Genomic DNA, 230686 nt, shown 5'->3' on the forward strand with positions numbered 1-230686 from the left:
ACATCGACCGTCTCGACATCCGGCATCTCGACATAGGCCTGAGGCGGCGCCTGGCGCGATGGCGTCGGCGCCACATAGGCAGCAGCGGCAACCGGCTGGTCGCGATAGCTTGGCGCTGCCGCCGGCGGCATGGACGGCTTTTCTGCAAAAGAAGCTTGCGGCTGCGCTGCAAAAGAAGGTTGCGGCTGCGCTGCAAAGGAAGGCTGGGCCGGGGTGGGAGTCACGCGGCTCCACGAACGCGCCGGCTCCGGCGGCGTCGAGCGCCAATCGCCAGCGACCGGTGCTGCCGTATCGTCATGACCGAGATCGATGCCCTTGGCCAGCGCCGCGTCGAAGGCGTGATCATCGAACTCGATCTCGGGCACATGGCCTTCAAGTTCGCCGGCAAGCAGATCGTCGAAATCGGCATCGTCCGCCTGGGCCTCCTGAGGAGCCGGCGCGTGTTCGTCCAGGTCCCAGTCGAGATTATCGACCGGAGCGACCGGCGTTGCGACGGACCGCTGCACCGGGGCAACCGGCTCATAAGTCCTGGTGGGCTCGATGGCGGCAGCCCTGGTGGGCTCGGTGACCACCGGAATCGGGGCGACTGGCGCCGGGCGTGGTGTGGTCATGGCGCCAAGCAACGCGTTGAGTTCATCCTCCAACGTCCGTTCGTCAGCGACCGGAGCGGCCGGGGTCGCCATATTGGTAGGCGCCACATAGGCTGGTGCGACCGGAGTTGGCTGAACCGGAGTGGGTGCGATCTCGGCCGCCAGCTCGTGATCGGCAACCGCATCGTCGATGCTCAGATCGAAATCGTCGAATGCTTCGTGCGCAGTCTCATGAGAGGGGCTGGCCTCCACGGTCCAGGCCGGCGTCTCGTCCACTTCCGGCGCATCCATCTCAACCGGCGCGCTGACCTGCAGATCGCTGACATCCAGATCGCGCTCTTCCGGATCCTCGGCCTCAACAGGCTGAGCCTCGAAAGCCTGAGGCTCGAAATGCTCGGCTGCAAAATCCTGGGCTGCAAAATCCTGAGCTGCAAAGTCCATATCGACATCGGCCATCGCGTCATCGAAATGAACCGCAAAATCCTCGTCGGCAACAGCGTGGTCGGCGGCGCCGGCGGCGTCGAAGGTATGGATCGGCGCCTCGGCTACTGGCGCGGCATACTGGTCCTGCGCCGGCGCAGGACCGTCCAGCGTCAGCTCGTCTTCCAGCGACATCGAGACGGCATTGTCGAAATCATCGTCGAACGCGAGATCGTCGGCAGGCGCAGCAGCAACCTGCGCGACATCTGCGGCATGGGCGACGGTCGCGCCGTCATCGAGCAGCAACCCCTGCTCGAGCGAAGCGGCAAGGTCGTCATCCATCGGCAGGTCGTCTTCGAGCGGCGATACGTTTTCCAGCGAGCTGGCGACAGCATTGTCGAAATCATCGTCGAATGCAGCTTCGTCGAATGCGGGCTCGGCAAACGAAGGTTCGGCAAACGAGGGTTCAACGGGAGCAGCCGCAGCCTGCGGGGCAGCGCCGAAATCCAGATCGGCGGCATCGTCGAAGACGAAATCATATTCCAGCGAAGCAGCCAGCGCATCGTCCATCGCGGCATCGGTGGTTTCGAAAGCCGGCTCGCGAATCTCGGCAGCAGGTTCGTAGGGCTCAGCGGCAGGCTGGTGAACCTCGGGAGCTGGCTGGCTGGCCTCCATGGAACCGACTTCATCGCCGAATTCGCCCATCAACTCCTTCTCGAGGTCGATGTCGAAATCGCCCTCGTCCGCAGCCGTCTCGACGGCTGGCGCCTGCGGCTTGACCGGCTGGCGCGGATCGAAACCCATGATCCTGGTCAGTTCAGCGAACGGATCATCTTCGGCGATGTCGTTGTTGTCGGCTACTCTCAGCTGGGTTCTGTCTGCCATTATTGTTCCCGAACTCGCACTCATTCGGACGCCATGGACGTCGCGTAGGGTTGGCCCTTACCAGCGCAATGTGGGCAAATGGTGACAGGTGTTTTAGTTAAACCTAACGCATCTCAGTGGGCGCATCAGCCCCAATCAGCGTCAGGCCGGAGGTCAAAACATCCGAAACAGCCTGCACCAGCCCTAGTCTGGCATGAGTCAATTGTCGGTCGTTAACCTTAACAAAACGTAAGTCGGCATTCTCGGTGCCCCGATTCCAGTGTCCATGGAAGCTGGAAGCCAGATCGTAGAGGTAGAATGCCAGCCGGTGCGGCTCCAGCGCAAGGGCCGCGGATTCGACCAGCCGGGGATATTCAGCCAGCTTCCGGATCAGGCCGATCTCGCCCTCATCGGTGAGCGACGCCGAGGCCGCGGCCAGGCTGTTGCGGTCGAAATTGGCCTCGCCCAGTTGCTCGCTCGCCTGCCGGAACACCGAATGACAGCGCGCGGAAGCGTACTGCACGTAGAACACGGGATTGTCCTTGGACTGTTCGGTGACCTTGGCGAAATCGAAGTCGAGCGGCGCGTCGCTCTTGCGGTAGAGCATCATGAAGCGGATCGCATCGCGGCCCACCTCCTCCACCGCTTCGCGCAAGGTCACGAAGTCGCCCGACCGCTTCGACATCCGAACCGGTTCGCCATCGCGAAACAGCTTCACCAGATTGCACAGCAGCACCGTGAGTTGCAGCTTCAGATCATCGCCTGCAATCGCCCGCGCCAGCGCTTCCAGCCGCTTGACGTAGCCGCCATGGTCGGCGCCCAGCACATAGATCAGGCCGACGAAACCGCGGTCGACCTTGTCCTTGAGATAGGCGACGTCGGCGGCGAAATAGGTGAACGAGCCGTCGGACTTGACCAGCGCCCGGTCCATGTCGTCGCCGACCGCCGTCGAGCGAAACAGCGTCTGCTCGCGGTCTTCCCAGTCGTCCGGCTTCTCGCCCTTGGGCGGCGGTAGCTTGCCCTTGTAGATATGGCCTTTCAGCGTCAGATCGTTGATCGCCGAGCGGATTTTTTTGGCATTGTCGGCATGCAGCGTGCGCTCGGAGAAGAAAACGTCGTGATGCACATTGAGCAACGCCAGATCCTCGCGGATCATCACCATCATGGCGTCGATCGTGCGGTCCTTGACGATTGCCAGCGACTCATCGTCGGGCATCTGCAAGAGCTTGCGGCCAAATTCGACAGCCAGCGCCTGACCGACCGGCACAAGGTAATCGCCGGGATAGAGGCCGGCCGGTATCTCGCCAATGTCGTCGCCCAGCGCTTCGCGGTAGCGCAGGAAGGCCGAACGCCCGAGCACGTCGATCTGCGCGCCGGCGTCGTTGATGATGTATTCCTTGGTGACGTCATAGCCGGCGAAGGCCATCAGATTGGCGAGCGTGTCGCCGACAACCGCGCCCCGGCAATGGCCGACATGCATCGGCCCGGTCGGATTGGCCGAGACATATTCGACATTGGTCTTCTTGCCGCCACCAATGGTCGAGCGGCCGTAGTTTTGCGCCTCGCCGAGCACCGCGGTCAGATGTGCCTGCCAGAAAGCGTCCTTGAGCCGGAGATTGACGAAGCCGGGACCGGCGACGTCGGCTTCGGCAACATCGGCGTCGCTGCGCAGCACTTCCACCAGCCGCTCGGCCAGCGCCCGCGGGTTGTGCCCTGTCGGCTTGGCCAGTACCATCGCCGCATTGGTGGCGAGATCGCCATGGCTGGCGTCGCGCGGCGGCTCGACGGCGATGCGCGACAGGTCGGGCGAAACGCCATTACTGTCTTTCAAATCAAGCGCTTCGACGGCTTTTGTGATTCGCGCGCTGAAATCGGCGAAGATGTTCATGGGTCTTGCTCTGGCGGACTGTGCAGGGGAACCGGCTCATTGGCCGGCAAATCGCGCCCGCCCTAGCTTAAATCGGGCGTATGGTCAAACAGACGGCGGTGTTCCTTCAAGGCGTAGGTATCCGTCATCCCCGCCAGGAAATCGGCGACGCTGCGCGCCTTGATGCGGTCCTCCGCCCGGTCGAGCCCCTCCCGCCAGCCGTCCGGCATGGCGCGCGGATCGGCGAAATAGACATCGAACAGGTCGCGCACGATCTGCTCGGCCTCAGTGCGAACGCGCATCACCTCGTCATGCCGGTAGAGATGCTTGTAAAGAAAGGTCTTCAAATCCTTCTCGGTCGCCGCCATGTCTGCGGAAAAGGTCACCATCGTCTCGCCCGCCGCCCGCACCGCTTCGGCGCTGTCAGGCTTGATGCGCTCCAGATTGGCGGTGGTGGAAACAATGACGTCCTCGACCATCATCGTGATCTGCCGGCGCATCAGCTCATGGCCGGTGCGCACATCGTCCAGGCCCGGATAGCGCGCGCGCACGCTTGCCAGGATCGATCCCGGCAGCGCCACCGTTTCCAGCATGTCCAAGGTCAGGAAGCCGGAGCGCAGGCCGTCGTCGATGTCATGGGTGTTGTAGGCGATATCGTCGGCGATCGCAGCACATTGCGCCTCGATGCCGGCGAAATGGTCGAGTTCGAGGTCGTGCAGCTCGGAATAGCCGCGGATCGCCTGCGGCACCGGGCCTTTGAGCCCTTTTCCCTTGGCATCTGTCAGCGGCCCATTGTGCTTGACCAGCCCTTCCAGCGTTTCCCAGGTCAGGTTTAGCCCGTCGAACTCGGCATAGCGCCGCTCCAGCCGCGTCACCACGCGCAGCGACTGCGCATTGTGGTCGAAGCCGCCCCATTGGGCCATCCGCTCGTTCAGCGCGTCCTCGCCGGTATGGCCGAACGGCGTGTGACCGAAATCGTGCACCAAGGCGACCGCCTCGGCCAGATCCTCGTCGCCGCGCAGCGCTCGCGCCAGAGCCCGCGCAATCTGCGCCACCTCGATCGAATGCGTCAGCCGGGTGCGATAGTGGTCGCCTTCATGGGCGACGAACACCTGCGTCTTGTGCTTCAGGCGGCGGAAGGCAGTCGAATGAATGATACGGTCGCGGTCGCGCTGGAATGGCGTGCGAGTCGGGCTCTCGACCTCGTCATAGAGCCGCCCGCGCGACCTGGCTGGGTCGCTGGCATAGGCCGCGCGCGGCCGATAGCCGAACCCAATGTCGCCAAGCTCATTTGTCATGGCTGATGCCGCCGCAGTTGACTTGCCCCTTCCCGCTTCATACCTATCATGTGAAACCGAAAGCAAGGTGACGCCCATGGGCGCTGATGCCAAGACTGCCATGAAAGTCGAGATGACCGAGTCCGCCGCCAGGCGGATCGCGAAAATCGTCTCTGGCGAGGCCGGCAAGACGGCGCTGCGCGTCTCCGTAGAGGGCGGCGGCTGCTCCGGCTTTTCCTACAAGTTCGACCTGGTCGATACGCGCAACGACGACGACGTCGCCATCGAAAAGGACGGCGCCACCGTGCTGATCGACGATTTGTCGCTGGTCTATATGGGCGGCTCCGTGATCGACTTCGTCGACGATCTGATGGGCCAATCGTTCCAGATCCGCAACCCCAATGCAGTCGCCTCCTGCGGCTGCGGCACCAGTTTCTCCATCTAGGCAGATGTCCGGCGTCGGCGCGGTCCGTCAGGTCGCACTGTCGGCCGGGCGCGATCTCGACGTGACGCTGGCCTTCTGGCGCGATGTGCTCGGCCTCAACGTTCACGCCCGCTACGATCCGCCGGGCATCGCCTTCATCATGGCCGGTGATATCAGGTTGCTGTTCACCGATGGCGTTCCGGCCGGCACCGTCTATCTCGATATAGCCGGGCTCGAAGCCTTCCACGCCGAGGCGAAAGCGTCCGGCGTTCCCTTCACCGCACCGCCGGCGCTCGTCCACAACGACACCGAAGGCACGTTCGGAACGGCGGGGGAAAGCGAGTGGATGGCCTTTCTAAAGGACCCGGCAGGCAATACGATCGGGCTTGTAGAACGTCTTTCGCCCGAACATCCCTGAGGCCGCCCATGAAAATCGTCACCTGGAACATAAACGGCATTCGCGCCCGCATCGGCAACCTCACCCACTGGCTGAGCGAAAGCCAGCCCGACATCGTCTGCCTGCAGGAGATCAAGTCGGTCGACGAGCAGTTCCCGCGCGCCGAGATCGAGGCGCTTGGCTACAACGTGGAAACCCATGGCCAGAAGGGCTTTAACGGCGTCGCCCTGCTGTCGAAGCTTCCCTTCGACGAGGTTATCAGGGGCCTGCCCGGTGATGACACCGACGAGCAGGCGCGCTTCATCGAGGGCGTGTTCTCGACCGACCAGGGCGCGCTGCGCGTCGCCTCGCTCTATCTGCCCAACGGCAATCCCATCGATGACGAGAAGAAATTTCCCTACAAGCTGGCCTGGATGGAGCGGCTGCATCGCTGGGCCGAGCAGCGGCTGCTTCTGGAGGAGGCGCTGGTGCTGGCCGGCGACTACAATGTCATCCCCGAGCCGATCGATGCGCGCTTCCCCGAGAACTGGCTTGGCGATGCGCTGTTCCAGCCGCAGACCCGGCAAGCCTTCCGGCGACTGAAGAATCTCGGCTTTACCGAGGCGGTGCGCGCCGTCACCGATGCGGCCGACGTCTACACCTTCTGGGACTACCAGGCCGGCGCCTGGCAGAAGAACAACGGCATCCGCATCGACCATCTGCTGTTGTCGCCCGAAGCGGCCAACCGCTTTTCCTCGGCCTCGATCGAAAAGCATGTGCGCGCCTGGGAAAAGCCTTCCGATCATGTGCCGGTGGCGATCGATCTGGCGCTGCTGCCGGCCTGATATCAGCCGAAACCCTGATATCGCCACAATCGCGCCATTCAGTCAGAGATCAGCATCGCGGCTGGGGTTCCATGGCACTACGATTCCTCCTTTGCCCGATCGGCCTGGCATTTGCCATGGCCTCCCCTGCAGCGGCACTTGCCGACCAGCAGTGCCTGGCCAATGGCAAGTCCTACCAGGTCGGCCAGGTCACCTGCCTGACGGTTTCAGACAAGAGCCATATGGCCCGCTGCGACCTGGTGCTCAACAACACCTCATGGACCAAGATCGGCGACAGCTGCCCCGACAGCACGATGAAGCCGCATCTGCACGTCACGCCGATCTCGATGCCGGTACACAGAGCGGCGCCGGCGGAACTCACCGAGAACTGATGGATGTGAGCTAATCTCCCCCCTTGAGGGGGAGATGGCCGGCAAGCCAGAGGGGGGCGCGAAGAAACGCGACCTTTCGGTCAAACAAGCTCACCCTCTCAGTCCAACCCGGGCAAACTTTAGTCAACTGAAATGCCAGCGGGACAGCGCCCCCCTCTGTCCTGCCGGGCATCTCCCCCTCAAGGGGGGAGATTGGCAATTTCACTGGTCGCCGCCGCCCTTGGTCAGGATGTCGTCGGCAAGCGAAATGGCAGTGCGACGGTCGGCTTCGCCGGCGGCGGCAAATGCCTCTTCCTGCATGCCGCGGATCCACGGCTGGTCGCTCGGCGAGGCGCGTTCGAGCGCGGCGGTCATCATGGCCAGCCCGCGCACGATCTTGCCGCTCTGGAACAGAAGATTGCCAAGCGTCGCCTGGGCGCCGGCATGGCCTTTTTCGGCGGCGAGCTGGAACCAGCGGCCGGCCTGCTTGACGCTGGCCTTGACGCCGCCCTCGCCCTTCAAAAACATCTGGCCCATCTCGAACTGGGCGTTCGGGTTGCGGTAATTGGCGGCCGCACGCATGTAATATTCCTGCGCCGCGACCTCGTTTTCCTCGACCGGGCTGCCGGGGATGCCTGTCCGGAGATAGTCGCCCAGCGCCACCAGCGCGTCGGAGACATAGCTTTCCTCCGGCGAACCCGGCTCGACATCCTGATCGACGATCTCGGAGAAGAATTTGAACGCCGCGTAGTCGTCGCGCGTCACGCCGTCGCCTTCGGCATACATGCGGGCGAGCTTCCAGGTGGCGCCGATCTGGCCGTTTTCGGCGGCGTATTTATAGGCCTCGACCGCCTGTTCCTTGTGGCCGCTCTTGTAAGCGGAGAAGCCGAACTGGAACACGGCCCACGGGCTCGATTGCGGCTTCACGCCGGTCTTGTCGTCGAACACCTTGTCGTCGAAGGCCATGGCCTGGCTCACGGCGCCAAAGATCGCAACAGCGACCAGTGCCGGAAGGACAGACGACCTCAACAACTCAGATATCCGCATAGCAATGTGTTTCTTTGGCACCGCCGGGATGGGTGACCGCGCCGTCGCGGGCAGGCCCTACCGTCTGTGCATATTTCCAGATCGCGCCCGACTGGTAGTCGGTCGTGCGCGCCTTCCAGGCCTTCGCCCTCGTTGCCAGTTCAGCCTCGGACAGGTCGACCTCGATCGTGCCTTTGGTCGCGTCGATCGAGATCACGTCGCCGTCTTTCAAGAGCCCGATCGGGCCGCCCACGGCTGCTTCGGGCCCGACATGGCCGATGCAGAACCCGCGTGTCGCGCCCGAAAAACGGCCGTCGGTGATGAGGGCCACCTTGCCGCCCATGCCCTGGCCGTAGAGCGCCGCCGTCGTCGACAGCATCTCGCGCATGCCCGGACCGCCGCGCGGACCTTCGTAGCGGATGACGAGAACCTCGCCTTCCCGGTAGTTGCGGTGCGTGACCGCCTCGAAACATTCCTCTTCCGAATCGAAACAGCGTGCCGGACCTGAGAATTTCAGCTCCGTCATGCCCGCGACCTTCACGATCGCGCCTTCGGGGGCAAGGTTGCCCTTCAAGCCCACGACACCGCCGGTTTGGGTGATTGGTCGGTTGGCGGGACGGACCACATCCTGGCTATCATTCCAGGCAACATGCTCCATGTTTTCGGCCAAAGTACGGCCAGTCACGGTCATGCAGTCGCCATGGAGATAGCCGTGGTCGAGCAGCGTCTTCATCAACAGCGGAATGCCGCCGGCCTCGAACATGTCCTTGGCGACATATTTGCCGCCCGGCTTGAGGTCGGCGATGTAGGGCGTCTTCTCGAAAATCGCGGCAACGTCGAACAGGTCGAACTTGATGCCTGCCTCATGCGCGATCGCCGGCAGGTGCAAAGCCGCATTGGTCGAGCCGCCGGTGGCCGAAACCACGGTCGCCGCATTCTCCAGCGCCTTCAGCGTGACGATGTCGCGCGGCCGGATGTTCTTGGCGATCAACTCCATGATCTTTTCGCCGGAGGCGAAATTGAAGCGGTCGCGCATCTCGTAGGGCGCCGGCGCGCCGCAAGAATAGGGCAGCGCCAGGCCGATCGCTTCGGCGACGGTGGCCATGGTGTTGGCGGTGAACTGGGCGCCGCAGGAGCCGGCCGACGGACAGGCGACTTGCTCGATTTCAAGCAGTTCAGCGTCGCTGATCGCGCCGACCGAGTGCTGTCCCACAGCCTCGAACACATCCTGCACGGTGATCTGGCGGCCGCGATAGCTGCCGGGCAGAATCGAGCCGCCATAGATGAAGATCGAAGGCACGTTGAGCCGCACCATGGCCATCATCATGCCGGGCAGCGACTTGTCGCAGCCGGCAAGGCCGACCAGCGCATCGTAGCAATGGCCGCGCATGGTGAGTTCGACCGAGTCGGCAATGACATCGCGCGACACCAGCGACGACTTCATGCCCTGATGGCCCATGGCGATACCGTCGGTGACGGTGATGGTGCAGAATTCGCGCGGCGTGCCGTTGGCGGCCGCGACGCCTTTCTTGACCACTTGCGCCTGGCGCATCAGCGAGATGTTGCAAGGTGCCGCCTCATTCCAGCAGGAAGCAACGCCGACCAGCGGCTGCGCGATCTCGGCTGCCGACAACCCCATCGCATAGAGATACGAACGATGCGGCGCACGCGCCGGACCAACGGTCACATGGCGGCTAGGCAGCTTGGCCTTGGAAATGACTTTGGCGTCCATACTCTTCCTTGCCGCGGGCGGTGCGGCCTGCCTCATCGCCGAGCCTTCTGGCGCGTGTCCCGAGACAAATTCGAGGTGCGCCGGGTTTATGGCGGGAAATGGGCAATTTGGTCGAGCGGGACCGTAGTGCGGGGGTTGGTCGGGAACTGTTGCCAAAACGTCACAATCGCGAGAGGCCAAAGTTGTGCGGCGGATTTGCAACGCAGGCCCTTGCCGATCCGATCTGACGCTAACCGCGCAACAAAAAGGCCGAGCGCTACCCGGCCTTTTGTTTTTATTTCCAAAGACTTAGAACTTAATTTTAACGCCACCAGAAATAGCTGTGACCAGATCGTTGCCGAAATCATAGCTGGAGTCTTCGCCAGCAACATAACCATTCTCTCCGGCCAATGTGCCGGAATGGCCGCTGGTCAGCACGCCGACCGCACCGCCCAAGCGAACTTCAACGTTTGGGGTCGGTGTATAGGCGACGCCGCCACCCAACGTCCAAGTGTCGGTCTGCGCACCGTAGCCATGCGAAGTTCCCCTATCCCAAGCTAGCTGACCGGCAGCACTCCACTGATCGTTGAACTTGTGACCAATACCGCCCGAAACAGTCCAGCCATCACGATACATCAGATCGAGCGACGTCACTTGACCCGGACCGTTCGTGAAACACACCGCTGGGGGAGCGAGGCCGGTCGGGCAGATTGGAACACTTTGCAGCACACTCCAGTTCACCCACTTGATCGAACCGAAGGCTAGCCAGCCTGGAGCGATACCCGACTGCAATTTCAACTCCAAGGAATCAGGCATGTACTGCGTGGAGCCGTAGATGGGCCTGACGATGGTCCCTCCCAAGCCATCCGGCAAAGTCAGCGAGCCAGAGATATTGTCGAGCTTAACCTGTGAATTGTAGACCAGACTCGCGCGCAGCGCGATGTCGGGGATTTCGTAAGCAACGCCAGCGCGCCAGCCCCAACCGCTGGTCTCCAGGTCGACACGACCTGTCAACGCCGGAAGGAGGTTCACTAGGCTTTCCTTGAAGCCCGAGATATCCTGATAGAACACGCCACCGATAAAACGGAGCTGACCCTTACCGGCATCAAACTTGTATGAGCAGGTGCCGGCGTAGTTGTTGCTCTTGATATCGGTTTCTGTATTAGAAAACGCACCGTTCCAAGCGGCACCCGGCGCAGTGTGGGCACCCCAAGGCTGCGAATAGTCGACCATGCAGTCGACACCTTGCACAACCTGAACTTTCATTCCGATACGCGGCACCCAATAGCCCTCGGCACCATCGGCCGAAGTGCCCAGGCCAAGGTCTTGCTTCGCTGGACCGAGGGCATTCTTGTACTTGCGATCCGGCATCACATAAGTCGCTTCGGCTTCCGTCGCGAACGGCGAGGCATCGAACAGCAGATCGATATCGTAGCCGCCGCGCTCCAGGCCGCCGGCATGAACGGAACCGATCAGGCCCAGCGAAAAACACCCCGCCCCCAGCAGTGTTTTCAAACGCAAATTGTTCATGGATGTCCTCCCCGAAATACTAGTGCGTCAAGCTAGAACCAATTCGGGTTAACGGCGCAACAATGAATTCAAATAGCGTACATGTACACTCTTGCGGACCGCATTTCGAACACAGTGGCCGCCCTGGCCGGCCGGTCCGAAAATGACCATTTGAGCGGCACACTGGGGAAAAAATCAGAAAAAGTCGCTCAAAACGGCACCAAGACCGGCTATTTTGCCGGCATTCGGCCCCATTGTTACATTATGGCAACAATGGGGCTGAAACTTTCCGTTTACGTCAATATTAACGTTACGGAATGCCTATTTTTCGAGCAAAAGAACCTTCGCGAAGCGCTGCAAGCGTCTCGCGAATCCGGCGCTCAGCCGGCGTCGCGCACCCGGGTCAACGCCACCGAAAGCTTCTCCTGCTGATCACGGTATTCCGCGAGTTTTTCGCGCTCGGCCGCGACGATCTCTTCCGGCGCGCTGGCGACGAACCGTTCGTTCGACAGCTTCTTGTGCAGCCGCGCGATTTCCTCGGTCACCTTGGCCAGTTCCTTCTGCAGCCGCGCCGCCTCGGCGGACAGATCGATCAGGCTGCCGAGCGGCAGGCAGATCGTCGCCTCGTTGAGCACGATCTGGGCCGAGCCCTTGGGTGCGGCGTCCTGCAGCGAGATGTCGCCTACCCGCGCCAGCCGCTTGATGGCGGACGCATGGCGTTCCAGCCTCTGGTGAGTCTCGGCGCTGGCGCCGACCACCACCAGCGGCGCGATCGCCGCCGGCGGCACGTTCATTTCAGAGCGCACGGAGCGAATACCGGAGACCAGATCGACCAGCCAATTGATGTCGGCGGCTGCATCGGCGTCCTCGAAGTCGGGCGACGGCCAGGCGGCGTGGCACAGCAGCGTTGCGCGCGTCCTGCCCTCACCTGCCGTCTGCGCCCACAGCTCCTCCGTCATGAACGGCATCATGGGGTGAAGCAGCTTGTAGATCTCGTCGAGCACGAAGGCGACGCAGGCGCGGCTTTCGGCTTTGGCCGCCTCGTCAGTGCCCATGAACACCGGCTTGAGCAGTTCGAGATACCAGTCGCAAAACAGGTTCCAGACGAAGCGGTAGGCAGCCCCTGCCGCCTCGTTGAAGCGGTATGAGGTGATGCCCTCGGTGATCGCGTGCGACGCCCGGGTCAATTCGGTCAGGATCCAGCGGTTGACCGGCAACTTGGCGTCGTTCAGCCAGAAATCATCATTGCGCGCGACCTCGTTCATCTCGGCAAAGCGTGTCGCGTTCCACAGCTTGGTACCGAAATTGCGGTAGCCGGCGATGCGCGCCGGATCGAGCTTCACGTCGCGCCCCTGCGCCGCCATCACCGTCAGCGTGAAGCGCAGTGCGTCAGCACCAAACTCGTCGATGAGGTCGAGCGGATCGATGACGTTGCCTTTCGACTTCGACATCTTCTGCCCGTTCTTGTCGCGCACCAGCGCATGCACATAGACGGTGTGGAACGGCTCCTCGTGCATGAAATGCAGGCCCATCATCATCATCCGGGCGACCCAGAAGAAGATGATGTCGAAACCGGTCACCAGCACGTCGGTCTGGTAATAGGTTTTCAGCTCCGGCGTGTGATCCGGCCAGCCCAGTGTCGAGAACGGCCAAAGCGCCGACGAGAACCAGGTGTCGAGCACGTCCTCGTCGCGGGTCAGGATCTCGCCCGGCTTGAAGGTCTCGAGCTTGTCCTCGACCCAGGCCTTCCATGGACCTTCCAGCGCCAGATAATATTCGATCGCGGCGCCCAGCGCCTCTTCCTCGGTCTTCTCGACGAAGACCCGGCCGTCCGGCCCGTACCAGGCCGGGATCTGGTGACCCCACCATAGCTGGCGTGAAATACACCAGGGCTGAATGTTCTCCATCCAGTCGAAATAGGTCTTTTCCCAGTTCTTCGGCACGAAGTTGGTACGGCCTTCACGCACCGATGCGATCGCCGGCTTGGCCAGCTCGGCGGCGTTTGCATACCACTGCTCGGTCAGAAACGGCTCGATCGGCACGCCGCCGCGGTCGCCATGCGGCACGGCGTGGCGGTGCGGCTCGATCTTGTCGAGGAAGCCGCCGGTCTCCATCAGCTCGACGATTTTCTTGCGCGCGACGAAACGGTCGAGACCGTCGAGCTCGTCCCAGACGGCCTGACGCTCCGGCGTCACGTCGAGCCCGGCGAGAAAATCCTCATTATCCCTGAGCGTTATTGCCGCCTCGATGGTCAGGATGTTGATCGCCGGCAGCTTGTGGCGCTTGCCGACCTCGAAATCGTTGAAGTCGTGCGCCGGCGTGATCTTGACCGCGCCGGAACCCTTTTCCGGGTCGGAATACTCGTCAGCCACAACCGGGATTTTCCGGCCGACGATCGGCAGCACGACATTTTTCCCGACCAGATGCCGGTAGCGCTCGTCGTCCGGGTGCACGGCGACCGCCGTATCGCCAAGCATCGTCTCGGGCCGTGTCGTCGCCACGGTAATGAAGGTCGCCGAATTTTCCGGATCGAAAGTCTCGCCTTCGATCGGATAGCGGAAGTGCCAGAGATTGCCGTTGATCTCCTGGGGCTCGACCTCCAGGTCGGAGATCGCCGTCAACAGCTTCGGGTCCCAGTTCACAAGGCGCTTGTCCTTGTAGATCAGCCCTTCCTTGTAGAGGCTGACGAATACTTCGAGCACGGCCTTGGACAGGCCTTCATCCATGGTAAAACGTTCACGCGACCAGTCGGCCGAGGCGCCGAGCCGCTTCAGCTGGTTGAAGATGGCCCCGCCGGACTCGGCCTTCCACTCCCAGACCTTCTCGATGAACTCCTCGCGGGTGAGATCGCGGCGATGGATCTGTTTCTCCATCAGCTGGCGCTCGACCACCATCTGCGTGGCGATGCCGGCATGGTCCATGCCCGGCTGCCACAGCACGTTCTTGCCGCGCATGCGCTCAAAGCGCACGAGTATATCCTGCAGCGTGTTGTTGAGTGCGTGGCCCATATGCAGCGAGCCGGTGACGTTGGGCGGCGGGATGACGATGGTAAAGGCCTCGGCCCCCTCTTCCGCACCTGCGCCGGCGCGAAATGCGTCCGCCTCTTCCCAGATTTTGGCGATCTTGGGTTCGACGGTCTTGGCGTCGTAGGTCTTTTCAAGCATGGGAAAGTGGTCCGCGCGGTCGGGAGTTTTGCTGACCCGGTGTAAATCGGAAGGTTTTGGCCAAGTCAACCGCGAGGGCTGCCTCAGTCCTTCAACGCAAATAGGCGGGGCCCTGGTATTTCAACGGGAAGGCCATGCCCGCACCTTCATCGTCAGCGATCCCGACGGGAAGCTGATCGCATTCGCGACATCAGCCGGACGCTGGCCTGCAGCGAGAAAGCGCCGCCCGAAGGCGGCGCTTTAATCCGGAACGGGCTGTGGTGATGCCTATTGCGCGCCGCGCGCGACGCGCTCGATTTCTTCGCGTACCAGGCGCTCGACCAGCGTCGGCAGGTTGTTGTCCAGCCAGTCCTGCAGCATCGGCCGCAGCATCTCCTCGGCCATCTCGTCGAAGGTCTTCTTGCTGCGGCTGGCGAAGGCGTCGGAGAGCTCGCCGAAGGCGGCTGCGACCTGCCGTCCCGTATGTTCCGAAACGATCGCCGGACGGGCCGGGGTTGTATCGGCCGGGCGCGCGTGCTCGCTGCGCGAAGGACGAGGCTCGAAAGCCGGCTCGGCAGCGAGATCGTCTTCGAAAGCCTCGACCTCCGCGATTGCTGCCTGCCGATTTTCAGTCTCCGGCTGCCTGATCTCGGGCCGCCGTACTGTGTCAGCCGGTTTTGCCTGATTGCCAACGGCCGCGATTTCGCGGCGCCAATCCGTGACGATCGAGTCGGTGGTTTCCGTCTTTGCCCGCACTGCAGCTTCTGCCTCGACGGCGGGGGCAGGTTCACTGGCTATCCTGGCGCTTACTTCCGCCAATGTCATCGGAGCATGCGCGGGTGGCGCGGCGGTCGTGGCATTTGCCGCAATGGCAGGCTTCACTGGCGACGGCTCGGAGCGCGGCTCCAGCCGCGCAACCACCGGCTCGGCCAGTTGGGCCTGCACCTCGGCCAGCGTCACCGGCTTCTTGCTTTCGGTCGAGCTGTACAATTCGCTGCGGAAGGCCTCGACATCCGAAACAGGCCCGGCGGCCGGCACAAGGTCCTGGCGCAACTCATCGGCGTCGCCCGGCAGCTTGCGGCCGGTGTCGCCGTCTTCGATGATCCTCCTGATGGAAGCCAGTATTTCTTCCATGGAAGGTTCGCGCTGTGCGCTGCTTGCCGTCGCCATCGTCACACCCGCCGCCCCCGCGCATGATCCCGAAAATCGATCTTCGATTTTCGAAGAGGATCAAGCGCAAAATCAAAGTTCTACAGCCTCCTTTGCGCATCCATCGGACGCGTGGCGCTGTAGTGACCCGTTCCTGGATTCCTGTCCGGCAAAGCCGGATACGAATCATGGCGACAGCGTAGCCGACGGATCGCCATCCGAGAATCCCCAATCTCGGAAGACGCCGGATTTCAACAATTTAGGCTACAAAAGACAAACGCCGCGCATCCTTGGGGAAGCGCGGCGCTACGATACTTTCAATCTTGGCGGGATTTGAACCGCTCAGTCGCGATCAACGACCGTCCGGCGTACGCAGCCCGATCCATTTGTCCTTGACGGCTCTGTAGTGCTCTTCAGGCTTGTACTTCACCACATTCAACGCCAGGCGATCGGCCGACAGGCGGCCCATGGCCGACAGGATGGCGTAGCTCGCTACAACCACATCGCGCTCGGAGCTGGCGAGGTCGATCTTTGCCGAGATGACGGCGTTCTGGGCATTCAACACGTCGAGCGTGGTGCGCTGTCCGACATTGCGCTCCTCGATGACGCCGTTGAGCGCCAACTGTGCGGCCGCGATCACCTGCCGATTAGCGTCGACGCTTTCACGCGCTGCGATGTATTGCGTCCATGCCGAGGTCACGGCCTGGCGCACCGAGTCACGGCTGACATCCACCTCGATGCGAGCCTGGCTGAGCGATTCCTTCGACTGACGAACGAGTGCGGAGGTACGGCCGCCCGAATAGATCGGAACGGTCAGCGTCGCGCCGACGGTGGCGGCATTGGAATCGCCGTCCGAATCCCCCGCGCCAGGTACGGTATTTTGATAGACATGGGAAAGGCCGGCACTGGCAGTCAACTGCGGCAGCAACGCACCCTCCTGCGTCTTTACATCAAATCCGGCTGCATCGACGGAATGTAGGGCGGCCAGGATGGCCGGATGCTCGTTCGATGCAATGCCGATCGCCGCCTCGAGACTCCTCGGCAACAGCTTCGCCAACGGCGACGCGGCCTTGAGCTTGCCCGGCTCGTCGCCGACGATCTGATGATAGGTTGCCGCACTGGCCAGAGCCTGCGCACGGGCGGCACTCAACTGCGCCACCGCGGCCGAACGCGACGCGTCGGCCTGCGCCACATCGGTGCGCGTGCCCTCGCCGACCTCGAAGCGCGAGCGCGCCGCGCGCGCTTGCTCGGTCAGAAACTGCAGGTTCTGTTCGGTCAGCACCGCCACCTGGCGGTCGCGAATCACGTCCATATAGGCGCTCGCCGCGTTGAACAGCGTGTTCTCTTCGGTGTTGCGCAGGCCCTCGACCGAGGCCCTCACCTGTGCAGCGGCCGACGCGACCCTGTTCTTGGTCTGGAAGCCGTCGAACAGCGTCTGATCAATCCGAACGCCGAAGCTGCCGGTGGTCAATGCCAGGCTCGCGTTCCTGCCGTTTAGGTGCCTGGAGGTGTAATCGATATCAGCCGAACCAGTGATCACCGGGCGATAGCCCGACTTGGCGATCGCCACGCCCTCATCGGTGACGCGCACGCCGGCACGGGCCGAATTCAGCGAGGAATTGTTCTGGTAGGCCTTGGAAAGCGCGCCGAGAATGGTTTCCGCCGAGGCGGCTATCGGCGAAAGCGCTGTCGCGGAAATGAGGACAGTAACAAACAGACTCTTGGCTAAGGACGGCACTTTATATCCCTCATTCGTTTTGCACGGGAACCACGCCACGCCAGCCCATCCCTAGGGATCGGCCAGCGCCGCGTCGATGTATCGTTCCCCCGCTGACAGCCTCCCGAAACCCCGGTTAACCAATCAGCAACGATTGTTCAATCGCAAGCCAACATGACAGAGTCTTTGCTGCAAGGCAAAATCACTTAGAACTCGAAGGCATGAATGCGTTCAAATCCGGGTAGTGGCTTAATTGCCGCATTAAATGCCCGTCTTCCGGTTACAACCCCCCCTGCATTGAAAAAGAGCCGGGCTACGCCCGCATTGCCCTGCCCTTCCACAGCCACCAGACGGCCGCCTTCGGCAAGCTGGTCAAGCAGCGCCGCAGGCACTTTCTCGACGCTGCCGCCAATGAGAATCACATTGTAGGGCGCCTTGGCGGCATGACCTTGCGGCAGTGGGCCGGTGACCACGGTGACGTTATCGCAGCCCTGCGCCGAAAGCGCCGCTTTGGCTGCTTCCGCCAGTGTGGTATCGCTTTCCAGCGCCACGACGGATTTGGCCAGCCTGGACAGCAGCGCCGCGGAATAACCGGTGCCGCAGCCGACATCGAGCACCGAATCGCCGGCGTCGATCTCGGCCAACTGCAAAAGCTTGGCCAGTGGCGACGGCTCCATGAGGTAGCGCGCACCGCTGCCATCGGCGCCGTCGGAGATGCGGATATCCTCGTCGATATAGGCGAGAGCCTGTTGGCCGGCCCCGACAAAGGCCTCGCGCGGCACGGCAAGCATGGCATCGAGCAATGCTGCGTCGGTCACATCGGTGGTGCGGACCTGGCCGTCGACCATCTTGACGCGAAGTTCGGAGAAATCAGCGCTCATGTCCCAACCAATCCGTCAAAGCCAATGCGCTGAAATGCGCTTGTCGCGCCGACACTGCGGCGCATTCGACCGGAACTCAAGCCCCCGGCATGCGGGAGTTGAAGCGATTGGAGGCCTCGCCCGGAATCGAACCGGGGTGCAAGGATTTGCAGTCCTCTGCGTAACCACTCCGCCACGAGGCCTCATCGCTCCCGGCGAGCGAACTCAATATGGTGGCAGCGAAAGGTCGTCAAGCGTCCGCGCGGCATTCCGGCGCGCTTTCCTCATCAGCCGCCGCAACGTGGTTCCCGAGCGGTTTCAGCGCTTGGCGCACCGGCATATTGGCCGCTCCTCAAGCATGGCTGCGCGACCGGCGAAAATCGAACCCGCGGCTTTATGCAGCGGGTGCAAACTGGCTTCCACCGTAAACGCGCGGCTGACACCAGGGCTGCCGTTCTCAAGGAGATATTCGAGGGAAGGTCTGCGAGGGGCTGGAAGCGAAGCGTCCGCTGAACCGGGACCGCGCGCCATCGCTTTCAATTTGGCCGGCGACGCCGTTCCCACCAGACGACGAACCGGCGCCGCAGGCGGCGCACCGCGGCAAATTCGTAGGAAAGCACCAAAAGGCCGAGCGGAATCATCCAGAAGCCGAGAATCGGCAGGAAACCGAGAAGGCCGAAAAACACCAGCACGATACCGATGGCGATCCTCAGCCCGCGCGAGCGCGGCATGGTGAACTCGCGCCCGAACACCGAGATTTTCCGCGCCGGTGCCTGGTTTTCGTCTGCTGCAGTCATGTCGAAAGTCGATCCGGTTGCCTTCGATAAAGCCATATGCGCTAAAGGCTGCAATCGCCTTTCAGGTTCCGCCGACCAAGGTCCGACGGCGCCCAAGACGGCTCATATGTGGTGTCATCCGGCGATTGCCAGAAACCATTGGGTGAAAATGCGCTAAAAAATGCGAAATGCTTCTTTGCAAAGCCGAAAAGGGTTTGCTATAGGCTGCGCCACTCACATGAGAGCCTCTATTCCCCGGTAGCTCAGTGGTAGAGCAACCGGCTGTTAACCGGTTGGTCGCTGGTTCGAATCCGGCCCGGGGAGCCACCGCCTTTTCTAAGCCGTGGTGCGATCTTGTACACTACAGCGCCATTGTCCGCGCACTTCGGTCCGCTTAGCTTCTGCCAGAACGGCTGGTAACAGCTACGAAGCCGATCGAGGCAGTTTGGTGGGCATCGCGCCCCTGCCCTCGCCCGAAGGCAGCCTGATAACGCCCGGTATCATCTATGAAAATACCAAATCGGGAGGACGTTGGTGCAAACCAAGAAGATCATCAATGACGGCAATCGCGCCGTCGACGAGATGCTGGAAGGCATCCTGGCTGCGCATCCCCGCCATCTCAAAGCCGTTGACGGAAGCCCGCGCTCGATCATCGCCCGCGATGGACCGCGCCAAGGCAAGGTAGGCCTCGTCATTGGTGGCGGCTCGGGCCACGAGCCGAGTTTTCTCGGCTTCGTCGGCAAGGGGCTGGCCGACGCGGCGGCGATCGGCAATGTCTTCGCCTCTCCGCCGCCCGACCCGATCCTCGAATGCGCCAAGGCGGCGAGCGGCGGCGCCGGTGTGCTGTTCATGTACGGCAACTATGCCGGCGACGTCATGAATTTCGACATGGCGGCCGAGATGGCCGCGATGGACGACATCGAGGTGCGCACGGTGCTGAGCACCGACGACGTCGCTTCCGCGCCGGTTGGCGACAGGCACAAGCGGCGCGGTGTCGCAGGGAACTTCTTCATCTTCAAGGCGGCAGGCGCCGCCTGCGACCGCATGTTGTCTTTCGATGAATGCGAACGCATTGCCGGGAAAGCCAACGACCACACCTTTACCATGGGCGTCGCATTGGCGCCCTGTTCGTTGCCGCAAACCCGCCGGCCGAATTTCGAAATCGGACCCGACGAGATGGAGATCGGCATGGGCATCCATGGCGAACCCGGCGTCGCACGCGGAAAACTCAAAACGGCCGACGAGATCACTGACGAAATGCTGGACAGGATTCTCGCCGAGATGCCGCCGGCACGCGGCGAGAAGGTCGCCGTGCTGGTCAATTCGCTGGGTTCGACACCGCTGATGGAACTCTACATCATGAACCGGCGCGTGAAGCAGCGGCTTGACGATATCGGTGTATCCATTCACGCAAGCTGGGTCGGCAATTACTGCACCTCGCTCGAAATGGCCGGCGCTTCGATCACGCTGCACCACCTCGACGACGAGTTGCAAACGATGCTCGACCACCCTTGCGACTGCGCCATGTTTCGCGCCGGGTAAACTGGGGACGGCAAGGAACAACAGATGACGACAATCGACACCACCCGCCTTGCCGCGATGTTCGCGGCCATCGCCGACGCTATGTCAGCCGACCGGGATCGGTTGTGCGCGCTTGACGGGGTGATCGGCGATGCCGACCACGGCATTGCGATGGAGCTTGGATTTTCCGCGGCACGCGATGCGGTGGCCGCATTGGATACCGGCACCACCGATCCGACCATCTTGCTGAACACGGCGGCGAAGTCGTTCCTCAACGCCGTCGGCGCCTCCTCGGGCCCGCTCTATGCCACGGCATTCATGCGCGGCGCGGCCGCCGTCAAGGGCAAGGCGACGCTCGACGACGCCGACGCGGTCGCTATGTTCCAAGCGATGGCCAGAGGCATTCAGGATCGCGGCAAGGCCGAGCCTGGCGAAAAGACGATGATCGATGCGTGGGCGCCGGCCGCGACGGCTGCGGGCGAGGCACTGGCCGCCGGCAAGGGGCTGGCCGGCAGCCTCGCGGCTGCAGCCGAGGCGGCAAAGGCCGGCGCGGAGGCGACCAAGGCGATGATCGCCACCAAGGGCCGGGCCTCCCGCCTCGGCGAACGCTCGCTTGGCCATATGGATCCAGGCGCGGCGTCCGCCGTAACCGTCATCGAGGCGATGCGGATCGCCTTGACCGGCTAGGTCGGGAGCGGATCCTCAGCGCTTCGCGTCGAGCTTGTCGACAGCCTGCACGTTGGCGGCAGAGGGACCGTTCGGATCGAACTCCGAGGCCAGCCAGGCGTCGGCGATCGATTTGGCCAGTTCGGGGCCGATGACGCGCGCACCCATGGTGATGATCTGGGCATTGTTGGATTTCGCAGCGCGTTCCGCCGAATAGGTGTCGTGGGTTAGCGCGGCACGGATTCCGGGCACCTTGTTGGCCGAGATGCTGACGCCGATGCCGGTGCCGCAAAACAGGATGGCGCGGTCGTAATTGCCGTCGACAATTTCGTGGCCGACCGCAGCGGCAATATCGGCGTAGAATCCGGCCTGGCTGAGATCGACGACCTGCAGTTCTGGCTTGGTGGCGAGATGCTTGGCGATGACATCGAGCAGCGGCTTGCCGGCGCTGTCGGCTCCGAGTGCGATCTTCATGGCAATTAACTCCTTCGTTTTCGTGGTCAGCGCGCGATGGCGGCCGACGCCTTTTTGAGAATGTCGATATAGCCTTCCGCTTGCCATGCCGAGCGGCCGATGAACAGCCCATCGATATGCGGCTGGCCGATCAGTTCGGCCGCGTTGCCGGGATTGACGCTGCCGCCGTAGAGCACAAGCGGGGCGGTCGGCAACCGGGTTGCTGCGACCTGCTTGATCAGCGCCTGCTGCTTGTCGGCATAGTCGGCGCTGGCCGGAATGCCTTTCTCGCCGATCGCCCACACCGGTTCATAGGCAAAGAGTATCTCTGCCGACAACTCATTGTTTGCGAGACCCTGCAGCGCGCCCAAAACCTGCGCGGTCAGGATTTCGTCGGCGCGGCCGCCCTCGCGCTCGGCCAGCGTCTCGCCGACACAAATCAAGGGTACGAAGCCGTGCTTGACTGCCGCTGCGGTTTTCAGTCCCACGATCTTGTCCGTCTCGCCAAAATGCTCACGGCGCTCGCTATGGCCGAGTTCGATCAGGTCGAGCCCACAATCCCTCAGCATCACCGGCGAAATCTCGCCCGTCCAGGCACCGGCATCGGCCCAATGCATGTTCTGGGCGCCGACCTTGACGCGGGTGTTGGCGAGCGCCGCCTTGACCTGCCGCACCGCGGTGAAGGGGGGAATGACGAAAGGCTGTATCGCCGGATCGAAGCCCGGCACGAACGCCGCCAATGCCTCGGCGAACTGCAGCGCCTCCGCCAGCGTCTTGTTCATCTTCCAGCTCGTGCCGACCCAATATGGGGCCATTCTTCTCTCCTTCGATCCGAAATTCGAATGATGCGTGTTTCCGGGTCTGCGCCGCCTTCGGGCCGGCGGTTTGCCTCAAGCGCGAGGCTTGAGACTTTCGCGGCCGCTGTCGATGTAAGGCGCCCAGAAATCCACCGACTCACGGATCATTGCAATAACCTGATGATCGACCGGTTCCCTCTCCCGGAAGGAAAGTTCAAGGCAGATTTCATTGTCGGTTCCGCCACCCGCCCGCACGGCGTCGAGCAGCTTCTGCGGGATGATGCGGCCATCCTTGTTGTAGGCGGCGGTGAACGGCCAGTGCCCGCCCTTGTTCATCGACGATTGCTTGATGTGGATGATCGGCGATTGCAACGGGAACGCTTTCGCCCAGGCATAGGGATCAGTGTCGTCAGGATTGGGCGAGGTCACGTCGCCATGGTCGATGTCGACCATCATCTGCATCGGGATCGGCAGCTTGGCCGCATCGATGGCGCCCTGCAATTCGACGCAGCTTTCGATCGTGTGGCCAAACTCGCGGCCGACCGACATCGGTTCCCAGAAAAGGTAGGTCAGGCCCGCCGCCTTGGCGTGCTCGGCCACTTCGCGCCAGCATTCGAGCGCGATGTCGAGAAGCGCCGCGCGCCGCTGCGGATCGTCAAAATCCTTATAGGTGAATATGGCGAACTGCGTGCCCATGCCCGACGCGCCGAGTTCGGCGGAGATGTCGGCGAAGGTCTTGAACCAATCGACATAATAGCGGCGCACATCCGCGTCCGGATGGCCGAAATGATTGAGCCGGCCATAGGGACCGGTCATACCCGAAGTGATCCGCACGCCGGTCCGCGCCAGGGCGCTGTTGAACAGGCGAACGAACTTGGCGATCGTTGCCGCCGGCCAGCCCGGATTGACGAATTCATGCGTCAGTTGCACGTCGCGGATGCCGATGCCATAGGCAATAGCGTCGATCAGATCGTCGGGATCGGCGAAGCGATTGACCAGCGGGTTGGTGTTCAGCGAAAGCGTGAAGGCCATCAGTTCACCGCCGCCATTGTCTTTGTGCACCAGTCTTCGAATGTTTTCCGCTCGGCCGCATTGATATGCAGCCCGTGTTTGGTCCGGCGTTCGAGAACGTCGGCGGCGGTCATCGCCCATTCGGTCTCGAACAGGAAGACAGCTTCGAGCTCATAGAAATCCGGGCCGAAACGACGGCCGAGATCGGCTTCGCCTTTTACGCCTTTCAGCAAGGCGCGCGTGCGCGTGCCGTAGCTGCGGGCATAGTGCTTCACCAGCGACGGGCTAAGCCACGAAAACTCGGCGTGCAGATCGCCCAGGAACTGCTCGAAATCCGCGTTGGGCAGGTCGCCTCCCGGCAGGGGAATTTTGGCTGTCCAGGCCTTCTTCATGGTCGGAAAGAAGGGCTGGATCTTTTCCAGCGCATGTTCGGACAGTTTGCGGAAGGTGGTGATCTTGCCGCCGAACACAGAAAGCAGCGGCGCGCCACCGTTCGGGGCGTCGAGTTCGAAGATGTAGTCGCGCGTCACCGCGCTCGGGTTGTCGGCATTGTCGTCATAGAGCGGCCGCACGCCCGAGAAACTGTAGACCACGTCCTGCGCGGTGAGTTGGCGCTTGAAGTAGCGGTTGACCACCTTGATCAGATAATCGATTTCGCTGGCTTCGGCCGCCACTAGCTCAGGCCTGCCTTCATAGGGTATGTCGGTGGTGCCGATCAGCGCCAGATCGTTCTCATACGGATTGACGAAAATCACCCGCTTGTCGTTGTTCTGGATCAGATAGGCCTGCCGTCCCTCCCAGAATTTTGGCACGACGATATGGCTTCCTTTTACCAGGCGAACGTTGCGGGTGGAATTCTGTCCGGCGACGCGGCTGACGATGTCATTCACCCATGGCCCGGCCGCGTTGACCAACCCGCGTGCGCGGACCCTCGTCACAGCGCCCGTGCGGCCGTCCTGCATGTCGATCGACCACAGGCCGTCTTCGCGCCAGGCAGCAATACAGGCAGTGCGAGTGAAGACTTTTGCGCCGCGCTGACTGGCATCGAGCGCATTGAGCAGCACCAGCCTGGCGTCATCGACCCAGCAGTCGGAATATTCGAAGCCACGCTTGAATTCGTCCCTGATCGGCGCCCCTTCCGGCGCCGTTCTCAGGTTCAGTGTCCTCGTTCCCGGCAGCCGCTTGCGGCCGCCAAGATGGTCGTAGAGAAACAGCCCGAGCCGCACCAGCCATGCCGGCCGGTCCTCGGGGCTGTGCGGCAGCACGAAACGCATTGGCCAGATGATGTGCGGCGCCGCCTCAAGCAGCACCTCGCGCTCGATCAGCGCTTCGCGCACCAGCCGGAACTCGTAATATTCGAGATAGCGCAGGCCGCCATGCACCAGCTTGCCGGAACGCGAGCTGGTGCCTTGCGCCAGATCGTCCTTCTCGCACAGGATGACCGACAGCCCGCGACCCGCGGCATCGCGCGCTATGCCGGCGCCGTTGACGCCACCGCCGATCACGAAGAGATCGACAATATCCGTTGTATCGCTCAAGACTTAGCTCCTGTGCGGTGCGCCATCGATTTCCACACCGGATGCAGCGCCTGACGCGCCGCGACAAAAGACGGAAACAGCGCATCGTAGGTTTGCGAAAGCGCCTCGTCATAGGCGTCGCATTCGCCCAGAAGCGGCGTCACCCATTCGGCGCAGCAATCATCCATCGAGCGATAAAAGCCGAGCCCGACCGCGGCCATCATCGCCGCACCCGCGGCACCTGCTTCTTGGCGGCTGCTGGTTCTGACCTGCGCGCGGGTTGCCGCGGCGATAATACGGCGCAGCGACGGACTGCGCGCCGCGCCGCCAGACAGGCGGATCTCGCTGGGCATGCTGCCCATGGCCTGGTAGCAATCGCGGGCCGCGAAGGCCAATCCCTCGAGAACGGCGCGCGCCAGATCGCCAAAACCGTGCTTGACCGAGAGGCCGATGAAGCCCGCGCGTGCGTCGGGGTCAACGAACGGTCCGCGTTCGCCGGCGAGCGAGATATAGGGCTGATAGACCAGCGATCCCGGCTCCGATCCTTCGACCCAGACATCGAGCGCTTTCAGCAGCTCGTCGCGCGAAGGTTTTGCGCCGCTGGCGGTCAGCACGTCGCGCGCCAGGCCAAGCAGCCAGTCGATGTTGAGCGTCGCCGCCATATTGGATTGCAGCTGCGCATAGGCGCCCGGAACCGGCATGGCGATCGTGTAGCCGGAGGCATTGTCGTTGAGGACGACATCATCAGGAGTGCGCGCTAGGCGTGTGTGGATGCCGGTCGAGCCGATGACCGTGCAGCCGACATTGCCGCTTGGATCATAGAGGCCGGCGCCGAGCGCGGTGCTGACCATGTCGACGTAGCCCAGCACCACCGGCGTGCCCGCAAGCAGGCCGGTCTCGCCTGCTGCCGACGCAGAAAGCGGATGATGGTCGGTCGTGCCTTCGAGCATGGGGGGCAGCAGGCGGCGGTGCGACGTCAGATCCAGAATGTCGAGCACCTCGTCGGAATAGCTGCGCGCGCGGAAATCGCCGAAGGTGAATGTTCCCTCCGAAGGATCGGTGGCGCGCTCGCCGGTCATCTTGAAATAGAGCCAGTCCTTGCAGTGAAAGGCAGTGGCGGCGCGCTCCAGGATTTCCGGGCTGTTTTTCTTCAGCCAGCTGAGCTGAGCGCCCTGCTGGCAGGCGTTGAGCCCGGTGCCGGTGATCTCGAACCGCGTGCGATCCCGGGGATCGCCGCGCATCTCGTCCACCAGATGTCCGGCGCGCGCATCGAGCCAGAGCCACGCGCGCCCGACCGGCATGCCGTCGCCATCGATCAGCCAGGTGCCGTCGCCCTGCCCGGTGACCGCGACGGCCGCGGTTCGCCGCGCGAGGTCTGGAATTTTCGTCGCCAGATCGAGAACGGTCAGCACCATGTCGCGCCAGGTCTGATTAAGGTCCTGTTCGGCGCCGCCGCCTTCCAGCGTGACGAAGCTGTTGGTCACCGATGCCATGGCGAGCTGCCGCCCCGATAGATCGAAAGCGACCGATTTGATCACGGACGTTCCCGCGTCGATCCCGATCAGCAGGTCTTTCATGCCGCAAGTTCCGGATGGTTATGAAGGCAAGTCACAAGGAGCAGTCTTTGTTGTCTCGAAGCCATGGAAGAGCCAGGGAGTGTCCGCGAAGGACACCCCCTGAGCAGGTTTTTATTCCGACAGCACGAAGGGTGCGGTGTACTTGTCCACATTGTCCTTGGTGATGAGCAGGCAATCGAACAGTTGCTTCTCGCTGGTGGCGCCGGTAGCGCCCGTCTTGATGAACGAGTCGGCCTGCTGCACGGCCTTGGCCGAGAAGATGGCCACCGGCTGAAGCACGGTGTACTGCAGTTCGCCGGACTTGATGGCCGCAACCGCATCCGGGGAGCCGTCAAAGCCGCCGACCTTGATGCCGGCGAGCTTGCCGGCTTCCTTCAGCGCCGCAACCGCGCCAAGCGCCATTTCGTCGTTGCCGCTGATCACCGCGATGATGTCGGGATTGGCCTGCAGCATGCTCTGCATCTTGTCGTGTCCCTGGGTACGATCCCAGTTGGCGACCTGCGAAGCGGCCTTTTCGAGATCCGGATACTGGCTCAGCACAGTCGCGTAGCCGTTCGAGCGCGTGGCGGCGTTGTTGTCCGAGGGGGCGCCGAGCAGTTCGACATACTTGCCCTTTTCACCGACCGCCTGCACCCACTGCTGGGCGCCGAGAGCCGCACCCTGGGCGTTGTTGGAGACGAGCTGTCCCTTGGCAAGACCTTCCTGGTTGATCTCGGCATTGACGAGGAAAACCGGGATGTTGGCGGCAATCGCCTTCTTCACCGCGCCGACCGAACCATCGGCATTGGCCGGGTCGAGGATGATCGCCACCGACTTGTTGGTGATGGCGGTGTCGATCAGATTGCTTTCGGTATTGGTGTCGCCCTTGTGGGCGGCGACGTTGGCTGTATAGCCAAGCTTTTCGGCTTCGGCCTTGGCGACGTTGCCTTCGGTCAGCCAGTAGGGGTTGGCCGGATCGTTGACGATGATCGAGATCAGGCCCGCGGCCGATGCGGCTGCGCTAAACCCGACCACCATCGCGGCGGCAAGCAAACTTCTAAGCACGATTTTCATGTACATTCCTCCAATGATTTTACGCGGTCTTGCTGCCAGTCAGCTGGCAGTCTTCCCTTGGGCAGGATTGGCCGGTTCGGCCTTCCCCCGTTTCTGAGAAGTCGGTTGGCCGCCCGTCGAAGCTGGAAGCTTGCTACGGCGGCGATACTGAACGGCATTGAGGAGCACGGCGAGCACGATGACGGCGCCGGTGAACACTGTCTGCCAGTAGGATGAGATGCCGATGATCACCAGACCATCGGATAGGAAGCCGATGACGAAGGCTCCGAGCAAGGTGCCGCGAATGTTGCCGCGCCCGCCGGTGAGTGCGGCGCCGCCGATGACCACGGCGGCGATGGCCGTCAGTTCGTAGGTGGTGCCGGCGGTCGGCCCGGCCGAGGTCAGCTGCGAGGACAGGATCAGGCCGGCAATGGCGGCGCAGATGCCCGACAGCACATAGACCGAAATCTGCACGGTCTTGACCGGAACGCCGGAGAGTTCGGCGGCGCGCTCATTGCCGCCCGAGGCGTAGAGCCAGCGTCCAAAGGCGGTGCGGTTCAGGACGATGCTGCCGATCAGCGCGATAACCGCCAGCACCACCACGCCGGTCGGCACGCCGAACAGGCGGTTGAAGCCGAGAGCATCGAAACCGGTGTTGCCCAACTCCGGCTTGCCGCCGAGATTGTTGTAGGTCAGGCCGCTGGTCATCAGCAGTGCCAGGCCGCGCGCCATGTACATGACGCCGAGCGTGGCGACGAAGGCCGGAACCTTGAACCGCGCGATCAGCACGCCGTTGATAAGCCCGACGGCCGCACCCAGCATGCAGGCCAGCACCGCGACCATCCAGACCGGCGGGTAGAGAACGACGCCCAGCCAGGTCAGCGTCACGCCCTGCATCAGAAACCCAGCGACGACGCCGGCAAGCCCGAGCGTCGACCCCACCGACAGGTCGATGCCGCCATTGAGGATGACCAGCAGCATGCCGACGGCGAGAATCCCGAAGATGGCGACATGCGAGGCCATGGTCAGGAAATTCGCCACCGAGAGGTAATAGGGCGACAGGATCGAAAACACGACGATGATGACGATCAGGGCAAAGAAGGCCCGGCCTTCGAGCAGCAGCTTGGCCACGTCGAAGCCCTCGCCGCCCGCATTGGGGCTGGACTGTTTGCTGGCCTGGCTGACATCGCTCATGGGTCGGGGCTCCGAAATTCTATGGTCAGGCGACCACGGCTTCGCCGGAGGCGGCCATGATCTGCTCTTTGGTGGCGTTGGCGCCGAATTCGGCTGAAATCTTGCCGCGCCGCATCACGACGATGCGATGGGCGATGCTGAGGCACTCATTGACCTCCGAAGTCGAGAAGACGACCGCCAAGCCTTGCGCGGCGCGCTCGCTGAGCAAGCGAAAGACTTCGGCCTTGGCGCCGACATCGATGCCGCGGCTCGGCTCGTCGAGAAGGATGACCTTGGGATCTGTCGTCAGCATCTTGCCGATGACGACCTTCTGCTGGTTGCCGCCCGACAGCGATCCGATCATGGCGTTGCCGCCCGCGGTCTTGATGGTCACCTTGCGGATCGAATCGTCGATCAGTGCGCGTTCCCTCGGCCGGGAGAGGAACAGGCCTTTCGCGAACGCCTCGATGCTGGCAAGCGACAGATTGCGGCCGACGGTCATGGTCTGAACCAGGCCATCGCGCTGGCGATCCTCGGGGACCAGAACCAGACCTCGGGCGATGCGCTGGGCAATGGTCAGCCCCGAAACGTCCTCACCCTCCAGCAGCGCCCGCCCGCCCGCCATGGGCACACGGCCGGCGACGGCCTCCAGCAATTCCGTGCGGCCCGCGCCCATCAGCCCATAGATGCAGACGATCTCGCCCGCTTTGACATCCAGCGACAGATGATCGACGACGTAGCCTGAACCCGAAGCGTCGGTGACGCTGACATCCTCGATCGAAAGCGCCACCGCGCCGAACTCGTGGCCGGTCGGCGGCGAGCCGAGATCGAAATTCTCGCCCACCATGTTGCGGACGATCCATTCGAGGTCGATGTCCTTGGCCTCGGCCGTTGCCGTGATCGCCCCGTCACGCAGCACGACGGCGTAGTCGGTGATCTGCAGCGCCTCTTCGAGGTGATGCGAGATGTAGACGATGGAGACACCGCGGCTGGTCAGATCGCGGATCACCTTGAACAGCACCTCCACCTCGGTCGCACTGAGTGCGGAGGTCGGCTCGTCCATGATCAGGATGCGGGAATCGACCGACAGCGCGCGTGCGATCTCGACGATCTGTTGCTGCCCCAGGCGCAGGTCCTCGACCAGGGTCATCGGATCGATGTCTTCTTCGAGGTCGGCCATCAGCGCCCGCGCCTGGCGCGCCTCCTCGGCGAAGTCGAGGCCGGTTCTGGTGCGCAGTTCGCGGCCCATGAAGATGTTGTCGCGAACGCTCAGATTCGGCGCCAGGCTGAGCTCCTGGTGGATGATCGAAATGCCGCGATCGCGCGCGTCCGAAGACGAGGCAAAGCTGACGAGATTGCCGTCGAGCACGATGTCGCCGGATGTCGGCGTCACCACGCCGGACAGGATCTTCATCAGCGTCGATTTGCCGGCGCCATTCTCTCCGAACAGGGTGGTGACCTTGCCGCGATGGATGTCGAAGTTGACGCCCTTGAGCGCGTGGACGCCGCCATACGACATGACGACATTGCGCGCCGAAAGCACGGCATCGCCAGTCGCGGGTTCTGTGCCGGCAGTCATTGTCATTTGACGTCCAGCCTCACCGGTGTGACCAGCCAGCTCTTCGGATTGACCAGCTTGAAGACGCCGACCACCGCTATTGTCTTGCCGGTCAAGGCACTGGTATCGACTTTCGCCAGCACCTCCTTCTTCATCTCGTTGTTCAGCGCCGAGCCGGCGTCCTGATACTCGATCTGGTTGGTGAACTGACCAAAGGTGATCTTGCCGGTGGCGTCGCGAAGCTCGGTTCCGTTGATCGCCGGCCCAGTCTGTACGCGGACGGTCAACGTGTCCGGCAAACCGTCGACGGCGACCTTGTAGATGCCCGATTTTCCCTCGCCGACGACGCCGGTGAACTTGACCGAGATGACCGGTCCGACTCCCGCCGGCACGCCATATTCCTTTTCGGCCGTCGCCCTGTCCTTGGCGATCGCCGCCGCCACCGTCGCGGCGTCGGCGGCACGCGCTTCGACATCGGCCTGCACCTTGGGAAATTCAGACTTGCCGTAGTCGGCGGCCGAAAACACCGCGTTGCGAACATCGCCGGCAGAGCCGATCTTGATCACCTTGGTGTCGAGCGCCATGGCGCCGAGCAGAACCACAACCGCAGCGCCGGCAAGCACCCGGCGCAGGTCGGGCGAAGCTTGCCGGGCGGTGGCCTTCGCGCTCATGATGCAACCACCAGCGGTGCGGATTGTCCGTTGTCACGCATTCGAAGTTCCTCCGTTCACGCAGCGCTTCGCGGTCCCGGCTGCATCGTCGAGCTCGACCAGCGCGCGGGCCGTGCATTCGTCGGTGATCAGGCCGCTGAGATAACGGCTTTCGAGTACTGCCTTGATGGCGCGCACCTTCACCTTGCCGCCGGCGACGGCAACGATCCTGCGGCCCTTCAACTGATCGCGCGGAAGCGCCAGTATTCTTTCCGACAGCGCCGTTTCGACCGGACGCCCCTTGTCGTCGAAGAAATGCGCCAGCAATTCACCAACGCCGCCGTCACGCTTGACCTCGTCGATTTCGGAAGGCTCGATCATGCCGGTGGCGACCAGCGACGCCTCCCGCTCGGCCGTGCCTATTCCGACGAACATCAGGTCGGACCGGCTGGCGAGAGCGAACACATCGCTGATGCCGCGCTGGCCAAGCAGCACTTCGCGGTCCTCGGCGGTATTGGCGACAAAAGGCACCGGCATGACGAAAGCCTGCGCGCCGGTCCGCTCTGCCAGGCGATGCATGACGTCGTGCGGGTTGGCGGCGAATTTGCGCGTCACGCCGCCAAGCAGCGAGACGAAACGGATGTGAGCAGCAGTTGCGCGCGTCAGATATTCGACGCTGGCGGCAAGCGTGCGGCCATGGCCGACGCCGATCAGCATGTCTTCGCCGCGATCGATTTCGCGCTTCAGGAACTGGGCGCCGGCAATGCCCAGCCCCTTGAGCGGCAGTTCGTCCTGATCGAGATCGGGAACCACCTCGCAATAGTGGAGCCCATAGGCGGCGATCAGGCGCTGTTCCAGGTCGACGCATTCGGCGACGTCACCGTCGATGAAGACCCTGACCAGACCTTCCTGGTTGGCCTTGGTGATCAGCCTATGCGCCTTGAGGCTGGTCAGGCCAAGCCGCTTGGCCACCTGGGCCTGGGTCAGACCACCGGCATAGTGCAGCCAGGCCGCGCGCGTGGCGAGGCTGGATTCATGGTCGCGGTTTGCGCTTCCGCCGGAATTCAAGCCATCCCCTCCCCAGGGTGATAATATTATCTTTGTGTGCAAAAATTTTCATACCTTTGCACCGCTGTCAATCCCTCCGCAGATGGTTGCCTCAGCCGACGTTCGGCAGCCAACGCGAGCCTATTAGAAGGTAAGCATACAATATGACCATACGGTAGTGTTAATTTAACGTCAATTTGTGTTACCGTATCCAGTGACGGCATGAGCCCGTAGGCGCCGGCAAATCCCAATCCGGGTGCAAAATGGGAAGGTTGATGCACAGGGCGCAACAAGGGCAAATCGATCGGATTGCCTCAGGAAAAGCTAGGCGTCGGCGATCAAGCGATCAGTCCAGCCGCATCAGGTTCCTGCCTTCGAGCTCGACAACAGCGGCTTCGACCTCCCGCGTGAGGCGCTCGGTGCTCCACCCCAACGCCCGCCCCGCGATCGCGGCAATCTCCTGCAGGTCGCGGCTCGTCAGCGAGCCGCCTATCGCCAACGTGCTGCGGCGCATAACGACATCGGCCAGATGTTCGACGAACTCGTTGCGCGCGATGTAGTCGATTTCCGCCTTGCCGTAGCCGCCGGAGTCCGGCAGGCAACCCTCATCATCCGACCCGTGCCTGGCGATCTCAACGGCTCTGGTCCCGTAGCGCGACAGCAATTGATCAAGGCGCCCTTCCCCGGCGCCCGTTGCCTGCTGTGCCTCAGCCAGCCAGTCCGCGCGCGCGGCGGCATTGGCCGGAAAATCCCGCCCACCGCCGATCGGCATCGACTGAGTCGACATCTTGCGGCTGCGCTGCAAGCGCTTGAGTACGGTATCAGTGACTTCCTCGGCAAAGCCGCGGAACGTCGTCCATTTGCCGCCGACCAGCGAAATGACTGCAAAGGGCCTGTTGCCGTCCGGCTCGGCAACGGGCGCCGAATGATCGCGGCTGATCAGTCCGGGCGTCGCTGCTTCAGACGTCGGCAGCGGCCGGATGCCGCTATAGGCGTAGACGATCTGGTCGCGCTCGAACGCCATGCCCGGCAGCAGCGTTCGCACGCTGTCGAGCAGATAGTCGACTTCTTCGGGTTCGCAGCGGACCGCGTCCGGATTGTCGGCCTTGATGTCGGTCGAGCCGACCAGCGCCAGGCCGAGATAGTCGTAGACCAGGCAGATGCGGCCGTCATCGGCCTCGAAATAGAGCATGCGCCCGGCGAGGCTTTTGACCAGTTCGTCATGCCTTAACAGGATATGCGAGCCCTTGGTGCCGCCGATCATCTTCGATGGAGCACCAAGCAGCGCGTTGACGTCGTCGATCCACGGACCGGCGGCGTTCACCACCAGCTTCGGCCGCACCGAAAAGGCCGCGCCGTTTTCCGGCTGGAATGTGAGCACGCCATTGGCTGAAGCCGCCAGTGTCGTGTAGTTGGCACCGGCAGACGCCGCGTGAGCCTGCAAGCCGTCGAGGATCAGTTCCAGCACCAGCCTTTCCGGGTGACTTATCTTGGCGTCGTAGTAGGTGCCGGTGGCGACGATCGCCGGATTGAGCGCCGGCATCTCAACAAGCGCCTGCCGCCGCCCGACCATGCGGTGGCGCGGCATGACCTGGTTTCGTGAACCGTAGAAATCGTAGATCATCAAGCCGATCTTGATCAGTATGGCGCCGCGGCTGCGCGGCGCGCTGGTCGAGCCGAACAGCGTTCGCAACGCCGCGAGCATGCCCTTGCTCCACGAGAAGATCGGGATGACGGTCGGCAGCGGGCTGACATAGTGCGGCGCGTTTTGAAGAAGCAGATTGCGTTCGAGCGTCGACTGCGCCACCAGCCCGAACTCGCCGGTCTCGAGATATTTCAACCCACCGTGGATGAGCCTCGACGGCGCGGCACTGGTGCCCGAGCCGAAATCCGCCTTTTCGACGATCAGGCAGCTGACACCTTGCGCGCACAGATCGCGAAACAGCCCAGCCCCGTTGATGCCGGCGCCAAGAATGACGACGTCGACTTCGCCGGTCCCGGCCATCGCGGCGAGACGCCCGGCGGGATTGTCCGCCCCGGCTCCATCTGCTGGGTTCATGGCGCCTTCGTCTTGACGATGCGCAACTTCACCCCCGCCCGTTCGAGGCTCTGCGCCTGCGCATCGCCCAGGCCCTCGGTCACCAGCACGGCGTCGAAACTGGTCAGATCGTCGAAGACATGCAGCGCGATCCGGTCGAATTTTGCGTGGTCGACCAAAAGGATGCGCTTCACGGAGGCGGTCATCATCGCCTGCTTGACCCGCACGACATTCGGATCCTGGATGAAAGCCGTGGTTCCGGTGACGGCCGAAGCCGAACAGATCAGCACATTGGCGCGCAACTGCGCCACGGCGTTCTCGCAGACGATGCCGATATAGGCATTGTAGGTGCCGTGATACTGGCCGCCGAGGCAGATGAAATCGATATCGTCGACATTGATCAATTGGCCCGCCGTCGAGACGCTGTTGGAAATGACGGTCAGCGGCTTGACGTCGAGCAGCAGCGTCGCGACCGCGTTTGCCGTCGATGAATCGTCCAGCATCACCACCTGGCCGGCCTCGATATAATCCAGTGCCGCCCGCGCCAGTGCATCCTTCTCGGCTCGATTGACGGTCACCCGGTAGCGGAAAGCGCTCTCGTAGAGGCCGGAAGGCTGGACCGTCACCGCACCGTGCAGCTTGCGCAGCACGCCCTGCTGCGCCAGCCGGTCGATATGCCGGTGGATGGTCATGCGCGACACGCCGAAATGCTCGACCAGATCATCGATGCGCACCTGGCCGAGCTTGATCACATAATCGGCGATCTCTTCGCGTCGTTCGTCGGCCTTGATCATGCGTTTACCCCCGCCAGCCTTTCGATATCAGGCCAATGCCACTTCAACTGCTCGGCTATGCGGCAGTAGAGCGAAAACCGCTCATTGAACACAGCACTGGAGGCGGGCACGGTTTGGTACGTCCGCGCCGTCATGCCGATCTGCCTTGCACCCTCTTGCGGCGTCTTGAACAAGCCGACCGCGGCACCTGCGCAAAGTGCTGCGCCCAAAGCCGCGGTCTCATCCGTCGATGTGACAGTGACGGGGGCGTTCAGCACGTCGGCAAACATCTGCACGAAAGCAGGATTGCGCGAACCGCCGCCAGTCAGGCGGATCTCGCTGACAGCAAAGCCGTCACGCAAAGCTTCGACATGGGTGCGGTGATTGAAGACTATGCCTTCCAGAACCGCCTTCAACATGTCGCCGCGATTGTGCCAGCCATGCAGGCCGACAAAGCTGCCGCTGGCCAAATCGCCATAGGGAGAGCCGAACAGATAGGGATGAAACAGGATGGTCGAAGGCTTCTTCAACGCCGCGTCGATCTCTCCCGCCAGCAATTCGTGGATGGAACCGCCATCCGTCCTGTCCTGCTCCGCGCGGCAAAACGTGTCGAGAAACCAGTCGTAGTTCGCGGTCGAGGCCGGCGAGATCGACATGTTGTTCCAACGGCCCGCATCGATGGCGTTGCGGCAGAACCAACGTCGGTCGACGCGCGGTTGCGAAGAGACGACTTCGTTGATGGAATACGTGCCGGCCACGATGGCGAGCACGCCCTCCTCATGGCCGCCCATGCCAAGCGCCGAGGCGGCCACGTCGTGCAGGCCGCAGGCGACCGGTGTTCCCTTGGGAAGGCCGGTCTTTTCGGCGGCATCGGCGGTGACTTGACCGGCGACGTCAGCCGAATGCCCCACCGGCGGCAGCGCGTCGAACAGATCCTCCAACCCGAAGATGCGCAGCGCTTCAGGCGCATAGGCTTGCGTGCGAAAATCCGTGAATGAGGTGCTTGCCTCCGTGCGGTCGGTCCCGATCGTGCCGCTCAGGCAAAAGCGCAGCCAGTCCTTGCAGGCCAGCACATGGCCGATGCGGCCATAGCGATCAGGATCGTTCTGCTTGAGCCATGCCAGCAGCGCCGACGGTGCCGAAACATGCGGCGTCTGGCCTGTCGTCGCCAGCGCATCGGTGGAAACGGTAGCGGCGGACCACCTGTCGACAATGTCGCCGGCGCGGCTGTCGAGCGACAGGATGCCTGGTCCCAAAGGCTGACGATCATGATCGAGCAGATAGAGACCATCGCCATGCGCGGTCGCCGCCACCGCCTTGATGTCTTCCGCCGGCCTGCCGGAGAGCGCGATCGCCTCCTTGATGGCGTCGGCGGTTGCTTGCCACAGGCCTGACATGTCGCGCTCCACCCAGCGCGCGTGGGGCATCGATTGCGGCACCCGGCGACGCGCCACGGACAATTGCGTGCCGTCGGCATCGAAGATGACCGCCTTGGTGACCGTGAGGCCGTTATCGATTCCGAGCAGGCTGGGCATGATCACCGCCTCTTTCAGCAACTGGCGATTGCTACAGGGCGATCCTGCAGTCTGATGCAAGGGCGAAACACATGGCGACAACCCCGATTGCGCAAGGGGGACAAACGGCAAAAGCACCTCGCCGCAACAAAGAACTCATATCTTTATGTGAATTTAACGTCAACATACGCGACAAAAAGGCTTCGGCGCCAGGGAGCCACGGATGGATCTCGCGGTTGCCGGAGCGACGCGTTGTCAGCGGCTAAGGCCGTCGCGGATGGCGCTGAAATAGCGGTCGGTTCCGACCTGCCCGCCCTTGAGCGCCACCTCCAGCCCATCGATCGCCTCAATACGAGAGTGAGCGACGCAAAGCGGCGAGCCCGGCGACGCCGGCAACGGCATCCGCACGGTCAGCGCATCGACACCCATCTGGCCGAGCGCGTGGCTCGACGTATCGCCGCCGGCAACGACCACGCGCTGCAACTTCTGCTCGATGGTCAGCGCGCGAAGCAGTTCGCCGAGGCCCCGCCCGAGCTTGTGGCGGGCGCCTTCCTGGCGGTCGATTTCGTCCCCCCTATCGGCCGCGGGTCCAAGGGCCGTGTAGAGAACGACGCTGCGCCCGGCTTCCAGACTGGCGCGACCGGCTGCCTTCGCGCGTGCGATCGCATCTCCGGAAGCTTCGGAGATCAGTTCGACGGGATCGACCTCGATGCCGTCGAAGCCGTCAGTCAAAGCGTGACGGATCTGTCGTTCGGTCGTCGGCGAACAACTGCCCGAGACGACCGCGATCCGGTCGGCGGCACCTGGCGGCGAAAATTCTGGTTCAGCTCTGACTGTCCCGTTCGACACCCATTCGGCCAGCAGCGCATATTCGATCCCCGACGAGCCGACGACGAACGAACCGCCCGGCTTGCGGGCGCGCCATATCTCCTTGCCGGCAAGCGCCTGCGTCTCGCGGCTGTCGACATCGACAAGTACGATGTCGGTGCCCTCTGCGAGCAAGCGGTCGAAGGCCTCCGAGCGCGCCACCGACTGCAACGTCGCGAGGTCGACCAGCCCCGATGTGAGCTCCGTCTGCCGCGACAGATGGATCAGCAGGTCGGATTCATCCATCGGCGTCGTCGGGTGGCGGCTCATCACCGGATGGCGGTCGATGCGGAAATACTTTTCACGATAGGCCGCGAACAAATGACCGAAGGCCGTGTAACGCTTGAGCTGCGGCGCCCCGACCAGCAGCGGCACGCTGTCCTGCGCGAAGACCGAGCGGCCGATCTCGATCGCGCGACCGATGCTGCCGATGGTCGGGCTGGAATCGAAGGTGGAGCACACCTTGTAGTGACAGATCGCGGCATTCAGCGTCTTCAGCCAAGCGAAGGCATCGCTCAGATGCGTGTTCATCCATTGCGGCGTCTCGCTGCGGCTGGTGCCGGCCAGGCCAATGGCGCGGCAATGGCTGAACTGCTCAACCATGGCCGCGTCCGGCTGGCGCATGAACAGCACGGTCGGCACGCCGCCGAGTTCGAGCGCTTCCATGACGTCGGTCGAACCGGTGAGGTCATCGCCATAATAGCTGAGAAGCAGATCTTGCATCGCTTCAGGCCGCTTTGCCGTCGCCGAATTTTTCGATCGACCGCGCCAGTTCGGGATGGCTCAAGGCGAACTCCGCCAGCGGAATGCCGTCGACCGCCGCCTGCCAGGCTTGCTGCACGGCACGCACCCCGGCGCCCGGTCCATCCGGATGGCTGACGATGCCGCCGCCGCACAGATAGAGCAGATCGACCGTCCGGCCGGTCCGTTCATAGGTCTCGGGCGCCTGCCCGCCCCATTGGCCGGAGCCCGCCACAGGCAAGGCGCAATCCTCAGGCGCAAAAATCGGCGTCGTCACCGCCTTGAAGGACTCGACGAAAGACGCGTCCGGCTCCCAGTATTTCGATTGGATGCCGTTGATCTGGAACTGGTCGACGCCGAGCAGCCGCCAGAACTGTTGCCAGACCTTGAAGTCCATGCCGAGGCCGGGATGGCGGGTAAGAATGTCCCAGCCGTTGCGATGGGCATGCAGCACCAGGCTGGAGCGTTTTCTAAGAAACGCCATGCCACCGAAGCCTATCGAATTGATGTTGACCACCGCGCAATTGCCGCCCGCCTTGGCCACCAGATCGTGGTTGCGCATCATCTCGTCCGGGTCGGCATGCGAGATGCCGAAGGCATACATCACCTTCTTGCCGGTCCTCTGCTCGTGGTCGAGGATCAGCGGCATGATTGCCTTCACCCGCTCCGCCAGCGGCGAATAGGCCGGGCTCATCAGCTTCTCGTCGTCCTTGATGAAATCGACGCCGGCGGCGATCAGCTCCCCCACCATTGCGGCGGTCTCGTGTGGCCGAAGCCCCAGCGCCGGCTTGACGATGGTGCCGATAATCGGTCGGTCCGCAACACCTGTCAGCCTGCGGCTGCCGGCGACGCCGAACTGCGGACCCGGATGGGCGCCACTGAATTCCCCCGGCAATTTCATGTCGACGACGCGAATGCCGGACAGGCCCTTGATCGAATAGGCGCCGCCGATGGCAATCGTCATCAGCGCCGACAGGTCGGTCCCGATGGCATCGAATGGAAAGGCGATGTCGACATCCGCGCGCTTGAACGGCCCGTCACCGGCCTCGGGAAGCGATGGCCTGTCAGCCTCAGGCAAATGCCGAATGGTCAGGACACGCGCGGCCACCCGGGCTTTCAGTTCCTCGGTCTCACCGGGCAGCGCGACGAAGGTTCCAGTCGACTGGTCGCTGGCGATCTTGGTCGCCAGCGCCTCGATGCTACCTGACGTTTCGATGCGGTAGGTGAGCGTGATCATGGTTCGTTGTCTGAGGCCGCGGAGGTTCGAAATTAGTTCCTTGATCGTCAGAATCTGGTATAATGAGTACATAAGCTTTGCAAGCAATATCCTGTCTTGCGGCTATGGCCGATCGGGGCGACAGCCATTCCGGGAACAGCTGCGGCAGTGCTAGATAGACACAGGTCAAGGGAGTGATTCGCGACGATGAACCGTTCGGAGCCGATCGTCCGGCGCAAACTTTCCGACGAAGTTTTTTTGCGGCTGAAGCGCCTGATCACCAGCGGAGAATTGACGCCGGGCGACGACATGCCGTCGGAGCGCGAGTTGATGGAGCGCTTCGAGGTCGGCCGTCCCGCGATCCGCGAGGCGATGCAGGCGCTGAGCAATATGGGCCTCGTCGCGATCTCGCATGGGGAACGCGCCAAGGTGCTGCAGCTGACCGCCAAGTCGATCATCAAGCAGGTCGACGGCGCAGCCAAGATCATCCTGTCGTCGTCGAAGGACACGCTGGAGCACCTGAAAACGGCGCGCATCTTCTTCGAGCGCGGCATGGTCAGGGAAGCCGCCGAAAATGCCACTGCCGAGGACGTTGAGCAGCTGCGGGCCACAATTGCCGAACAGCGTGGCTTTCGCGGCGATTCCGAGGCTTTCATTTCAGCCGACATGAAGTTTCACACCCAGATCGCGGCCATTTCAGGCAACCCGATCTATATCGCCGTCAGCGAGGCGATGCTCGGTTGGCTGAAGGAATATCACACCGAAATGCTGATCTGGACCGGCAAGGAACAGTTCACGCTGACCGAGCATGAAGAGATCATCGGCCGCATCGAGAAGAAGGATGCCGACGGCGCCGAGAAGGCGATGATCAAGCACCTCGAGCGCTCGCGCGCGCTTTATGTGATGAACTCCGGCAACTGATTCAGCCGATCCGCGTGATCGCGTAAGGGGTCATCACCAGTTGGCCTCGGCCAAACGCTGAGATGTCGACCGTCACGTCGTTCGCCGTCAGGTTCGCCAGCCACGCCACGGTCTTGCCCGAAGCGGAGCGGCCGGCCAGCGCCAGCACCTTCGTCTGATCGCTCGTCCTTGCCGCCACATGCGCAAGGCCGGCCAGTTCGCAAAGCCCCTTGATGGCACCGAAGATCGGCCGAGGCGATCCTTCCGCGACGGGTTCGCCGGATGCTGCGAGCACGCCGAAGGGCCCGGCGAAGCCGGACAGCGTGAGCAGTTCCAGCCCAGCCGGCGCCACGCGCGCGGCATAGCCGATCGCCCATGCGGCTGCGAACAGGCCGGCATGGCGAGGGTCGCGATCGGCCATGGCGATGCGCTGTCCCCCGGGATTGCCCTTGGTCGCGCCGCCATAGGGGTTCTGGCGCATGGCGATCGTCGATGGACCGATGCGGTAAGGCTTTTCCCCGAAGATCGCCCGCGCCGACGCGGTGATGAAGGGCAGCGCCTCCAGCGACTGCATGACGCTGAGATCGTCGGCGGCGTGCACGATCGGGCACGTGCAGTGGGTGACGAAATCGAGTTGGCCCGCCGGCACGCGCTTGCGGTTGAGCTCGGTGAAATAGCTGAACATGCCGCCGCCGAGCCGGATATCGGGAAAGGCGCGACGGGCCGCGGCATAGACGTCTTCGAGCGGCGGACAGTCCGGCCACGCGCTGCCCGGCGGTGTCGACTGCCGGTCAACCGAAGGCGAGACGGCAATGGCCGAAAGCTTCAACCCGGCTTGACGCACCATGTCGGCAACGCCTGACAGCTCGGCATCGAGGTCGCCCGCGCAGGCAACGACGCATTCCAGCGTCGTCTGCACCGGATAGGCGGCGGTGAGCCTTGCATAAGACTGCAATGCTTCGAGACCGTGGCCGCGCGTCGGATCGTAGTGGAAGACAAGTTGCTGCGGGCCGAGCTCGGTCAATGTCGAAAGATTTGCGAGCGCTGCTTCGACCTCATCCGGGTAGATGATCACGCCGAGATCCGGCAGCCTCTGCCCGGTCTCGCCGAGTTCGACGCTGACCGGTTCGGCGGCAGATGCTGCGGCCGGCATTCCCCCCTCGCCGGTGATGCGCAGGCTGACCGTCTGGCTTACAGTTTGGCCGGCCGGCAGCACATAGGGCCAAGGCAGCGCCAGTGGCCGCACATAGGTCTTGTAGGACGCGTCCGACCAGTTGCGCTGGTCCTCCATCTCGAAAGTGTCGCCCTCCATCCGGCATTCGGCAGTGATGCCCGGCCGGACCTCATGGGTGATCGCGCGCAAATCCTTGAAAGGCTGCCAGGGATCGATCAACAGCGGCAGTTTCGTCGCCACCACGCTGCCGTCGGTATGCTCGACCGTGACCGGGCTGCCGGCGAGGCCGGCGATCGGATGCAGGATGCAGAAGCCGCAGCGATTGGTCTCGAAATCGCTTTCAGGGACCGCGCTGACGTCGAACACTAGGTGACCGTTGGCGGAGCCCTTGATCGTAGCGCGAAAGTCGAGCCGGCTTCCGCCCGGTGCTAAGCAAGTTGCGGAGTAGCTGACGGAGAAGCTGTCGGCGTCCTGATCGACGGCAAGGTCCGTCAGCGCCGGTTCATAGGTGCCCCAGTCGCGGTCGCGCACGATGTAGGCGATGGCGCGCAGCACTTCGATGCCGCCGTAACGCATGGTGCGCAGGCTGCCGTTGACAAAGTCGGCGCTGAGCAAGCCCGCACTCAGCCTAACCGGCTCGGCCTCGACCACGCGTGTGCCGTATAGGAGGAAGGCGTCGGCTGTCATGTCAGCAAGCCATCCAGGTGGACAAGTTCGTGGCTCGCGGCGCCCAGATAGGCCGCCTCGACCAGCGCGAATGTCTTGAGATTGTCGGCGCCCGAGGTCGCCGGCTCGGTTCCCTTTGCCAGGCAGTCGACCCAGTGCTGCTGGATGGCGACGACGCTCTCCTGGATGTTGTGCCATGGGCGCGATGCCCAGGCGAGTACGGGCGGCGAAACGTCGGTGATCTTCGTGCCGCTCCTGCCGGTGACGGTGAGCCGATATCCCTGCGGCAAGCGGATCGTGCCGTCGCTGCCGTCGATCTCAATCAGCGTTTCGGGAAATGGTTCGGTGGCGAGCTTCGTCGCGTAGCTACAGTCGACCACTGACGTCGCCCCGCTCTTGTGGTCCATCAGCATCGTCGCGACATCTTCGCCCGCGATGCCGGGGTTGATGCGCGCGGTTCGCGTCGTGATCGTCGACACGTCGCCCAGTAGAAAACGGGCGATGTCGAGACTGTGGATACCGAGATCCTCGATGATGAAGCGCTTTCCCTTGGCGAGATAGGGCTGGCCGGAAAACACGTCATAGGCGGAGCGGAAGGAGATGCGCCCGAAGAACGGCGTGCCGATCTCGCCGCTGTCGAGCACGGCGCGCACCGCCTGGATCGCCGACTGCCAGCGAAAATTCTCATGCACCATCAGCTTCACGCCGGCATCGGCGCATGCCTTCACCATCGCCTTGGCGTCGGCAAGCGTCGGCGCGAACGGCTTTTGGCAAATCGCCGGCACACGGTGCAGCGCCGCCATCTCGACCAGCGGACGATGGCTGGGCGCGGTGGTGGCGATATCGACGAAGTCGAGCTTCTCGCTTGCAAACATCTCCGCCGCGTCGATGTAGCGCTGTCCGATGCCGAACTGGTCGCCGATGATGCGCAGCCGCTCGGGGTCGCGGTCGCAGATGGCGACGATCGCGGCGCCCTCTATGTCGCGCCAGGCATGCATCTGGTTGACGGCAAAGAAGCCGCAGCCGATGAGCCCTCCCCGCAACTCCGCCATGTTCAGCCTGCCTTTGCCATCTGCATCAGCGTCACCCGGCTCTGCAGCCGGCGCTGCGCCTGGTCGACGACGACGGCGACGATGATGACGAGGCCCTTGATCACCATCTGCCAGAACGAACTCACGCCCATCATCACCAACCCGTCCGAAAGAATGCCGATGACGAAGGCGCCGACAATGGTGCCGCCGATCGTGCCTCGCCCACCCGACATCGAGGTGCCGCCGAGCACTGCCGCCGCGATGGCGTTGAGCTCGAAACTTTCGCCCGTTGCCGGGTGCGAGGCCATCAGTTCCGACGAGATGATCAGGCCGACGATCGCCGCGCAAAAGCCGGAGAACATGTAGACGAACATTTTCACCATGTTGACACGAACGCCCGAAATTCGCGACGCCCGTTCATTGCCGCCGACGGCGAAGATGTGGCGGCCGAGCGGCGTGTATTTGGCGAGATATGCCGCAGCCAGCGCAACGACGATCAGGATCCAGATCGCCACCGGCAGGCCGAGCAGCCGCCCGGCGCCGAGGAAACCAAACCCGGTGGTGCCAAGCTCCGGCTTGCCGACCAGGTTGGGGAAGGTGCGGCCGTCCGACGACAGCAACGCCAGGCCGCGCGCGACATAGAGCACGCCGAGTGTGGCGATGAACGGCGCGACGTTCAGCCTGGTGATCAGCAATCCGTTGACGGCGCCGATCAGGATGCCAACCGCCAGCGTGATCAGCGCGATCTCGACGACGTTGAAATAGACGGTGTAGCCGAATTGCAGGTCGATGCCGTTGAGCACGAGGTAGCCGGCAACCATTCCGCACAGGCCGACGATCGAGCCGACCGACAGGTCGATGCCGCCGGTGATGATGACGAAGGTCATGCCCATGGCGAGGAAGGCGTTCAGCGCCACATGTTTCGACATCAGGACCAGGTTGGCGGTCGACAGGAAATTCGGCGCCGCGATCGAGAAGAAGACCAAGACGGCGATCAGCGCGATGAAGGTCCTCGCCTTCATCAGCGTCAGCAGCAGCGAGCCGCTCGAGACGGAGGGGGCAGCCGCCTTGGCCGGGATGTCAGTCATGGGTTCTCCGTGTGCGGGGCCGGTCCGTGGCCAAGTGCCGAGGCGGCGACAAGGGCTGCCTCCGTCGCCTCGGCGCGATCGAACATGCCGGTCAGTTTTCCGTTGCTCATCACCGCGATGCGATCGGACAGCGCCATCACCTCATCGAGATCGGAGGTGGCGAACAGAATGCCGAGCCCGTCTCGCGACAGTTTGCGCATGGTGCGAAAGACGTCGGCCTTGGCGCCGACATCGATGCCGCGGCTCGGCTCGTCCATCAGCAGCACCTTCGGCCCGGTGAGCAGCGCCTTGCCGATTACCACCTTTTGCTGGTTGCCGCCCGACAGCGATGAGACCTCCTGCGCCGGGTCGGCGACCTTGATCGCCAGTTCCCGCACCATCTGCGTCACCGCCTGCTTCTCTTGGCCGCCGCGAATGTGAAACAGGCGGACAAAACGCGACAGGCTGGCCAGTGTCAGATTGCTGGCGACGGAGAGGATCGACACCAGCCCTTCGCGTTGGCGGTCTTCGGGGATCAGCGCCAGCCCGCGCCGGATACGCCGCGTCGTGTCGCGCTCCTTGACCTTTTTGCCGGCGATGAAGATCGCGCCGGTAGCCTGGCCATGGCGGCCCATGATGCAGTCGAACAGCTCGCTCCGCCCGGCGCCCATCAGGCCGTATATGCCGAGGATCTCGCCGGCGCGCAGCGACAGCGAGACGTGATCGACCGCCAGCCCGCCGGTGGCGCGCGGCAGGCAGATGTCCTCGGCGCGGAATATTTCTTCGCCGGGAACATGGCCGTCGGCCTTGGCGAAATCCTTGGCGTCGGAGCCGATCATCTGCCGCACGATCCACCGCGTGTCGACGTTTTTCATCTCTTCCTGGCCGGTGATGTGTCCATCGCGCAGCACCGTGATGTAGTCGCCGATGCGGATCAGCTCTTCCAGCCGGTGCGAGATGTAGACGATCGCCACGCCGCGCGCCTTGAGGTCGGCGATCACCTTGAACAGGATCTCGACTTCCGCCGCACTCAGCGCCGAGGTCGGCTCGTCCATGATCAGGATGCGTGCATCGAGCGAAACCGCCTTGGCGATCTCGACCAGCTGCTGCTGGCCGATGCGCAGATCCTCGACCAGCATGTCGGGCCTTATCCCGGCCTGCAGGCGTTCGAGAAATTGCGCCGCGCGACGCTCCTGCTCCTTGCGGTCGATCTTGCGGAACCGGTTGGTGATCTCGCGCGTGGCGAAGATGTTCTCGGCGACGGTCATATTGCCAAACAGGTTCAGCTCCTGGAACACCATGCCGATGCCGCGGTTCACCGCGTCGCCCGATGACGAGAAGGAGACCTCCTCCCCTTCCAGGAGGATCCGGCCGAGCGTCGGCTGTTCGACGCCGGCGATGATCTTCATCAGCGTCGATTTGCCGGCGCCGTTTTCGCCGACCAGCACATTGACCGCGCCCTTGCGCACCTCGAAATTCGCGCGCTTGACCGCGACGGTGCCTGAATAGACCTTCGAGACGTCTTCCAGCTTCAGGATGACATCGTGAGCGGCGGCGGCACTCATGGCTTCGGCCCGATCTCTGCCTCCGCCGGCGTCACCAGCGGCAGGTCCTGGCCATTTTCGAGCGTATGGGCGCCGAGAACCTTGGCGGTCCGGCCTTCCAAGGCGTCACGCGGCAGTTTGGCAAGCACGGCCTTGACGGCATAGGCGTTGAACGCCTTGCCGAACTGGGCGAAGTCGATCTGGTTGGTAAAATCGTTGAACTGGATGAAATCGAGGCTGTCGCGCAGCGCGGTTCCGCGCATCGCCGGCCCGATCTGGACCCGCGCATCGGCCTTGCCGTCGCCGTCGACATCGATATCCATGGTCGCGGCCCGCGACTGCGTGTTGGCTGCGATGATCTTGCCCTCGACCCGAACCGCGAAGGTCCATGGCGAATTCGCCTGCTTGTTCGGATTGCCATATTTGGTGCCGGCGGAAGCAGGATCAGTTTTTGCCAGAGCGTGGACCTCGGCAAAAGGCCCGGCCTTCTGCTGGAGGTAAGGCACGACCTTCGCGGCCCAGATCTCCTCGACCATCTTGTCCGGATTGAAGGCGGCAGCGCTGCCGCTATCCCCCGAGGGAGTCGGCAAAATCTTGCAGGCGGTCAGGCTGATGCCGACTGCAACGACAAGCATCGGCCAGATCGGCTTGTTGTTCAGCATGATGGCCTGTTGAGCATGGTGATTGGCACCCACGGAAAATGGCGGCGAGGGACGACCTTGATCGCCCCTCGCTATTCATGTCACGCCGGCTCAGTTGGTAAGCGCAAAAGTTTCCAGCTTGGAAGCATTGTCGCCATTGACCAACACGCAGTCCATCAGCTGCTTTTCCTTCTCGGGCGACTTCTTGTTCTTGATGAAGTCGTTGGCCTGCTCGACCGCCATCTGCGCCTGCGCATAGGCCGGCTGCAGCACGGTTGCCTTGATGCCGCCCGCGGTGATCGAATCGCGCACGTCGTTGGATCCGTCGAAACCGACGACGATGACGTCCTTGCGGTTCGCCGCAACCAGCGCCGCATACGCGCCCATGGCCATCGTGTCGTTGCCGGAGATGACGCCCTTGATATCCGGGTTGGCCTGCAGGATCGATTCCATCTTGGAATAGGCTTCCGTCTGGCTCCAGTTGGCCGATTGCTGGGCGACCATCTTCAGGTCCGGATAATCGTCGATGACGTCATGATAGCCCTTCGAGCGAATGCCGGCATTGGTATCGGATTCCTTGCCGACCAGCTCGACGAAATTGCCCTTCTCGCCCATCAGCTTGACGAATTCCTGCGCACCGAGCTGGGCGCCCTGGTAGTTGTTGGAGACGATCTGCGCCACGGCGACGCCGGTGGCATTGATCTCGCGATCGATCAGAAACGACGGCACGCCCGCGTCCTTGGCCTTCTGCACGGCAGCGACAGTGGCGTCGGCGCCGGCATTGTCGAGGATGATCGCCTTGGCGCCACGGCCGATCGCGGTGTCGATCAATTCGGACTGCTTGTTGGCATCGTCATCATGGACGAGCACAAGCGCTTCGTAGCCGAGTTCCTTGGCCTTGGCTTCGGCGCCGACGGCTTCCGCCTTGAAGAACGGGTTGTCGTGCGACGGCGTGATGATGGCAATGAGGTCGGCCGCATAGGCGGGCGCCGCCGTGCCAAGCGCCAGCATGCCGGCAAAAGCCGCAAGTGTCATTCTGCGTGTGAGTTTCATGATGTCCTCCCGTTTGAAAAATTGCCTTGATCAATCAAGGCCTCTGCACTCGAATTCGTCGCGCAACGCGGGCCGCCGATCGGTTCAGGCTGAATGCCGGTGCCGGCTTCCCAAACGATCGCTGCTCCCCCGCCGTCCCTCCGCTCGCCCAGGCTTCGTACTTCTCGCGAATCCTTGCCCAAGCCATCAACAGCTAAGCCAACTGGTATGATGAGTCAATCACTAATTGAGGTGACATGTGCCCACTGAGCGAAAGCATCTGGGCATGGCGGGTGTGTCGAGCCATCGAGGCGCTCCGGCAAGCGCCCGACTCGCTCTGTCTCAAGTAATGCGCCGAATGCTGGCGGCGATCTCTTCGGGCTCGAACACCCGCTTCCAGTCGTCGCGCATCAGCACCGGCTTGCCGAATTCGATCGCCTTGTTGCAGGCATCCGAGAATACGCCCTTGGTCTCGCCGAAAATCACGGCGCCGAGCACGTTCATGTGGCCGAGCAGGAAATCGAGCGCCGCCTGTTGGTCGACGCCTCGCGCGACGACCTCGTCGACGGCTTCCTTCATGACGACAAGCAGTGACGCGCACACCGTCTCCGATAGACCGGGCTCCAGCAGCGCCATCTGTTCGACGGTGACACGGTGCGAGCGCATGACCGGCGCCCAGATGATTTTTGCGACCGCCTCGCCCTTGGCGTAGTCCGCTTCCGGCCCCTGCATCAGCGCGCTGACCATATGCTGCTTGGCCTTGACGCCGCCAAAATAATCCTTCTTGGCCGCCATGTCGGTCTCGTCGTTGAAGATCGGCGGATGACAGGGATGGGTGACGAAATAGGTCAGGTCCGGCCGGTTGGGCAGATGGCCGGCGAAGGGTGCGGCCGCATCGAGCACTATCACCATTGTGCCTGGCGCCAGTTTGCTCTCGATATCAGCCGCCACCTTGCCGATATGTGTGTCGGGAACGGCCAGGATGACGATATCCGCCCCGTCGAGCGCCGCATCGGCACTGACCGCGTCGAAGCCCAGTCCGGTCTTCAGCCGCTCGCGGCCGGCCTCGCTGACCTCGACATGGCGTACCGTGTAGGGCGATCCGCGAAAATTGGTCGACAGGCGGTAACCCATTTTGCCGCCGGCACCGAACAGCGCAATCGTCGTCATCTATCCCTACTCCGCATTAAACGACGGCCGCGCCGATCGTCATGTTATTAACTGGTATAATCACCTTACCACGAATTGAGGAGTTGAACAGGGCTTTGATGAGCGGCTATACGGGCGCCCGTTTGGATTCCGTCCGCACGATTTCCGCGGTGGCGGCCGAGAATTCAACCAAGCCAGAGCGCCGTTGCCTTTCCAGACGTTCGATGCCCGCGTTAGAAGCCTCCAGGTCCATTTTTGCGGGGGCTCGGTCGCGAGGTGACGGTGGGGGGCCACCAGCAAGGCGAAGCGCGTCCGCGCGGTCCGGTCGCGTTTTCGGGCCGTGAGTTCTCGCGGCGATTTGGCGAAGGGGCTATAGAGAATTCGCGCTTCGCCGGGGTTCCGGCGAGCCAAATCACTTCTAGTCGATCATGCCGACAACTATTTACCGGTAGCTTCCCGGGTCCTTGGCTTTCTCCGCCCGACAGCTGTCAGTGCGTTGCGCCGCCGTGCGGTAAGCGCCTTCATAAAACCTGATGGCTCTCTTGAATTCGGGGGGATTGGGTATCAGGTGTTTATCTTGCACATCGTACAAGATGTATATCGCCGTTATTTTGGATTTTCCGTCTGGAGTCAGCTGCAGCGCCGGGCATCGCGTCGTAACGGCGATGACGTTAGCTGACCATGTTACGACCAATTTCAACTGGGCGTCGGACAGCCCGGCCAGATAGTTGATGTTTTTTTGATAGGCAGGGTCGATGTGTTGTCGATTATCTTTTGCAGACGCAGCGGAAGACAGGACACCTACCACGCCGAGTATAATCAATATGCATTTCAAAAGCTGCCTCCCCCAATGTTACGGCCATCTCGACCACGGCATTGTCCGTCCCCACAAAGCAGGTTGAAACAAGTCAATTTGAAAAGCAATTGGGGTTCGCGACCTTATACGGATCACCGCACCTTCAGAACCCGGTTGCTCGCGGACGCCCTTCTTCAACCAAGTGAAACCGGTAGCGGTCGCGCACGAACTCGTTGAAAAATTGCCCTTTCGAGAAGGCGGCCCGGAACGCCGCATAGGTCTCAGGCTCGACCTCTTCATAGTCGTAGCGGGCTCCGCTTGGAACGAACCAGACCGAGAGGATTTTCGTCGACGGGTCGTAATGGGTGTTGCGGATGGCAGTGGACGGCATGTCGAAAATCCTGCTTCGTCCCAAAATCTTGCTTCGCCCCAGATCCTGCTTCGAAAATGCGTAATGCCGCAACGATGCGGAGGTTCCGTCAGGGAGGCGCATCACAACGCCGAAAATCTTGCCCAGGCGGCGAGGCTTCCTATCTCTCCGTCAGATGGCACAGACGAAATCCAGCACAACAGCGTATGCCAGCCAGGGCGATCTCTTCGGCGCGGCCGACACGCTGCCGGAAGGATTTTCCTACCGGCCGGGCCTGATCACAACGGACGAAGAGGCGGAACTGGTCCGTCACCTCAATGAACTGTCCTTCAAGCCGTTCGATTTCCATGGCCATATTGCCAACCGGCAGGTCGCCGGCTTCGGCTGGCGCTATGACTACGACCGGCGCCAGGTCGTCGAAGCGCCGCCCATCCCGAAATTCCTGCTGCCGCTTCGCGACAAGGTCGCGGATTTTGCCGGCAGGCAGGCCACGGAATTCGCCCAAGTGCTCATCAACGAGTATCCGCCGGGCGCGGGCATAGGTTGGCATCGCGACAAGCCGCATTTCGATCTCGTCGCCGGCGTCTCGCTGCTGGCGCCCTGCAGCTTTCGGCTGCGCCGCAAAAACGGCTCCAAATGGGATCACGAGACGATCGAGGTCGAACCGAGGTCCCTCTATCTCATGGACGGTCCGGCGCGCCACGAGTGGGAGCACAGCATTCCGCCGGTCGCCGGTCACCGCTACTCCATCACGCTGCGCACTCTTAAATAGGCGATACTCCAAGCCACGCAGCAGCCGCTCTGGAAGGCCGAGCGCTGTTGTGCTTCGATTGCACATGAGCGTTGACCGCAGCAGAATTTTAGTTACCCGCGTAGCGCCCTTTCTGTGGGCATGCCTGTCCTGCCTGCTGGCTCTGCAGTGGCTCGTCGACCTTGGCATGGTCGGCTTTCCCGACGGATACATAACGCCCTATGCAAGAGCAACGAGCACGCTGTTGCATGTCCTTGTCTGGGCGTGCCTGGCTCAAAGTCTCTACTTCGCTTGCCGAGCCTTGTTTGGCAAACGCTTCGAGCCTGCTCCTCTCTTCCTGCAAATCCTGATCGCCGCCGCACTGACTGTCGTGCCGGCATTCATCGTAAAACACTGTCCGCGGTCTCAGGTATGCAGCAACATCTATGAAGCGCTCACGAATACGATGATGGACGACGGCACCGGCGGATGACGTTGTGTCTCCAGTAACTGACGAGAGTTAGAACTTTGGCGTCGCGCCGCGCGGTGGCGGTAAAACCTGGAGGAACCATGCGAAAGATCCTGGCATCGATGCTGCTGTTCGCGGCAGCGCTATCTGCAAACCCCGCTCGGGCGCTGGACAGTACCATCCCGCCGGTTGTCGTCACACCGCTTGCCGATCGCAGCCAGACGGCGTCCGGCCAGCCGATCGTGCTGCCGCAGAAAAATGTCCAGGTCCTGGTTTCAACCTATGACATTGCGGTCGGTGCCACTCTGCCGGTGCACAAGCACCCGTTTGCCCGCTACGCCTATGTCGAGGCCGGGACACTCAAAGTGACGAATGTCGAGACCGGCAACAGCAACACCTACAAGACGGGCGATTTCATCATCGAGATGATCGGCCAGTGGCACCAGGCCACCAACATCGGCGACGGCCCGGTCAAGCTGCTGGTCATCGACCAGGTCGAACAAGGCGCCAAGAACACGGTGCTGCGCCAGTAATTGCGGATCGGCCGGGTTGCCGGGCTGGCCCAAGCAGCGACTGGCTGTTCCGGCTTCCCCACCAACCGAGCCGATGCTAGGGCTGGCCGTCATGCAATCATAAAGGATCGCCCCTTGGTCGGAAATGCTCGCCCCCTGATCGAAATCTGCGTCGAAGGCATCGATGGACTGCTGGCTGCGCAGGCCGCCGGCGCCGACCGGGTCGAGCTCTGCGCCAGCCTGGTCGAAGGCGGCATCACGCCCAGCCTCGGCACGGTGCGCGCCGCACTCGAGAGCGCGACAATTCCCTTCCATGTCATCGTGCGGCCGCGCGGCGGCGATTTCCTCTACAGCGAGGCCGAATACAGCTCGATGCTCGCCGATGTCGCAGCGCTTCGTGACCTCGGCGTCGCCGGCGTCGTTGTCGGTTGCCTCGATGCCGACGGCACCATCGATGAAACCCGCATGGGCGCGCTGGTCCATGCCGCCGGTCCGCTCGCCGTCACCTGCCACCGCGCCTTCGACATGACCCGCGACCCGGCCGAGGCGCTGGAAGCGCTGATCCGCTGCAAGGTCGGCCGCGTGCTGACCAGCGGCCAGAGGGACACCGCGGTGGAAGGCGCCGGCCTGTTGGCGGATCTCGTCCGCCAGGCCGACGGCCGCATCATCATCCTCGGCTGCGGCGCGCTGGACCCCGAAAACATCGCCGGGGTGCTGGCATCAACCGGGCTGACGGAAATGCACTTCGCCGCGCTCAAGGATGTACCGAGCGCCATGGCCTACCGCAACCCGCAAGTCGGCATGGGCGGCGGCGATCTCGACCGCGAATACCGCACCACAGTCACCGATGGGGCGCTGGTTGCCGCGACGATTGCGGCGGCCAGAGCATGATGAGCGAAGCCGTGACTGGGCCGTCGCCGATCAGCCGTGTCTCGCCTCAGGACGAAGCGGCCATCCTCGCACTCAACAATGAGCACGCCGCCGAACTGTCATGGCTCGAGCCCGAACGGCTGTCCTTCCTGCTTGGCGAAGCGTTTTACGTCAGGCGCATCGGCACGCTCGAAGCCTTCATCATGACCTTCGACCAGAATGCGGCCTACGACAGCCCGAATTTCCTCTGGTTCCGCGAGCGCTATCCACGCTTCGTCTATGTCGACCGCGTCGTCGTCGCGGCGCAAGCGCGCGGCCGCGGCCATGCCCGCCGGCTCTACGAGGATCTGTTCGGGGAAGTCGCCCGCGCGGGCCACAGCATCGTCACCTGCGAGGTGAATGCCGAACCTCCCAATCCGGCTTCGGACGCCTTCCATGCCGCGCTTGGCTTCGCCGAGGTCGGCGACGCGGTGATCCATGGCGGCAAGAAGGCGGTGCGCTACTACCTCAAGGAGATCGCCGGCTGATGGGTCGCTGGCTGATGATCGGCAAGCAGATCGTCGCGGCAGCATAAGATTAGGAGTCCGTAGCCCTCACCAATTCCGGTTCAGCCAGGCCCGCGCGGGCTTCTCGACCAGATAGTAGCTGCATAGTGCACAGGCGAAGACAGCCGCCAGCATCGGGATCGGCGCACTGCCCTGCTCGGCGACGAATTTGTAGAAGGGCTGTTGCCAGAGATAGAGCGAGTACGACCATAGCCCGATCATCACCATCGGCCTGGATGAAAGCAGGCCGGTAAGATGCCAGTTGCTGGTGTCCAGCGTATTCACGGCAAGCGCCAGCAACGGCACCGCCAGTAGGTAATGGATCGGCGTCGGCACCGGATCGAGGAACAGCAATATAGCCGCCGCCGCCGACACGAGGCTGACATAGGGGCTCTTCAGGAATGCCGGCAGCCGATCATCGTGCTTGAGCAGGCAGATCGATGCCGACAGCAGGATCGAGGCGATATGCACATCGGTGCGCCAATAGCTGTGCTCGTAATCCATGCCGAGTACCCAGTACGAAATGGCGCCATTGGCCATCGCCAGCAGCGACAGCGTCACCAGCAGCCGAACGACATTACCCCGCCCGGTCACCACCACGCTGATCAGCGCCAGGATGATGTAGGCATGCTCTTCCACGCATAGCGACCAGATGTGGTCGAGCGCGCCGGCGCGGGTGATGAGAATTCCGGCATAGTTGTAGGTGAATGTCAGCGCCGTCAGCGCCGCCTTCCATTTGAAGGCGATAAAGCTGCCGGAGAGCCCGATCATCGCTGATATCACGAACACCAAAAGCGCGGGATAGATGCGCGAAAAGCGGCGCTTGAAGAATTTTTTCAGCGGAAAGCGTTCGATGAACAGGATTTCGCCCATCAGCCGGCCTGAGAGCACGAAGAAGAACTCGACGCCGAGCACGCCTAGATTGATCCCGGGAACGGGGAAGAAATGGCCGATCAGCACCAGTGCGATCGAAAGCCCGCGCCAGCCATCGAGATAGGCCAGTCTTGCTCTGGCTGCTTTGTCGGCTGTGGCCCGCGGCAGGGCAACAGACGCTGCGGAGATGTCGGCCATGCCGATCCTCTACGACGCAAGATCTTGGCGCAGCTCACACCGCCGCGCGCAGAATCCACCCCGTGTTCCGCCGAGCTATACATATTGCAGTGCAATATCAGATTGTGCAAGTGCGAGAATGGGGCTGGGCAGTCCCTTGGGAAGTATGCGCCTGTTCTTGCACGGGAATTACCTGAAACAACGGATTTGCGCGTGGCAGCGAACCCGCAAGGACTGGGCAGTTACAGCCCGCCGCAGACGAACAAAGGGGCCGCGATGGCCCCTTTCCTTGTCAGTAGCTTTATGATGTCAGGCGTTGGCTGCCGCCACCGCGCGCTTGGCCATCACGGCGACCAAATTGGCGCGGTATTCGGCCGAAGCGTGGAGGTCGGTCATCAAATTCTTAGCCGGCACTTTCACGCCGTCGAGCGCCGATGCGGCAAAATTCTTCGCCAGTGCGGCTTCGATCTCCTTCGAGCGGAACACACCGTCATCGCCGGCACCGGTGACGGCAACGCTGACCCCGTCCTTGCCCTTGGCCACGAACACGCCGACGATCGCATAGCGCGAGGCCGGGTTGCGGAATTTTTCGTAAGCAGCCTTGGCCGGCGCGGTAAAACTCACCGCGGTGATGATCTCGCCTTCTTTCAGCGCCGTTTCGAACAGGCCGGTGAAGAATTTCGCGGCTGAAATCTCGCGCTTGTTGGTGACGATGGTGGCGCCCAGCGCCAAGAGCGCCGCCGGATAATCGGCGGCTGGGTCGTTGTTGGCGACCGAGCCGCCGATCGTGCCCTTGTGGCGCACCGCCGGATCGCCAATCAGCGACGCAAGGTGCGCAAGCGCCGGACAGGCCTTCCGCAGCTTCTCGTCATTGGCGACGTCGTAATGGGTTGTGGCGGCGCCGATGGTGACGGTCTTGCCCGACACCTTGACGCCTTGCAGCTCCCTGATCCGCGACAGGTCGATCAGGTCGGACGGTGCGGCGAGCCGCGTCTTCATCGCCGGGATCAGCGTCATGCCGCCTGACAAAAGCCTGGCGTCGCCGCTCTTCACCAGCTTGGCGGCGTCGGCGACCGAGGCGGCGCGGTGGTAGTTGACTGCGTACATGGGATCCTCCCCTGAAGTGGTTAGGCAGTAGTAAGTAGGGAGTAGGGAATAGGGACGCTGTCATCTCCGGTAATGCCCATTCCCTACTCACTACTCCCTACTCACTCATTTCTTCGCCCTAATCGCCGCCCACACCGTCGACGGCGAGGCCGGCATGGCGATGTCCACAATCCCCAAAGCGTCGGTGATGGCGTTGATGACCGCCGGCGGCGAGCCGATGGCGCCGGCCTCGCCACAGCCCTTGATGCCGAGCGGATTGCTCGGACACGGCGTGTTCGACGTCGAGACCTTGAATGACGGCAGGTCGTCCGCGCGCGGCATGGTGTAGTCCATGTAGCTCGCAGTCAGCAGCTGCCCGCTATCGTCATAGTGCGCGCCTTCCAGCAGCGCCTGGCCGATACCCTGGGCGATGCCGCCATGCACCTGACCCTCGACGATCATCGGGTTGATGATGTTGCCGAAATCGTCCGCCGCGACGAACTGGACGATCTCGGTCGTGCCGGTTTCCGGATCGATCTCGACCTCGCAGATGTAGCAGCCCGCCGGGAAAGTGAAGTTCGCCGGATCGTAGAAGGCGGTTTCCTTCAGTCCCGGCTCCATGCCTGCCGGCAGATTGTGAGCGGTGTAGGCGGCAAGAGCCACCTGGAACCAGGGCAGGCTCTTGTCGGTGCCGGCGACCTTGACCTCGCCATTCTCGATGACGATGTCGCCCTCGTCGGCTTCGAGCAGATGGGCGGCGATTTTCTTGGCCTTGGCCTCGACCTTGTCGAGCGCCTTGGCGATTGCCGACATGCCGACCGCGCCCGAGCGCGAGCCGTAGGTGCCCATACCCATCTGCACCTTGTCGGTATCTCCATGGACGATCGAGACCGAGTCCAGTGGCACGCCAAAACGCTGGTTGACGAGTTGCGCGAAGGTCGTCTCATGGCCCTGGCCATGGCTGTGCGAGCCGGTCAGCACCTCGATCGTGCCGACGGCATTGACCCGCACCTCGGCCGATTCCCACAGACCGACGCCGGCGCCGAGCGAGCCGACCGCCGCCGACGGCGCGATGCCGCAGGCCTCGATGTAACAGCTCATGCCGATGCCGCGCAGCCTGCCTTGGCTGGCGGCCGCCGCTTTGCGCTTGGCAAAGCCGGCATAGTCGGACGCCTGTGTCGCCGCATCGAGCGAAGCGCCATAATCGCCGGCGTCATAATTCATGATGACCGGCGTCTGGTGCGGAAACTCGGTTATGAAATTGATGCGCCGCAACTCCGCCGGAGAGACCCCAAGTTCACGCGCGGCCGTCTCCATTGTCCGTTCGAGCAGATACGTGGCTTCCGGCCGCCCTGCCCCGCGATAGGCGTCGACGGGTGCCGTGTTGGTGTAGACGGTGCGCACATTGGCGTGGATCGTCGGGATGTTGTACTGGCCCGACAGCAGCGTCGCGTAGAGATAGGTCGGCACGCAAGACGAGAACAGCGACATGTAGGCGCCGAGATTGGCGATCGTGTCGACCTTGAAACCGGTGATCTTGTTGTTCCTGTCGAACGCCATTTCGACCGTCGAGACATGGTCGCGGCCATGCGCGTCGGTGAGAAAGCTTTCGGTGCGGTCGGCAACCCATTTGACCGGCACGCCGGTCTTCTTCGACGCCCACAGGCAGACGATCTCTTCGGGATAGATGTAGATCTTCGAGCCGAAGCCGCCGCCGACATCGGGCGCAATGACGCGCAGCTTGTTTTCCGGCGCGACATTGTAGAAGGCGCTCATAACTAGCCGCGCGACATGCGGGTTCTGCGACGTCGTCCAGCAGGTAAAATGGTCCTCGGCCTTGTCGTAATGGCCAAGGGCCGCGCGCGGCTCCATGGCGTTGGGAACCAGCCGGTTGTTGACGATCTTCATGCGGGTGACATGGGCCGCCGCCTGGATCGCCGCGTCGGTCGCCTTGGCATCGCCAATCTCCCAGTCGAAGATAAGATTGTCCTCGGCTTCGGCATGGACCTGCGGCGCACCTTTTTGCAGCGCCTTGGTGGCATCGACCACCGCCTTCAATTCCTTGTAGGTGATCTCGACCGCTTCGGCCGCGTCGCGGGCCTGGCCCTTGGTTTCCGCCACCACGATGACGACCGCGTCGCCGACATAGCGCACCTTGTCGACGGCCAGCGGCGACCACGCGCCCATCTTCATCGGCGAGCCGTCCTTGGAATGGATCATCCAGCCGCAGATCAGGTTGCCGATGCCGTCGGCCTTGAGCTCCTTGCCGGTCAAGACGCCGATGACGCCGGGCATCGCCTGCGCTCGTCTGACGTCGATCTTCTTGATCTGAGCATGCGCGTGCGGGCTGCGCACGAAAGCGGCATGCTTCATGCCGGGAACCACCATGTCGTCGACATAGCGGCCGGCGCCGGTGATGAACCGTTTGTCTTCCTTGCGCACGACCCGAGCGCCGATGCCTTCAATGCCCATAGGAATTCCTCCGGAATAGCGAATAGTGAGTAGCGAATAGTGAACAGTGAGTAGGGAATTGTGCTCGGAGCGGTTCGGCTAAACCGACTACTCGCTATTCACTATTCACTACTCGCTTCTTTCTTACGCTGCCTGTTTCGCCCTGCCCTTCGGCACCTTCGCCATCGTCTGCGATGCGGCGAGGATCGCCTTGACGATGTTGTGGTAGCCGGTGCAGCGGCAGATGTTGCCTTCGAGCTCGGCGCGCACCGTCGCCTCGTCAAGGCCTTCGGGATGGCGCGCGATCATGTCGGTCGCCGTCATGATCATGCCCGGCGTGCAGAAGCCGCATTGCAGCCCATGATGTTCCTTGAACGCGGCCTGCATCGGATGCAGGTCGCCGCCATTGGCAAGCCCTTCGATCGTCACCACGGTCGACCCGGAGGCCTGCACAGCCAGCATCGAACAGGACTTCACTGCCCTGCCGTCGACATGCACGACGCAGGCGCCGCATTGAGAGGTGTCACAACCGACATGCGTTCCGGTGAGACCAAGATTTTCGCGCAGGAAATGAACCAGAAGCGTTCGGTCCTCGGCAGCGCCGCTGATCCGTTTTCCGTTCACGACAAACGAAACGTCCGACATGCATCCTCCCTGGGTATGACCTTGGTAGTCATGCTGCCGATGCGGCTTTGGCGCTCGGCCATGCCCTATTGGTACACTGCACAAAGCGCAAAAAACACACGGCGCTCATTGTACTTTCGGTCATGGACAAAACGAAAATCATGGGCCTGTCCGCCCCATTGCCAAAGAGCGAATAGGGGGCAACAATGCCCTCGACGCCAGCGCGCCGAGAGACATAAAACGGGCGCGCGCAGGAAGCGTCGGAGGATATCGGGAGGAAGCCTCTGGCCAGTTCACGGACGAGCTATGCATCCGGTCTGTCGGCGCTCACCACCGACGAGCCCGACGCCGATGCATTCGCCCGAGCGGTCGCCGCCGAGGCCGCAGCCATCGATGCCGGCTTTGCCCTGCTGTTCTTTTCCCAGAGCCTGCTTGATGCGAGCGTCCTTTCGCAAGCGCTGAAGACCCAAGCGCCGACGCTGGCCTACGCCGCCTGCTCGACCGCCGGCGAGATCACCCCGCAAGGCCTGGAGGAAGGTCATGTGCTCGCCATGCTCTTTCCCTCCGCGTCGTTTTCGGCGGTCAGCACCATGGTCGACAATCTCTCCTCGTCGGGCATGGACAGGATCACTGATGAAGTCGAGGCCTTGCGGCGGTTGCTGCGCGGACGCACCGGCAGTTGCCATGCCAAAAGCACCTTCGCGCTCTGCTTCATCGACGGCCTGTCCTTTGCAGAGGAAGCGGTGACCTCGGCCATCCATTGGGGGCTGGACGACATCCCGCTGATCGGCGGTTCGGCGGGCGACGATTTGAAATTCGAAACCACCAGGCTGATTTCGAACGGCAAGGTAGCGTCCGACAGCGCCATCATTGTGCTGATCGCCACCGAGATTCCGTTCCATGTCTTCAAGACCGACAATTTCATCCCCACCGACGAGAAGCTGGTGGTGACGGCATCCGATCCGGACCACCGCACCGTGCGCGAATTCAACGCCACCAATGCGGCTGAGGAGTATGCAGCCTCCGTCGGCATCGTTGCGCAGAACCTGACGCCGATGAGCTTCGCTTCGCACCCGGTGGTGGTGAAAGTGGGTGGCGAATTTTACTGCCGCTCGATCCAGAAGATGCATCCCGACGGCTCGCTGTCATTCTTCTGCGCCATAGACGACGGCGTCGTGCTGTCCATCGCCCAGCCCAAGGACATGGTGGAATCCACGCGCGCCGCACTGCGCGACGTCGAGCAACGGCTCGGCGGCATCGACATGATCCTCGGCTTCGATTGCGTGCTGCGCCGGCTCGATGCGCGCAACCGCCAGGTGTTCCGCGACATTTCGGAGCTCTACCGGGTCAACAATGTCATCGGCTTCGGCACCTATGGCGAACAGTACCGCTCGATGCATCTGAACCAAACCTTCACCGGCATCGCCTTCGGCGAACGCCAGGCGGCGGAATAGCCCATGCCGCTCAGGGACATCGACGACGTCGACAGGCTGAAGAAGATCAACGCCGCTCTGGTCAGCCGCGTCGAGCGCTCGATGGACCAGCAAGGCAATGCCTTCTCGCTGTTCCAGACCGCGATTTCACTTGAAAACCGCGTGCGTATGCGCACCGAGGAACTGCACTCGACCTTGCGCCGGCTGGAACAGTCGAACATCGACCTCAGCGCCGCCAAGGAAAACGCCGAGCTGGCAAACCTGTCCAAGACCAGGTTCCTGGCCGCCGCCAGCCATGACGTGCTGCAGCCGCTGAACGCCGCCCACCTCTCCGTCTCGGCGCTGGCCGAAGTGCAGACCAGCGACGAGGGCAAGAAGCTGGTCCGCCAGGTCGAGCGCTCGCTGGAGACCATGGAAGACCTGTTGCGCACGCTGCTCGACATTTCCAAGCTCGATGCCGGCGTGGTCCAGCCCGACATCGGCGATGTCAATCTGGAGACGCTGTTTTCCTCGCTGCGGTCGGATTTCCTGCCCGTGGCCGAGATGAAGGGGCTGGCGCTGAAGTTCCGCCCGGTCAGCGCCGTGGTGCGTTCGGACCGCACGCTTTTGCGCCGCATCCTGCAGAACATCCTGTCCAATGCGCTGCGCTATACCCGCTCGGGCGGCGTGCTGGTCGGCACCAGGCATCGCGGCGACACCATCCGCATCGATGTCGCCGACACCGGCTGCGGCATTCCCGACGACCAGCGCGAGGCGGTGTTCGAGGAATTCCATCGCGGCTCCGCCATTCCGGCCGATACCGGAATTTCCGGCGGCGGGCTGGGGCTGGGCCTTGCCATCGTGCGGCGCATGGCCGCCGCGCTCGGCCACCCCGTGACGTTTTCGTCGAAAGTCGGGCGCGGCACCATCTTCCACATCGATGTGCCGGTCGGCATCGGCGCCAGCGCCGACGCCATCGCCAGCCTTGCCGAGATGGAGCGGCCGCGCGGCTACGGCCTGTTCGGCACCAAGGTGCTGCTGGTCGAAAACGACGCCGATGTGTTGCAGGCGATGACCTTCCTGCTCGAGCGCTGGCAGTGCCTGGTGCGTGCCGCGACCTCGACCGAGGATGCGCTCAGCCTGCTCGGCGACACCGACTGGGTGCCCGACATCGTCATTGCCGACCAGCATCTCGACGACGGCGACCTCGGCACCGCAACAATAGCCGAAGTGCGCGATTATCTCGGCCGCGCCGTGCCGGCGCTGATCGTCACCGCCGACGGATCGGAGGCCGTCGCCAAAGCAGCCCGCGCCGCCGGCATCGAGCTGATGCGCAAGCCGCTGAAACCAGCGCAACTAAGGGCGTTGCTGGCGCATTTGCTGGCTTAGACTTCCGATAAGGCCGTGTTTCAAATTCCTATTTGAGATTTATTGCGGAATATTGGGCACGCGTGGTCCATTTGGCAATGTTGCCGACTTGGCGCCCGTAGTGCATTGTAAGCGTGCTTGACGAGCAGAGGGGCTGGGTTATGCGTATACTTTTCTTGGCGGTATATTTTGGTTGACCGCATTCGCATCAGCGGAGGAAACGATAACGCTGAAAGACGGCAGGACGGTTGTCTTACAGGACAATGGTCGGTACGTATTCAAGGATGGCGTCGATGGAGCAGGATCACAGTATCAAAAGATTACCATTGACGATCTTAAACTCGACATAAAACAATTAGATGGAAAGCCTGTTGAACTAAACGTTAAAGTGACGTCGACCATTAATATGGTGATGCTATCCGATCCAACTATCCAGTTTGACACAAATATGATTATAGCTGACACAGACTCACTATCGCGAAAGAACCGTCAGTTTCTCATAAAGAAGTGCACAATGGGATGCGTCGTGACTGTGAGAGGCGTTGTTGGACTCGTCATGTACCAACCAGGAATAAAGATAGACGATATTCTACACTGACTCGGAAAATCAGATCTCTGTTGGATGCCCTTGCAGCTGCTGCATGCGTAGTCGTGCAAGATTACGAATTACGGTGGCAGTGCGCTTTTTTGGCCACCCTCAAAACCCGGCCTGATCGCGAAACAGCTCCGCATTGTCCAGCTTCGATACCTCGATCACCGCTTGCGTGCGGCTGTAGACGTTGAGCTTGCGCAGGATCTCCGAGACATGCGCCTTGACCGTGGTCTCGCCGACCTGCAGCTCGTAGGCGATCTGCTTGTTCAGCAGGCCCTGGCGCAGCATCTGCAGCACGCGCAGCTGCTGCGGCGTCAGTTTGGCCAGCCGCTGCACCATATCGGCGCGGTCGGCGCTGTCGGCGTCGGGTGGCTGTCCCTCATAGGTCTCCGGCACATAGATCGCGCCCTCCATCACTGAGCGGATGGCGGCGGCAAGATCGCTCTTGCGCGCCGATTTCGGGATGAAGCCGGCAGCGCCATAGGACAACGCCTCGGAGATGATCTTCGGCTCCTCATAGCCCGAGACGACGACCACCGGCAGCCGCGGATGGCGGGTCCTGAGTTGCAGCAGTCCATCGAAGCCATGGACATCAGGCATGTTGAGATCGAGCAGCGCCAGATCGAACGGTTTTATCCCACCCAGAAGATCGAGCGCCTCGGCGATCGAGCGCGCCTCCACCGTGTCGACCTCCGGGTACGCCATCTGCACGGCGCTGTGCAGCGCCTCGCGAAACAGCGGGTGGTCGTCGATGATCAGAAACCGGGCGCGATCGTTGATTGCGGTCATGGTGTTCGTTTCAGTTCTCCGTGGGCACGATACTCCCGCTGGTATGGCCAGCTTATTGGCAAATAGTCTATCGCCATCTTAACCCCCGGAGGCGAAGCCGACTTTATCCGACAATCAAGGCGCAGCCGATGCTTTTGCTGGCGCTGACGCCTTGCCCGGCCGTCCAAATCGGTCGAATGTGCCGGCAACAACCCAGGCAGAGACCCCGCATGACAGACTTCGTCCTTCCCTTGCCCGCAACACCATCGGTCGCCATACAAGGCTCTGCCGAGCGCTTTGCGGTGCGCCGCATCTTCTGCGTCGGCCGCAACTATGCCGCTCACGCGCGCGAACTCGGCAATGACGAGCGCGACCCGCCCTTCTTCTTCACCAAGCCGGCCGATGCGGTGGTCGATAGCGGCACCACGGTCCCCTACCCGCCTTTGACCCAAAACCTGCACCATGAGATCGAGCTGGTGGCGGCGATCGGCAAGGCCGGCTTCCGCATCCCCCGCGCTGAAGCCCTCGAGCATGTCTGGGGCTACGGCGTCGGCATCGACCTCACCCGCCGCGACCTGCAGGACGAGGCCAAGAAAGCGGCGCGGCCCTGGGACTGGTCGAAGGCCTTCGACCGATCGGCGCCCTGCGGCCCGTTGGTATCAGCCGCCAAATCCGGCCACCCGCAAAAGGGCCGCATCTGGCTCGCCGTCGACGGCACGGTGAAACAGGAGGGCGACCTCGCCGAACTGATCTGGCCGATCGCCGATATCGTTTCGATCTGCAGCGGTGCGGTTGTACTACAACCGGGCGACCTGATCTTCACCGGCACGCCGGCCGGCGTCGGCGCGGTGGCGCCGGGTCAGACGATGACCGGCGGTGTCGACGGCATCGGCACCATCGAGATCACTGTCGGCCAAGATTCGATCGGCCAAAATTCCACCGACAAGCCGTGATCCAATGAGCGACCTCGTCCTCCACAACTACTACCGCTCCTCCACCTCCTACCGCGTGCGCATCGCGCTCGAGATGAAGGGGCTGGGCTACGACTACGCGCCGCATCATCTGCGGCATGGCGACCATCTGGAGCCGGCCTATCGCGCGGTCAATCCGCAGGGGCTGGTGCCGGCGCTGATCCTGGGCGACGGCACGCTTTTGACGCAGTCGCTGGCAATCATCGAATATCTCGACGAGACCCACCCCGAACCGTCGCTGCTGCCGAAGGACGCGCTCGGCCGGGCGCGCGTGCGAATGCTAGCGCAGATGATCGCCTGCGACATCCACCCGGTGAACAATCTGCGCGTGCTGACCTCGCTGCGCACTTTGTTCGGCGCCGGCGACCAGGATGTCATCCACTGGTTCCGCCACTGGGTGAACGAAGGGTTCCAGCCGCTTGAAAAGATTCTGGCTTCGTCTGCCGAGACCGGCACCTTCTGCCAGGGCGACGCACCGGGACTGGCCGACATCTGCCTGGTCGCCCAGATCGCCAGCAACGCCCGCTTCGGAGTCGACCTGACACCCTACCCCGAGATCTCCCGCATCCACGCCGCCTGCATGGCGCTGCCGGCCTTTCAGAAGGCGGCGCCCGAGAATCAGATAGATGCCGAATAGGCTCACAATGCCGGAGCAGAGCACGGAGAGTTGCCGATGAAAGCCGTCGTCTTCGAAAAATTCGGCGAAGCGCCGAGAATCCAGACCGTGCCGGATCCTAAACCGGCCGCCGACGGCGTCGTCATCAAGGTCGAGGCGACCGGGCTCTGCCGCAGCGACTGGCATGGCTGGATGGGCCATGACGATGGCATCACACTGCCGCATGTGCCGGGCCATGAACTGGCCGGCATCGTCGTCGCCGTCGGCAAGCAGGTCACCCGCTGGAAGGCCGGCGAGCGCGTCACCGTGCCGTTCTGCGTCGGCTGCGGCCGCTGCTTCGAATGCAATTCGGGCAATCATCAGGTCTGCGAACACCAGACGCAGCCGGGATTCACCGCCTGGGGATCGTTTGCCGAATATGTCGCCATCGAGCATGCCGACACCAATCTCGTGCGCCTGCCCGAGGAGATGGAGTTCGCCACCGCCGCCAGCCTCGGCTGCCGCTTCGTCACCTCGTTTCGCGCCATTGTCGACCAAGGCCGGGTGACGCCGGGGGAATGGGTGGCGGTGCATGGCTGCGGCGGCGTCGGCCTGTCGGCGATCATGATCGCCAGTTCCATGGGCGCCAATGTCATCGCCATCGACCTCACCGACGAGAAACTGGACTTCGCCAAAAAGATCGGCGCCGTGGCGACCATCAACGCCTCGACAACGCCGAACGTGGTCAAGGCGGTCAAGCAGATCACCAATGGCGGGGCGCATATGTCTATGGACGCGCTCGGCCACCCCACGACATCCTTCAACTCGATTGCCAATCTGCGCCGGCGCGGCCGCCACGTGCAGGTCGGCCTGATGCTGGGCGAACATGCCCGCCCGCAAGTGCCGATGGACAAGGTGATCGCCTTCGAACTCGAAATCCTCGGCAGTCACGGCATGCAGGCCTACCGTTACCCCGCAATGATGGAGATGATCCGCACCGGCAAGCTGAGGCCCGAATTGCTGGTCGGCAAGAAGATCAGCCTTGATGAGGCGCCCGCGGCCTTGATGGCGATGGGCGGGTTTGAAGGGATCGGCATTGGTGTGGTGACGAAGTTCTAGGCCCAGCCGGGTCGTTCGTCACCACACGCCTACCGCGCAAACTTCTTCGCCCCGAACACGCAAGCCACCACGCCGAGCGTAACAACCACCATCAGCGGGCTGACCTGCTCGTGCAGCAGGGTCGCTGCCAGCGCGAGGCCGAAGAAGGGCTGCAGCAGTTGCAACTGCCCGACCGCGGCGATGCCGCCTTGCGCCAGGCCGCGATACCAGAACACGAAGCCGATCAGCATGCTGAACAGCGAGACATAGGCGAGACCCGCCCAGGCGCCGGAGCCGACGCCGGCAAAGGACGACGGCAGCGTCGCAAAGGTCAGCACCAGCATGATCGGCAGCGAGATCGCCAGCGCCCAGCAGATCACCTGCCAGCCGCCCAGCCTGCGCGACAGCGCCGCCCCCTCGGCATAGCCCAGGCCGCAGACGATGATGGCGGCCAGCATCAGGCCATCGCCCACCGGCGACGCCGTTACGCCCTGCATCAGGGCAAATCCGGCGACCAGCGCGCTGCCGATGCAGGAAAACAGCCAGAAGGCCGGGCGCGGACGCTCGCCACCGCGCAGCACGCCGAAGATCGCGGTGGCCAGCGGCAGCAGGCCGACGAAGATGATAGAGTGGGCAGAGGTGACGTGCTTGAGCGCCAGAGCGGTGAGCAAGGGAAAGCCGACAACCACCCCAAGGGCGACGATCACCAGCGACAGAAAATCGCTGCGCGCCGGGCGCTTCTGCTGGAACAGCACGAGCATTGCCAGGCCAAGCAGTCCGGCAATCGCCGCGCGGGCCGAGGTCAGGAACGTCGGATCGAAATCCGCCACTGCGACGCGCGTCGCCGGCAGCGAGCCTGAGAAGATCAACACGCCGATGAATCCGTTCACCCAGCCGCTCGCGGTCTTGTCCATTCCAGGCTCCATTGCTTTCGCCCTCTATCGGGCAAGTGCCCATGGTGCAGCCAGAGACAATGCAGTACAATTCCGCAAAACTGTAATGGCTATCAGAGCAATACAGATGACCGAACTCATTTTGGAAACTGGCAATGCGCACCCTCCTGTCGCGACCACGCTTGTGGAAACTGTCATGGCGACCATCCGCCAGCGGATATCGGCGCGCAGCCTGACGCCGGGCGCGCGGCTGCCTTCGATCCGCGCCTTCGCCAAAGCCATGCAGGTGTCCAAATCCACCGTCGTCGAAGCCTATGAGCGGCTTGCCGCCGAAGGCGCGATACGCTCACGGCCGGGCTCGGGCTTTTATGCCGCCGGATCGCTGGCGCCGTTGTCGCTGGCCGAGATTGGACCCCGGCTCGACCGCGCCATCGATCCGCTGTGGGTTTCGCGCCAGTCGCTGGAAGCCGGCGACGAGATGCTGAAACCCGGTTGCGGCTGGATGCCGGCCTCGTGGATGCCGCAGTCCGCCCTGCGCCGGGCGCTGCGCACGGTGGCGCGCGCCGACGATGTCGACCTTGCCGATTACGGCACGCCGCTCGGTCTGCCGCCGCTGCGGCAATTGCTGGCACGGCGCATGGAAGGGCACGGCATCGAGGTCTCGCCCGAACAGATCATGCTGACGGAATCGGGCACGCAGGCCATCGATCTCCTGTGCCGCTTTCTGATCGGGCCCGGCGACACCGTGCTGGTCGACGACCCCTGCTATTTTAATTTTCACGCGCTGCTGCGCGCCCACCGCGCCAAGGTGGTCAGCGTGCCCTACACGCCATCGGGGCCTGATATCGAGCTGTTCGCGCAGGCGTTGACCGAGCACAAGCCGCGCCTCTACATCACCAATTCCGCCATCCACAATCCGACCGGCGCGATCCTGTCGCCGGTCACCGCGCACCGGCTGCTGAAGCTTGCCGACCAGTCGGACCTGACCATCGTCGAGGACGATATCTTCGCCGATTTCGAGCACAGCCCCGCGCCCCGCCTGGCGGCGTTCGATGGCCTCAACCGCGTCGTCCATATCGGCAGCTTCTCCAAGACGCTGTCGGCCTCGGTGCGCTGCGGCTTTATCGCCGCACCCCGCGACTGGATCGAACAGCTCACCGACCTCAAGATCGCCACCACCTTCGGCGGGGGCAGGCTGGCGGCCGAACTGGTGCTGACGCTGCTTCGGGATGGCAGCTACCGCAAGCACATGGATCTGCTGCGCGCGCGCCTTTCCCGCGCCATGGGCGAGACGAGCGCGCGCCTGAAGGCGATCGGCATCGCGCCCTGGATCGACCAGCCCGCCGGACTGTTCCTGTGGTGCGGCCTGCCCGATGGCGTGGACGCAGCCGAAATCGCCCGCCGCGCGCTGGCCGACAACATCGTATTGGCGCCCGGCAACGCATTCAGCCTGTCGGGAACCGCCAGCCGCTTCCTGCGCTTCAACGTTGCCCAGTGCCAGGACGAGCGGATTTTCAGGGTGCTCAAGGGGGCAATGGCGCGCTGAGGGCTCAGCGGGAGGCCGCGCAGACCTCCCGAACGCAATCTCGCAGCCAGCGTTGCGCCGGATCGGCATCGAGCCGTGGATGCCAGAGCATCGAGATGGTGACCTCCACCGTGGCGACCGGCAGCAGAAAGCTGACCATGCCGGCGCGTGCGCCTCGCGTGTGCCGTTCGGGCACGCTGGCAATAAGGTCCGAAGCGCGCGCCATGGAGAGTGCAGCCGAAAAGCCGGAGACCATGCACGCCACGGTTCGCTGCAGGCCGAGCAGCGCCAAAGTCTGATCGATCGGCCCTCTTTCCCGACCCCGCCGTGAAACGCTGATGTGGCGGCCGGCCGCGTAGCGTTCAGGCGTTACCGCGCCTTCACTCAAAGGGTGGCCGGCTCGCACAGCACCGACGAAGCGGTCGCGAAACAGCGCCTGTATCAGCACTTCAGGTCCGGCCTCGCCGGCAACGCCGATTTCGAGGTCGATGTCGGCGTCGCGCAATGAGGCGACGTCCTTGTCGGCTTTCGGCGCAAAGCGCAGCCGCACGCCCGGCGCCTCGGCCTGGATGCGGGCGACAAGACGCGGCCCGAATTCCTCGACGAACCCTTCATTGGTGCGCAGCGTGAAGATCTGGTTCAGCTTCGCGAGATCGAGAGGCCTGGCAGGGCGCAGCAAGGTTTCTGCCTCTTGGACAACGCGGCCGGCCTGCTGTCGCAATGCCTCCGCGCGCGGCGTCGGCACGAGGCCTCGACCGGCCCGAACCAGCAGCGGGTCGCCGGTCGCTTCGCGCAGTCGCGCCAGGGTGCGGCTCATCGCCGACGGGCTGAGCCGCAGCCGGGTTGCCGCCCGAGCCACGCTGCCTTCGGTCAGCAGGACGTCGAGAGCGAGCAGCAGATTGAGATCGGGCGATGTCATTGGTGCACTATAGCACGACATGGCGTTTCATGCATGAGTAACATGCAAATGCTGCGCCTTCCGCCATGCCGCCTTGGCGACTAGATCTCCGACGGATCCGGTTTCCGGACCGACAAGAAGGAGATCCTATGGCAATTGCCGAACAAAAACAAAATGGAGACTGCGCATCGGCGCCGCAGAAAACCCGGTCCGCAGGCCTGGCATTGGCCAGCCTGTCGCTCGCCACGCTGCTGTCCTCGCTTGGAACCAGCATTGCCAGCGTTGGACTGCCTTCCCTCATGCAGGCGTTCGGTGCGTCCTTCCAGTCCGTGCAATGGGTGGTTCTCGCCTATCTGCTCGCCATCACCGCCCTGATCGTCAGCGCCGGGCGCCTGGCTGACATGGTCGGCCGCCGGCCGTTGCTGCTCGGCGGCATCGCGCTGTTCACACTGGCCTCGGTGCTCTGCGGCCTGGCGCCGACGCTCTGGCTGCTGATCGCGGCGCGCGCCGTGCAAGGGCTGGGTGCCGCGCTGATGATGGCGCTGACGCTGCCCTTTGTCGCGGAGACCGTGACCAAGGAGAGAACCGGCAGCGCCATGGGCCTGCTCGGCGCCATGTCGGCAATCGGCACGACGCTCGGCCCCTCGCTTGGCGGCTTGCTGATCGCCGGCTTCGGCTGGCGGGCGATCTTCCTCGTCAATGTGCCGCTCGGCCTCCTGACCTTTGCCCTCGCCTCGCTGGCCCTGCCTGCCCGCGACAAGACTGCGGAAGCAGCTCAAAACAGCTTCGATGCGATCGGGACGGTCTTGCTGGCCCTGACGCTGGCCGCCTATGCATTGGCCATGACGCTCGGCCGCGGCCATTTCGGCGCCCTCAACATCGGCCTGCTGGTGGCCGCCGGCATCGGCGTCGTTCTGTTCGGCGTTGCGCAGACGAAGGCGAAAAGTCCCTTGATCCGGCTTGCCCGGTTGTACGACATCCGGCTCAGCGCCAGCCTCGCCACGAACCTCGTTGTCGCCACAGTGATGATGGCGACCCTGGTGGTCGCTCCATTCTATCTGTCGCGAGCGCTGGGGCTCAATGCTGCGATGGTCGGCGTGGTCCTGTCGACAGGTCCGCTGGTCTCCGCGCTCTCGGCGCTCGTCGCCGGCCGCCTCACCGATCGCTTCGGCGCGCACAGGATGATGGTCGTCGGACTGTTCAGTCTTGCCGTCGGAACCTCATTGTTGTCGCTCGCCGCAACAAAACTCGGCATTGCCAGCTATACCGTGCCGATCGCCGTCACCTGCTTCGGGTACGCCCTGTTCCAGACATCCAACAATGCCGCCGTCATGAGCGGTGTCGCTGCCGGCGAGCGCGGCGTGGTGTCCGGCCTGCTCAATCTGTTGCGCAATCTCGGCCTGATCACCGGCGCATCGCTTATGGGCGCCATTTTTGCGGCTGCCTCGACGGGAGAACGGCAAAGCCAGGACATGCTGACCTCAGCGGCAGCCGCGCACGGCATGCAGGTTACCTTTCAGACGGCAACGGTCCTGGCGGTGGCTGCGCTGTTGCTGGCACTGCTCTCGACCCGCGCCGGCGGCAGGCTGTCGGTGCGGCAACAGCCATCATGACCGAAGATAGGGAGCTTACGCTCCCGCCCGCTTGCGCCGCTCATAAAGCATGACCAGCGTTTCGGCGGTCAGCGCCGGCCTCTGTTCGCCCTCGATCTCGACCGTATTGGCGGCCTTCATCAGATACTGGCCCGGCCCCTTGTCCTCCACCGACAACAGCGTCGTGCGCAGCCGGATGCGTGCGCCGACCCTGACGGGCGCCAGGAACCGCACCTTGTCGAAGCCGTAATTGAAGGCGGCTTGCGTGTTTTCGGGGACGATGCCCATGCCCAGCGCCAGCGCGCCGATGATCGACAGCGTCAGATAGCCATGCGCGATCGTGGTTCGAAATGGGCTCTGCCGCTTCGCCCGCTCCGGATCGACGTGGATCCACTGATGGTCGCCTGTGCATTCGGCAAACTGGTTGATGCGGTTCTGGTCGACGGTCGTCCATTCCGACACGCCGAGCTCCTGCCCGGCCATCGCCCTTAACTGCTCGAAGGTCGGCGGCGTTTTCGGCCGTAGTTCCGTCATTCCTGCTTTCCCGGTGGCTCCCAGTGCCTCGGACCACGAACGGACGGCTCCTGTCAATTCGCCCGTTGCGATTCCGTTCCGCCATTTTCCGCCAAACAGCGTCCCTCGTCCATGCTCATGCGCCGCAACCGGCCCACTCCTCTCATGGTTGCGTTGAGAGTCACTTCTTGTCATAGCCCGAGCGGATTTCCTCCATCGCTTCCTTGATGCGGCTGCGCAGGATTTCGATCGATTCGGTGCCGGATTTCTTGACCAGCTCGGCCACTTCGCCGGCATTTTTCAGGGCGGCTTCGAAGGATTTCCTGGCGAACTCCGCCTGTTTTGTCATCAGTTACTGGGGATTGCCCGGCGCCTTGTAGCTCTGCGCCATGTCGCTGACTTCACGCAGCGTGTCCTGCAGCATCTCGCGCTGTCTGGACAACAATGAGGTCGCGCCGGCAGCTCCCGCCCGCGCCGATCTTTCCAGCGCCTCGAGGTTCTTGCGGTGATGCGCGAGGATCGCCTCGACATTCGGCACCTTCAGGTCACGGCCGAACCGGCTGAACATGTCCAGGAACGAATCGGAGTCGGGTTGTTTGGCCATTGCTCGTGCTCCCCAGTTGTCGCAAATGCTGAACCTCGAGCAATTCCAGGAAAAGTGTGAAACGGTTTTCCGTCAGGAATTGCGTCAAAACAAAGAGTTAGAGCAGGTCGCCGTTTCCTTGAAACGGTGAACTGTTCTGTTCTGGACAATAGCACTCGCGCGCCGTGTGTCCATTCGGACGCCCAAGCAATTCAGCGGCAAATGCAGCATCAGCCAGCGAGAAACAGCCTCTCCGCCGTGTAGAGCACGAGACCGGCCAGGCCGCCGATAATCATGCCATTGAAGCGGATATATTGCAGGTCCCTGCCGATGTTCATCTCGATCAGCCTCGTCAGCTGGGCAAGGTCCCAGCGCTTGACCTGATCGGCGATGAACGTCGACACACCGCTCTTCTGGCTCTCGACGAATGACGACAGCGCCACGACAAAGCCCTGGTTCATGTCGGCCCTGATCTGCGGATCGCCTGAGAGATGGCGGCCGACCTCGACGAACATGTTGGCGAGATGCGCGCGAACAATCGAATTCTCCGCCTTGGCGTCCTGTTCGATGAACAGGCTGAGGCTCTGCCACATGTCGCCGGCGAGCGACTTCACTTCCGGCCGCGCCAGGAAATCGCGCTTCAGCTTCTCGGCCCGTTTGGCGTATTGCTTCGAGGTTCTGAGCCGCTCGATGAAGCTGTGCGCGAAACGGTCGAATTCGGCGCGCATCGGATGGTCGGGATCGGCCCGCACCTCGTCAAGCAGCGAACCGGCGGAAGCGACGATCTTCTTCAGCAGATAGGCGTCGGCTCTGAACAGGTTGAACAGCGACGGCAATTCCTCGCGGATCTTTTCGCGCATGGTCGCCAGCGCTTCCTCGTCGTTCAGGAACCGGCCAATCACCCTGGTGAATTCGTCGAACAGTTTCTGGTGGCGGCGGTCGTCGGTGAGCGCCGACAGCAATTCGGCGGCCAGCGGCGCCAGCGGCACCTTGTCGATCTGCTCCAGCATGCGGCTGGTGACGAAGCCGCGCAGGCCGGATTGCTCGATCGCCGCAAGCGTCTGCGGCACCAACCGCACGACGAAGCGCGACAGGCCGGCAGAGCGTTCGGCGTCAGTCAGCCAGTCGGCGACGAGTGCTGCAAAATCAACCTCGGCCAGCTTTTCGCGCACCGGCTCCGGCGCCAGAAAATTGACCTCGATGAAGCGGCCCAGATTATCGGCGATGCGGTTCTGGTTCGCTGGGATGATGGCGGTGTGCGGGATCGGCAGGCCCAGCGGCCGCTTGAACAGCGCCACCACCGCGTACCAGTCGGCCAGGCCGCCAATGGTCGCCGCCTCCGCGAAGGCCGCCACGAAGCCCAGCCACGGATACTTGGCCTCGAACGATTTGGCCACGGCAAAAACCACGACGCAAAGCACCAGCGCAGCCGTGGCGAGGAACTTTGTCCGCCGCAACGCGAAAAGCTTGGCGCCCGTCTCGGCATCAAAACCGCCAGGCGCCAGGGACGAAGCCGATTGGGACATGATACGCCGCTCCTCATCGATCTCTTGGCTATCTGGCATGGGCTATTTAGGGGGTGTTTGGGCCCGTAGCATGATCGGATGGGCCGATTTCGTCCGGGAATTGCCGGTTTCGCACGCAAAGTTGACAAGAATGTTCATCTATCATGCAATCCCAGTCTGGAATTGTTCCAAGGTATAGGCCATATTCCGATCAGGCCAGTGTGGGCGAATCCGAAACTCCGGGTGAGAAAGCCGCACCAGCACAATCTAAAATCTGGTGCAGTTCCAACGCGCCAGGACTCGGGTGAGGAATGAAATGCGGCTGACGCGCCAGACCAACTACGCCATGCGCATCCTGATGTATTGCGCCGCCAACAACGATCGCCTGAGCCGCATCCCCGAGATTGCGGCCGCCTATTCGGTGTCGGAGCTTTTCCTGTTCAAGATCCTGCAGCCGCTGGTCGAGCATGGCCTGGTCGAGACGGTGCGCGGCAGGAATGGCGGCGTGAGAATCGGCCGCCCCGCCGAGCAGATCAGCCTGTTCGACGTCGTACGGGTGACCGAAGAGAGCTTCGCCATGGCCGAGTGCTTCGAAAACGACGCCGCCGAATGCCCGCTGGTCGACAGCTGCCAGCTGAATTCGGCGCTGCGCGAGGCGCTCAACGCCTTCTTTGCCGTACTCTCCCGCTACACTATCGCCGATATGGTGGCGGCGCGCCCGAATGTGCGTCATTTGCTCGGCATCGACATGCTGGTCCAGCGAGCTCCGGCCGCCTGAGTTTTCTAGTGCATGTCGCTCAAAAGTGGCCCCGGTTTTGAGACAACGACATGCATAAAGACAAAGACCTAAAGCGCGTCGCCTGAGTCCGTTCAAACGCGACGCGCTTTAGGCGGCTGACTGCGGCAAGACGAACGGCATGTTCGCCGCCGGTAACACACCGACCCTTAGCCGACAATCGAACACATTTTCGATCAGATCGTCGCTCAGCACCTCCTGCGGTGAACCGTCGGCGGCGAGCCGGCCGCGATGCATGACGAAAATCCGGTCGGCATACATGGCCGTCAGATTGAGGTCGTGCAGGATGGCGATCACACCGCCGCCGCGCCGGGCGAAATCGCGGGCGATGTTCATGATGATCAGCTGGTGCTTGATATCGAGGCTGGAGACCGGCTCGTCGAGATAGAGATAGCGCGGCTTGCCGTCCAGCACCGGCGCCCAGACCTGGCACAGCACGCGCGCCAGCTGCACACGCTGTTGTTCGCCGCCCGAAAGCTCCTGATAGAAGCGGCCGGCAAAGCCGTCGAGGTCGACCCGCGCCAGCGCCCGCTCGGGCAGACGATCATCTTCGCCCGGCAGAACGCCGGAACGGCCGCCGATAAGGCCGAGCCTGACCACTTCGTGCACGGTGAAGGGAAAGGACAGCGTCGCGGCCTGCGGCAGCACGGCACGCACGGTGGCGGCCTCCACCGGCCTCATCGCGGAGAGGTCGCGCCCGTTGACGGCCACTGTCCCCGCAAACGCCAGATCGCCCGACAACGCCTTCAAAAACGTCGTCTTGCCCGAGCCGTTGGGTCCGACGATTGCCGCAATTTCGCCCGGCCGCGCGACGAAATCGACATTGGCAACAATGCGCTTGCCGCCGATCGCCACCGAGACATCGCGTGCTTCGATCATGCCGCCTCACAAGTCGATTACGCCGCGCTTGCGCAGCAGGATCCAGAGGAAGAACGGCGCGCCGGCGATCGCCGTGACGATGCCGATTGGCAATTCGGCCGGCGCCACGATGACGCGGGCAACTGCGTCGGCAAGAAGCAGCATCGAGGCGCCGAGCAGCGCCGATGCGAGCAAAAGATAGCGATTGTCCGGACCGATCAGCAGCCGCAGCAGATGCGGCACGACGATGCCGACAAAACCGATGCCTCCGCTGACTGCGACAGAGGCGCCGACCGCTGCCGAGACGCCGACGATCGCGGTGTATTTCAGCCGCTGTACCGGGATGCCGAGATGTCCGGCCGTCGCCTCGCCGAGCGCCAGGGCGTTGAGGCCTTTGGCCAGGAACGGCATTGCCGCAAGCGCCAGCACGATGATCGGCCCGACGGAAGCGATCTTCGGCCAGGTCGCGCCGCCAAGCGAGCCCAGCTGCCAGAAGGTCAGGTCGCGCAACTGCCGGTCGTCGGCCATGAAGATGAGAATGCCGGTCAGCGCCATGGCAAGGGCTGCGAGCGCAATGCCGGCAAGCAGCATGGTGGCAACCGATGTGCGACCCTGCCGCGTGGCGACGCGGTAGAGCACCAGCGTGACCGCAAGGCCGCCGCAGAAAGCGGCGAGCGGCAAGGCCAGCCCGCCGAGCGCCAGAGTGAGCGGCGCCAGCCACGTCGTGCCGAGCACGATGACGGCGACCGCGCCGAGGCTCGACCCGGCGGAAACGCCGATCAGGCCGGGATCGGCGAGCGGGTTGCGAAACAGGCCTTGCATGACCGCACCCGATACGGCCAGTGCCGCCCCGATGAGCACACCGAGCAGTACGCGCGGCATGCGGATATCGTAGACGATCAACCGGTCGCGGGCACCAAGCGCGGCGTCGTCCGGCGTGGCGCCGGTCAGCCAGTCACGAATGACACCAACGGCCGATGCATCGGAAGCGCCCGACCTCAGCGACAGGAACATCGAAAGGGCAAGCGCCACACACAGGAGCACAATAACCAGGCGAGCGCGCCCGGAACGATCGCCCTCGGCCACCTTGCCCGCCGCGCCGGCGATCGACTGATCCACCATCGGCTCAGTCCGTGACCTGGCTGCCATAGAGCGAGGCGGCCAGATCGTGGATGGCATCGGCCGTGCGCGGCCCGAAGCCGAGCAGATAGCTGCCATCCATCAGGGTCAGCTTGCGGCCTTCGCCCGCCGGCGTCGAGGTGATCGACGGGATGGCGAACAGCTCGGCCTCCGCAATCGGCGGGCCGGCATTCTTCATGGCCAGGATCACGTCCGGCCTGGCAGTGACGCTCGCCTCGTCGGACATCTGCTTGTAGCCGGAAAAACCTTCGACCGCATTGACGGCACCGGCGAGCTTGATGATGCCGTCACCGGCGGTGTCGGTGCCGGCGGCCAGGATCTTGCCGCCCTGGATCGACAGCACGAACAGGATGCGCTTGCGCTGCTTGATCGACGCCGTCTGCTTCTCGGCCGCCTTCAGCTTGGCGTCGGTCTCAGCCACCAGCGTCTCGGCCTTGGCGTCGACGCCAAGCGCCTTGCCGACGATGCGGATCTTTTCCAGGATGCCGTCATGGCTGTAATGCTCGGGCACGTCGATGAACGGAACGCTCGACTTTTTCAGCACATCGACCGCTTCCTTCGGCCCACTGCCATGCAGCGCCAGAATGCCCGAAGGATTGACCGACAACACGCCTTCCGGCGACAGCTGGCGCATATAGCCGACGTCGGGCAGCGCGACCGCGGCGGCGGGGTAGCGGCTGGTCGAATCGCGGGCGACGAGATGACCTTCCTCGCCAAGCGCGTAGACGATCTCGGTGATCGAACCGCCGATCGCCACGATCCGCGACGTGTCGGCAAACACGGCCACGTTCTCGCTGGCCGGCACTGGGGCGGCAATAAACAGCGACAGGCCCATGGCCGCGGCAAGCGTCCTGAACAGTGAAATCATCGTCGTTTCCTCAGGCCGCGGTCGGGCTTGGAATGCGCGGCAGGTTCTCGGCAAGGAACCGCCAGTCGTCGCGCTCGCCCTCGCCTTCATGGCGCTTGCCGAAGAACTGGATGATCATCTTGCCGTCGGCGCCATAGGCTTCGAGCGAGGTGACATGACCGTCCTTGGTCGGTTTGCGCACCGCCCACACCTCCTGGATGTGGTCGGTGCGCAGATGCAGGTGGAACGTCTCGTCCATGACGTTGATCCACGGCCCCATCGGCTTGATCGACTTGACGGGACCGGAATGGATCTGGATGCAGCCTCGGTTTCCGACAAAACACATGATCGGCATGCCGTCGGCGGCGGCATGGTGGAACATGGCGCCGATGGCGTCATTGTCGAGCAGCCAGGCATAGTCCTGGCCGACCATGCGCACGGCCTGGCGGCGGGTGAGCTTCAGCGTTTTCAACATGCCAAAGAACTGGTGGACGTCGGTCAGCCGGCTCCAGCGGTCACGCAGATCGTCGGTGTCTGCGGCAACGCCCGACGTCTCCGCGTCGTCGTCGGCCAGGCCTGCGATAGACACAGTCGCCTCCTGGTTCGGCGATTCGAGTGCGGCCACGAGCTTCTGGTAGGCATAGAGATTGGACGCCGGCCGCAGATGCACCTTGTGCACCGCATCGCCGGCCGCGTCGAAGAATTGCAGGCTGCGGCGGATGTCGCCACCGTCGCGCTTCTCGACGGCAAAGCCATGCGCCCAGACCTTTGGAAAGATACGCAGGTCGATGTTTTCGCCCAGCACCATGGCATTGTGCGCACCTGTGACAACCTTGTCGTAGACGCCGATCTTCTCGTGCACCGCGCTTTCGTTGCGGGTCAGCGCCATCACTTCGCCAACGGCGTCGAGGCCGGTCAGCAGATCGTTGACCCTGGGCTCGACGCGCACGACACCGTCGCCGCAATGCGCGGCGACCAGTTCGGCTTCGGAAATACCGAGCTCGGCGGCAAGATCGCGCTCGCGCGCTTTCGGATTGTCTGCCCGCGCTCGCCGGATTTCATGCGGTGCGGGTTTTACGCGCTGGTCCATGTCCTGCTTACCTGTCCTGCCTGGCGTTTTGGCCTGCCTGGCTGTTTCATCACTTGTTGAGGATGAGCTTGCCCTGGCGGGTGATCTTCAGCCGATAGAGCGCGCCATGGTGCTCGATGCCAATCTCGTGCTCGCCCTGGAACAGCGTGTTGGAGGACAGCGTCCGCACCGCCAGCGGCACCCGGTCGAAGCGGGTCGGCGTCTCCTCGGAACGGCGGACGCGGTAACGGAAGTCGTTGGGATTGTGGGTGTTCATCTCTTTCGATCCCTTTCCTGTGCCGGGCAACTGGCTAGGCGTTGCAAATGCGATTCATTTCTTGACTTAAATCATCATGTTTATTAGTCAGTGCAATACCGGACTAAATGAGTCAATATTTAAGACGCCGGACGGAATGAAAAAAGCCAGCGAGCGCCAAGCCAGCCAGCGTCGAACCTGGAATTTGGAGTTGGGGCATGGGCTTGGGAAATTCTGGACGACTGGGTCTGGCGAGCACCGGTCCGGTGCATCGGTCTATGGCAAAGGTGGCCTTGCTTGCGGGGGCAGCGACGATCGCGCTGCTGACATCGCCGGCCAGCGCTCAGCAGGCCGCTCAGCCGGCCGCTGACCAGGCCGACCAGACCAGGAAAACCGAGGACACCAAGCCGGCGCCCGCCGGCGCGACCCTGCTGGACAAGATCCTCGTCATCAGCCGCACCGGCAAGACGGCAATCGAATCGCTGGCCTCAGCCAGCCATGTCGACCAGGAACAGCTCGACCGCCGCATGGCGACGACGCCGAACGAAATGCTGCTCGGTGTGCCTGGTGTCGCCGTGCAGGCCGATGCGCGACGCGTCAGCTCCAGCATCAACATCCGCGGCCTGCAGGATTTCGGTCGCGTCGCCGTCATCATCGACGGTGCCAGGCAGAATTTCCAGCGCTCAGACCACGGCACGCAGTCGACCTTCTATGTCGATCCCGAGCTCATCAAATCCGTTGACGTCATTCGCGGACCGACCGCCAACACCTACGGCTCCGGCGCCATTGGCGGCGTCGTCTTCTTCGACACCAAGGATGCGGTGGATTTCCTCAGACCGGGCGAAACCTGGGCCGGCTCCGTCACCGGGCGCTATGAAAGCAACGGCAAGGGCTGGACCGCCAGTGCCAGCGGCGCCTACAAATTCAACGACGATTTGGATGTGCTGGGCAACATCGTCTACCGCGACTACGGAGACTACAAGAATGGCAGCGGCGACACCGTCGCCGGCACCGGCTTCGACCTGCTGAGCGGCCTGCTCAAGACCACAATCCGCCCCAGCGAAGACAGCGAATTGAAGCTCGGCTGGGTCGGCTCGAGCGACGGCTGGACGGAAACCAGCGGCGGCGTGCCGGCCAACGACGTCGACCTGAAGTCGAACACCTTCACCGCCCGCTACAACATCACTGACGACGCCAGGAGCTGGCTCGATCTCCACATCAACGCCTCCTACAACAAGACCAATCTCGACCTCACCACGCTGGTCCCGCAGAACCGCTTCGATCCGTCGACCGGCCTTCCCGTGCTGCTGCCCGTCGGTTCGACCTCGACCTTCGACGTTGGCACGGCCGGCGTCGACATCTGGAACACGTCGCGCTTCGAAACAGCCGGTGGTGCGCACGAATTGACCTATGGCGGCGACTGGGTGGGTGACGATGTCGAGACCGGCGGCACCGCCGGCGGCGACAGCTTCTACACCCCATCGGGCAAGCGTAGTGTTTCGGGCGCCTACATCCAGGATAAGCTCACCTGGGACTGGCTCGAGGTCATTGCCGGGCTGCGTTACGACAATTACAGCCTCGAAGACAGCACCCACGAAACGTCAGGTGATCGTCTGTCGCCGCGCATCACCGTTGGTGTCACGCCTTTCGAAAGCGCCAGCCTGGCGGGCCTGCAGTTCTATGGCACCTACGCGGAAGGCTACCGCTCGCCGTCGCTGACCGAAACGCTGATCAGCGGCAACCATCCGGCAGGCGTCACCTTCCCGTTCCTGCCCAACCCAAACCTGCGGCCTGAAACCGGCAAGACCACCGAGTTCGGCGTCAACTACAAGCTGAACGACCTTATCGAGGCCGGCGACGCGTTCCGGCTCAAGGCCGCCTACTTCCACAACGATGTCGACGACTACATCGAAGGCGTCACACTGTCGGCATTCGACCCGACCAGCGGCTGCCCGTTCGGCCCCGGCATTCCGATCTGCTTCCAGTACCAGAACGTCGCCCAGGCCAAGATAAACGGCTTCGAACTGGAAAGCGTCTACGATGCCGCCTGGGGTTATGCCGGGCTCTCCGCCTCGATCACCAACGGCCACACCATCTCCGATGAAGGTGAGCGCGCCGACCTTGCCACCATCCCGTCCTCGCAGGTCACCGGGCAGCTCGGCTTCCGCTTCCTTCAGGACAAGCTGACCGTCGGCGGCGAGGTGCAGTACAACGGCAAGCCGAAGGGCAACCCCGTAGCCAAGGATTATACTCTGGTCAACGCCTTCGCCAGCTACCAGGCCACCGACAATCTGAAGGTGGACTTCCGCGCCGACAATTTGTTCGACGTCAAATACTCCAACCCGCTGAACGGCGGCACCACCGCCGTCATCTATGAACCCGGCATCACGCTGAAGCTGGCCGCAACCATGCGCTTTGGAGGCTGACACCCATGACAAGTTTGACGGCATCGCTTCGGCTCCTGACCTCGACGCTGGCGATGTCGCTTGGCTTGATGCCGGCGTGGGCTCAGTCCGCGCCGGCTCCGCAACTCAGCCTCGAGCTCAATGCCGCGCAGCCCTCCGAAAAGGGTTGCCGCCTGACCTTCATCGTCAACAATGCGCTCGGCGCCGATCTTTCCAAGGCGGCATTCGAAATCGCGCTGTTCAACGAGGCCGGCATTGTCGACCGCCTGAGCGTGCTCGACTTCAAGGACCTGCCGGCCGGCAAGACCAAGGTGATCCGCTTCGACCTCGTCGGCACCGACTGCACCAAACTCAGCCGCGTGCTGATCAACAGCGCCACCGAATGCGCCGGCGTCGAACCGGGCGCCTGCATGCGCGGCCTGAAGACGCAGACCAAGACCGGTATCGCATTCGGCGTCTGAGGTGGGCCTGCATCCCGCCTTCCTGCACGACAATGCGACACGACCCGTCGCAGCTCCGCCGTCATGGCCGGCAACCGATCTTGATTTGACAATCCCACCCCGCTCGCGGCAGGTCTCGCCGCGAACCATGCAGGACATCACCCCCCTCCCCGACGCCGGCAACGAACCGGCGATTACGATGGACGAGCTCGCACAGCCGGCAGCCGCGGACCGCAAATGGACTGTGGCGATCGTCGCGTCCTGCCTGCTCCATGCCGCTGCCGCAGCGGCGTTCTTCATCGGACCCGCAGGGACATTCGATTCCAGTAACGCGATACAATCCGAAGGCACCGACCAATCGGGCGCCGAGGTGGTCGGCAGCGCCTTGGACAGCCAGGCTCCCGACGCGGTCGATGTTACCCTGGTAACCGATCCGCAGCCGGCCAAGCCCGAGACCGTTCGACCCGTGCCGCCGACCGAGGCGCCTCAACCGGTAAAGGAGCCGGCGGCGCCCAAGCCTGCGCCGGAAGCCGCCGAACAGGCGACCGCCGCGCCAGATACACTGACGGCCGCCATCCCGAATGATCAAACTGTCGCCCCAAGCGCTGAGACGTCGACTCCGCCAGGGGTTCAAACGCAAAGTTCAGAGGCACCGCCCGCCGACGAGCCCGCCGTTGATTTGCCTGCTGCCAAACCACCAGTCCCAAGCCCGCGGCCGACCCCTCCAGCCGGATCTGGAGATACCCGCGGTGCGGCAGATGGCGAAGAACGCGACGCACCGGCGGTTGCCAGCAAGGGTAAAAACCAGGACGCGGCTGGCAATGCGATGGAATCTCGTTACGGCGGTGAAATTCAAAAGAAGCTTGCCCGCGCTAACCGGCGCGTTTCGAAGGAAATTCAAGCCAAGGCTCGCAACAATGCCAGGGTCTATTTCGTCGTCATGGCTGACGGCAGCGTCAGCGACTTGCAGCTTGTCGAAAGTTCAGGGTCTGCCGAACTAGACCAATTCGCTTTGAAACTGGTGCGCCAGCAAGCCCCGTTCCCGCCCATTCCACCCGAGACCGGATTATCAAGTTGGGTGTTCAGGGCGCGGATCGGTCCGTTTTAACCAGCTCGCAGACCTTCGCCAAATCGTCCATCAATTCAAGAGGAAGCCCAATGTACATCGCCATGAACCGCTTCAAGGTCCAGAACGGCTCGGAGACCGCTTTCGAGGATGTCTGGAAGAACCGCGATTCGAGCCTCTCGGAGATGAAAGGCTTCAGGGAATTCCACTTGCTGCGCGGCCCGGTCAACGAGCCCGAGGGTTACACGCTGTTTGCCTCGCACACGGTGTTGGCAAGCCATGAGGATTTCGTCGCCTGGACCAAATCCGAGAATTTTCGCGCCGCTCACCGCAACACCGGCACGTCGAAGGTGCACTATCTCGGCCATCCGCAGTTCGAAGGCTTTTCGGTCGTCGAAGGCGCCTGATTGAGATTTCACCCGTCGACGAGATCTGACGACGGGCAGATGCCGTCATGTTCCGGTTGAATTCCGGCCGCCCAGTCGCTGAAGCCACTGGGCAATGTGCAGGCGCAGCCGCCGCCAGGGCTGTCCGCGTGTCAGGTAGCGCGCCAACCGCGGATCACCGGCCAGCTCCGGGAATTGGCGCACATGCTGCGTCAGGAATGCAGCTATGAAATTGCGCCCGTTGAGATCGCTGAGCCAGGCAGAATTCGCCAGCAAATAGTCTGCGGCATCCGCCGCCAACACGCTCCTGTAGCTCCTGTATGCAGGCGTTTGCCGCACATTGCCGCCGGCAAAGGCAGTTCCGGTGGACAGGTTGGAGCCATGCAGGCGATAGAGCCCGAGACCTTCTGACAGGATGAGGCTGCCGCCGGTCTGGTGCGCGAGTGTCGCCGTCAGATAATCCGTCCCGACCTTGGCCTTGAACGGGAAGGACAATACCGGTTCCAGCGCGCCACGCCGGTACATGATCGCCGAGCATTGCGACCACAGCCAGCCCGTCACCGCAGGTGCGAAATAGGTTACCGGATGCTCCGATGCGTAGGCGATCCCAGGCGCCATGCCGGCAAGCCAGCCACCGGGCGCGATGGCGACGCCGCTGCGATCCGCTCCGGAGCGCGGTTTGCGCAAGGCAAGGAAGGTGCCGCCCAGCAACGTGCCGTCGCCATCGACAAGGAACACATCGGAACTCGAGAGAGCGGCCGAATGCGTCGTGTTGAGATGGGCGGACAGATGCGCGAGGAGAAAATCTGGCAGCCACACGTCATCGGCGTCGAGAAACGCGACGAAGGGCGCGTCGGTTGCGGCAAAGCCGTCGCGGAATCCCGCGGTCTGGCCGCCATTCTCCGTGCGCGCCAACAGGCGCAGGCGCGGATCGTCTATATCCCTTAGAAGCTGTCGGACATGGTCGGCCGAGCCGTCCGTCGAGGCATCGTCGACGATGACGCATTCCCAATTCCGGTAGGTCTGCGCAAGCACCGAGCGGATCGCCTGTTCGACGTACGGCCGATAGTTGAAGCAGGTGATGACCACCGCCACGCGCGGCAGCTCAAACGGTCCGGACGTGTCTTCCATCTGTTCAGCTGCCCGCTCGAGTTGCTGTCTGTCCCTTGCGCATATCCTTGCAACTCGTTGCAGGCAAGCGAGCTGCGAAAAGTCCCCTAGGCCGCCGCGAGCAGGCTGGCATTGCCGCCGGCAGCCGTGGTGTCGACGCAGACAGCGCGTTCATGCGCATAGGCCGCCGGGTTGAGCACCTCGCTGACCAGTGGCACGATCGGCCCGCTGCGGTCGGCAATGACCTTGCGCACGATACGGGCCGCCTCGGGCCTGCCCGAGAAGGCGACGACATCGACGCGCAGCGAACGCGCTTCGACTGGGTCTGGCCGACCGTCTATGGCCGCCAGCGGCAACCCCTTGCCGGTCAGCGCCGACAGTGCTGCCGGCGCGCCCGGCGCCACGGCCAGCACCGCATTGCCGGCGGCCAGCGCCTGGATCGTCTGGGCAAGCAGCGTGTCGGCGTCCGGACCGAGGCACAGCACCCGGCCACGCGGCGACAGCGACAGCGTGTTGGCCTCGCCGGTCGGTCCGGGCAGGTCGACCTGGCCGAAATCGATGGCGGCTGCAGCGCCGATGGCTGCAGCGCCCTTGCCGCGCAGATGTTTTCTCAAAATGGCGATGCGGTCCGGCCTCGTCGACCAGCCGCCAAGCGTCGGATCGGGCAGATTGTCGGCCAGTTCGGTCGCCGTCACCTTGTGGCCCTCGGCAATCTCCGTGCCCGCCTCCGGCCCCTTGCGGAACCGCCGGAGATAATGCGGCCCGCCGGCCTTCGGCCCGGTGCCCGAAAGCCCCTCGCCGCCAAAGGGCTGCGAGCCGACGACGGCGCCGATCTGGTTGCGGTTGACATAGATGTTGCCGGCATGGATGCCGTCGACGAAATGCTGGACGCGGCCTTCGATGCGGGTGTGCAGGCCGAAGGTCAGGCCATAGCCTTTGCGGTTGATGGCGGCGATGACGGTGTCGATCCCGTCGGCGTCGAAGCTGGCGACATGCAGCACCGGACCGAACACTTCGCGCTCCATCTCCTCGATGCCTTTGACCCGGAACACATGCGGCGCAACGAAGCGGCCATATTTGGGTGCTTCGAGCTTGGCGATCAGCCGGCCCTGCAGCCCCATTTTGGTGCAATACTCGCGGATCGAGTTCTGCGCCTCGTCATCGATGACCGGCCCAACATCGGTCGAAATCTGCCAGGGATCGCCGATGGTGAGCGCTTCCATGGCGCCCTTCAGCATCTCCAGCATCTTCTTCTCGACATCCTTCTGCACGTAGAGCACGCGCAGCGCCGAACAGCGCTGGCCCGCACTCTGGAAGGCGGACGCCAGGATGTCGCGCACCGCCTGTTCGGGCAGTGCGGTGGAATCGACGATCATGGCGTTGAGACCGCCGGTCTCCGCGATCAGCATGGCGTCGGGCGCGGCTGTCTCGGCCAGTTGCTTCTCGATCAGCTTGGCGACCTCGGTCGAGCCGGTGAAACAGACGCCGGCAATGCGCGGATCCGCAGTCAGCGGTCCGCCGACCGACGGGCCGTCGCCCGGCAGAAGCTGGATCACATCTTCCGGCACGCCGGCCTCGCGCAGCAGCTCGACGGCGCGGAAGGCGATCAGCGGCGTCTGTTCGGCCGGCTTGGCAATGACCGAATTGCCGGTGACGAGCGCTGCCGCGATCTGGCCGGTGAAGATGGCGAGCGGGAAATTCCACGGCGAAATGCACACGATCGCGCCGCGCGCCTCGGTGCCCGCTTCGTTGTTGGCCGCTTCGGCAGCGTAGTAGCGCAGGAAGTCGACGGCTTCGCGCACTTCGGCCACGCCGTCGGCCAGCGACTTGCCGGCTTCCCTGGTGGCGAGCGCGAAAAACTCGACCGCATTGGCCTCATAGAGGTCGGCCGCGCGGTTGATGATGGCGGCGCGCTCGGCGACGGGGCGTTTTGCCCAGGCCGGCTGCGCCTCCACCGCGAAGCGCACCGCGGTCGCTACCTGCTTGGCAGCGGCTTCAGCGACCGTGCCGACGATCTCGGCAGGCTTTGCCGGATTGACCACCGGGCGCTGCTTGCCGTAGCCGGCGGCGCGCGTGATCGGCTTGGCATGCCAGCGCTCGGGCCCGGCAAAGGCCGCCTTGGCCTTGTCGATCGCCGCCAGCGTCACCGGGTCGGTGATGTCGAATCCCTTCGAATTGCGCCGCCCAGTGCCGAAGATCGTCGCCGGACGAGCGATTGCCGGATTGGCGGCGGAGCCCTGGCTCTCGACCGTCTCGAGCGGATCGCGCGCAATATCCTCCGGCTCGACGTCCTCGTCGGTGAGCTGATGAACGAAGGAGGAGTTGGCGCCATTCTCCAGCAGACGTCGCACCAGATAAGCCAGGAGGTCGGAGTGCGCGCCGACCGGCGCATAGATGCGGCACCGCGTGCCTTCGGCCTGGCGCACCGTCTCATGCAGCGCCTCGCCCATGCCGTGCAGGCGCTGGAATTCGAAAGCGTCACGGTTGTCAGCCATCGACAGGACGGCAGCGACTGTATGGGCGTTGTGCGTGGCGAATTGCGGATAGATGCGGTCGGTCATCGACAGCAACTTTTTGGCGCAGGCCATGTAGGAAACATCGGTGTTGGCCTTGCGGGTGAAGACGGGGTAGCCGGAAAGCCCCAGCGTCTGTGCCCGCTTGATCTCGGTGTCCCAATAGGCGCCCTTGACCAGCCGCACCATGATGTTGCGGTCGTACTTTTCCGCCAGCGCATAGAGCCAGTCGATGGTGAAGGCCGCGCGCGGGCCGTAGGCCTGGACGACGACGCCAAAGCCATTCCAGCCGGCAAGCTCCGGCTCGGACAACACACGCTCGATGATGTCGAGCGACAGGTCGAGCCGGTCGGCCTCCTCGGCGTCGATGTTGAGGCCCATGCGCGAATGGCGTGCGGCCAGCGCCAGCGACAGCAGCCGCTCGGCCATCACCGGCAGCATCTTTTCCTTCTGTGCCTCTTCGTAGCGCGGATGCAGCGCCGACAGTTTGACCGAGATGCCGTGGTTCTGGCGGATATCGGGACCGTTGGAGCCTGAATCGAGCGAGGAGATCGCGTCGGCATAGGCCTTGAGGTAGCGCAGCGCGTCGGCCTCGGTGCGGGCCGCCTCGCCCAGCATGTCGAAGGAATAGAGATAACCTTTCTGGATCATCGACTTGCCGCGCTTGACGGCTTCCGCAATGGTGCGGCCGAGCACGAACTGCTCGCCCATTTCGCGCATGGCGGCGGCGACCGCCTTGCGGATCACCGGTTCGCCCAGTCGGCGAACCATCGAGCGCAGCGTGCCTTCGATGCCGCCCTCGCCTTCGTCGAGCACACGGCCGGTCAGCATCAGCGCCCAGGTCGAGGCGTTGACGAAGATCGAGCTCGAACCGCCCGAATGCGCCGACCAGTCATGCGGTGCGATCTTGTCGGCGATCAGGTCGTCCATAGTCTCGGTGTCAGGCACGCGCAGCAGTGCCTCGGCCAGGCACATGAGCGCCACTCCTTCCTTGGTGGAGAGGCCGTAGGCCGAGAGAAAAACCTCCATCAGCCGCGGGTCGGACGAGCCGCGCACCGCGCGCACCAGATCCGCGGCACGGGCCGAGACGGCTTTGCGGTCATCGGCCGAAAGTTCTGTCGCCGCAGCCAGGCGCTTCACAGCCGCGTCTTCGTCGGGCAGGTAGTTGGCGCGGATTTGCTGGCGGATGGTGTCGAGCGGCATGGCGGTCCCTGCGGAGCAAGCATCTGGGAGCGGGCCGGCGGTCGCCGGACCGAATGGCGCAAGCTAGCACAGAGCCGCATTTTCGGCCGGTCCAAAGAAATCGACATGGCAGGCCGATCGGTCTATCATTGCGGTTAAATTATTATCAGGTGGACTGTGATATCGGTGACAGAAGACCAATTGGACCGCATCGACAAAAACATCCTGTCGGCGCTGGCGCGCGACGGGCGGCTATCCATGTCTGGACTGGCCGGCAAGGTCGGCCTGTCGAAGACGCCGGTGCAGGCGCGGGTGAAGCGCCTGGAGAAGGACGGCTATATCAGGGGCTATCAGGCGATCATTGATCGCGAGCGCATGGGCGAAGGCCATGTCGCCTTCGTCCAGGTCAAACTGTCGGACACACGCTCGGCCGCGCTCGATGCTTTCAATCGCGCGGTGCAGGCCGTGCCGGAGATCGAGCAGTGCCACATGATGGCGTCGAGCTTCGATTATCTCCTGAAAGTCCGTACCACCGACATCGCCGCCTATCGCCGTGTTCTCGGTGAGCGCATCTCGGCGCTCCCCCACGTCGCCCAGACCTCGACCTTCGTGGCGATGGAGACGGTCAAGGATCGCTGACTCTTCAGTCCGACAGCGTCTTCAAAAACGCCACCAGCGCCGCGCGTTCGCGATCCGACAGTTGCAACGGGTGCACTTCGGAGGTGCCTTCAACGGCCGCCTCCGCCTTCGCGTAGTGCGCCACCACCTCCTCCAGCGAGGAAAACTGTCCGGCATGCATATAGGGCGGCCGCGTTGCCGCGCCCCGCAGCGACGGCGTCTTGTAGGCGCGCATCAGTTCGGGTGCTGCCTTGACGATGAAGCGCAGCTCGCCGCAGGCGCCGGCGTCGCCATCGCGGAAGGCGCCGAAGCAGTTGAATGGGTCGGCCTGAACCTGGGCCACCGCATCGAAACGGCCGCGATCCAATGGCAAATCCCTGACCGGCGGCACGCCGGTGTTGTGGAAAGCGTTGTCGGTGAAGCGCGGGCCGTTATGGCAGGTGACGCAATTGGCCTTGCCGATGAACAGTTTCAGCCCGAGCATCTCCTCCGGCGAAAAGGCATCGTCGGCTTTCGACTTGGCGCCTGACGCAAGATCGATGGCAAAGCGGTCAAAGCGTGTCTGTGCCGGTTCGATCGACCGTTCGAAGGCAGCGATCGCCTTGCCGATATTGGAAAAGACGCGGTTGACGCCCTCAGCCTGAGTTGGGGTCATCGCCTTCCATGCCGCCTGCTCGGCCTCGTTGCCAAGCGGGCTGGCGTTGGCCGGCACGGCGGAAAGATCCGGCAGTGGCCCGAAGATGCGCTCGTAGCGCGCACCAAAGCGCTTCTGGATGTAATGCGCGAAGGCCGCGCGGTTCCCCGCCTGCTCGAGCGGATTTTCCAGCGGCGTCAGCGCCTGCGCCCACAGGCTGTCGCGCCGTCCATCCCAGAAGAACCAAGGATTGCGGGCGATGCCGGCCAGCGGCATCGAGCGCCTGTTGGTGCGGCCGACACCGACGGATTGCGGCAGGTCATCCTGGAACTGCCGGTCGATCTTGTGGCAGGTCGAGCAGGATACGTTACCGTCGCGGCTCATGCCCTGGTCGAAGAACAGAGTGGAGCCCAAGGCGGCGGCGGCCGGCACGTCGGCGAACCGGTTGGTGGTGTCGGGTTTGAGCGCCGGCAAGGTGTTCAGCGCCAGCGAAGCGATGGTCTTCTTCTCGGCATCGGAAAAATCCGGTTTGCCGCAGCCGGCAACGAGCAAGACCGCCGCCAATGCCAGAAGGCGCAACAGGCGGTTCATCCGCTCACAGCACCACGTTGAAGACGACCGTGTCGGAACCGGCCGCCGCCGAAATGGCGAAGCGCAACTGCCACACGCCGCTCATGGTGAATTTCAGCCCCTCGATCCTGTAGCGCCCCTCGCCAAGATAATCGGTCGCCTGCGGACTGGTCGGCAAGCCGTGATTGTGCTGCGGCATGCCGCCGGACACCGAGATCGCCGCACCTTCCACGGAATCGCCCTTGACCGTCTTCAGGGTCAGCAACCAGGATTGCAGTTCGCCTTGCCGGATAACGCCGCGTTCCGGCTGAATGCTGGCGACAAACAAGCCGTTCGCCGTCTTCTTCGAGCGCGAAATATCCGGGCCCGGCGCCGACTGCGGCGCGGTCAGATAGACGATCGCCAATATGCCAGCCAGCAAGGCGGCCAGACCAACGCCCGCAAGAAGATAACGCCATATCGATGCCAAACCGGTTCCTCTTCTGGACATAACGTCTCGGGAAGCAATTCGCGTCCCGCCGCTTCTGTGGGAAAACGCTTCTGGCGCAAAAAACCGCCGCCGCCAAGCATGGCGCTGCCGGCCGCAAAAAGCTACAGCAGCGAACTGATCCGGAGACAGATACATGGCAGCAGACGGCGTCGCTTCGATCGGTGAATGCATGCTCGAACTGTCCGGCCAGGCCGGGCCGAACTGGCGCATGGGCTTTGCCGGCGACACGTTCAACACGCTGTGGGCGCTGCATGCGCTGAGCGGCGAGCGGCCGGCGACCTATGTCTCGGCCTTCGGCGACGATCCCTTCTCGCAGGGCCAGATTTCGTTCTTCGCCGAAAACGACATCGACATCGGCGCCAGCCCGGTCATCCCAGGCGCGCGGCCCGGCCTCTACGCCATCACCTTGACCGGCGCCGAACGCGCCTTCACCTACTGGCGCAGCGACGCGGCGGCCAGGCGGCTCGCCTCGGACCCGGCCGCCTTGGCAAAAAGCCTTGAAAACCAGGCTCTTGTGTATTTTTCCGGAATCACTTTGGCAATTCTGGATGCCGCCGCGCGCAAGACGTTGCTGGCGGAAGTGTCCAAGGCGCGGGCTGCCGGTTCGCTCGTCGCCTTCGACCCCAACTACCGGCCGCGCCTGTGGCAGAGCCGCGAGGAGGCGCAAGCCGCGATCCTCGACGCGCTTGCCATCACCGACATCGCGCTGCCGACCTTTCCCGACGAGCAGATGCTGTTTGGCGACACGGCATCGCAAGCGACCGCCGAGCGGTTCGGAAAACTGGTCGGCGAAGTCGTCGTCAAGAATGGCGAGGAACCCGCGCTGATCGCCACTGGCGGAGCCCTGCAGCCGGTTCCGGCCCAGCATGTCGCCACCCCGGTCGACACCACCGGCGCCGGCGATTCCTTCAATGGCGGCTATCTCGCCGCCCGGCTTGCCGGCCATGCCCCGGCGGATGCCGTGCAGCGCGCGCATCGCGTCGCCGCCGCTGTCGTGCAGGTGCGAGGCGCGCTGGCGCCGTTCGAGGTTCTAAGAACCGCTTTCGAGGGCTAAGACCTTAGGGAAGCCTGAAACGATATTCCGTCACCTGATGATAGATCTGGCCCGGCCACAGCGTGGCCTGCGGGAAATAGGGCCGGTTCGGCGCGTCGGGCCAGGTCTGCGCTTCCAGGCAAAAGCCGGAAAACGCCTTGTAGCGCCGTCCGTCCAGGCCGCCCGAGGTCGGCGCGACATACTGGCCGGTGTAAAGCTGCAGGCCCGGCTCGGTGGTCCAGACTTCCATCTCGACGCCGGAATTGGCGCCTTGCGCCCACGCCACCTGGTGAAGCGGGCCCCGGGCTGACGCCAGGCAGAAATTGACGTCGTAGGCAAGCTGCTCGCCTTCCGTTTCCATGCGCAGCGGCCGCGCCTGGCGGAAGTCGAAGGGCGTGCCGTCGACAGGTTTGACGACGCCGGTCGGGATCATCTCGCCATCGACAGGCGTATAGGCGCCGGCGTTCAGCATCAGCCGGTGGTCGAGAATGTCGCCAGCGCCGCCATCGTCGAGATTGAAATAGGAATGCTGCGCCAGATTGCACAGCGTCGGCTCCTCGCAAGTGGCGGTCAGTTCCATTGAGAGCGTGCCGGGGATCTTCAGCCGGTAGGTGCAGGTGACGTCGAGCGCGCCGGGAAAGCCCATCGTGCCCTCGGGATCGTGCAGGGTCAGCGTGACAAAATCCCGGCCGTGCAGCGAAACCGTCCACGGCCGGTGGAAGAAGCCCTCCGAGCCGCCATGCAGCGTGTGCTTGCCGAGGAAATTGCGCTCAGTCTGGTAGCGCTGGCCGGCAATGGTGAAGCGGCCGTCGCGGATGCGGTTGGCATAGCGGCCGACGACCGCGCCGAAGAAGGCCCGGTCGGTCTCGTAAGGTTCGAAGCGGTCGTAGCCCAGCACCAGCGGCGCGTCGTGACCGGCGAGCCGCAGATCCTGGATGATTGCGCCGAGCCCGATGATGTTGGCGCTGACGCCGCCGCCCCCGATGGTGAAACGGCGAACGGGTTCGCCTGCCTGCGTCGTGCCGAAGACTTCGCCGTCCTTCATCGCTATGTCCAAATGCTAATTCGTCGATCTATCGACTTAGAGCAATTCCAGGAAAAGTGTGAAACGGTTTTCCGTCCGGAATTGCAAAAAACAAAGAACTGGAGCGGTTCGGCGTTTCCGTGAAACGCTGAACCGCTCCAGTCCGGCTGAATGTCATCTGGCAGGGCCGGCCCGCGGCCTGCCCTGCCCGTCAATGATTTAGAGGCCGAGACCCCCGATGCAGACATATTTGGTGTCGAGGTAATCCTCGATGCCCTGGTGTCCGCCTTCCTTGCCGAGGCCCGATTCCTTGACGCCGCCGAACGGCGCTTCCGGCGTGGTGATCAGGCCTTCATTGACGCCGACCATGCCGTATTTCAGGCCTTCCATGACCCGGAAGGCGCGGCCGAGGTCGCCGGTGTAGAAATAGGCGGCAAGGCCGAACTCGGTGTCGTTGGCAAGCGCAATGGCTTCCTCTTCGGTCTCGAACTTGAACACCGGGGCGATCGGGCCAAAAATCTCTTCCTTCATGAAGCGCATGTCAGGCTTCGCATCGGCGATGACGGTCGGCTGGAAGAATGAGCCGCCAAGCGCGTGGCGCTTGCCGCCGGCAACGACCTTGCCACCCTTCGACGTGGCGTCGGCGATGAATTCCTCGACCTTCTCGACCGCCTTCACGTCGATCAGCGGTCCCTGCTGCACGCCCTCTTCCAGGCCCGAGCCAACTTTCAGCGCATTGCTCGCGGTGGCCAGCTTCTCGACAAACTTGTCGTAGATGCCGGCCTGCACCAGGAAGCGGTTGGTGCACACGCAGGTCTGGCCTGAATTGCGGTATTTGGCGGTGATGGCGCCGGCGACGGCGCGATCGAGGTCGGCATCGTCGAAGACGAGGAACGGCGCGTTGCCGCCGAGTTCCATCGAGACCTTCTTGACGGTGACGGACGACTTCTGGATCAGCAGCTTGCCGATCTCGGTCGAGCCGGTGAAGGTGATCTTCGAAACCAGCGGATTGGCGCAGATCTCGTCGCCGATTTCGCCGGCAGCACCCGTCAGGATGTTGATGACGCCCTTTGGGAAGCCGACCTCCTCGGCGAGCGCGCCCCATGCAAGGCCGGAATACGGCGTCTGCGAGGCCGGCTTGACCACGGCGGTGCAGCCGGCGGCAAGCGCGGGGCCAAGCTTGCGGGCAAGCATCGAGGAGGGGAAATTCCACGGCGTGATGGCGGCAATGACGCCGACCGGCTCCTTGGTCACCAGGATGCGGCGATCGCCCCATGGCGATGGCACGACATCGCCATAGGTGCGGCGGCCTTCCTCGGCAAACCACATGATATAGGCGGCGGCCGAACCGATCTCGCCCTTGGATTCGGCGAGCGACTTGCCCTGCTCGATGGTGAGCAGTTCGGCCAGCACATCCTGATTGTCCATCATCGCGTCATGCAGCTTGCGCAACAGCTTCGAGCGCTCAAGCGCGGTCGTCTTGCGCCAGGTCTTGAAGGCTTCGCTTGCGGCTTCGATGGCGCGGCGGGTTTCCGCCTTGCCCGACTTCGGCACGGTGCCGATCTTGAGACCGGTGGCCGGGTTGTTGACGTCGACCGTCTGGCCGCTGTCGGCCTGCACCCATTCGCCGTTGATGAGATTGGCCTGGCGCATGAAATGGCTGGTTTTCTGCAGCATGGTCTAGCCTCCGTTCGGCGCACTGACGGGCCGGTTTCCTGGATCTCTTGAACGAGCGTGCACAATGGCGGCGGAGCCGACACGCTGAAGCCACTGCTCTTTACCTAGGGCAAGCCCGGCAAGCAATTGCAAGATGGCATATAGGCTTTGGGCCAGCCCAACGCCAGAGAAAATTCACATGTAAATTAGTTTGGGCCGCAGCCTTGTCAAAGACCAGCCTTGCCAAAGACCAGCCTTACAGAAGACCAAGCCTACCCAAAGACATGCACCACCACCGTCAGCCAAAAGGCGGTTGTAACAACCGCGCTTGCCGTGGCGATGGTCATCTGGTTCGACGCCAGCGCCTGGCCGGTGTTGAACTGCACGGCGATGAGATAGGAATTGATGCCGGACGGCAGCGCCGCCACCACGACCGCCACTTTGGCCGTCAAGGGCGGCAGGCCAAACAGCCAGACCAGGCCGAGCACCAGCGCCGGCATCAGGAACAGTTTCAGCGTCGACAGCGTCAGCGCCGGTCGGATGTTACCGGAAATGCCGAAACGGCGCAGGCTGAGCCCCATGGCGAACAGCGCCACCGGCCCGGCGGTGTTAGCCAGCGCATCGACCAGCCGCGTCGCAAGGTTCGGCAGCGGCGCGCCGGTGAGGCGCCATGCCAGCCCGGCCAGGATGCCGATGATCAGCGGGTTCGTGAACAGTCTTCTCAGAAAGCTCTGGATGATGCGCAGCGGGTGTACGGGCTCGCTGCCGCCGCGGCCAAATATCTCGAACATGATGATCGAAGCCATCATCATGGTCGGCAGGTGCACGGAAACGAGCAGCGACAGCACTTCGAATCCGCTGGACCCGAATACGCCGAGAACGAAGGGAATGCCCAGCAACACCACATTCGAGAAGGATGACGACACTCCACCGACGATGCCGGTGCGCGCGTCCCGCCCAAAGATCCGTGTCGTCACCAGATGGCCGGCGGCCCATGTCATTGCAACCGCCGCGAAATAAGCACCCCACAGCGACCAGGGCGCCACGCCGTGGAAATCCGAATTCACCATCGTCCGAAACAGCAGCAGCGGCATCGCGACGTTGATGGCGAATTCGGAGATGCCGTCCCCGCTGGCCGGTTTCAGATAGCCGGTGAGCCCGGTGACATAGCCGAGCGCGACGAGGCTGAAGACGAAAAGAACGGTTTCGGTGAGCGGAGACATTTTTCAGGGATAGGCGAGCCCGGATTCCAGCGCAATCGCCATGATCTTCAGAAACTGATCCTCGATCCGCCCGGCGCCTGAATTTGATCATGGTCGGGTGGCAGCGCTATACAGGCTTGGGATCATCAGGGCGGACATACAGCGAATGGTTGCGACGCCGAAACAGCGTCATTTCAGACAGGAGTGGCTGGTCAGACAAGTGTGGCTGGTCAGACAGGGGTGGCTGGCGGCTTTCGTCGCTATACTGCTTTGCCTTGGCGTATCTGTGGCCCAGGCCGCCGAGACCAAAAGTCTCAAGGGCGTGGCGCTGATCATCGGCCAGTCGAAATACGAACACATCGCAGCCCTTGCCAACCCGGCCAACGACGCCCGCGACATGGCCAAGATGCTGACCGACCTCGGCTTCGACGCCCGCAACGTCACCGATCGCGATGCCGCCAAGCTGAAGCGCGATCTCGATCGCTTCGTCGAGGACGCCGAAGGCGCCGACGTAGCCTTCATCTATTATTCCGGCCACGGCATCGAGGCGGGCGGCGAGAACTATCTGGTGCCGGTCGACGCCGACGTCTCGTCGCTGAAAAATGCCGGTGAGGCGCTGGTGCCGATTTCAGCCGTCATGGACGAGCTGAAAAGGGCCGTGCCGGTGACGATCGTGCTGCTTGACGCCTGCCGCACCAACCCGTTTCCGCCGGAGGCGGTCGTGCGCCGCGGGCCGACGGCTTCCGCCGAGCCTGTGGGCGCCGGCGGGCTGGAACCGGTGCGCGGCGCAAAAGCCCTCGCCGATGCCTCATTGGATAATGCCAGCCTGGGAACCGTGGTCGGCTTCGCCGCTGAGCCGGGCCGACCCGCACTTGATGGCGCCTCCGGCGAAAACAGCCCCTACGCCGCCGCCCTGCTGCGCCACCTCACCGCGATGAAAGGCACGGAATTCGGCTCGGTCATGCGCATGGTCACCGAGGAGGTCTATCTCGACACCAAGGCAAAGCAGCGACCTTGGGTCAGCGAGAGTCTGCGTCGCCTGCTCTATTTCGGCGTCGCGCCGCCGGAACCGACCGGCGACGACGGGCTGATCACCGGTGAGCGGCGGCAATTGCTGCTGACCATTTCCGACCTGCCCGATCCCAAACGGGCTCAGGTGGAGTTGGCTTCTCTGCAGGACGGCGTGCCCCTTGACGCGCTCTACGGCGTGCTCAAGGCGCTCGGCACGGAAAAGATCCCTGAGGATCCGAACGACCTGCAGAAGGTGCTGGACAGCCAGGCCGAGCGTCTGAAGAAGATGATGGCCGAGCGCGCCGCATTACGCACCGACGATCCCGAGATCAGTCGCCTGGTCGCATCCGCCGACAAGGCCATAGGCCAGGGCGCCATGGTGACGGCGCGCAAATTCCTCGACGACGCGGTCGGCCGGATCGAGGAAAACAGCGGTGCGGTCGACGAGGCCGAGGACCTGCTCCGGCAAAAGCGCATCGCCGACGCCGCCATCTATGCCAAACGCGCCGACGCCGCCGCGCTGGTCTTCGACTACAAATCCGCCGCCAACGACTATGCCAAGGCGTATTCGTTGGTCGAGAAGTGGGACGAAAAGCTGCGCTGGAACTACAAGAACCAGGAGGCCGAGGCGTTGAACGCTCATGGCTACGCCACCGGCGACCTCGATGCGCTGCAGCACTCCATCGAGGCCTATCGCACCATCTTGAACTTCATCCCCAACGGCGAACAGAATCGCGACTGGGCAATCACCCGCAACAACATGGCGGTGGTGCTGCAGACCATTGGAGAGCGCGAAACCGAGACTGCGCATCTCGAAGAAGCAGCGGTGATTTTCCGCGATTCGCTGGTGGTGTTCGAGCGCGAGAAGGACGACCGCAACTGGGCCGCGGCGCAGAACAACCTGGCCAACGTGCTTCTGAAGATCGGCGAACGCGAGAGCGACCCGCAGCGTCTCAATGAGGCGGTGGCGGCGACGCGCGCCACCCTTGAGAAGCGTCCGCGCGACAAGCTGCCGTTGGACTGGGCCGGTTCGCAGAACAATCTAGGCCTCGCGCTCTATGCACTCTCCGAGCGTGAGCCTGCCGGCGAGCATCTCACCCAGGCGGAAGCAGCCTACCGGCTGGCGCTTGAGGAATACACACGCGAGAAAGCACCCGTGGAATGGGCGATGGTCGAGAACAATCTCGGCAACACGCTTGTAACGCTTGGCATCCAGCTCAACGACAAGGCGAAGATCAACGAGGCGGCCGACGCGTTTCGCGCCGCGCTGGAAGTGCGAACCCGCGAAACTTTCCCGGTGTCCTGGGCGACCAGCCGCCTCAACCTGGGCAATGCGCTGAGCGGTATCGCCCGCTTCGATATGGGCACGGCTACGCTCGAAGAAGCTGCTGCTGCCTATGACGACGCTCTGACGGTGTTTACCCGCAAGCGCTTCCCGATGGACTGGGCGTCAGCCCAGAACAATCTCGGCTCGATCTATCAGACGCTGGGCCAGCGCACCCGTGATGCGGCCAAGCTGGAACAGTCGGCGGCAGCCTTCCAGGCGGCACGGCAGGTCTATGTCAGGCGGAAGTTCCCGCAGGACTGGGCGATGAGCTACTACAATCTCGGCAACACGCTGCAGCTTCTCGGCGGCGTCACCGACAAGCCCGAGCATTACAGCGAGGCGGTCGACGCCTACGGCAATGCGTTGCGCGAGTACAAGCGCGAGACCAACCCGCGGCAATGGGCAATGGCCCAGGCCGGCCTGGGCTCGACGCTGCACTGGTTGAGCATGAGCAATGGCGATGCCAAGACGCTGCAGGATTCGATTGCGGCGCGGCGGGCAGCGCTCGAAATACTCACCATCGAGGCCGCGCCGGTCGACTGGGCCAACGCTCAAAATGGCATCGGTATGAGCCTGCTCAATCTCGGCAATCTCCAGCGGACCGACAAATATCTCAACGACGCCGAAGCGGCGTTCACGGCGGCGCTGAAGGTGTTTACGCGCGAAAGTCAGCCGCTGCAGTGGGCCTTCGAGCAGAACAATATCGGCGACGTCCACTGGAACCGCGCCAGCTATGGCGCGGGCAAGCCGGAATATCTCAAGGCGATCGAATTCTTCGAGAACGCCAAGCAGGGCTTCACCGAAGCCGGCTACACGATCCCTATCCCGCTCACCGATCAGAAGATCGAGCTGGCGAAGAAGCAAATGGCGAAAATGTGAAGCGAACCGAGGGTTCGCCTTTCGCTTGTCTTTGTGCCGGCTTTCCGATCCCTATATCAGAATGACCGGAGCCGGCATCCGGCTCCCGGAAAGGTTTCGATGATTCGATTTGTGCTGTCGCTGTTCCTGCTTGCTGTTCCCGCCGTCGCCCACGCGACCGACGCCGGCTGGGCGCTGCTGCGTGACGGCGGCCATGTCGTGCTGCTTCGCCACGCACTGGTCACCGGCACCACCGACCCCGCCAATTTCGTCATCGACAACTGTGCCACCCAGGTCAATCTATCGGCGCGCGGCAAGCAGCAGGCGAGCAAGATCGGCGCGCTGTTCGGCGCCCGCGCCGCCCCCATCGAGCGGGTGCTGTCCAGCCGCTATTGCCGCTGCCTCGACACTGCCCGCATCGCCTTCGAAGCGGAGCCGGAGCTTTTTGCGCCGCTCGACCTCCTGAGGAGCGATCCGACCGAGAAGGCCGCGCAGCTCGACGCGGTGATGAAGGAAATCCGCGCCTACACCGGTTCCGACAATCTGGTCATGGTCACGCATCTCGAAAACATCGTCGCGCTGACCGGCGTCTCGCCGCGCGAGGGCGAAGCGGTGGTGGTCGAGCCGCAGGGCGATGGCTTGCGCGTGCTCGGCCGCGTCACGTTCTGAGAGAGCCAGTGGTCAAGCTCCGTGAAAACTAAGCTGACGTAACGTCAACTGGAAGGGCCACCGGCTTGTCGGGCGGCCCTTCTTGTCTTCACGGGAGAGCCATCCCATCTGCGCCCCGCGCATCAGGCCTTTTCCTGCCGGGAAAAACCGATTAGACAGCGCCCAAACCAGATGCGGACAGATTCCGCCCGCAACCGAAGGAAGAGCCCTTGTCCACCACGTTCGACAAAGTCGCCAAGATCATTGCCGACACCAGCGAGATCGATATCGACACCATCACTCCCGAGAGCCACACGATCGACGATCTCGGCATCGACAGTCTCGATTTCCTCGATATCGTCTTTGCCATCGACAAAGAATTCGGCATCAAGGTGCCGCTGGAAAAGTGGACCCAGGAAGTCAATGACGGCAAGGCTTCGACCGACGATTACTTCGTCATGAAGAACCTGTGCGCCAAGATCGACGCGCTGGTCGCCGCCAAGACCGCCTGATATCGGCTGGCGCGCGGCCTTGACGGGCTGCGCCGCCTGACCCACAAAGCCGCTCATGAGCAGCCCTCGCGACGTCGTCATCACCGGTATCGGCCTTGTCTCCTCGCTGGGAGAGGGTCCGGATACCCACTGGCAGAAGCTGGCGCAGCCCGGCCTGCAGCCGGTGCTCGAATCCGCGCGCTTTGCGCCCTACACCGTGCATCCACTGCCGGAGATCGACTGGAACCTGCAGATCGCCAAGCGAGGCGACCAGCGGCAGATGGAAACATGGCAGCGGCTCGGCACCTATGCCGCCGGCATGGCGCTGGACGACGCCGGCATCAAGGGCAATGACGAGCTCTGCACGACCATGGACATGGTTGTCGCTGCCGGCGGCGGCGAGCGAGACGAGGCGGTCGATGCCGCCATCCTCGCCGCGTCCGAGAGCCGCAACGACCGCGACGTGCTGCTCAACGAGAAGCTGACCACCGAATTGCGGCCGACGCTTTTCCTGGCCCAGCTCTCCAATCTGCTCGCCGGCAACATCTCCATCGTCCACAAGGTGACGGGATCGTCGAGGACCTTCATGGGCGAGGAAGGTGCCGGCGTCGCCGCCGTCGAGACCGCCGCGGCGCGCATCCGCTCCGGACAGTCGACCCACATACTGGTAGGTGGCGCCTTCCAGACCGAACATTCCGACATGCTGCTCGGCTATGAATTGGCCGGCTATCTGCATCGCGGCCCATGGAAGCCGGTCTGGCAGAGACAGGGCGCCGAGGGCGGCGGCCTGGTCTCCGGCTCCGGCGGCGCGTTCCTGGTGCTGGAGCAGCGCGAACACGCGCAAAGCCGCGGCCGCAAAATCTATGCCGAGCTCGGACCGGTCGTCTCAGGCCGCGCCCGGCGTTCGCGCGGCGAGCTTGACGCCGAGATCGCGACACTGCTCAAACAGGCAACTCTCCCGAACGGCAAGTTGCTGGCCCTGTCGGGCGCATCCGGGGCGCATACCGCAACGTCAGCCGAAAAGGCAGCGCTGGATGCCAATCCGGCGATATCGGCGCGCGGCTTCGCGACGCTGACCGGGCATATGAAGGAAGCGCAGTTTCCATTCGCGGTCGCCCTCGCCGCCCTGGCCGTCGACCGCAAGGCCGCCTACCCCGTTTTCGACGCCGCGGCCGAGAAGCCGTTCGAAGGCATTCCCGAAACCGTGCTCGCAACGGCAATCGGCTATCACCAATTCGAGGGCATGGCGCTGGTCAACGCTGCTTGAAGCAGCGCTGCGCGATCATGCTGCAAAGTTAAGAGGTTCCGGATGGCCAATCTCAGAGATCACATGGGCAGGCCGATCGTCGCCGTCACCGGCATCGGCGTGGTAACCTCGCTCGGCATCGGCAAGGCAGACAATTGGGCGGCACTGACCTCCGGCAAATCGGGCATCCACCCGATCACCCGCTTTCCCGTCGACCACCTCAACACCCGCATCTCCGGCATGGTCGATTTCCTCGACTCAAGCTCGAAAGGCGCCAGCCTGCTGACCTACGAACTGGCCGAAACCGCCGCGAATGAGGCGGTGGCCGAATCCGGCCTCGATTCCTCTGATTTCGGTGGCCCGCTCTTCCTCGCCTCGCCGCCGGTCGAACTCGACTGGCACGACCGCTTCGCGCTCTACAATTCCGACGGCAAAGGCGCCGGCGCCGAAAGGCTGCTCAGGGTGGCGCGCGGGCTGAAGGAAACAGATAGGTTCGCAAGCACGCAGTTCGGCGCGATCGCCGACCGGCTGGCCGACCGCTTTGGCACGCGCGGCCTGCCGATCACGCTGTCGACGGCCTGCGCTTCGGGCGCCACCGCCATCCAGCTCGGCGTCGAAGCGATCCGCCGCGGCGAATGCGACCGGGCGCTGTCGATCGGCGCCGACGGTTCGGCAACCGCCGAGGCGCTGATCCGCTTTTCGCTGCTCTCGGCGCTGTCGACCCACAATGACATCCCTGAAAAGGCGTCAAAACCCTTCTCCAAGGACCGCGACGGCTTTGTGCTGGCGGAAGGCTCCGGCGCTCTGGTGCTGGAATCGCTTGAGGCAGCCCTTGCCCGGGGCGCCAGCGTTCTCGGCATCCTGCGCGGCTGCGGTGAAAAGGCCGACGATTTCCATCGCACCCGTTCCAAGCCCGACGGTTCGCCGGCGATCGCAGCAGTCCGCGCCGCCCTTGCGGATGCCGGCCTGAGCAAGGACGAGATCGACTACGTCAACGCTCACGGCACCTCGACGCCGGAAAACGACAAGATGGAGCATCTGTCGCTGTCGACCGTGTTCGGCGATCGCATCGGCTCGATGCCGGTCTCGTCCAACAAGTCGATGATCGGCCACACGCTGTCGGCGGCCGGCGCCGTCGAAGCAGCGTTTTCGCTGATGACCATGCTCGAAAGCGTCATTCCGCCGACCATCAACTACGACAATCCCGACCCGGCAATCGTGCTCGACGTGGTGCCCAACAAGAAGCGCAATGCCGAAGTCGGCACCGTGCTGTCGAACTCGTTCGGCTTCGGCGGCCAGAACACCTGCCTTGTCATGGCGCGGGAACCGGTCTAAGCGACCTTTTTCAGCCAGACTGAACTGACAGGCCCCATGCGCGCACTGCAACTTATCGAGGACCGCCGTCTTGAAACGGTGGACCTGCCGCCCCCGCCGCCCCCCGCATTGGGCGAAGTCACGCTGCGCATCAAGGCGGTGGCGCTGAACCATATCGACGTCTGGGGCTGGCGCGGCATGGCCTTCGCCAAGCGCAAGCTGCCGCTGGTCGTCGGCGCCGAAGCCTCCGGCGAGGTCGAGGCTGTCGGCCCCGGCGTCTCCAGCCTGCTGCCCGGACAATTGGTGTCGATCTACGGCGCGCGCACCTGCGGCCTTTGCCGCGCCTGCCGCGAAGGCCGTGACAATCTCTGCGAAAATGTCTCGGGCGTCCACGGCTTCCATCTCGACGGCTTTGCCCAGGAGAAGATCAACCTGCCGGCGCGCCTGCTGGTCCCTGCTCCTCCCGGCGTGACCGATGTCGGCGCGGCTGTCGCCCCCGTCACCTTCGGCACCGTCGAGCACATGCTGTTCGACAATGCCAAGCTGCAGCCCGGCGAAACCATCCTCATCCATGCCGGCGGCTCCGGCATCGGCTCGGCGGCGATCCAGCTGGCCAAGCGCATGGGTTGCACCATCATCACCACGGTCGGTTCCAACGACAAGATCGACAAGGCCAAGGCGCTCGGCGCCGACCATGTCATCAACTACCGCGACGATCGTTTCGAAGGCGTCGTGCGCAAGCTCACCAGGAAGAAGGGCGTCGACGTCGTCTTCGAACATGTCGGCGCCGACACCTTTGCCGCCTCGATGCTGTGCCTCAAGCGCGGCGGCCGCCTGGTCACCTGCGGCTCGACCTCCGGCGTGTCGACGCAGATCAATCTGATGCAGCTGTTCCAGCAGCAGCTGAAGCTGCTTGGGTCCTTCGGCTGCCGCATGGAGAACATGGCCAACGCCATGCAGAAGATGGCGGCGGGACAGGTAGCACCTGTTATCGACACCGAGGTCGGCTTCGACGGCATCGACGCCGCGCTGAAGCGCATGGAAGGCCGCGACGTGTTCGGCAAGATCATCCTGCGCGTTTCTTAGGACTATGGTCGGCAAGGTGTTCAAGAAAGCCCGCCGGGACTTCATGTTCCGCTATGGCCGAAGACTGCGCCAGATGGAGCACTGGCTGGTGGCGCGCCTGGCGATGACGATCATCTCGCTGCTGCGCCTCTTGCCCGCGGACAGGGCGCTCAATTTCGTCGACCGGGCGGCACGCCGCATCGGTCCGCGCGTCGGGCGCCACCGCGTCGCCGTCAACAATCTGCGCCTTGCCTATCCCGAAAAGAGCGATGCCGAGATCGAGGCCATCGCCTCCGACATGTGGGGCAACATGGCCCGGCTCGCCGCCGAATACATCTTTCTTGACGCGCTCTTCGACTATGATCCGAACGCAGCGACGCCCGGCCGCGTCGAAGTTGGCGGCGCCGATCATTTCCATCAGATAGCTGGCGAGGACAAACCGCATATCCTGTTCACCGGCCATCTCGGCAATTTTGAATTGCTGCCGGTGGCTGCCGCGACGTTCGGCATGAAGATCACCGCGCTGTTTCGTCCGCCGAACAATCCCTACCTCGCCGATTATATCCATTCGACGCGGCGTTCGAGCATGGGCGCCTTGCTGCCGTCTTCGACCGGCGCCTCCTTCGCGTTGGCGTCGATTCTGGAGAAAGGCGGCAATATCGGCGTTTTGGTCGACCAGAAATTCTCCAGCGGACTGGAGACGATCTTCTTTAATCGCCCATGCCAGAGCAATCCGGTTCTGGGCATGCTCGCCCGTCACTATGATTGCGACGTCTATCCGGCGCGATGTGTGCGGCTGCCTGGCAACCGCTTCCGCCTCGAGATCGAGGACAAGCTGACCTTGCCGCGCAATGAAAGCGGCAGCGTCGATGTCGCGGCCACCACCCAACTGCTCGCCAACGTGGTCGAGCGCTGGGTGCGCGAGGATCCGGGACAGTGGATGTGGTTCCACAAAAGGTGGGAAATCTCAGGCCGGCGTCGCCGCCGGCGCGGACAGGCCAACGCCACCGGCCAGGGGCAGCGTCAATCTTAAGTCGTCGAAAGCCTCAGTTCGTCACAACGATCCGCGTATTGCCGAAGCCGACTTCGCGCACCATCGCATAGAACATCGCGGCATTGGCGGTGTGCAGCCGCACGCAGCCATGCGATGCCGGACGCCCTAGCTGCCTGACCGCGCCGGTGCCGTGGATGGCGTAGCCGCCATGGAAGAACACCGAGTAAGGCATTGGCGACATGTGGTATTTTTTCGAATACCACATCCGCGCCGTGCGTTGCGGCCGATAGGTGCCGCGCGGCGTGAAATAGCCGCTGCGCGCGGTCGACACGCTCCAGCGATAAAGCACCTGGCCGTATTGGCTGACGGTCATGGTCTGCGACGAGACGTCGATGCTGGCCACCAGCGAGGCAGCCCTGCTTTCGATGGACGTGCCGAACAGCATCGCAGCAAAAGCAGCTGCCATGAGAACGATTTTAGTCATGAGATCAAACCCCTTTGATGCCCCTTGCCTGCCCTGTCATCACGCGGTTTTTCATCTTTTTAACGACAGGTGAGTGATCTAACACACACTCCTTGATAAATTCGCCAATCTAAAGCAGCGAATTTGAACGATTTTCCCGCCATAGTTGCCGCTGCGACACGAAGTTTCGGCGCCAGTGGCGCGATGCTTGCAAAACCACCCCCTTGCCTGCTCAAATCCGGGAATGAACGAACGACTCTTCAAAGCGATAGACGCCCGTGTTGATGACCTGGTCGCACTGACCGCCGACCTGATCCGCTTCCCGACCATCAACCCGCCTGGCGAAGCCTATCGCCCCTGCGCCGAATATATCGGTGCGCGCCTAGGCAGGCTTGGCTTCGAAACCGAATTCATCCGCGCCGCAGGCACGCCCGGCGACACCGACCGCTATCCCCGCGTCAATGTCGTCGCCCGCTTCGACGGCCGCTCGCCTGGAGCCTGTGTCCATTTCAACTCGCACATCGATGTGGTCGAAGCCGGCGAGGGCTGGAGCGTCGATCCCTTTGCCGGCGTGGTGAAGGACGGCAAGGTCTACGGGCGCGGCGCCTGCGACATGAAAGGGGGCATGGCCGCCTCGATCATCGCGGCGGAAGCCTTCATGGAGGTATTCCCCGACTTTCCTGGCGCCATCGAAATCTCCGGCACCGTCGATGAAGAGTCCGGCGGCTTCGGCGGCGTCGCCCATCTGGCGAAGCTTGGCTATTTCTCGAAACCCAAGGTCGACCACGTCATCATCCCCGAGCCGCTGAACAAGGACCGCATCTGTCTTGGCCATCGCGGCGTCTGGTGGGCGGAGATCGAGACCAAGGGCGAGATCGCGCATGGCTCGATGCCGTTCCTCGGCGACAATGCCGTGCGCCACATGGGCGCCGTGCTGCAGGCCTTCGAGGATGAACTGTTTCCGGCGCTCGACCGCAAGGTGACGCGCATGCCTGTCGTGCCCGAAGGCGCAAAGCGCTCGACCATGAACATCAACTCGATCCATGGCGGCCAGACCGAGGATTTCCGCCCCGGCCTGCCCTCACCCAACGTGCCCGACGCCTGCCGGCTGACCATCGACCGCCGCTTCCTGCTCGAGGAGGACCTTGCCACGGTCAAGAGCGAGGTGACCGATATCCTCGACCGGCTGAAACGCGGGCGCAATAAGTTCGACTACGAGATTCGCGACCTGATGGAGGTGCTGCCGCTGATGACCGAGCGCGATGCGCCAGTGGTCAAGGCGGTGGCGCAAGGCATCATGGCGATCTTCGACCGCGAGCCGGATTATGTCATTTCACCAGGTACTTACGACCAGAAACACATCGCCCGCATCGGCCACATCTATGATTGCATCGCCTATGGCCCGGGCATTTTGGACCTCGCCCACCGGCCCGACGAATGGGTCGGTATCTCTGATATGGTGGAGTCGGCCAAGGTGATGGCGATCGGGCTGAATGTGCTGCTCAGGGGCACGGCCGCGGACTGAACCATCGGCTTCGCTGAAAAAACATTCCTCCCCGCGCCGCTGCGGAGCACGAAACGCAATTTACTCCACCTCGAAATCACGCTTCTATCGCATCAGGGTTCGAGCATTTGGGAGTTGCACGATGAAATTGTGGAAAACCATTCTTGCCGCCACGGTGCTGGCACTGGCCGGCAGTCAGGCATTTGCCGCACGCACCGACCTGGTGATCGGCATTCCGCTCGAGCCGCCGCATCTCGATCCGACCGCCGGTGCTGCCGCGGCGATCGACGAAGTGCTCTACGCCAACGTCTTCGAGGGCCTGACCCGCATCGGCCCGAATGGCGAAGTGCTGCCCGACCTCGCCGAGAGCTGGGCCATTTCCGACGACGGCAAGGTCTACACCTTCAAGCTGCACACCGGCGTCAAATTCCATGACGGCAGCGACTTCGACGCCGGGGACGTGAAGTTCTCGCTCGACCGCGCCCGCGCCGACAATTCCGTAAACGCGCAAAAGGCCCTGTTCGCCGCCATCGATACGGTCGAAGTCGTCGGTCCGGCAACGGTCAAGGTGACGCTGAAGAACCCGCAGGGGTCGTTCCTCTATAATCTGGGCTGGGGCGACGCGGTGATCGTGGCGCCGGAGAGCGCCGACACCAACAAGGAAAAGCCCATCGGCACCGGCCCGTTCAAATTCCAGAGCTGGGCCAAGGGCTCGTCGATCACGCTGGTGAAATCGGACACTTACTGGGGCGCCCCGGTGTTCCTCGACAAGGCCGAGTTCCGCATCGTTCCCGACGCCGCTGCCGCCGTGCCGGCGCTGCTCTCCGGCGACATCCAGGCTTTCCCTTTCTTCGATCCCGACAGCGTCGCGCAGGTCAAGGACGATCCGCGCTTCAAGGTGGTGATCGGCTCGACTGAGGGCGAGACCATTCTGGCGATCAACAACAAGAAGCCGCCTTTCGACAAGCTCGAGGTGCGGCAGGCAATTGCCTTCGCGCTCGACCGCAAGGCGATCATCGACGGCGCCTCGGCCGGCCTCGGCGTGCCGATCGGCTCGCACATGTCGCCCGCCAGCAAGGCCTATGTCGACCTCACCGGCCTCTATCCGCACAATGTCGAGAAGGCCAAGGAGTTGCTGAAGCAGGCCGGCTTCGAAAACGGCATCAAGGCGACGCTGAAACTGCCGCCGCCCTCCTATGCGCGGCTTGGCGGCGAGATCATCGCCTCGCAGCTGCGCGATGTCGGCATCGACCTCGAAATCATCCCGGTCGAATGGGCGCAGTGGCTGGACCAGGTGTTCACCAAGAAGGATTACGACCTGACCATCGTCTCTCACACGGAGCCCAACGACATCGATATCTACTCGCGCAAGGATTATTACTTCAACTACGACAATCCGGCCTTCGACAAGATCATCGCCGAGCTGAACCTCACCTCCGACGACGCCAAGCGCAACACGCTGCTCGGCGAAGCACAGAAGATCCTGGCCGACGACGCCGTGGTCGGCTTCCTCTATGAACTGCCGAAGGTCGGCGTCTGGGACGCCAAGCTGCAGGGCCTGTGGGAGAATGCGCCGATCCAGGCGAATGATCTGACCAAGGTGAAGTGGACGGATTGAGGCGGCGGGCCAAAGGGCGGCGTTTGCGCTCCGTCACACCCCCCTCTGCCCTGCCGGGCATCTCCCCCGCAAGGGGGGAGATCGGGCTATCATCTCCGCTTTCGCCTATCGCGAACGTTGAACGCTGGTCGACGACACAGAAACTGCTGATCTCCCCCCTTGCGGGGGGTGAGGAGTGGTCCGCGCAGCGGACGGAAAGCCAACTGCTTGGCTTTCCGAACAACGAACGCCCGAAGCGACAGCGAAGGGCCGGGTCCGGCAGGACAGAGGGGGGTGTGACAGAACGCTGCCTTTGCTCAGTCATCGCACTTGGCAACGCACCATTCCCTCCACCATGACCGCCTACCTCCTCCAACGCCTCGCCATTGCCGTCGCAACCTTGATCCTGGCCTCGATGGTCGTCTTCGCCGTGCTCGAAATCCTGCCCGGCGACCCGGCGCGGCTGATGCTGGGCCTCAACGCCAGCGCCGAGCAGGTCGAACTCCTGCGCAACCAGATGGGCCTCAACGCGCCGCTTCTCCTGCGCTACCTCCACTGGGTCGGCGGTCTGCTCAGCCTCGATTTCGGCCGCTCCTACACTTATTCAGTGCCGGTCATCGACCTTGTACGCGAGCGCATGGCGGTTTCCCTGCCGCTGGCGCTGATCGCGCTGGCGCTGTCGACCATCATTGCCATCCCGGTCGGGCTCTATTCCGCCAGCCGGCGCGGGCGGGCCGGTGACACGATCGCCATGGGCGCCGCCCAGCTCGGCGTCGCCATCCCGAACTTCTGGTTCGCGCTGATGCTGATCTACCTCTTTGCCGTCTGGCTGCGGCTGGTGCCGGCCGGCGGCTTTCCCGGCTGGAGCGCCGGCGCCTGGCCGGCGCTGAAATCGCTGCTGCTGCCGGCCGTAGCACTTGCGCTGCCGCAGGCCGCGATCCTGGCGCGCGTTGCCCGCTCCGCGCTGCTCGAGGTGCTGAACGAGGATTATATCCGCACCGCCCGCGCCAAGGGCCTGCCCTATCGCGCCGTGCTGTGGCGGCACGCGCTGCGCAACGCGATGATCCCGGTTCTGACCATTCTGGGCCTGCAATTCGCCTTCCTGCTCGCCGGCACCATCATCATCGAGAACGTCTTTTATCTCCCCGGCCTCGGACGGCTGGTGTTCCAGGCGATCACTCAGCGCGACCTGATCGTCGTCGAAAGCATCGTCATGCTGCTGGTCGTCGCCGTCATTGCCGTCAACCTCGTCGTCGACGTCTCCTACGCCATCGTCGATCCGCGCCTTCGAGGCCGGCAATGACGCTGCACATCGACATCCCGCAGGAGACGTTGGGCAGCATTCTGGCCAAGGCCTTCCGCAACCGCTCCTTCCTCATCGGCTTCGCCATCACGGTGCTGGTGGCTGCAATCGCGGTCATCTCCTACGTCTGGACGCCCTACGACGTGACCAAACTGGTGATCTCGGACAAGACGCTGGCGCCTTCTTCGGCGCACTGGTTCGGCACCGATCATTTCGGCCGCGACATCCTGTCGATGATCATGGTCGGCGCCCGCAACTCGATTGCCGTGGCGCTGGTCGCGGTCGGCATCGGCATGGGCGTCGGCGTGCCGCTCGGCGCCTTCGCCGCGGCGCGCGGCGGGTTTGTCGACGAGGCGCTGATGCGGCTGAACGACCTCGTCTTCGCCTTCCCGGCGCTGCTGTCGGCGATCATGATCACCGCCATCTTCGGACCGGGCGCAATCAACGCCATCATCGCCATCGGCATCTTCAACATCCCGGTGTTTGCGCGCGTCGCCCGCGCCGGCGCGCTGGCGATCTGGCCACGCGAGTTCATTCTCGCCGCGCGCGCCGCCGGCAAGAGCAAGACGCAGATTACAATCGAGCACGTGCTGCCCAACATCGCCACGCTGCTTCTGGTGCAAGGCACCATCCAGTTCGCGCTCGGCATTTTGGCCGAAGCCGGTCTCTCCTATGTCGGCCTCGGCGCCCAGCCGCCAATGCCGAGCTGGGGCCGCATGCTGTTCGACGCCCAGACGCGCATGGTGGTGGCGCCGTGGATGGCCATCTTCCCCGGCATGGCCATCGTCATCACCGTGCTTGGGCTCAATCTGCTCGGCGACGGCATCGCCGACATACTCGACCCGAAATCGCGGCGGCAGCGATGAGCCTGCTGCAGATCGAGAACCTGTCGCTGGCGGTCGGCGACACGCCGATCCTCAAAGGGGTCGACCTCTCCGTCGCGCCCGGCGAGGTGATGGGCCTGGTCGGCGAATCCGGTTCCGGCAAATCGATGACGGCGCTGACCATCATGCAGCTTCTGCCGCATGCGGCGCGCGCCACCGGCCGCGTGACCTTCGACGGCATCGATATTCTGGCCGCAACCGAGGACCAGATGTGCGCGCTGCGTGGGGACGACATCGGCATGGTGTTCCAGGAGCCGATGACGGCGCTCAACCCGGTCAAGACCATCGGCGAGCAGGTCGCCGAAGGCATACGCTGGCACACTAGGGCAAGCCGTGCCGACGCCGAAGACCGCGCGCGCAAAATGCTCGACCGCGTTGGCCTGCCGGAGGCCAAATTCCCGCTGTCGCGCTATCCGCACGAACTGTCGGGCGGCCAGCGCCAGCGCGTCGTCATCGCCATTGCCTGCGCATTGAAACCCAAGCTGCTCATCGCCGACGAGCCGACCACGGCGCTCGACGTGGTGCTGCAGGCGCAGATCCTCGACCTCTTGCGCGGCCTTGTCAGCGAAAACCGAATGGGCCTGCTGTTGATCTCGCACGATCTCGCGGTCGTCACCGAAATGGCCGACCGCATCACCATCCTGCGCCATGGCGAGGTGATGGAAGCCGGCGACACCGCACGCACGCTGTCGGAACAGCTGCATCCCTACACGCGCCAGCTGGCGCTGGCCTCCATGCACGTGCCCGCGCGCGCCAAGGTTCACGCCGCCGGCCAGGGCAAACCGCTGCTTGAGGTCGAAGGCGTGACACGGGACTATCCGGGCCGGCGCACCTCCCTGTTCAAGTCAGCGGCTCCGATCCGCGCCGTCGACGACGTGTCCTTGTCGCTGGCGCCGGGCCAATCGGTGGCGCTGGTCGGCCGCTCCGGCTGCGGCAAGTCAACGCTTGCCCGCATGATCCTGGCGCTCGACAAATCGACATCGGGAACGATCCGCTTTCGCGGCGAGACCATAACCGGCAAAAGCGAGGCGGAGCTCAAAGCCGCGCGGCGCGACATGCAGGTCGTGTTCCAGGATCCCTACGGCTCTTTCGACCCGCGCCAGAAGGTCGTAAAACTGGTCGCCGAGCCGCTGCATGTACTGGAGACGAAGCCGACACCGGCTGAGCGGCGCGAGATGGTGGCGCATGCGCTGCACGAGGTCGGCCTCGGCACCAGCGACATGGACAAATATCCGCATGAGTTTTCCGGCGGCCAGCGCCAGCGCCTGTCGATCGCCCGCGCCATCATCACCAGGCCGAAGCTGGTCGTCGCCGACGAGCCGGTCTCGGCGCTCGACGTCTCGATCCGCGCCCAGATCCTCGATCTGTTCGCAGAGCTCAACCAGAAGCTCGGCATCGGCTATCTCTTCATCACCCACGATTTGACCGTCGCCCGCGCCATCACCGATGAGGTGCTGGTCATGCATGACGGCAGGATCGTCGAGCGCGGCAAGACCGGTGACGTGCTCGATCATCCGCAGTCGGAGGCGGCCAGGGCGCTGGTCGCGGCTGCGCCCGATCTGCATCGGGCGATCGCTCACCGTATGCAGGAACAGGGGTAAGTGACCGGTTCGCGCAGCGAATTCATCGTGCCAGTGGCACGATGAAAGGTCACAAACGCTGGGACGCTGCGAAGCAGCGGGGACCCGGCTGGGCGGCCGTTGCCCCTGGTCTGCCTCACTCCTCCGGCTTCACCACATCGACCGGGCTGATGTCGAGCAAATCGAGCGTGCGGCGCAACAGCCGCACTTCGCTCTCGGCCAGTTTGGAATCGGCTTTGGCGATCTCCGCCATGTGGAGCGCCAGCAACTTGCGCCGTTCGACATCGAGATCGCGGAACAGCGCAATGGCTTGCGAACCGTTGGTTTCGTAGCCGAAATCATTGAGATATTCGATGACCGCGTCGATGCTGCTTTCCGGGATGCCGAAGGCGTCCTTGCAGATGCGCCGGAAGGCGACCATCTCGCTCTCCGAAACCGAGCCGTCGGCCAGGATCATGCGAAACAGCATCAAGAGTTCCGCCGACAGCACAGGGTCGTCGGCAACCTTGCGCACGCCGGGGTCACCATCGAAGATCGAGCGTATCTGGTCGAGCAATGCCATCGCCAACAGTGTCCCTTTCCCGAGCCCGCCCAGCGCACATGACCCAAAACTGCGCCGCGGTATTGGGATAATGACATGCACCACAGGAAATCCAAGCGCAACGCGCTTGGATGGACGTAGCGCGGAATCGGCCTTGCGCAAACCGGATGGCCATGAGAAGGCGCGGCACCACCTTTCCCGCCGGAATGTTCAGAAAATCCCGATGCTCGACCTCGCCACCCAGACCGTCATCATGCTTGCCTTGGCCGCTTTTGCAGCCGGCTTTGTCGATTCGATAGCCGGCGGCGGCGGGCTGATCACCATCCCGGCCCTGCTGCTTGCCGGCTTCCCGCCGGTCGCAGCACTTGGAACCAACAAGCTGCAGGGCATTTTCGGCACCGCTTCGGCGACCATCCACTACGCCATGAATGGCCATGTCGATCTGCGCCGACAGCTGCCATCGGCGCTTCTGGCCCTTGCCGGCAGTGCCGTCGGCGCCTTGCTGGCGGCATTCGTGCCGGGTGATCTCCTGCGAGCGCTGCTGCCGCTGCTTTTGATCGCCATCGCGATCTACTTCGCCGTGAAACCCAACATGAACGATGTCGACCGCGCCGAGCGCCTGTCGCACTTCCTGTTCGGGCTGGTCATCGCCCCTTTGGTCGGCTTCTATGACGGGCTGTTCGGGCCGGGAGCCGGCTCCTTCTATATGCTGGCCTTCGTCAGCCTTGCCGGCTTCGGCGTGCTCAAGGCGACGGCACACACCAAGCTGCTCAATTTCGCCTCCAACATTGGCGGCTTCATCGTCTTTGCCGTCGCCGGCGTCGTCTACTGGAAGATCGGGCTGATGATGGGCGTCGCCCAGTTCCTCGGCGCCCGGCTCGGCGCCAGCCTTGCCATCCGCATCGGCGCCCGGCTGATCAAGCCGCTGCTGGTGATCATCTGCCTGTCGCTGGCGGTGAAGCTGCTGGCCGACCCGGCGAACCCATTGCGCCAGCTGATTGGTGTATAAGCCTCACGCCTGATAGAGTGCCGTTGTACGAATCATGTTGGAGGGACCACACATGAATCTTAGTGCACCCACTCAGCTTGTTTTCATCATATCCCTAGTTATCGCCATCATCGGCGTGCTCGCCGCGCTTGGCGTTCTTGCGTTCATTCCTCTGGCTGCGGTGTGGATTGTCCTCATCGCATACATCGTGCTTGCCGCCGCCTGCCTGATGCGCGGCGCCTAGGCACCCGCGACTTCTGCATTCGAAGCGCCCGGTCAAAGCCGGGCGCTTTTGCTTTGGATGCATGGTCTGTTAGGCTCTTCCGCGCGGAAGGATGACCATGAAGCAAAGCGGACGCGCAGACCCGAGGATGACGAAACGATGGGCGGCCCTACCTCGCTAACCCAAAAATCGCATCGCAATCGAGATGGCGCTCCAGTTCGGCTGCGATCTCGTCCAGAGCGTTTTCCACGTCCGCCCGATAGTCGACGCCGCCGCCTTTCACGCCGAGGCTTTCCAGGAATCTCGCCCGGAAAGCGTCGGCGGAAAACAGGCCGTGCAGATAGCTGCCAAAAACCTTGCCATCGGCGGAAATGGCACCGTCGTCGATGCCGTTGATCACAGCCGACGGCCGCGCCATGTCCGGCCCGGTGGTGCGGCCGAGATGGATTTCGTAGCCCTCGAGCGCCAAGCCGAACGGCACCGAGCGCGCGCTGACATTGCGCACCGTCTTTTCCGGTTCCATCACCGTCTCGATGTCGAGCAGACCAAGACCTTCCGCCTCGGTGACGCTGCCCTCGATGCCATCGGGATCGCGCACCAGGCGGCCGAGCATCTGGAAACCGCCGCAAATGCCGACGATATGGCCGCCGCGTTTGCGGTGCGCGAGGAGATCGCGATCCCAGCCATTCTCGCGGAATTTCATGAGATCCCCGATCGTCGATTTGGAACCGGGAATGACCACCAGGCCGGCATCCTCCGGCAAGCGCTGCCCTGGCGGCACGAACACCACTTCGACCTGCGGCTCGGCCTTGAGCGGGTCGAGGTCGTCGAAATTGGCGATGCGGCCAAGCATCGGCACGGCGACCTTCAACGCCCGCTTCTCGCCCGATGCCAGGCGTTCGAGCACGACCGAATCCTCCGAAGGCAATCGCGCCGCCGCCTTCAGCCACGGCACGACGCCAAAGCAGCGCCAGCCGGTGAAGCTTTCGATCGACCGGATGCCGTCGTCGAACAGCGAGACATCGCCGCGGAACTTATTGATGAGGTAGCCGACGATCATGCGCCTGTCTTCCTCCGGCAGGATCAGATGCGTGCCGGCGACCGAAGCGATGACGCCACCGCGGTCGATGTCGCCGACCAGGATGACCGGCATGTCGGCGCGCGTGGCAAAGCCCATATTGGCGATGTCGCGGCTGCGCAGGTTGATTTCGGCCGGCGATCCGGCGCCCTCGACGACGACCAGATCGGCGCCCTCACCGACCTTCGTCCAGGACTCCAGCACGGCGTCCATCAGCCCCGCTTTCATTGTCTGGTAGTCGCGCGCTCGCGCCTCGCCGAACACCTTGCCCTGCACGATCACCTGCGAACCGATATCGCTCTGGGGTTTGAGCAGCACCGGATTCATATGCACGGTCGGCTGAACACCACACGCCAGCGCTTGCAGCCATTGCCCACGGCCAATCTCGCCGCCGCCGGGGCGGTCGTCGCCCGGAATGTCGGCGACGGCGGCATTGTTCGACATGTTCTGCGGCTTGAACGGCCTGACTTTCAGCCCGCGATTCCTGGCCGCGCGGCAGAGCCCCGCCACCAGCACCGTCTTGCCGACATCCGAACCCGTGCCTTGCAGCATGATCGCCTTGGCCATGCTCAGCCCCTGCCCTGCGCGCCGGAAACGGTCGACTTCTGCGACAGCGGCCCGCCGCGCCAGATGTAGAGCGCCAGCAACGGTTCGCTGCCGGTGCGCATGGCATGGCTGACATTGGAGGCGTGATGGATAATTTCGCCCGCCTGGCGGATGTGAAAGCCGCCCTCGCCCATGCGCCATTCGGTGCCGCCGGTCAGCGGAATGTAGATCTCCTCGGCAATGTGATGATGGTCGGGATAGGTGATGCCGGGTCCCAGGATCAGCAATCCGGCCGCGACCTCTTCATTGGCGAAATGGCCGCGCGTGCCAAACACCTCCAGCCAGCCGTATTTTTGCAAGAACGCTTCACCAAAATCGCTCGCGTTGTAGGTCTGCCCCCAGCACAGATCGTCACGACGCTCCGCCAGCAGTTGCACCAGAGGCTGCGGGTCCGGCGGCGCCAGTTCGACAATGCGGTCGAGCAGACCAAGGCAAGGCAGCGGATGCGCTTCGAGCACGCGCGCCGTCATATTCCAGCCGATCCGGGTCACGGCGTCCCGCACCAGCGCGTTGTCCACGCCCCGGAGATAGGCATGGAAGCGGTCGAGCAATTCGTCGAAATATGTCGGCACGCAATGCTCCGTTGATCCATTCATGCACAGCGGCTGCGCGGCGAGCCGGGTTGCGCGGCGGCATCATTGGTCTAGATTGAGCGGCGCGCAAAGCCAAAAACAACAGGCCAGCAAGCCAACCCCAAATGGGGAAACACAGGGAGCACGCCATGGACGCCGCGGTCGATGCGAGCACCAGTCAGTTCGAACTCAATGAGGAGCAGCGCGCCATCCAGGAGATGGCACAGGCCTTCGCCGCCGATCGCGTTGCGCCCAATGCGCTCGAATGGGACCGGGCAAGACACTTTCCCGCCGATGTAATCCGCGAGACCGGCCCGCTTGGCCTTGGCGGCATCTATGTCAGGGACGATGTCGGCGGCTCGGCGCTCGGCCGGCTCGACGCCGTGCTGATCTTCGAGGCACTGTCGCACGCCGATCCGGCGTTTTCCTCCTTCATCTCGATCCACAATATGGCGGCGTCGATGATCGACCGCTTCGGCGACGACGAGCAGCGCCAACGCTTCCTGCCGAAGCTGACCTCGATGGAATGGCTGGCGAGCTACTGCCTGACCGAGCCGGGCTCAGGCTCGGATGCCGCGGCGCTGACGACGCGCGCGGTGAAGAGCGGCGACGACTATGTGCTTAACGGCGCCAAGCAGTTCATCTCCGGGGCCGGCGACAGCGACCTCTATGTCGTCATGGCGCGCACCGGCGCCGACGGGCCGAAGGGCATTTCCACCTTCGTCGTGCCGAAGGATGCGCCCGGCCTGTCCTTCGGCGCCAACGAGCACAAGATGGGCTGGCACATGCAGTCGACCCGCCAGGTGATCTTCGAGGACTGCAAGGTGCCGGCTGCAAACCTGCTGTCGGGGGAAGGCGCAGGTTTCGGCATCGCCATGGCCGGCCTTGACGGCGGCCGCCTCAACATCGCTGCCTGTTCGCTCGGCGGCGCGCAATCTGCGCTCGACAAGGCGCTGTCCTATACCGCCGAGCGCAAGGCTTTCGGCTCGAAGATCAACCAGTTCCAGGCGCTGCAGTTCAGGTTGGCCGACATGGAGACCGAATTGCAGGCAGCGCGGATCTTTCTCTACGCCGCCGCCTCGAAACTCGACCGCAAGGCGTCGGATGCCGGCAAATGGTCGGCCATGGCCAAGCGCTTCGTCACCGACATCGGCTTCAACGTCGCCAACGAGGCGCTGCAGCTGCATGGCGGTTATGGCTATCTTCATGATTACGGTATCGAAAAACTGGTGCGCGACCTGCGCGTCCACCAGATCCTCGAAGGCACCAACGAGATCATGCGCGTCATCATCGCGCGGGCGTTGATTGGACGGCAGTAGGCAGTAGGCAAAGGATGACCGGCAAGATCAACTCGTACAAGGATCTTATCGTATGGCAGCAGGCGATGGATCTGGCTGTCAGCACCTACTCATTGACCAAGACATGGCCCAAAGAGGAATTGTATGGGCTGACCAGCCAAATCCGCCGTTCAGCAACCTCTATCCCTGCAAACATCGCGGAAGGCTATGGCCGAGACAACCGAGGCTCCTATCAGCAATTTCTCAGGACAGCCCAAGGCTCGCTGAAGGAGTTCGAGACACACCTCCAAATCGCTCAACGCATTGGCGTTGCCACGCATGGGCAAGCTGAGCACCTGCTTCTGGCGGCCGAGGCCATCGGAAAGATGCTTCGCCAACTTGTTATCAAACTCGCACCCGAATAGGTCGCCCTACTGCCTACTGCCTACTGCCTACTGCCTACTGCCTACTGCCTACTGCCTACTCATCATGGAGCACCGCTATGACCACCATCGCCTTCATTGGTCTCGGAAATATGGGCAATCCGATGGCTGCCAATCTCGTCAAGGCGGGGCACGCGGTGCACGGCTTTGACCTGATGCCGGAAAACCTCACCGTCGCCCGCGAGCATGGCGTCATTGTCATGGCGAATGCCGTGGCGGCGGTGAAGGACGCCGATGTCGTGATCACCATGCTTCCCGCCGGCAAGCACGTGCTCTCGGTCTACGAGGACATCGCACCCAAGGCCAAACCAGGCGCCCTGTTCATTGATTCCTCGACCATCGATGTCGAGTCGGCCCGCAAGGCGCATGCCGTAGCAAGGAAGCAAGGGCTGCATTCGATCGACGCCCCCGTCTCCGGCGGCACCGGCGGTGCTGCTGCGGGAACGCTAACCTTCATGGCCGGCGGCGCCAAGGATGCCTTCGCCAAGGCCGAACCGGTCCTGAAGCCGATGGCAGGCCGCATCGTCCATTGCGGCGACGACGGCGCCGGTCAGGCAGCCAAAATCTGCAACAACATGATGCTCGGCATTTCGATGATCGGCGTCGCAGAGGCCTTCGTGCTGGCCGAAAAGCTCGGCCTCTCGCATCAGGCCCTGTTCGACGTTGCCTCGACCTCGTCGGGCCAGTGCTGGTCGCTGACCACCTACTGCCCGGTGCCGGGTCCCGTGCCGGCCTCACCCGCCAACCGCGACTACAAACCGGGCTTTGCCGCGGCACTCATGCTGAAGGACCTGAAACTGGCGCAGGAAGCCGCCCAAAGCGCCGGCGCGGTGACGCCGATGGGGGCCGAAGCGGCCCAGCTTTATGCGCTGTTCAACGCCCAGGGAAATGGCGGCGACGATTTTTCCGGCATCATAAATTTCCTTCGCGGCAGTTCTCTATAAGTTTCGAAATTTGGCAGCGCTTTTCTCGATTTTTATTGCGCGGAAAAATTGCAAATTTAGATTTGCTTAAGCTCTCGATAACCCGGCGGTAACGATGTGCCTATATAACGGATGGCGAGGCGGACACATCGCATCCGCCCGGCGCTCCGGATCAGGTCTCGCGTACCGGAGCCCGTAAGTTTCGCAAGTGTATTGTTGGCGAAATGCCATGCGTATCTGGCAAAGCCGCGTTCCGATGGAGCGCGGTTTTTTGCGTTTTGCAGTCCTATACTGTTCGGTCTGAATTATATTCCGATTGCAGCGTTCGGAATTGCCTGATGGTCTTCATTGACCAGCACGATCGGTGCGCTGACCCCTTCGACCCTGACGATAAGCAGGCGCACAGTCCGGGCGCCCTGATTGCAAGGCGTCCGGCTGTCGTTCCATCTACTTCTTGCGCAAATCCGCTTGCGCCAGATCCAGCGCTTTGGCGATGCGATCGCAAGCCATGTCGATCGTCGCGCGGGTCCAGATCAGCGGCGGCGACAGGATCATCGTGTCGCCGGTGGCGCGCAGCATCAGGCCTTGCGCGATGGCGTGGTCGCGGACGGTGACGGCGGCACTGCCCGCCGGCAGGAAGCGCTCCTTGGTCGCCTTGTCCTTGACGATCTCGACCGCTCCCATCAGCCCGATCGATCGCACCTCGCCGACCAGTTCGTGGCCGGCAATGCGCTCCTGCAGCGCCTGGGCGAAGTAAGGTCCAGTGTCGTTCCTGACCCTGTCGACTAGGCCTTCTCGCTCCATGATCTCGAGATTCTTCAGCGCCACCGCGCACGCCACCGGGTGACCCGAATAGGTATAGCCGTGGTAGAATTCGCCGCCCTTTTCGACCAGCGTCGCCGCGATACGGTCGCCGACCAGCAGCGCCGACAGCGGCTGATAGCCCGAGGTCAGTGCCTTGGCCGTGGTGATGGTGTCCGGCTCGATGCCGAAGGTCTGCGCCGCAAACCATTCGCCGGTGCGGCCATAGCCGGTGATGACCTCGTCCAGCATCAAAAGCACATCGTATTTGCGGCAGATTCGCTGCACTTCCGGCCAGTAGCTCATCGGCGGTATCTTCACCCCGCCCGCCCCCATCACCGGCTCGCCGATGAAGGCCGCGACCTTGTCGGCGCCGGCCTCCAGAATGGCATCCTCGACCGCCTTGGCGGCGCGCAGGCCGAAATCATGGTCGCTTTCGCCGGGCAGCCCCAACTCATAGGCATAGGGCATCATCACATGGACGATGTTGGGAACCGCCCCGCCGAGTTGCTTGTGCATCAAATCCATGCCGCCGAGCGACGTGCCGGCGACGGTCGAGCCGTGATAGGCCGACTTGCGCGAGATGATGCGGTTCTTCTCCGGTTTGCCTTCCAGCACCCAATAGTGGCGCACGAGCCGCAGCGCCGTGTCGTTGGCCTCCGAGCCGGAGGAGCCGTAGAAAACCTGGCTGATGCCCTTGGGCGCCAGCTCGGCCAGCTTCTTCGACAGCAGCACGGGCGTCGGCGTCGAGCATTTGAAGAAGGAATTATAGTAGGGCAATTCCTTCATCTGCGCGTAAGCGGCGTCGGCCAGCTCGTCGCGGCCATAGCCGACATTGACGCACCACAGCCCGGCCATGCCGTCGAGTATTTCGGTGCCGTCGGCATCGTAGATGAACGGGCCGTTGGCGTGGGTGATGATGCGCGAGCCGGTCTCGCGCAATTCCCTGTGGTCGGTGAAGGGATGCAGATGATGCGCGGCGTCAATCTGCTGAAGCTGCTTCAGCGAATAGTTCTGGTAAGTCATGGGTTTGCTCTTTCCTCTGGAATCAAACCGGCAAGCTGCCGGGGCGACTTCGTCAGAGGACGGCGGGCGGCGAATAGCCGATGCGGGCGCACAGCCTGAGCAGTTCGGCGCGCAGCGTGCGCGGCGACGGTGTCACCGCGACCCCGAAGGCGCCGGATGTGCTCATGTAGACCATGGCGGCAGTCTATGCCGCCCGAGGCCCGGAATTCAAGCGGTGCCGCTCAATACCCTTTGCAGGAACACGTATTTCATGGCGGTTTGCGCCGCTTGCGGCCGGCGGTCGCCGCGCCCGCCATGGCCGCCTTCCGTCTCCTCGAAGAACAACGTCTTGCCGTGACCTGCTTCCTGCAGCTTCGCCGCCATCTTGCGGGCATGGCCGGGATGGACGCGGTCGTCGGCGGTTGATGTCGTGAGCAGCACCGGGGGATAGACGGCATCGGCCGAGACATGATGGTACGGCGAATAGGCGGCGAGCCAGTTGGCCTCTTCCGGTTTTGCCGGATCGCCATATTCGCCGATCCACGAGGCGCCTGGCGGCAGTTCGGTGTAGCGCAGCATGTCGAGCAGCGGCACCTCGATGATGACGGCGCCGAACAGTTCGGGATGCTGCGTCAGGGAAACGCCGGTAAGCAGGCCGCCATTCGAGCCGCCCTGGATGCCGAGGGAAGCAGCCGTGGCTATGCCGCGCCTGACGACGTCCTGCGCCACCGCGGCGAAATCGTCGAAGGCAGTCTGGCGATTGCCCTTCAGCGCGGCCTGATGCCAGGCCGGCCCGAACTCGCCGCCACCGCGGATGCAGGCCTGCACATAGGCGTTGCCCTTTTCCAGCCACAGCCTGCCGCGCACGCCGGCATAGCCGGGCAGCAGCGGTATTTCGAAGCCGCCATAGCCGTAGAGCAGCGTCGGCACCGGACCCTTCTGGTCGCGCCGCCTGACGACGAAATACGGGACCATTGTGCCGTCCTTCGAGCGCGCCTCGAACTGTTCGGAGACCAGCGGCGCGGCGTCGAACCGAGCCGGCTGCGATTTCACGGTGGCCAGCGTCGCCCCGTTATCATCCGACCAGATGATCGAACTCGGCGTCAGGAAATCGGTGAAGGAGAAGGAGACGCTGGAACCGAAATGCTCGGCATGCGCGATGCCGACATTGCCGTTCTCGGGCAGCGCCACCGGCTTCAGCGACCAGCGGTCGCCGCTGCGCTCGGCGACAACGACCTTGCCGCGCACATTGTCCATCAGATTGATGAACAGCCGGTCCTGAGTGCGGGCAATGCCGGCGACCGAAACACGGTGCGCTGGCGCGAGCATGGTTTCAACAGGGCCCAGGTCGCCGGTGTCGATCCAGTGTTCGAAATCGAAGGAATAGAGGCCGTCCGGCAAGCACTCAGTGCCGCCCGGCGCCGTCCATGGGCTGCGCACCCCGAACACCAACCGGCCCTTGAACAGCGCGGTGTCGGTGACATCGTCGGGCAACGGGATGCGGCGGTTTTCGCCCGACGGCAGGCGCAGAAAACTGTGCGAGGAGAAGAAGGCGATCGTGCGGGCCAGAAACAAATACTGCCTGTCGCCATCATGCTCGACCCCCGCGCCGGCCGCGAGATCCTGCTTCTCGGCCTCGAAGATCGGCGTCGCCTCCTCCAACCGGGTACCGCGCTTCCACAGCTTGACGACGCGCGGATAGCCGGACTGGGTCTTGTCGTCTTCATCGAAGGCAGCCGAGACAATGACCGTGTCCTTGTCCAGCCAGGAAAAACCGGATTTCGAGGCCGGAGCGCGGAAGCCGCCCTCGATGAATGATTTGGTCTCGATGTCGAATTCCCGCATCTCGCTGGCATCGCCGCCATCCGGCGACATCGCCACCAGGCAAAGGTTGAAATCGGGGTAAAGGCGGCTGGCGCCGCTGAACACCCACTTCACCCCCTCCTTGGCCGACAGCACGTCGAAGTCGATGATCGTCTCCCACACAGGCTTCTCGGTCTTGTAGGAAGCAACCGTCGTGCGGCGCCAGAGGCCGAGCACGTTGGTCTTGTCCTGCCAGAAATTATAGACTTGGCCGTTGAGCGCGGCACCGACCGCAATGTTGTCCTCGGCCGTCATCAGGTCGAGCGCCGTCTCGAAGGCCGCCTGGTAGGACGGATCGCCCTGTAGTTCGGCCACGGTGATCTGGTTCTGGCGATGCACCCAGTCGAGCGATTCCTTGCTGGTCCGGTCCTCCAGCCAGAGGAACTTGTCCTCCGCGGTGGCATCCGTCTGGCGTTTTGTCATCGATTGGGTCACGCATGGTCTCCAGGCTAGTGGCGGGCAGCCCTGCCTACATCGCGTTGCAAGCGGTTTTATTCAAGATGGTGACGTCAGGTCATCGGGGGAATGCGGCCTCAAACCATCCGCCGGCGCAGGACCGTGGCCACAGCCAGTGCCAGACAAATCGTGCCCAGCGTGATCGGCAGGCCGGAGGCGCCGATCACATCCATGACGCCACCCGCCAGCGGCGGCACCACGATGCCGCCGACGCCCCACATCAGGGAGAAGGCGGCATTGCCGGCGACCAGCGCCGAGCCGGTAAAGCGCTCGCCGAGCTCGATGATCGACATGGTGTAGATGCCATAGGAGACCGCGCCCCAGATAAAGACGCAAGGCCAGATCAACGGCGTCTCGATCAGCAGCGGCAGCAGCACGCAGCCCAGCACCGTCACCACGACGCAGACGAATCGCACCAGCCGCGCCGTCAGCCGTTCCGCCAGCAAGCCGAGCGGCACCTGCATGGCGATATTACCTGCGATCATCACCGACAGCAGCGCCGACATGCGCGCTTCCACGATGCCATAGTGCGTGCCGTAGACCGGCAGCAGCGCCAGCACGCCCTGTTCGAAACCGGCGGCAACGACCACCGCCGACAGCAATAGCCATGCCAGTGGCATGAAGCCCATGACCGAAACCCTGCGCCCGGCTTCGTCGACCTTCGGCAGTCGCGGCAGCACCAGCCCCAGGCAGGCGCCGCAGAAGATGAAGGCGGCGATCCCCACCAGGAATGGCGGCCATCCCACGGTGCCGACAGCGAGCAGGCAGAGCGGCCCGGCAGCGAAGCCGGCCGAGATGATGGTTGAATAGACACCCATGACGCGACCGCGGCGCGATGGCGGCGCCAGTGCAATGACCCAGATTTCGCTCAAGACATAGAGCGGATTGGTCACCACCCCGATCAGGAAGCGCAGCGGAAACCACAGATAGACATTCTGCATCCACCCGATCAGCGCCAGAACGATCGCCGAAAGCGCCGCGCAGGTAAGCGCGGTGCGCCCTGCCCCGAACCGGCGCGCCAGTGCCGGGATCAGCGGCGACGAGACAATGAAGCCGATCGGCGTCATTGCCGCCGAGAGCCCGATGATGGCCGGCGAAACGCCCTGGCGTTGCAGGATGAAGCTCAGCAGCGGATAGGACAGGCCTTGCGCGATGGCGAACACCGAGACGGTCGCGATCACGCCGCTGATCGCCGCCCACTGCATCTTCTCGTTGTCAGCTTCCGCCAGGTTCACCATTGGCACCTAAACCAGGTTCAGGACTAGCTTTTCTGTCCGACGCGGGTAAGCCCCGCCCCGCGAAAAACCGTTTGCTCCAGACAAGGCCTGTCAGGAGCTTTTGGGCCGTCAGGAGTTTTGGCGCTTGAACGATCGGTAGAGCGCGAAGCTCACCAGCAGCGCGTCGAGTCCGGCGATTACCACCGGCAGGCCGAGCGGACCGATGACCTGCATCAGCGCACCGGCGCCGGGCGGGCCGACAATGCCGCCGGCGCCCCACATCAAGGCAAAGGCGGCGTTACCGGCGACCAGCACGGTTCCCTTGAAGCGGCTGCCGAGCTCCACCAGCGCCATGGTGTAGACGCCATAGCCGACCGCTCCCATGACGAGAAGGACGAGCCAGATCGCCGGCGTCGTGATCAGCAACGGCAGCAAAACCGCGCAGGCCGTTGTCGCCAACGCACAGAAGATGATCATCGCCCGCCCGCCGAAACGCTCGGCAAGCAGGCCGAGCGGGATTTGCAGGAAGATGTTTCCCAGCGACAGTGCCATCACCAGGGCCGCCAGCGTCCTTTCGGGCAGGCCATAGGCAGCACCGAAGACCGGCATCAATGCGTAGGTGCCCTGCTGGACCGCCGCCGAAACCAGCACGGCAAACAACAGCGCCGGCGCCAGCCTGGCGAAACCGAAAAAGCCGCCGGGCAATTGGCCGTCATCCTCGAAGCCGGCGAGGCTTGACGAAACAGCACGAAGGATCGCGGCGCACATGATGAAGCCGGCCATGCCGACCAGGAAAGGAACCCAGCCCGATATCCCTACCGCGGTCAGGACCAAAGGCCCCGCAGCATAGCCAGCGCCCAGCACGGTGTTGAATGCCCCCATCACCCTGCCGCGGCGCGACGGCGGCGCCAGCGACAGCGCCCATACTTCGCCCAGTATATAGAGCGGGTTGATGACGATACCGATGATGAAGCGGATGACGAACCAGCCCACCCAGTCCTGCAGGTAGCCGATGCCGAGGAAGCACAGCGCCCCAATCAATGAGCAACCCACAGCCAGGTTGCGCGCGCCGACCAGCCGAACGGCTGCCGGCACGAACGAGGCCGAAAGGATCAGACCAAGCGGCATCATCGCTGCCGACAAGCCGATCAGCGCCGGCGACATGCCTTGCTTCTGCATCAGCAGCGTAAACAGCGGCGAGCTCAGCCCTTGCGCCGCACCGAACATCGCGAGGGCGGCAGTTACGCCGGCAAGCGCCGCCCATTGCGTCCCCGCTTCGCCATCGCTCGAACCGGTCGCAGCCATGATGCCTTCCACATGAATTGCCGGCCCATCCAGCGGCAAACCACTGAGCTAGCGGTTCGATTTAGGGAAAGGAAGGGCCGCGCCTGAAATCCCCTTGCGCCAAGAGCCGAAGTGGGCGCGTCCTGTCCGCCAATCCCCGGCAAGGTTGTCAGCTATCGGACTGCCGTTCGGGCATGTCGCTTCCCTCGTCCTAGTGGTCGCCGCCTCCGCAATCGCCGGACAGCCGCCGGTCCATTATGCCGCCCGCTACCAGCATCGTACGAGGACCATCATGACCGCCGCCCTGCATCCAGCCGAACCGCCTTTGGCAACCGACCGTGCCCGTCGCGGTGGCCGTGCGGGCAAGCGCGCCGGCGGCTCGGCCGCCTTCGAACAGCCGGCTTTTCGGCAACTGAGAAATCCGCTAACGCCGACCAAGCTGGTCTCTGACGACGAGCTGGAATCGATCCACCTCGCCTCGCTGCGCGTCTTGAGGGAAATAGGCGTCGACGTGCTGCATGACGAAGCGCGCCGCATCATGAAGGAAAATGGCGCTGATGTCCGCGAGGGCAGCGAGCGCGTGCGCTTCGACAGCGACATGATCCTCGATCTCATCTCCAACTGCCCGTCGGAATTCACGCTCCATGCCCGCAACCCGGCGCACAATGTGCGCTTCGGCGGCAACAATGTGATCCTGTCGATGATGGCGTCAGCACCGAACTGCTCCGACCTCGATCGCGGCCGCCGTCCGGGCAACCAGCAGGACTACCGCAACTTCCTGCGCCTGGCGCAGATGCACAACATCCTGAACTGCACCGGCGGCTATCCGGTCGAGCCGACCGACATCCATCCGTCCGTGCGCCACCTCGAATGCATCCGCGACCTCGCCACGCTGACGGACAAGGTGTTCCACATCTATTCACTGGGCAAGGAGCGCAATGTCGACGGCATCGAGATCGCCAGGATCGCCCGCGGCATCAGCCATGAGCAGATGCTCGAAGAGCCGTCCGTCTTCACCATCATCAACACCAATTCGCCGCTGAAACTGGATGTGCCGATGATGGAAGGCATCATCCAGATGTCGAGCAAGGGTCAGGTCGTCGTCATCACGCCCTTCACCCTGTCCGGCGCGATGGCGCCGGTGACCATCGCCGGTGCGCTGGTGCAGCAAAATGCCGAGGCGCTGTCCGGCATCGCCTTTGCCCAGATGGTGAGAAAGGGCGCGCCGGTTGGCTATGGCGGCTTCACCTCGAATGTCGACATGAAGTCGGGCTCGCCGGCCTTCGGCACGCCTGAATATATGAAGGCGCAGCTTGTCGGCGGCCAGCTTGCCCGCCGTTACAAGATCCCCTACCGCACCTCCAATACCTGCGCCGCCAACACCGTCGACGCGCAGGCAGCCTATGAAAGTGTGTTCTCGCTGTGGGGCGCCATCCAGGGCGGCGGCAATCTGATGATGCACGGCGCCGGCTGGCTCGAAGGCGGCCTGCGCTGTTCCTACGAGAAGACCATGCTGGACATCGACCTGTTGCAGATGGTGGCCGAGTTCCTCACCCCGCTCGACCTGTCCGACGAAGCGCTCGGCTTCGACGCCATCCAGTCGGTCGGCCCCGGCGGCCATTTCTTCGGCACCCAGCACACGCAGGACCGCTACAAGACAGCCTTCTACTCGCCCATCCTCTCCGACTGGCGCAATTTCGAGACCTGGGCCGAAGCCGGATCGCCGACCGCGCTGGAAAAGGCCAACAAGGTCTGGAAGGAGCGGCTGGCATCCTACGAGGAACCCTATATGGACCCGGCGATTCGCGAAGAGCTCAACGACTTCGTCGAAAAGCGCACGTCCGAAGGCGGCGCGCCGACCGATTTTTGATCAATGTTGTTGATGAACAGTCGCCCCCCACGCCGTCTCGCTTCGCTCGACACCTCTCCCCCGATCGACGGGGGAGAGGAAAGGCGCGAGCCTATGCAAGGGCGCGAATTTATGCGGGCTGACTCCCTTCCTCTCCCTCCGGAGGGGGGAGAGGCGGGGCCGCTAAGGGGCGACGGAGTGGGGGACGGCGCTCATGAAACCCGCAGTCGCCGCAAGATGGGCACCACCCAACGCGCGCGAACGCTGAGGCAAGGCGGCAATCAGGCGGAAGCATTGCTATGGCTTGAATTGAAGGCGCGCAAGCTTGGCGGCTATCGCTTCACCCGCCAGTTTTCCATCGGATCCTTTTTTGCAGACTTCGCCTGCCGCGAAAAATGGCTTGTCGTGGAAATCGACGGCCATCAACACGCCGGCAGCTCCTATGACCGTCGCCGTGACGATTTCATGCGCGCGCAAGGCCATTCGATCCTGCGTCTCTGGAACCATGACGTCCTGAACCATCGCACTTCCGTCTGCGACACCATCCTTGCCGCGCTTGATGGCAGGTTGGCCGAGAACGTCGCTGCGGCCGATCTCCGCTTTGTTTTCACGCCCCGCCCACTCGATTCAATCTCTTAAAAAACGGACCTATCTCTCATGAAATCTCACGTTAAAGCTGTTGTCATTGGCGGCGGCGTCGTTGGCTGCTCGGTGCTCTACCATCTGGCCAAGGCCGGCTGGACCGACATCATGCTGATCGAGCGGTCCGAGCTCACCTCCGGCTCGTCCTGGCACGCAGCCGGCGGCTTCCACACGCTGAACGGCGATCCCAACGTCGCCAAACTGCAGGCCTATACGGTGCAGCTCTACAAGGAGATCGAGGAAATCTCCGGCCAGTCCTGCTCGCTGCATCTGACCGGCGGCGTGATGATGGCCGATACGCCCGAGCGCATGGATTTTCTGCGCCTGGCCCACGCCAAGGGCCGCTATCTCGGCATGGACACCGAACTGATCACGCCCTCCGAAGCCAAGGCGATGTTCCCGCTGATGGACGAGACCAATTTCGTCGGCGCCATGTGGGATCCGGTCGAAGGCCATCTCGATCCCTCCGGCACGACGATCGCCTACTCCAAAGCGGCCAAGAAGCTGGGCGCCGAGATCGTGCTGCGCAACCGCGTCGTCGAACTGACGCAGGAAGTTGACGGCACCTGGAACGTCGTCACCGAACAGGGCACCGTCCACGCCGAGCATGTCGTCAACTGCGGCGGCCTGTGGGCGCGCGAGATCGGCCGCATGGTCGGCGTCGAACTGCCGGTGCTGGCCATGGAGCACATGTACCTGCTCACCGAGCCGATGCCCGAGGTCGAAGAGTTCAACAAATCGACCGGCCGCGAGATGATCGGCGTGCTCGACTTCAAGGGCGAGATCTACACCCGCCAAGAGCGCAACGGCATCCTGCTCGGCACCTATGAAAAAGCCTGCAAACCCTGGTCGCCGGTCAATACGCCGTGGGATTTCGGCCATGAACTGCTGCCGCCGGACCTCGACCGCATCGCGCCGTCGCTGGAGATCGGCTTCAAGCATTTCCCCGGCATCGAGAAAGCCGGCATCAAGCAGATCATCAACGGCCCCTTCACCTTCGCGCTTGACGGAAATCCGCTGGTCGGGCCGGTGCAGGGCCTGACCAATTTCTGGTGCGCCTGCGCCGTCATGGCCGGCTTCAGCCAGGGCGGCGGCGTCGGCCTCGCGCTGTCCAACTGGATGGTGCATGGCGATCCCGGCTTCGACGTCTGGGGCATGGATGTCGCCCGCTTCGGCGAGTGGGCCGGCCTGCGCTACACCAACGCAAAGGTGCGCGAAAACTATTCGCGCCGCTTCTCCATCCGCTTCCCCAATGAAGAGCTGCCGGCTGCGCGCCCTGCACAAACCACCCCGCTCTACGACACGATGCTCGCCAACAACGCCGTCATGGGCGATAGCTGGGGCCTGGAGACCCCGCTGTGGTTCGCGCCGAAGGGCAAGGAGCCGAAGGACGTCGTCTCCTTCCACCGCTCCAACGATTTCGGTCCTATCGGCGAGGAAGTGCGCGCCACACGCGAACGCGTCGGCGTCACCGAAATCGCCAACTTCGCCAAATACGAAGTGTCGGGACCTGCGGCTGAGGATTTCCTCAACCGGCTGATGACCAACCGCATGCCGAAGATCGGCCGCATCGTGCTGACGCCAATGATCAACGAATTCGGCAAGCTGATCGGCGACTTCACCATCGCCAAGGCAGGCGAAGACAGATTTATGATCTGGGGCTCTTCCGCCGCGCAGAAATACCACATGCGCTGGTTCGAGAAACACCTGCCGAAGGATGGTTCGGTGCGCATCCACCGCTTCGATCAGACGCTCGTCGGCCTGTCGATCGCCGGGCCGAAATCGCGCGACCTCTTGCAGAAGCTGGTCGATGTCGACATCTCGACGAAAGCTTTCCGCTTCATGGATTTCCGCGAAATGGCGGTCGGCGGCGCGCCCTGCATGGTCAACCGCATCACCTATACCGGCGATCTCGGCTATGAAATCTGGATGGCGCCGGCCTATGAGCGCCTGGTCTACAAGGCGATCAAGGACGCCGGCGAGGAGTTCGGCCTCGTCGATTTCGGCATGCGCGCTTTGCTCTCCATGCGCCTGGAGAAGAACTTCCCGACCTGGTACCGCGAACTGCGCCCGATCTACGGCCCGTTCGAAGGCGCGATGGACCGCTTCATCAAGCTGGAGAAGAACGACTTCGTCGGCCGCGAAGCCGCCGCCAAGGAACAGGCGGAAGGACCGAAACTGCGCCGTGTCTCCTTCATTGTCGATGCGGCCGACGCCGACGTCATGGGAGACGAGCCGATCTGGGCCAAGGTCGGCAAGGACTATGGCACGGTGGAAAAGCCACATGGCTATGGCGCGCCACGCTTCGACATGGCGGGCAAGGAAGTGCGTGGCTCGAAGGCTGCCGAAGGCGCTTCCGCCGTGCGCGGCATCGTCGACGGCGACTGGCGCGTGGTCGGCTGGGTCACCTCGGGCGGTTACGCGCACTATGTGCAGAAGTCGATGGCGCAGGGCTATGTGCCGGCGGCACTCGCCGAGGACGAAAGTGCCGGACTGTTCGAGATCGAGATCCTCGGCCACCGGCGTCCGGCGCGCATCAATGTCGAGGCGCCCTTCGACCCCAGCGGCGAGAAGATGCGGACCTGAAAAGGCGACAGGGAGCGTGAGATCGTGTAAGGGGCCTTCGGCAGTTGGCCGCAGGCATTTTCCCTCGATGAGAAGACGATCCCCTTGCAGTATCTAGAGAAATGGACGGACTGGCTCGGCGAAGGCAAGGTCGGTCCCTTCAACGCCGCACTGGTCTGCGTCGCGGTCTATTGCGTCGTCCAGATCGTGGTGATGGCGCTGCTGTCCCATGTCGTAGGAACCGGTGTCGGCGTCGACGATTCCGAACAGCTGATGTACATGCACTACCTCTGGGCTGGCTATGGCGGCTCGCAGCCGCCGCTCTACACCTGGCTTGCCCGCCTCGTCGCCGCCGTGGTCGGAACGAACATCCTGGCGCTCAAGATCGTGAAGTACCTGCTGATCGGAGCGGCGCTGGCGTCGGTTTTCATCGCTGTCCGCCGCCTGGGCTATTCCAGCCGCGCTGGCGCCGCCGCATTGTTCGGCCTGCTGTTGTTTCCGCAGATGGTGTGGGAGATGCAGCACGCCCTCACCCACTCGATCGCCGCTTTCTGTTTTTCAGTGGTGCTGTTTCTTGCGCTCGTTGAACTGGTGCAGCGGCGTTCGCTGGCCACCTATGTGCTGTTTGGCGTGGCGATGGCCGCCGCCATCCTGTCGAAATACAACAACGCGATCTTTCTCGGCGCGCTGATGCTGTCCACCTTGTCGCTGCGCGAAACGCGCGGCGTCATCCTCAACCGCCGGTTTTCGATCAGCCTTGTCGTGGCGGTGCTGCTTTGCCTGCCGACGCTCTACTGGAACCTGACCTACACCGACCAGTTGCTGTCGCACAGCGGCGGCTTCGGCATGGGCAGAGGAGAAAGCGCCATACAAACCGCATTCTACGGAATGCGCGGACTGGGCAAGGCTATCCTGTATTTCGCCGTGTTGCCGGCCGGCATATTCGTCGCGGCTTTGCTCATCGCATGGAAAAAGCCGGCGCCCGCGCTGCAACCGGCGCCATGGACCGAGAAACTGGTGTGGCGCACCATCGCTTTTGCCCTGGCGATGACCATCGTGCTCGTCCTGGCGAGCGGGACGACGCAATTTCGCGATCGCTGGATGCTTCCCATCCTTGTGTTGCTGCCGGTCGCGCTGGCCTTGCGGATGGATGCCAGAGGCGACAAGGGAAGGAAGGTGCAGGACGTCGTCGTCTTTGTCGGCGCAACGCTTGCCATCCTCGTGCTGCCGGTGACCTGGTACACGCACCTCAATGGCGGCGACAGCCGCGGCAGCATCGTGCGTGTCGACTACCAGTCGCTCTATGGCCAGCTGACGGCAAACGGTCCGGTTCGCACGGCGATATCGAGCTGGCACTGGGTGGGAAATCTGCGTCTTGTCGATCCCGATCTGGTCGTGCTCGACGACGAGATGCCGGACTTCGGCCATTTGCTGATCGAGCCGGCGGTGCTCGTGATGGCCAATGACAAGGAACCTCCTGAGGGCATCCTGCGGGCCTTGAGCGAGGCCGGCTATGTCGCTGACGGCTCGCCGCAGCAGTTGGTCGTCCCGATGCTGTTCGACAGCGAGCCGCCCACCCGCACGCTGACGGTCACGCGGCTGAAGAAAGCGGCCGCGGGCGTAGCGCCACAGTAAGTCGGCAGGGAGGCGTCGGGTGGAGAAACAAGGGTTCGGTCGTCATCGCAAGATCATGCCGTTCGAGCCCGGCTCCGTCGAAGCCTTGCGCGAAACATCGCGCCAGAAGGCGGCGTCGCTGAACCAGCATGTGCTGGGCTATGGCGCGCTGGCTGAAGCCGAATGGCAAGCGGCAGGCATCGCCGCGCCCGATCTTGCCGCGATGCGCAAATACCGGCTCGAGCGCCTCCGCGCCGAACTGAGGCGCCGAAACTACGCCGGCGCGCTGCTCTACGACCCCGTCAACATCCGCTACGCCACCGATTCGACCAACATGCAGCTGTGGGTCGCGCACAATCCGACCCGCCACTGCTTCGTCGCCACTGAGGGACCCGTGGTGCTGTTCGACTATTTCTCCTGCGAGCATCTGTCCGACCATTCCGGCGTCGTTGACGAGGTGCGGCCGGCAGTGTCGTGGATGTACCTCTATGGCGGTGAGCTGACCGAGCACAAAGTCCGCCGCTGGGCGGCCGGCATCGCCGATCTGGTCAAGGAGCATGGCGGCGGCAACAGCCGCATTGCGGTCGACCACATCAACCCGGAAGGCGTCGAGGAACTCGCCCGGCTCGGCATCTCGATTGGCAATGGCGAAGCGGTGATGGAAAATGCGCGGCTGATCAAATCGCCGGACGAGATCCTCGCCATGCGCCGCGCAATCGTCGCTTGCGAAGCGGCGATGGGTGAAATGGAGAAGGCGCTGACGTCGGGCATTTCCGAAAACGAATTGTGGGCCGAACTCCACCGCGGCAACATTGCGCGCGGCGGCGAATGGATCGAAACCCGGCTGCTGGCCTCGGGGCCGCGCACCAATCCGTGGTTCCAGGAATGCTCATCGCGCGTGATCGAAGCAGGCGACCTCGTCGCCTTCGACACCGACCTGATCGGTCCCTACGGCTTCTGCGCCGATCTCTCGCGCACCTGGCTTTGCGGTGACGCCAGGCCGTCGAACGAGCAGCGCGACCTGTTCCGCATTGCCGCCGACCAGATCGCCCACAACACGCAATTGATGCAGCCCGGCATGTCCTTTCGCGACCTGGTCGAACGCTCCGTGGTGCCGCCGGGAGATTGCTTCCCGGCGCGCTACGGCGTGCTCTATCACGGCGTCGGCCTCGCCGACGAGTATCCAACCCTGCCACATGCCAGCGACTGGACGCCGGACACGCCCGATGGCGTGCTGGAGCCGGGAATGGTGCTGTGCGTGGAAAGCTATATCGGCCGTCTCGGCGACCATGAGGGCGTCAAGATCGAGGAACAGATCCTGATCACCGAGACCGGTAACGAGCAGCTTTCAACCTACCCGTTGGATGCGAGGCTGCTCGGCTGATCCGGCAAGCGCCTCGCGCAGAGCCTTGAGCGTCTTTTCCGGCGTCGTCCTGGCGGTGATGTAGGGCAGGCCTTTGCGCCTTGCCGTCCAGCCGACGACCTTCACGGCGTTTGCCGCAGGCTCGAAACGCTGCGCCAGCGCCCAGCTCTCACAGTCGATGGCAGCTATATCCGCCTTGCCCTCGGCGACCGCGACGATCGAGCCGCGATGGCCACCGCTTTCGCTGCGCGAGGAAAAGATATCCAGGCTTTCGCCGGCGGCCTGCAGATCGCGCGCCAGTGCAATGATGCCCGACATCGAATCGAGGCTGTTGTAGGTAAAACGCTTGCCGCGCATCAGATCGAGCGGCAGCGAGGCTTTGCCATCCGCGGGCGAGCGAACCTCCGGTCCCTCGCCCGTCCGCATCACCAGCGCGCTCGAATAGAGTTCGCCTTCGCCGCCCTCGTAAGCGTAGTAGCTCGGCTGGCCGACCACCTGCACATGCTTGCTCAGGCCGAGTTCCATCGGCCCCCAGCAGGTCTGCGCGAACAGCAGCGCCGGATGCAGCCAAAGCTGGTGATGGTCGAGTTCGTCCGGCGGCAGTGTCGCCGGATCGGGCGCGATCAGTCTGCCCTCGGCGTCGTGGATACCGCCCGGCACCGGCGGCAGGTCGCCATTGCGGCGCACGATTGTCTGCGGCCCATCGACGCCCTTGTGCCGAAAAGCATCGCGCAACGCTGCCCATTGCGCGTCGACCTCGCCGCGCACTTCGGGCCAGTCATACATCGGCAATGCCGCAACCAAATCACTCATGCCGACACTCAATCATCATGGCTCGGGAAAGGATCGCAAAAACGCGGCGTCCAATCAGAATTGGCCGACACGGGTTCGGGAAGTCCGGGGATTATTCCTTCGGCGGTTCGGCCGGAACCGGCGCGCTGCCAAGCCCGCTGATGCTGCGCGCCCTGATGCGCGGCTTGAACGCCCTGCCCGGCTCGGGCTGGCGGCGCAGCACCGGGTGCACGATCGGCTCCTTGGCCTTGAAGGCGTAGGCTTTGATCAGTGCGAAATAGTTCGGATAGGCGTAGCCATTGTTCATCCGCAGCCACTCGTCGCGGCGGTCGGCAAACAGTTTTGGAAGTCTGTACCAGGCAACCGTCGGCGTCTTGTGGTGAACGAAGTGCAGATTGTTGTTGAGGAACAGGAACGACAGCGGCGAGCGCTCGATGATCACCGTGCGTCCTTCAGGGTGCTCGGACCACTGATGTTCGGCGAAAGTCCGGACCGCGATCAGCGACTGGCCGAGCCAGACCGGCACCAGAATGTAGAGCCATACCGGAATGCCGAAGCCGAACTGAACGATCGGCACCACGATGGCGAGGCCGATCGCATGCAGCAGCCATGCCTTGCCGATCGCCTTATCGCCGGCAATCACATGCCTGGCGTCGTCGACGAAGAAACCGATGCAGGACAGCCAGGGGCCGAGAAAGAAACGGCCGGCCATGGTGTTGTTGATCTTGAGCAGGAATTTCATCGTCGGCGGCAGATCGTCATGCATCCACAACGCCTGGTAATAGCTCTCGGGATCGTCGAGCGGATCGGTCAGGCGCTCGTCGGCGTGGTGGCGCAAATGGAGCGTCTTGAAGCGACGGAACGGCCAGACCAGGCCGATCGGCAGGAAGACCAAGGCTTCGTTGATGAGCGCGCTGCGCGTCGGATGGCCATGCAGCACTTCGTGCATGATCGACGACTGCAAGGCCAGGATGAAGCCGAGGAGAAGAAGTGCCGGGGTCGGATAAGAGGGCCAGAGCAGGAGCCCGGCAGCGAGCCACATTCCGTAACAGAAGAAAGCGAGGACCACGGTCGGCCACTCGATGGCCGCTGCGTCGCGTCGCTTGATGCGCTTGCCTGTCATGCTATCGACCACTGTCCCTCAGTCGCCGGAATTGTTCCTGACAGCATAGTGTCAGGAGAAGCGATTCCGCTCAACGAGACAAAGTGTACAAAATGTTGCGATTGCGCATTTTTGACCGCAGATGTTATGCATTGTAAACAACCCTACGGATTCATTTACGCTGGAAATGCTGATTCGACGGCTCGGGCGCAAATTTTTCCTAAGAGAGTGCGGAGAACGAACAGTGGACAAACGGGACCTTTCGGCAATCTTCCGGGAGCGCCTGAAGCTGCTCCTGACACGGTCCGATCTCAACCAGTCGGCTTTCGCGTCAGCAGTCGGCATCGACCGGTCGGCGCTGTCGCAACTGATGTCCGGCGCCTCGACGCGCCTGCCACGTGCCGAAACGCTGCTCAACATCGCCGCCGAATTCAAGATCTCGCTGGACTGGCTGCTCGGCCTCTCCCAGGATGAAGGCGTCACCGGCGAAATCCGCGAAAGCCTGGAGATCGAAGAGGCGCCCGACGGCTTCGACCGCACGCTGCTCGCCAAATGGTTCGCCGAGGCCGCAGGCACCAAGATCCGCTATGTGCCGGCCGGCATTCCCGATCTCCTGCGCACACGCCAGCTGGTCGACTACGAAGCCAACATCACCAACCGCAGCCGTCTGGCGCAGGCCAGCGAGACGCAGTACCGCATCGAGTACAACCGGCGCCCTGAGACCGACATGGAGGTCTGCATGCCGCGCCATACGCTTGAGATCTTTGCCCGCGGCCTGGGCGTCTGGGACCGCTTTCCCGAGGCTGACCGCCGGCAGCAGCTTGCCCATATGGCGACGCTGCTTGACGATCTCTACCCCACCTTCCGCCTGTTCCTCTATGACGGCCGCATGCGCTATTCCATCCCGCTGACCATCTTCGGCCCTTATCGCGCCGCCATCTATGTCGGCGACATGTATGTCGTGCTGAACGCCACCCAGCCGGTCCAAGCGCTGACCCAGCATTTCGACAATCTGATCCGGGCCGCCGACATCAACCCGCATGAGGCCGCCGCCTACGCGCGCAATCTGGCCGGCGCGTCATTTCCATCGGGTTCTGCCTGATCCCCAACGCCCCGGAAAGGTGCGCCGCGCGGCATTGCCGGTCGCAAACACATTGACTGGACATAAAGACTTCTTTATATCCTTATTCCATTCAAATATCTGAAAGTCGATCCGATGACCGCGAACAATCCCATCGATGCTCTGCTGGCCGAAAAGGGCGTGCTGCTCGCCGATGGCGCCACCGGCACCAATCTGTTCGCCATGGGTCTGGAGGCCGGCGAAGCGCCCGAGTTGCTGAACGAGACAGCGCCCGACACCATCACCAGCCTGCACCAGAATTTCGTCGACGCCGGCGCCGATATCATCCTCACCAACTCGTTCGGCGGCACCCGCCACCGGCTGAAGCTGCATCATGCGCAGGACCGCGTGCATGCGTTGAACAAGCGCGCCGCAGAGATTGCCCGCGCGGTCGCCGACAAGGCCGACAGGAAAGTCATCGTCGCCGGCTCGGTCGGTCCGACCGGCGAGTTGCTGGTGCCGCTCGGCACCATGACCTATGACGAAGCAGTCGAGGCTTTTGCCGAGCAGATCGAGGGTCTCAAGGAAGGCGGCGCCGAAGTCGCCTGGATCGAGACCATGTCTGCGCCGGACGAAATCCGCGCCGCGGCGGAGGCCGCCATCCGCGTCGGCCTGCCCTACACCTATACCGGTTCGTTCGACACTGCCGGCCGCACCATGATGGGCCTGCTGCCCAGGGATATCCACGGCGTCGTCGACGGACTTTCAGAGACACCGCTCGGTGTCGGCGCCAATTGCGGTGTCGGCGCCTCCGACATCCTGGCCTCGCTGCTCGACATGACCGAGGCGAAGCCGGAAGCGACGGTGATCGTCAAGGGCAATTGCGGCATTCCCGAATTTCGTGGCACCGAGATCCATTATTCCGGCACGCCGGAGCTGATGGCCGACTATGTCCGGCTGGCGGTGGATGGCGGCGCGAAGATCATCGGTGGCTGCTGCGGCACGTCGTTCCAGCACCTTGCCGCCATGCGCAAGGCGCTCGACGCGCACACCAAATCCGAACGCCCGACCGTCGCGGCGATCGTCGAGCGCATCGGTCCGATGCGCAACAAGGTGGCGACGGAAAACACCGCCGAGACCAGCGAAGCCCGCCGCGAACGCCGCCGCACCCGGGCCTGATATCGAACTTATTCGCTGTTTTCAGCGTAACGCGATAGGGCCGTCTTGAAATCCAGGGCGGTGCTGTCGGCGCTTTCATTCATCGTCACCAGGTCACCCGACGACTGCGGATTGCCGATCTGCTCCAGCATGACGCGAAAGCGGTCATTGGTCAGCGCCGACTTTGCGGTATTCCGGGCTGCGTCGACGTCATCCATGATGCGCCTGGATTCTGGCGACAGCGTTCCCGACGCCTGCGTGTGTCTCACCGCCGGCGTCGTGTTTCCAATGTTCATGATCTGCAATTCCCGGCTCCCCAAGCCCAGTCCCGACCCCATGCAATAATAGCAGGGCATTGCGATGACGTTCCGGAAAAGCTGCGCAATTTAACGATCAGGCGGATCATCTGTGCGCTTCGGATCAATCGATCCGAAAAAAAGGCCGGCAGGGTTTCCCCCGCCGGCCTGCCTCACCCGCCCGTAGCCGGTTCCCCGTATCAGAACGACCCCCGTCTGAAAGGAACCGGCTGTATTGCCACTACCGGTTACCGCCGAGCGCCGAGGCAAGGCGCACAAGCGAAAGGAACTCGGACCTGTACCCAAACGGGTCGGCTCCTCGGGCGGCGGTGGCAATCTCCATGATCTTGTCGTAGCCGAACTTCGCGGTCGCATCCTCGTCGCGCAGCTTCTGGCCGAAGGCGGCGACAGCGACGGAGAAACGCTGGTCGGTGCTGGCCTGGTCGAAGGACGCGACCTCGTTGGCCGACGTCACCGGCGTGGTGATCAGCTTCGAGACGTCTTCGTTCGGCAGCTTGTAGCGGATTTTCACGAAGGCATATTCGTCGGCGTTGGCGACGCCGCCATTGTCGACCGCGGCCTGGCCGTAGCGCAGCGGATCCATCTGCTCGCCGCCACTGCCCTTCGGCGTGATCTCGTAGATGGCGGTCACCGAATGACCGGAGCCGATATCGCCGGCATCGACGCGGTCATTGTTGAAGTCCTCGCGGTTCAAGGCGCGGGTTTCATAGCCGATCAGCCGGTACTCCGAGACCTTGTCCGGATTGAACTCGACCTGGACCTTGACGTCCTTGGCGATGGTGAACAGCGTCGAGGAAGCATCCTCGACCAGAACCTTCTCGGCCTCGGCCAGCGTGTCGATATAGGCGGCGGTGCCGTTGCCGTTCTGGGCGATGGTCTGCATCATCTGGTCGTTCAGATTGCCGCGTCCAAAGCCGAACACCGACAGGAAGACGCCGGTCTTGCGCTCCTGCTCGATCAGTCGCTTCAGATCGTCGTCATCGGTCTGGCCGACATTGAAGTCGCCGTCCGTGGCCAGCATCACACGGTTGATGCCGTCCTTGACGAAGGACTGCTGGGCAAGCTTGTAGGCTTCCTTGATACCCGCCTCGCCGGCCGTCGAGCCGCCCGGCTGCAGATTGTCGATAGCGTTGAGGATCTTGTCCTTCTCGGTGACCTTGGTCGGCATCAGCACGGTGCCGGCGTCACCGGCATAGGTGACGATCGAGATGGTGTCGTCCGCCTTGAGCTTGCTGACCAGCAGCCGGAAAGCCGACTTGAGCAGCGGCAGCTTGTCCGGCTCATCCATCGAACCCGAGACGTCGATCAGGAACACCAGATTGGCCTTCGGCTGCTCGACCGGCTTGATGTCGAAGCCCTTGATGGCGACGTGCATCAGCTTGGTGTGCCCGTTCCACGGCGTCGGCATGACGCTGACGGTCGAATTGAACGGCGTCGAAGCCGAGTCCGGCCCCTTCCAGTCATAGGGGAAGTAATTGACCATCTCCTCGACGCGCACCGTGTCGGCCTGCGGCAGGTAGCCCTGCTTCAGCGAGCCGCGGACGAAGGAATAGGAAGCGGTGTCGACGTCGATCGAGAAGGTCGAGACCGGATCCTGAAGCGCTGCATGCACAGGATTGGTCTTGAAATCCTCGACGCGGTCGCGGTTTGGCTCCTGCGGCGCTATCTGGTCGGCCGGCATCGTCGAAGGCTGCGCCAGGTACTTGGATTCGGTCGCGCCGGCCATGCGGTCGACCCGCGCGACGCCGGCCGGGGCAGCGGTGCCGTCAAGCGACAACTCGCGGCTCTCAACTGGCGCAGGCTCGGCCAACACGCCGCGTCCCAGCGCATCCTGCTGCGCCGGGGCGACAGCAACGGTCGATTCGGGCTTCGGCGACGCGGGTGGCGTAAGCGGCGTAGTGGTGTCGCGGCTTCGCACATCGGCGTCGGCCTTCTTGTCGCCTTCAGGCGCCTGCTTTTCTTTTACCGGCGCGTTGATCGCCGGCCCATTGGTTGCCGGCTTGTCGGCCAGCGTCTCGGTGATCTTCTCGTCGCTACCGAACGGCAACGGCTGTTCCCTCAGCATGTGGAAGGTGGCGTATCCGGCGATCGGCAGGGCGACGAGCCCGGCAATGGCTGGCGTGGCGATGAGTTTCTTTTGCATGATCTCGCTCCAGAGCTTTTGTGCTCGCTCTGTGAGACGAAGCCCGCCGACCGATCCTTGGGTGACGGCAGAAATATTTTCCTGATCATAGGCGCGCATGGCGGCTTCGAAGGCGCGTGTCTTCGCGCTCTCGCCCGGCGCAGGTACTGCTGCATCGCGCAGCCTGTTGAGTTCGTTGTCGTCGACCATGGTCACACTTCCCCGGCTGAACGAATCAACGTCTTCAGCCGTTTCTTCGCTTCATGGATGTGCCAGGAAACCGTCGTCTCCGAGATTGCCATCGCCTCGGCGGCGGCCGCATGGCTCAACCCTTCGCCATAGACCAGAAGTACTGCATCGCGCTGCTTGTCCGGCAGTTGCCGCACCGCTGCCCAGAGCGCCTCAGTCGGATCTTCGGGCTCGGCGGATGCCTCTCCCGATATCATGCTGTAGGCGCCGAAAGCCTCGGTCTTGACGTTTTCGCGCGTCGTCTTGCGCATCATGTCGCGCGCCGCGTTCAGCGTCACGGAATAGAGCCATGTCGTAAACGCGCCGCCGCCGCGGTAGTCGCGGATCGCCTTGCCGAGACGGACACAGACCTCCTGGGCGATGTCTTCGGCATCGGCCTTCTTTCCGCACCAGCGATAGGCGGCGCGATAGACGAAGTCGTAGTGCCGCTCCAGCAATTTGCCGAAGGCACCCCTGTCTCCGCCCTTCGCCCGCCCGATCAATTCGGCGTCGGAGGCTTCGCTTTCATCCAGCATCATCGCCATCATTTGCCTGTTGGACGAAGGCTAATGGCCAATCCTTGGGGTTATGGAAAGATTTTTTTCCGAGGCGACGGATGCACGCGCAACAGGTGCGCTGAGATTCAGGTGAGGCCGAGCCGAAAACGATGGATTTCGAGAACCGGAGTGGAGCGTACTTTTGGTACGCGAGCACCGGAAGCACTGAAAGCCGTCGTTTGCAGGCCGGCCTCACCTGAATATCAGCACACCTGGCCCGAGGCCCAGCCGGACGACCAAGCCCACTGAAAATTATAGCCGCCCAGCCAGCCCGTGACATCGACGACTTCGCCGATGAAAAACAGCCCCGGCACGGATTTCGCCTGCATCGTCTTCTGATCGAGCCCGTTGGTATCGACACCGCCAAGCGTCACTTCCGCCGTGCGGTAACCCTCGGAGCCGGCCGGCTTGATGCGCCAGTCGTTGACGGCGGCTTCGACGGTTTTCATTTGCAGGTCTGTCAAATCAGCGAGATTGCCATCGATCCCACTGCGCTCGGCGACTGCTTGCGCAAGGCGCTTCGGCAAATGGTTTGCAAGCACCGTCTGCACCGCTTGCCTGCCGTTGACGCGCCGGGCGGCGCGAAGCAGTTCCGCCACATCCCTCCCCGGCAGCATGGCGATGCGGATCTCGTCGCCCTCGCGCCAATAGGACGATATTTGCAGGATGGAAGGCCCGCTCAAGCCGCGATGCGTAAACAGCATCGCTTCTGAAAACCGCGTCTTGCCGCAGGCGACTTCGGCATCGACGGCATTGCCGGCCAAAGGCGCCAGCCGCTCCAGCGTTCTTGCGTCGAAGGTAAGCGGCACCAGCGCCGGCCGTGTTTCCACCACCGGAAGGCCGAATTGCGCCGCAAGCTCGTAGCCGAAACCGGACGCGCCCATTTTGGGGATCGACTTGCCCCCGCAAGCCACGACTAACGAGCTGCAAGCGACGCTGCCAGCGGAGAGCGTCAGCACAAACCCGTCCGCGGTCTTGCTGACGTTCCTCACCTCGGTCGACAACGCCAGTTCCACACCCCAATCCTGCATGTCGGAAACCAGCATGTCGATGACCTGGCGCGCCGAGCCGTCGCAAAACAGCTGTCCCAGCGTCTTCTCGTGATAGGCAATGCCATGGCGTTCGACGAGCGCGATGAAGTCGCCTTGCGTGTAGCGGCTGAGCGCCGAAATGCAGAAATGCGGATTGCCGGAGATGAAATTCTTCGGGCTGGTGTGGATGTTGGTGAAATTGCAGCGGCCACCGCCGGAGATGCGGATCTTCTCGCCGGGCTTTGCCGCGTGATCGAGCACCAGGACCGAGCGGCCGCGCTTGCCCGCCTCGATGGCGCACATCATTCCGGCCGCACCGGCGCCGATCACCACGACATCATAGGATTGCATCAGGCTGTTCGTTCCCGCTCGACTGGCGCTGTTTTAACAGGCCGCGCCAATCGTGCAGTCTCTACCCGTTCGTTGCGACTTCAGGCAACGCCTCGTTAGATCAGCGTCTCGGCGAACAGCGTCGTCAGTCGCTTCCAATGACGTTCGGCGCCGGCCGCGTTGAAGACGCAGTGGTCCGACACGCACCAGCCATGCGCCATGCCGGCATAGTTTTCGATGGCGTGGTCGACCTCCGCCACGCGCAGCGCCTCGACCAGCCGCGCCGACTGCTCCGGCGGAAAGCTGCGGTCGACGCCCGATGTCCCGACATAGACGCGCGCCTTGATCATTGCGGCCTTGCGGTGCGGGCTGTCGGCGGCATCGCTGGCCAGATTGCCGCCATGGAAGCTCGCCGCCGCCACGATGCGATCGGGATAGGTTGCAGCCGCATTCAAAGCCCGCGCCCCGCCCATGCAGTAACCGACGACACCGACCGGTCCGGTGACACCTTCAGCGGTAAGCGTGTCGAGGAACGCCCTGCTGTCGCGGATGGTCATGTCCTGTGTCGTGCCGTGGACCAACGCCGTCAGCGCGACCTTGGTCTCCTCGACGACGAAAGCGGTCTTGGGCTCGAACGGCCCGTAGGGTGCTTTGCGATAGAAAAGATCCGGCACCAGCACGGCATAGCCCTCGCCTGCCAGCCGTTCCGCCATTGCGTCGAGCGCCGGTCGCGGACCGAAAGCGTCCATATAGAGAATGATGCCGGCCCTGGACGAGGAAGCGGTCGCCGAGCGGAACAGCCCGGCTTTCGCCACGCCGTCCCCGGTCTTGATCTCAATGTCCTGCTTCGCCATGGCCCGCTCCGTTAAATGTCGTGCGATACATATAAGCAGGCACCGTCAGGGCAAGCCGTTCCCTGACAATCCCGTTCAACACTTTGTGCGGGCTTTCGACCCGGCTACAGGCCGGCAAACGCCGTCATGTGAAAGGCCTGAACCTCAGGCGGATAGCGATGGGCCGTGCCATACGGACAGGCGTTGCGGTCGAGGCAGCCGCCGCCGCGGCATGGTTCGCCCTTCGATCCCCGCACATGCGCCAGGCAAGCCTGATGAGCGAAACCATCCGCGGAATAGGCGTCAACCGGACAGGATTTCAGGCAAGGTTTTGCAACACAGGCGTCGCAAAGGTGAATCGCTTCGCGACGTTCAGGAAGCGCGATCTCATCCTCGAACAGCAACGCGCCGCGATAGGCATGCCAGAGCCCGTACTGCGGATGCATCAGGATGCCCAGCGGCGACGGTCTCAGCCCCTCCGCTCGCATCGCCCATTGCTGGAACGGCAGATAAGGTCTGTCCGAAGGCGAAACGGCGCGCGCGCCGAATTTCTCCGCCACCGCACCGATCACTGCGCGCGACCATGTGTCGAGCGGATTAGCAATGGTTTGCGGTTGCCGGTCGCGCCAGCGCAGGAAATGCGGCCAGGGTGCCGCTCCCGCCTGCCCCACCAACAGCACGGATTTGGCGGGGGCAACTGAAGGGCCATGCGGCGGCGTTTCGCTTGTTGCGAAATTGAAGCCGCCGCGCAGGATGAGGCCGTCGGCGGAAAGCGCGGCCGCTATCTCGTCAGCCCGGCGCCGCGCAATCATCCCTTCTTGTCCGGGTCGGAGAAAGCGCTCCGCCAGACTTCCTTGTGGATGATGTTGGCGACTTTAGCCCCGCCTGACTCGGGCTCCTTTCAGGTGAAGGCGTCAGCCATCGACGCCTTCTTCGTCGCGATGTAGTCCTTCAGCCCGTCGTCGATGCCCGGATCGAGATACGGCGCCTCATAGGTCTCCAGCCAGCGGCGGGCGAGTTCGTTGGCGCGCTGCGGCGCTGTCTTCTCGCCCTCGGCCAGCCACTGCTCGTAGGAATTGTTGTCGGCGATGCTGGAGCGGTAGAAGGCGGTCTGGAAATTGGCCTGGGTGTGGTCGCAGCCGAGATAGTGGCTGCCCGGGCCGACCTGGCGGATGGCGTCCATCGCCTGGCCGTTTTCCGAGAGGTCGACGCCTTCGGAAAACTTTTGCGTCATGCCGAGCTGATCGATGTCCATCATGAATTTTTCGTAGCAGGACGCCAGTCCGCCTTCGAGCCAGCCGGCCGAATGCAGGACGAAATTGGTGCCGGCAAGAATGGTCGAGTTGAGCGTGTTGGCGCTCTCGTAGGCGGCCTGCGCATCCGGAACCTTGGAGGCGCAGAGCGAGCCGCCGGTGCGGAACGGCAGACCGAGCCGGCGGGCAAGCTGTGCGGCGCCGTAGGAAACCAGCGACGGCTCCGGTGTGCCGAAGGTCGGCGCACCAGACTGCATGGAGATCGACGAGGCGAAGGTGCCGAACAGCACCGGCGCGCCGGGACGGATCAACTGCGTGAAAGAGGCGCCGGCCAGCACCTCTGCCAGAACCTGCGTCAGCGTGCCGGCCACCGTGACCGGGCTCATCGCGCCGGCAAGGATGAACGGCGTGACGATGCAAGCCTGGTTGTGACGCGAATAAACCTTCAGCGCGCCCAGCATGGTTTCGTCGAACACCATCGGCGAATTGGCGTTGATCAGGCTGGTCAGCACGGTGTTGTTTTCGACGAAATCGTCGCCGAACACGATCTTGGCCATGGCGACGGTGTCTTCGGCCCGCTCTGGCGCCGTCACCGAACCCATGAACGGTTTGTCCGAATATTTGATGTGGCTGTAGATCATGTCGAGATGGCGTTTGTTGACCGGCACGTCGACCGGCTCGCAAACCGTGCCGCCCGAATGGTGAATCGACGGCGCCATATAGGCGAGCTTCACGAAATTCCGGAAATCCTCGATCGTCGCGTAGCGCCTGACACCGTCGAGATCGCGCACGAAGGGCGGACCATAGACCGGCGCGAAGACCGTGGCGTTGCCGCCGATCTGCACCGAACGTTCGGCGTTGCGCGCATGCTGGGTGTAGATGGGCGGCGCGGTCTTCAGCAGCGAGCGGCAGAGGCCCTTGGGAAAATGCACGCGCTCGCCCTTGACGTCGGCGCCCGCCTCTTTCCAAAGCTGCAGCGCCTCGGCGTCGTCGCGAAAGATGATGCCGATCTCTTCCAGTACCGTATCGGTGTTGTTTTCGATAATCGCCAGGCCTTCCTCGTTGAGGACCTCATAGATGTTGATCTTGCGCTTGATATAGGTGAGCTGGGTGCCCGGTCCGCCGCCCGAGCGCGCCGCCCGCCTTGCAGCCGCGCCGCCGCTGGCAGCACGTCCACGTCGCGCATTGGACGCTTCCTGGTCGACTGACGCGTTTTCACTCATGATCGTTTTTCCCTAAAAACCGTTTGCGGCCGCGTAGGCGGCTTCTCGCCCGGATCGTAGCCATGCACCCTATTCGAAACGGCCCGCCAGCGCCAACGCCTGTCGCAAAATCGACAAGAATTCCAATAGATTTGCGGTCGCTTTCCTTTTGCGGGAAGTCGCAAATCAGCTATGGATACCTGCCCCCGCCGGGTTAGGTATTGACGCGATTATTTTAAGCCGCCGTGATCGCATCCGCGCGGCAAGGAGCCCGAGAAAAATGGCCGACGACGAGATCATCCTCTCCGAGCTTTCCGACGACGAGTTGGTGCAGCAGATGCACGACGATCTCTATGACGGACTGAAGGAAGAGATCGAGGAAGGCACCAACATCCTGCTCGAGCGCGGCTGGGTGCCCTACAAGGTGCTGACCGAAGCTCTGGTCGAAGGCATGCGCATCGTCGGCGAGGACTTTCGCGACGGCATCCTGTTCGTTCCCGAGGTGCTGCTGTCGGCCAACGCGATGAAAGCCGGCATGTTCATCCTGCGCCCGCTGCTGGCCGCCACCGGCGCGCCGAAGCAGGGCAAGATGGTGATCGGCACCGTCAAGGGCGACATCCACGACATCGGCAAGAACCTCGTCGGCATGATGATGGAAGGTGCCGGCTTCGACGTCATCGATCTCGGCATCAACAATGCGGTGGAAAAATACCTCGACGCCATCGAGCAGCACCAGCCCGACATTATCGGCATGTCGGCGCTTTTGACCACGACCATGCCTTACATGAAGGTCGTCATCGACACGATGAAGGAAAAGGGCATCCGCGACGACTATGTCGTCCTGGTCGGCGGCGCGCCGCTAAACGAGGAATTCGGCAAGGCCGTCGGCGCCGATGCCTATTGCCGCGACGCGGCTGTGGCGGTCGAGACCGCCAAGGACTTCATGAAGCGCAAGCATAACGTGCGCGCTTCAGCCTGATCTGTTACGCAAGGCGTCTGGGCCACAATCGAAAGCCGCGCCTTGCAGCGCGGCTTTTTTGTTCCAGCTATTGGAACGGATTGCTGCGTCAGGGTTTGGTGACGGTGTCGTCGACGGCTTTCGCAGTCGATTTGATATCCCGGCCGACACCACGGACGGTGTTGGCACAGGCCGTAAGCGCCAGGATGCAGGCAAGGATTGCAATCGGCGCAACGCGTAACAGTTTCATGGACGGTTTATCCCTCTCTCGATAGATTCGCCCCACAGCAACGAAGGCCGCTTCGACCGGGTTCCATGGCCAGAATGCAAAAAACGAAACCGAATCAGGACGACAGGCTGCTAGTCATCGCCTGCGGAATGATTGCGCGCGAAGTTTTGGCCGTCAAGGAGCAGCTCAAGCTCGACCATCTCGACCTGACCTGCCTGCCGGCGGAGTTCCATTTCTACCCCGACCGCATCGCACCGGCGATGGACAAGGCGATCGAAAAGGCCAAGGCGGAAGGCTATAGCAACATCTTCGTTGGCTATGCCGATTGCGGTACCGGCGGCATGCTCGACCGGGTCCTGGAGAAGCACGGCGTCGAGCGCATGGCCGGGCCGCACTGCTTTGCCTTCTACCAGGGCATGGACGCCTATGCGAAGGTCGCCGACGACGACATGATGTCGTTCTACATGACCGATTTCCTGTGCCGCCAGTTCGACGCCTTCTTCATGAAGCCGCTCGGCCTCGACAAGCACCCGGAGCTGATCAAGGACTATTTCGGCAACTACCAGAAGCTGATCTACATCGCCCAGACCGACGATCCGGAACTCGACAAGGTCGCCGAGAAGGCCGCGAAGATGCTTGGCCTCGCCTATGAGCGCCGCTCGACCGGCTATGGCGACCTGACGGCTGAATTGGCGCGGGTGGCGGCACATCCAGAAGAATTGCGTTAGGCGCCCGACTTCGGATTATTTGCTCTCCGGTTGCGGATCCGACACGAAATCGACAACGCGGCCGTTGTCTAACCGGATCGGCCCTCTTGCAGTTGGATCCTTGCGCAAAGCCTCTGCAAGCAGAGCGTCGACTGTGTCGAGATTGACCTGCAGAATTGTGCGGTCGCCCAGTTCCCAGTACTCGCCTTCATCGAAGACGTCGAACTTGTCGAAAAAAGGAGCAACTTTGCGAAGCAACTCGATGATCTCGATATGCGCCTCCGACCCCGCAAACTGGGTCTTGCAATATTGCTGCATGAAGAGGTCCCTGTCGAACTCGAACCTTAGGCGATCCGACTTGGGATGCGGCTGGCATTCTATCCCCAAGACCGGGCCGATATAGTCAACGCTGCGTTCGTCGATGACCCGGTTGAGAACCATTTCGGCCTCGTCTATCGGCCGAAATCGCCTTTCTCGAGCGATGGCAAGCGCTTCAACTTCCTGCAACAGCGCAACATATTGTTCCTCTCCGCGCAGTTGTCCCTCAAAATGGATTGTAACCCCCACGCGCACCTCCCGCGGAACATACCGCTGTTTAAGCACGGATGACAGGCCGCCGCGAATGGGTAAGTGTGCACTGGAAGATAGAATCGGCTGCTCCAGCCGCGCCAACATGGATACCACCGATGACCCCTCGCGTCCTGCTCGCCGCCCTTGGCCTCCTCTGCCTCGTCTTGCCCGCTCGCGCCGACGGCGAGGTGCAGAAGATCATCACGCCTGCCGACAAGGTTCGCCTCGACAAATATGGCGAGACCCGCAAGGCGGCGCTGGCCGAGGCAAAAGCGGGAGACCCGGCTGAGGTCAGCCAACTCGACGCGCTGCTGGCAAAGCCGATAGTGGCCTTTTCCGACAAGGACCTGAGCGGCAACTGGCAATGCCGAACCATCAAGGTGGGCCTGACCGGCCCGCTGGTCATCTATGGCTGGTTCAAGTGCAAGGTCACGGACGATGGCTCCGGCTGGCAGCTGGAAAAGGTCAGCGGCTCGCAACGCACCAAGGGCCGTTTCTTCGACGATAGCGAAAAACGCGCGATCTATCTCGGCTCCGGCTATGTCAATGACAACAAGCCAAAACCCTATGGCAGCGGCCCGGAAAGCGACCAGGTCGGCTATGCCTTCCGCACCAGCGCCAATGAATGGCGCATCGAATTCCCGGCGCCCTACTACGAATCGAAACTTGACATCATCGAGTTCAAGCGCTGATCCGTTGGTCTCTCGCTGGCCCGGCGGTCATCAAGATTTAACCTCGCCCGGCACAGAATTGAGCCGGGCGGCGCACGGCAAATGGTTGCGCGCCGGCAAGAAAGCGCGCCATGGCATCAGCGGTTGAAAAAAGTGCTGCGATCGTCATCGTCACCGAAGGCGGGCCGCACATCTGGGCCATCGTCAACGCCATCGCCGACCAGTTCGGTCCTGTCAGCGTCATCCTCGAAAGCCCTGAATCCAAAAAACAATTGCTGCTCGGCCGGGCGCGCCGCCAGGGCTTGTTTTCGGCCATCGGCCAGCTTGGCACGATGGTGCTGACCAGGCTCGGCAAACGCTTCTTCGCCGGGCACGCGGAGCGGCTGATCGCAGCGCAAAAACTGCAGACAGAGCCGAGGCCGGGACAAAAGATCATCCACGTCTCCTCCGCCGACGGGCCCGATTGCCTGCAGGCGGTCGCCGACATCCGCCCGGGCGTGGTGCTGCTCGCCGGCTGCCGGATTTTGTCCCGGCAGACGCTGGCGCAAATGCCCTGCCCGGTGCTCAACTACCACGCCGGCATCGCGCCCAAATACCGCGGCATGAATGGCGGCTACTGGGCGCTGGCCTCCGGCGATCTCCAGAATTTCGGCACCACCGTGCATCTGGTCGACGCCGGCGTCGACACCGGCGGCGTGTTGAAACAGGCGCGCGGCAAGCCGGAGCCCGGCGACATCATTTCGAGCTATGCGTTGCGCCAGGCGGCGTTCTCGCGCGACATCTGCGTCGAGGCGGTCCGCGACGCCTTGGACGGAAAGTTGGCCACGATCAAGCCGGACCTGCCCTCGAAACAATGGTACCACCCGACGATCTGGTTCTATCTCTGGACCGGCCTGACCAAGCGGGTTTGGTAGCCAGCCTTCCCTCGGAATCTCGCCTTTCTTTTTGCGACTCTCAATAGCGTCGCTTTTGAATGCGCGCGCGTCGTCCCATAACAAGCAGCCCCACTGCGCATCCGGCAATGCTCGCACCTGCTGGACAAAGTGGTGGAGCGTCGTTTCCCTCATGGACGCACGGCGCTCTACAGGGAGTGAGAGAATTCATGGCCGATCTGATCGTCGTCTATTGGCGCGACATCCCCGCCCAGGTCATTGTCAAGAAGGGCCGGCAGAACGCCAAGCGCGAACTGCCGCTGCGCTTCACCGAGGCGATCGATATGTGCGCCATGCGCACCGGCGCCGGCGGCACCGACGATTACCTCGCCGAATGGCGCAAGGCCGATCCGATCCCGGTCGGCGACGACCTCGAAGTCGAGGTCGAGAAGGCATTCAGCGACATCGACGCGAAATACGACCGCGAGCGGCTGGTCGCTCTAGTCAAGGCAGGCGGGAAAGAAAATGTCTGAAACCACTCCTGCCAAAGAAGGGCCAAGGGTTACCCAGCCGTTTACCCAGGCCACGCAGGTCAAGAAGGCAGCGCCGAAATCCGACTACAAGCCGGCCGACGTGTCGCCGCAGCGGCGCGTGCAGCGGTCGTTTGCCATCAGGCTGTGGTCCATTCGGCACTCGCGATTGCTCGAATGGTTCTACTCCAGGTTCGCCGACATGTTCCTGCTTCTTCATCCGCTTTGGAAAGGCCTCGGCTATGGGCGCGTCGAGGCGCCGATCAAGTTTGTCGAAAGGCGCGTCAAGGGCTTCATGTTCGACTGCCGCATGTGCGGCCAGTGCATCCTGTCCTCGACCGGCATGTCGTGCCCGATGAACTGCCCCAAGCAGCTGCGCAACGGCCCTTGCGGCGGTGTGCGCGCCAACGGCAATTGCGAGGTCGAGCCCGATATGCCTTGCGTCTGGGTTAAGGCCTGGGAAGGCTCGCGGAACATGGAGCATGGCGACAGGATCCTGACCGTGCAGAAGCCGGTCGACCAGTCGCTGCGCGAAACCTCGGCCTGGCTGCGGGTGACGGCCCAGTCGGCAGCGGCCCGTGAAGCAGCGGCCAAAGCCAACACTGGAGCGGCCGCGTGATCGGCCGCCAGCGCGATGAAAACCCGGCCGGCATCCATCTGCCGCTCGATCCGCTGCCCGGCCACTCCTCGCGTGGCCGGCTGGAGCGTGTGCTGCGGCGCGGCGAATTCGCGGTCACCACCGAGCTCAACCCGCCCGACAGCGCCGATCCCGAAGACGTCTATAACCGCGCGAAAATCTTCGACGGCTGGGTCGACGCCATCAATGCCGTCGATGCCTCCGGCGCCAACTGCCACATGTCGTCGGTCGGCATCTGCGCGCTTTTGACCCGCATGGGTTATGCGCCGATCATGCAGATCGCCTGCCGCGACAGGAACCGCATCGCGATCCAGGGCGACGTGCTGGGCGGTGCCGCCATGGGCGTCGCCAACATGCTGTGCCTCACCGGCGACGGCGTCCAGGCCGGCGACCAGCCCGGCGCCAAGCCTGTCTTCGACCTCGATTCCATGTCGTTGCTCGAAACCTGCCGCATCATGCGCGACAACGGCAAGTTCCTGTCCGGCCGCAAGTTGACGACGCCGCCGCAAATTTTCCTCGGCGCCGCCGTCAACCCCTTCGCGCCACCCTTCGATTTCCGCCCGATCCATCTCGGCAAGAAGATCGCCGCCGGCGCGCAGTTCGTGCAGACGCAATACTGCTTCGACGTGCCGATGTTCAGAACCTTCATGCAGAGGGCGCGGGACTTGGGGCATACGGAAAAAGTTTTCATCCTGTGCGGCGTCGGCCCGCTGGCTTCGGCCAAGACGGCCAAATGGATCCGCTCCAACGTGCCGGGCATTCATATTCCCGACGCCATCATCAAGCGGCTGGAAGGTGCGCAGGACCAGAAGAAGGAAGGCAAGCAGCTCTGCACCGACATCATCAACGAGGTGAAGGAAATTCCTGGTGTCTCCGGCATCCATGTGATGGCCTACCGCCAGGAGGAATATGTCGCCGAGATCGTCGATGAATCGGGTGTGCTGAAAGGCCGCCAGCCATGGAAACGCGAGATCCGCCACGACGATCAGATGGTCGCCGACCGGCTCGAGAGCATACTGCACGACGACATTACCGAAACGCAGGTGGATATGGTGAAGACCGCGCACTGACAGCGCGGACGGCCAGCCATTCGCTTGAATGAAACCAGACAACGATATAAAGAAATCTTTATATCAGGCGGAGAGACTTCATGACCCGGACCATCGTCGCCTCGGCGACACGAGAGATCATCATCGGCTTCGACCAGCCTTTCTGCGTCATCGGCGAGCGCATCAACCCGACCGGCCGCAAGAAGCTGGCCGCCGAGATGATCGCCGGCAATTTCGAGACCGTCGTCAAGGATGCGCTGGAACAGGCCGCCTGCGGCGCCACCATGCTCGACGTCAATGCCGGCGTCACCTCCGTTAATCCGAACGAAACCGAACCCGGCCTGCTCGTGCAGACGCTGGAGATCGTCCAGGGCCTTGTCGACTTGCCGTTGTCGATCGACTCGTCGGTGACCGCCGCCATCGAGGCAGCGCTCAAGGTCGCCAAGGGCCGGCCGCTGGTCAACTCCGTGACCGGCGAAGAGGAAAAGCTCGAAGCCATCCTGCCGCTGGTCAAGAAGTACAACGTTCCGGTCGTCGCCATCTCCAACGACGAGACCGGCATTTCGATGGATCCGGATGTGCGCTTCGCCGTCGCCAAGAAGATCGTGCAGCGCTGCGCCGATTTCGGCATTCCTGCGCATGACGTCGTCGTTGACCCGCTGGTGATGCCGATCGGCGCGCTCGGCGATGCCGGCCGCCAGGTCTTCGCGTTGCTGCGCCGTCTGCGCGAAGAGCTCAAGGTCAACACCACTTGCGGCCTGTCCAACATTTCGTTCGGCCTGCCGCACCGCCACGGCATCAACGCCGCCTTCATCCCGATGGTGATCGGCGCCGGCATGACTAGCGCTATCATGAACCCGGTTCGCCCGCAGGAAATGGAAGCCGTGCGCGGCGCCAATGTGCTCAACGGCACCGACGAGAACTGCACCAACTGGATCCGCACCTACAAGGATTACAAACCGGCCGAAGGCGGCCAGGCGGTCGCAGCGCCCACCGCCGTTAACGCTCCGGGCGAAGGCGGCGGCAATGGCGGTCGCCGGCGCGGCGGCCGTGAAGCCCGCATGGCCAGGGGATAAGCGCGCAATCGTGAACTCGCCTGCAAACATTACTGATCCGCTCGTGCTGTTCATGCCGTCAGGCAAGCGCGGGCGCTTTCCCGTCGGCACACCGGTGCTCGATGCCGCGCGTCAGCTCGGCGTCTATGTCGAGAGCGTCTGCGGTGGCCGCGCCACCTGCGGTCGCTGCCAGATCGAAGTGCAGGAAGGCAATTTCGCCAAGCACAAGATCGTCTCGTCCAACGACCACATCTCGCCCAAGGGCGCCAAGGAAGAGCGATATGAGCGCGTCCGCGGCCTGCCCGAGCGGCGGCGCCTGTCCTGCTCGGCGCAGATCCTCGGCGACCTCGTCATCGACGTGCCGCAGGACACGGTCATCAACGCCCAGACCATCCGCAAGGATGCCGACACGCGCGTCATCGCCCGCGATGCGGCAATCCGCATGTGCTATGTCGAGATCGAAGAGCCCGACATGCACAAGCCGCTGGGCGATCTCGACCGCCTCAAGATCGCCTTGATGAAGGATTGGGGCTTTAAAAACCTCGAATTCGACTTCTACCTGATGCCGCAGGTGCAAGGCATACTGCGCAAGGGTAACTGGACCGCGACCGCGGCCATCCACAAGGATGCCGAAAGCGACATCGCCCGCGTCATAGCACTCTGGCCCGGCCTCAAGAACGAGGCCTATGGACTGGCCTGCGACATCGGCTCGACCACCATCGCCATGCATCTGGTGTCGTTGCTGTCGGGCCGCGTCGCCGCTTCGTCGGGCACCTCCAACCCGCAGATCCGCTTCGGCGAGGATCTGATGAGCCGCGTCTCCTATGTGATGATGAACCCGGACGGCCGCGAAGGCATGACGGTCGCCGTACGCGAGGCGATCTCGGGCCTGGTCGACAAGGTCTGCGCGGAAGGCAATGTCCAGCGCAACGACATCCTGGATTCCGTCTTTGTCGGCAATCCGATCATGCACCATCTGTTCCTCGGCATCGATCCGACCGAACTCGGCGGCGCGCCCTTCGCACTCGCCGTCTCGGGCGCGGTGCGCATCAAGGCCTCCGATATCGGCCTGAAGCTCAACCAGGGCGCCCGCCTCTATATGCTGCCTTGCATTGCCGGCCATGTCGGCGCCGACGCCGCAGCCGTGACGCTGTCGGAAGGCCCGCATCGCCAGGACGAGATGATGCTGATCGTCGACGTCGGCACCAATGCCGAGATCGTGCTTGGCAACCGCAAGCGGGTGGTCGCAGCCTCCTCGCCCACCGGTCCCGCCTTCGAGGGCGCGGAAATCTCCGGCGGCCAGCGCGCTGCCCCCGGCGCAATCGAGCGCGTGCGCATCGACCCCGATACGCTGGAGCCGAAATACCGCGTCATCGGCTCTGAACTCTGGTCCGACGACCCCGGCTTCCTGGATAGCGTGCAGGCGACCGGCGTCACCGGCATTTGCGGCTCCGGCATCATCGAGATCGTGGCCGAAATGTACCTCGCCGGCATCATCTCCGAGGATGGCGTCATCGACGGGTCGCTGGCCGAGCGGTCGCCGCGCGTCACGGTCAACGGCCGCACCTTCTCTTATGTCTTGAAGGAAGGCGAACCCAAGATCACCATCACGCAGACCGACGTGCGCGCCATCCAGCTTGCCAAGGCGGCGCTCTATGCCGGCACCAAGCTTCTGATGGAAAAGCAGAACACCGAACACGTCGACCGCATCCATTTCGCCGGCGCCTTCGGCTCGTTCATCGATCCGAAATACGCCATGGTGCTCGGCCTGATCCCGGACTGCGACCTCGACAAGGTCTCGGCCGTCGGCAACGCCGCCGGCGCCGGTGCGCGGATGGCGCTGCTCAACCGCGGCTATCGCCGCGAGATCGAGGACACGGTCAGCCACATCGAGAAGATCGAGACCGCACTGGAGCCGAAATTCCAGGAGCATTTCGTCTACGCCATGGCGCTTCCCAACAAGGTCGATCCGTTCCCGAAACTGTCGGCGGCGGTGAAATTGCCGCCACGCAAGACCGTCAGCGAGGATGGCGTCGCCGGCGACGCCGCCCCGCGCCGGCGTTCGCGCGAAGGCCATGCCGCCAGGCGCAGCCGGGAATAAGCCGCCTTACGAAGGCCGCCAATTCGCCCAATTTCATTTGTATGCAAATGTTTCCAGATCGCACCGATCTGGAAACCGAAACGCTGTTTTGGCGCAATCCGTCCGATACAGACGTGAAGCATTTAACGGACATCGAATGGCGGACCGGACTATTCCGCCGCCACAACGCTCCAAAGGAGAATAGAGATGTTCGAGACCCTGGGCCGTTTTCGTGCGGCCATGAAGAATGCACAGGCCGTGCGCGCCATGAACAACCTGCCACCCGAAATCCAGAAGGACATCGGCTGGCCCGTGTCGCCGCGCATCGACGCCCAGACCAACCTGTCGCGTCTGATCCTGGGCTCGGGCCGCTGATGACCTTCGCCGACAAGTGCAAATTGCTGACCAAGCGCCGGGGCCGCCGCATGGTCCCGGCTGCGACCGACGTCAAGCTGCGCGCCGCGCTGCTGCCCCGGCGCTGAGCCGCGCTGCGCAAAACAGCGGACCTGGCTGATCAAACAACCGTGTTGGCTTGGGCCAGAATCTTGACATTTCGGCTGGAGGTACGATCTTCGAGACAGTGGGGGAATTCTCTTAGTCGGCTGCGGCCGAGCTTGTGTACGCGAATGCCCAGTTTCAAAAGCCACCTCGTTTCCTTTATCCTCCGGCACAGCCGCAAGAAGGCATTTGCCAGCCCGGAAAACCTGCAGCGCTGGATCGCCTATGCCCGCAAGACCGAGGATCATCATCCCCCGGCATTGCTGCGGGAGCAGCTCGATATCACCGAGCGCAGCGTCGATGGCTTCCCTGTCTATGAAATCGCGCCGAAGGCCGGCGAACGCAGGCGCATCCTCTACATGCATGGCGGCGCCTATGTCTTCCAGATCACATCCTATCATTGGGGGTTGATCGCCGAGGTGGCCGAGCGCTTGGGTTTCGGCATCACCGTGCCGATCTATCCCATCGCGCCGGAGCATGATTTCCACGCCATGTTCGGCATGGTCGGCGACGTCTACCGGCAGATGCTGGATGAGACCGACGCTGAAGACATCGTCTTCATGGGCGATTCCGCGGGCGGCAACATGGCCGTCGTGCTGACCATGATGGCGGCTGAGGAAGGCCTGCCCTTGCCGTCGCGCCACGTGCTGATTTCACCCGGCCTCGACATGTCGCTGTCCAACCCCGAAGTGTTCGAGGCGGAACGCAACGATCCGTGGCTCGGCATTTCCGGCGGGCTGGAAGCGATCCGCATGTACAGTGCCGGCATCGATCGCAGGGACTGGCATATCAGTCCGCTCTATGGCGACCTCTCGGTGCTGCCGCAGACCCTGCTTCTGACCGGCTCGCACGACCTGCTCAGCCCCGACAATCTGATCTTCGCCAAAAAGGCACGCGCTGCCGGCGTCGATATCGACGTCGTCTATGAGGAAGGCATGTTCCACGTCTGGCCGCTGATCGAGATGCCGGAGGCGCGTCGCGCCAGGGACAGCATCGTCGCCTTCCTTGAAGGTGAGCCCACCAAGCGGCGCGCAACTGCGCGGCGCACGGCGCGACCCGCTCTCGCGGCGCGCCCCGCCCAAGCAGCGGAATAGCAGAGCAATTCCAGGAAAAGTGTAAAACGGTTTTCCCGGGAAAGCGTGTAGCGCTTTCCCTTGGGAATTGAGTCAAAACAAGGAGTTAGAGCGGCTCGCCGTTTCCGTGAAACGGTGAACCGCTCTAGAACTTGCCGGTTTCGCGGAAAAGCTCGAACGTCGCACGGATATGGTCGGCGACGGCCTTGACCGGCGCGCTGGCGTCCGGCGACACCACCATCGCCAGATTGTAGGTGCCGATATCGGGCATGCCGTCCTTCGGGCAAAGCTCGACCATGTCGTTGCCCAGGAACGACTTCGGCAACGGTGCAACCGCGAGATCCGACATGATGGCGGCGCGCTGGCCTGCCGTGTGGGCGCTCATATAGGCGATGCGGTAATTGCGGCCTTCACGGCTCAGCGCATCGAGCGCGCCGGCCCGCCAGGCGCAGCCCTCTTCCCACAGCGACACCGGCAAAGGCTCGCGCAGATGCGCGCTGCCGCCCTTGGCGCCGGCCCAGACGATCGGCTCGGTGAGCAGCACCTCGGCGCCGAGTGCGCTGGTCTTGTAGGAATTGGTCAGCAGCGTGATGTCGAGCGCCCGGTCGTCCATGCGGCGGCGCAGATTGCTGCTCTGGTCGATGGTGACGTCGACGGCAATCGACGGATGCGACTGCGCGAAACGCTTCAGCACATGCGGCAACACGCGCTCGCCATAGTCGTCCGGCGAGCCGAGCCGCACCACGCCGACGATCTCGGGGATGATGAACTTCGACACCACCTCGCGGTTGATCGACAACAGCCGGCGGGCATAACCGAGCAGCATCTCGCCATCCGTGGTCAGCGTCACCGAGCGCGCATCCCGCGCGAAAACAGAGCGCCCGAGAATGTCCTCGAGCTTCTTGATCTGCATGGAGACCGCCGACGGCGTGCGGAACACCGCATTGGCCGCCGTGGTGAAACTGCCGGTCTCTGCAATGGCCACGAAGGTGCGCAAAACGTCGAGATCGAGCAGCGGCAGCGGATGATTGAGTGGGGCGTTCATCGGGATCGACCTTCAATTTTTCTGATGTGAAGCATCATTCCATTTCGTTTGATTGAACATCAGATTGGGAGGATAGTCAACTCCATCGAAGGCAGGACGTGCCATGGCTCCAACGCTCCTGACACGGAATTGCACTCGATGCGGAATATCCAGGCGACGGAACGCGTTCATGCGGGACGTGCCACAACCAAAGGAGAATGAAATGTCTATCCTGTCATCCATCGGTCGGCTTGCGACCGAATTGAGCGCGGCCCGCGCCCGCTTCCAGACCGAACGTGCGATCCGCTCGCTGCCGATCGAACTGCAGAAGGATATCGGCTGGCCTGAAGCTGCCGACACCAAGACCGGTGCACGCCACGGCGTCGGATCCTGGGCTGGAGCAAAGTAAACCATTGTGTACCTTGTGCTGAAGGCCTGCCGCGCAGACCAGCCCGGCAGGCCTTCTCTATTGGCCCTGCAGGCTTTCTCCAACTTATTTGCACTCAAATGATTTTCAGAGCCGTGTCGCCGCTGCATGGCGCATATGCGTCACTTGCATGGCGCCTCAATGTCGCCGGTAACACACTGTAAGTAATCGTAAATTTTGGGCACCATGCCCAATAATGTCGCAAACGATGTCGCATTTCCATTCAAGCGCTTCGCATTTGCGATTTAGTTTCTGCTCACGCAGGCCTATATCACCGTCAGCAAACGAGCTGCCCCACTCCATCAAGCGAAGGCGACCCGTCTGAGCAACCGATAGGAGATGATGATGAAGCTTTTTGCCCGCCTCTTTGCCCGCCGCGAAATGAACCTGACGACCGCTCTCGAGCGCCAGCGCCTTGCCAATACCATGCCCGGCCAGACCGGTGCCATGAATGCGGTGCGCCTCGGTTTCGTTGCCTGAGATAACGGCTAGCGCTCAGCGCTTCCCTGCCGCTGCCGATAGTCGATAACAGCGCCGCTTCGGCTTGACCGAAGCGGCGTTTCTCATTTTTGGCACCTATGCCGCCGCCACCATGCCCAATCCGTCGGCAGCCCGTGCCTGTCATCCCGGACGATTGCTCATTTGCGACCCATGTCGCAAATATAGTTTCCGCTTAGCCCCCTAGCCGATTGACAGGAATGGTTTTTCCTGATGTCGCTGTGCTGTTCGCGACATCCTGTTCGCGCCATGGCCGCGTGAGGTTCCCTTGAACGCCGTAAAGCATCCGATCAAGCGATCGTTTGTATTCTTCCTTGTCCCGGACTTCACCATGATCGCCTTTGCGACGGCGCTCGACCCGCTGCGCTCGGCCAACCGCATGCTCGGCTATGAGGCCTATCGCTGGCGCCTCGCCAGCATCGACGGCAAGCCGGTGCGCGCCTCCAACGGCGTCGAATGCGCCGTCAACACCTCGCTCGAGGAAGAGCGCAAGAAAATGGCCGGGCCGGATCGGCCGAACATGGCCATCGTCTGCAGCGGCATGAATGTCGAGCGCTACCAGAATAGGTCGGCCTTCGCCTGGCTGCGCGAGGAATACAACAGAGGCGTCGCCGTCGGCGGCCTGTGCACCGGCGCGCATATCCTTGCCGCCGCCGGCCTGCTCTCCAACAAGCGCTGCGCCATCCATTGGGAAAACCTGCCGGGCTTTTCCGAGGCCTTTCCCAAGGCCAACGTCTTTGCCGACCTCTTCGAGATCGACCAGAACATCTACACCTGCGCCGGCGGCACCGCCGCCCTCGACATGATGCTCAAGCTGATCGGCGACGATTTCGACGACAATCTGGTCAACCGCGTGTGCGAGCAGGTGCTGACCGACCGCGTGCGCAGCCCCACCGACCGCCAGCGCCTGCCGCTGCGCGCCCGCCTCGGCGTGCAGAATTCCAAGGTGCTGACCATCATCGAACTGATGGAAGGCAATCTCTCCGAACCGCTGTCGCTGATCGAGATCGCCGACCATGTCGACCTGTCGCGCCGCCAGATCGAGCGCCTGTTCCGCACCGAGATGGGCAGATCCCCTGCCCGCTACTACTTGGAAATCCGCCTCGACCGCGCCCGGCACCTGCTGATCCAGTCCTCGATGCCGGTGGTCGAGGTAGCGGTCGCCTGCGGCTTCGTCTCGGCGTCGCATTTCTCCAAATGCTACCGCGAACTCTATGCCCGCTCGCCGCAGCAGGAGCGCGTCGACCGCAAGCAATTGCTGGCGGCCTGATCCGAAAACGCACTCAGGCTTCGGCGGGCTGCGCCTGTACTGTGCGCATCGCCTCGACGCGGATATCCTCGGTCAGCCGCGCCTTGAGCGCCGAGAACTCCCGGCTGGTCTTCAGCGTATAGTGACGCGGATGCGGCAGGTCGATGGCGACATCCGACTTGATGCGGCCTGGCCGCGCGCTCATCACGATCACCCGCGAAGCCATGAAGATCGCCTCCTCGATGTCGTGGGTGACGAACAGCACTGTCTTCTTGCGCCGCTCCCAGATGCCGAGCAGCAGTTCCTGCATCAGTCCGCGCGTCTGGTTGTCGAGCGCACCGAACGGCTCGTCCAGCAACAGGATTTCGGGGTCGTTGGCCAGCGCCCGGGCGATCGCCGTGCGCTGCTGCATGCCGCCGGACAGCTGCTTTGGCCAATGGTTCTCGAAGCCCTTGAGCCCGACGAGGTCGACATAGGAAGCGACGATCCCGTCTCGCTCCTTTTCGGCCATGCCACGTTCGCGCAGTCCGAAGGCGATATTCTGCGCCACCGTTAGCCACGGAAACAGCGTGTAGGACTGGAACACCATGCCGCGATCCGGTCCCGGCCGCGTCACCGCCTTGCCGTCGAGCAGCACACGGCCTTCGCTCGGCGCTTCCAGGCCGGCAACGATCCTGAGCAGCGTCGACTTCCCGCAGCCGGACGGCCCCAGAATGGTGATGAAGTCGTTGGCCGCGACCGCAAGGTCGACCGGCATCAGCGCCTTGACCGGCTGCCCGCCGCGCACGCCGGCGAAGGTTCGCGAGACGCCTTCGATAAGCAACTTGCTCATGCCAGGCTCCAGGGAAAGAGCCAGCGATTGAACGCCTTGAAGGCGAAGTCGGACAACAGTCCGATCAGCCCGATGACGATGATGCCGAAGATGATCTGCCCTGTCGCCAGCCGCGACTGGCTGTTGATGATCATGTAGCCGATGCCTGAGGACGAACCGATCAGCTCGGCGACGATGACATAGGTCCAAGCCCAGCCGAGCACCAGCCGCAGCGTCTCGGCAATCTCGGGCGCATTGGCCGGCATGATGACCCGTTTGACGATGCCGCTGTTGGTCGAACCCAGCGTATAGGCCGCCTCGACCAGGTCGCGCCGCGTCGAGCCCACCTTGACCGCGACGATCAGGATGATCTGGAACACCGAGCCGACGAAGATGACCAGCAGCTTTTCCAGCTCGCCAATGCCGGCCCACAGGATGAGCAGCGGAATGAAGGCCGAAGCCGGGAGGTAGCGGGCGAAGGAGACGAACGGCTCCAGAAACGCCTCTATTGGTTTCCAGGCGCCCATGGCGATGCCGATCGGCACGGCGACGATCGACGCCAGCAGGAACCCGCCGAAGACCCGCCAGATGGTGATCAATATGTCGAGCCAGAAGCGGTCCTCGACCAGCAGCCGCCAACCATCCCGCAGCATCGACAGCGGGTCGGCGAGGAAGATGCGGTTGACGTGGCCGCCAAGCGTGATCCACGCCCAGAAGGCGACGAACAGCACGAAGAAGGAAATGCCAAGCACGGTTCGAATGCCCGGCGACACCGGATGCAAGGGGCGCATCTTCAGATCGTCCGCATCGTCAAATCATCACTTGTCCAGGAGAGAGCGGCGGCCCTAGGCGCCGCCGCACAATGGTCAAAGGCCGGACTATCAGTTCGCCACCGCGCTGGTGTCGGCCAGCGTGGCAACATCTGGCGCTTCCTTGATCAACCCCATCTGCAGCAGAAGCTCGCCGGCGGTCTTGGAAAAGTCCTGGAATTCCTTGGTGAAGAACTGCTTGTTCTCCGCCTTGTCGGCCCATTTCAGGTATTTCGCCGAATCCTCGAATTCTTTCGCAGACTGCTTCACGTCGGCGCCCATGATCTCGTAGGATCTCTGCGGATCGCTCTTGATCAGGTCGAGCGCTTCGAAATAACTGTCGGCCAGCGCCTTGGCGGCGTCGGGATTGGCGGTGAGGAATTCAGGCGTGCAGCCGACCGTGTCGAGCACCATCGGGTAGTCGAGCGTGGTCGCCAATATGTGGCCCTGATCGGACTTGTCGCGCACCGCCGAGATGAACGGCTCATAGGTGACCGCCGCATCGTTCTGGCCGGCCAGGAAGGCTTGCGCCGCCGCATCCGGTTCCAGGTTGACGACGGTCACATCCTTGGTCGACAGGCCGTTCTTGTTCAGCACCCAGGCCAGCATGAAATAGGGCGACGTGCCCGGCGCCGAGGACGCGACATTCTTGCCCTTGAGGTCGGCGACGGTCTTGATGTCGTTGCGCACGACAATGCCGTCGGCGCCATAGGATTTGTCGAGCTGGAAGATCTGCTTGGTGGTCACCCCTGAGGCGTTCCACACCAGCCAGGTCTCGACCGTGGTGGCGGCGCATTGCAGATCGCCGCTGGCGATGGCGAGCGGCCGGCTGGCCTGCGGCACTTTCTTCAGGGTCACGTCGAGGCCATGCTTCTCGAAGATGCCGGCCTGCTTGGCGAGCGTCAGCGGCGCAAAGCCGGTCCATCCGCTGATGCCGATGGTGACCGATGTGGCAGCCTCGGCCGGCACGGATATTGCAGCCGCAAGCGCCAATACCGCGGCAGCGACGATGGTCTTGTTCATGTCGGTTCCCCTTGTTTTTTCGGATGCCGAATTGTGTCACAGACGCCCATGGGCTTGTCAATGAAACCGGCCCTTCACGGCAGCGTGATGATGCGAACGCTAACGCGCATCGAACATCCAGCTGCGGTCGCGCCACATCTTTTCGCCGACCTGGCAGTCGGTCGGCCGGTCCTGCGCCAGCACCACCGGCGGATGCCCGGCCTCCTCGCGCGCCCGTTGCGGCGAAGCGGCGCCGGCCAGCTCCAGCACCAGCTTGCGGCGGATGGCTTCGGGAAACTGCGTCCAGTCATTGACCGGGATCATGAAGGATCCGGGACCGCCGATGACGCAGTCGCTGTAGTAGCGGTCGAGATTGTTGACGTCATAGGCGCCGCCGAACCCGCCGCGCGTCATCAGCGGCAGGCCGTTGATGATGATGCCTTGCTTGACCACCGCGTCGCGGGTGATGTCGACGGGCGCGCCCTGGTTGTTGGGCCCGTCGCCGGAAATATCGATGACGCGCTTTGTCCCCTGAAAACCGCTTTCGGCGAACAGATCGCTGCCGAATTCCAGCGCGCCGGAAATCGAGGTGCGCCGGGCGCTGGCCGGCGGATGGGCGGAAAGCTGCGCGGCCACCCGCTCGGCATCGGCCCGGCTGGCGATCACCGTCCACGGCACGACGACCTGCTGCGTGGTCGCTCCCGCCCATTCGACATAGGTGACGGCGACCTTGCCGTAGGCGCCATCGGCGATGGCCTGCAGAACATTGTCGTGCGTCAGCGCAGCAGCATAGCCGTGACGCTGGATTTCAAGTTCGCCCGGCGACATCGACAGCGACACGTCGACGGCCAGCACCAGCTCGACGTCGACCGGCTCGGCGGCTTGAACCGGCGGCACCAGCCAGAGCCCCAGCGCCAGCGCGGCGCTGCCTGAAAGGAAATGTCGTGCGCAAGAAAAAGCAGACATACCCGAAGGTAAGCGAAAACCGGCTGCTGACAAAGCAAAAAGCCGGGACTGAGGGCTTCTACATCTAACCCCGAAACGGCGGCGCGGTTCGGCCTCATTTGTTGATGGGTCGCCCACCTTTGCCGCGCCATTCCACGTCGTCGGCTCCGGCCTTCGCCGCTTCCGGGTTTGGACGGGACTTCTTTCTGCCGGTGCCACGAAGCGCCCTCCAGTTCGGCTTGAATGATGGCGGCAGCCACAACAGGATGCCTGCTATCGCGGCGGGCAGGATCACGGCGAAACGCAATACCGACAGCACGACACCGCAGAACCCGACGATACGCGCCGCCCGCCCCTCGCCGAAGCGCCGCGCAAGCAGATGCCGCGCGATCACCCCACCATCCAGAGGGTATGCCGGTAGAATGTTGAGGACGGCGAGTACCCCATTCAACATGGCGCCGATCCATAGCGTCCACGCAAGATAAGTCATCGGCATTGGAGGCGGCGCACTGAACAAGCTGTCCGATTCGACAGGCGCCAAAGGTTTGGCGATCAGATAATAGGAAGCAGCGAAAAACGCCGCCAACAGGATGTTGGTCAGGGGTCCGGCAAACGCAATCCACGCCCAACCATAGGACGATGTGGCGCCGCGCTTGAAGTAGGCAACCCCGCCAAACAGATAAAGCTCAATCCTGTTGGTGCCGATCCCTTGCCGGTGGGCAACCCATGTGTGCGCCAGTTCGTGCAGGATCACCGATACGAAAAACAGTGCGGCAAAGATCGATGTGTGGATCAGCGCGATTTTGGGACGCGTCGACCACTCGTGCAGAAAGGGCAGGACAACCGGGATGGCAAAGGTCCAGCTGACGAGAACGGGGATGTTCCCATTCACGCTGAACACCAGCGCATCGTTCTTCCTGTCCCAGCCAAATCGCCGCAAGTGCTTCACTCCGCCCGAAGCGACGGTAGGCGAGAATTGCCAGCTTAAAAAGAGAAAAGCCCGGCAAGGAGCCGGGCTTTCATCTGTTCGTTCTGCGTCACACCAAGATGAGCGGTGCTGCCGAGAAATTGACGACGCTCAACTCCTCGGCTTCAAATTCTCCGGATCGTAGAGCGGCTTGTAGCCGACGGCAGCCACTTCGACTGGATAGGTCTCGCCGAAATATTCGATGGCGAACTTGCGGCCTTCCTGGGCATGCGCCCAGGGCAGATAGGCGAGGCCGATGTTCTTGCCGATGGTCGGGCCATAGGCCATCGATGTCGTGAAGGAGCGGCGGCCGAGTTCGTCGACCAGCGTCTCGCCGGTCTTCGGATCCATCACCGGCATGGTGCCGACGGGATAGCGGGCAACACCCTTCGAATCGACGTTTTCCGTCATCACCAGCGTGCACAGGATCGCCGGCTGGTGTTCGCGGGCGCGGTATTCGACATGTTTTGCCTTGCCGCAGAAATCGTTCTCCTTGACCTTCGGTCGGGCAAGGTCGGCCTCGAGCAGATTGTACTCGGTCAACAGGTCGGCGTTCTGCAGGCGCAGGCTCTTTTCCATGCGCCGGGTGTTGGCATAGGTCTCGACGCCGAACGGCATGACCCCGGTCGAGCGCAGCGCGTCCCAAACGGCCAGGCCGTCCTCGTAGCGCATGTGCAGTTCCCAGCCCTGCTCTCCGACATAAGAGATGCGGAAGGCGGTGACGTCCTTGCCGCCGATCCTGACCGGCTTGATCGCCGCGAACGGGAAGTTCTCGAGCGAGAGACCATCCGGATTTTCGACCACTTTCTGCAGTGATGTGCGGGCGTTCGGTCCCCAGATGCCGATGGTGACATATTTTTCCGTCACGTCGGTGATGGTGACGTCAAAGCCTTTGTCCTGCGCGGTGCGCTGCATGTAGCGGAAGTCGCGCGGACCGGCGTCGGCGCCGTCGATCAGCCGGCAGCGGTCGGCCATGCGGATGACGGTGAAGTCGGCGCGCACCATGCCTTCCTCGTCGAGGAAGTGGGTGTAGATACCCTTGCCGATGTTGTTGTCGCCACCAATCTTGGCCGCGCACAGCCACTCCAGCAGCGCGACATGGTCCGGCCCTTCGATGTCGTACATCGAGAAATGCGAGAGGTTGACGATGCCGCAATCCTCGCTCATCGCCAGGTGCTCGGCATTGGACACCCGCCAGAAATGTCGGTTGTCCCACTCGTTCTCACGTATGGGAACCCGGTTGCCATACTTCTCCAGGAGATGCTCGTTGGCGGCATAGCCATGCGCGCGCTCCCAGCCGCCCAGCTCCATGAAGTAGCCGCCAAGCTCCTTCTCGCGCTCCCAGAACGGCGAGCGGCGGATGTTGCGGCCTTTGGAGAACGGCTCGCGCGGATGCACCGCCGGATTGTAGACCTTCATCGCCGTCTCGGTGCAGCGATCCCAGATGAACTGCTCTTTCGTCTGGTGCGGATAGAAGCGCGCATAGTCGATGGCGTGATGGTCGATTTCCGTGCGGCCGTCCGTCATCCAGTCGGCGATCAGCTTGCCCATGCCGGGGCCGTCCTTGACCCAGATGGCGACGGCGTACCAGAGGCCCCTCACCTTCTGGCTCTCGCCCATGGACGGGCCGCCATCGGCGGTCACCTGCAACAGGCCGTTGAAGGAATGGCTTTCGTTGTAGCCGAGTTCGCCCAGGATCGGCGTCAGTTCCATGGCGCGCTCCAGCGGCGCCAGGATCTGCTCCATGTCGAGATCGCGCTGCGACGGCGACAGCCGCGCCTGATCCTTTTCCAGCAAATCGCGCGGATGGCAAAGACGCGGATTGGTCTCTTCGTAGTAACCCCATTCGATCTGGCCGCCTTCAGCGGTCTTGGGATCGCCGGTGTCGCGCATATAGGCCGAATTGCCTTGGTCGCGCAGCAGCGGCCAGCCGATCTCCTTGCCGGTGCCGGCGAATTGATTGTAAGGCCCGAAGAAGGTCAGCGGATGGTCGATCGGCATGACCGGCAGGTCCTCGCCGACCATCTCGGCGATCAGCCGGCCCCAGATGCCGGCGCAGACGATGACATAATCGGCCATGATCGTGCCGCGGTCGGTGACGACGCCCTTGATGCGGCCTTCCTCGACGATGAGAGATTTGGCGGGCGTGTTGGCGAAGGATTTGAGTTTCCCCGTAGCTTCCGCCTGGTCGACCAGCTTGCCGGCGACGGTCTGCGAGCGCGGGATGACCAGGCCGGCGTCCGGATCCCACAGGCCGCCCTGCACCATGGACTCTTCGATCAGCGGGAATTTTTCCTTGATCTCGGCCGGTTCGATCAGCCGGGCGCGGGTGCCGAAGGATTTGGCCGAGGCGATCTTGCGCTTGATCTCGTCCATGCGACTGTCATCGCCGACGCGCGCCACTTCGAGACCGCCGATGCGGGCGTAATGGCCCATCTTTTCGTAGAAATCGATGGAGTAGAGCGTCGTCCAGCACGACAGGAAATCATGGCTCGTGGTGTAGCAGAAGTCCGAGGCATGCGCGGTCGAGCCGATATCGGTCGGGATGCCCGACTTGTCGATGCCGACAATGTCGGTCCAGCCGCGCTCGATCAGATGATGCGCGATCGACGCGCCGACAATGCCACCCAGGCCGACGATGACGACCTTCGCCTGTTTCGGAAACTCTGCCATTGCCCGCGACTCCAAGGGGATAAAGCGGGCGCGTCCGCGCCCGTTCGAATGGCGCACAATATGCAGAGGACGTGGATGCAGCTACCGCCTGTTTGCGACACGTCGCAGATGCGACGCGACCCGGCGCGCCGGCGTGCCGCCAGTGGCGATCTATCTCAGGCGAAGGCCCAGATGTCCTCGGCCTGGAAGCCGACCTGATAGCCTGATGTCTTCAGCTTGACCACGACCTGGCCGATTTCGGCGGCCGGCAGCGCGCCGACCTCGACCTTGATCATGCCCGGACGATAGCGCTTGAGATCGAGCTGTTCGAAGACGATCCAGTCGGCGCCCTCGCAATCGACCAGGAAGGCGTCGATATGCGTGATGCCGTTGCGGTCGAGCAGTGTCTGCAACGTCTCCGACGGCACTTCGATGTCCCTGAGATGCGGCGCGAACTTGTTGAAATTGACGTCGGCCTCGCCCCAGGCATTTTTGCCCGACATCAGATTGGTGTCGGTGACCGACGAGCAGCCGATGAACTCGATCGGCAGCGTGCCGGCCTCGAGTGCCGCGGCATCGAAAGTGTGGACGGTGATCGTGCCTTTGGTTTTTGTCACCGCGACCGGTTCGACGACGAAGCGTTCCGTGTCGGGATAGTTGGCGCGCAACCGCTTCTGATTGTACGGGATCGGCTCGACCAGCACGGCCCGCGCCCGCGGAATGCGGTGCAGCCACGGCGTGACGTCGTCGAACAGCGCGCCGTCGCAAGCGCCGACATTGACCATCTGGAAGGCTTGCCCACCGCCAAACCGCGCCTTCAGCGCCGCCTTGGCCAGGAATTTCGTGCCACGCAACGCCGGCCCGCGATCGAGCAGACCGGCAGGCAGGCCGAGTGAAAGGGCGATGCGCGCCAGCCCGGAAATGGAACTCATGGCTTATCTCCAGGTATGGCGATGGGCCGCCTTCCATTCAGGCTTGCCGACGCCCACAGCGCCATGATCGGGCCGACGAGCAAAAGGTAGGGCGGCAGAAGGTTCGGGAAGTAGATGCGGGTGTCGTGGATCGGGAAGACGGTGAATTTCGCCAGCATGCCGAGCACCAGTGCTGCAAGCAGGATGCCGGCGCGGCGATCGAGCCGGAAGCCGGCGCGGCCGAGCGCAAACCACGCGGCCAGCGCCAGAACCGAGACGCCGACCCAGCTGTTGATGCTGATGGCGCGAATGAAGGATGAGGCGAACGCCTTGAGATAGGCGCCAACCGAGAACGGCGGCTCGAAGCCATCCATATTGTAGTGCTGCTCGATGCTGGAGAACCACAGATGCGGCCACCAGCCGGGATGGTGGGCCCAGTGCGAAATGGCGAAATAGGCGACGAAGGACGCGGCAAAGCCGGCCAGCGCGCCCCACGCCCACTGCCGGAAGACCAGCAGCAGCAGGGCGAAAATGGCCAGGAACACGATGTTGTCCGGCCGCGCCATGAAGGCGAGGAAAAGCAGGACGGCGGTCGCTGCCTCGCGGCCGCGCATATAAGCAAACAGCCCTCCGAGGAACAATGCCGCGCACAGCAGATCCGGCGTCGAGGCGCGTGCGGCATCGCCGAAATCGGCCATGATCAGCACCGCGCCGACCACCGGCGCCAGCGCCAGCGCGCCTTCGGTTCGCAGCCACAGCAGCGTAATCATGCCGAACAGCAGCACCGAGAGCACCTGCAGCACCCGCATCGCCTCGACCGGCGACATCACCGAACTCATCGTCGACAGCATCTCGGCGTAGAGGAACTTTATCCGGTACATGCCAAGCAGCGAATGGAAGTCGGCGGAATTTTGCGCCATATGGCTGCGGAAGTCGCCGCCATCGTCGGTCAGCGCCTTGTAGTCGGCGGCCGGCACGCCGGCCTGGACCGTGCTGTAGGCATAATCATGCAGCGCCTGCGCATTGGCGAAGCTGCCTTCCTCGGCGATTGCGAGATAAGGCAGCATGTCCCAATTGGCGTCGGGCAACGTCCAGGCGGTGAACGCCGTCAGCAGGATATAGAGCGAAAACGCGATCGCGCCGATTGGCGCGGCCCATCGCGCATAAGTGCCCTCGGCCCACGCCAGAGCGGCCGCGGTCAGCCGGTCGAGTGTGTTTTGCGGGGCGGGAGACTTGCTCAGCATTGTCGGACTCGGGACTTCGCTCAACGGACTTCTTTAACGGACTTGGCTTTTGACGAAATCCTTCACGATTCCCACGATGCCGCGCGACAGCAGGCTATCGAAAGCATCGACGAAACGGTCGACATGCTCGCGCTGACAGGTCAGCGGCGGCTCGAGACGGATGACGTTGCGGTTGTATTCGGTGAAGGCGACGAGCACGTCATAGTCGCGCAGCAACAGCGCGCCGACGAAGCCCGACAGCGAGCCCTTCAGCTTGTCGTCGAGGACGCTGACGATCGGACGCAGCACCATCGGCAAGGTCTGCGAGAAGTCGTGGAACTCGAGCCCGACCATAAAGCCTTTGCCGCGCACATCCTTGATGATCTTCGGGTACTTCTGCTTCAGCGCCTGCAGGCGCTGAAGCAGATAGTCGCCGGTAGTGGCGGCGTTGTCGATCAGCCCCTCATCATAGAGCACGTTGATGCCCTCGATCGCGGTGACGCAGGCCTCGCCCATGCCGCCAAAGGTGGCCATGGCATGGATCATCGCCGTCTTCGGCGTGCCATAGGCCTTCATATAGACCTCGCGCCGGGCGATCATCGCGCCGACCGCCGCCTTGCCGGCGCCGAGCGATTTCGCCAGCGCCGTCACATCGGGCACGACGCCATAATGCTCGAAGGCATAGAAGCGTCCCGAACGGCCATAGCCGCACTGCACTTCGTCCGCCACCCACAGCACGCCATACTGGTCGCAGAGCACGCGCAATTTCTGCCAGTATTGCGCCTCTGCCTGGATGATGCCGCCGCCGCCCTGGATTGTCTCAAGCACGATGACGCCGACCTCCGGGTCGGAGCGGAACAGCCCCTCGACCGCTTCGATATCGGCGAACGGAATGCGAACGGTGTTCTCAGCCATCTTGAAGTCCGCGCGGTAGAGCTGGCCATCGGTAATGCCGAGCACGCCCTTGGTCTTGCCGTGGAAGGAATTCTCGGCATAGACGATTTTTGGCCTCTTCGGCCCGGCGGCGCGCTCGGCGAGCTTCACCGCCGCTTCCATCGCTTCCGAACCCGACGAGCCCAGAAACACCATGTCGAGATCGCCGGGCGAGCATTTGGCGATGTTGTGCGCAAGGGCCGATGCATATTGCGACATGAAGGCGATGGCGATTTCCTGGCGCTTCTCCTCCTGGAATTTGCGCCGGGCCTCCAGGATGCGCGGATGGTTGTGGCCGAAGGCCAGCGAACCGAAGCCGCCGAAGAAGTCGAGAATCTTGCGGCCGTTCTGGTCGATGTAGAACATGCCTTCGGCACGCTCGATCTTGATCTTGTGGAAGCCGAGCAGCTTCATGAAATGCAGCTGGCCCGGATTGAGATGCGCCTTGAACAGGTCGGTCATGCGCGCGACATCCATCGCCTTCGCCTGCTCGACGCTGATCAGGTCGGGCTTGGCGATGGCGGTAGGCGACAACGCCGGCGCGCCGACCATGGTGCGCGCGTTCGTCTGCTCAGGCTTGGCCATGACGGTCATTTCGGAGTTCTCCTGGTCGTCCCACTTATTCGGCGGGGACATGATTGGCGGTGACGGCAAGCCCGTCTTTCTTGGCGCGGTATTCGCTGTAGGCGGCGATCAGCATGTCCTCGTCGCGATATTGCGGCACCCAGCCGAGCTGGCGCTCGGCCTTGGATACGTCGAGCACGCACTCCTCATCGGCGATCAGATATTGTTCGGGATCCATGATCGGCATGTTCATGAGATCGAGCAGGTCGAGGGTGCGCTTGACCGCCCAGCCCGGCGTCGGGATCAGCAGCGATTTCGAGCCGGCATGCTTGATCAGGTCGCCCAGCAATTTCTTCACCGGCGGCGGATTGAGGGAGCCCAGATTATAGGCCTGGTTGGGCACGCCTGCCTTCCAGGCCGCGCGGGCAGCTTCCGCGCAATCGAACACCGAGATGAACTGATAGGGGTTCTTGCCCGAGCCGATCATCGGCACAGGAAAATTCCAGTCGATCAGTTTGAACAGCTTTTCCAGGATCCCGAGCCGGCCGGGACCGATGATCAGACGCGGGCGAAACAGCGAGATCGACATGCCGCGCTTGCGCCATTGAGCGGCGAGCTCCTCGGTCTTCTGCTTCGACCAGCCATATTCGCCGAGCGGTGCGACCGGGTGCTCCTCGGTCATCGGCTGGGTGACCGTGTGGCCGTAGATCATGTCGGTGGTGTAGTGGACGAGCTTGGACGCGCCGGCCTTGTCCATCGCCTGCATGATGTGTTCGGTGCCGTGGAAATTCACCGGAAAGAAGAAGTCGTGACGCTTGGCCCGCACCTGGATCGGCGACAGCATTTTGGCCGACAGGTTGTAGACCATGTCGTCGGCCTTCAATCCGATGTTGGCCACCGAGGCCGTATCCGTGACATCGCAGGTGACGAAGCGAACGTTGCGATAGTGCGTCAGGTCGCTCTTGACGATGTCGGCAACGACAACCTCTTCACCATCGGCCACAAGCTTCGGGGCAAGATGACGGCCGACGAAGCCGTCGCCGCCGAAAATAACATGTCTCATCGAACGATCTCGCTGGTCTTGTCGGGGATGATGGAAGCGGTTTGGTCGTCATGCCCGCTCCCGCCCAAGTCTCGACCGCTTTGCGCGATCAGCACGGTGCCGATGCAGATGAAGGCGATGCCGGCAATGCGCCAGGCATTGAGGTCCTCGCGGAAGATGAAATAGGCGAAGATCGCAACCGCGACATAGGCAAGGCTGAGGAACGGATAGGCAAAGCTGAGCTCGACCTTGGACAGCACATACAGATGCGAAGCCATCGAGATGACGAAGGTGCACAGGCCGAGAAACACCCATGGGCTGAAAACGATCTGCAACAGCTTCAAAAGCGGATTGGTGCCTTCGAACGAAATCGGCCCGAGCGACATCATGCCTTGCTTCAGCATCAGCTGCGCGGCGGCATTGGTCATGACCGTGAACAGAATGAAGACGATGTATTTCATATTTTGCACCCGCCACTCGCAACGGTCCTATTACTAACCTGCAAACATTTCGTGAAGTCACGACAATGCTTTGAGTAAACCACGCAACTTACGATCTATTCACCATGACTTATTCGGATTGTACCTATTCAGCTGCCTCGACACGCCCTGGCCGGACGTTGAGCTTTTTCGCCGTCCGCAGCCAGAAACTGGACACGAACGCCGGGTCGCGCAGCGCTTCAAGCCGCTGCCAATTCGGGAAGGAGGCCGCGAAAGTATCAGCGCCCATGCGCGCATCCTTGTACGGGTTGACCGCGCCGCCGGCCGCGACCGTGATGCGGTCGAGTTCGCTGAGCAGGGCCAGCGTCCTGTCGCCGCGATTGGGGAAATCCAGCGTCAACGTGAAGCCTGGCCGCGGAAAGGACAGCAGCCCCGGCGAGCGGATCGAGCCGAAGCGCTTCAACACGGTGAGGAAAGAGCCCTGCCCGGCCCGTCGCGCCGCCTCGAGCAGCGCCGGCATGGTCTGACGCGCGACATTTTCCGGCACCACGCTCTGGTGCTGGTAGAGACCTTTCGGGCCATACAGCCGATTCCAGTCGCCGACACCATCAAGCGGAAAGAAAAAGCCCTGGTAGCCGGTTTGGCTCGGCCCCGGCGAGCGCCCCTTCTTCCACCGATAGGCGGCGTTGAAGGCGGTGAGGAACGGCCGGTTGAGCACATTGAACGGCGGCTGGAACGGCACTGAAAAACGGGAGCCGGCGCGAGACGCCGCATGCGAGCCATACTCGGCATGATTTCCTGTCAACAACAGGCCGCGCCCGCGGCCATGGCCATGGCCGCCGGCAAGCTGGTCGATCCAGGCAACGGCATATTCATTGGCCTGGTCGGCGGCCTCGGCCAGTTCGAAGAATTCGCCGAGATCGGCAAACCGCGTTACCTTCTCGGCGATATCGAGCGAATGCACCCGCATCAGCCGGATCGAGGCCGACAGGATCAGGCCGGTCAGCCCCATGCCGCCGATCGTCGCCGCAAACAGCCTTGCATTGTCGGTTGCCGAGCAGGTGTAGGTCCGCCCATCCGAGCGCAGCAGGGTGAGAGACTCGACATGGCAGCCAAAGGTGCCGCGCCGGTGATGGTTCTTGCCATGGACGTCATTGGCGATCGCGCCGCCAAGGGTGACGAACTGGGTGCCTGGGACCACAGTCGGAAAGAAACCGTAAGGTGCAGTGTGCGCAATGATATCGGAGAGGAACACGCCGGCCTCCGCCTCGAGCAGGCCGGTCTCGGCATTGAAGGCGCCGATGCGGTTCAGCGGCCGCATGTCCACGACCGCACCTGGCTCGTTCTGGCAGGAATCGCCGTAGGAGCGGCCATTGCCATAGGCGAGCAAGGCGTTCTTTGTCGCCTTGCCGCTCCGCATCAGCGCGATGGCATCGTCGGCCGCGATGGCTCGCTTTGCGGCCGGCGTGGCGAGGCCAAAACTCCGGTACCGTTCGCCGGCCATGCCCTACCAGCCTCCCGCGACCAGAAGGGCGGCGCCGATCACCACGACGATCTGGCTTCGCCAGTCGCGAATGATGAAGATGACCGGATCATCATTCATCTCGTTGCGGCGCGCCAGGATCCAGACCCGCATGGTCAAATACAGCACGATCGGCGCCAGCGGCCAGACCAGCCAGGGATGCGGATAGAGTTCGCGTACCGCGACGCTGTCCATGTAGAGCGCCAGCACCAGCGCCGAGGAGAAGGCCGACGCCATGCCCGCCTGGGCGACGATCTCCTGGTCTTCGATGCGGTAGCCGCGACCGGCAATGCGCTCGCCCACCGGAATGGCTGTGGTGCGCAGTTCGACATAGCGCTTCACCAGCGCCAGCGACAGGAAGAAGAAAATCGAGAAGGCGAGCAGCCAGAACGAGACTTCGACCCCGGTCGCCGCAGCACCTGCCAGCACACGCACTGTGTAGAGCCCGGCCAGCGTCAGTACGTCGGCCAGGAGCATGCGCTTGAACGACAGCGAATAGGCTGTGGTCACCACCAGATAGCCGGCGAGCACGCCCAGGAACTCGATCGGCAACAGAAGCCCGGCGGCGATGCCGATCGTCAGCAGAGCGGCCATCGCGCCGAGACCGAACGGGATCGACAAAGCGCCGCTGGCGAAAGGCCGGTTGCGTTTGGTCGGATGCTTGCGGTCGAGCGCAAGGTCGAAGAAATCGTTGAGGATGTAGATGGCGGAAGCCACGGCGCTGAAGGCGACGAACGCCAGCAGGCATTGCCAGATCATGTTGATGTTGAAGTATTCATGCGACAGCACCATCGGCACCGCGATCAGCGAATTCTTCAGCCACTGATGCACCCGCAGCATCTTGACGAATGTCTTCAATGTCCTTTTCGGCGCCGGCATCCTTTCGGCGCCATGCGCGGCCTGCCAGCGCCTCGCATGGCGGTCGGGCGCCACGACGATGGCGTTGCGTGCGGCTCCGAAAACCTTGAGGTCGTGCCGGCTGTTGCCGGCATAGTCGAAACCGCCGTCGCCATAGGCGGCGATGAGCGCGTCGCGCTTGCGGTCCGAGGTCATGTTGTGGGGACCGTCGGTCGCCAGCACATAGTCGAAGACGCCCAGATGCGCGGCGATTGTCTCGGCGAACTTGCGTGGCGTACCGGTCGCCAGCACGATCTTGCGTCCGTCGCGATGGTCGGCGCGCAGCCGCTGCAGCAGCGCTTCGCGATAGGGCAGCGAGGCCGGATCGATGTCGATGCGGTCGGCAATCGCTTGTTTCAGCCGCGCCGGGCCGGCGGCCAGCCAGAACGGAACCAGGAAAACATAGAGCGGATTCTTCTTGAGCAGGATGAACAGGCCTTCCCAAAGAAGATCGGTCGCAATCAGCGTGCCGTCGAGGTCGACCGCAAGCGGGATTGCGTTCTTGTCCGACCGCGCATCCATATCTTTCCTGCCCAGCTCAAAAACCCGTCGCGCCACGTTTCGGCGTCTTGGTATCCGGCATAGCGAGCAACGGCGCAACGAACGTTAAAACGTCTGGTTGCAACGGATATGCGCCGGGGTATTTCCCTCGTCATCGTTAAGCAACCGTTGCCGTAGACGAGAAAAGGCCGGGCATTGCCCGGCCTCTACTACATTTGCCTGCCGACTTACTTGATGCGGGCAACGCCACCCGAGATTTCGACCGTTTCCGAGCCGGTCAGGGCCTCGAGGTCACCATTGGGCAAGGTGACAAAACAGCCGTTCGGGCAGAATTCCACGGTTTCGCCGGCGGCCAGCGCCAGCTCCGTCTTGCCGCCGCCTTCCGTCACGATCAGCGTACGGGTCTCAGCATCCTTGTTGACCGCGCTGGCGGCAAAGGCCGAGCCACTCGCTGCGGTAAGAGCGATGGCGACGACGAGCGACTTCCACATTTTGCAATATCGGTGTTTCCACACCGCCTCTGTTGCATTTCGCAAGGCATTCTCGCCTCTGCATGTGAGCTTATATGAGATGCAAGCTGAACCGCAACTGAATGCCGCATTCATGCCGCAATTGGTTTGGGAGGAGCTTGGGGCCTTAGCTGGGATCGGGTTTGCGGGCCTTGCGACCAGTTTTGGCCAGCCGCTTCGCCTCGGCGGCGGCTCTGGCCTCCGCCTGCTCCTTCTCGGCGAACTCGACCTCGATCTTGTCGTCGTCGATCGGCCATGCGTCGGTCTTCTTGACCTTGACCTCGGCGCGCGGCGTCGAGGGGATTTCTATGTGCTCGGCGTCAAAAGCATCGAGAACGGCAAAGCGGATATCGTTCTGAACGATGGCGCCGTTCAGCACATCGGCCAGGAACACGCGGATCTCGAACTCGAGTGCTGCCGGCCCGAAATTGGTGAACAGCACGAAGGGTTCCGGGTTCTTCAGCACCAGCGCATGGCCGCGCGCAATCTCAAGCAGGACCGCGTGTACCCGCTTGACGTCGCTGCCATAGGCGACCCCGACCTTGATCTCCACACGTCCGAGCTTGTTGCGGTGCGTCCAGTTGCCGACGGCGTTGTTGATGAGGTTCGAATTGGGCAGGATCACCGATTGCCGCTGGAAGGTCTCGATTTCGGTGGCGCGCACGCTGATCTTCTTGACCGTGCCTGATGTGTCGCCGGCGACGATCCAGTCGCCGACCTTGAACGGCCGCTCGGCGAGAAGGATCAGGCCGGACACGAAGTTGGACACGACATTCTGCAGGCCAAAGCCGATACCCAGCGAGAGTGCGCCTGCAACGAGCGCCAGGTTGGAGAGATCGATGCCCGCCGCCGAGATGCCGACGAGCCCAGCGAGCGCGACGCCGGCATAGCCGACCGCCAGCCGGATCGAGTTGCGCACGCCGGTATCGACCTTGCCGCGCGCCATTACCGAGCCGTCGAGCCAGCCCTGGAACCAGCGGGTCAGGAAATAGCCGATGATGAAGACGACGATGCCGGTGAGGATGCCGGTGACCGAAATCGTCACCGAACCGACGGTGACGCCTGTCGCCAATTTATAGCCCCAGGCCTGGATATCGCCGGGCTGGAAGCCCCACATCAACAGGATCAGCGGCAGGAACACCAGCACGATCATCAGGTTGATGGCGACGCTGACGACGAGGCCGAGCTGGTCGAGCGCGGTGTCCTCATAGCTGGAATTGGTCTTCAGCCAGCGCCCGATGGACGTGCCGGCGAAACCACCCTCCTCGCCGATCTCGCGCGCCGACAGGAAGCCGATATAGGCGGTGAGCAGGATGGTGCCGGTGACCACGACCTGCAACGAGACGAAGATGGCAAGACCGATATAGCCGAACAGCGCCGCCGCAATCGTGAACAGGCCGAGCGCGACACAGGTGTAGCGCAGCCAGGCCGGCCAGGGGCGCCAGCGCCCGTCGGCGTCCTTGTAAGGCTTCAGCAGCGCCATAAGGATCAGGATGACGCCCACGATGACCGTGGCGACAAAACTCCTGGCCACCGTCAGCGACAGGGGCGAGCCCATCTTGTCGTTGACGATCGACAGGAAATTGTTGATGCCGATGACGACTGCCATGGCCGTCGTCAGCCGCACCAGCCAACGCGCCGGGCCGGTCTCGACCTGGATCAGGCGCCAGTTCGGCATGCTGGGCGACAGCGCCGCATTGGTCAGGCGGTTGACACAGAACACTATGGCGATGACGGCTGCCAGAGCGTTGAGGAACACGCCTATGTCGCCGCGCAGCACATTGTAGTAATTGTACAGGAACACTGTCGAGGCGAGGAAGGCGCTGACCGCCAGCGTCGGCAGCAAGGTCGACCAGAACGCCACCGACAGGCGACTGAGATACGTCGGATCTTCAACCGACGCGTCGGCCTCGAAGATGCGCCCAAACAGGCGGCGCCCACCGACCAGAAGCACCACGGCCAACGCAAGCGCCATGAGGGTCGCCGCGAGCATCGCCTGGAACTTGAACTTGAAGGCAAAGCTCAGCCAGGACGACACCGCCCTGTAAAAATTGGCGTATTCGTCCCTGGCGTCGGAAAACACTTGCGGGCTCAGTGCATCGGACAGCACATAGCGCTTGGTCAGCCCGCTGCGAAACAGCTCGCTGCGCATATTGCCGATCTTCTCGATCAGCGCATTGATGCGGATAGACAGGTTCTGCGCGCCGGCGATGACGGCGTTGATCTCCGCCTTTTCCGACGCCAGCGCCTGGCGCTCGCCGGTAACGATATCCGGTTCAGGCGGCTGTCCGGCAGCCGGGGGCGCACCAAGCTGCTCAAGCCTCGAATTGATCTCCCCCAGCCGGGACCGGAACGCCAGCGCGCTGTTCAGCGCAGCGCGCGACAGCTCTTCCAGCTGCAGGCGGATCTCGACGAGGGTGGTGTCGTCGACGCCGTCCTCCTGGACTTTCTTCTCCAGAGCGTCGGTTTTCGTCGTCAAACCCTGCAGGATTTTCTGCTGGTCGGCGACCAGCCCGGCAGGCGCCTGGCCCAGCCCCTGCGCCATCGCGCCGAACGAATGCGGCGCCAAGGCAACGAGCGCGAGGACCAGGATCAGGCGAAAGAAGCGAAAAAGCATAATGGTGGCGACTCAAAGGGCGGCAAGGCCGCTTCTAAAGCGGTCCTTGATAGAGACGCTCATCCCGTGGGGCAAGTCGTGGCGAAGTCATCGCAGTTGGGCGCCTTGCGGGAGTCGGCCAGTCGAAAAGCCATGGCGCAATCTTGGCTTTGCGCCCGCCGCCTGCTCTATAGTCTGCCGCATCGCGCCGAGCCGGAAGGTTTCAGGTCTGTCCGACCTGAAACCTTCCGGCTCTAGAAATCAAAGATATAGAGCATGATGTCGTCCGAAAACCGCTTCACACTTTTCGGCATCATGCTCTAGGGATGACATGAAGAATGGCGGAATATTCAGCCCTTTCGCTTCTCACGAACGCGCTCAAGGGAAACAAGGACTGGAAGCCGGCCTGGCGCAAGCCCGACCCCAAGGCTTCCTATGACGTCATCATCATCGGTGGCGGCGGCCACGGCCTGTCGACGGCGTACTATCTGGCCAAGGAGCACGGCATCACCAATGTCGCGGTGCTGGAAAAGGGCTGGCTGGGTTCCGGCAATGTCGGCCGTAACACCACGGCGGTGCGCTCCAACTACCTTTTGCCGTCCAACACCCGCTTCTACGAACATTCGATGAAGATGTGGGAGAACCTGTCGCACGACCTCAACTACAACGTCATGTTCTCGCAGCGCGGCTGCCTGAACCTGGCTCACACGCCGGCCCAGTTCGACGACTTGGCCAGGCGCGGCAACGCCATGCGCCATCTCGGCGTCGATGCCGAGCTGATGAGCACCGCCGAGATCGCGCGCCTGGTCCCGGCGCTGGACATGTCGTCCTCGGCGCGCTTTCCGATCGTCGGCGGCCTGATGCAGCCGCGCGCCGGCACCGCCCGTCACGATGCGGTGGCCTGGGGCTATGCCCGCGGCGCCGACCGCCGCGGCGTCGACATCGTCGAGAATTGCGAGGTCACCGGCTTCCTGCGCGACGGCGACCGCATCACCGGCGTGCAGACGACGCGCGGAGAGATCCGCGGCAAGAAAGTTGCCGTGGCCGTTGCCGGCAGCACCGGACGGGTAATGCAGCTTGCCGGCATCGACAGGATGCCGATCGAGAGCCATGTGCTGCAGGCCTTCGTCACCGAATCGCTGAAACCTTTCGTCGACACGGTGCTGACCTTCGGCATGGGTCATTTCTACATGTCGCAGTCCGACAAGGGCGGCCTCGTCTACGGCGGTGACATCGACGGCTACAACAGCTACGCTCAGCGCGGCAACCTGCCCATCGTCGATGAGGTGATGAGCGAGATGCTGGCGCTGTTTCCCGGCCTTGCGCGTGTACGCATGCTGCGCTCCTGGGGCGGCGTCTGCGACATGTCGATGGACGGTTCGCCGATCATCACCACCGGCCCGCTGCCCGGCATGTATCTCAACTGCGGCTGGTGCTATGGGGGCTTCAAGGCCACGCCGGCCTCGGGCTGGTGCTTCGCATACACCATCGCCAAGGACGAACCGCACGCGTTCAACGCGCCGTTCACGCTCGACCGTTTTTATCGCGGCCTGGTGATTGACGACAAGGGCCAGGGCGCAACGCCCCGGCTGCATTAGGGTTCAAACAAATGCTTATCACTTGTCCCTATTGCGGCCCGCGCGACGTCATCGAGTTCACCTATCAGGGCGACGGCAACCGCGAGCGCCCGCAGCCCGCCTCGCAGGACCTCGACGCCTGGAACGCCTATGTCTACGATCGGCTGAACCCGGCCGGCGACCACAATGAGATATGGCAGCATTACGGCGGTTGCCGCACCCATCTGAGGATGGTGCGCAACACGGTAACGCATGAGATTTCCAGCACCGGTTTCGCCCGCGGCGACCACAATGCCGCCGCCCGGCACAAAGCCGGAGGCAAGTCGTGAGCCCGCGCCGCACCGAGACCGGCGGCCGCGTCGACCGGCTGCGCACCATCCGCTTCACCTTCGACGGCACGCCCTACACCGGCCATGCCGGCGACACGCTGGCCTCGGCGCTGCTTGCTAACGGCGTCACGCTTTTCGGCCGCTCATTCAAATACCACCGCCCGCGCGGCCTGCTCTCGGCCGGCGTCGAGGAACCGAACGCGCTGGTGACGGTGCTGCGCGGCGAAGTGCGCGAGCCCAACATCGCCGCAACCATGGTCGAGATCTATGACGGGCTGGTGGCCGTCAGCCAGAACCGCTTTCCCTCGCTCGCCTGGGACATCAACGCCGTCAACCAGCTCGGCGGCAAGATCCTGGCCGCCGGCTTCTACTACAAGACCTTCATGGGCCCTGTCTTCGGCCCCCTGAAAGGCACCCGCTTCTGGATGTTCTGCGAGCATTTCATCCGCCGCGCCGCCGGCCTGGGCCGCGCCGGTATTGCCGCCGACACCTCGCGCTACGAGCGCATGAACGCGTTTTGCGACGTGCTGGTGGTCGGCTCCGGCCCGGCCGGCCTGTCAGCCGCCAAGGCCGCTGCCGACCAGGGCGCGCGCGTCATCCTGGCCGAACTCGAGCCGCGTTTCGGCGGCTCGGCCAACTGGTCCGGCGAGGCCATCGACGGCGCGCCGGCCGCCGACTGGGCGGCGCGCGCCGTCAGCCAGCTCGAAGGCCATGACACGGTCCGCCTGCTGCCGCGCACCACGGTGTGGGGCTATTACGACGGCAACACGCTAGCCGCGCTCGAGCGCGTCACCGACCACAAGGAAACGCCCGGCAAGGGCGAGCCGCGCCATCGCTACTGGGCGATCCGCGCCAAGACGGTGGTGCTGGCCACCGGCTCTTTCGAGCGGCCGCTTGTGTTCCCCGGCAATGACCGGCCGGGCGTCATGCTGGCGCATGCCGCCGAGCGCTATGCTAACGATTATGGCGTGCTGCCCGGCGACAGGATCGCGCTGTTCACCAACAATGACAGCGCCTATCGCTCGGCGCTGGCGCTGAGGAAGGCCGGGGCGGCTATTGTCGCCATCGTCGATGTGCGCCCCGAGCTTTCGGCCGAAATGCGCAGCCTCGCCACCGAGGCCGAAGCCGAAATCCTCTCCGGCCATGCCGTGGTCGCCACCGAAGGCGGCAAGGCGCTCTCCGGCCTCAAGGTGCAGCGCTTCGACATGACCTCGGGCGCGCTCAGCGGTGACGCCCGCAGCATCCACGCCGATTGCCTGCTGATGTCGGGTGGCTGGTCGCCGACCATCCATCTCGCCAGCCAGGCCGGTGCCAGAGCCGAATGGAACCCTGCCCGCCAGGCCTTCCTGCCGCCGAAACCGACTCGGCAATGGATTGGCGCCGGCGCTTTCAACGGCAGCTTTTCGACCGTCGAAGCCATCACTGAGGGCCGTGCAGCCGGCCTGTCCGCCGCGGGCGGAGCGGCTGCGCCGGCAGCTTTGCCGGATGTCGAAGCAGCCCCGGGAAACCCCGATCCGGCGCCGGTGTTCGAGATCAAAGCCAAGGGAAAAAGCTTCGTCGACTTCCAGCATGACGTGACTGCCGAAGACGTGCGGCTGGCGCATCGCGAAGGTTTTGTCTCCGTCGAGCATCTGAAGCGCTACACCACGCTCGGCATGGCGACCGACCAGGGCAAGAACTCCAACGTTCCGGGCCTCGCCATCATGGCCGAGGCGTTGGGCAAACCGATCCCCGAAGTCGGAACGACGCGCTTCCGCCCGCCCTATTCCGCGGTGTCGATCGGCTCGCTTGCCGCCGAACGCTTCGGCGATCTGAAACCCGAGCGCCTGACGCCCATGCATGACTGGCACCTCGCCAATGGCGCAACGATGTATTCCGCTGGCCTCTGGTATCGACCAATGATCTACGGCCTTGCCGGCGAGACGGTCGAGCAGGCCTATGTCCGTGAAGCCAGGGCGACGCGCGAAAGCGCCGGCATCGTCGACGTCTCGACGCTGGGCAAGATCGCCGTTCAGGGACCGGATGCGGGCGAATTCCTCGACCGGGTCTACACCAACATGTTTTCCACCCTCCCCGTCGGCAAGGCCCGCTACGGCCTGATGCTGCGCGAGGACGGGCTGGCCTTCGACGACGGCACCACATGGCGGCTCGGCGAACAGGATTTCCTGATGACGACCACCACGGCCAACGCCGGCAAGGTGATGCAGCATCTGGAATATTTCCTCGACGTCATCTGGCCGGAGCTCAAAGTGCACGTCACCTCGGTAACCGACGAATGGGCGGGCGCGGCCATCGGCGGGCCGAAGGCGCGGGCCATCCTCGCCGCCTGTGTCACCGGCACCGCGGTCGACAACACAGCCCTGCCGTTCATGGGCATCGTGCGCGGCGAGATATCAGGCGTGCCGGTGATGATTTGCCGGCTGTCCTTCTCCGGAGAAATGGCCTTCGAGGTCTATTGCGGCGCCGGCTACGGCACCCATGTCTGGCAAGCCCTTATCGAAGCCGGCAAGCCGTTCGGCCTGGTCACCTACGGGCTGGAGGCGTTGGGCACGATGCGCATCGAAAAGGGCCATGTCACCGGCGCGGAGATCGACGGCCGCGCCACGGCGCGCGACCTGCATCTCGACTGGATGCTGTCGAAGAAGAAGCCGTTCATCGGCTCGGCGATGATGGACCGCGAAGGCCTGATCGCGCCCGAGCGGCTGCAGCTGGTCGGCCTAGTCTCGCTCGACAATCGGCCGTTCAATGGCGGAGCCCACCTCGTCGAGGAACTGGACGAAGCCAATCCGCACGACTCCATCGGCCATATCACCGCCTGCTGCTACTCGCCGGCGCTGGGCAAGCACATCGCGCTGGCTTTGGTCGAGGGCGGCAAGGCGCGCCATGGCACCCGCGCGTTTGTCTCCGATCCGCTGCGCAAGCGGTTCGGGCCGGTCGAAATCGTCTCCAACCATTTCTACGACCCGGACGGGAGCCGCATGCATGGCTGAGCGCCAATCACGTGAACGCCAGCCACCCGAGCGGCTCTCGCCGCTCGAGCCGGTGTTCCATCCGGGTTCGCACGGCAACTTCGAGCATGGCGTCGATGTCATTCTGACCAAAATCAGGCCAGGCTCGATTCTGCAGCTGGCCGCATGGCCCGGCGCGGAAAAGCAGCTGATCGAGGCGATCGGCAAGGTCACCGGCCTCGATTTGCCCGATGGCGCCGGCGGCGGCGTTGCCAAGGACGGCAAGGCCGTGTTTGGTTTCGCGCCTGGAAAATTCACCGTCGTCGACGAGGCCGAGGGCTTGGCGGCGAGTTTTGCCCGGGACGTAACCCCGGTAATCGGCACGATCACCGACCTGTCGCATGGCCGCACCGCTATCCGCATCGCCGGCCCTAAGGCCGAATGGGTGCTGGCGAAATTCTTCGCCATCGACTTCGCCCTGCCTGCCTTCCCCATAGGCGCCGGCCGTTCGACCACCCATCACGACGTCTTTGCGCAGATCCAGCGCACCGGCGCCGACCAGTTCGATATCTATGTCTTCCGCTCCTTCGCCCGCTCGTTCTGGAAGGCGCTCTGCCATGCCAGCGAGGAGGTCGGCTACGAGGTTCAGTAGGGCCGACAGCCGTTCTGGCCTCAAGGCCAGCCGGTTCTGCCGCTAGAGAATGCTCCAATGGAAGCCCATGGTGGGGAACGTGGCCCAACCGGCCCAGGGGATTACAAAGATCCCGTCTCAGAGTCGGCATCGTCATTTGGTTCGAACATCCCCATGACCGCAGAACTATCCGCCGGCGCCACGGATCGCGCCGATGTGTCGGCTAGAGCCTTGCTCCTGCTGCCGCTGACGGTCGCCTGCGGCGTGTTCATGACCAGCCTCGACCAGAATGTCGTGGTCACCGCCCTGCCCGGTATCAGCGACAGCCTCGGCCGGCCGCCGAGCCAGCTCGGTCTGTTGATCACCGTCTATGTCGCCAGCCTGATCATCTCGATGCCGCTCGGCGGCTGGGCCGCCGACCGCTTCGGCCTGCGCAACGTTTACTGCTTCGCCTTGCTGGTGTTCGCCGCGTCATCGGCGCTGTGCGGATTGTCCAACGACATCTGGACGCTGGTCGGCGCCCGCGCGCTGCAAGGCTTCGGCGGCGCCTTGATGGGGACGCTCGGCCAGGTCGTCATCCTGTCGACCTTCCCGCGCAGCCGCACGCTGAAAATCAACATGTATATCTCACTGGCCGGCCAGTCCGGACCGCTGGTCGGCCCGCTCGTCGGCGGCGCGCTGACGACTTACATTTCATGGCGCTGGATCTTCTTCATCAACGTGCCGTTCGCGCTGGCGGCGGCCGTACTTGCCGCCTCGCTGTTTCCGACGGTTACCAAACCGGTGCGCACGCAGTTCGATTTTCCGGGCTTCCTGCTGGTCGGCGGCGGCATGGTCCTGCTGGTCTTCGGCATGGATTCGCTTGCGGCCAAAGACGCTGCCGGCAGCATGATCGCGGCCGAGCTGGCGCTGGCGATCGTCATCCTGACGCTTGCCTCCTTCTACTGCCTGCGCGCCCGCAACCCCTTGCTTGACCTGAAACTCCTGCACATCCGCACCTTTCGCATCTCATTCCTCACCGGTGGTGGGCTGGACACGATCGGCCTGAGCTCGGTCGTTTTCCTTTTGCCGCTGATGTTCCAGCTCGGCTTCGGCATGAGCGCGGTGCAGGCGGGATCGCTGACTTTCGTCGCCGCAATCGGCTCGCTGATCATGCGTGTCTTCATGCCGCGCCTGCTCAACCGTTTCGGCTTTCGCCGCGTGCTGGTCGTCAACACGCCGATCGTTGCTGCCATGGTAGCGGGCTTCGCCTTGATTGACGCGACAACGCCGGTCTGGATCGTGCTCGTCTATATCTTTGCCTTCGGCGTTCTGCGCTCGGCGCAGTGGGCTTCGACCGGCAATCTCGCCTATTCCGACATCGCGCCCGACCAGCTCGCCCGCTTCAGCGCGCTCTACTACATACTGTGGCAGTTGGGGGTGGCGATCAGCGTCGGCCTGGCGGCGGCGCTGTTGTCGTTCCTGGCTGGCGGCAGGCCGGCGGTGACCAACGATTTCCGCATCCTGTTCGTGGTCGAGGGCGTCATCACGTTGTGCGCGCTGATCGCCTATCTCAGACTGACACCGCAGGACGGCGCCCATGTCAGCGGCCATGGCGCGCAGATGACGTGGAATGAGGCCCCGGTAGCCGAGCCCTATCCGCTGAACGTCACCCACTCTTCCAGCGGCACGCGGTCGGTGCGGAAGTCGTTTTCGGGTTTCGACGTATCCTCGAGGCCGAGCGCCATGCCGCAGACGACGATCTCCTCGTCGGGGATGTTGAGCACCGGCCGGATCTGCCGGTGATAGGGCGCGAAGGCGGCCTGCGGGCAGGTGTGCAGGCCCCTGCCTCGCGCCGCCACCATGATGTTCTGCAGGAACATTCCGTAGTCGATCCACGAGCCCTGGTTCAGCCGCCGGTCGATGGTGAAGATCATGCCGACCGGCGCGTCGAAGAAGACGAAGTTGCGGTCGTGCTGGGCGCGCATCTTGTCGACCTCGCGGCGGCCGATGCCGAGTGCCCCATAGAGCCCGAAACCGTTGGCGCGGCGGCGGGTGAGATACGGCTCGAAGAACTGGGTGGGGTAATAGCGATACTCGTCCCAATCGGCCTTTTCGGCGCGGATACCGGAATTCAGGATGGCATCGGTGATCTGCTGCTTGACCTCGCCCTTGACGACATAGACCCGCCAAGGCTGCATATTGGTGCCCGAAGGCGCGCGCGAGGCGACGCCGAGAATGGCTCGGATCGTCTCGTCATCGACCATGTCGGGCAGGAAGGCGCGCACTGAACGGCGCGAGATGATCGCCTCGTCGACAACAGCGGCGTTATGCGCTGCCAGGCCGTTTTTTTCCAGCATGGGCCGTCCCTTTGCGCACACTTCGAAAGCCGAACCGGCTATCGGAGAAGACCTTGCGCAGATTTGAATCCTTGGTCGCCGACCCGCATTCCCACACCGCCGCTCGTGCCAGAGCCTTTGCATGAACCGCCAAAATCGCGCAAGCAAATCTTGTGTGTCCATGAAAATTTGCTTGATTTTTTCACGGATATGAGCTCTCATGAAATTCGTTTCCAGATTTTCATCAAGTGAGCGTTTTTGCCCCCAGCTATCCCCAAAACATTGCAGGGACCCGACGAGCGCCTGCTGGCGAGCGACATCCGTGCGCTGCGCAAGGCGCGCGGGCTGACGCTGGTTGAGATCGCGCTGAAGCTTGGTCGCTCCGTCGGCTGGGTCAGCCAGGTCGAGCGCGGCCTGTCTATCCCTTCGCTTGGCGACCTCAGGGCTTTCGCAGACCTGTTCGGCGTGCCGCTCAGCCTGTTCTTCAGCCACGACGTGCCGATCGAAAAGGAGCGCGGCTTTGTCGTGCGCGCCGGCAGCCGGCGCACGCTTGGCACAAGCGAATCCGGCCTCGTGGAAGAGCTTCTGTCGCCCGATCTCGGCGGTAGTTTCGAGATGGTGCGTTCGATCTTTGCGCCGGGCGCCGAGATGAAGAGCGAGCAGCTGCGGCCGACCGAGGAAGCCGGCTACATCGCCTCTGGCATTTTCGAGATCGAGATAGCCGGCGTCTGGCACCGGCTCGGCGAAGGCGATTCCTTCCGCTTCGAGCGCAAGCCGTACCGCTGGCGCAATCCCGGCAGCGAGCCGGCCGTAATCATCTGGGTGGTTTCGCCGCCTGTTTATTGAATGCATGTCGCCCAAAGTGTGCAGCGGTTTGGGAAACGACATGCATCAAGCAAAAAGATAGAAGCGCAGCGCGCTTCAGGTTTGGGAGAAGAATATGGCCGGTTTGCCGACTACGGCACGCGTGGTGATCATCGGAGGCGGTGTCGTCGGCACCTCCTCGCTCTACCATCTGTGCAAGGCGGGTTGGACCGACTGCGTGCTGCTTGAAAAGAACGAGCTGACATCGGGCTCGACCTGGCATGCCGCCGGCAATGTGCCGACCTTCTCGTCGTCCTGGTCGCTGATGAACATGCAGCGCTATTCGACCGAGCTCTATCGCGGCTTGGCTGATGCCGTCGACTATCCCATGAACTACCACGTTACCGGCTCGCTCCGCCTCGCCCACACCAAGGAGCGCATGCAGGAGTTCCAGCGCGCCAAGGGCATGGGCCGCTACCAGGGCATGGACATCGACATCGTCGGCCCCGACGAGATCAAGCGCCGCTATCCCTTCATCGAGACGCATGACCTCAAAGGTGCGCTCTACGATCCAAACGACGGCGACATCGACCCCGCGCAGCTGACGCAGGCACTGGCCAAGGGTGCGCGCGACATGGGCGCCAGGATCGTCCGCTTCTGTCCGGTGTCAGGTGTGCGCCGCGAGAACGACGAATGGGTTGTCGGGACGCCGCAAGGCGAGATCCGTTGCGAGATCGTCGTCAACGCCGCCGGCTACCGAGCCGCGGAAGTCGGCAAAATGTTCGGCCGCGACGTCCCGATGATGGTGATGAGCCATCAGTACATTTTGTTCGAGGAAATCCCCGAACTGGTGGCGTGGTCGAAGGAGCAGGGCAAGAAACTGCCGCTGCTGCGCGACGTCGACACATCCTACTATCTGCGCCAGGAAAAGAACGGCATGAATCTCGGTCCCTATGAGCGCAATTGCCGCGCGCATTGGGCAACCCACAACGACCCGATGCCGGAGGACTTTTCCTTCCAGCTCTTCCCCGACGATCTCGACCGTCTCGAGCACTACCTTGCCGATGCCGTAGCCCGCGTGCCGATCCTGGGCACTGCCGGCCTGTCCAAGGTGATCAACGGGCCGATCCCTTACGCGCCGGACGGCAATCCGCTGATCGGTCCGATGCCCGGCGTTCCCAACGCGTTCGAGGCCTGTGTCTTCACCTTCGGCATCGCCCAGGGCGGCGGTGCCGGCAAGGTGCTGGCCGAATGGGTGACGCAAGGCCAGACCGAATGGGACATGTGGTCCTGCGACCCGCGCCGCTTCACCTCATTTGCGGCCGCCCCCGACTATAGCGTCGCCAAGGGTATGGAGATCTACGGCAACGAATACGCCATCCAGTTTCCGCGCCATGCCTGGCCGGCCGGGCGCGACCGCAAGCTGTCGCCGATCCACGATCGCATCAAGGCGCTCGGCGCCCAGTTCGACGCCTATAATGGCTGGGAGCGTGCCACCTGGTATGCGCAACCCGGTGACGACACGTCGGAAGAAGCAACACTCACCTTCCGCCGCGACGGGCCGTGGCAGCACCGCGTGCGCGAAGAATGCCTGGCGGTGCGCGACGCCGCCGGCATTCTGGACCTGCCCGGCTTCTCGCGCTTCAACCTCGAAGGTCCTGGCGCAGCCGAATGGCTGGCGCTGCAGGTCACCGGCCTGGTGCCCAAGCCCGGCCGCATCGGCCTCGCCTATTTCGCCGACGACAAGGGCCGCATCGTCACCGAGATGTCGGTGGTGCGCCATGGCGAAGAGCAGATGACCCTGATCACCGCGGCGGTAGCGCAGTGGCACGATTTCGAATGGCTGAAGTCGCGCCTGCCGAAGGACGCAGCTTTCACCCTCACCGACAGGACCGAAGACTATTCGACGCAAATCCTCGCCGGCCCCAATTCGCGCAAGATCCTGGCCGAGGTCTGTGGCGCGGATCTCTCGCTGCCCTGGCTGACGCATCAGGAAACCACCATCGCCGGCCGCTGGGCGAAGCTGGTGCGGGTATCCTTCGCCGGCGAACTCGGCTGGGAAATCCACACCAAGGTGGGAGACACCGCCGCCATCTTCGACGCCGTCTGGACGGCGGGACAAAAACACGGTCTGAAACCGTTCGGCATGTATGCGCTGGATTCGCTGCGCCTCGAAAAGGGCTACCGGACCTGGAAGGGCGACCTGTCGACCGACTATACGGTCCTGCAGGGCGGGCTCGAGCGCTTCGTAAAATGGGACAAGCCCGACTTCCGCGGCAAGGCAGCCCTGCAGAACGAAAAGCAGCAAGGCGTAAAGAAGCGCTTCGTCACGCTGGTGGTCGAAAACCCCGGCGATTGCGACGCGCCGTCGGTGTCGACGCTCTGGCATGACGGCAAGATCGTCGGCGAGACGACGTCCGGCGGCTGGGGGCATCGCATCGACAAATCGATCGCGCTCGGCATGCTGCGCGCCGACCTGGCTGAACCCAATACCGCGATCGAGATTGAAATTTTTGGCGATCGTTTCAAGGCGGTCGTGCAGAAAGACGAGCCGCTGTGGGATCCGAAAAACGAAAGATTGAGAGCATGAAGAAAGTCATTCTCACCGATGGCGGCATGGGCCAGGAACTGGTCCGCCGCAGCAGCTCCGAGCCGACGCCGCTCTGGTCGGCCAGGGTGCTGATCGACGAGCCGGATCTGGTGCGTGGCCTGCATGCCGAATTCATCCGGGCCGGCGCTCGCGTCATCACCATCAACACCTATTCGGCGACGCCGGAGCGGCTCGCGCGGGAAGGAGCAGAAGACCTCTTCAGGCCCTTGCAGAAGCGCGGCATCGAATTGGCAAGACAGGCACGCGAGGAGGCAGGCGATGCAGCGATCGCCGGCTGCCTGTCACCGCTGTTCGGCAGCTATGCGCCGGCGCTGACCATATCGTTCGAGGAGACGCTGGAAATCTATCGCCGCATCGTCGCCGAGCAGGCCGATGGCGTCGACCTGTTCCTGTGCGAGACCATGGCCTCAGCCGAGGAAGGCCGTGCGGCCGTCACCGCTGCGTCGGAAAGCGGCAAACCTGTCTGGGTGTCTTGGACGCTCGCCGATCACGGCGCGCCGCGGCTGCGCAGCGGCGAAACAATAGCGGCAGCGGCGGACGCCCTCGACGGCCTGACGGTTGCAGCGCGCCTGGTGAATTGCTGCCGGCCAGAAGCGATCGCCGCGGCACTGCCCGAATTGATTGCTCTCGGCGGCCCGGTCGGCGCCTATGCCAATGGCTTCACCTCTGTCGAAGCGCTCAAGCATGGCGGAACGGTGGAAGTGCTGCACGCACGCCACGACCTTGATCCGGATGCCTATGCCGACCAGGCGCTCGGCTGGGTCGCCGCTGGCGCCACCATCGTCGGCGGCTGCTGCGAAGTCGGCCCTGCCCACATCGCCGCCTTGCGCGATCAGCTCGAACAGGCCGGCCACGAAATCTCGGGAGTATCCTGATGCCCAGACCGTCATCGCGCATTTCCGGCATCGTGCCTTCGGGCAAGGATGGCTGGGAGGTCCACACCGAGGCCTGGGCCCGCAAGGAGGCCGGCCAGGACATCATCATGCTGTCGGTCGGCGACCATGATTTCGATACGCCGAGCCAGACGATCGAAGCCTGCGTGACGGCGGTTCGCGGCAGCAACCATCACTACACCCCGCTGTCCGGCGTTCCGCGCCTTCGCAGGGCGATGGCGGCGGCCTCGACCGCTTGCACCGGGGTCGAGACGGCACCTGACCAAGTCATCGCCACGCCCGGCGGCCAGGCTGCCCTTTACGCGGCCGTGCAGGCCGTTCTCGACCAGGGCGACCACGCTATCGTGGTGGCGCCCTACTACGCGACTTATCCCAACACCTTCAGCGCCGCCGGCGCCAGCTTCACTGTCGTCGAGACGCCGGCCGAAGACGGTTTCCAGCCGCACGCCGAGATGATCCGCGCGGCGCTCAAGCCCAACACGCGCGCCATTTTGATCAACACGCCGAACAACCCGACCGGCGCCGTCTATTCGCGTGAGCGTCTGGAAGAGCTGGCCGAGATCTGCCGCGAGCACGATCTCTGGCTGCTGTCGGACGAGGTCTACTGGACGCTCGGCGGCGGCGAGCACATCTCGCCGCGCGGCCTGCCCGGCATGGCGGAGCGCACGCTGGTCATCAATTCGATGTCCAAGAGCCATGGCATGACCGGCTGGCGCATGGGCTGGCTGACCGGCCCAGCGCAGATGATCACGCTGTTGACCAATCTCAATCTGGTGACGACCTACGGCCTGCCGGCCTTCATCTCGATCGCCTGCGCCGAGGCGCTGGAGAACCGCTTTGGCGTCAAGGAGATCGCCGAACGCTATGCGGCGCGCCGCACCGTCCTGCTCGACGCCGTGCGCGGCATGAACAATGTCAGCGTGCACGGCTCCGAGGGCGGCATGTATGTCATGCTCGACATCTCCGCCGTCGAGCCCGACGACGAGAAATTCGCCTGGGCCTTTCTCGACCAGGAGAGTGTCGGCGTCATGCCGGGTTCCAGCTTCGGCAAGGCCGCAGCCGGCCACATCCGCATCAGTCTCTGCCAACCGGAACCGGTGCTTCAGGAAGCCGCAAAACGCCTGCGCCGCTTCGCATCCGGCTATCGCCGCGAGGCCGCATGACCAGAAGCATTCCCACCAAGGCGCGCGCGGTTATCATCGGCGGCGGTGTCTCCGGCTGTTCGGTCGCCTACCACCTGGCCAAGCTCGGCTGGACCGACATCGTGCTGCTCGAACGCAAGCAGCTGACCTCGGGGACGACCTGGCACGCCGCCGGCCTGATCGGCCAGCTGCGCGGCTCGCAGAACATGACGCGGCTGGCGAAATATTCGGCCGACCTCTACGTCAAGCTGGAGGCCGAGACCGAAGTCGGCACCGGCATGCGTCAGGTCGGCTCGATCACCGTAGCGCTGACCGAGGAGCGCAAGCACGAGATTTACCGGCAGGCCTCGCTCGCCCGCGCCTTCGATGTCGATGTGCGCGAGATTTCGCCGAACGAAGTTAAGGCAATGTACCCGCATCTCAACGTGTCCGATGTGGTCGGCGCCGTGCATCTGCCGCTCGACGGCCAGTGCGATCCCGCCAACATCGCCATGGCGCTGGCCAAGGGCGCCCGCCAGCGTGGCGCCGCCATCGTCGAGAATGTGAAGGTCACCAAGGTCCATACCAAGGCCGGTCGCGTCACCGGTGTGTCGTGGGCGCAAGGCGAGGATCAGGGAACGATCGAGGCCGACATCGTCGTCAACTGCGCCGGCATGTGGGCGCGCGAGCTCGGCGCCCAGAACGGCGTCACCATCCCGCTGCATGCCTGCGAACATTTTTATCTCGTCACCGAGCCGATCCCCGGGCTCGGTCGTCTACCGGTGCTGCGCGTTCCCGATGAATGCGCCTACTACAAGGAAGACGCCGGCAAGATGATGCTCGGCGCCTTCGAGCCGGTGGCCAAGCCCTGGGGCATGGACGGCATAAGCGAGGATTTCTGCTTCGACCAGTTGCCGGAGGACATGGAGCATTTCGAGCCGATCCTCGATATGGGCGTCAACCGCATGCCGATGCTGGCAACCGCCGGCATTCACACCTTCTTCAACGGCCCCGAAAGCTTTACCCCCGACGACCGCTACTATCTCGGCGAGGCCCCGGAACTCCGTGGCTACTGGATGGCGACCGGCTACAATTCCATCGGCATCGTCTCGTCCGGCGGCGCCGGCATGGCGCTGGCGCAGTGGATCAATGACGGCGAAGCGCCCTTCGACCTCTGGGAAGTCGACATCCGCCGCGCCCAGCCATTCCAGAAGAACCGTAGGTATCTCAAGGAGCGTGTCTCCGAAACACTCGGCCTGCTCTATGCCGACCATTTCCCCTACCGGCAGATGGCAACGTCCAGGAATGTCAGGCGCTCGCCCCTGCACGAACAGCTGAAGGCGCGCGGCGCCGTGTTCGGCGAAGTCGCCGGCTGGGAGCGCGCCAACTGGTTCGCCCGCGAGGGACAGGAGCGCGAATATCGCTATTCCTGGAAGCGGCAGAACTGGTTCGACAACCAGCGCGAGGAACATCTGGCGGTCCGCAACAAGGTCGCCCTGTTCGACATGACCTCGTTCGGCAAGATCCGTGTCGAAGGCCGCGACGCCTGCGCCTTCCTGCAAAGGCTCTGCGCCAACGACATGGATGGGGCGCCCGGCAAGATCGTCTACACCCAGATGCTCAACCAGCGCGGCGGCATCGAGAGCGATCTGACGGTATCGCGGCTATCTGAGACCGCCTACTTCCTCGTCGTGCCGGGCGCGACGCTGCAACGCGACCTCGCCTGGCTGCGCCGGCATGTCGGCGATGAATTCGTAGTCATCACCGATGTCACGGCAGCTGAGGCCGTGCTCTGCCTGATGGGTCCAGATGCGCGAAAACTGATCCAGAAGGTCAGCCCTAATGATTTTTCCAATGAGAACAATCCGTTCGGCACCTTCCAGGAGATCGAGATCGGCATGGGCCTCGCCCGCGCGCACCGCGTCACCTATGTCGGCGAACTCGGCTGGGAACTTTATGTCTCGACCGACCAGGCGGCCCATGTCTTCGAGGCGATCGATGAGGCGGGGGCGGATGTCGGCCTGCAACTTTGCGGCCTGCATACGCTCGATTCCTGTCGCATCGAAAAGGCGTTTCGGCATTTCGGCCACGACATCACCGACGAGGACAATGTGCTGGAGGCCGGCCTCGGCTTTGCGGTTAAAACCGCCAAGAGCGAGTTCATCGGCCGCGATGCGGTGCTGAAGAGAAAAGAAGCCGGCCTGTCGCGCCGGCTGGTGCAGTTCCGTTTGAAAGACCCTGAACCCCTGCTCTTCCACAACGAGGCGATCCTGCGCGACGGCAAGATCGTCGGCCCGATCACATCGGGGAATTACGGCCACCATCTCGGCGGCGCGATCGGACTGGGCTATGTGCCCTGCCAGGGCGAGAGCGAGGCGGATGTGCTGGCCTCGTCCTACGAGATCGAGATCGCCGGCGAGCGTTTTGCGGCGGAAGCATCGCTGAAGCCGATGTACGATCCCAAGGCGGAACGGACGAGGATGTAGCACCTTTTTACCCTCCCCTTGTGGGGAGGGTCGGCTCGCAGTCGGAGCGAAGCGGCGATTGCGAGACGGGGTGGGGGTGCGCCCTACGAGACCCACCACCCCGCTTCGCAAAAGCCGCCTTGCGGCATTTGCTGCGCGACCCACCCCACAAGGGGGAGGGTGAAGAAGCTCAAAACCGCTCCAGCTTCGCCCGCACTTTCACCAGAAACGCCGCCCTCGTCCTTGGCGTCGAGGCGTCCATCAGGTAGTGCGCCAGGAAAAACGTCCGGCAGCGGCGGGCGCACAGCGCGCGCATACCGCGCAGCAAGGTCTTGCGGCCGGGCTGGCCGACGACGACGCTCCACCAGGTCGGCGCGCCGCAGGTGGTAATGACGCCGACCCTGGTGACATGTGTCATCAGCGACGTGATGCGCCCCTTGCCCAGCTTGAAGGCGACATCGGTCGCCCAGACCCGGTCGAGCCAGCCCTTCAGCATGGCCGGCAGCCCGTACCACCAGGTCGGATAGATGAACAGGATCGCCTCAGCCCAGGCGAGATGCTCGAAATGCGGTTTTAGGGCCGGATCCTCCGGCGCCCGCTCATTGTAGGCGCGTCGCTCTTCGCAGCCCATCACCGGATCGAATTTCTCCGCATAGAGGTCGAGCAGCCGCACCTCCCAGCCGCGTGCCTTCAGCACATCGACGGCGGCATCTCTGATCGCGGCGCAAAAGCTTTCGGGCACCGGATGGCAATAGACCACCAGCACGCGCATCAGAAAGTATCCATCCCGGCCGCGACCTTGGCCATGAAGGCCGCGCGGGTCTTCCCGGTCGACAGGTTCATCGAATAATGCGCGAGGTAGGACACCGAGGCGCCGGGCCTGATCGTCGCGCGCAGCATCCGCTTGACCAATCTGCGCGGCGGATCGCCCATCAGCATGGCGCGGAAGCGGCTGCCGCCATAGGTGGTGACGGCGGTCAGCTTGCGGATGTTGTGGAGCGACGGCTGCGCCTTGCCGTCGGCCAATTTGAACGACACGCCGGGCAGAAACACGCGGTCGAAAAAGCCTTTCAGGATGGCCGGGAAGCCGTAGTTCCAGACGGGATATGACAGCACCAGCGCCTCGGCCTTGAGCAGCCGCTCGACATAGGGCGCGGCCGGGTCCGCAGGGCTGCGTTGGTTATGATAATCCAGCCTCTCCCCGCGCGTCAGCCTGGGGTCGAAATCCTCGGCATAGAGATCGCAATCGTCGACCTCATGGCCGGCGGCCGTCAGCCGCTCGACGATCGTGCGGTGCAGACCTGCATTGAAGCTGGTCTCCACCGGGTGTGCGTAGAGGACGAGGACTTTCATGGGGAAATACTTGCGAGGTGGGCGCGAGGCACCCCCCTCTGCCCTGCCGGGCATCTCCCCCGCAAGGGGGGAGATCGGACTGCCGCATCGCTTTCACTAATTGTCAGCGTGTCAGATTGGCCGCGGCGTTCAGGCTGCCAATCTCCCCCCTTGCGGGGGGTGAGAAGTGGTCGGCGAAGCCGATGGGAAGCCAATTGCTTGGCTTTCCAAACGACGAACGCCCGAAGCGGCAGCGTAGGGCCTGTGCCGGCAGGACAGAGGGGGGTGCTCAAGCTCAAACCTCTGCTCATTCTGCTTTCTGCAAACCCTTGAACAAAAAAGTCCGGCCCGAGCGATAGTCGTAATCCGGATTTTCCCAGGCGATCATCTTGCCGGGATTGAGCAGGCCTTGCGGATCGGTCTCGCGCTTGAAGGCGAGCTGGATTTCATCCGTCTGCTTCATGCCGCCTTCCTCTAGCGTGTAGCGGTGCGGGTTGAAGATCGGGCAGCCGTTCTCCTCGTGCAGCCGGATGATTTCGTTGAGCCGGGCCTCGGTGGTGAATTTCACCAGCGGCAGGCCAAAGCAGGTGATGTTGCCGTCGAGGCGCACGAATTCGAGATGCGAAAAGACCTCGTTCGGAAACATCGCGTCCATCTTCTCCACCAGCGCCAGCTGGTTGGGAAACGGATAGAGCGATTGCAGATAGGTGATCGCGGGATCGACCCGCAGTGCCCTGAGCGTGGTGTGGTTCCACGCCAGTTCGAAGCCCGGCGGCAGGCCCTTTTTCTCTTCGTCCGTTGCCGTCGCCGCATTGAAGATGACTTCGCCGCCGGCGCGGCGGGTGAAGGCGAGGAACGCGTCTAGCCCATGCCGGGCAACCATGACGACGCAGATGCTTTGCCCGTCCCGGAAGAACTTCTGGTGGCGCTTGAAATAGAGCTGCGGCACGGGCGCGGCGATCGGCGTGATCAGCTTGGTCAGGATGCCGTCCTGGCGTGCCAGCGCGTTGCCGTAGCGGGCTGCCGGCATGAAAGCGTCGAAGCCGACGATCACGTCGGTCCATTCATAGGCTGCAGTCAGCGGCATCTCGACCTCGGTGATGATGCCGTTGGTGCCATAGGCGTGGGTGACCTTGTGCAGGTCCTCGCCGGCGAGTTCGAGCGCCTTCGGCTCCGCCTCCATAGTGACGACCCGCAGGCGCAGCACATTGCCGAAATCACGCAGACCGCCGAAATTGACCGAGCCAACGCCGCCCGAGCCGCCGGCGATGAAGCCGCCGATCGAGGCGGTGTTGTAGGTCGACGGCGACAGCCGCAGTTCCTGCCCGGAATGCGCGCGCGTCGCTCTGTCGATGTCGGCGAGGATCGCGCCCGGCCCGGTGACGACGCGGCCCGGCGCTATGGCCTTGATCTCGTTCATCTCGGCGAGGTTCAAAACCACGCCGCCCGACAGCGGCATCGCCTGGCCGTAATTGCCGGTGCCGCTGCCGCGCGGCGTCACCGGAACGCCATGACGGTGGCAAGCGGCAAGCACGCGGATCAGTTCGGCCTCGTTCCTGGGCGTCACGATCAGGTCGCCGGTGACGTGGTCGAGCTGCTGCTTCAGCACCGGGCTGTACCAGTAGAAGTCGCGGCTCTTCTGCTGGACGATGGCCGGATTGTCGTCGAGCTTTATCCCGTCGAGATCGCGTTTGAGCGCCGAAACATCCATCATTCCACCATCAGTTCGTCGAGCTCGGCATAGTCGGGCAATTGCCTGTCGATCGCTCGGCCGTTGCGCACGACGATGCGATCCGATTCGGGCCGCGACAGCAATTCTGTCCAGCTCCGCCCTTTGAAGACGATGAAATCGGCGCTGCCACCTGCTGCCAGTGTCCCGACACCGTCGAGCCGCATCACCTTGGCCGGCGTCGCCGCCACCGTCTGCGGCCAGTCGCCGACCGGATGATCGAAATGCAGGATGCGCGTCGCCATGCGGTAGACCTCCAGCATGTCGAGATCGCCATAGGCATAGAACGGATCGCGGGTGTTGTCGGAGGCGACCGCGACCGGGATGCCCCTCGCCTTCATCTCGTGCAGCAGCGTCACGCCGCGCCAGCGTGGCGTGGTCTGGTCGGCACGCCGGTCCTGCAGATAGAGATTGCACATTGGCAGCGACACCACCGCCAGCCGCGCCTTGGCCACCTTGTCGAGTGTATCGAGCACGTCGAGATCCGGCTGGCGCGCCAGCGAGCAGCAATGTCCCACCAGCATGTTGCCCTCAAAACCGTTCCACAGTGCCGCCTCGGCGATCTTCTTCAGCGATATCGCCGCGATGTCGTCGGTCTCGTCGGCGTGGAAATCGAGATCGAGCCCGTGCCTGTTCGCCTCGGCGAACACCTTGTCGAGAAGCTCTTCGAGATCCGGCACCATATAGGTGACGACGCCGAGCACGCCCTTGGCCGCAGCCACGCGCTTGGCCAGCCTCTCGAACCACTTTCTGTCGCGCACGCCTTCGATGCCGAGCAGGCAGGCTGCCTGCAATTTGATGCGGCCGCGCCATTTCTCCCGCATCGCCTCGAACACCGGCCAGGAGATTTCCTCCTGTGGCGGCACGCTGTCGAGATGCGTGCGCAGCGCCTTGGTGCCGTGCGCGTAGGCCGAGCGCAGCGAGAAATCCATGCGCCGCGCCACGTCCTCGGCGCTCCAGCGCGCTGCACGGTCGGCGCCGGTGGCATTGAGCGCGCCCATGAAACTGCCGTCGGGATTGGGTTTGCGCGGCCAGATATGGCCCTTGTCGATGTGGGTGTGGCAGTCGACGAAGCACGGCAGCACGATGCGGCCGGCAAGGTCGATGGCGGTGGCTGGCGCTTTTGATTTCTTGTGCGCGGCGATGGCTGAGGTCTTGCCATCGGCGACCGTTATGTCGGCCAGGGCGAAGCCGTCGCTGTCGTAAGTGGCGGCAAGGCCTGATGTCAGCGACCGGTGAAGGCGGACGTTTGTGAGATGGTACGAGCCAGAGGTCGGTATCAAGGACCGCCCCCCTCTGCCCTGCCGGGCATCTCCCCCTCAAGGGGGGAGATTGGCAGCTTTTCCGACAGCACCCGTCTTCCAACGTCGATAATTGGCGAAATCCCGGATGACGTCCAATCTCCCCCCTTGAGGGGGAGATGGCCGGCAGGCCAGAGGGGGGTGTTTCGCGCCAGCATCTCAATCACGTCACCCAACCCCCTACCGCTCCTGCTTCAGCGCGCTCTCGTGCCAGCGGCGCAGGATGAGATGCGATATCAGCGACAGCACCAGGAAGATCAATATGCCGGTGAGCGAGATCAGGATCAGCGCCGCGAACAGCCTTGGCGCGTTGAGGCGGTAGCCGGCCTCGATGATGCGCGACGCCAGCCCCGACGACTGCCCCTGCGCGCCCGCGACGAACTCGGCCACCACGGCGCCGATCAGCGACAGGCCGCCGGCTATCTTCAAGCCTCCTAGAAAATACGGCATGGCCGCCGGCAGTCTGAGATAGCGCAATTGCTGCCAGCGCGTCGCGCCGTTGAGCTTGAACATGTCGCGCAGATTGCGGTCGACCGAATTGAGGCCGAGCGTGGTGTTGGACAGGATCGGGAAGAACGCAACGATCCAGGCGCAAAGCAAAAGCTTCACCGTCTGGTTGTCCACATAGATGTTGATGAGCGGGAAGACCGCCACGATCGGCGTTACCTGCAGCACGATGGCGAAGGGAAAGAACGACATCTCCACCCATTTCGATTGCGCAAACAGCACCGCCAGTCCGACGCCGCCGACGACCGCGAGCAGCAGGCTGAGAAAGGTTATGCGCAACGTGACCAGCAGCGCGGAGAACAGGAGCCCGGCATCGCTATAGAGCGTCCACAGCACCACGCCGGGGCGCGGCAGGATATATTGCGGGATCGCGTTCCACACGCAGATGCGGTCCCACAGCCAGATCGCCAGGATCATGATCGCCAGCGGCAAGACCCACCGGCCGATCCGCTCCAGCCGCTCCTGGCGTACGCGGCCGGCCTCTTCCGCGTCGAGTGTTGCGGCATTCTGGTCAATGGCCGTCATGGTGCGGTCCGGCTGATGTGTTGATGGCGTTGACCAGGATGTCCGAGGCCTGGCGGCAGAGCGCGGCATAGTCGGGCGAAGTGCGGAACACCTCGTCGCGTGGATAGGCGGCATCGATTGCCAACTCGGCATGGACGCGGCCCGGCCGCGCCGCCATGACGACGACGCGGTTTGACAGGAACACGCTTTCGAAGACGCTGTGGGTGACGAAGACGACGGTGAAGCGCTCGTCCTGCCACAGCTCCAGAAGGTCGTTGTTGAGCTTGAAGCGGGTGATCTCGTCGAGTGCCGCGAACGGCTCGTCCATCAACAGAATGCGCGGCTTCGTCACCATGGCGCGTGCGATCGAGACGCGCATCTTCATGCCGCCGGAAAGTTCGCGCGGCACGGCGTTTTCGAAACCGGTCAGGTGCACCCGCTCCAGCATCTCCATCACCACCGGCGCCGCTTTGGCACGCGACACGCCTTTCAGCCTGAGCGGCAGCCAGACATTGTCGAAGACATCGGCCCAGGGCAGCAGCGTCGGTTCCTGGAAGACGAAGCCGATATTGGCGCGGTCGATCGAACCGCCCCAGTCGAGCTGACCGGATGTCGGCGTCGACAGGCCCGCGATCAGCCTCAACGCCGTTGACTTGCCGCAGCCGGACGGCCCGAGAAGGCTGACAAAATCGCCCTCCCGGATGGCGAGATCGACGTCGCTCAATGCAGTCACGCCATTGGAAAACACCTTGCCGACATGGCGCAGCGTCAGCAGCATCGGGCCTTCACCCGATGCCGTCATGGGCGCCTGCGCCATCTTTTCCAGCTTCACGACTACTTCTTCAGCTCGATTCCGACACCTTTGTTGATGAAGGCCAGCGTATAGGCCTTCTTGATATCGATGCCCTCGGGCGTGACCTTGGCCTTGACCATCTTGTCATAAAAGCTCTTGATCCGGTCTTCGTTCATGGCGCCGATGCCGAGCTTTTCGGTGTCGCCGGAATCGGCCAGGCCGAACTTCTTCATCTGCTCGATCGAGAAGGCAATCTGCTCGTCGCTCATGTCGGGATTGTCTTTCTTGATCATCTCGTTGGCGGCCTTGTTGTCGCCGTAGAGGTAGTTGTACCAGCCCTTGGCCGAGCCATCGACGAAGCACTGGACCACCTCCGGCCGCTTGTCGATCGTGTCCTGCATCACCTCGATCGTCGTCGAATAGGTGTCCCAGCCATAGTCGGCGAGCAGGAACTGGTTGGGCACGAAGCCGCCTTCCTTCTTGACCGCAAAAGGTTCCGAGGTGACGTAACCCTGCTGGATCGACTTCTTGTTGGCCAGGAATGGAGCGGTGTTGTAGGTGTAGGGCACGCGCTTGGCGGCATCGAAACCGAGTTCGATGACCATCCACTGGAAGAAGGTCTGGACGCCCTCGTCGCCGAGAATGTACTGGTCGGCGTTCTTCAAATCCTCCCACTTGTCCAGCCCCTGCCCCGGGTGGGACATGATGACTTGAGGGTCCTTCTGGAAATCGGCGGCGACGACGCGCATCGGGATGCCCTGCTGGACGGCGTCGAAAGCCGACAGCAGATTGCCGCCCATGTAGAAATCGAGCTTGCCGGCCAGCAGCAGCGGCCGCCCGCTGACCTGCGGACCTCCCTGCGAAATCGTCACGTCGAGGCCACATGCAGCGTAGGTGCCGTCGGCGACGGCCTGGTAGTAGCCGCCATGCTCGGGCTCGGCCAGCCAGTTGGTGCCGAAGGTGACCTTCTCGTTTGCTGCCGCGCCGAACGTGCCGGCTCCAAGCAGCGCGACCGCAAGCGCTGAAATCTTCTGTTTTCCGTACATCGACACCACCCTTTGTTGGCTCCGGAGCGTCACGCGCCGGGCTCGACACCATTGATCCAAGAAGCAAGACACATGCCACCGCCCGGGCCGCCTGCTTGCGCGGCAGTCACTGCCAACACCGGACGGGTCATGCTGTGCGGGAGGCATCGTGCCTATTTTTTGGACGCCTGTCCACAATCGCCCTTGTGCCATGCACCACATCTTGAACGTACTATCGGTCACGTCTTAGGCTGGTCTCGCAGACAGGAGATTGCCATGTTCAGATACCTCGCGCCGAAGTCGATCAAGCCGCCTTTCGCCCGCTACAGCCACGGCGTCGAGGTGCCGCCAGGCAAGCGGCTGGTTCTGTGCTCCGGCCAGGTCGCCATCACGGCGGACGACCAGATCCCCGAGGATGCCGGCGCGCAGGCCGAGCTCTGCTTTCAAAACATAGCGGCGATTCTGGCTGAAGCCGGGCTGGGGCTAGGCGACATCGTGCGCATAAACGCCTACGTCACCGACCGCGCCTTTCTGCGGCCCTATATGGACGTCCGCGACCGCTTGTTTGCCAGCCCCGCGCCCGCCTCGACGCTGATGATCGTGTCAGGCTTTGCGCGGCCGGAGTTCAAGGTCGAGGTCGAGGCGATTGCGGCTGGGTGATCGACAGGCGACGTTTGGCGCGCTAGGTCTCCCTCACAGTCAAGAGGCATGACATGACCGTTGCAAACAGACGCGTGTGGTGGGGCGACTACCGGACCACCGAATACGCCGCGATCGATCCGGAGGCGACGATTGCCGTGCTGCCGGTGGCGGCGATCGAGCAGCACGGCCCGCATCTGCCTGTATCAACCGACACCTCGATCATGAACGGCATGCTGGAGACGGTCATCGCCCGCCTGCCCGGCGATCTCGACATCCGCATCCTGCCGGTCCAAACGGTCGGCAAGTCGAATGAGCATCTGCAGGCGCCGGGCACGCTCACCCTGCCGGCGGCCACCCTGGTCGATGCCTGGACCGAGCTTGGCCTGTCCGTTGCCCGCGCAGGCGTAAGGAAACTGATCGTCGTCAACTCGCATGGCGGCAATGAAGAGATCATGGGCATCGTCACGCGCGAGCTGCGCGTGCGTGAGAGGATGCTGGCGGTGAAGACCAGCTGGCAGCGCTTCGGCCGCCCCGCCGGCATGTACACCGAGCTGGAAGACCGCCAGGGCATCCATGGCGGCGACGTCGAGACCTCGTTGATGCTGCATTTTCGCCCGGAGTTAGTCGACATGGCCAAGGCCGACAATTTCGCCTCCAAGGTCGCCCGCGCCGAAACCGAATTTGCGCTGCTGCGCCACACCGGAACGCACGCTTTCGCCTGGATCGCTGGGGATCTCAACCCCAACGGCGTGGTCGGCGATGCCAGCATTGCCACGGCCGAGAAAGGCCGACTGACGGCGGAGCATCAGGCCGACGGCTTCATCACCCTGTTGAAGGATGTGCGCAAGGCGAAGCTTGCCGACTGGCTGGCATAGCGGGCCGCCTTAGCCGTCGATCTTCAACACGAAAGGCGTACCCTCAAAAGCATCGGCGCCGCGTCCGATCGCCTCGATCGCTTCGATCATGCGGCCTTGTCGTGAGAGAAGAGCATCCGCGACGGCGATCAACCGTGGATTGGGTGTCGCCGAGGGCGAAAGCTTCCGCAATGTCTGCGCAAGTTCGACTTCGTCGCGCTTCGGGGCGAGCGCCGCCGCAATGATATAGGCCGAGGCGGTCGAGCGGCTGATGCCGGCATAGCAATGGACGACCATGGGTTTGGCGCGGTCCCATTTCCGGGCGAAATCGAGCAGATTGCGCACATGGCCTTCGCCGGGCATGGTCATGCCGTCCTGCGCCACCGCGATGTCGTGCATGACCAGATGCAGGTGGTTTTCCCTCGCGATTGAGGCCGGCCGCGTCACCTCGGTGCCGGCAGCGAGCAGCGACAGCACGCGCTCGGCGCCGCTTTTGGCCACCGTCTCCTCAAGCTTTGCCAGCGAACAGATATGGATCATGGCGCGATCTCCTTCGACCCATCGTCGCGCCGTGCGTGCCAGTCGGCAAGCGCCGATTCGAGCCGCTGCCATTCCTCCTGACTTCCAGGCAGCCCCGCGCGGAGCACCTGGGGACGCTCGGAAAAATGCCTGAGCAATATGCCGCGCTCACCGAGCGTCGAAAACAGCCCCGGTGCATCGGCAAGCCGGAGATAGCGAAACAGCGTCGTGCCGCCGGCGACAGCAACGCCAAAGCGCGAAAGCAGCGCATCGAGCCGCGCCGCATCCTGCGCCAGCCGCCGCCGCATGTCGGCCTGCCAGCCGCTGTCGGCAAGCGCGCGGATGCCGTATTCGAGCGCTGGGCCGGCGACCGCCCAAGGGCCGAATTGCGTTTCAAGCCTTTCGACCGTCACCGCATTGGAAAGTGCGAAGCCGAGCCGCAGGCCGGCGAGACCGAAGAACTTGCCAAACGAGCGCAGCACGACGATGCCGCCCCGCCCGACATCGCCGGCCAGGCTTTCCGCGTGCGGGCCGACATCCATGAAGGCTTCGTCGACGACCAGCAGACCGCCTATGGCGCGCAATGTCTCGGCAAGCCGAAGCAGCCTTTCCCGCGACACGACTCGCCCGTCGGGATTGTTGGGATTGACGACGATGGCAATTTCGGCTCCGGCAAGCGCCTCGAAATCGTCGACCTCCGCCACCGCATGGCCGGCAATCGCGGCGGCCCTGGCATGCTCGGCATAGGTCGGCCCGAGCACCAGCGCCTTGCCGGGGTTGACCAGCGAGGCGACGCGCGGCAGCAGGATCTGCGTGCCCGGGGCGACCGCCACATTCTCGGCCGAAGGCGCGCCATAGGCGCCGGCCGCGACCCTGGCCAGCTCACGCAGGCGCGCGGCCTCCGGCAATCGTGACAGGGCGGTGGCGGGCAGCTCGAAAAGCGGGTAGGAGTGCGGATTGATACCTGTCGAGAGATCGACGAAAGGTTGTGGCGCGTGAGGGAAGAGCGCCCTCGCCCGGCCAAGGGATCCACCGTGATCCACCACAGTAATCGCTCCATCAGAAAGCTTCATGTCGATCCTGATCGCTTTCCTGTCGCTGGCCATCGAACGCATCCTGGGTTACCCGGACTGGCTGTTCCGTGCCGTCGGCCATCCCGTCACCTGGTTCGGCAGGCTGATAGCCTTTCTCGACCTCAGGCTCAACCGCGACACTGATTCCGACGCGCTGCGTCGCCGCCGCGGCGTGCAGGCGCTGCTGGTGATCGTGCTGGTGCCGGCGGCAATCGCCTTCATCGTGCAAATCCTGCTCTGGCAGCTCTTTCCTGCCGGCATGATCATCACGGCAATCCTGGCCTCGTCGCTGCTGTCGCAAAAGAGCCTTACCGAACATGTCGAGGCGGTGGCCGATTCGCTGGATACCGGCGGGCTGGCGCTCGGCCGCATTGCGGTTGCGCGCATCGTCGGCCGCGATCCAGAGAAGCTCGACCATGCCGGCGTCAGCCGCGCCGCCATCGAAAGCCTGGCCGAGAATTTCTCCGACGGCATCGTTGCGCCCGCCTTCTGGACAGGTGTCTGCGGTCTGGCCGGCGGCGTCGCCTACAAGGCCGCCAACACCGCCGATTCGATGATCGGCCACCGCACCCCGCACCACGAGGCCTTCGGCCGCGCGGCGGCACTCTTCGACGACTGGATCAACCTGCCGGCGTCCCGGCTGACCGCGTTGCTGATCGTTGCCGCCGCCTTTCTCGTTGACGGCGCCGATCCCCGCAACGCCTGGCAAGCAGTGCGGCGCGACGCCAAAAAGCACCGCTCACCCAATGCCGGTTGGCCGGAAGCAGCAATGGCCGGCGCACTCGGCCTGGCGCTCGCCGGCCCGCGCAGCTATGGCGGCGTCATCGTCGAGGACGCCTATATGGGCGAAGGCGGCCGCCGCGAGGCCGACAGCACCGACATCCGGCGGGCGCTGAAACTTTACCAGATAGCAGACTATCTGCTGATCGCGCTGTTTGGATTGCTCTCCGCGGTCGTCATCTACCTGGATGTTTTGATCTCGCAGTAGATGCGCCGCCTGACTCACCAAGAGACACGGACTTCCTTGGCGTTTGAATCCACCGCCGCGCCAAATCTTTTGATCGCGTAACCGCCGGCGGCCACTGCCGAGGATTTCAGCACAGGCTCAATCACAAGGAAAAGCTTCTCGGCGTCTGGCCCGTACAGATAGAGGGTGCATTTGCCCTCGCCAAACTCGTCGCCATCAAATTCGCCGACATGCGCATTCGAAACAGCTTGTTCCAACCGATCCTCCAGAACTTGGACCGATTGCCGCTCTTCCGGCGCCCCGAAATGACCGCCGCTCAGAAGAAGATAGACAATTACCGCTTGTTCCAACGGTCATCTCCCGAAGTTAGACCCTCAAAACTCGATTCCCTGCTGCGCCTTAACGCCTGCGGAAAAATGGTGTTTGGTCACGCCCATCTCGGTGACGAGGTCGGCCGCCTCGACCAGCGCCGGCTTGGCATTGCGGCCGGTGACGACGACATGCAGGCCTTCGCGCCGCGCCTTCAGCGCCGCGACCACCTTGTCGAGATCGAGATAGTCGTAGCGCAGCGCAATGTTGAGCTCATCGAGGACGACAAGGCTGACAGAGGGGTCGGCGATCAGCTCCAGCGCCTTGGCCCAGGCGGCTTCGGCCGCCGCAATGTCGCGCTTCAGATCCTGCGTCTCCCAGGTGAAACCCTCGCCCATCGTGTGCCAGACGACACGGTCGCCGAACGCCGCGAAGGCGTCCTTTTCGCCGGTGTGCCATTTGCCCTTGATGAACTGGACGACGCCGACGCGCTTGCCATAGCCGAGCATGCGCAGCGCCAGCCCGAAGGCGGCCGTGGTCTTGCCCTTGCCGGGTCCGGTGTTGACGATCAGCAGCCCCTTCTCGACCGTCTTTTCCGCGACCTCGGCGTCCTGCACCGCCTTGCGTTTGGCCATCTTGGCGCGGTGGCGTTCTTCGTCTTTTGCGTCGATATCGGTCATCATTTCACCTTGAGCGGCAGCCCCGCCACCATCAGTAGCACCGTATCGGCAACCGCCGCGACCTGCTGGTTGAGACGGCCGGCGGCATCACGAAACCGGCGTGCGAGCGCATTGTCGGGCACGATGCCTTGCCCGACTTCGTTCGAGACAACGAGCCAGGGCCCGCGCGGCCGCGACAGCATGTCGGCTAGCCGCCGGCATTCCGCCTCGAGATCATGGTCGGAAAGCATATGATTGGTCAGCCACAGCGTCAGGCAATCGACGAGCACCGGCTGGTTGTCGGGCAAGGCTTCGAGCGCTCCGACAAGATCGAGCGGCGCGTCGATGGTCGCCCAGCCTTCGCCGCGCCGCGAGCGATGCAGCGCGATGCGCTCGCGCATCTCATCGTCATAGGCTTCGGCGGTGGCGATATAGGCCCATGGCGGCGGCAACGCCGTCGCCAGGGTTTCGGCATGCGCGCTCTTGCCGGGGCGCGCCCCGCCGATGATAAAGGTCAAACTGCGATCAGGCAAAGCTGTCGCGCAGGCTGGTCGCCGAGCCGGTGAAGCGTTCGCGCACCACGCCAATGACGGCGCCGAGCACCAACCAGAACACCAGATTGGTCACCGTCACCGCCACCACGAACTGGTGATGCAGGCCTTCGGGGATCGGCGTCTCGAAACTGTCGGGCTGCGGCGCGCCGACAATATGCGGGGCGACGATCAGAACGACGGCAAGGACGGTCAGCGGCGCCGAGGTGCGGAAGGCGATCAAGGCAAGGCCAATGGCAGTCGCCACAACCGTCGCCACCCACCAGATCTGGCGCTGCATGAGATCGGCCGCCGGCATTGCCGGCAGTTCCGGCGGCAGGCCGAGGCCCGGAGCCAGCGTGAATACGGCAAAGCCGGCCAGACCCCAGAACACCCCCTGGCGCCAGTTGCCGATGCCGCCGGCGAATTCGGAAACCGCCACCAGGACCAGCGCGAAACCGATACCGGTGACGATATTGGCCAGCACGCTGAAGGCGAATCGCTCGAAGCCGTCGGCCGGCGCCCAGCCTTCGTCCTCCGCTGGCGCGGCAGCTTCAGCCGGTGCGGGTGCTGCGCTGCTCACGGCATTTTCCGCCGGCGCGGCGGTGCTCATGGCATTGGTGTCCGCAGCGTTGGCGGCGGGCGCCGCGGCATGCTCATGCTCATGGCCGCCACCAGCCTTTTCGTAGACCTCGGCCTTGAGGATCAGCGGCACGGTGGCGTAGGCCTGCATGCAGGCGAGAGCGACACCCGCCACGAGCCCTGCGATCGCCGCGATGAACACGACGTTGCGAAACAGGTTCATGATGTCAGATCCTCGTCAGTGGCAGGGAAACGCCATCGAATGGCGATAGTCGTGCGCCGCATTGTGGACCGCATCGATATGCGAGAAACCGACAACGCCGACGACGAAAATGCCCAGAAACGCGCTAAGCACGAGCTGCATGAAGCGCGACTGCGAGGAGACGGAAGCGCCGAGGGAGACGGAAGCGGTATTCATATCTTGTCCTTTCGCCCTCCACCCGAGGGCATCGAAGTCAGTTCCCTGTCGCCGGCAGGTCTCCTGGCTCGCGGATCAGCGCCCTTCCCCACCTTCCCGAGGAAAAAATCCTCAGTGGCTTGGAGAGGACTACCGCACACAGTTGCGGGGGCAGCCACGGCATTGGGCAACAAGTCAGCCCTCACCGCATTCCCTCTTGGTCCCTAACGGAACCGACGACATGCATGACTATAGGCTGAAACGGCCGCATCCGGCAAACCAAATTCCGCCGGCCAACAGCGCGAATGCGCCATGCGGCGTTACGGGTTCAACGCGGTGATCCGCTCGGCAACCAGCCGCTGCAGCCGCCACAGATGGCGATCGTGAATGCCGCGCTCTTCAAGGTTTTTCACCGTGTTGTAGAGATAGTCGGCGCCCGACCCCCAGTGCCCGCAGGACGTTGCCAGCCTTTCGACGACCTTGCCCTCGTCGAGCGGCCCTGAATAGGTCAGGCCGTTGCGGTTGATGACGAAGGCCAATGCCCTGAGCGGTCCGGCCTCGCTTGCAAGCTTCAGCATGCGCGGCCGGTAGCTTGTCGGCTTCAGCGTGACTTCGCGCCGGAAAAGCCGGCCCAACTGCCCGCGCCGGTTACTTTCGGTCAGCCGGAAGGCGACGCCCTTGCATTGTCCGCCACGGTCCAGCGCCATCATCAGGCCGGGGCTGTCCTTGGTGCCGCGCCAGCGCGTCATGTTCATGCAAAAGGACCGATGCCAGCCGCGCGCCAGCGCAACGCGGTCCTCGACATAATCTATTTCCGGTTTCCAGATCAGCGATCCATAGCCGAACAGCCATAGCGGTTCGCTATCCGGGAGTTCGACCTGCAATTCATCCAGCAGCGCGTCATAGTCGGCGTCATCGAGATGCATCGCGTCCGGATCCGGCCCGGGGTCCCTGATCTCGCGCCAGCAGCGCGCGACCAGCTCCGGCGTAAGCGACATCTGTCGTGCGGCCAATTTCCGAATCCCCCCAATTTCCGAATGTCCCATGTCCACGACATGATTATGCGCCGCGCCTGCAACCGGCAATGCGGCACTCTGATTGACAAACTATCTGCCGGGGTGTCGGCTGACGCTTCATAGGAAGCCAGCCATGCATCCCAACCCGAGCGAGCGCGACCCCTATAACGGCCTGAGCCGGGCCGAACCGACGCTACCGTCATCGGCCTATTGGGATAGCGAGGCTTACCAGCGCGATCTCGACGCCATCTGGTACAAAAGCTGGCTGCTCGTCTGCCGCGAGGCCGATCTTGCCCAGCCTTTGGCATTCAGGACATTCCGCGTTGGCACACAGGAAATCGTCGTGCTCCGCGACGACACCGGCGAGTTGCGCGCCTTCCACAACACCTGCCGGCATCGCGGCTCGCAGCTTTGCCAGGAAAGCGAGGGCCGGCTGAAAGCGCGGCTCATCACTTGCCCCTACCATGCCTGGTCCTACTCGCTGCGCGGCGATCTCGTGCGCGTTCCCTCGAAATCGCTGCCAGATGGTTTCGACAAGGCAGATCATCCGCTCTACCGGGTGGCGCTGTCGGTATGGCGCGGCTTTGTCTTTGTGAACCTTCAGCAGGCTGCGGCCGGCTCCGCCGGGACCTCCTTCGATCCCGCATCCGGCGACCTCGCCAACTGGCCGCTGGAAACTCTGGTATCAGGCCATGTCCTGCGCAAGGTGATGAACTGCAACTGGAAGATCTTCTGGGAGAACTTCAACGAGTGCCTGCATTGCCCAGGCGTCCACAAGGACCTGTCTCGGCTGGTGCCGATATACGGCCGCGGCCTGATGAGCCGGCACGACGACCCCGACTGGGTCCGCCATGCCGACAATGACGCACCGGAGTTTTCGGGTGGCCTGCGCGCCGGCGCCGAGACCTGGTCGCGCGACGGACATGCCCATGGCCCGGTCTTCCCGGGCCTGACGCCGGCCGAGCGTGCGGCCGGACAGACCTATGCCACCAGCCTGCCCTCGATGTTCATCGTTGGCCATGTCGATTATGTCAGGACGGTGCGACTGATGCCGCTCGGTCCCGAACAGACCGAACTCACCGCCGAGTGGCTGTTCGCGCCCGAGGCGCTGGCTGAGACGGACATCGACAATGTCGTCGCCTTCGGCACCCAGGTGCTGGAGGAGGATGCCGCGATCTGCGAGATCAATCAGAAAGGCCTGCGCTCGATGCGCCACCAGGCCGGCGTGCTAATGCCGGAGGAGTACGATCTGCACCGCTTCCACAACTGGGTGCGCGAGCGGCATGCAGCGCTTGAGGCAACCGCCTGATCGGCGACTAAAGCGACTTCGGCAGATAGCGCCAGGAGATAAAGCCGCAAACCGCGGCCAGAATGCCCAGCGTCACGAACACCGAGCCGAGGCCGAAAAACGCCAGCACCACCGAATAGACCAGCGGCGGCGTCAGCTCGGAAAAGTCGAGATAGGTGCGGTAGACCGCGGCCATCTGCGCCCGCTCATAGGACCGCACCGAGCGCATGAAGGCGGTCGAGCCCAGTGCATCGAGCGCGATGGTGAAGAAGGCGCCGCAGAGCAGGAAAAAGCCCGTAAGCAGCGGCGCGGTAGTGCCGACCGCGCCCGCCGCAAGCAGCGTCGCCGACATCGCGAAATAGGCGAAGGTCATGGTGCGCCGGCCGCCGAAGCGTTTTCCCGCTTTGCCCCAGAAGATCGCCATGAACAACAGCGCATTGCCGGCCGAAACCAGCAGGCCGCCGGCAAGCTTGCCCTCGCCGGTAATCACCATGAACAGCGGCCCGTAGACGAAGAACGTCGTCCAGAAGCAGGAGCGGCCGAAGGCGATCAGCCAGGCCAGCCTGAGCCTGGGTTGTGCTACGAAGCGGCCGATATTGGCCAGCGGATTGGCCGGCCGTGTCTTGCCCGGCCGGATCGACCGGTTGTCGCCCAGCCTGTAGGTCCAGAACAGCGCCAGCAAGGCCAACGCAAACACCGCGACCGCGCCATGCGCGGCATAGATGCCGTACCGTGTGTAGAGGAAGATGCCGAGTGTCGGCCCGCCGGTCCAGGCCAGCATCGACCACGCCATGCGCAGCGATTCGGCCTGCATGAAATCGGTCTTGCGGATGTGGTCCATGATGTAGAGGTTGAGCGTGATCGACAGGGCGCTCGCCCCCATCACGCGGCACAGCATGCCTGCCAGTTGCCCGGCAAGCGTGTGGGTGACGAAGAACAGCGAGCCCATCGCCAGCAGGCAGGCGCCGGCGGTATAGACCCAGCGCCGGTCAAACCTGCGGATCAGCATCGGCATGAACAAGGTCACCGACAGGCCGAGCAGCGCCACGATGGTGTAGAGGATCGAGACGATCTGCTCGTTGTGCAGAATCTCATAAGCCTGGATCGGGATGACGCTCGACACCGTGGCACGGGCGAAGGATTCGACCGCATAGAGCGAGGCAAAGGTGCGCGCATCCGCCGGACGCAGGGCTGGCAGCCAGATCGGATGGCGCACATGGGTGGACATTTGATCCCCAAATCAGACTCGCAGCCCAAATCTGCGCTGGCGCTTCCTCCGCCGGTAACAGGAAACCGACCCCTTCCCGGCAAAAAGCGAATTCGGCCAAAGGCTTTCCGGCTCTGGCCTAAAGCGCCGCGCGATGCAGCCGCACGGCGCGACCCGGAGCGTAGAGGGCGGCCTTCTTTTGTCCGGTGCAACCGTGATAGTCGTCTTTGGGGCTGAATCAGATCGCGAGACCATGAGCATCCATACCGCACCCCCTGGAGATCAACTGAAGCGAGATCAACCGAAGCGCATCGTCGCCATCGATGTCGTACGCGGCATCGCGCTGATCGCCATGGCGAGCTACCACTTCACCTGGGATCTCGAAAATTTCCACTACACCGATCCCGGCCTCACCGCCGTCGGCTGGTGGAAGATCTATGCGCGCTGCATCGCCTCGACCTTCCTGTTCCTGGTCGGCGTCAGCCTGTTTCTCGCGCATGGCAGGCAGATCCGCTGGACCGGCTTCTGGAAACGTTTTGCCATGGTCGCCGTCGCGGCCGCCGCTATATCGGCGGTCACGTACTTCATCACGCCGGACAGCTTCATCTTCTTCGGCATCCTGCATCAGATCGCGCTGGCCAGCCTGCTCGGCCTTTTGTTCTTGCGGCTGCCGTCCTTGCTGGCGCTTGTCGTGGCGGCGGTGGTGATCGCCGGGCCGATCTATTTCCGATCCGAAGCCTTCGATCATCCGGCGCTGTGGTGGGTCGGCCTGTCGGCGATCAACCCGCGCTCCAACGATTACGTGCCGCTGTTTCCCTGGTTCGGCGCCGTGCTTCTCGGCATCGCCGCGGCAAAGTTTGCGTCCACCACCGGCCTGCTGGCGCGGCTGGCCACGCTGGGATCAGGAAGCTGGACCAGGCCGCTCACCTTCATCGGCCGCCACAGCCTGGCTTTCTATCTGATCCACCAGCCGCTGCTGTTCGGCTGCGTCTGGCTGTTCTCGCAGATCGCGCCGGCGCCGGTCGAGACACGGGAAGTAGTCTTCCTCAAGGAATGCCAGGTATCCTGCGAACAGCAGCGCGACACGGAGTTCTGCACCAGCTATTGTGTGTGCATGCTGGACACGCTGCAAAGCGAAGCGGCATTCGACCGGCTCTACAATGGTGACCAGACCCCGGAGTTCAAAGCGCATCTCGGTGAACTCGCCGGCATCTGCACCGCAAGGACGGAGGAGAGTCCGATGACGCAGGGAGGGCAACAATGACCGACAAGCTCACAAAACCCGGGCTGGCAAAACCCGATCTACCGAGACCACGGCTGATCCCATGGCCGCCGCTGATCTACATCGCCGCCATTGCCATCAGCATCGCGCTCGGCCTGTTCTATCCCCTGCCCTGGATCGGCGACCTCTTGGGCGACCTTTTGTTTGCCGCCGGCTTTGTGGTGCTGTTTGCCGTCGCAGCCCTCTGGTTCACCGCTATCCGCACCATGATCGGGGCCAAAACGACGATGAACCCCAATGGCGTGCCGGATCATCTGGTGACGTCCGGCCCGTTCGGCGTGACGCGCAACCCGATGTATCTGGCCAACACGCTGCTTTTGATCGGCGTCGCCTTCGTCTCGGGGATCGTATGGTTCCTGCCGCTGGCTTTGATCGCGGCATTTGCAACGCAGAAGGTCGCCATCGAGAGCGAGGAGAAGGTGCTGTTCGCCAAATTCGGCAAGAAGTACCGCGACTATGCGAAGCGGGTCAGGCGCTGGATCTGAGGCGGCGTGGCAGGGGTGTATACCTTGGCGATTAGCTGGCGCATCCGTTTCTTCGTCATCCACGGGCGGAGCAAGGAGCGTAGCGACGCAGCACAGACCCGAGGATCCATGCCGCGACTCCAGAGCGTTGCTATGGTCCAGAATTCGCTACCGCTGCACTCCACGACCGATGTCACGGAATGGATTCTAGGGTCTCCGCGACGGAGCTTCGCTCCTGCTTCGCCCTAGAATGACGAAGTGTGGAAGGCCTCCGCTAATCGCGAACGTTTGCGACGGGCGCGCAAACGCTCGACGGTCCGCTCAGGTATTAACCCCCAGCTCCACCAGCCGCTCGACGCAAGACTCCTCAGCCTGGTCGAGCTCCGCCAGCGTCTCCTCGAGATCGCGGCGCTTCTGCCTGAGATCCTCGCGCTTTTCCTCGATGCGCTTGATCATCAGCTTGAGTTGACCGACCTCGCCGGGCGGTTCCTTATACATCTGGATGATTTCGCGGATCTCGTTGATCGAGAAGCCGAGCCGTTTCCCGCGCATGATCTGGCGGATCAGATGCCGGTCAGATGGGCGAAACAGCCTTGTGCGGCCCCGCCGGACCGGTTGCACCAGCCCCTCATCCTCGTAGAAGCGCAGCGTCCGCGTCGACACGTCGAATTCGCGGGTCAGTTCGGTGATCGAATAATATTCCCGCATCTTTGCTCCAAATGTCGGAACATCGGAAAACGCCCGGTCGCCCGGGATTTCCAACGCATTCCGATCAACCCCGTTCCAAGCCGGACTCGGCATGAAACCCCGCGCAAGCCTCGCACCACATTTACGTAAAAGTCAATTGAGCCCGCAACGCCTCTTTCTCAAGGGATAGCGAACCACCAGGTGGCCAGCCCCAGGAAGGCAAAGAAGCCAACGACGTCGGTGACGGTGGTGACGAAAACCGCCGACGCCACCGCCGGATCGATCTTGAACCGGTCGAGCAATAGCGGGATCAGGATACCGGCAAGGGCTGCCACGAACATGTTGATGATCATCGCCGCCGCTATGATGCCGCCCAGATTGGCATCGCGGAACCAGACGGCCGCGACGATGCCGATCAGCACGGCGAAGATGATGCCGTTGATGGAACCCACGCCCATTTCGCGGCGGATGATGCGGCCGGCATTGTAGATGTCGAGATCCCTGGTCGCCAGCGCGCGTACCGTGACGGTCATGGTCTGCGAACCGGCATTGCCGCCCATGCCGGCCACGATCGGCATCAGCACGGCCAGTGCCACGATGTGGTCGATGGTGCGGTCGAACAGGCCGATCACCGACGCCGCCAGGAACGCCGTCAACAGGTTGACCAGCAGCCAGGGAACGCGCGAGCGCGAGGTCGAAAGAATGCTGTCGGACAACTCTTCGTCGCCGACGCCGCCCATGCGCAGCAGATCTTCCTCGGCCTCCTGCTGGATGACGTCGACGACGTCGTCGATGGTCAGCACGCCGACCAGCCGCTCGTTCTCGTCGACGACGGCGGCGGACAGAAGATCGTATTGCTCGAAGTCCCGCGCCGCCTCTTCCTGGTCCATGGTGGCCGGAATGGCGTGCCTCGTCTCGTGCATCACGTCTCCGACCTTGGTCGTGCGCTTGGTGCGCAGGATCTGGTCGAGGTCGATGGCGCCGAGCAACTTGAAGCTTGGATCGATGACGAAGATCTGGCTGAACCGCTCGGGCAGGTTCTTGTCTTCGCGCATGTAGTCGATGGTCTGGCCTATGGTCCAGAACGGCGGCACGGCGACGAACTCGGTCTGCATGCGGCGGCCGGCGGTCTCTTCCGGGTAGTCGAGCGAGCGGCGCAGCCTGATCCGCTCGGTGAACGGCAGCTGCGACAGGATCTCGTCCTGGTCTTCCTTTTCAAGATCTTCGAGAATGTAGACCGCGTCGTCGGAATCGAGGTCCTGCATGCCCTGGGCAATTTGCTCATTGGGCATATTGTCGACGATATCGCGGCGGATCGCCTCGTCGACCTCGGTCAGCGACGAGAAGTCGAAGTCGGCGCCGAGCAGTTCGACAAGGGCGCGACGCTGTTCGGGGTGCAGGGCCTCGAGCAGATCGCCAAGTTCCGACTGGTGCAGGTCGTCGACTTCGCGCTTCAGCGTCAGCGTATCGCGATCGGCGATCGCCGCCCCGATCTGGGCGAGGAATGATGACAGAACGGCGCCGTCCTCGCCATAGATGTCGGCGTGGGCATCGTCAGCGGCTTTGGCGCCGGTCGTGTGGTCGTCCTGGCGTTCCACCAGCGGCTCCCGCCATGGGAATTTCGGAAAAGGTGCCTGTCAGGTCTAGCGCGCAACGCACGGTAATATCAAACGAAATGCGCCCCGCCCTGCATATGGGCGAGAGCGATTTCATCAGGATATGACGCCGCCCAGGATTCAGGCGGCGCGACAGCGCATGTCGCTGGGGAAAGAGCACCCCAGCACGGTTGGGGCAGAATTGTCATGATGCAGGTTCAGGCAAAGGCCGGACCCGCCCAGGCGACAACCAGAACAGCCGGAAGCCCTTGAAGATCAGGTCGCAGACTCAGAAAGCAATCGAGGAACGGCGCGTGCGCGTGGTCGTGGCCGAACGCAATCCGCTCGTGATATCGGCGGTGCGCGACATGCTGGACTGCGACGGGCGCTTCGATCTCAGGGCCTGCGTGCAAAGCGGCAGGCATTTTCTGGAATTGGCAGCGGAAGGCGAATTCGACGTCGCCGTTATCGGCTGGAAGCTCTCCGACATGGACGGCGCCGATGTGCTGGCCGAGGTTCACAGCCGCAAGCTGGGCGTGCGCATCGCGGTGTTTTCCAACGACCACGACATCGGCATCCTGAAGCAGTGCGTGCGGCTCGGCGCCCAGGGCTACTGCTTCCAGTTCGACGATCCGGCGATCATCTTCGAGACCATCCTGGCCGTCGCGCATGGCCGCATCTGCATCCCCTACATCGACATCAACAAGGTCAACGACACACCCTTGTCGCTGCTCACCGTGCGCGAGCGCGAGCTGCTGGCGGTGCTGTCCGACGGCTGGACCAATCTGCAGATCGCGACGCGCACCGGGATTTCGGAGAACACGGTGAAATACCACCTCAAGAATCTCTACGACAAGCTCGACGTCCGCAACCGGGCGATGGCAGTCGCGCTCTACGCGCGGGAGAGGCGTACCCAGAAGCAGCCGTTGGGGTAGGCGAGCGACTGGCCGCGGGTAGGTCACCCGGGTAGGCAACCCCCACCCGCGCGCGGCAAGATGTTACCCCTTGAGGTGTTGTTGCCTTTAGCCGTCGAGACGAAACTCCCCTCACCGCTTTGCTGGATCAGGAGGAGTTCGCGACATGGCCGGTTTCACCCATCTTTTCATTCCCGGACCGACCAACATCCCCGAACAGGTCCGGCAGGCGATGAACCTGCCGATGGAAGACATGCGTGCAGCATCCTTCCCCGATCTCACGCTACCGCTGTTCGAAGACATCAAGACGGTGTTCAAGAACGAGACCGGCCGCGTCTTCATCTATCCCTCCTCCGGCACCGGCGCCTGGGAAGCGGCGATGACCAATGTGCTCAGCCCCGGTGACCGCGTGCTGATGTCGCGCTTCGGACAGTTCTCGCATCTGTGGGTCGACATGGCCGAGCGCCTCGGCTTCGAGGTCGATGTCATCGATTGCGACTGGGGGACCGGCGTGCCGCTCGAGCTCTATGCCGAGCGGCTCAGCGACGACAAGGCGCATCGCATCAAGGCAATCTTCTGCACGCAGAACGAGACGGCGACCGGCGTGACCAGCGACGTCGCCGGCTGCCGCGCCGCGCTCGACGACGCCAACCACCCTGCTTTGCTCTTCGTCGACGGCGTCTCGTCGATCGGCTCGATCGACTTCCGCCAGGAGGAATGGGGCGTCGATTGCGCCGTCAGCGGCTCGCAGAAGGGTTTCATGCTGCCCGCCGGCCTCGGTTTCCTCTCCGTCAGCAAGAAGGCGCTGGTGGCCTCGCGGAGCGCCACGCACCGCCGCTGCTTCTTCTCCTTCGAGGACATGATCCGCGCCAACGATGCCGGCTACTTCCCTTATACGCCGGCTACACAGCTGCTGCGCGGTCTGCGCGCCTCGCTCGACCTGATCGCCGAGGAAGGGCTGGAAAACATCTTCGCCCGCCACCATCGTCTCGCCGAAGGCGTGCGCAAGGCAGTCGACGCCTGGGGCCTGAAGCTCTGCGCCAAGGCGCCGAAATGGCACTCCGATACGGTCAGCGCCATCCTGGTGCCGGACGGCGTCGACAGCGGCGATGTGGTCAAGCGCGCCTACCAGAAATACCAGACCGCGCTCGGCGGCGGCCTCAACAAGGTGATCGGCAAGGTCTTCCGCATCGGCCATCTCGGCTGGCTGAACGAGGTGATGGTGCTGGCCTCGCTCTCGGCCGCCGAAATGGCGCTGCTCGACTGCGGCGTACGGCTGGCGCCCGGCTCCGGCGTCGGCGCCGCCATCCAGCACTTCCGCGCCTCGGCCGCCGTGCCGGTCGCCGAAGCCGCTTGAGGGGAGCCGACGATGAGCCACACCATCAACCATCTGAAAAAACTGCGGCTGCAGCGCAGCGAGCTGGCCGTTCCGGGCTCCAGCCCGGAGATGATCGACAAGGCCGCCAACAGCGCCGCCGACTTCATCTTCCTCGACATCGAGGACGCCGTTGCCCCACCCGACAAGGAGCGCGCCCGCAAGAACATCATCCAGGCGCTCAACGACATCGACTGGCGCGCCAAGGGCAAGACCGTCTCGGTGCGCATCAACGGCCTCGACACCCATTACATGTATCGCGACGTGGTCGACGTCATGGAACAGGCAGGCGACAGGCTGGACACGATCCTGGTGCCGAAAGTCGGCGTGCCGGCCGACCTCTACATGGTCGAGGCCATGGTCAACCAGATCGAAATGGCCAAAGGTTTCAAGACCCGCGTCGGCCTCGAAGCGCTGATCGAGACCGCGCTCGGCATGGCCAATGTCGAGGCGATTGCCGCGACACCCGGCCGGCTGGAAGCCATGCATTTCGGCGTCGCCGACTATGCGGCAAGCTGCAAGGCGCGCACCGTCAACATCGGTGGCCTCAACCCCGACTATCCCGGCGACCAGTGGCATTTCGCTTTGTCGCGGATGACCGTCGCCTGCCGCGCCTATGGCTTGCGCGCCGTTGACGGACCGTTCGGCGACTTCTCCGATCCGGAGGGCTACGTCGCCGGGGCCAGGCGCGCGGCGGCCCTCGGTATCGAAGGCAAATGGGCAATCCATCCCTCGCAGATCGCGCTCGCCAACGGCGTATTCTCTCCACCGGAAAAAGAGGTGACCCGTGCCAGGCGAGTCCTCGAAGTGCTGAAGGAGGCGGAGGCGCAGGGCAAGGGAGCGGCCGCACTCGACGGCAAGATGATCGACGCAGCGTCGGAACGCATGGCGCGCAATGTTCTGGTGGTCAACGAGGCAATCGAACGGGCCAGCCAATTCTCTAGCGAGCCGCGCGTCGCCACGCATTGACTGTTCAGGGAGGACAAAATGGACATCCACGAATATCAGGCCAAGGAACTGCTGGCACGCCACGGCGTGCATGTGCCGCGCGGCGGGCTGGCCTACAGCCCCGAGCAGGCGACCTACAGGGCCCGCGAGATCGGCGGCGCCAAATGGGTGCTGAAGGCGCAGGTGCATTCCGGCGCCCGCGGCAAGGCCGGCGGCATCAAGCTCTGCGCCAATGACGAGGAGATCTCCAACGCTGCCGAAGCCATGCTCGGCCGCAAGCTGGTGACCCAGCAGACCGGCCCGCGCGGCAAGCTGATTTCGCGCCTGTATCTCGAGGAAGCCGTCGATATCGCGCAGGAGCTCTATGTCGGCTTCGTGCTCGACCGCAAGGAAGAGCGCGTCATGATCGTGGCGTCCGCGGCGGGCGGCATGGAGATCGAGGACATCGTCGAGAAGGCGCCCAATTCCATCCTGCGCACATCGGTCGATCCCGGTGTCGGCATGCAGCGTTTCCAGGCGCGCGAGATCGCCTTCGGGCTCGGCCTCGACCACAATCTGATCGGCAAGGCGACCGAGACCATCTTCAGCTGCTACCGGGTGTTTCGCGACTACGACGCCTCGATGCTGGAGATCAATCCGCTGGTGGTGACCCGCGACGGCAATCTGATCGCGCTCGACGCCAAGATGTCGTTCGACGAGAACGCGCTGTTCCGCCGGCCGGAAATCTCCGAGCTGCGCGACAAGAGCCAGGAAGACCCGCGCGAAACCTTCGCCAGCGATCGCGGCCTGTCCTATGTCGGGCTCGACGGCAATATTGGCTGCATCATCAACGGCGCCGGCCTCGCCATGGCGACCATGGACATGATCAAGATCGCCGGCGGCGAGCCGGCCAACTTCCTCGACATCGGTGGCGGCGCCTCGCCCGAGCGGGTGGCGAAATCCTTCCGCGCCGTGCTCGGCGACAAGAATGTCGAGACCATACTGGTCAACATCTTTGCCGGCATCAACCGCTGCGACTGGGTCGCCGAAGGCATAATCAAGGCAATACGCGAGGTCGGCGTGAACGTGCCGCTGGTGGTCCGTCTCTCCGGCACCAAGGCCGAGGAAGGCCGCCGCATCCTGGCCGATTCCGGCGAGGCGGTAATCGTTGCCGACACGCTGGCCGAAGCCGCCGAAAAAGCCGTCGCCGCATGGCGCGCGGCCACCAAGAAAAAAGCAGCCTAGAGCCGGATGATTTCAGGTCGATTCGACCTGAAATCTGAATCCGTCTCTAAAATCAAACAGATGGAGCATGATGTCGTCCGAAAACCGCTTCACACTTTTCGGCATCATGCTCTAGGGAGGTCGAGAAAATGGCAATCCTGCTCAACCGCAGCACCCGCGTCATCGTCCAGGGGTTCACCGGCAAGATCGGCAGCTTCCATGCCGACGACATGAAACGCTATGGCACCAAGCTGGTCGGCGGCGTCACCCCCGGCAAAGGCGGCCAGAAGCATCTCGGCCTGCCCGTCTTCAACACGGTCAAGGGCGCGGTGCGCGAGACCCGCGCCGAGGCCAGCATCGTCTTCGTGCCGCCGCCCTTTGCCGCCGATTCGATCATGGAAGCGGCGGACGCCGGCATTAAACTCTGCGTCTGCATCACCGACGGCATCCCGTCGCAGGACATGATGCAGGTCAAGCGCTACATGCTGCGCTACCGCTACGAGGACCGCATGCGGCTGATCGGCCCGAACTGCGCCGGGATCATCACGCCCGGACAGGCGCTGATGGGCATCATGCCCGGCAGCATCTACCTCCCCGGCCGCGTCGGCATTGTCGGCCGCTCGGGAACCCTGGGCTACGAGGCGGCGTCGCAGATGAAGTCGCTCGGCATCGGCGTCTCGACCAGCGTCGGCATCGGCGGCGACCCGATCAACGGCTCCTCCTTCAAGGACGTGCTGAAACTATTCGAACAGGATGACGACACCGACGCCGTGGTGATGATCGGCGAGATCGGCGGGCCGCAGGAAGCCGAAGCGGCCATCTGGGCGCGCGACAATATGAGAAAGCCGCTGATCGCCTACATCGCCGGCCTCTCCGCCCCCAAAGGCCGCCGCATGGGCCACGCCGGCGCCATCATCTCGGCCTTCGGCGAGTCGGCGCAGGAAAAGGTGGAAATCTTGAAAGAAGCCGGCGTGATCATCGTGCCGACTCCGTCCTCGTTCGGCGAGGTGGTGGCGGACACGCTGGCGGGGATGAAGAAGGCAGCTTGAACAGCGGCCTCCGATTCGCCTGCGCCTCAGGCGGCCCGAAGCTCAGGCAGCCCAACCTTAGGCGGCCTTGTCGGTCACGGGCTTCGCGACCTTGGTGCGGGTGGCGCTGCGGCGGCCGTCGACGCTGACCGGAATGTCGCCGTCGACCGTGGCGCGACGCACCACCCGGTGCTGGTCGCCGTAATCGTTGACGGCGTAGTGCTGCGTCGCGCGGTTATCCCAGATCGCCACATCGCCGGCCTTCCAGCGCCAGCGCACGGTGTTCTCCGGCGCCGTGACATAGGACTGGAACACCTCGTAGAGCTTCGACGAATCGGTTTTGGAAAGACCGATCAGCCGTTGCACGAAATTGCCGAGCAGCAGCGAGCGCTCGCCTGTTTCGGGATGGACGCGGACAACGGGATGCTCGGTCTCGTAGATCGTCGAGGTGAAGATTTCCTCGAAGTGCTTCTTTTCCGCGGCGCTCGCACGCGGCCGCACCGCGGCGTAATCGTAGGCGTTGCTGTGCACCGCCCAGAGATTGTCGGCCAGCAGCTTCAACGGCTCGGGCAGGTCCTGATAGGCGGCCGCGGTGTTCGACCAGATGGTGTCGCCGCCGGCCGGCGGTATGACGACGCCGCGAAGAACGGAGAATTTCGGATAGGCGTCGACGAAGGTGACATCGGTATGCCATTGGTCGGCGCGACCGCCGCCACGGCTGGAATCGAGTTCGAGAATGGACGCCGTTCCCTTGACGGGACCTTGGGTCGGATGCGGGACGAGGTCGCCGAGACGCTGGGCAAAGCGCTCCTGCTCGGCATCGTCGAGATGCGCCTGGTCGCGGAAGAACACCACCTTGTGCCGCAACAGGATCTGGTTGATCGCCGCGACCGTCTGCTGCGGCAGGTCGCCGGAGAGCCGAATGTTCCTGATCTCTGCGCCGACGCGTCCGGTAAGCGGGACAATATCGGCATCCGGGATGATCTGCTCTACGGGGGTAAGTCTGGTCATGGGAACCTCTTCCTCTAAAGCCGCGGGCTGGTGGCAATGCTCCGCCGTCTGCCGGCCGCATAGCGATCGGCGGAGCAACTCCCTCATCGGGAGCCGACTTGCTTGGCAACGAGAGCACTGATCTCAACTCAGGAGGCGAAGGCCGCCAAGGCTTGCGAGCAGTACCGAGATCCCATTCAAAGCGTAATTCTACAAATTCCATAGACATTTCTTTTCAAAGTTCGGCGGCCCTGAGAAAAATGCCTTCTGTCCAATTCGTTCGTGAGCGGCAGGCGGTGGAGCGCTGCGCGACGCGGCCCGCACCAGTAGTGACGCTGTCGTATCCCCTTCGATATTGGAGATGGCGGGTGAATTGCATGCCTGATATTGATGGCTTCCACGCATCACGCAGGCGCCGAGATGACAGACTCCGATAAGGCTGACGCTGTCGAGCAATTGCTCGATACGCCTGACCTCGCCACCGCGCTGGAAAGCGACCAGTTCAAGAAATTTCTCGACCAGATGCCGATCGCGATCGCCGTCTCGGAATTGATCGCGAAGGAACGTGTCGTCTACGCCAATCCCGAATTCGAGAAGCTCTCGGACCTCAAGGCGCCGAAGCTTGCGCGGGAAAACTGGGCGGCCCTTTCCGGCAGGGGGCTTCATCGGCAGAAGGACAGGCCGCTCGCCGAGGCTGTCGTTGAAGACACCGATTTCGTCGGCACGTTTCGCCTCGAGCGCGGCGAGGACAAGCCGGCAATCGTCGACGTTTATTCCAACGTTATCGAGGACGACAACGGCAAGCTCTGCTTCCGGCTGGTGGCGCTTGTCGACGTCACGGCACACGGTGAGACCGAGGACGCGCGACCCGCGGAGGAGCTCATCCGGGAGAAGGACACCCTGTTGCGCGAACTGCAGCATCGGGTGAAAAACAATCTGCAGATGATCACCGCTTTGATCCGGATGGAAACCCGCAACGCCACCGAACCGGACCAGAAGCGTTTCGAAAGGCTTGCCGGCCGGGTAGACGCATTGGCAATCCTCTACCAGACATTGTCGGCTGACCAGCAGAAGGATGAGGTGGATCTTGGCGTGTACCTTAGCCAGATCGCGTCCGCCGTCATGGCGTCGCACGCAGTCGAAGGTATCCGCCTCGACCTTAAGGTGGATACCTATCCGGTATCCATCAACGTTGCCATGCCGACAGGCCTGGTCGTCAATGAGTTGCTGACCAACGCTCTCAAACATGCATTCGTCGGGCGCGATGGCGGCACGATCACGCTGCACAGCGTCGTCAGCGGCGATGGTTGCCGGGTGACTGTCGCCGATGATGGGATCGGTCTGCCGACGGGTGAGACCTGGCCCAGGCCCGGCAAGCTCGGCTCCTTGATCGCGCGGTCGCTGACCGAAAATGCCAAGGCGCAATTCGACGTCAAGTCGAGTGCCGGCGAGGGAACCAGGGTCACCATCGTCTTCAAGCGATCGGCGGCGACGGACTGAGGCTATGCAACGGCGCGCCGGCAAATCCCGGCCGGACAGGTGCTTCGGGCGCTCGCGGGTGTGGCCTTAAGTCGCAAACGATTTGGCTGCAGAAGCGGGGCGCCGGGCTTCTTTGACGGTGCTATCAGCACCATATGTGGTCCACAGCCCTCCAAAACGAGAGAAGCTCGCTCCGACCGGTCGCATCGCGGCCGTCAGCCGGCAATGGCTATGAACCAGGAAACTGAAAACCATCATGCGTGAAAATATCAGACCAGCGTCGAGAGACGTCCCCCTCATTCAGCTAGGCCTGCACCAGTGCCGCTTCCCGGTGAGCGAAGACCGGTCGGTACCCGGTGGTTACCGGTTTTGTGCCGGGCCGACGTCGCCGGATCGCGTCTACTGCGATCACCACCACACCGTCGTGACGGCCGTTGACCCTCGTCGAGCCCGTCCGGGTCTCCATTTCCCGCAACGACGCGCCGCTTAGGTCAATCACATCCCCTGCCCCGCCACCGGCAAAGCCGGGGACTCAGGTGCAGGAGGCTGGCCGGTGCGAGCCAAGCGGCGTTCGCGTGCGGCTCTGCGACGTCTTGTTGCAACTCTGCTGCGGCCGGTTCAAGCGCCAAAGGCGATGATTTGGCGTCGACGGCCTGAGAAGCCGCAATGATTTCAATGGCCGAAAAATTATGGTGCGGTCGAGAAGACTCGAACTTCCACGGGTTGCCCCACAGCGACCTCAACGCTGCGCGTCTACCAATTCCGCCACGACCGCCCGTGGTAGGAGCCGGAACGAACCGGCTCGCGGCGTGTAGCAAATCGTTTCCGGCGAAACAAGGGCGCGGCGCGCAATAATCGCCGCGAATTGGCATATCGGCCTCTACAGCGCCGCGCGTCCTGTGGGACGCGCAAAGGACGCTGCAGCACTTTGATTTGGCGCATGATCCTTTCCGAAGATCGTTCCTATCTTCGGGGTCGTGCGCGAAGGCCGAAATGCGTGGCGAACTGGACGTTTCAGCCGGATACCGCCATATGAAGGGCAAATGCATTTGGCCCCAGAGCGCAAGGCGGTTTCGCCAAGCCGGCGTGCATCACGCGAAAAACGAAAAAGCCATGACCGAACGCAGCCAGATCGCCACGTCGTTCCTGCCCTTGCCGGGTTCGGCGCCGGTCGAATGGCGCATCGAGCCCGGCCTGACCGGCTACACCGATGCGCTGGCCCTGATGGAAGCGCGCGCCGAGGCGATCCGCGCGGGTGCAGCCGCCGAGATGGTCTGGCTGGTCGAGCATCCGCCGCTTTACACCGCCGGGACCAGCGCCCGCATCGAGGACCTGATCGACCCCGACCGTTTCCCGGTCTTTGCCGCGGGGCGCGGCGGCGAATACACCTATCACGGGCCGGGGCAGCGGGTTGCCTATGTCATGCTTGACCTGAAGCGCCGGCGCGAGGATGTGCGCGCCTTCGTCGCCGCGCTCGAGCAGTGGATCATCGGCACGCTTGCCACCTTCAATGTGCGCGGCGAACGCCGCGAGGACCGCGTCGGAGTCTGGGTGGTGCGGCCCGAGCGCCCGTCCCTGCCCGACGGCTCGCCGGCTGAAGACAAGATCGCGGCCATCGGCATCCGGCTGCGGCGCTGGGTGAGCTTTCATGGCATTGCCGTCAATGTCGAGCCGGATCTCAGCCATTTCAGCGGCATCGTGCCATGCGGCGTGCCGGATCACGGCGTCACCAGCCTCGTCGACCTCGGCCTGCCCGTGACCATGGGCGATTTCGACCTGGCGCTGAAATCCGCCTTCGAGGATGTTTTCGGGGCAGCGAAGTCAACTTCTGCAGAACCGGCTCGCAAGGCCGGCTGAGTCTCGCCTCGACCAACGCTCAAAGCAACCGCGCCGAGGCCCACAACAGCCCGAAACCGTGAATGGCGAAGACGGCCAGCAGCGCGCCGGCCATGGCGAAACGATCGAAGATGCGGATCGGCTTCAATTCGTGGCGCGGTTTTACCCCGCTACCCACTGTCATCAGGCTGAGGATGGCAAAGACGGCGCCCGCCACCAGCAGAAAGCTTTGGGAAAAGCCGGCCAGCCAGCCAAGCCACAGCAAGGCCGAGAGCAGGGAAAACGAGGCGAGCGCCAGGGCGACCGGCCCCGGGCAGATCTGGCGCAGCACCTGGCCGCCGTCGAATTTCCACACCGGCACCAGATTGGCGATGTTGAACAGCGCGGCAAAGCCGGCAAGCGTCGCCAGAAGGGCCGCGGCGAGCCGATGTCCCTCGCCGGACGCGAGCCCGCTGGCGACGATCAGCAGCGGAACCAGGAACGCGGAAAAGCCGGCGCCCATCAGCGCCACGAAGGCGACCTCGAAGCGGCTGTCATAAGGCCGGCCACCAATGGCGATGCCGCCGAGCAGCGGGATAAAGATCATCCGCGCCTTGCGATGACCGGTCAGCCGGAAGGCCGCCATGTGGCCGAGCTCATGCAGGGCGACCACCGAGGTCAGGATCGCGGCCAGCGCCAGGCCGCCAAGATTGAGCCCGAAGAACGGCCAAAGGATGAAAGCCGACAGAACGGCGAAACCGACCTGGCTCAGCGGATGCTCGAACCAGCCGCCCTTGCGATACTGTCCGGTCCTCGCCCAGATCTCCAGCTTGCCGAGCTCGCGGCGCATGGCGAAGTAGCGGAACACCAGGAAGGCGACGCCGCGATAGCGATCGGTCTGACTGAGCGTCACCCGCGTGCCGGCACCTTCCGAGGTGAGTTCGGTGGTCTCATAAAAATCCTTCCAGAACGACGCGTCGAGCGCGGTATCCTCGATGACCCGCATCGAAAAACGACTGCCTTCGACGACGTCCTCGAAGCGCGACCTGCGCTCGATCGGCTGGCCGTCCCGGCCTTCCCACGACAGCAGGATGCGGGCCGTGCCCTGCCCGTCCAGCGGCTGGGCCGAGAGTATCTCGCCGGACCAGCCGGCATCGCTGCCGAGCGGCCACAGCGCCTGCCAGAGGCGCTGCCGGTCCATTGCGACCACGCGGCTGAGCCTCACCGTGCGCAAACCGAGCGGCGCGGTCATCAAAAGGAAAATCAATCCGAGATTACCGGCCACGAGAAGGGCCGTCACGATCGGCGACACCTGAGGTTTTGCTCCCTGTATTTGGCAGGGCACCCTAGCGGCACGGCGGCAAGAAAGGCTTAACGGCACAACGCCCCTCCTGCCCGCCTAAAACACTGCGGCGAACAGCAGTTGCATCACATGGCGCCGATCCAGACGGCCATGGAAACCAGAAACGCACTCATGCACACCAACGAAACGACGTCCTGAACAAGATCGCTCATAACTCTCTCCTGTTGTTGCTATGTTCGTATTTTGTTCTAACTTTGTTCGAAAGTCAATGAGCGGAAAGCGGCATGCCGACGAATCCTGACAGCCGGTTTGGGCAGGGTTAACGAAAGGTTGACGGGGTGACGGCAGTGCTGACGCAGGGCGCATCGCATGCCTTTGCGATCGGGACACGCACCAATCACTTCGTGATCCTAGGGCGGAGCAAGGAGCGCAGCGACGCGGCGCAGACCCTAGGATGAGGAAGTTGGGGCCTACAACGGAACGACCTTGCCATCCGCCAACGTCACCCGGCGGTCCATGCGCGAGGCGAGTTCGTGATTGTGGGTCGCGATCAGCGCGGCAAGGCCGGACTGCTTGACCAGCGCGCCAAGCGCCTCGAAGACATAGGACGCGGTGACCGGGTCGAGATTGCCGGTCGGCTCGTCGGCCAAAAGCAGCAAGGGCGCATTGGCGACGGCACGGGCGATGGCGACGCGCTGCTGTTCGCCGCCGGACAGCTCCGACGGACGGTGCGACGCGCGCTTGCCGATCTGCATATAGTCGAGCAGCTGTGCTGCGCGCTCCGACGACTCCTTGCGCGAAAGCCCTTTGATCAGCTGCGGCATCATGATGTTTTCGAGCGCCGAAAACTCCGGCAGCAGATGATGGAACTGATAGACGAAGCCGACATCGTTGCGGCGGATTGCCGTGCGTTCGTCGTCGGAGAGCCGTCCGCAGGCGCGGCCGGCCAGAATGACGTCGCCGGCGTCGGGGCGCTCGAGCAGGCCCGCCGTGTGCAGCAGCGTCGACTTGCCGGTGCCCGACGGCGCCACCAGCGCCACCATCTCGCCGCGTTTCAGCGAAAAGTCGGCGCCGTTCAAAATGGTGAGCTTGCGCGGCCCCTGGACATAGTGCCGCTCGACGCTCTTCAGCTCGATAATGATCTCGGACTTCATTCGTATCTCAAGGCCTCGACCGGATCGAGCCGTGCGGCGCGCCATGCCGGAAACACTGTTGCCAGGAAGGACAGGCCGAGCGCCATCAGGATGACATAGGTGGTCTCGCGCGGGTCCATCTTTGCCGGCAGCTGGCTGAGGAAATAGAGTTCCGGATTGAACAGCACCTTGCCGGTCATCCAGGAGAAGAACTGGCGGATGGATTCGATGTTGGTGCAGATGAGCACCCCGAGCAGCACGCCGGCGAGCGTGCCGGTTACGCCGATCGCAGCACCCGTCATCAGGAAGATGCGCAGGATGGCGCCGCGCGAGGCGCCCATCGTGCGCAGGATGGCGATGTCGTGGCCCTTGTCCTTCACCAGCATGATCAGGCCCGAAATGATGTTGAGCGCCGCCACCAGCACGATCAGCGTCAGGATCATGAACATGACGTTGCGTTCGACCTGCAGTGCGGAAAAGAACGTCTCGTTGCGCTGGCGCCAGTCGACCATATCGATCGGCCGCTGCGCCGCCGCATCGACCAGCGGTTTCAGCGCATCGACATTATCGGGGTTGTCGACATAGATCTCGATCGTCTGCGCCCTGCCGTCCATGTTGAAATAGAGCTGCGCTTCGGAAAACGGCATGTAGACGATGGAGCTGTCATACTCCGACATGCCGACCTCGAAGATCGCCGCCACCTTGTAGCCCTTCAGCCGCGGCGTCGTGCCCATCGGCGTCACATCGCCGTCCGGCGAGATCAGCGTGATGGTGTCGCCGAGCACAAGGCCGAGATTCTCCGCCATGCGCTTGCCGATGGCGACGCCCTCGCCGGAGTCGAAGCCGTCAAGCGTGCCTTGCTTGACGTTTTGGGCGACGATGGCGATCTTGCCGAGGTCTTCGGCCCTGATACCGCGCACCAGCGCGCCCATGCCGCCGCCGACATTGCCCTGCGCCAGCACCTGGCCATCGATCAGCGGGATCGCGTATTTGACGCCGGCCACGCCGTTGATGCGGGCTGCGACCTGCGCATAATCCTCAAGCGGCGAATCCAGCGGCTGCACGATCAGATGGCCGTTGACGCCGAGGATGCGGGTCAGAAGTTCGGCTCGAAACCCATTCATGACAGCCATGACGACGATCAGCGTGGCGACGCCCAGCATTATGCCTAGGAAGGAGATCGAGGCGATGACCGAGATCACCGTCTCCTTGCGGCGCGACCGCAAATAACGCCAGGCGACCATGCGTTCGAACATGGAGAACGGGCCGGCGACCGGAGACTTGGTGACCGGAGACTTGGCGACCGGAGACTTGCCAACCGGAGACTGGGCTACCGAAGACTTCGCTGCCGCGGCTTCGCTCATGCGGTTGCACCGAAGCGTTTCCTGGCCTCCGCGACCGGCAGCGTCTCGCGCTCGCCGGTCCGGCGGTTCTTGATCTCGATCTCGCCGGCGGCCACGCCGCGCGGCCCGACGATCACCTGCCAGGGCAGGCCGATCAGGTCGGCGGTGGCGAACTTGCCGCCCGGCCGCTGGTCGGTGTCGTCGTAAAGCACATCCTTGCCGGCGCTGGTGAAGGCGGCGTAGAGCTCGCCGCAGACGCGGTCGCACTCGGCGTCGCCGGCCTTCATGTTGATCAGGCCGATGTCGAACGGCGTCACCGCTTCCGGCCAGATGATGCCGTTGTCGTCATGGCTGGCCTCGATGATCGCCGCCACCAGCCGCGACGGACCGATACCGTAGGAGCCGCCGGAAACGAAATGATCCTTGCCGTCGGGCCCGGTCACCTTGGCGCCCATGGGCTTGGAATATTTGTCGCCGAAATGGAAGATGTGGCCGACCTCGATGCCGCGTGCCGAGACCCGGTCGGCCTCGCCAAGCTTGTCCCAGGCCGCCTCGTCATGCATCTCGTCGGTGGCGGCGTAAGGCGTCGTCCACGTTTTGACGATGTCGGCGATCTCGCCGTCATTGCCGAAGTCGGTTTTCTCGCCGGGCACCTGGAGCGACAGATATTCGCGGTCGCAATAGACCTGGCTCTCGCCGGTGTCGGCCAGGATGATGAATTCATGGCTGAGATCGCCGCCGATCGGCCCGGTGTCGGCCCGCATCGGAATGGCCTGCAGCCCCATGCGCGTGAACGTTCGGAGATAGGATACGAACATGCGGTTATAGGCGGCCTTCGCGCCCTCGAAATCGAGGTCGAAGGAATAGGCGTCCTTCATCAGGAATTCGCGTGAACGCATGACGCCAAAGCGCGGACGCACCTCGTCGCGGAACTTCCACTGGATGTGGTAGAGGTTGAGCGGCAAATCCTTGTACGACTTGACGTAGGCGCGCACGATCTCGGTGACCACTTCCTCGTTGGTCGGACCGTAGAGCATGTCGCGGTCCTGCCGGTCCTTGATGCGCAGCATCTCCTTGCCATAGTCGTCATAGCGGCCGCTTTCGCGCCACAGATCGGCCGACTGGATGGTCGGCATCAGGATTTCCAGCGCGCCGGCGCGGTTCTGCTCCTCGCGGATGATGCGGCAGACCTTGTCGAGCACCAGCTTGCCCAGCGGCAGCCAGGAAAAGCTGCCCTGCCCCTGCTGGCGGATCATGCCGGCACGCAGCATCAGCCGGTGCGAGACGATCTCGGCCTCGCGCGGATTTTCTTTCAGGATGGGCAGGAAAAACTGCGACAAACGCATGGACAGGTCCGTGAGAGAGGAGGCTGCGCCGGAATCGGCGCGGCTGGCTTGCTTGCCCCGGCTTCATAGCTATTTCGTGACGGAATGGAAACCCGACCGGCCGCATCGGTCCGAAATCGCAAAAATCGATTCTTCTTCCAAAGACCTTCGCACCGAAAACGATAATGCTTTTGATGCAAAATGATGACCCTGACTCCGAAGTGCTCACACACGCTTTGCGCGTCCGGGCGACGCGGCACACCTGACCAGATTAAGGCCGCAGCCCCGGTGTTGTTCGTTTCGCAAGCAAAGCCTGCCGCACTATTGTGCACTGCAGCACAGATTGCCCGATTGCGGGCAAAATTCTGCGTGACAATTTCATCAGGGTTAGGCTAGTGTGCCCCGATAACCGAGAGGGTGGAGAAAAATCTGCTCTCCTACGCGGTCAAAGTCTTGGGAGGATGCGATCTAGGCGCGGTTACCCGCTGCCGCCGGAAACCGGAAAACAGATCGGAACGCGTTTAAATTGCAAGGCCTTGTGCCTTGCATTTTTTTTGCCCGATCATCTGGTTAGATCAACCTGTTCCCAAATCACGTGAGCTTGCGTCAGCCTGATGCCCAGTCGTGATTCTAATGCGGGTCGGCCATGCCTGGCCGCCGATTGTGCATCGCAGGCTGGCGAGACAAAACCTGAGTTTGGCGCTCCGAAAACAGGCACGAACACCCCACCCGATCTGTCGGCGGGAAAGTGGTTAGTTAGCAGGTGCCTGGCTGGCTTCGGGGATGATGTGCGGGACTTCGTCGAGGCTGTAGCCCAGCCCGTGCGTCAGGCTGTAGAAAACCCCCATGACGACAGCCGTGACGATGGTGGTGCGGATCACGGCGCGCAGCATATGCGGTCCGCGCGGCGCGCTCGCAACAGTGCCCAGCGTCACGTCCTGATCGTCATCCTGCGTCTTGACGCTGAACGGCAGCACGATGAACAGCATCAGCCACCAGGTGATGAAGAACAGCGCGGCAAACGAAATCCAGCTCATGCCTGCTCCAGTTCGACCAGCGTGCCGAAGAAATCCTTGGGATGCAGGAACAGCACCGGCTTGCCGTGAGCGCCGGTCTTGGGATTGCCATCGCCCAGCACGCGGGCGCCGCTCGCTTTGAGGTGATCGCGCGCGGCAAGGATGTCGCCGACCTCGTAGCAGACATGATGCATGCCGCCGAAGGGGTTCTTGTCCAGAAAGGCCGCGATCGGCGACCGTTCGCCCAGCGGCTCCAGGAGTTCGATCTTGGTGTTGCCGACATCGACGAACACCACGGTAACGCCATGCTCGGGCAGCGCTTGCGGCGCGGTGACCTTCGCGCCAAGCGTATCGCGATAGGCCGCAATCGCCGCGGCCAGGTCCGGCACGGCAAGTGCTACATGGTTCAGGCGTCCCAGCATGAAGTGCTCCACAAGTTAAGGGAGTAGGGAATGGGCAGTAGGCAGTAGTGATACATCTGCATTTTTCTCCACTGCCTACCGCCTACTGCCTATTCCCTCACCTCGTCACAAACACCGTCACCAGCGGCTTCTTGCCCCAGGCTTCGTTGGCGGCGCGGCGCACGGCGCGGCGCACCGCTTCCTGCACCAGATCGAGGTCCTTGCGGCGCTGGCGAGGGATCGAGTCGACCGCGCCGACGGCCGCGTCGAGCATCAGATCTTCCATGTTTTCGCCACGGGCATCGGCCTCGGCGACGCCGATGGCGACCAGATCGGGATCGCCGGCGAGCTCATATTTGTCGTCGAGCACGACATTGACCGCGACATGGCCGGCAAAGGATAGCTTGCGCCGGTCGCGTATGCCCATCGCCTGGTCGGTGCCGATCAGCCTGCCGTCCTTGTAGATGCGGCCGAACGGCACCTGGTCGATGATCGTGGCCGGACCCGGCGCCAGCCGCAGCATGTCGCCGTCGCGCACTTGCGCCACCTGGCCGATGCCCGACGTCGACATCAGCGACCCCTGCGCCACCAGATGCGCGGCTTCGCCGTGCACGGGAACGCCGATCTGCGGCCGCACCCATTCATACATCCTGCGCAATTCGCTGCGGCGGGGATGGCCGGAGACATGCACAAGCGCGTCGCCATCCTCGATGATCTTGATGCCGAGGTCGATGAGGCGGTTCTTGATCTCGAGGATCGCCTTCTCGTTGCCGGGAATGGTGCGTGAGGAAAACACCACCGTGTCGCCGGCCGTCAGCGACACCGATTTCATCTCGTCGCGCGAAAGTTTTGCCAGTGCCGCCAGCGCCTCGCCCTGGCTACCGGTGCAGATGATGACGAGGTTCTCGCGCGGGATGAAGCCGAAATCCTCTTCGGCGATGAACTCCGGCAGCCCGTCCATGTAGCCGAGCTCGCCGGCGACATCGATGACCCGCTTCAGCGAGCGGCCCAGCACCAGGCACTGGCGGCCGGCATCGCGCGCCGCCTTGGCGATCGAGACGATGCGCCCGACATTGGAAGAGAAGGTGGTGACGGCGACACGGCCGACAGCGCTCTGGATGACGCCCCTGAGGCCTTCGCCCACCGCCACTTCCGACGGCGATTCGCCTTCGCGCAGCGCATTGGTGGAATCGCAGACCAGCGCCAGAACGCCCTTGTCGCCATAGGCGCGAAACCGCGCCTCGTCGGTTTTCGGACCGATCGTCGGTTCCGGATCGATCTTCCAGTCGCCGGTATGGATGACGGTGCCGGCCGGCGAGGTGATCGCCAGCGACATCGGCTCGGGGATCGAGTGCGCCACCGGAATGGCCTCGATCGAGAACGGGCCGACAGTGAATGTTTCGCCTGCCCGGTAGATCGTCACCGGAATTTTCTTCGGCGCGCCCTGCTCGCCCTGGCGCTTGGCGTCCAGCAGTCCGGCGCTGAACGGTGTCATCCACACCGGCGCCTTCAGCTTCGGCCAGATGTCGAGCAGCGCCCCGTAATGGTCTTCATGCGCGTGGGTGATGATGATGCCGCGCAGGCCGGCGAGGTTCTCCTCGATGAAGCGCGTATCGGGCAGGATCAGGTCGACGCCAGGATGCGCCGCATCGGGAAAAGTCACGCCGACATCGACGACGATCCACTCGCGCGCGCTAGGCGGCCCATAGCCGTAAAGGGCGAAGTTCATGCCGATCTCGCCGACGCCGCCGAGCGGCACGAAGACGAGTTCGGCGTTTTGCGCTTTCGCCATCAATTTTCCCTTCCCGGCCCTTGCGGCCAGCCCCTAAATCTTTGCCGACGCGACGGCGCCGAAATGCACGTCGCCGGCGGCTACCGTCACGACCGACCCCTCATCATCGCGGATCACGAAACGGCAGTCCGCGTCAATGGTCTCGAAGGTACCGCGCACCACATTCCCGTCAATCCTGACAGCAACCTCGCCGCCAAGCCCCGCCGCGCGCGCCAGCCAGCGACGCCGGATGGCGTCGAGCCCGCGTCCGTCATCCCACAG

At 63.3% G+C, this 230686-nt stretch carries 209 protein-coding genes, 3 tRNA genes, 2 pseudogenes and 1 riboswitch (2 of these 215 only partly in view); of the genes and pseudogenes, 91 read left to right on the forward strand and 123 right to left on the reverse strand.

Annotated elements, in window-relative coordinates; translation table 11 throughout:
* The 3 genes from NKI64_RS16195 to NKI64_RS16205 form a co-directional block, all read right to left on the reverse strand.
* Nucleotides 1-1895 carry the 5' portion of an SPOR domain-containing protein gene (locus tag NKI64_RS16195; RefSeq protein WP_352668731.1) on the reverse strand. It extends 1546 nt beyond the left edge of the window, so only the first 1895 of its 3441 coding nucleotides appear in the window; the start codon lies at nt 1893-1895; its stop codon lies off the left edge, out of view.
* 103 nt (nt 1896-1998) lie between these two features.
* Nucleotides 1999-3762 (reverse strand): arginine--tRNA ligase, encoded by a 1764-nt coding sequence (gene argS, locus NKI64_RS16200; RefSeq protein ID WP_352668733.1) that lies wholly within the window; start codon nt 3760-3762, stop codon nt 1999-2001.
* A 62-nt stretch (nt 3763-3824) separates the two neighbouring features.
* Nucleotides 3825-5039: a deoxyguanosinetriphosphate triphosphohydrolase gene (locus tag NKI64_RS16205; protein ID WP_352668735.1), complete on the reverse strand. Its 1215-nt coding sequence runs from the start codon at nt 5037-5039 to the stop codon at nt 3825-3827.
* Between the two features lie 76 nt (nt 5040-5115).
* On the opposite strand from NKI64_RS16205, the gene erpA reads away from it, so the two are divergent.
* The 4 genes from erpA (at nt 5116) to NKI64_RS16225 (ending at nt 7034) form a co-directional block, all read left to right on the forward strand.
* Nucleotides 5116-5463 carry an iron-sulfur cluster insertion protein ErpA gene (gene erpA, locus NKI64_RS16210; protein ID WP_027050337.1) on the forward strand — a complete coding sequence of 116 codons (348 nt, stop codon included), beginning with the start codon at nt 5116-5118 and terminating at the stop codon, nt 5461-5463.
* 4 nt (nt 5464-5467) lie between these two features.
* A complete protein-coding gene (locus tag NKI64_RS16215) occupies nt 5468-5860 on the forward strand; it encodes a VOC family protein (protein WP_023691101.1) in 393 nt (130 codons plus the stop codon).
* Nucleotides 5861-5868: 8 nt separating this feature from the next.
* Nucleotides 5869-6663 (forward strand): exodeoxyribonuclease III, encoded by a 795-nt coding sequence (gene xth, locus NKI64_RS16220; RefSeq protein WP_023681659.1) that lies wholly within the window; start codon nt 5869-5871, stop codon nt 6661-6663.
* A gap of 116 nt (nt 6664-6779) precedes the next feature.
* Nucleotides 6780-7034: a hypothetical protein gene (locus NKI64_RS16225; protein ID WP_245260192.1), complete on the forward strand. Its 255-nt coding sequence runs from the start codon at nt 6780-6782 to the stop codon at nt 7032-7034.
* Nucleotides 7035-7235: 201 nt separating this feature from the next.
* Here NKI64_RS16225 and NKI64_RS16230 read toward each other — a convergent pair whose 3' ends face one another.
* From NKI64_RS16230 to NKI64_RS16240, 3 genes are all read right to left on the reverse strand, one after another.
* Nucleotides 7236-8060 (reverse strand): tetratricopeptide repeat protein, encoded by an 825-nt coding sequence (locus tag NKI64_RS16230; RefSeq protein ID WP_023691100.1) that lies wholly within the window; start codon nt 8058-8060, stop codon nt 7236-7238.
* Complete coding sequence (gene ilvD, locus NKI64_RS16235; protein WP_352668739.1) at nt 8047-9771, reverse strand: dihydroxy-acid dehydratase; 1725 nt, start codon at nt 9769-9771, stop codon at nt 8047-8049. The genes NKI64_RS16230 and ilvD overlap by 14 nt, the downstream gene beginning before the upstream one ends.
* Before the next feature lie 288 nt (nt 9772-10059).
* Entirely contained in the window at nt 10060-11280 is a 1221-nt protein-coding gene (locus NKI64_RS16240; RefSeq protein WP_352668741.1) for an OmpP1/FadL family transporter, read from the reverse strand.
* Nucleotides 11281-11361: 81 nt separating this feature from the next.
* Between NKI64_RS16240 and NKI64_RS16245 the strand changes: the two genes are divergently transcribed.
* Nucleotides 11362-11691, forward strand: a complete 330-nt coding sequence (locus NKI64_RS16245; RefSeq protein ID WP_352668744.1) for a hypothetical protein — start codon at nt 11362-11364, stop codon at nt 11689-11691.
* Here the strand turns inward: NKI64_RS16245 and NKI64_RS16250 are convergent.
* Entirely contained in the window at nt 11640-14423 is a 2784-nt protein-coding gene (locus tag NKI64_RS16250; RefSeq protein WP_352668745.1) for a valine--tRNA ligase, read from the reverse strand. The two genes, NKI64_RS16245 and NKI64_RS16250, sit on opposite strands and share 52 nt — an antisense overlap.
* Before the next feature lie 267 nt (nt 14424-14690).
* Nucleotides 14691-15572, reverse strand: coding sequence for a PopZ family protein (locus NKI64_RS16255; RefSeq protein ID WP_352668746.1), 882 nt, complete (start codon nt 15570-15572; stop codon nt 14691-14693).
* On the opposite strand from NKI64_RS16255, the gene NKI64_RS16260 reads away from it, so the two are divergent.
* The gene (locus tag NKI64_RS16260) at nt 15514-15888 is read left to right on the forward strand and encodes a hypothetical protein (RefSeq protein ID WP_352668978.1); all 375 of its coding nucleotides are present in this window, start codon (nt 15514-15516) and stop codon (nt 15886-15888) included. The genes NKI64_RS16255 and NKI64_RS16260 overlap by 59 nt on opposite strands.
* Nucleotides 15889-15903: 15 nt before the next feature.
* On the opposite strand, the gene NKI64_RS16265 is transcribed toward NKI64_RS16260, so the two are convergent.
* The 4 genes from NKI64_RS16265 to NKI64_RS16280 all read right to left on the reverse strand — a co-directional run bounded on the left by NKI64_RS16265 (nt 15904) and on the right by NKI64_RS16280 (nt 18925).
* The gene (locus NKI64_RS16265; RefSeq protein ID WP_023691095.1) at nt 15904-17289 is read right to left on the reverse strand and encodes a TolC family outer membrane protein; all 1386 of its coding nucleotides are present in this window, start codon (nt 17287-17289) and stop codon (nt 15904-15906) included.
* A 185-nt stretch (nt 17290-17474) separates the two neighbouring features.
* A complete protein-coding gene (locus NKI64_RS16270; RefSeq protein ID WP_023667707.1) occupies nt 17475-18149 on the reverse strand; it encodes a protein-L-isoaspartate O-methyltransferase family protein in 675 nt (224 codons plus the stop codon).
* A 108-nt stretch (nt 18150-18257) separates the two neighbouring features.
* Nucleotides 18258-18331: transfer RNA gene (locus NKI64_RS16275), tRNA-Cys, on the reverse strand.
* Nucleotides 18332-18664: 333 nt separating this feature from the next.
* A complete protein-coding gene (locus tag NKI64_RS16280) occupies nt 18665-18925 on the reverse strand; it encodes a PGPGW domain-containing protein (protein WP_027050334.1) in 261 nt (86 codons plus the stop codon).
* Nucleotides 18926-19156: 231 nt separating this feature from the next.
* Here NKI64_RS16280 and NKI64_RS16285 point away from each other — a divergent pair.
* The 3 genes from NKI64_RS16285 (at nt 19157) to dhaL (ending at nt 21112) form a co-directional block, all read left to right on the forward strand.
* Nucleotides 19157-19231 (forward strand) — tRNA-Asn (locus NKI64_RS16285).
* 207 nt (nt 19232-19438) lie between these two features.
* On the forward strand, nt 19439-20446 hold the full coding sequence (locus NKI64_RS16290) for a dihydroxyacetone kinase subunit DhaK (protein WP_023753374.1): 1008 nt from the start codon (nt 19439-19441) through the stop codon (nt 20444-20446).
* 24 nt (nt 20447-20470) lie between these two features.
* Nucleotides 20471-21112: a dihydroxyacetone kinase subunit DhaL gene (gene dhaL / locus NKI64_RS16295; protein WP_023706016.1), complete on the forward strand. Its 642-nt coding sequence runs from the start codon at nt 20471-20473 to the stop codon at nt 21110-21112.
* Between the two features lie 15 nt (nt 21113-21127).
* Here the strand turns inward: dhaL and derI are convergent, their stop codons facing one another.
* From derI to oiaX, 15 genes are all read right to left on the reverse strand, one after another.
* Nucleotides 21128-21565: a D-erythrulose-4-phosphate isomerase gene (gene derI / locus NKI64_RS16300; protein WP_023672592.1), complete on the reverse strand. Its 438-nt coding sequence runs from the start codon at nt 21563-21565 to the stop codon at nt 21128-21130.
* Nucleotides 21566-21591: 26 nt separating this feature from the next.
* Nucleotides 21592-22359 carry a triose-phosphate isomerase gene (locus NKI64_RS16305; protein ID WP_023701685.1) on the reverse strand — a complete coding sequence of 256 codons (768 nt, stop codon included), beginning with the start codon at nt 22357-22359 and terminating at the stop codon, nt 21592-21594.
* 75 nt (nt 22360-22434) lie between these two features.
* A complete protein-coding gene (locus NKI64_RS16310) occupies nt 22435-23373 on the reverse strand; it encodes a sugar phosphate isomerase/epimerase family protein (protein WP_023710712.1) in 939 nt (312 codons plus the stop codon).
* Nucleotides 23373-24890: a glycerol-3-phosphate dehydrogenase gene (locus tag NKI64_RS16315; RefSeq protein ID WP_023672595.1), complete on the reverse strand. Its 1518-nt coding sequence runs from the start codon at nt 24888-24890 to the stop codon at nt 23373-23375. Before NKI64_RS16315 ends, NKI64_RS16310 begins: the two co-directional genes overlap by 1 nt.
* Nucleotides 24887-26446, reverse strand: a complete 1560-nt coding sequence (locus tag NKI64_RS16320; protein ID WP_023672596.1) for an FGGY-family carbohydrate kinase — start codon at nt 26444-26446, stop codon at nt 24887-24889. Before NKI64_RS16320 ends, NKI64_RS16315 begins: the two co-directional genes overlap by 4 nt.
* Before the next feature lie 111 nt (nt 26447-26557).
* Complete coding sequence (locus NKI64_RS16325) at nt 26558-27499, reverse strand: D-ribose ABC transporter substrate-binding protein (protein ID WP_081726801.1); 942 nt, start codon at nt 27497-27499, stop codon at nt 26558-26560.
* A gap of 39 nt (nt 27500-27538) precedes the next feature.
* Nucleotides 27539-28672 carry an ABC transporter permease gene (locus NKI64_RS16330; RefSeq protein WP_023672598.1) on the reverse strand — a complete coding sequence of 378 codons (1134 nt, stop codon included), beginning with the start codon at nt 28670-28672 and terminating at the stop codon, nt 27539-27541.
* Nucleotides 28673-28697: 25 nt separating this feature from the next.
* Nucleotides 28698-30236, reverse strand: a complete 1539-nt coding sequence (locus NKI64_RS16335; RefSeq protein ID WP_023741518.1) for a sugar ABC transporter ATP-binding protein — start codon at nt 30234-30236, stop codon at nt 28698-28700.
* Complete coding sequence (locus NKI64_RS16340) at nt 30233-30880, reverse strand: DUF2291 family protein (RefSeq protein ID WP_502901380.1); 648 nt, start codon at nt 30878-30880, stop codon at nt 30233-30235. Before NKI64_RS16340 ends, NKI64_RS16335 begins: the two co-directional genes overlap by 4 nt.
* A gap of 33 nt (nt 30881-30913) precedes the next feature.
* Entirely contained in the window at nt 30914-31927 is a 1014-nt protein-coding gene (locus NKI64_RS16345; protein ID WP_023672601.1) for a sugar-binding transcriptional regulator, read from the reverse strand.
* Between the two features lie 325 nt (nt 31928-32252).
* Nucleotides 32253-33965 carry a glycerol-3-phosphate dehydrogenase/oxidase gene (locus tag NKI64_RS16350; protein ID WP_023815456.1) on the reverse strand — a complete coding sequence of 571 codons (1713 nt, stop codon included), beginning with the start codon at nt 33963-33965 and terminating at the stop codon, nt 32253-32255.
* Nucleotides 33962-34738 (reverse strand): DeoR/GlpR family DNA-binding transcription regulator, encoded by a 777-nt coding sequence (locus NKI64_RS16355; protein WP_031194761.1) that lies wholly within the window; start codon nt 34736-34738, stop codon nt 33962-33964. The genes NKI64_RS16350 and NKI64_RS16355 overlap by 4 nt, the downstream gene beginning before the upstream one ends.
* Entirely contained in the window at nt 34735-36252 is a 1518-nt protein-coding gene (locus tag NKI64_RS16360; protein WP_352668751.1) for an FGGY-family carbohydrate kinase, read from the reverse strand. Before NKI64_RS16360 ends, NKI64_RS16355 begins: the two co-directional genes overlap by 4 nt.
* A gap of 234 nt (nt 36253-36486) precedes the next feature.
* Nucleotides 36487-37821: a four-carbon acid sugar kinase family protein gene (locus NKI64_RS16365; RefSeq protein WP_352668752.1), complete on the reverse strand. Its 1335-nt coding sequence runs from the start codon at nt 37819-37821 to the stop codon at nt 36487-36489.
* A 4-nt stretch (nt 37822-37825) separates the two neighbouring features.
* Entirely contained in the window at nt 37826-39076 is a 1251-nt protein-coding gene (gene oiaX / locus NKI64_RS16370) for a 3-oxo-isoapionate-4-phosphate decarboxylase OiaX (protein WP_352668755.1), read from the reverse strand.
* 186 nt (nt 39077-39262) lie between these two features.
* Between oiaX and NKI64_RS16375 the strand changes: the two genes are divergently transcribed.
* Entirely contained in the window at nt 39263-39976 is a 714-nt protein-coding gene (locus tag NKI64_RS16375; RefSeq protein WP_023672607.1) for a transcriptional regulator NanR, read from the forward strand.
* Nucleotide 39977: 1 nt separating this feature from the next.
* On the opposite strand, the gene apnL is transcribed toward NKI64_RS16375, so the two are convergent.
* From apnL to NKI64_RS16420, 9 genes are all read right to left on the reverse strand, one after another.
* Nucleotides 39978-41816 (reverse strand): D-apionate lactonase, encoded by a 1839-nt coding sequence (apnL, locus tag NKI64_RS16380; RefSeq protein ID WP_352668757.1) that lies wholly within the window; start codon nt 41814-41816, stop codon nt 39978-39980.
* Nucleotides 41813-42847, reverse strand: a complete 1035-nt coding sequence (locus NKI64_RS16385) for a Gfo/Idh/MocA family protein (protein WP_352668758.1) — start codon at nt 42845-42847, stop codon at nt 41813-41815. Before NKI64_RS16385 ends, apnL begins: the two co-directional genes overlap by 4 nt.
* 2 nt (nt 42848-42849) lie before the next feature.
* The gene (locus tag NKI64_RS16390) at nt 42850-43914 is read right to left on the reverse strand and encodes an ABC transporter permease (protein WP_352668760.1); all 1065 of its coding nucleotides are present in this window, start codon (nt 43912-43914) and stop codon (nt 42850-42852) included.
* Nucleotides 43911-45458 (reverse strand): sugar ABC transporter ATP-binding protein, encoded by a 1548-nt coding sequence (locus NKI64_RS16395; RefSeq protein ID WP_352668763.1) that lies wholly within the window; start codon nt 45456-45458, stop codon nt 43911-43913. The genes NKI64_RS16390 and NKI64_RS16395 overlap by 4 nt, the downstream gene beginning before the upstream one ends.
* On the reverse strand, nt 45455-46099 hold the full coding sequence (locus NKI64_RS16400) for a DUF2291 family protein (RefSeq protein WP_352668764.1): 645 nt from the start codon (nt 46097-46099) through the stop codon (nt 45455-45457). Before NKI64_RS16400 ends, NKI64_RS16395 begins: the two co-directional genes overlap by 4 nt.
* A 90-nt stretch (nt 46100-46189) precedes the next feature.
* Nucleotides 46190-47131: a D-ribose ABC transporter substrate-binding protein gene (locus NKI64_RS16405; protein WP_023730740.1), complete on the reverse strand. Its 942-nt coding sequence runs from the start codon at nt 47129-47131 to the stop codon at nt 46190-46192.
* A 321-nt stretch (nt 47132-47452) separates the two neighbouring features.
* Nucleotides 47453-48280 (reverse strand): phosphogluconate dehydrogenase C-terminal domain-containing protein, encoded by an 828-nt coding sequence (locus NKI64_RS16410; RefSeq protein ID WP_023688186.1) that lies wholly within the window; start codon nt 48278-48280, stop codon nt 47453-47455.
* Between the two features lie 421 nt (nt 48281-48701).
* On the reverse strand, nt 48702-49082 hold the full coding sequence (locus NKI64_RS16415) for a hypothetical protein (RefSeq protein WP_023697645.1): 381 nt from the start codon (nt 49080-49082) through the stop codon (nt 48702-48704).
* Between the two features lie 136 nt (nt 49083-49218).
* Entirely contained in the window at nt 49219-49446 is a 228-nt protein-coding gene (locus tag NKI64_RS16420) for a KTSC domain-containing protein (protein ID WP_023691072.1), read from the reverse strand.
* 154 nt (nt 49447-49600) lie between these two features.
* Here NKI64_RS16420 and NKI64_RS16425 point away from each other — a divergent pair, with 154 nt between their 5' ends.
* The 5 genes from NKI64_RS16425 (at nt 49601) to NKI64_RS16445 (ending at nt 52533) form a co-directional block, all read left to right on the forward strand.
* Nucleotides 49601-50197 (forward strand): alpha-ketoglutarate-dependent dioxygenase AlkB, encoded by a 597-nt coding sequence (locus NKI64_RS16425; protein WP_023697646.1) that lies wholly within the window; start codon nt 49601-49603, stop codon nt 50195-50197.
* A gap of 64 nt (nt 50198-50261) precedes the next feature.
* Nucleotides 50262-50648 (forward strand): hypothetical protein, encoded by a 387-nt coding sequence (locus tag NKI64_RS16430; RefSeq protein WP_023697647.1) that lies wholly within the window; start codon nt 50262-50264, stop codon nt 50646-50648.
* Nucleotides 50649-50725: 77 nt separating this feature from the next.
* Nucleotides 50726-51157 carry a cupin domain-containing protein gene (locus NKI64_RS16435; RefSeq protein ID WP_023681708.1) on the forward strand — a complete coding sequence of 144 codons (432 nt, stop codon included), beginning with the start codon at nt 50726-50728 and terminating at the stop codon, nt 51155-51157.
* 114 nt (nt 51158-51271) lie between these two features.
* Nucleotides 51272-52027, forward strand: coding sequence for a copper homeostasis protein CutC (locus tag NKI64_RS16440; protein WP_023697648.1), 756 nt, complete (start codon nt 51272-51274; stop codon nt 52025-52027).
* Nucleotides 52027-52533: a GNAT family N-acetyltransferase gene (locus tag NKI64_RS16445; protein WP_023701701.1), complete on the forward strand. Its 507-nt coding sequence runs from the start codon at nt 52027-52029 to the stop codon at nt 52531-52533. Before NKI64_RS16440 ends, NKI64_RS16445 begins: the two co-directional genes overlap by 1 nt.
* A gap of 66 nt (nt 52534-52599) precedes the next feature.
* Here NKI64_RS16445 and NKI64_RS16450 read toward each other — a convergent pair whose 3' ends face one another.
* The 4 genes from NKI64_RS16450 to NKI64_RS16465 all read right to left on the reverse strand — a co-directional run bounded on the left by NKI64_RS16450 (nt 52600) and on the right by NKI64_RS16465 (nt 57783).
* Nucleotides 52600-53622 (reverse strand): acyltransferase family protein, encoded by a 1023-nt coding sequence (locus NKI64_RS16450; RefSeq protein WP_352668768.1) that lies wholly within the window; start codon nt 53620-53622, stop codon nt 52600-52602.
* A gap of 288 nt (nt 53623-53910) precedes the next feature.
* The gene (locus NKI64_RS16455; protein ID WP_023725655.1) at nt 53911-54708 is read right to left on the reverse strand and encodes an FAD binding domain-containing protein; all 798 of its coding nucleotides are present in this window, start codon (nt 54706-54708) and stop codon (nt 53911-53913) included.
* A 105-nt stretch (nt 54709-54813) separates the two neighbouring features.
* Nucleotides 54814-57159: a xanthine dehydrogenase family protein molybdopterin-binding subunit gene (locus NKI64_RS16460; protein WP_023730732.1), complete on the reverse strand. Its 2346-nt coding sequence runs from the start codon at nt 57157-57159 to the stop codon at nt 54814-54816.
* Between the two features lie 123 nt (nt 57160-57282).
* Complete coding sequence (locus NKI64_RS16465; RefSeq protein WP_023725653.1) at nt 57283-57783, reverse strand: (2Fe-2S)-binding protein; 501 nt, start codon at nt 57781-57783, stop codon at nt 57283-57285.
* A 296-nt stretch (nt 57784-58079) separates the two neighbouring features.
* Between NKI64_RS16465 and NKI64_RS16470 the strand changes: the two genes are divergently transcribed.
* Together NKI64_RS16470 and NKI64_RS16475 are read left to right on the forward strand one after the other, a co-directional pair.
* Nucleotides 58080-59216 carry an FIST signal transduction protein gene (locus NKI64_RS16470; protein ID WP_031194757.1) on the forward strand — a complete coding sequence of 379 codons (1137 nt, stop codon included), beginning with the start codon at nt 58080-58082 and terminating at the stop codon, nt 59214-59216.
* A gap of 3 nt (nt 59217-59219) precedes the next feature.
* On the forward strand, nt 59220-60563 hold the full coding sequence (locus NKI64_RS16475) for a hybrid sensor histidine kinase/response regulator (protein ID WP_352668771.1): 1344 nt from the start codon (nt 59220-59222) through the stop codon (nt 60561-60563).
* A gap of 676 nt (nt 60564-61239) precedes the next feature.
* Here NKI64_RS16475 and NKI64_RS16480 read toward each other — a convergent pair.
* On the reverse strand, nt 61240-61923 hold the full coding sequence (locus NKI64_RS16480; protein ID WP_023672627.1) for a response regulator: 684 nt from the start codon (nt 61921-61923) through the stop codon (nt 61240-61242).
* Between the two features lie 209 nt (nt 61924-62132).
* On the opposite strand from NKI64_RS16480, the gene NKI64_RS16485 reads away from it, so the two are divergent.
* Genes NKI64_RS16485 through NKI64_RS16495 form a run of 3 tightly spaced genes read left to right on the forward strand, consistent with a single transcriptional unit; the run spans nt 62133 to nt 64587 of the window.
* A complete protein-coding gene (locus NKI64_RS16485) occupies nt 62133-62855 on the forward strand; it encodes a fumarylacetoacetate hydrolase family protein (RefSeq protein ID WP_352668775.1) in 723 nt (240 codons plus the stop codon).
* Nucleotides 62856-62859: 4 nt separating this feature from the next.
* Nucleotides 62860-63510, forward strand: coding sequence for a maleylacetoacetate isomerase (gene maiA, locus NKI64_RS16490; RefSeq protein ID WP_352668777.1), 651 nt, complete (start codon nt 62860-62862; stop codon nt 63508-63510).
* Between the two features lie 36 nt (nt 63511-63546).
* Nucleotides 63547-64587, forward strand: coding sequence for a zinc-dependent alcohol dehydrogenase family protein (locus tag NKI64_RS16495; RefSeq protein ID WP_352668779.1), 1041 nt, complete (start codon nt 63547-63549; stop codon nt 64585-64587).
* Nucleotides 64588-64616: 29 nt separating this feature from the next.
* On the opposite strand, the gene NKI64_RS16500 is transcribed toward NKI64_RS16495, so the two are convergent.
* Nucleotides 64617-65480 carry a DMT family transporter gene (locus NKI64_RS16500; protein ID WP_352668781.1) on the reverse strand — a complete coding sequence of 288 codons (864 nt, stop codon included), beginning with the start codon at nt 65478-65480 and terminating at the stop codon, nt 64617-64619.
* Between the two features lie 106 nt (nt 65481-65586).
* On the opposite strand from NKI64_RS16500, the gene NKI64_RS16505 reads away from it, so the two are divergent.
* Nucleotides 65587-67005 (forward strand): aminotransferase-like domain-containing protein, encoded by a 1419-nt coding sequence (locus tag NKI64_RS16505; protein WP_352668784.1) that lies wholly within the window; start codon nt 65587-65589, stop codon nt 67003-67005.
* 4 nt (nt 67006-67009) lie between these two features.
* Here NKI64_RS16505 and NKI64_RS16510 read toward each other — a convergent pair whose 3' ends face one another.
* Nucleotides 67010-67903: a LysR family transcriptional regulator gene (locus tag NKI64_RS16510; protein WP_352668786.1), complete on the reverse strand. Its 894-nt coding sequence runs from the start codon at nt 67901-67903 to the stop codon at nt 67010-67012.
* Between the two features lie 128 nt (nt 67904-68031).
* On the opposite strand from NKI64_RS16510, the gene NKI64_RS16515 reads away from it, so the two are divergent.
* Nucleotides 68032-69495, forward strand: coding sequence for an MFS transporter (locus NKI64_RS16515; protein ID WP_352668788.1), 1464 nt, complete (start codon nt 68032-68034; stop codon nt 69493-69495).
* 15 nt (nt 69496-69510) lie between these two features.
* Here the strand turns inward: NKI64_RS16515 and NKI64_RS16520 are convergent, their stop codons facing one another.
* From NKI64_RS16520 to NKI64_RS16530, 3 genes and pseudogenes are all read right to left on the reverse strand, one after another.
* Nucleotides 69511-70008 (reverse strand): MaoC family dehydratase, encoded by a 498-nt coding sequence (locus tag NKI64_RS16520; RefSeq protein WP_023681725.1) that lies wholly within the window; start codon nt 70006-70008, stop codon nt 69511-69513.
* Between the two features lie 160 nt (nt 70009-70168).
* Nucleotides 70169-70591, reverse strand: a pseudogene (locus NKI64_RS16525) (phasin family protein).
* Between the two features lie 209 nt (nt 70592-70800).
* Nucleotides 70801-72096: a DUF445 domain-containing protein gene (locus NKI64_RS16530; protein WP_023714385.1), complete on the reverse strand. Its 1296-nt coding sequence runs from the start codon at nt 72094-72096 to the stop codon at nt 70801-70803.
* Between the two features lie 295 nt (nt 72097-72391).
* Between NKI64_RS16530 and rirA the strand changes: the two genes are divergently transcribed.
* Nucleotides 72392-72853: an iron-responsive transcriptional regulator RirA gene (rirA, locus tag NKI64_RS16535; RefSeq protein WP_023672640.1), complete on the forward strand. Its 462-nt coding sequence runs from the start codon at nt 72392-72394 to the stop codon at nt 72851-72853.
* A gap of 108 nt (nt 72854-72961) precedes the next feature.
* Here the strand turns inward: rirA and NKI64_RS16540 are convergent, their stop codons facing one another.
* From NKI64_RS16540 to hemP, 5 genes are read right to left on the reverse strand one after another with little or no spacing between them, the layout of a single operon-like run.
* Nucleotides 72962-73750, reverse strand: a complete 789-nt coding sequence (locus NKI64_RS16540) for a heme ABC transporter ATP-binding protein (protein WP_352668792.1) — start codon at nt 73748-73750, stop codon at nt 72962-72964.
* Nucleotides 73751-73756: 6 nt separating this feature from the next.
* Nucleotides 73757-74851 carry a FecCD family ABC transporter permease gene (locus NKI64_RS16545; RefSeq protein ID WP_352668794.1) on the reverse strand — a complete coding sequence of 365 codons (1095 nt, stop codon included), beginning with the start codon at nt 74849-74851 and terminating at the stop codon, nt 73757-73759.
* A 4-nt stretch (nt 74852-74855) separates the two neighbouring features.
* Complete coding sequence (locus NKI64_RS16550) at nt 74856-75737, reverse strand: heme/hemin ABC transporter substrate-binding protein (RefSeq protein WP_352668796.1); 882 nt, start codon at nt 75735-75737, stop codon at nt 74856-74858.
* A gap of 10 nt (nt 75738-75747) precedes the next feature.
* Complete coding sequence (locus NKI64_RS16555) at nt 75748-76806, reverse strand: hemin-degrading factor (protein ID WP_352668798.1); 1059 nt, start codon at nt 76804-76806, stop codon at nt 75748-75750.
* Nucleotides 76807-76855: 49 nt separating this feature from the next.
* Complete coding sequence (gene hemP / locus NKI64_RS16560) at nt 76856-77062, reverse strand: hemin uptake protein HemP (RefSeq protein WP_023673860.1); 207 nt, start codon at nt 77060-77062, stop codon at nt 76856-76858.
* Nucleotides 77063-77319: 257 nt separating this feature from the next.
* Between hemP and NKI64_RS16565 the strand changes: the two genes are divergently transcribed.
* The 4 genes from NKI64_RS16565 to hmuQ all read left to right on the forward strand — a co-directional run bounded on the left by NKI64_RS16565 (nt 77320) and on the right by hmuQ (nt 81359).
* On the forward strand, nt 77320-79467 hold the full coding sequence (locus NKI64_RS16565) for a TonB-dependent hemoglobin/transferrin/lactoferrin family receptor (RefSeq protein ID WP_352668801.1): 2148 nt from the start codon (nt 77320-77322) through the stop codon (nt 79465-79467).
* A gap of 5 nt (nt 79468-79472) precedes the next feature.
* Nucleotides 79473-79907 (forward strand): hypothetical protein, encoded by a 435-nt coding sequence (locus NKI64_RS16570; RefSeq protein WP_352668803.1) that lies wholly within the window; start codon nt 79473-79475, stop codon nt 79905-79907.
* A gap of 127 nt (nt 79908-80034) precedes the next feature.
* Nucleotides 80035-80994 carry an energy transducer TonB family protein gene (locus NKI64_RS16575; protein ID WP_352668805.1) on the forward strand — a complete coding sequence of 320 codons (960 nt, stop codon included), beginning with the start codon at nt 80035-80037 and terminating at the stop codon, nt 80992-80994.
* Nucleotides 80995-81044: 50 nt separating this feature from the next.
* On the forward strand, nt 81045-81359 hold the full coding sequence (gene hmuQ, locus NKI64_RS16580; protein ID WP_352668807.1) for a heme-degrading protein HmuQ: 315 nt from the start codon (nt 81045-81047) through the stop codon (nt 81357-81359).
* Between the two features lie 45 nt (nt 81360-81404).
* On the opposite strand, the gene NKI64_RS16585 is transcribed toward hmuQ, so the two are convergent.
* Nucleotides 81405-82469 carry a glycosyltransferase gene (locus NKI64_RS16585; protein ID WP_352668810.1) on the reverse strand — a complete coding sequence of 355 codons (1065 nt, stop codon included), beginning with the start codon at nt 82467-82469 and terminating at the stop codon, nt 81405-81407.
* An 86-nt stretch (nt 82470-82555) separates the two neighbouring features.
* On the reverse strand, nt 82556-86164 hold the full coding sequence (putA, locus tag NKI64_RS16590; RefSeq protein WP_352668812.1) for a bifunctional proline dehydrogenase/L-glutamate gamma-semialdehyde dehydrogenase PutA: 3609 nt from the start codon (nt 86162-86164) through the stop codon (nt 82556-82558).
* 165 nt (nt 86165-86329) lie between these two features.
* Between putA and NKI64_RS16595 the strand changes: the two genes are divergently transcribed.
* Nucleotides 86330-86782, forward strand: a complete 453-nt coding sequence (locus tag NKI64_RS16595; RefSeq protein WP_023818076.1) for an Lrp/AsnC family transcriptional regulator — start codon at nt 86330-86332, stop codon at nt 86780-86782.
* A 4-nt stretch (nt 86783-86786) separates the two neighbouring features.
* On the opposite strand, the gene NKI64_RS16600 is transcribed toward NKI64_RS16595, so the two are convergent.
* Both NKI64_RS16600 and NKI64_RS16605 read right to left on the reverse strand, forming a co-directional pair.
* Nucleotides 86787-87986: a cytochrome-c peroxidase gene (locus tag NKI64_RS16600; protein WP_352668814.1), complete on the reverse strand. Its 1200-nt coding sequence runs from the start codon at nt 87984-87986 to the stop codon at nt 86787-86789.
* Nucleotides 87987-87990: 4 nt separating this feature from the next.
* The gene (locus NKI64_RS16605) at nt 87991-88434 is read right to left on the reverse strand and encodes a FixH family protein (protein ID WP_023688156.1); all 444 of its coding nucleotides are present in this window, start codon (nt 88432-88434) and stop codon (nt 87991-87993) included.
* Between the two features lie 154 nt (nt 88435-88588).
* Here NKI64_RS16605 and NKI64_RS16610 point away from each other — a divergent pair, with 154 nt between their 5' ends.
* A complete protein-coding gene (locus NKI64_RS16610) occupies nt 88589-89509 on the forward strand; it encodes a sugar kinase (RefSeq protein WP_352668818.1) in 921 nt (306 codons plus the stop codon).
* Between the two features lie 4 nt (nt 89510-89513).
* Here the strand turns inward: NKI64_RS16610 and NKI64_RS16615 are convergent, their stop codons facing one another.
* The 3 genes from NKI64_RS16615 to NKI64_RS16625 form a co-directional block, all read right to left on the reverse strand.
* Nucleotides 89514-90539, reverse strand: a complete 1026-nt coding sequence (locus NKI64_RS16615; protein ID WP_352668962.1) for an aldose epimerase family protein — start codon at nt 90537-90539, stop codon at nt 89514-89516.
* 192 nt (nt 90540-90731) lie between these two features.
* Nucleotides 90732-92189: an NAD-dependent succinate-semialdehyde dehydrogenase gene (locus NKI64_RS16620; protein ID WP_023707861.1), complete on the reverse strand. Its 1458-nt coding sequence runs from the start codon at nt 92187-92189 to the stop codon at nt 90732-90734.
* A 251-nt stretch (nt 92190-92440) separates the two neighbouring features.
* A complete protein-coding gene (locus NKI64_RS16625) occupies nt 92441-93391 on the reverse strand; it encodes an AEC family transporter (RefSeq protein ID WP_352668820.1) in 951 nt (316 codons plus the stop codon).
* Nucleotides 93392-93536: 145 nt separating this feature from the next.
* On the opposite strand from NKI64_RS16625, the gene NKI64_RS16630 reads away from it, so the two are divergent.
* The 7 genes from NKI64_RS16630 (at nt 93537) to NKI64_RS16660 (ending at nt 102363) form a co-directional block, all read left to right on the forward strand.
* Complete coding sequence (locus NKI64_RS16630) at nt 93537-96587, forward strand: caspase family protein (protein WP_352668822.1); 3051 nt, start codon at nt 93537-93539, stop codon at nt 96585-96587.
* A 99-nt stretch (nt 96588-96686) separates the two neighbouring features.
* Complete coding sequence (locus NKI64_RS16635) at nt 96687-97235, forward strand: histidine phosphatase family protein (protein WP_023670442.1); 549 nt, start codon at nt 96687-96689, stop codon at nt 97233-97235.
* 209 nt (nt 97236-97444) lie between these two features.
* Nucleotides 97445-97726 carry an acyl carrier protein gene (locus NKI64_RS16640; protein ID WP_010909964.1) on the forward strand — a complete coding sequence of 94 codons (282 nt, stop codon included), beginning with the start codon at nt 97445-97447 and terminating at the stop codon, nt 97724-97726.
* Between the two features lie 55 nt (nt 97727-97781).
* Nucleotides 97782-98972 carry a beta-ketoacyl-ACP synthase gene (locus tag NKI64_RS16645; protein ID WP_023833824.1) on the forward strand — a complete coding sequence of 397 codons (1191 nt, stop codon included), beginning with the start codon at nt 97782-97784 and terminating at the stop codon, nt 98970-98972.
* A gap of 42 nt (nt 98973-99014) precedes the next feature.
* Entirely contained in the window at nt 99015-100286 is a 1272-nt protein-coding gene (locus tag NKI64_RS16650) for a beta-ketoacyl-ACP synthase (RefSeq protein WP_352518703.1), read from the forward strand.
* A gap of 36 nt (nt 100287-100322) precedes the next feature.
* The gene (locus NKI64_RS16655) at nt 100323-101351 is read left to right on the forward strand and encodes a zinc-binding dehydrogenase (RefSeq protein ID WP_027050309.1); all 1029 of its coding nucleotides are present in this window, start codon (nt 100323-100325) and stop codon (nt 101349-101351) included.
* 4 nt (nt 101352-101355) lie between these two features.
* Complete coding sequence (locus tag NKI64_RS16660; RefSeq protein WP_027050308.1) at nt 101356-102363, forward strand: lipid A biosynthesis lauroyl acyltransferase; 1008 nt, start codon at nt 101356-101358, stop codon at nt 102361-102363.
* A gap of 13 nt (nt 102364-102376) precedes the next feature.
* Here the strand turns inward: NKI64_RS16660 and NKI64_RS16665 are convergent, their stop codons facing one another.
* The gene (locus NKI64_RS16665; RefSeq protein WP_023681747.1) at nt 102377-102808 is read right to left on the reverse strand and encodes a L,D-transpeptidase; all 432 of its coding nucleotides are present in this window, start codon (nt 102806-102808) and stop codon (nt 102377-102379) included.
* 223 nt (nt 102809-103031) lie between these two features.
* On the opposite strand from NKI64_RS16665, the gene NKI64_RS16670 reads away from it, so the two are divergent.
* The 5 genes from NKI64_RS16670 (at nt 103032) to NKI64_RS16690 (ending at nt 109676) form a co-directional block, all read left to right on the forward strand.
* Nucleotides 103032-104312, forward strand: coding sequence for an acetylornithine deacetylase/succinyl-diaminopimelate desuccinylase family protein (locus NKI64_RS16670; protein WP_027050307.1), 1281 nt, complete (start codon nt 103032-103034; stop codon nt 104310-104312).
* A 121-nt stretch (nt 104313-104433) separates the two neighbouring features.
* Nucleotides 104434-105909, forward strand: coding sequence for an ABC transporter substrate-binding protein (locus NKI64_RS16675; RefSeq protein ID WP_027050306.1), 1476 nt, complete (start codon nt 104434-104436; stop codon nt 105907-105909).
* Nucleotides 105910-106243: 334 nt separating this feature from the next.
* Nucleotides 106244-107191, forward strand: a complete 948-nt coding sequence (locus NKI64_RS16680; RefSeq protein WP_352668827.1) for an ABC transporter permease — start codon at nt 106244-106246, stop codon at nt 107189-107191.
* Nucleotides 107188-108057: an ABC transporter permease gene (locus NKI64_RS16685; RefSeq protein WP_023670433.1), complete on the forward strand. Its 870-nt coding sequence runs from the start codon at nt 107188-107190 to the stop codon at nt 108055-108057. The genes NKI64_RS16680 and NKI64_RS16685 overlap by 4 nt, the downstream gene beginning before the upstream one ends.
* The gene (locus NKI64_RS16690; RefSeq protein WP_352668829.1) at nt 108054-109676 is read left to right on the forward strand and encodes an ABC transporter ATP-binding protein; all 1623 of its coding nucleotides are present in this window, start codon (nt 108054-108056) and stop codon (nt 109674-109676) included. Before NKI64_RS16685 ends, NKI64_RS16690 begins: the two co-directional genes overlap by 4 nt.
* A 115-nt stretch (nt 109677-109791) precedes the next feature.
* On the opposite strand, the gene NKI64_RS16695 is transcribed toward NKI64_RS16690, so the two are convergent.
* Nucleotides 109792-110223, reverse strand: coding sequence for a TerB family tellurite resistance protein (locus NKI64_RS16695; RefSeq protein ID WP_352652009.1), 432 nt, complete (start codon nt 110221-110223; stop codon nt 109792-109794).
* A gap of 196 nt (nt 110224-110419) precedes the next feature.
* Here NKI64_RS16695 and NKI64_RS16700 point away from each other — a divergent pair, with 196 nt between their 5' ends.
* Both NKI64_RS16700 and NKI64_RS16705 read left to right on the forward strand, forming a co-directional pair.
* Complete coding sequence (locus NKI64_RS16700) at nt 110420-111205, forward strand: TSUP family transporter (protein ID WP_023707858.1); 786 nt, start codon at nt 110420-110422, stop codon at nt 111203-111205.
* Between the two features lie 52 nt (nt 111206-111257).
* Nucleotides 111258-111428, forward strand: a complete 171-nt coding sequence (locus tag NKI64_RS16705; RefSeq protein WP_023670429.1) for a hypothetical protein — start codon at nt 111258-111260, stop codon at nt 111426-111428.
* Nucleotides 111429-111576: 148 nt separating this feature from the next.
* Here NKI64_RS16705 and NKI64_RS16710 read toward each other — a convergent pair whose 3' ends face one another.
* Both NKI64_RS16710 and NKI64_RS16715 read right to left on the reverse strand, forming a co-directional pair.
* A complete protein-coding gene (locus tag NKI64_RS16710; RefSeq protein ID WP_352668832.1) occupies nt 111577-113052 on the reverse strand; it encodes a cobyric acid synthase in 1476 nt (491 codons plus the stop codon).
* 2 nt (nt 113053-113054) lie between these two features.
* Nucleotides 113055-113663: a dimethylsulfonioproprionate lyase family protein gene (locus NKI64_RS16715; RefSeq protein ID WP_352459147.1), complete on the reverse strand. Its 609-nt coding sequence runs from the start codon at nt 113661-113663 to the stop codon at nt 113055-113057.
* Nucleotides 113664-113812: 149 nt separating this feature from the next.
* Here NKI64_RS16715 and NKI64_RS16720 point away from each other — a divergent pair, with 149 nt between their 5' ends.
* The 3 genes from NKI64_RS16720 to mmsB all read left to right on the forward strand — a co-directional run bounded on the left by NKI64_RS16720 (nt 113813) and on the right by mmsB (nt 116327).
* The gene (locus NKI64_RS16720) at nt 113813-114982 is read left to right on the forward strand and encodes an isobutyryl-CoA dehydrogenase (RefSeq protein ID WP_023725617.1); all 1170 of its coding nucleotides are present in this window, start codon (nt 113813-113815) and stop codon (nt 114980-114982) included.
* A gap of 14 nt (nt 114983-114996) precedes the next feature.
* Nucleotides 114997-115365: a four helix bundle protein gene (locus NKI64_RS16725; protein WP_023725616.1), complete on the forward strand. Its 369-nt coding sequence runs from the start codon at nt 114997-114999 to the stop codon at nt 115363-115365.
* A 77-nt stretch (nt 115366-115442) separates the two neighbouring features.
* A complete protein-coding gene (mmsB, locus tag NKI64_RS16730) occupies nt 115443-116327 on the forward strand; it encodes a 3-hydroxyisobutyrate dehydrogenase (RefSeq protein ID WP_023725615.1) in 885 nt (294 codons plus the stop codon).
* Between the two features lie 426 nt (nt 116328-116753).
* Here mmsB and NKI64_RS16735 read toward each other — a convergent pair whose 3' ends face one another.
* From NKI64_RS16735 to NKI64_RS16755, 5 genes are all read right to left on the reverse strand, one after another.
* Entirely contained in the window at nt 116754-118133 is a 1380-nt protein-coding gene (locus NKI64_RS16735; RefSeq protein WP_023696467.1) for an aspartate aminotransferase family protein, read from the reverse strand.
* 52 nt (nt 118134-118185) lie between these two features.
* Entirely contained in the window at nt 118186-118308 is a 123-nt protein-coding gene (locus NKI64_RS16740) for a hypothetical protein (protein ID WP_023670422.1), read from the reverse strand.
* Nucleotides 118309-118340: 32 nt separating this feature from the next.
* The gene (locus NKI64_RS16745; protein ID WP_502901383.1) at nt 118341-120398 is read right to left on the reverse strand and encodes a prolyl oligopeptidase family serine peptidase; all 2058 of its coding nucleotides are present in this window, start codon (nt 120396-120398) and stop codon (nt 118341-118343) included.
* Between the two features lie 110 nt (nt 120399-120508).
* Nucleotides 120509-121669: an MFS transporter gene (locus tag NKI64_RS16750; RefSeq protein ID WP_502901381.1), complete on the reverse strand. Its 1161-nt coding sequence runs from the start codon at nt 121667-121669 to the stop codon at nt 120509-120511.
* 108 nt (nt 121670-121777) lie between these two features.
* On the reverse strand, nt 121778-122953 hold the full coding sequence (locus tag NKI64_RS16755) for an MFS transporter (protein ID WP_352668839.1): 1176 nt from the start codon (nt 122951-122953) through the stop codon (nt 121778-121780).
* 271 nt (nt 122954-123224) lie between these two features.
* Between NKI64_RS16755 and NKI64_RS16760 the strand changes: the two genes are divergently transcribed.
* From NKI64_RS16760 to NKI64_RS16780, 5 genes are all read left to right on the forward strand, one after another.
* A complete protein-coding gene (locus NKI64_RS16760; RefSeq protein ID WP_352668841.1) occupies nt 123225-124802 on the forward strand; it encodes a trimethylamine methyltransferase family protein in 1578 nt (525 codons plus the stop codon).
* Between the two features lie 93 nt (nt 124803-124895).
* Nucleotides 124896-125420: an endonuclease domain-containing protein gene (locus tag NKI64_RS16765; protein WP_502901382.1), complete on the forward strand. Its 525-nt coding sequence runs from the start codon at nt 124896-124898 to the stop codon at nt 125418-125420.
* Nucleotides 125421-125438: 18 nt separating this feature from the next.
* The gene (locus NKI64_RS16770; protein ID WP_352668843.1) at nt 125439-128009 is read left to right on the forward strand and encodes a GcvT family protein; all 2571 of its coding nucleotides are present in this window, start codon (nt 125439-125441) and stop codon (nt 128007-128009) included.
* An 84-nt stretch (nt 128010-128093) separates the two neighbouring features.
* Entirely contained in the window at nt 128094-129623 is a 1530-nt protein-coding gene (locus NKI64_RS16775) for an ArnT family glycosyltransferase (RefSeq protein ID WP_352543086.1), read from the forward strand.
* A 55-nt stretch (nt 129624-129678) separates the two neighbouring features.
* The gene (locus NKI64_RS16780; RefSeq protein ID WP_352668966.1) at nt 129679-130986 is read left to right on the forward strand and encodes a M24 family metallopeptidase; all 1308 of its coding nucleotides are present in this window, start codon (nt 129679-129681) and stop codon (nt 130984-130986) included.
* Here NKI64_RS16780 and NKI64_RS16785 read toward each other — a convergent pair.
* Entirely contained in the window at nt 130951-131778 is an 828-nt protein-coding gene (locus tag NKI64_RS16785) for a phosphate/phosphite/phosphonate ABC transporter substrate-binding protein (protein ID WP_352668845.1), read from the reverse strand. The two genes, NKI64_RS16780 and NKI64_RS16785, sit on opposite strands and share 36 nt — an antisense overlap.
* A gap of 91 nt (nt 131779-131869) precedes the next feature.
* Nucleotides 131870-132880 (reverse strand): fatty acid desaturase, encoded by a 1011-nt coding sequence (locus tag NKI64_RS16790; RefSeq protein ID WP_352651998.1) that lies wholly within the window; start codon nt 132878-132880, stop codon nt 131870-131872.
* 223 nt (nt 132881-133103) lie between these two features.
* On the opposite strand from NKI64_RS16790, the gene NKI64_RS16795 reads away from it, so the two are divergent.
* A complete protein-coding gene (locus NKI64_RS16795; RefSeq protein ID WP_023681768.1) occupies nt 133104-133961 on the forward strand; it encodes a helix-turn-helix domain-containing protein in 858 nt (285 codons plus the stop codon).
* Nucleotides 133962-134075: 114 nt separating this feature from the next.
* The gene (gene bmt / locus NKI64_RS16800) at nt 134076-135098 is read left to right on the forward strand and encodes a betaine--homocysteine S-methyltransferase (protein WP_352668848.1); all 1023 of its coding nucleotides are present in this window, start codon (nt 134076-134078) and stop codon (nt 135096-135098) included.
* 8 nt (nt 135099-135106) lie between these two features.
* Here bmt and NKI64_RS16805 read toward each other — a convergent pair whose 3' ends face one another.
* The 7 genes from NKI64_RS16805 to NKI64_RS16835 all read right to left on the reverse strand — a co-directional run bounded on the left by NKI64_RS16805 (nt 135107) and on the right by NKI64_RS16835 (nt 142971).
* Nucleotides 135107-135373: a hypothetical protein gene (locus tag NKI64_RS16805; RefSeq protein WP_023753429.1), complete on the reverse strand. Its 267-nt coding sequence runs from the start codon at nt 135371-135373 to the stop codon at nt 135107-135109.
* Between the two features lie 241 nt (nt 135374-135614).
* The gene (locus tag NKI64_RS16810) at nt 135615-137726 is read right to left on the reverse strand and encodes a vWA domain-containing protein (RefSeq protein WP_352668850.1); all 2112 of its coding nucleotides are present in this window, start codon (nt 137724-137726) and stop codon (nt 135615-135617) included.
* A 2-nt stretch (nt 137727-137728) separates the two neighbouring features.
* Nucleotides 137729-138289 (reverse strand): RNA polymerase sigma factor, encoded by a 561-nt coding sequence (locus NKI64_RS16815; RefSeq protein WP_023688122.1) that lies wholly within the window; start codon nt 138287-138289, stop codon nt 137729-137731.
* 215 nt (nt 138290-138504) lie between these two features.
* The gene (locus NKI64_RS16820; protein ID WP_023753431.1) at nt 138505-139683 is read right to left on the reverse strand and encodes a BaiN/RdsA family NAD(P)/FAD-dependent oxidoreductase; all 1179 of its coding nucleotides are present in this window, start codon (nt 139681-139683) and stop codon (nt 138505-138507) included.
* Between the two features lie 95 nt (nt 139684-139778).
* The gene (locus tag NKI64_RS16825; protein ID WP_023753432.1) at nt 139779-140516 is read right to left on the reverse strand and encodes a dienelactone hydrolase family protein; all 738 of its coding nucleotides are present in this window, start codon (nt 140514-140516) and stop codon (nt 139779-139781) included.
* Between the two features lie 104 nt (nt 140517-140620).
* Nucleotides 140621-141307: a hypothetical protein gene (locus NKI64_RS16830; RefSeq protein ID WP_023691016.1), complete on the reverse strand. Its 687-nt coding sequence runs from the start codon at nt 141305-141307 to the stop codon at nt 140621-140623.
* Nucleotides 141308-141396: 89 nt separating this feature from the next.
* Nucleotides 141397-142971: a trimethylamine methyltransferase family protein gene (locus NKI64_RS16835; protein ID WP_023670403.1), complete on the reverse strand. Its 1575-nt coding sequence runs from the start codon at nt 142969-142971 to the stop codon at nt 141397-141399.
* A 259-nt stretch (nt 142972-143230) separates the two neighbouring features.
* On the opposite strand from NKI64_RS16835, the gene NKI64_RS16840 reads away from it, so the two are divergent.
* A complete protein-coding gene (locus NKI64_RS16840; RefSeq protein WP_023688118.1) occupies nt 143231-143929 on the forward strand; it encodes a cobalamin B12-binding domain-containing protein in 699 nt (232 codons plus the stop codon).
* Nucleotides 143930-144017: 88 nt separating this feature from the next.
* On the opposite strand, the gene NKI64_RS16845 is transcribed toward NKI64_RS16840, so the two are convergent.
* Nucleotides 144018-144158 carry an entericidin A/B family lipoprotein gene (locus tag NKI64_RS16845; RefSeq protein ID WP_023688117.1) on the reverse strand — a complete coding sequence of 47 codons (141 nt, stop codon included), beginning with the start codon at nt 144156-144158 and terminating at the stop codon, nt 144018-144020.
* A gap of 65 nt (nt 144159-144223) precedes the next feature.
* Here NKI64_RS16845 and NKI64_RS16850 point away from each other — a divergent pair, with 65 nt between their 5' ends.
* Nucleotides 144224-144865: a DUF1638 domain-containing protein gene (locus NKI64_RS16850; protein ID WP_023733763.1), complete on the forward strand. Its 642-nt coding sequence runs from the start codon at nt 144224-144226 to the stop codon at nt 144863-144865.
* A 15-nt stretch (nt 144866-144880) separates the two neighbouring features.
* Here the strand turns inward: NKI64_RS16850 and NKI64_RS16855 are convergent, their stop codons facing one another.
* Complete coding sequence (locus NKI64_RS16855; protein WP_352668854.1) at nt 144881-145519, reverse strand: hypothetical protein; 639 nt, start codon at nt 145517-145519, stop codon at nt 144881-144883.
* A gap of 11 nt (nt 145520-145530) precedes the next feature.
* Between NKI64_RS16855 and NKI64_RS16860 the strand changes: the two genes are divergently transcribed.
* The 9 genes from NKI64_RS16860 to NKI64_RS16900 all read left to right on the forward strand — a co-directional run bounded on the left by NKI64_RS16860 (nt 145531) and on the right by NKI64_RS16900 (nt 153900).
* Entirely contained in the window at nt 145531-146106 is a 576-nt protein-coding gene (locus NKI64_RS16860) for a DUF4893 domain-containing protein (protein ID WP_023670399.1), read from the forward strand.
* Between the two features lie 110 nt (nt 146107-146216).
* The gene (locus tag NKI64_RS16865) at nt 146217-146999 is read left to right on the forward strand and encodes a formyl transferase (RefSeq protein ID WP_023733765.1); all 783 of its coding nucleotides are present in this window, start codon (nt 146217-146219) and stop codon (nt 146997-146999) included.
* Nucleotides 147000-147187: 188 nt separating this feature from the next.
* Entirely contained in the window at nt 147188-147490 is a 303-nt protein-coding gene (locus NKI64_RS16870) for a virulence factor (RefSeq protein ID WP_023733766.1), read from the forward strand.
* Nucleotides 147483-148106: a methylenetetrahydrofolate reductase C-terminal domain-containing protein gene (locus tag NKI64_RS16875; RefSeq protein WP_023681779.1), complete on the forward strand. Its 624-nt coding sequence runs from the start codon at nt 147483-147485 to the stop codon at nt 148104-148106. The genes NKI64_RS16870 and NKI64_RS16875 overlap by 8 nt, the downstream gene beginning before the upstream one ends.
* Nucleotides 148103-149194 (forward strand): methylenetetrahydrofolate reductase, encoded by a 1092-nt coding sequence (locus tag NKI64_RS16880; RefSeq protein WP_023681780.1) that lies wholly within the window; start codon nt 148103-148105, stop codon nt 149192-149194. Before NKI64_RS16875 ends, NKI64_RS16880 begins: the two co-directional genes overlap by 4 nt.
* Nucleotides 149195-149274: 80 nt before the next feature.
* Nucleotides 149275-150249: a methyltetrahydrofolate cobalamin methyltransferase gene (locus tag NKI64_RS16885; protein ID WP_023681781.1), complete on the forward strand. Its 975-nt coding sequence runs from the start codon at nt 149275-149277 to the stop codon at nt 150247-150249.
* The gene (locus tag NKI64_RS16890) at nt 150200-152329 is read left to right on the forward strand and encodes an ASKHA domain-containing protein (RefSeq protein ID WP_032905612.1); all 2130 of its coding nucleotides are present in this window, start codon (nt 150200-150202) and stop codon (nt 152327-152329) included. The genes NKI64_RS16885 and NKI64_RS16890 overlap by 50 nt, the downstream gene beginning before the upstream one ends.
* Before the next feature lie 186 nt (nt 152330-152515).
* On the forward strand, nt 152516-152683 hold the full coding sequence (locus NKI64_RS16895; protein ID WP_196813564.1) for a hypothetical protein: 168 nt from the start codon (nt 152516-152518) through the stop codon (nt 152681-152683).
* A gap of 251 nt (nt 152684-152934) precedes the next feature.
* Nucleotides 152935-153900, forward strand: coding sequence for an alpha/beta hydrolase (locus tag NKI64_RS16900; protein WP_023688109.1), 966 nt, complete (start codon nt 152935-152937; stop codon nt 153898-153900).
* A 124-nt stretch (nt 153901-154024) separates the two neighbouring features.
* On the opposite strand, the gene NKI64_RS16905 is transcribed toward NKI64_RS16900, so the two are convergent.
* A complete protein-coding gene (locus tag NKI64_RS16905) occupies nt 154025-154924 on the reverse strand; it encodes a LysR substrate-binding domain-containing protein (protein WP_023670389.1) in 900 nt (299 codons plus the stop codon).
* Between the two features lie 202 nt (nt 154925-155126).
* Between NKI64_RS16905 and NKI64_RS16910 the strand changes: the two genes are divergently transcribed.
* From NKI64_RS16910 to NKI64_RS16920, 3 genes are all read left to right on the forward strand, one after another.
* The gene (locus NKI64_RS16910; RefSeq protein WP_023681786.1) at nt 155127-155312 is read left to right on the forward strand and encodes a hypothetical protein; all 186 of its coding nucleotides are present in this window, start codon (nt 155127-155129) and stop codon (nt 155310-155312) included.
* 363 nt (nt 155313-155675) lie between these two features.
* The gene (locus NKI64_RS16915; protein ID WP_023681787.1) at nt 155676-155810 is read left to right on the forward strand and encodes a hypothetical protein; all 135 of its coding nucleotides are present in this window, start codon (nt 155676-155678) and stop codon (nt 155808-155810) included.
* A gap of 349 nt (nt 155811-156159) precedes the next feature.
* The gene (locus NKI64_RS16920) at nt 156160-157098 is read left to right on the forward strand and encodes a GlxA family transcriptional regulator (RefSeq protein WP_348524244.1); all 939 of its coding nucleotides are present in this window, start codon (nt 156160-156162) and stop codon (nt 157096-157098) included.
* 13 nt (nt 157099-157111) lie between these two features.
* On the opposite strand, the gene NKI64_RS16925 is transcribed toward NKI64_RS16920, so the two are convergent.
* The 15 genes from NKI64_RS16925 to NKI64_RS16995 form a co-directional block, all read right to left on the reverse strand.
* On the reverse strand, nt 157112-157909 hold the full coding sequence (locus tag NKI64_RS16925) for an ABC transporter ATP-binding protein (protein ID WP_023696446.1): 798 nt from the start codon (nt 157907-157909) through the stop codon (nt 157112-157114).
* Complete coding sequence (locus NKI64_RS16930) at nt 157906-158679, reverse strand: ABC transporter permease (protein WP_023688107.1); 774 nt, start codon at nt 158677-158679, stop codon at nt 157906-157908. Before NKI64_RS16930 ends, NKI64_RS16925 begins: the two co-directional genes overlap by 4 nt.
* Nucleotides 158680-158769: 90 nt before the next feature.
* Nucleotides 158770-159720 (reverse strand): ABC transporter substrate-binding protein, encoded by a 951-nt coding sequence (locus NKI64_RS16935; protein WP_023688106.1) that lies wholly within the window; start codon nt 159718-159720, stop codon nt 158770-158772.
* 99 nt (nt 159721-159819) lie between these two features.
* Nucleotides 159820-160665: a DUF1194 domain-containing protein gene (locus tag NKI64_RS16940; RefSeq protein WP_023691008.1), complete on the reverse strand. Its 846-nt coding sequence runs from the start codon at nt 160663-160665 to the stop codon at nt 159820-159822.
* A 94-nt stretch (nt 160666-160759) separates the two neighbouring features.
* On the reverse strand, nt 160760-161584 hold the full coding sequence (locus tag NKI64_RS16945) for a site-2 protease family protein (protein WP_352668857.1): 825 nt from the start codon (nt 161582-161584) through the stop codon (nt 160760-160762).
* A gap of 138 nt (nt 161585-161722) precedes the next feature.
* The gene (locus NKI64_RS16950) at nt 161723-164284 is read right to left on the reverse strand and encodes a GcvT family protein (protein ID WP_352668859.1); all 2562 of its coding nucleotides are present in this window, start codon (nt 164282-164284) and stop codon (nt 161723-161725) included.
* A 155-nt stretch (nt 164285-164439) separates the two neighbouring features.
* Entirely contained in the window at nt 164440-165195 is a 756-nt protein-coding gene (locus NKI64_RS16955) for an FkbM family methyltransferase (RefSeq protein WP_352668862.1), read from the reverse strand.
* On the reverse strand, nt 165192-166418 hold the full coding sequence (locus NKI64_RS16960; RefSeq protein ID WP_352668864.1) for a hypothetical protein: 1227 nt from the start codon (nt 166416-166418) through the stop codon (nt 165192-165194). Before NKI64_RS16960 ends, NKI64_RS16955 begins: the two co-directional genes overlap by 4 nt.
* Before the next feature lie 33 nt (nt 166419-166451).
* Nucleotides 166452-167882 carry an aspartate aminotransferase family protein gene (locus NKI64_RS16965; RefSeq protein ID WP_352668968.1) on the reverse strand — a complete coding sequence of 477 codons (1431 nt, stop codon included), beginning with the start codon at nt 167880-167882 and terminating at the stop codon, nt 166452-166454.
* Between the two features lie 67 nt (nt 167883-167949).
* Nucleotides 167950-168957 carry an NAD-dependent epimerase/dehydratase family protein gene (locus NKI64_RS16970; protein ID WP_023688098.1) on the reverse strand — a complete coding sequence of 336 codons (1008 nt, stop codon included), beginning with the start codon at nt 168955-168957 and terminating at the stop codon, nt 167950-167952.
* On the reverse strand, nt 168954-169397 hold the full coding sequence (locus tag NKI64_RS16975) for an EamA family transporter (protein WP_023688097.1): 444 nt from the start codon (nt 169395-169397) through the stop codon (nt 168954-168956). Before NKI64_RS16975 ends, NKI64_RS16970 begins: the two co-directional genes overlap by 4 nt.
* 124 nt (nt 169398-169521) lie before the next feature.
* Nucleotides 169522-170880 (reverse strand): FAD-binding oxidoreductase, encoded by a 1359-nt coding sequence (locus NKI64_RS16980; RefSeq protein WP_352668867.1) that lies wholly within the window; start codon nt 170878-170880, stop codon nt 169522-169524.
* Nucleotides 170881-170883: 3 nt separating this feature from the next.
* Nucleotides 170884-172317, reverse strand: a complete 1434-nt coding sequence (locus NKI64_RS16985; protein WP_352668870.1) for a UbiA family prenyltransferase — start codon at nt 172315-172317, stop codon at nt 170884-170886.
* A gap of 206 nt (nt 172318-172523) precedes the next feature.
* Nucleotides 172524-172787, reverse strand: coding sequence for a hypothetical protein (locus NKI64_RS16990; RefSeq protein ID WP_023670370.1), 264 nt, complete (start codon nt 172785-172787; stop codon nt 172524-172526).
* Nucleotides 172788-172932: 145 nt separating this feature from the next.
* Complete coding sequence (locus NKI64_RS16995) at nt 172933-175422, reverse strand: mechanosensitive ion channel family protein (protein WP_352668872.1); 2490 nt, start codon at nt 175420-175422, stop codon at nt 172933-172935.
* Between the two features lie 317 nt (nt 175423-175739).
* On the opposite strand from NKI64_RS16995, the gene NKI64_RS17000 reads away from it, so the two are divergent.
* The 5 genes and pseudogenes from NKI64_RS17000 to NKI64_RS17020 form a co-directional block, all read left to right on the forward strand.
* On the forward strand, nt 175740-176999 hold the full coding sequence (locus NKI64_RS17000; protein WP_352668874.1) for a sarcosine oxidase subunit beta family protein: 1260 nt from the start codon (nt 175740-175742) through the stop codon (nt 176997-176999).
* 11 nt (nt 177000-177010) lie between these two features.
* Nucleotides 177011-177307, forward strand: a complete 297-nt coding sequence (locus NKI64_RS17005) for a sarcosine oxidase subunit delta (protein WP_352668876.1) — start codon at nt 177011-177013, stop codon at nt 177305-177307.
* Nucleotides 177304-180297 carry a sarcosine oxidase subunit alpha gene (locus tag NKI64_RS17010; protein WP_352668879.1) on the forward strand — a complete coding sequence of 998 codons (2994 nt, stop codon included), beginning with the start codon at nt 177304-177306 and terminating at the stop codon, nt 180295-180297. Before NKI64_RS17005 ends, NKI64_RS17010 begins: the two co-directional genes overlap by 4 nt.
* Nucleotides 180290-180907, forward strand: a complete 618-nt coding sequence (locus NKI64_RS17015) for a sarcosine oxidase subunit gamma (RefSeq protein ID WP_352668881.1) — start codon at nt 180290-180292, stop codon at nt 180905-180907. The genes NKI64_RS17010 and NKI64_RS17015 overlap by 8 nt, the downstream gene beginning before the upstream one ends.
* Nucleotides 180908-181060: 153 nt before the next feature.
* Nucleotides 181061-182305, forward strand: a pseudogene (locus NKI64_RS17020) (MFS transporter); the annotation flags it as partial.
* Between the two features lie 215 nt (nt 182306-182520).
* Here NKI64_RS17020 and NKI64_RS17025 read toward each other — a convergent pair.
* On the reverse strand, nt 182521-183225 hold the full coding sequence (locus NKI64_RS17025) for a nitroreductase (protein WP_023733781.1): 705 nt from the start codon (nt 183223-183225) through the stop codon (nt 182521-182523).
* 282 nt (nt 183226-183507) lie between these two features.
* Between NKI64_RS17025 and NKI64_RS17030 the strand changes: the two genes are divergently transcribed.
* The 5 genes from NKI64_RS17030 (at nt 183508) to NKI64_RS17050 (ending at nt 191119) form a co-directional block, all read left to right on the forward strand.
* On the forward strand, nt 183508-184050 hold the full coding sequence (locus NKI64_RS17030) for a helix-turn-helix domain-containing protein (RefSeq protein ID WP_352668970.1): 543 nt from the start codon (nt 183508-183510) through the stop codon (nt 184048-184050).
* 94 nt (nt 184051-184144) lie between these two features.
* Nucleotides 184145-186598 (forward strand): GcvT family protein, encoded by a 2454-nt coding sequence (locus NKI64_RS17035; RefSeq protein ID WP_023744692.1) that lies wholly within the window; start codon nt 184145-184147, stop codon nt 186596-186598.
* Nucleotides 186595-187494: a homocysteine S-methyltransferase family protein gene (locus NKI64_RS17040; protein ID WP_023688086.1), complete on the forward strand. Its 900-nt coding sequence runs from the start codon at nt 186595-186597 to the stop codon at nt 187492-187494. Before NKI64_RS17035 ends, NKI64_RS17040 begins: the two co-directional genes overlap by 4 nt.
* Nucleotides 187494-188675 (forward strand): pyridoxal phosphate-dependent aminotransferase, encoded by a 1182-nt coding sequence (locus NKI64_RS17045; protein WP_023739111.1) that lies wholly within the window; start codon nt 187494-187496, stop codon nt 188673-188675. Before NKI64_RS17040 ends, NKI64_RS17045 begins: the two co-directional genes overlap by 1 nt.
* On the forward strand, nt 188672-191119 hold the full coding sequence (locus NKI64_RS17050) for a GcvT family protein (RefSeq protein WP_352668883.1): 2448 nt from the start codon (nt 188672-188674) through the stop codon (nt 191117-191119). The genes NKI64_RS17045 and NKI64_RS17050 overlap by 4 nt, the downstream gene beginning before the upstream one ends.
* A gap of 169 nt (nt 191120-191288) precedes the next feature.
* Here the strand turns inward: NKI64_RS17050 and NKI64_RS17055 are convergent, their stop codons facing one another.
* From NKI64_RS17055 to NKI64_RS17085, 7 genes are all read right to left on the reverse strand, one after another.
* A complete protein-coding gene (locus NKI64_RS17055) occupies nt 191289-191870 on the reverse strand; it encodes an NAD(P)H-dependent oxidoreductase (RefSeq protein WP_023690990.1) in 582 nt (193 codons plus the stop codon).
* Nucleotides 191870-192451 carry an NAD(P)H-dependent oxidoreductase gene (locus NKI64_RS17060; protein ID WP_352668887.1) on the reverse strand — a complete coding sequence of 194 codons (582 nt, stop codon included), beginning with the start codon at nt 192449-192451 and terminating at the stop codon, nt 191870-191872. The genes NKI64_RS17055 and NKI64_RS17060 overlap by 1 nt, the downstream gene beginning before the upstream one ends.
* Nucleotides 192452-192737: 286 nt before the next feature.
* A complete protein-coding gene (locus tag NKI64_RS17065; protein WP_352668972.1) occupies nt 192738-194141 on the reverse strand; it encodes an FAD-binding oxidoreductase in 1404 nt (467 codons plus the stop codon).
* Entirely contained in the window at nt 194141-195442 is a 1302-nt protein-coding gene (locus tag NKI64_RS17070; protein ID WP_352668889.1) for a cytosine deaminase, read from the reverse strand. The genes NKI64_RS17065 and NKI64_RS17070 overlap by 1 nt, the downstream gene beginning before the upstream one ends.
* A gap of 198 nt (nt 195443-195640) precedes the next feature.
* Nucleotides 195641-196492 (reverse strand): ABC transporter permease, encoded by an 852-nt coding sequence (locus tag NKI64_RS17075; protein ID WP_023753453.1) that lies wholly within the window; start codon nt 196490-196492, stop codon nt 195641-195643.
* Nucleotides 196479-197303 carry an ABC transporter ATP-binding protein gene (locus NKI64_RS17080; protein WP_023690277.1) on the reverse strand — a complete coding sequence of 275 codons (825 nt, stop codon included), beginning with the start codon at nt 197301-197303 and terminating at the stop codon, nt 196479-196481. Before NKI64_RS17080 ends, NKI64_RS17075 begins: the two co-directional genes overlap by 14 nt.
* A gap of 2 nt (nt 197304-197305) precedes the next feature.
* Nucleotides 197306-198310, reverse strand: a complete 1005-nt coding sequence (locus tag NKI64_RS17085; RefSeq protein WP_023670774.1) for an ABC transporter substrate-binding protein — start codon at nt 198308-198310, stop codon at nt 197306-197308.
* A 255-nt stretch (nt 198311-198565) separates the two neighbouring features.
* Between NKI64_RS17085 and NKI64_RS17090 the strand changes: the two genes are divergently transcribed.
* Nucleotides 198566-198949, forward strand: a complete 384-nt coding sequence (locus NKI64_RS17090) for a RidA family protein (RefSeq protein WP_023670775.1) — start codon at nt 198566-198568, stop codon at nt 198947-198949.
* A gap of 53 nt (nt 198950-199002) precedes the next feature.
* Nucleotides 199003-199806, forward strand: a complete 804-nt coding sequence (locus tag NKI64_RS17095) for a creatininase family protein (protein WP_023698316.1) — start codon at nt 199003-199005, stop codon at nt 199804-199806.
* A gap of 9 nt (nt 199807-199815) precedes the next feature.
* Here the strand turns inward: NKI64_RS17095 and NKI64_RS17100 are convergent, their stop codons facing one another.
* The gene (locus tag NKI64_RS17100; RefSeq protein WP_023690280.1) at nt 199816-200325 is read right to left on the reverse strand and encodes a tyrosine phosphatase family protein; all 510 of its coding nucleotides are present in this window, start codon (nt 200323-200325) and stop codon (nt 199816-199818) included.
* A complete protein-coding gene (gene cobD / locus NKI64_RS17105; RefSeq protein ID WP_023698317.1) occupies nt 200322-201377 on the reverse strand; it encodes a threonine-phosphate decarboxylase CobD in 1056 nt (351 codons plus the stop codon). Before cobD ends, NKI64_RS17100 begins: the two co-directional genes overlap by 4 nt.
* Between cobD and cbiB the strand changes: the two genes are divergently transcribed.
* Complete coding sequence (gene cbiB / locus NKI64_RS17110; RefSeq protein ID WP_352595459.1) at nt 201376-202365, forward strand: adenosylcobinamide-phosphate synthase CbiB; 990 nt, start codon at nt 201376-201378, stop codon at nt 202363-202365. The two genes, cobD and cbiB, sit on opposite strands and share 2 nt — an antisense overlap.
* A 14-nt stretch (nt 202366-202379) precedes the next feature.
* Here cbiB and NKI64_RS17115 read toward each other — a convergent pair whose 3' ends face one another.
* The 6 genes from NKI64_RS17115 to NKI64_RS17140 form a co-directional block, all read right to left on the reverse strand.
* Nucleotides 202380-202694 carry a hypothetical protein gene (locus tag NKI64_RS17115; RefSeq protein ID WP_352595455.1) on the reverse strand — a complete coding sequence of 105 codons (315 nt, stop codon included), beginning with the start codon at nt 202692-202694 and terminating at the stop codon, nt 202380-202382.
* A gap of 24 nt (nt 202695-202718) precedes the next feature.
* Complete coding sequence (gene cobO, locus NKI64_RS17120) at nt 202719-203333, reverse strand: cob(I)yrinic acid a,c-diamide adenosyltransferase (protein ID WP_023685228.1); 615 nt, start codon at nt 203331-203333, stop codon at nt 202719-202721.
* Complete coding sequence (gene cobU, locus NKI64_RS17125; protein WP_352668893.1) at nt 203333-203845, reverse strand: bifunctional adenosylcobinamide kinase/adenosylcobinamide-phosphate guanylyltransferase; 513 nt, start codon at nt 203843-203845, stop codon at nt 203333-203335. Before cobU ends, cobO begins: the two co-directional genes overlap by 1 nt.
* A complete protein-coding gene (locus NKI64_RS17130; protein WP_023690285.1) occupies nt 203838-204647 on the reverse strand; it encodes a CbtA family protein in 810 nt (269 codons plus the stop codon). The genes cobU and NKI64_RS17130 overlap by 8 nt, the downstream gene beginning before the upstream one ends.
* 15 nt (nt 204648-204662) lie before the next feature.
* Complete coding sequence (locus NKI64_RS17135; protein ID WP_023670784.1) at nt 204663-204842, reverse strand: CbtB domain-containing protein; 180 nt, start codon at nt 204840-204842, stop codon at nt 204663-204665.
* Nucleotides 204843-204878: 36 nt separating this feature from the next.
* A riboswitch (cobalamin riboswitch) is annotated at nt 204879-205074 on the reverse strand.
* Nucleotides 205075-205141: 67 nt separating this feature from the next.
* Nucleotides 205142-205834: a gamma-glutamylcyclotransferase gene (locus NKI64_RS17140; RefSeq protein ID WP_031203234.1), complete on the reverse strand. Its 693-nt coding sequence runs from the start codon at nt 205832-205834 to the stop codon at nt 205142-205144.
* A gap of 136 nt (nt 205835-205970) precedes the next feature.
* On the opposite strand from NKI64_RS17140, the gene NKI64_RS17145 reads away from it, so the two are divergent.
* Nucleotides 205971-207146 (forward strand): aromatic ring-hydroxylating oxygenase subunit alpha, encoded by a 1176-nt coding sequence (locus NKI64_RS17145; protein WP_023733794.1) that lies wholly within the window; start codon nt 205971-205973, stop codon nt 207144-207146.
* 7 nt (nt 207147-207153) lie between these two features.
* On the opposite strand, the gene NKI64_RS17150 is transcribed toward NKI64_RS17145, so the two are convergent.
* Nucleotides 207154-208353: an MFS transporter gene (locus NKI64_RS17150; RefSeq protein ID WP_023733795.1), complete on the reverse strand. Its 1200-nt coding sequence runs from the start codon at nt 208351-208353 to the stop codon at nt 207154-207156.
* 232 nt (nt 208354-208585) lie between these two features.
* Here NKI64_RS17150 and NKI64_RS17155 point away from each other — a divergent pair, with 232 nt between their 5' ends.
* Both NKI64_RS17155 and NKI64_RS17160 read left to right on the forward strand, forming a co-directional pair.
* The gene (locus tag NKI64_RS17155) at nt 208586-209596 is read left to right on the forward strand and encodes a heparan-alpha-glucosaminide N-acetyltransferase (RefSeq protein WP_023733796.1); all 1011 of its coding nucleotides are present in this window, start codon (nt 208586-208588) and stop codon (nt 209594-209596) included.
* Nucleotides 209593-210099 carry a methyltransferase family protein gene (locus NKI64_RS17160; RefSeq protein WP_031199065.1) on the forward strand — a complete coding sequence of 169 codons (507 nt, stop codon included), beginning with the start codon at nt 209593-209595 and terminating at the stop codon, nt 210097-210099. Before NKI64_RS17155 ends, NKI64_RS17160 begins: the two co-directional genes overlap by 4 nt.
* Before the next feature lie 300 nt (nt 210100-210399).
* Here NKI64_RS17160 and NKI64_RS17165 read toward each other — a convergent pair whose 3' ends face one another.
* Both NKI64_RS17165 and mgtE read right to left on the reverse strand, forming a co-directional pair.
* Entirely contained in the window at nt 210400-210786 is a 387-nt protein-coding gene (locus NKI64_RS17165) for a MerR family transcriptional regulator (RefSeq protein WP_006203215.1), read from the reverse strand.
* Nucleotides 210787-210944: 158 nt separating this feature from the next.
* Nucleotides 210945-212363, reverse strand: coding sequence for a magnesium transporter (mgtE, locus tag NKI64_RS17170; protein WP_352668896.1), 1419 nt, complete (start codon nt 212361-212363; stop codon nt 210945-210947).
* A gap of 311 nt (nt 212364-212674) precedes the next feature.
* On the opposite strand from mgtE, the gene NKI64_RS17175 reads away from it, so the two are divergent.
* The 5 genes from NKI64_RS17175 to sucD all read left to right on the forward strand — a co-directional run bounded on the left by NKI64_RS17175 (nt 212675) and on the right by sucD (nt 217849).
* The gene (locus NKI64_RS17175; protein WP_032897227.1) at nt 212675-213295 is read left to right on the forward strand and encodes a response regulator transcription factor; all 621 of its coding nucleotides are present in this window, start codon (nt 212675-212677) and stop codon (nt 213293-213295) included.
* Nucleotides 213296-213440: 145 nt separating this feature from the next.
* A complete protein-coding gene (locus tag NKI64_RS17180; protein WP_023712721.1) occupies nt 213441-214631 on the forward strand; it encodes an aminotransferase class V-fold PLP-dependent enzyme in 1191 nt (396 codons plus the stop codon).
* 12 nt (nt 214632-214643) lie between these two features.
* On the forward strand, nt 214644-215618 hold the full coding sequence (locus NKI64_RS17185) for an HpcH/HpaI aldolase/citrate lyase family protein (RefSeq protein WP_352668899.1): 975 nt from the start codon (nt 214644-214646) through the stop codon (nt 215616-215618).
* A gap of 18 nt (nt 215619-215636) precedes the next feature.
* Entirely contained in the window at nt 215637-216821 is a 1185-nt protein-coding gene (locus NKI64_RS17190) for a malate--CoA ligase subunit beta (RefSeq protein ID WP_352668901.1), read from the forward strand.
* Nucleotides 216822-216949: 128 nt separating this feature from the next.
* Nucleotides 216950-217849: a succinate--CoA ligase subunit alpha gene (gene sucD / locus NKI64_RS17195; protein WP_352668903.1), complete on the forward strand. Its 900-nt coding sequence runs from the start codon at nt 216950-216952 to the stop codon at nt 217847-217849.
* A 57-nt stretch (nt 217850-217906) separates the two neighbouring features.
* Here the strand turns inward: sucD and NKI64_RS17200 are convergent, their stop codons facing one another.
* Nucleotides 217907-218839: a TauD/TfdA dioxygenase family protein gene (locus NKI64_RS17200; protein WP_352668906.1), complete on the reverse strand. Its 933-nt coding sequence runs from the start codon at nt 218837-218839 to the stop codon at nt 217907-217909.
* Nucleotides 218840-219238: 399 nt separating this feature from the next.
* Here NKI64_RS17200 and NKI64_RS17205 point away from each other — a divergent pair, with 399 nt between their 5' ends.
* Nucleotides 219239-220318 carry a sensor histidine kinase gene (locus tag NKI64_RS17205; protein ID WP_023685214.1) on the forward strand — a complete coding sequence of 360 codons (1080 nt, stop codon included), beginning with the start codon at nt 219239-219241 and terminating at the stop codon, nt 220316-220318.
* 235 nt (nt 220319-220553) lie between these two features.
* A complete protein-coding gene (locus tag NKI64_RS17210) occupies nt 220554-220787 on the forward strand; it encodes a GcrA family cell cycle regulator (RefSeq protein ID WP_081726058.1) in 234 nt (77 codons plus the stop codon).
* A 200-nt stretch (nt 220788-220987) separates the two neighbouring features.
* Here NKI64_RS17210 and NKI64_RS17215 read toward each other — a convergent pair.
* Nucleotides 220988-221072 (reverse strand) — tRNA-Leu (locus NKI64_RS17215).
* Nucleotides 221073-221410: 338 nt separating this feature from the next.
* Between NKI64_RS17215 and lipB the strand changes: the two genes are divergently transcribed.
* On the forward strand, nt 221411-222154 hold the full coding sequence (gene lipB, locus NKI64_RS17220; RefSeq protein WP_023741628.1) for a lipoyl(octanoyl) transferase LipB: 744 nt from the start codon (nt 221411-221413) through the stop codon (nt 222152-222154).
* Between the two features lie 19 nt (nt 222155-222173).
* Here lipB and NKI64_RS17225 read toward each other — a convergent pair whose 3' ends face one another.
* From NKI64_RS17225 to NKI64_RS17260, 8 genes are all read right to left on the reverse strand, one after another.
* A complete protein-coding gene (locus tag NKI64_RS17225) occupies nt 222174-223424 on the reverse strand; it encodes a peptidase M50 (protein WP_023741629.1) in 1251 nt (416 codons plus the stop codon).
* A 461-nt stretch (nt 223425-223885) separates the two neighbouring features.
* A complete protein-coding gene (locus NKI64_RS17230) occupies nt 223886-224569 on the reverse strand; it encodes an ABC transporter ATP-binding protein (RefSeq protein WP_023690966.1) in 684 nt (227 codons plus the stop codon).
* Complete coding sequence (locus tag NKI64_RS17235) at nt 224566-225804, reverse strand: lipoprotein-releasing ABC transporter permease subunit (RefSeq protein WP_031194713.1); 1239 nt, start codon at nt 225802-225804, stop codon at nt 224566-224568. The genes NKI64_RS17230 and NKI64_RS17235 overlap by 4 nt, the downstream gene beginning before the upstream one ends.
* 104 nt (nt 225805-225908) lie before the next feature.
* A complete protein-coding gene (gene proS / locus NKI64_RS17240) occupies nt 225909-227237 on the reverse strand; it encodes a proline--tRNA ligase (protein ID WP_023670802.1) in 1329 nt (442 codons plus the stop codon).
* Nucleotides 227238-227968: 731 nt separating this feature from the next.
* A complete protein-coding gene (locus tag NKI64_RS17245; protein WP_023670803.1) occupies nt 227969-228253 on the reverse strand; it encodes a DUF1467 family protein in 285 nt (94 codons plus the stop codon).
* Nucleotides 228250-228654 carry a methylmalonyl-CoA epimerase gene (gene mce / locus NKI64_RS17250; protein WP_352521997.1) on the reverse strand — a complete coding sequence of 135 codons (405 nt, stop codon included), beginning with the start codon at nt 228652-228654 and terminating at the stop codon, nt 228250-228252. The genes NKI64_RS17245 and mce overlap by 4 nt, the downstream gene beginning before the upstream one ends.
* A 97-nt stretch (nt 228655-228751) precedes the next feature.
* Entirely contained in the window at nt 228752-230425 is a 1674-nt protein-coding gene (locus NKI64_RS17255; RefSeq protein WP_352668910.1) for a ribonuclease J, read from the reverse strand.
* A 33-nt stretch (nt 230426-230458) separates the two neighbouring features.
* Nucleotides 230459-230686, reverse strand: the 3' end of a protein-coding gene (locus tag NKI64_RS17260) for a biotin--[acetyl-CoA-carboxylase] ligase (RefSeq protein WP_023698334.1). Its footprint extends 594 nt past the window's final position; only the last 228 of its 822 coding nucleotides appear in the window; its start codon lies beyond the right edge, outside the window; the stop codon is at nt 230459-230461.

Origin of the sequence: Mesorhizobium sp. M0478 (assembly GCF_040321305.1) — a bacterium.
Classification (GTDB): domain Bacteria; phylum Pseudomonadota; class Alphaproteobacteria; order Rhizobiales; family Rhizobiaceae; genus Mesorhizobium.

Coding starts and splice junctions, on each gene's coding strand:
- argS (WP_352668733.1), bottom strand. CDS start 3,762: ATGAACATCTTCGCCGATTTCAGCGCGCGAATCACAAAAGCCGTCGAA.
- NKI64_RS16205 (WP_352668735.1), bottom strand. CDS start 5,039: ATGACAAATGAGCTTGGCGACATTGGGTTCGGCTATCGGCCGCGCGCG.
- erpA (WP_027050337.1), top strand. CDS start 5,116: ATGGGCGCTGATGCCAAGACTGCCATGAAAGTCGAGATGACCGAGTCC.
- NKI64_RS16215 (WP_023691101.1), top strand. CDS start 5,468: ATGTCCGGCGTCGGCGCGGTCCGTCAGGTCGCACTGTCGGCCGGGCGC.
- xth (WP_023681659.1), top strand. CDS start 5,869: ATGAAAATCGTCACCTGGAACATAAACGGCATTCGCGCCCGCATCGGC.
- NKI64_RS16225 (WP_245260192.1), top strand. CDS start 6,780: ATGGCCTCCCCTGCAGCGGCACTTGCCGACCAGCAGTGCCTGGCCAAT.
- NKI64_RS16230 (WP_023691100.1), bottom strand. CDS start 8,060: ATGCGGATATCTGAGTTGTTGAGGTCGTCTGTCCTTCCGGCACTGGTC.
- ilvD (WP_352668739.1), bottom strand. CDS start 9,771: ATGGACGCCAAAGTCATTTCCAAGGCCAAGCTGCCTAGCCGCCATGTG.
- NKI64_RS16240 (WP_352668741.1), bottom strand. CDS start 11,280: ATGAACAATTTGCGTTTGAAAACACTGCTGGGGGCGGGGTGTTTTTCG.
- NKI64_RS16245 (WP_352668744.1), top strand. CDS start 11,362: ATGTACACTCTTGCGGACCGCATTTCGAACACAGTGGCCGCCCTGGCC.
- NKI64_RS16250 (WP_352668745.1), bottom strand. CDS start 14,423: ATGCTTGAAAAGACCTACGACGCCAAGACCGTCGAACCCAAGATCGCC.
- NKI64_RS16260 (WP_352668978.1), top strand. CDS start 15,514: ATGGAAGCCAGTATTTCTTCCATGGAAGGTTCGCGCTGTGCGCTGCTT.
- NKI64_RS16255 (WP_352668746.1), bottom strand. CDS start 15,572: ATGGCGACGGCAAGCAGCGCACAGCGCGAACCTTCCATGGAAGAAATA.
- NKI64_RS16270 (WP_023667707.1), bottom strand. CDS start 18,149: ATGAGCGCTGATTTCTCCGAACTTCGCGTCAAGATGGTCGACGGCCAG.
- NKI64_RS16280 (WP_027050334.1), bottom strand. CDS start 18,925: ATGACTGCAGCAGACGAAAACCAGGCACCGGCGCGGAAAATCTCGGTG.
- dhaL (WP_023706016.1), top strand. CDS start 20,471: ATGACGACAATCGACACCACCCGCCTTGCCGCGATGTTCGCGGCCATC.
- derI (WP_023672592.1), bottom strand. CDS start 21,565: ATGAAGATCGCACTCGGAGCCGACAGCGCCGGCAAGCCGCTGCTCGAT.
- NKI64_RS16305 (WP_023701685.1), bottom strand. CDS start 22,359: ATGGCCCCATATTGGGTCGGCACGAGCTGGAAGATGAACAAGACGCTG.
- NKI64_RS16310 (WP_023710712.1), bottom strand. CDS start 23,373: ATGGCCTTCACGCTTTCGCTGAACACCAACCCGCTGGTCAATCGCTTC.
- NKI64_RS16320 (WP_023672596.1), bottom strand. CDS start 26,446: ATGAAAGACCTGCTGATCGGGATCGACGCGGGAACGTCCGTGATCAAA.
- NKI64_RS16325 (WP_081726801.1), bottom strand. CDS start 27,499: ATGAAAATCGTGCTTAGAAGTTTGCTTGCCGCCGCGATGGTGGTCGGG.
- NKI64_RS16330 (WP_023672598.1), bottom strand. CDS start 28,672: ATGAGCGATGTCAGCCAGGCCAGCAAACAGTCCAGCCCCAATGCGGGC.
- NKI64_RS16335 (WP_023741518.1), bottom strand. CDS start 30,236: ATGACAATGACTGCCGGCACAGAACCCGCGACTGGCGATGCCGTGCTT.
- NKI64_RS16340 (WP_502901380.1), bottom strand. CDS start 30,880: ATGAGCGCGAAGGCCACCGCCCGGCAAGCTTCGCCCGACCTGCGCCGG.
- NKI64_RS16350 (WP_023815456.1), bottom strand. CDS start 33,965: ATGAACCCAGCAGATGGAGCCGGGGCGGACAATCCCGCCGGGCGTCTC.
- NKI64_RS16355 (WP_031194761.1), bottom strand. CDS start 34,738: ATGATCAAGGCCGACGAACGACGCGAAGAGATCGCCGATTATGTGATC.
- NKI64_RS16360 (WP_352668751.1), bottom strand. CDS start 36,252: ATGCCCAGCCTGCTCGGAATCGATAACGGCCTCACGGTCACCAAGGCG.
- NKI64_RS16365 (WP_352668752.1), bottom strand. CDS start 37,821: ATGCAAGATCTGCTTCTCAGCTATTATGGCGATGACCTCACCGGTTCG.
- oiaX (WP_352668755.1), bottom strand. CDS start 39,076: ATGATCACGCTCACCTACCGCATCGAAACGTCAGGTAGCATCGAGGCG.
- NKI64_RS16375 (WP_023672607.1), top strand. CDS start 39,263: ATGAACCGTTCGGAGCCGATCGTCCGGCGCAAACTTTCCGACGAAGTT.
- apnL (WP_352668757.1), bottom strand. CDS start 41,816: ATGACAGCCGACGCCTTCCTCCTATACGGCACACGCGTGGTCGAGGCC.
- NKI64_RS16385 (WP_352668758.1), bottom strand. CDS start 42,847: ATGGCGGAGTTGCGGGGAGGGCTCATCGGCTGCGGCTTCTTTGCCGTC.
- NKI64_RS16390 (WP_352668760.1), bottom strand. CDS start 43,914: ATGACTGACATCCCGGCCAAGGCGGCTGCCCCCTCCGTCTCGAGCGGC.
- NKI64_RS16395 (WP_352668763.1), bottom strand. CDS start 45,458: ATGAGTGCCGCCGCCGCTCACGATGTCATCCTGAAGCTGGAAGACGTC.
- NKI64_RS16400 (WP_352668764.1), bottom strand. CDS start 46,099: ATGCTGAACAACAAGCCGATCTGGCCGATGCTTGTCGTTGCAGTCGGC.
- NKI64_RS16405 (WP_023730740.1), bottom strand. CDS start 47,131: ATGAAACTCACACGCAGAATGACACTTGCGGCTTTTGCCGGCATGCTG.
- NKI64_RS16410 (WP_023688186.1), bottom strand. CDS start 48,280: ATGACGACGATTGCGCTGTTCGGTGCCGGCGGCAAAATGGGTTACCGC.
- NKI64_RS16420 (WP_023691072.1), bottom strand. CDS start 49,446: ATGCCGTCCACTGCCATCCGCAACACCCATTACGACCCGTCGACGAAA.
- NKI64_RS16425 (WP_023697646.1), top strand. CDS start 49,601: ATGGCACAGACGAAATCCAGCACAACAGCGTATGCCAGCCAGGGCGAT.
- NKI64_RS16430 (WP_023697647.1), top strand. CDS start 50,262: ATGAGCGTTGACCGCAGCAGAATTTTAGTTACCCGCGTAGCGCCCTTT.
- NKI64_RS16435 (WP_023681708.1), top strand. CDS start 50,726: ATGCGAAAGATCCTGGCATCGATGCTGCTGTTCGCGGCAGCGCTATCT.
- NKI64_RS16445 (WP_023701701.1), top strand. CDS start 52,027: ATGAGCGAAGCCGTGACTGGGCCGTCGCCGATCAGCCGTGTCTCGCCT.
- NKI64_RS16450 (WP_352668768.1), bottom strand. CDS start 53,622: ATGGCCGACATCTCCGCAGCGTCTGTTGCCCTGCCGCGGGCCACAGCC.
- NKI64_RS16455 (WP_023725655.1), bottom strand. CDS start 54,708: ATGTACGCAGTCAACTACCACCGCGCCGCCTCGGTCGCCGACGCCGCC.
- NKI64_RS16460 (WP_023730732.1), bottom strand. CDS start 57,159: ATGGGCATTGAAGGCATCGGCGCTCGGGTCGTGCGCAAGGAAGACAAA.
- NKI64_RS16465 (WP_023725653.1), bottom strand. CDS start 57,783: ATGTCGGACGTTTCGTTTGTCGTGAACGGAAAACGGATCAGCGGCGCT.
- NKI64_RS16475 (WP_352668771.1), top strand. CDS start 59,220: ATGCCGCTCAGGGACATCGACGACGTCGACAGGCTGAAGAAGATCAAC.
- NKI64_RS16480 (WP_023672627.1), bottom strand. CDS start 61,923: ATGACCGCAATCAACGATCGCGCCCGGTTTCTGATCATCGACGACCAC.
- NKI64_RS16485 (WP_352668775.1), top strand. CDS start 62,133: ATGACAGACTTCGTCCTTCCCTTGCCCGCAACACCATCGGTCGCCATA.
- maiA (WP_352668777.1), top strand. CDS start 62,860: ATGAGCGACCTCGTCCTCCACAACTACTACCGCTCCTCCACCTCCTAC.
- NKI64_RS16495 (WP_352668779.1), top strand. CDS start 63,547: ATGAAAGCCGTCGTCTTCGAAAAATTCGGCGAAGCGCCGAGAATCCAG.
- NKI64_RS16500 (WP_352668781.1), bottom strand. CDS start 65,480: ATGGACAAGACCGCGAGCGGCTGGGTGAACGGATTCATCGGCGTGTTG.
- NKI64_RS16505 (WP_352668784.1), top strand. CDS start 65,587: ATGACCGAACTCATTTTGGAAACTGGCAATGCGCACCCTCCTGTCGCG.
- NKI64_RS16510 (WP_352668786.1), bottom strand. CDS start 67,903: ATGACATCGCCCGATCTCAATCTGCTGCTCGCTCTCGACGTCCTGCTG.
- NKI64_RS16515 (WP_352668788.1), top strand. CDS start 68,032: ATGGCAATTGCCGAACAAAAACAAAATGGAGACTGCGCATCGGCGCCG.
- NKI64_RS16520 (WP_023681725.1), bottom strand. CDS start 70,008: ATGACGGAACTACGGCCGAAAACGCCGCCGACCTTCGAGCAGTTAAGG.
- NKI64_RS16530 (WP_023714385.1), bottom strand. CDS start 72,096: ATGTCCCAATCGGCTTCGTCCCTGGCGCCTGGCGGTTTTGATGCCGAG.
- rirA (WP_023672640.1), top strand. CDS start 72,392: ATGCGGCTGACGCGCCAGACCAACTACGCCATGCGCATCCTGATGTAT.
- NKI64_RS16540 (WP_352668792.1), bottom strand. CDS start 73,750: ATGATCGAAGCACGCGATGTCTCGGTGGCGATCGGCGGCAAGCGCATT.
- NKI64_RS16545 (WP_352668794.1), bottom strand. CDS start 74,851: ATGGTGGATCAGTCGATCGCCGGCGCGGCGGGCAAGGTGGCCGAGGGC.
- NKI64_RS16550 (WP_352668796.1), bottom strand. CDS start 75,737: ATGATTTCACTGTTCAGGACGCTTGCCGCGGCCATGGGCCTGTCGCTG.
- NKI64_RS16555 (WP_352668798.1), bottom strand. CDS start 76,806: ATGGACCAGCGCGTAAAACCCGCACCGCATGAAATCCGGCGAGCGCGG.
- hemP (WP_023673860.1), bottom strand. CDS start 77,062: ATGAACACCCACAATCCCAACGACTTCCGTTACCGCGTCCGCCGTTCC.
- NKI64_RS16565 (WP_352668801.1), top strand. CDS start 77,320: ATGGCAAAGGTGGCCTTGCTTGCGGGGGCAGCGACGATCGCGCTGCTG.
- NKI64_RS16570 (WP_352668803.1), top strand. CDS start 79,473: ATGACAAGTTTGACGGCATCGCTTCGGCTCCTGACCTCGACGCTGGCG.
- NKI64_RS16575 (WP_352668805.1), top strand. CDS start 80,035: ATGCAGGACATCACCCCCCTCCCCGACGCCGGCAACGAACCGGCGATT.
- hmuQ (WP_352668807.1), top strand. CDS start 81,045: ATGTACATCGCCATGAACCGCTTCAAGGTCCAGAACGGCTCGGAGACC.
- NKI64_RS16585 (WP_352668810.1), bottom strand. CDS start 82,469: ATGGAAGACACGTCCGGACCGTTTGAGCTGCCGCGCGTGGCGGTGGTC.
- putA (WP_352668812.1), bottom strand. CDS start 86,164: ATGCCGCTCGACACCATCCGCCAGCAAATCCGCGCCAACTACCTGCCC.
- NKI64_RS16600 (WP_352668814.1), bottom strand. CDS start 87,986: ATGAACCGCCTGTTGCGCCTTCTGGCATTGGCGGCGGTCTTGCTCGTT.
- NKI64_RS16610 (WP_352668818.1), top strand. CDS start 88,589: ATGGCAGCAGACGGCGTCGCTTCGATCGGTGAATGCATGCTCGAACTG.
- NKI64_RS16620 (WP_023707861.1), bottom strand. CDS start 92,189: ATGCTGCAGAAAACCAGCCATTTCATGCGCCAGGCCAATCTCATCAAC.
- NKI64_RS16625 (WP_352668820.1), bottom strand. CDS start 93,391: ATGTCTCCGCTCACCGAAACCGTTCTTTTCGTCTTCAGCCTCGTCGCG.
- NKI64_RS16630 (WP_352668822.1), top strand. CDS start 93,537: ATGGTTGCGACGCCGAAACAGCGTCATTTCAGACAGGAGTGGCTGGTC.
- NKI64_RS16635 (WP_023670442.1), top strand. CDS start 96,687: ATGATTCGATTTGTGCTGTCGCTGTTCCTGCTTGCTGTTCCCGCCGTC.
- NKI64_RS16645 (WP_023833824.1), top strand. CDS start 97,782: ATGAGCAGCCCTCGCGACGTCGTCATCACCGGTATCGGCCTTGTCTCC.
- NKI64_RS16650 (WP_352518703.1), top strand. CDS start 99,015: ATGGCCAATCTCAGAGATCACATGGGCAGGCCGATCGTCGCCGTCACC.
- NKI64_RS16655 (WP_027050309.1), top strand. CDS start 100,323: ATGCGCGCACTGCAACTTATCGAGGACCGCCGTCTTGAAACGGTGGAC.
- NKI64_RS16660 (WP_027050308.1), top strand. CDS start 101,356: ATGGTCGGCAAGGTGTTCAAGAAAGCCCGCCGGGACTTCATGTTCCGC.
- NKI64_RS16665 (WP_023681747.1), bottom strand. CDS start 102,808: ATGACTAAAATCGTTCTCATGGCAGCTGCTTTTGCTGCGATGCTGTTC.
- NKI64_RS16670 (WP_027050307.1), top strand. CDS start 103,032: ATGAACGAACGACTCTTCAAAGCGATAGACGCCCGTGTTGATGACCTG.
- NKI64_RS16675 (WP_027050306.1), top strand. CDS start 104,434: ATGAAATTGTGGAAAACCATTCTTGCCGCCACGGTGCTGGCACTGGCC.
- NKI64_RS16680 (WP_352668827.1), top strand. CDS start 106,244: ATGACCGCCTACCTCCTCCAACGCCTCGCCATTGCCGTCGCAACCTTG.
- NKI64_RS16685 (WP_023670433.1), top strand. CDS start 107,188: ATGACGCTGCACATCGACATCCCGCAGGAGACGTTGGGCAGCATTCTG.
- NKI64_RS16690 (WP_352668829.1), top strand. CDS start 108,054: ATGAGCCTGCTGCAGATCGAGAACCTGTCGCTGGCGGTCGGCGACACG.
- NKI64_RS16700 (WP_023707858.1), top strand. CDS start 110,420: ATGCTCGACCTCGCCACCCAGACCGTCATCATGCTTGCCTTGGCCGCT.
- NKI64_RS16705 (WP_023670429.1), top strand. CDS start 111,258: ATGAATCTTAGTGCACCCACTCAGCTTGTTTTCATCATATCCCTAGTT.
- NKI64_RS16710 (WP_352668832.1), bottom strand. CDS start 113,052: ATGGCCAAGGCGATCATGCTGCAAGGCACGGGTTCGGATGTCGGCAAG.
- NKI64_RS16720 (WP_023725617.1), top strand. CDS start 113,813: ATGGACGCCGCGGTCGATGCGAGCACCAGTCAGTTCGAACTCAATGAG.
- NKI64_RS16725 (WP_023725616.1), top strand. CDS start 114,997: ATGACCGGCAAGATCAACTCGTACAAGGATCTTATCGTATGGCAGCAG.
- mmsB (WP_023725615.1), top strand. CDS start 115,443: ATGACCACCATCGCCTTCATTGGTCTCGGAAATATGGGCAATCCGATG.
- NKI64_RS16735 (WP_023696467.1), bottom strand. CDS start 118,133: ATGACTTACCAGAACTATTCGCTGAAGCAGCTTCAGCAGATTGACGCC.
- NKI64_RS16740 (WP_023670422.1), bottom strand. CDS start 118,308: ATGGTCTACATGAGCACATCCGGCGCCTTCGGGGTCGCGGTGACACCG.
- NKI64_RS16745 (WP_502901383.1), bottom strand. CDS start 120,398: ATGACAAAACGCCAGACGGATGCCACCGCGGAGGACAAGTTCCTCTGG.
- NKI64_RS16750 (WP_502901381.1), bottom strand. CDS start 121,669: ATGGTGAACCTGGCGGAAGCTGACAACGAGAAGATGCAGTGGGCGGCG.
- NKI64_RS16755 (WP_352668839.1), bottom strand. CDS start 122,953: ATGGCTGCGACCGGTTCGAGCGATGGCGAAGCGGGGACGCAATGGGCG.
- NKI64_RS16760 (WP_352668841.1), top strand. CDS start 123,225: ATGACCGCCGCCCTGCATCCAGCCGAACCGCCTTTGGCAACCGACCGT.
- NKI64_RS16765 (WP_502901382.1), top strand. CDS start 124,896: ATGCAAGGGCGCGAATTTATGCGGGCTGACTCCCTTCCTCTCCCTCCG.
- NKI64_RS16770 (WP_352668843.1), top strand. CDS start 125,439: ATGAAATCTCACGTTAAAGCTGTTGTCATTGGCGGCGGCGTCGTTGGC.
- NKI64_RS16780 (WP_352668966.1), top strand. CDS start 129,679: ATGCCGTTCGAGCCCGGCTCCGTCGAAGCCTTGCGCGAAACATCGCGC.
- NKI64_RS16785 (WP_352668845.1), bottom strand. CDS start 131,778: ATGAGTGATTTGGTTGCGGCATTGCCGATGTATGACTGGCCCGAAGTG.
- NKI64_RS16790 (WP_352651998.1), bottom strand. CDS start 132,880: ATGACAGGCAAGCGCATCAAGCGACGCGACGCAGCGGCCATCGAGTGG.
- bmt (WP_352668848.1), top strand. CDS start 134,076: ATGACCGCGAACAATCCCATCGATGCTCTGCTGGCCGAAAAGGGCGTG.
- NKI64_RS16805 (WP_023753429.1), bottom strand. CDS start 135,373: ATGAACATTGGAAACACGACGCCGGCGGTGAGACACACGCAGGCGTCG.
- NKI64_RS16810 (WP_352668850.1), bottom strand. CDS start 137,726: ATGGTCGACGACAACGAACTCAACAGGCTGCGCGATGCAGCAGTACCT.
- NKI64_RS16815 (WP_023688122.1), bottom strand. CDS start 138,289: ATGGCGATGATGCTGGATGAAAGCGAAGCCTCCGACGCCGAATTGATC.
- NKI64_RS16820 (WP_023753431.1), bottom strand. CDS start 139,683: ATGCAATCCTATGATGTCGTGGTGATCGGCGCCGGTGCGGCCGGAATG.
- NKI64_RS16825 (WP_023753432.1), bottom strand. CDS start 140,516: ATGGCGAAGCAGGACATTGAGATCAAGACCGGGGACGGCGTGGCGAAA.
- NKI64_RS16830 (WP_023691016.1), bottom strand. CDS start 141,307: ATGATTGCGCGGCGCCGGGCTGACGAGATAGCGGCCGCGCTTTCCGCC.
- NKI64_RS16835 (WP_023670403.1), bottom strand. CDS start 142,971: ATGAGTGAAAACGCGTCAGTCGACCAGGAAGCGTCCAATGCGCGACGT.
- NKI64_RS16840 (WP_023688118.1), top strand. CDS start 143,231: ATGGCCGACGACGAGATCATCCTCTCCGAGCTTTCCGACGACGAGTTG.
- NKI64_RS16845 (WP_023688117.1), bottom strand. CDS start 144,158: ATGAAACTGTTACGCGTTGCGCCGATTGCAATCCTTGCCTGCATCCTG.
- NKI64_RS16850 (WP_023733763.1), top strand. CDS start 144,224: ATGGCCAGAATGCAAAAAACGAAACCGAATCAGGACGACAGGCTGCTA.
- NKI64_RS16855 (WP_352668854.1), bottom strand. CDS start 145,519: ATGTTGGCGCGGCTGGAGCAGCCGATTCTATCTTCCAGTGCACACTTA.
- NKI64_RS16860 (WP_023670399.1), top strand. CDS start 145,531: ATGACCCCTCGCGTCCTGCTCGCCGCCCTTGGCCTCCTCTGCCTCGTC.
- NKI64_RS16865 (WP_023733765.1), top strand. CDS start 146,217: ATGGCATCAGCGGTTGAAAAAAGTGCTGCGATCGTCATCGTCACCGAA.
- NKI64_RS16870 (WP_023733766.1), top strand. CDS start 147,188: ATGGCCGATCTGATCGTCGTCTATTGGCGCGACATCCCCGCCCAGGTC.
- NKI64_RS16875 (WP_023681779.1), top strand. CDS start 147,483: ATGTCTGAAACCACTCCTGCCAAAGAAGGGCCAAGGGTTACCCAGCCG.
- NKI64_RS16885 (WP_023681781.1), top strand. CDS start 149,275: ATGACCCGGACCATCGTCGCCTCGGCGACACGAGAGATCATCATCGGC.
- NKI64_RS16890 (WP_032905612.1), top strand. CDS start 150,200: ATGGCGGTCGCCGGCGCGGCGGCCGTGAAGCCCGCATGGCCAGGGGAT.
- NKI64_RS16895 (WP_196813564.1), top strand. CDS start 152,516: ATGTTCGAGACCCTGGGCCGTTTTCGTGCGGCCATGAAGAATGCACAG.
- NKI64_RS16900 (WP_023688109.1), top strand. CDS start 152,935: ATGCCCAGTTTCAAAAGCCACCTCGTTTCCTTTATCCTCCGGCACAGC.
- NKI64_RS16905 (WP_023670389.1), bottom strand. CDS start 154,924: ATGAACGCCCCACTCAATCATCCGCTGCCGCTGCTCGATCTCGACGTT.
- NKI64_RS16910 (WP_023681786.1), top strand. CDS start 155,127: ATGTCTATCCTGTCATCCATCGGTCGGCTTGCGACCGAATTGAGCGCG.
- NKI64_RS16915 (WP_023681787.1), top strand. CDS start 155,676: ATGAAGCTTTTTGCCCGCCTCTTTGCCCGCCGCGAAATGAACCTGACG.
- NKI64_RS16920 (WP_348524244.1), top strand. CDS start 156,160: ATGATCGCCTTTGCGACGGCGCTCGACCCGCTGCGCTCGGCCAACCGC.
- NKI64_RS16925 (WP_023696446.1), bottom strand. CDS start 157,909: ATGAGCAAGTTGCTTATCGAAGGCGTCTCGCGAACCTTCGCCGGCGTG.
- NKI64_RS16930 (WP_023688107.1), bottom strand. CDS start 158,679: ATGCGCCCCTTGCATCCGGTGTCGCCGGGCATTCGAACCGTGCTTGGC.
- NKI64_RS16935 (WP_023688106.1), bottom strand. CDS start 159,720: ATGAACAAGACCATCGTCGCTGCCGCGGTATTGGCGCTTGCGGCTGCA.
- NKI64_RS16940 (WP_023691008.1), bottom strand. CDS start 160,665: ATGTCTGCTTTTTCTTGCGCACGACATTTCCTTTCAGGCAGCGCCGCG.
- NKI64_RS16950 (WP_352668859.1), bottom strand. CDS start 164,284: ATGGCAGAGTTTCCGAAACAGGCGAAGGTCGTCATCGTCGGCCTGGGT.
- NKI64_RS16955 (WP_352668862.1), bottom strand. CDS start 165,195: ATGAGTTCCATTTCCGGGCTGGCGCGCATCGCCCTTTCACTCGGCCTG.
- NKI64_RS16960 (WP_352668864.1), bottom strand. CDS start 166,418: ATGCTGAGCAAGTCTCCCGCCCCGCAAAACACACTCGACCGGCTGACC.
- NKI64_RS16965 (WP_352668968.1), bottom strand. CDS start 167,882: ATGGTCGGCGCGCCGGCGTTGTCGCCTACCGCCATCGCCAAGCCCGAC.
- NKI64_RS16970 (WP_023688098.1), bottom strand. CDS start 168,957: ATGAGACATGTTATTTTCGGCGGCGACGGCTTCGTCGGCCGTCATCTT.
- NKI64_RS16975 (WP_023688097.1), bottom strand. CDS start 169,397: ATGAAATACATCGTCTTCATTCTGTTCACGGTCATGACCAATGCCGCC.
- NKI64_RS16980 (WP_352668867.1), bottom strand. CDS start 170,880: ATGGCCGGCGAACGGTACCGGAGTTTTGGCCTCGCCACGCCGGCCGCA.
- NKI64_RS16985 (WP_352668870.1), bottom strand. CDS start 172,317: ATGGATGCGCGGTCGGACAAGAACGCAATCCCGCTTGCGGTCGACCTC.
- NKI64_RS16990 (WP_023670370.1), bottom strand. CDS start 172,787: ATGTGGAAGTCGCTCGTCGTCGCCATCGCTCTTACCGCAGCGAGTGGC.
- NKI64_RS16995 (WP_352668872.1), bottom strand. CDS start 175,422: ATGCTTTTTCGCTTCTTTCGCCTGATCCTGGTCCTCGCGCTCGTTGCC.
- NKI64_RS17000 (WP_352668874.1), top strand. CDS start 175,740: ATGGCGGAATATTCAGCCCTTTCGCTTCTCACGAACGCGCTCAAGGGA.
- NKI64_RS17005 (WP_352668876.1), top strand. CDS start 177,011: ATGCTTATCACTTGTCCCTATTGCGGCCCGCGCGACGTCATCGAGTTC.
- NKI64_RS17015 (WP_352668881.1), top strand. CDS start 180,290: ATGGCTGAGCGCCAATCACGTGAACGCCAGCCACCCGAGCGGCTCTCG.
- NKI64_RS17025 (WP_023733781.1), bottom strand. CDS start 183,225: ATGCTGGAAAAAAACGGCCTGGCAGCGCATAACGCCGCTGTTGTCGAC.
- NKI64_RS17035 (WP_023744692.1), top strand. CDS start 184,145: ATGGCCGGTTTGCCGACTACGGCACGCGTGGTGATCATCGGAGGCGGT.
- NKI64_RS17040 (WP_023688086.1), top strand. CDS start 186,595: ATGAAGAAAGTCATTCTCACCGATGGCGGCATGGGCCAGGAACTGGTC.
- NKI64_RS17045 (WP_023739111.1), top strand. CDS start 187,494: ATGCCCAGACCGTCATCGCGCATTTCCGGCATCGTGCCTTCGGGCAAG.
- NKI64_RS17050 (WP_352668883.1), top strand. CDS start 188,672: ATGACCAGAAGCATTCCCACCAAGGCGCGCGCGGTTATCATCGGCGGC.
- NKI64_RS17055 (WP_023690990.1), bottom strand. CDS start 191,870: ATGCGCGTGCTGGTGGTCTATTGCCATCCGGTGCCCGAAAGCTTTTGC.
- NKI64_RS17060 (WP_352668887.1), bottom strand. CDS start 192,451: ATGAAAGTCCTCGTCCTCTACGCACACCCGGTGGAGACCAGCTTCAAT.
- NKI64_RS17065 (WP_352668972.1), bottom strand. CDS start 194,141: ATGGATGTTTCGGCGCTCAAACGCGATCTCGACGGGATAAAGCTCGAC.
- NKI64_RS17075 (WP_023753453.1), bottom strand. CDS start 196,492: ATGACGGCCATTGACCAGAATGCCGCAACACTCGACGCGGAAGAGGCC.
- NKI64_RS17085 (WP_023670774.1), bottom strand. CDS start 198,310: ATGTACGGAAAACAGAAGATTTCAGCGCTTGCGGTCGCGCTGCTTGGA.
- NKI64_RS17090 (WP_023670775.1), top strand. CDS start 198,566: ATGTTCAGATACCTCGCGCCGAAGTCGATCAAGCCGCCTTTCGCCCGC.
- NKI64_RS17095 (WP_023698316.1), top strand. CDS start 199,003: ATGACCGTTGCAAACAGACGCGTGTGGTGGGGCGACTACCGGACCACC.
- NKI64_RS17100 (WP_023690280.1), bottom strand. CDS start 200,325: ATGATCCATATCTGTTCGCTGGCAAAGCTTGAGGAGACGGTGGCCAAA.
- cbiB (WP_352595459.1), top strand. CDS start 201,376: ATGTCGATCCTGATCGCTTTCCTGTCGCTGGCCATCGAACGCATCCTG.
- cobD (WP_023698317.1), bottom strand. CDS start 201,377: ATGAAGCTTTCTGATGGAGCGATTACTGTGGTGGATCACGGTGGATCC.
- cobO (WP_023685228.1), bottom strand. CDS start 203,333: ATGACCGATATCGACGCAAAAGACGAAGAACGCCACCGCGCCAAGATG.
- NKI64_RS17130 (WP_023690285.1), bottom strand. CDS start 204,647: ATGAACCTGTTTCGCAACGTCGTGTTCATCGCGGCGATCGCAGGGCTC.
- NKI64_RS17135 (WP_023670784.1), bottom strand. CDS start 204,842: ATGAATACCGCTTCCGTCTCCCTCGGCGCTTCCGTCTCCTCGCAGTCG.
- NKI64_RS17145 (WP_023733794.1), top strand. CDS start 205,971: ATGCATCCCAACCCGAGCGAGCGCGACCCCTATAACGGCCTGAGCCGG.
- NKI64_RS17150 (WP_023733795.1), bottom strand. CDS start 208,353: ATGTCCACCCATGTGCGCCATCCGATCTGGCTGCCAGCCCTGCGTCCG.
- NKI64_RS17155 (WP_023733796.1), top strand. CDS start 208,586: ATGAGCATCCATACCGCACCCCCTGGAGATCAACTGAAGCGAGATCAA.
- NKI64_RS17160 (WP_031199065.1), top strand. CDS start 209,593: ATGACCGACAAGCTCACAAAACCCGGGCTGGCAAAACCCGATCTACCG.
- NKI64_RS17165 (WP_006203215.1), bottom strand. CDS start 210,786: ATGCGGGAATATTATTCGATCACCGAACTGACCCGCGAATTCGACGTG.
- NKI64_RS17180 (WP_023712721.1), top strand. CDS start 213,441: ATGGCCGGTTTCACCCATCTTTTCATTCCCGGACCGACCAACATCCCC.
- NKI64_RS17185 (WP_352668899.1), top strand. CDS start 214,644: ATGAGCCACACCATCAACCATCTGAAAAAACTGCGGCTGCAGCGCAGC.
- NKI64_RS17190 (WP_352668901.1), top strand. CDS start 215,637: ATGGACATCCACGAATATCAGGCCAAGGAACTGCTGGCACGCCACGGC.
- sucD (WP_352668903.1), top strand. CDS start 216,950: ATGGCAATCCTGCTCAACCGCAGCACCCGCGTCATCGTCCAGGGGTTC.
- NKI64_RS17200 (WP_352668906.1), bottom strand. CDS start 218,839: ATGACCAGACTTACCCCCGTAGAGCAGATCATCCCGGATGCCGATATT.
- NKI64_RS17205 (WP_023685214.1), top strand. CDS start 219,239: ATGACAGACTCCGATAAGGCTGACGCTGTCGAGCAATTGCTCGATACG.
- NKI64_RS17210 (WP_081726058.1), top strand. CDS start 220,554: ATGCGTGAAAATATCAGACCAGCGTCGAGAGACGTCCCCCTCATTCAG.
- lipB (WP_023741628.1), top strand. CDS start 221,411: ATGACCGAACGCAGCCAGATCGCCACGTCGTTCCTGCCCTTGCCGGGT.
- NKI64_RS17230 (WP_023690966.1), bottom strand. CDS start 224,569: ATGAAGTCCGAGATCATTATCGAGCTGAAGAGCGTCGAGCGGCACTAT.
- NKI64_RS17235 (WP_031194713.1), bottom strand. CDS start 225,804: ATGTTCGAACGCATGGTCGCCTGGCGTTATTTGCGGTCGCGCCGCAAG.
- proS (WP_023670802.1), bottom strand. CDS start 227,237: ATGCGTTTGTCGCAGTTTTTCCTGCCCATCCTGAAAGAAAATCCGCGC.
- NKI64_RS17245 (WP_023670803.1), bottom strand. CDS start 228,253: ATGAGCTGGATTTCGTTTGCCGCGCTGTTCTTCATCACCTGGTGGCTG.
- mce (WP_352521997.1), bottom strand. CDS start 228,654: ATGCTGGGACGCCTGAACCATGTAGCACTTGCCGTGCCGGACCTGGCC.
- NKI64_RS17255 (WP_352668910.1), bottom strand. CDS start 230,425: ATGGCGAAAGCGCAAAACGCCGAACTCGTCTTCGTGCCGCTCGGCGGC.